167 protein-coding genes, 3 tRNA genes and 4 pseudogenes (2 of these 174 only partly in view) are annotated in these 230686 nt (G+C 48.1%); 30 read left to right on the top strand and 144 right to left on the bottom strand.

Annotation, left to right across the window (positions count from 1 at the left end; all coding sequences use genetic code 11):
• From D7Z26_RS14080 to D7Z26_RS14060, 5 genes are all read right to left on the bottom strand, one after another.
• The coding region annotated (locus tag D7Z26_RS14080; RefSeq protein ID WP_199731704.1) for an Ig-like domain-containing protein crosses the window boundary (this coding region is incomplete at its 3' end): on the bottom strand, window positions 1-2005 show 2005 of its 4628 nt. 2623 nt of the annotated region lie to the left of the window's left edge.
• Window positions 2006-2771: 766 nt separating this feature from the next.
• Complete coding sequence (locus tag D7Z26_RS14075) at window positions 2772-9404, bottom strand: glycoside hydrolase family 3 N-terminal domain-containing protein (protein ID WP_120977575.1); 6633 nt, start codon at window positions 9402-9404, stop codon at window positions 2772-2774.
• A gap of 409 nt (window positions 9405-9813) precedes the next feature.
• Complete coding sequence (locus tag D7Z26_RS14070) at window positions 9814-11643, bottom strand: DUF5050 domain-containing protein (protein WP_120977574.1); 1830 nt, start codon at window positions 11641-11643, stop codon at window positions 9814-9816.
• 175 nt (window positions 11644-11818) lie between these two features.
• Window positions 11819-12766 (bottom strand): L-threonine 3-dehydrogenase, encoded by a 948-nt coding sequence (locus D7Z26_RS14065; RefSeq protein WP_120977573.1) that lies wholly within the window; start codon window positions 12764-12766, stop codon window positions 11819-11821.
• Between the two features lie 17 nt (window positions 12767-12783).
• Entirely contained in the window at window positions 12784-13974 is a 1191-nt protein-coding gene (locus tag D7Z26_RS14060) for a glycine C-acetyltransferase (protein WP_120977572.1), read from the bottom strand.
• A gap of 153 nt (window positions 13975-14127) precedes the next feature.
• Between D7Z26_RS14060 and D7Z26_RS14055 the strand changes: the two genes are divergently transcribed.
• Complete coding sequence (locus D7Z26_RS14055; protein ID WP_120977571.1) at window positions 14128-14679, top strand: helix-turn-helix domain-containing protein; 552 nt, start codon at window positions 14128-14130, stop codon at window positions 14677-14679.
• A 31-nt stretch (window positions 14680-14710) separates the two neighbouring features.
• Here the strand turns inward: D7Z26_RS14055 and rpoN are convergent, their stop codons facing one another.
• From rpoN to adh, 3 genes are all read right to left on the bottom strand, one after another.
• Window positions 14711-16012, bottom strand: a complete 1302-nt coding sequence (gene rpoN, locus D7Z26_RS14050) for an RNA polymerase factor sigma-54 (protein ID WP_158602305.1) — start codon at window positions 16010-16012, stop codon at window positions 14711-14713.
• Window positions 16013-16152: 140 nt separating this feature from the next.
• Window positions 16153-16518, bottom strand: a complete 366-nt coding sequence (locus D7Z26_RS14045) for a DUF779 domain-containing protein (protein ID WP_120977569.1) — start codon at window positions 16516-16518, stop codon at window positions 16153-16155.
• A 12-nt stretch (window positions 16519-16530) separates the two neighbouring features.
• Window positions 16531-18051, bottom strand: a complete 1521-nt coding sequence (adh, locus tag D7Z26_RS14040) for an aldehyde dehydrogenase (protein WP_120977568.1) — start codon at window positions 18049-18051, stop codon at window positions 16531-16533.
• A 236-nt stretch (window positions 18052-18287) separates the two neighbouring features.
• On the opposite strand from adh, the gene D7Z26_RS14035 reads away from it, so the two are divergent.
• Window positions 18288-20039, top strand: a complete 1752-nt coding sequence (locus D7Z26_RS14035) for a sigma-54-dependent Fis family transcriptional regulator (RefSeq protein WP_233566903.1) — start codon at window positions 18288-18290, stop codon at window positions 20037-20039.
• A 74-nt stretch (window positions 20040-20113) separates the two neighbouring features.
• Here the strand turns inward: D7Z26_RS14035 and D7Z26_RS14030 are convergent, their stop codons facing one another.
• The 26 genes and pseudogenes from D7Z26_RS14030 to D7Z26_RS13915 form a co-directional block, all read right to left on the bottom strand.
• Entirely contained in the window at window positions 20114-23281 is a 3168-nt protein-coding gene (locus D7Z26_RS14030; RefSeq protein ID WP_120977566.1) for a glycosyl hydrolase, read from the bottom strand.
• A 17-nt stretch (window positions 23282-23298) separates the two neighbouring features.
• A complete protein-coding gene (locus D7Z26_RS14025; RefSeq protein ID WP_120977565.1) occupies window positions 23299-24927 on the bottom strand; it encodes a response regulator transcription factor in 1629 nt (542 codons plus the stop codon).
• Entirely contained in the window at window positions 24905-26689 is a 1785-nt protein-coding gene (locus D7Z26_RS14020) for a sensor histidine kinase (protein WP_120977564.1), read from the bottom strand. Before D7Z26_RS14020 ends, D7Z26_RS14025 begins: the two co-directional genes overlap by 23 nt.
• A gap of 121 nt (window positions 26690-26810) precedes the next feature.
• Window positions 26811-28160 (bottom strand): ABC transporter substrate-binding protein, encoded by a 1350-nt coding sequence (locus tag D7Z26_RS14015; RefSeq protein WP_120977563.1) that lies wholly within the window; start codon window positions 28158-28160, stop codon window positions 26811-26813.
• Between the two features lie 110 nt (window positions 28161-28270).
• A complete protein-coding gene (locus tag D7Z26_RS14010; RefSeq protein WP_120977562.1) occupies window positions 28271-29089 on the bottom strand; it encodes a carbohydrate ABC transporter permease in 819 nt (272 codons plus the stop codon).
• Window positions 29086-30006 carry a carbohydrate ABC transporter permease gene (locus D7Z26_RS14005; protein WP_120977561.1) on the bottom strand — a complete coding sequence of 307 codons (921 nt, stop codon included), beginning with the start codon at window positions 30004-30006 and terminating at the stop codon, window positions 29086-29088. Before D7Z26_RS14005 ends, D7Z26_RS14010 begins: the two co-directional genes overlap by 4 nt.
• A gap of 197 nt (window positions 30007-30203) precedes the next feature.
• The gene (locus D7Z26_RS14000) at window positions 30204-30593 is read right to left on the bottom strand and encodes a MerR family transcriptional regulator (RefSeq protein WP_120977624.1); all 390 of its coding nucleotides are present in this window, start codon (window positions 30591-30593) and stop codon (window positions 30204-30206) included.
• Between the two features lie 39 nt (window positions 30594-30632).
• Window positions 30633-30998: pseudogene (locus D7Z26_RS13995) on the bottom strand (aldo/keto reductase); the annotation flags it as partial.
• Window positions 30999-31010: 12 nt separating this feature from the next.
• A pseudogene (locus D7Z26_RS28160) lies at window positions 31011-31142 on the bottom strand (aldo/keto reductase); the annotation flags it as partial.
• A gap of 24 nt (window positions 31143-31166) precedes the next feature.
• Complete coding sequence (locus D7Z26_RS13990; RefSeq protein WP_120977559.1) at window positions 31167-32018, bottom strand: aldo/keto reductase; 852 nt, start codon at window positions 32016-32018, stop codon at window positions 31167-31169.
• 275 nt (window positions 32019-32293) lie between these two features.
• Window positions 32294-33124 (bottom strand): membrane protein insertase YidC, encoded by an 831-nt coding sequence (yidC, locus tag D7Z26_RS13985; protein ID WP_233566875.1) that lies wholly within the window; start codon window positions 33122-33124, stop codon window positions 32294-32296.
• 628 nt (window positions 33125-33752) lie between these two features.
• Window positions 33753-34193, bottom strand: a complete 441-nt coding sequence (locus D7Z26_RS28115) for an RICIN domain-containing protein (protein ID WP_407643518.1) — start codon at window positions 34191-34193, stop codon at window positions 33753-33755.
• Between the two features lie 780 nt (window positions 34194-34973).
• Window positions 34974-35435: pseudogene (locus tag D7Z26_RS28110) on the bottom strand (alpha-L-fucosidase); the annotation flags it as partial.
• Between the two features lie 861 nt (window positions 35436-36296).
• Window positions 36297-37112, bottom strand: a complete 816-nt coding sequence (locus D7Z26_RS13975; RefSeq protein ID WP_158602304.1) for a carbohydrate ABC transporter permease — start codon at window positions 37110-37112, stop codon at window positions 36297-36299.
• Complete coding sequence (locus D7Z26_RS13970) at window positions 37109-38002, bottom strand: carbohydrate ABC transporter permease (protein ID WP_120977556.1); 894 nt, start codon at window positions 38000-38002, stop codon at window positions 37109-37111. Before D7Z26_RS13970 ends, D7Z26_RS13975 begins: the two co-directional genes overlap by 4 nt.
• A 97-nt stretch (window positions 38003-38099) precedes the next feature.
• Window positions 38100-39482 (bottom strand): ABC transporter substrate-binding protein, encoded by a 1383-nt coding sequence (locus D7Z26_RS13965; RefSeq protein WP_120977555.1) that lies wholly within the window; start codon window positions 39480-39482, stop codon window positions 38100-38102.
• A gap of 112 nt (window positions 39483-39594) precedes the next feature.
• Window positions 39595-40953 (bottom strand): ABC transporter substrate-binding protein, encoded by a 1359-nt coding sequence (locus D7Z26_RS13960; RefSeq protein WP_120977554.1) that lies wholly within the window; start codon window positions 40951-40953, stop codon window positions 39595-39597.
• Window positions 40931-42496 (bottom strand): response regulator transcription factor, encoded by a 1566-nt coding sequence (locus D7Z26_RS13955; RefSeq protein ID WP_120977553.1) that lies wholly within the window; start codon window positions 42494-42496, stop codon window positions 40931-40933. The genes D7Z26_RS13960 and D7Z26_RS13955 overlap by 23 nt, the downstream gene beginning before the upstream one ends.
• A 3-nt stretch (window positions 42497-42499) precedes the next feature.
• Entirely contained in the window at window positions 42500-44338 is a 1839-nt protein-coding gene (locus D7Z26_RS13950) for a cache domain-containing sensor histidine kinase (protein WP_120977552.1), read from the bottom strand.
• 184 nt (window positions 44339-44522) lie between these two features.
• Entirely contained in the window at window positions 44523-47066 is a 2544-nt protein-coding gene (locus D7Z26_RS27800) for a carbohydrate-binding protein (protein ID WP_120977551.1), read from the bottom strand.
• A gap of 18 nt (window positions 47067-47084) precedes the next feature.
• Window positions 47085-49424, bottom strand: coding sequence for a glycoside hydrolase family 31 protein (locus D7Z26_RS13940; RefSeq protein WP_158602303.1), 2340 nt, complete (start codon window positions 49422-49424; stop codon window positions 47085-47087).
• Between the two features lie 91 nt (window positions 49425-49515).
• Window positions 49516-51099 (bottom strand): extracellular solute-binding protein, encoded by a 1584-nt coding sequence (locus D7Z26_RS13935; RefSeq protein ID WP_120977549.1) that lies wholly within the window; start codon window positions 51097-51099, stop codon window positions 49516-49518.
• 98 nt (window positions 51100-51197) lie between these two features.
• Window positions 51198-52103: a carbohydrate ABC transporter permease gene (locus D7Z26_RS13930; protein WP_120977548.1), complete on the bottom strand. Its 906-nt coding sequence runs from the start codon at window positions 52101-52103 to the stop codon at window positions 51198-51200.
• 40 nt (window positions 52104-52143) lie between these two features.
• The gene (locus D7Z26_RS13925; RefSeq protein WP_199731701.1) at window positions 52144-53067 is read right to left on the bottom strand and encodes an ABC transporter permease; all 924 of its coding nucleotides are present in this window, start codon (window positions 53065-53067) and stop codon (window positions 52144-52146) included.
• Between the two features lie 188 nt (window positions 53068-53255).
• On the bottom strand, window positions 53256-55046 hold the full coding sequence (locus tag D7Z26_RS13920; RefSeq protein ID WP_120977547.1) for a cache domain-containing sensor histidine kinase: 1791 nt from the start codon (window positions 55044-55046) through the stop codon (window positions 53256-53258).
• Window positions 55039-56598 carry a response regulator gene (locus D7Z26_RS13915; RefSeq protein WP_120977546.1) on the bottom strand — a complete coding sequence of 520 codons (1560 nt, stop codon included), beginning with the start codon at window positions 56596-56598 and terminating at the stop codon, window positions 55039-55041. Before D7Z26_RS13915 ends, D7Z26_RS13920 begins: the two co-directional genes overlap by 8 nt.
• Before the next feature lie 237 nt (window positions 56599-56835).
• Here D7Z26_RS13915 and wsfD point away from each other — a divergent pair, with 237 nt between their 5' ends.
• Window positions 56836-58908, top strand: coding sequence for a glycan biosynthesis hexose transferase WsfD (gene wsfD, locus D7Z26_RS13910; protein WP_120977545.1), 2073 nt, complete (start codon window positions 56836-56838; stop codon window positions 58906-58908).
• A gap of 111 nt (window positions 58909-59019) precedes the next feature.
• Here wsfD and D7Z26_RS13905 read toward each other — a convergent pair whose 3' ends face one another.
• From D7Z26_RS13905 to D7Z26_RS13700, 42 genes are all read right to left on the bottom strand, one after another.
• Window positions 59020-60921 carry an RICIN domain-containing protein gene (locus tag D7Z26_RS13905; RefSeq protein ID WP_120977544.1) on the bottom strand — a complete coding sequence of 634 codons (1902 nt, stop codon included), beginning with the start codon at window positions 60919-60921 and terminating at the stop codon, window positions 59020-59022.
• A 192-nt stretch (window positions 60922-61113) separates the two neighbouring features.
• The gene (locus D7Z26_RS13900; protein WP_158602302.1) at window positions 61114-62586 is read right to left on the bottom strand and encodes an RICIN domain-containing protein; all 1473 of its coding nucleotides are present in this window, start codon (window positions 62584-62586) and stop codon (window positions 61114-61116) included.
• 183 nt (window positions 62587-62769) lie between these two features.
• Window positions 62770-65418, bottom strand: a complete 2649-nt coding sequence (locus tag D7Z26_RS13895) for a glycoside hydrolase family 38 N-terminal domain-containing protein (RefSeq protein WP_120977542.1) — start codon at window positions 65416-65418, stop codon at window positions 62770-62772.
• 40 nt (window positions 65419-65458) lie between these two features.
• A complete protein-coding gene (locus tag D7Z26_RS13890; protein WP_120977541.1) occupies window positions 65459-66289 on the bottom strand; it encodes a carbohydrate ABC transporter permease in 831 nt (276 codons plus the stop codon).
• A complete protein-coding gene (locus D7Z26_RS13885) occupies window positions 66290-67165 on the bottom strand; it encodes a carbohydrate ABC transporter permease (protein WP_233566874.1) in 876 nt (291 codons plus the stop codon).
• Window positions 67166-67241: 76 nt separating this feature from the next.
• On the bottom strand, window positions 67242-68597 hold the full coding sequence (locus D7Z26_RS13880) for an ABC transporter substrate-binding protein (protein WP_158602301.1): 1356 nt from the start codon (window positions 68595-68597) through the stop codon (window positions 67242-67244).
• Window positions 68598-69310: 713 nt separating this feature from the next.
• A complete protein-coding gene (galA, locus tag D7Z26_RS13875; protein WP_120977539.1) occupies window positions 69311-71665 on the bottom strand; it encodes a beta-galactosidase GalA in 2355 nt (784 codons plus the stop codon).
• Between the two features lie 21 nt (window positions 71666-71686).
• Window positions 71687-72625, bottom strand: a complete 939-nt coding sequence (locus tag D7Z26_RS13870; protein WP_120977538.1) for a glycosyltransferase — start codon at window positions 72623-72625, stop codon at window positions 71687-71689.
• Window positions 72626-72637: 12 nt separating this feature from the next.
• Window positions 72638-73813 carry a class-II aminoacyl-tRNA synthetase family protein gene (locus tag D7Z26_RS13865; RefSeq protein ID WP_120977537.1) on the bottom strand — a complete coding sequence of 392 codons (1176 nt, stop codon included), beginning with the start codon at window positions 73811-73813 and terminating at the stop codon, window positions 72638-72640.
• The gene (locus tag D7Z26_RS13860) at window positions 73814-74080 is read right to left on the bottom strand and encodes an acyl carrier protein (protein ID WP_158602300.1); all 267 of its coding nucleotides are present in this window, start codon (window positions 74078-74080) and stop codon (window positions 73814-73816) included. It lies immediately after the preceding gene.
• Between the two features lie 13 nt (window positions 74081-74093).
• The gene (locus D7Z26_RS13855; RefSeq protein ID WP_120977535.1) at window positions 74094-75083 is read right to left on the bottom strand and encodes a cysteine peptidase family C39 domain-containing protein; all 990 of its coding nucleotides are present in this window, start codon (window positions 75081-75083) and stop codon (window positions 74094-74096) included.
• A gap of 7 nt (window positions 75084-75090) precedes the next feature.
• Complete coding sequence (locus tag D7Z26_RS13850; RefSeq protein WP_120977620.1) at window positions 75091-76218, bottom strand: zinc-dependent alcohol dehydrogenase; 1128 nt, start codon at window positions 76216-76218, stop codon at window positions 75091-75093.
• Window positions 76219-76240: 22 nt separating this feature from the next.
• Window positions 76241-77176 carry a hypothetical protein gene (locus tag D7Z26_RS13845; protein ID WP_120977534.1) on the bottom strand — a complete coding sequence of 312 codons (936 nt, stop codon included), beginning with the start codon at window positions 77174-77176 and terminating at the stop codon, window positions 76241-76243.
• Between the two features lie 33 nt (window positions 77177-77209).
• Window positions 77210-78547: an ANL family adenylate-forming protein gene (locus D7Z26_RS13840; RefSeq protein ID WP_120977533.1), complete on the bottom strand. Its 1338-nt coding sequence runs from the start codon at window positions 78545-78547 to the stop codon at window positions 77210-77212.
• Window positions 78548-78550: 3 nt separating this feature from the next.
• The gene (locus D7Z26_RS13835) at window positions 78551-78811 is read right to left on the bottom strand and encodes an acyl carrier protein (protein WP_158602299.1); all 261 of its coding nucleotides are present in this window, start codon (window positions 78809-78811) and stop codon (window positions 78551-78553) included.
• Between the two features lie 13 nt (window positions 78812-78824).
• Window positions 78825-79730, bottom strand: a complete 906-nt coding sequence (locus tag D7Z26_RS13830; protein ID WP_147423858.1) for a hypothetical protein — start codon at window positions 79728-79730, stop codon at window positions 78825-78827.
• Between the two features lie 198 nt (window positions 79731-79928).
• Window positions 79929-81698: an ABC transporter ATP-binding protein gene (locus D7Z26_RS13825; RefSeq protein ID WP_120977530.1), complete on the bottom strand. Its 1770-nt coding sequence runs from the start codon at window positions 81696-81698 to the stop codon at window positions 79929-79931.
• A complete protein-coding gene (locus D7Z26_RS13820; RefSeq protein WP_120977529.1) occupies window positions 81685-83046 on the bottom strand; it encodes a glycosyltransferase family 4 protein in 1362 nt (453 codons plus the stop codon). Before D7Z26_RS13820 ends, D7Z26_RS13825 begins: the two co-directional genes overlap by 14 nt.
• The gene (locus tag D7Z26_RS13815; RefSeq protein WP_120977528.1) at window positions 83018-83971 is read right to left on the bottom strand and encodes a DUF6005 family protein; all 954 of its coding nucleotides are present in this window, start codon (window positions 83969-83971) and stop codon (window positions 83018-83020) included. The genes D7Z26_RS13820 and D7Z26_RS13815 overlap by 29 nt, the downstream gene beginning before the upstream one ends.
• Complete coding sequence (locus tag D7Z26_RS13810; protein ID WP_120977527.1) at window positions 83968-85074, bottom strand: DegT/DnrJ/EryC1/StrS family aminotransferase; 1107 nt, start codon at window positions 85072-85074, stop codon at window positions 83968-83970. The genes D7Z26_RS13815 and D7Z26_RS13810 overlap by 4 nt, the downstream gene beginning before the upstream one ends.
• A gap of 16 nt (window positions 85075-85090) precedes the next feature.
• A complete protein-coding gene (locus D7Z26_RS13805; RefSeq protein ID WP_120977526.1) occupies window positions 85091-86074 on the bottom strand; it encodes a Gfo/Idh/MocA family protein in 984 nt (327 codons plus the stop codon).
• A gap of 2 nt (window positions 86075-86076) precedes the next feature.
• On the bottom strand, window positions 86077-86340 hold the full coding sequence (locus D7Z26_RS13800) for a phosphopantetheine-binding protein (RefSeq protein WP_233566872.1): 264 nt from the start codon (window positions 86338-86340) through the stop codon (window positions 86077-86079).
• Window positions 86337-87398, bottom strand: a complete 1062-nt coding sequence (locus tag D7Z26_RS13795; RefSeq protein ID WP_158602298.1) for an AMP-binding protein — start codon at window positions 87396-87398, stop codon at window positions 86337-86339. The genes D7Z26_RS13800 and D7Z26_RS13795 overlap by 4 nt, the downstream gene beginning before the upstream one ends.
• Before the next feature lie 342 nt (window positions 87399-87740).
• Entirely contained in the window at window positions 87741-89096 is a 1356-nt protein-coding gene (locus tag D7Z26_RS13790; protein WP_120977524.1) for an ABC transporter substrate-binding protein, read from the bottom strand.
• Window positions 89097-89326: 230 nt separating this feature from the next.
• Complete coding sequence (locus D7Z26_RS13785) at window positions 89327-89776, bottom strand: hypothetical protein (protein WP_120977523.1); 450 nt, start codon at window positions 89774-89776, stop codon at window positions 89327-89329.
• A gap of 2 nt (window positions 89777-89778) precedes the next feature.
• Window positions 89779-90081, bottom strand: coding sequence for a hypothetical protein (locus D7Z26_RS27185; protein WP_147423857.1), 303 nt, complete (start codon window positions 90079-90081; stop codon window positions 89779-89781).
• 325 nt (window positions 90082-90406) lie between these two features.
• Window positions 90407-90994 carry a hypothetical protein gene (locus D7Z26_RS13775; protein ID WP_120977521.1) on the bottom strand — a complete coding sequence of 196 codons (588 nt, stop codon included), beginning with the start codon at window positions 90992-90994 and terminating at the stop codon, window positions 90407-90409.
• A gap of 358 nt (window positions 90995-91352) precedes the next feature.
• Window positions 91353-94787, bottom strand: coding sequence for a beta-galactosidase (locus D7Z26_RS13770; RefSeq protein WP_120977520.1), 3435 nt, complete (start codon window positions 94785-94787; stop codon window positions 91353-91355).
• A gap of 196 nt (window positions 94788-94983) precedes the next feature.
• On the bottom strand, window positions 94984-95997 hold the full coding sequence (gene mglC, locus D7Z26_RS13765; protein ID WP_120977519.1) for a galactose/methyl galactoside ABC transporter permease MglC: 1014 nt from the start codon (window positions 95995-95997) through the stop codon (window positions 94984-94986).
• Window positions 95994-97529, bottom strand: coding sequence for a sugar ABC transporter ATP-binding protein (locus tag D7Z26_RS13760; RefSeq protein ID WP_120977518.1), 1536 nt, complete (start codon window positions 97527-97529; stop codon window positions 95994-95996). Before D7Z26_RS13760 ends, mglC begins: the two co-directional genes overlap by 4 nt.
• A 96-nt stretch (window positions 97530-97625) precedes the next feature.
• Window positions 97626-98657, bottom strand: a complete 1032-nt coding sequence (locus D7Z26_RS13755; protein ID WP_120977517.1) for a galactose ABC transporter substrate-binding protein — start codon at window positions 98655-98657, stop codon at window positions 97626-97628.
• 182 nt (window positions 98658-98839) lie between these two features.
• On the bottom strand, window positions 98840-100099 hold the full coding sequence (locus tag D7Z26_RS13750) for an ABC transporter substrate-binding protein (protein ID WP_120977516.1): 1260 nt from the start codon (window positions 100097-100099) through the stop codon (window positions 98840-98842).
• Window positions 100100-100123: 24 nt separating this feature from the next.
• Window positions 100124-101890, bottom strand: coding sequence for a cache domain-containing sensor histidine kinase (locus tag D7Z26_RS13745; protein WP_120977515.1), 1767 nt, complete (start codon window positions 101888-101890; stop codon window positions 100124-100126).
• Entirely contained in the window at window positions 101887-103521 is a 1635-nt protein-coding gene (locus tag D7Z26_RS13740) for a response regulator (RefSeq protein WP_120977514.1), read from the bottom strand. The genes D7Z26_RS13745 and D7Z26_RS13740 overlap by 4 nt, the downstream gene beginning before the upstream one ends.
• A gap of 326 nt (window positions 103522-103847) precedes the next feature.
• Window positions 103848-105143: an ABC transporter substrate-binding protein gene (locus tag D7Z26_RS13735; RefSeq protein WP_120977513.1), complete on the bottom strand. Its 1296-nt coding sequence runs from the start codon at window positions 105141-105143 to the stop codon at window positions 103848-103850.
• Between the two features lie 17 nt (window positions 105144-105160).
• Window positions 105161-106753: a response regulator gene (locus D7Z26_RS13730; protein WP_120977512.1), complete on the bottom strand. Its 1593-nt coding sequence runs from the start codon at window positions 106751-106753 to the stop codon at window positions 105161-105163.
• On the bottom strand, window positions 106750-108432 hold the full coding sequence (locus D7Z26_RS13725; RefSeq protein WP_147423856.1) for a sensor histidine kinase: 1683 nt from the start codon (window positions 108430-108432) through the stop codon (window positions 106750-106752). Before D7Z26_RS13725 ends, D7Z26_RS13730 begins: the two co-directional genes overlap by 4 nt.
• Window positions 108433-108916: 484 nt before the next feature.
• Entirely contained in the window at window positions 108917-110200 is a 1284-nt protein-coding gene (locus D7Z26_RS13720) for a Gfo/Idh/MocA family protein (protein WP_120977510.1), read from the bottom strand.
• Window positions 110201-110229: 29 nt separating this feature from the next.
• Complete coding sequence (locus D7Z26_RS13715; protein ID WP_267901007.1) at window positions 110230-112005, bottom strand: glycoside hydrolase family 35 protein; 1776 nt, start codon at window positions 112003-112005, stop codon at window positions 110230-110232.
• Between the two features lie 116 nt (window positions 112006-112121).
• Entirely contained in the window at window positions 112122-113714 is a 1593-nt protein-coding gene (locus D7Z26_RS13710; RefSeq protein ID WP_120977508.1) for an ABC transporter substrate-binding protein, read from the bottom strand.
• Window positions 113715-113778: 64 nt separating this feature from the next.
• Window positions 113779-114654: a carbohydrate ABC transporter permease gene (locus D7Z26_RS13705; protein WP_233566870.1), complete on the bottom strand. Its 876-nt coding sequence runs from the start codon at window positions 114652-114654 to the stop codon at window positions 113779-113781.
• Between the two features lie 12 nt (window positions 114655-114666).
• Window positions 114667-115617, bottom strand: a complete 951-nt coding sequence (locus tag D7Z26_RS13700; protein ID WP_120977507.1) for an ABC transporter permease — start codon at window positions 115615-115617, stop codon at window positions 114667-114669.
• Between the two features lie 262 nt (window positions 115618-115879).
• On the opposite strand from D7Z26_RS13700, the gene D7Z26_RS13695 reads away from it, so the two are divergent.
• Window positions 115880-118219, top strand: a complete 2340-nt coding sequence (locus D7Z26_RS13695; protein ID WP_120977506.1) for a helix-turn-helix domain-containing protein — start codon at window positions 115880-115882, stop codon at window positions 118217-118219.
• 125 nt (window positions 118220-118344) lie between these two features.
• Here D7Z26_RS13695 and D7Z26_RS13690 read toward each other — a convergent pair whose 3' ends face one another.
• The 8 genes from D7Z26_RS13690 to D7Z26_RS13650 all read right to left on the bottom strand — a co-directional run bounded on the left by D7Z26_RS13690 (window position 118345) and on the right by D7Z26_RS13650 (window position 129114).
• Entirely contained in the window at window positions 118345-119244 is a 900-nt protein-coding gene (locus tag D7Z26_RS13690; protein ID WP_120977505.1) for an aldo/keto reductase, read from the bottom strand.
• 19 nt (window positions 119245-119263) lie between these two features.
• Window positions 119264-120865, bottom strand: coding sequence for a glycoside hydrolase family 43 protein (locus D7Z26_RS13685; RefSeq protein ID WP_120977504.1), 1602 nt, complete (start codon window positions 120863-120865; stop codon window positions 119264-119266).
• Complete coding sequence (locus D7Z26_RS13680) at window positions 120862-121185, bottom strand: L-rhamnose mutarotase (protein ID WP_120977503.1); 324 nt, start codon at window positions 121183-121185, stop codon at window positions 120862-120864. The genes D7Z26_RS13685 and D7Z26_RS13680 overlap by 4 nt, the downstream gene beginning before the upstream one ends.
• 35 nt (window positions 121186-121220) lie before the next feature.
• Window positions 121221-122075 (bottom strand): amidohydrolase family protein, encoded by an 855-nt coding sequence (locus tag D7Z26_RS13675; RefSeq protein WP_120977502.1) that lies wholly within the window; start codon window positions 122073-122075, stop codon window positions 121221-121223.
• Window positions 122072-124000: a hypothetical protein gene (locus tag D7Z26_RS13670; protein ID WP_120977501.1), complete on the bottom strand. Its 1929-nt coding sequence runs from the start codon at window positions 123998-124000 to the stop codon at window positions 122072-122074. The genes D7Z26_RS13675 and D7Z26_RS13670 overlap by 4 nt, the downstream gene beginning before the upstream one ends.
• Window positions 124001-124050: 50 nt before the next feature.
• A complete protein-coding gene (locus D7Z26_RS13665) occupies window positions 124051-124815 on the bottom strand; it encodes an SDR family NAD(P)-dependent oxidoreductase (RefSeq protein WP_158602297.1) in 765 nt (254 codons plus the stop codon).
• A gap of 1336 nt (window positions 124816-126151) precedes the next feature.
• The gene (locus tag D7Z26_RS13655; protein ID WP_120977498.1) at window positions 126152-126283 is read right to left on the bottom strand and encodes a sporulation protein YjcZ; all 132 of its coding nucleotides are present in this window, start codon (window positions 126281-126283) and stop codon (window positions 126152-126154) included.
• Between the two features lie 257 nt (window positions 126284-126540).
• On the bottom strand, window positions 126541-129114 hold the full coding sequence (locus tag D7Z26_RS13650) for an adenosylcobalamin-dependent ribonucleoside-diphosphate reductase (protein ID WP_120977497.1): 2574 nt from the start codon (window positions 129112-129114) through the stop codon (window positions 126541-126543).
• A 523-nt stretch (window positions 129115-129637) separates the two neighbouring features.
• Between D7Z26_RS13650 and D7Z26_RS13645 the strand changes: the two genes are divergently transcribed.
• The 3 genes from D7Z26_RS13645 to D7Z26_RS13635 all read left to right on the top strand — a co-directional run bounded on the left by D7Z26_RS13645 (window position 129638) and on the right by D7Z26_RS13635 (window position 133299).
• Window positions 129638-131308 (top strand): DEAD/DEAH box helicase, encoded by a 1671-nt coding sequence (locus tag D7Z26_RS13645; RefSeq protein WP_120977617.1) that lies wholly within the window; start codon window positions 129638-129640, stop codon window positions 131306-131308.
• Window positions 131305-132189 (top strand): YqhG family protein, encoded by an 885-nt coding sequence (locus D7Z26_RS13640; protein WP_120977496.1) that lies wholly within the window; start codon window positions 131305-131307, stop codon window positions 132187-132189. The genes D7Z26_RS13645 and D7Z26_RS13640 overlap by 4 nt, the downstream gene beginning before the upstream one ends.
• 156 nt (window positions 132190-132345) lie before the next feature.
• Entirely contained in the window at window positions 132346-133299 is a 954-nt protein-coding gene (locus tag D7Z26_RS13635; RefSeq protein WP_120977495.1) for a hypothetical protein, read from the top strand.
• Here D7Z26_RS13635 and D7Z26_RS13630 read toward each other — a convergent pair.
• Entirely contained in the window at window positions 133290-133526 is a 237-nt protein-coding gene (locus tag D7Z26_RS13630; protein WP_120977494.1) for a YqzE family protein, read from the bottom strand. The two genes, D7Z26_RS13635 and D7Z26_RS13630, sit on opposite strands and share 10 nt — an antisense overlap.
• Before the next feature lie 175 nt (window positions 133527-133701).
• On the opposite strand from D7Z26_RS13630, the gene D7Z26_RS13625 reads away from it, so the two are divergent.
• Window positions 133702-134409, top strand: coding sequence for an N-acetylmuramoyl-L-alanine amidase family protein (locus D7Z26_RS13625; RefSeq protein ID WP_233566868.1), 708 nt, complete (start codon window positions 133702-133704; stop codon window positions 134407-134409).
• On the opposite strand, the gene D7Z26_RS13620 is transcribed toward D7Z26_RS13625, so the two are convergent.
• Window positions 134394-135224 carry a divergent polysaccharide deacetylase family protein gene (locus D7Z26_RS13620; RefSeq protein ID WP_233566866.1) on the bottom strand — a complete coding sequence of 277 codons (831 nt, stop codon included), beginning with the start codon at window positions 135222-135224 and terminating at the stop codon, window positions 134394-134396. The two genes, D7Z26_RS13625 and D7Z26_RS13620, sit on opposite strands and share 16 nt — an antisense overlap.
• A gap of 160 nt (window positions 135225-135384) precedes the next feature.
• Between D7Z26_RS13620 and D7Z26_RS13615 the strand changes: the two genes are divergently transcribed.
• Complete coding sequence (locus D7Z26_RS13615) at window positions 135385-135957, top strand: xanthine phosphoribosyltransferase (protein ID WP_120977492.1); 573 nt, start codon at window positions 135385-135387, stop codon at window positions 135955-135957.
• A 115-nt stretch (window positions 135958-136072) separates the two neighbouring features.
• Here D7Z26_RS13615 and D7Z26_RS13610 read toward each other — a convergent pair whose 3' ends face one another.
• Entirely contained in the window at window positions 136073-136684 is a 612-nt protein-coding gene (locus D7Z26_RS13610; RefSeq protein ID WP_120977491.1) for a WGxxGxxG family protein, read from the bottom strand.
• A gap of 193 nt (window positions 136685-136877) precedes the next feature.
• Here D7Z26_RS13610 and D7Z26_RS28105 point away from each other — a divergent pair, with 193 nt between their 5' ends.
• Both D7Z26_RS28105 and D7Z26_RS13600 read left to right on the top strand, forming a co-directional pair.
• The gene (locus D7Z26_RS28105; RefSeq protein ID WP_120977490.1) at window positions 136878-137006 is read left to right on the top strand and encodes a sporulation protein YjcZ; all 129 of its coding nucleotides are present in this window, start codon (window positions 136878-136880) and stop codon (window positions 137004-137006) included.
• Between the two features lie 208 nt (window positions 137007-137214).
• A complete protein-coding gene (locus tag D7Z26_RS13600; protein WP_407643517.1) occupies window positions 137215-137403 on the top strand; it encodes a PLDc N-terminal domain-containing protein in 189 nt (62 codons plus the stop codon).
• Between the two features lie 97 nt (window positions 137404-137500).
• Here the strand turns inward: D7Z26_RS13600 and fur are convergent, their stop codons facing one another.
• Both fur and D7Z26_RS13590 read right to left on the bottom strand, forming a co-directional pair.
• Window positions 137501-137983: a ferric iron uptake transcriptional regulator gene (gene fur, locus D7Z26_RS13595; protein WP_120977488.1), complete on the bottom strand. Its 483-nt coding sequence runs from the start codon at window positions 137981-137983 to the stop codon at window positions 137501-137503.
• Window positions 137984-138049: 66 nt separating this feature from the next.
• Window positions 138050-138721: a cupin domain-containing protein gene (locus D7Z26_RS13590; protein WP_233566865.1), complete on the bottom strand. Its 672-nt coding sequence runs from the start codon at window positions 138719-138721 to the stop codon at window positions 138050-138052.
• Between the two features lie 926 nt (window positions 138722-139647).
• Here D7Z26_RS13590 and D7Z26_RS13585 point away from each other — a divergent pair.
• Window positions 139648-140475 (top strand): fibronectin type III domain-containing protein, encoded by an 828-nt coding sequence (locus D7Z26_RS13585; RefSeq protein ID WP_120977487.1) that lies wholly within the window; start codon window positions 139648-139650, stop codon window positions 140473-140475.
• A gap of 85 nt (window positions 140476-140560) precedes the next feature.
• On the opposite strand, the gene D7Z26_RS13580 is transcribed toward D7Z26_RS13585, so the two are convergent.
• Window positions 140561-141433: an AraC family transcriptional regulator gene (locus D7Z26_RS13580; RefSeq protein ID WP_120977486.1), complete on the bottom strand. Its 873-nt coding sequence runs from the start codon at window positions 141431-141433 to the stop codon at window positions 140561-140563.
• Window positions 141434-141550: 117 nt separating this feature from the next.
• On the opposite strand from D7Z26_RS13580, the gene D7Z26_RS13575 reads away from it, so the two are divergent.
• The gene (locus D7Z26_RS13575) at window positions 141551-144211 is read left to right on the top strand and encodes an alpha-L-rhamnosidase (protein ID WP_120977485.1); all 2661 of its coding nucleotides are present in this window, start codon (window positions 141551-141553) and stop codon (window positions 144209-144211) included.
• A 78-nt stretch (window positions 144212-144289) separates the two neighbouring features.
• Here the strand turns inward: D7Z26_RS13575 and D7Z26_RS13570 are convergent, their stop codons facing one another.
• Together D7Z26_RS13570 and D7Z26_RS13565 are read right to left on the bottom strand one after the other, a co-directional pair.
• On the bottom strand, window positions 144290-145798 hold the full coding sequence (locus D7Z26_RS13570) for a response regulator transcription factor (protein ID WP_120977484.1): 1509 nt from the start codon (window positions 145796-145798) through the stop codon (window positions 144290-144292).
• Window positions 145799-145816: 18 nt separating this feature from the next.
• Window positions 145817-147619 carry a cache domain-containing sensor histidine kinase gene (locus D7Z26_RS13565; RefSeq protein ID WP_120977483.1) on the bottom strand — a complete coding sequence of 601 codons (1803 nt, stop codon included), beginning with the start codon at window positions 147617-147619 and terminating at the stop codon, window positions 145817-145819.
• Between the two features lie 201 nt (window positions 147620-147820).
• Here D7Z26_RS13565 and D7Z26_RS13560 point away from each other — a divergent pair, with 201 nt between their 5' ends.
• From D7Z26_RS13560 to D7Z26_RS13545, 4 genes are read left to right on the top strand one after another with little or no spacing between them, the layout of a single operon-like run.
• Window positions 147821-148720 carry an ABC transporter permease gene (locus D7Z26_RS13560; protein WP_120977482.1) on the top strand — a complete coding sequence of 300 codons (900 nt, stop codon included), beginning with the start codon at window positions 147821-147823 and terminating at the stop codon, window positions 148718-148720.
• A 15-nt stretch (window positions 148721-148735) separates the two neighbouring features.
• Window positions 148736-149617 carry a carbohydrate ABC transporter permease gene (locus D7Z26_RS13555; protein ID WP_158602296.1) on the top strand — a complete coding sequence of 294 codons (882 nt, stop codon included), beginning with the start codon at window positions 148736-148738 and terminating at the stop codon, window positions 149615-149617.
• A gap of 32 nt (window positions 149618-149649) precedes the next feature.
• Window positions 149650-151248, top strand: coding sequence for an extracellular solute-binding protein (locus D7Z26_RS13550; protein WP_120977480.1), 1599 nt, complete (start codon window positions 149650-149652; stop codon window positions 151246-151248).
• Between the two features lie 31 nt (window positions 151249-151279).
• Complete coding sequence (locus tag D7Z26_RS13545) at window positions 151280-152302, top strand: glycoside hydrolase family protein (RefSeq protein WP_233566863.1); 1023 nt, start codon at window positions 151280-151282, stop codon at window positions 152300-152302.
• A gap of 79 nt (window positions 152303-152381) precedes the next feature.
• On the opposite strand, the gene D7Z26_RS13540 is transcribed toward D7Z26_RS13545, so the two are convergent.
• On the bottom strand, window positions 152382-153350 hold the full coding sequence (locus D7Z26_RS13540; protein ID WP_267901006.1) for a helix-turn-helix transcriptional regulator: 969 nt from the start codon (window positions 153348-153350) through the stop codon (window positions 152382-152384).
• A gap of 105 nt (window positions 153351-153455) precedes the next feature.
• Here D7Z26_RS13540 and D7Z26_RS13535 point away from each other — a divergent pair, with 105 nt between their 5' ends.
• A complete protein-coding gene (locus D7Z26_RS13535; protein ID WP_120977478.1) occupies window positions 153456-153935 on the top strand; it encodes a hypothetical protein in 480 nt (159 codons plus the stop codon).
• A 16-nt stretch (window positions 153936-153951) separates the two neighbouring features.
• A complete protein-coding gene (locus tag D7Z26_RS13530) occupies window positions 153952-154428 on the top strand; it encodes a GyrI-like domain-containing protein (protein ID WP_120977477.1) in 477 nt (158 codons plus the stop codon).
• Between the two features lie 102 nt (window positions 154429-154530).
• Here the strand turns inward: D7Z26_RS13530 and D7Z26_RS13525 are convergent.
• From D7Z26_RS13525 to D7Z26_RS13470, 12 genes are all read right to left on the bottom strand, one after another.
• Window positions 154531-154617, bottom strand: a tRNA-Leu gene (locus D7Z26_RS13525).
• Between the two features lie 83 nt (window positions 154618-154700).
• Complete coding sequence (locus D7Z26_RS13520; protein ID WP_120977476.1) at window positions 154701-155333, bottom strand: TetR/AcrR family transcriptional regulator; 633 nt, start codon at window positions 155331-155333, stop codon at window positions 154701-154703.
• Between the two features lie 158 nt (window positions 155334-155491).
• Window positions 155492-156070, bottom strand: coding sequence for a permease (locus tag D7Z26_RS13515; protein WP_120977475.1), 579 nt, complete (start codon window positions 156068-156070; stop codon window positions 155492-155494).
• Between the two features lie 163 nt (window positions 156071-156233).
• On the bottom strand, window positions 156234-156683 hold the full coding sequence (locus tag D7Z26_RS13510; RefSeq protein ID WP_120977474.1) for an Hsp20/alpha crystallin family protein: 450 nt from the start codon (window positions 156681-156683) through the stop codon (window positions 156234-156236).
• Between the two features lie 29 nt (window positions 156684-156712).
• The gene (locus D7Z26_RS13505) at window positions 156713-157030 is read right to left on the bottom strand and encodes a hypothetical protein (protein WP_120977473.1); all 318 of its coding nucleotides are present in this window, start codon (window positions 157028-157030) and stop codon (window positions 156713-156715) included.
• Window positions 157031-157055: 25 nt separating this feature from the next.
• Window positions 157056-157502, bottom strand: a complete 447-nt coding sequence (locus D7Z26_RS13500; RefSeq protein WP_120977472.1) for a hypothetical protein — start codon at window positions 157500-157502, stop codon at window positions 157056-157058.
• Window positions 157499-157723: a hypothetical protein gene (locus D7Z26_RS13495; protein WP_120977471.1), complete on the bottom strand. Its 225-nt coding sequence runs from the start codon at window positions 157721-157723 to the stop codon at window positions 157499-157501. The genes D7Z26_RS13500 and D7Z26_RS13495 overlap by 4 nt, the downstream gene beginning before the upstream one ends.
• A gap of 49 nt (window positions 157724-157772) precedes the next feature.
• Complete coding sequence (locus D7Z26_RS13490; RefSeq protein ID WP_120977470.1) at window positions 157773-158201, bottom strand: Hsp20/alpha crystallin family protein; 429 nt, start codon at window positions 158199-158201, stop codon at window positions 157773-157775.
• A gap of 64 nt (window positions 158202-158265) precedes the next feature.
• On the bottom strand, window positions 158266-158562 hold the full coding sequence (locus tag D7Z26_RS13485) for a hypothetical protein (protein ID WP_120977469.1): 297 nt from the start codon (window positions 158560-158562) through the stop codon (window positions 158266-158268).
• A 52-nt stretch (window positions 158563-158614) separates the two neighbouring features.
• Entirely contained in the window at window positions 158615-158875 is a 261-nt protein-coding gene (locus D7Z26_RS13480) for a hypothetical protein (protein ID WP_233566861.1), read from the bottom strand.
• An 88-nt stretch (window positions 158876-158963) separates the two neighbouring features.
• On the bottom strand, window positions 158964-159506 hold the full coding sequence (locus D7Z26_RS13475; RefSeq protein ID WP_120977467.1) for a hypothetical protein: 543 nt from the start codon (window positions 159504-159506) through the stop codon (window positions 158964-158966).
• A gap of 133 nt (window positions 159507-159639) precedes the next feature.
• The gene (locus D7Z26_RS13470) at window positions 159640-159846 is read right to left on the bottom strand and encodes a hypothetical protein (RefSeq protein ID WP_233566859.1); all 207 of its coding nucleotides are present in this window, start codon (window positions 159844-159846) and stop codon (window positions 159640-159642) included.
• A 331-nt stretch (window positions 159847-160177) separates the two neighbouring features.
• On the opposite strand from D7Z26_RS13470, the gene D7Z26_RS13465 reads away from it, so the two are divergent.
• Complete coding sequence (locus D7Z26_RS13465) at window positions 160178-160894, top strand: class I SAM-dependent methyltransferase (RefSeq protein WP_120977466.1); 717 nt, start codon at window positions 160178-160180, stop codon at window positions 160892-160894.
• On the opposite strand, the gene D7Z26_RS13460 is transcribed toward D7Z26_RS13465, so the two are convergent.
• Complete coding sequence (locus D7Z26_RS13460; protein ID WP_120977465.1) at window positions 160889-162505, bottom strand: response regulator; 1617 nt, start codon at window positions 162503-162505, stop codon at window positions 160889-160891. The two genes, D7Z26_RS13465 and D7Z26_RS13460, sit on opposite strands and share 6 nt — an antisense overlap.
• Window positions 162480-164261 (bottom strand): sensor histidine kinase, encoded by a 1782-nt coding sequence (locus tag D7Z26_RS13455; protein ID WP_120977464.1) that lies wholly within the window; start codon window positions 164259-164261, stop codon window positions 162480-162482. Before D7Z26_RS13455 ends, D7Z26_RS13460 begins: the two co-directional genes overlap by 26 nt.
• A 117-nt stretch (window positions 164262-164378) precedes the next feature.
• Between D7Z26_RS13455 and D7Z26_RS13450 the strand changes: the two genes are divergently transcribed.
• From D7Z26_RS13450 to D7Z26_RS13435, 4 genes are all read left to right on the top strand, one after another.
• On the top strand, window positions 164379-165803 hold the full coding sequence (locus D7Z26_RS13450) for an ABC transporter substrate-binding protein (RefSeq protein WP_158602295.1): 1425 nt from the start codon (window positions 164379-164381) through the stop codon (window positions 165801-165803).
• Between the two features lie 221 nt (window positions 165804-166024).
• Entirely contained in the window at window positions 166025-166984 is a 960-nt protein-coding gene (locus D7Z26_RS13445) for an ABC transporter permease (protein WP_120977462.1), read from the top strand.
• Between the two features lie 24 nt (window positions 166985-167008).
• Window positions 167009-167929, top strand: coding sequence for a carbohydrate ABC transporter permease (locus D7Z26_RS13440; RefSeq protein ID WP_233566857.1), 921 nt, complete (start codon window positions 167009-167011; stop codon window positions 167927-167929).
• 72 nt (window positions 167930-168001) lie between these two features.
• A complete protein-coding gene (locus tag D7Z26_RS13435) occupies window positions 168002-169585 on the top strand; it encodes an ABC transporter substrate-binding protein (RefSeq protein ID WP_120977461.1) in 1584 nt (527 codons plus the stop codon).
• Between the two features lie 99 nt (window positions 169586-169684).
• Here D7Z26_RS13435 and D7Z26_RS13430 read toward each other — a convergent pair whose 3' ends face one another.
• Window positions 169685-170521, bottom strand: coding sequence for a phytanoyl-CoA dioxygenase family protein (locus D7Z26_RS13430; RefSeq protein WP_120977460.1), 837 nt, complete (start codon window positions 170519-170521; stop codon window positions 169685-169687).
• An 80-nt stretch (window positions 170522-170601) separates the two neighbouring features.
• Here D7Z26_RS13430 and D7Z26_RS13425 point away from each other — a divergent pair, with 80 nt between their 5' ends.
• Window positions 170602-171504, top strand: coding sequence for a helix-turn-helix transcriptional regulator (locus D7Z26_RS13425; protein WP_147423855.1), 903 nt, complete (start codon window positions 170602-170604; stop codon window positions 171502-171504).
• Between the two features lie 283 nt (window positions 171505-171787).
• On the opposite strand, the gene D7Z26_RS13420 is transcribed toward D7Z26_RS13425, so the two are convergent.
• Entirely contained in the window at window positions 171788-175405 is a 3618-nt protein-coding gene (locus D7Z26_RS13420; RefSeq protein WP_158602294.1) for an S-layer homology domain-containing protein, read from the bottom strand.
• A gap of 455 nt (window positions 175406-175860) precedes the next feature.
• Here D7Z26_RS13420 and D7Z26_RS13415 point away from each other — a divergent pair, with 455 nt between their 5' ends.
• Window positions 175861-177048, top strand: a complete 1188-nt coding sequence (locus tag D7Z26_RS13415; RefSeq protein WP_120977457.1) for a carbohydrate binding domain-containing protein — start codon at window positions 175861-175863, stop codon at window positions 177046-177048.
• 76 nt (window positions 177049-177124) lie between these two features.
• Here the strand turns inward: D7Z26_RS13415 and D7Z26_RS13410 are convergent, their stop codons facing one another.
• The 17 genes from D7Z26_RS13410 to D7Z26_RS13330 form a co-directional block, all read right to left on the bottom strand.
• A complete protein-coding gene (locus D7Z26_RS13410; RefSeq protein WP_120977456.1) occupies window positions 177125-178912 on the bottom strand; it encodes a sensor histidine kinase in 1788 nt (595 codons plus the stop codon).
• A 10-nt stretch (window positions 178913-178922) separates the two neighbouring features.
• Window positions 178923-180485 (bottom strand): response regulator transcription factor, encoded by a 1563-nt coding sequence (locus D7Z26_RS13405; RefSeq protein WP_120977455.1) that lies wholly within the window; start codon window positions 180483-180485, stop codon window positions 178923-178925.
• 181 nt (window positions 180486-180666) lie between these two features.
• On the bottom strand, window positions 180667-182313 hold the full coding sequence (locus tag D7Z26_RS13400; protein ID WP_120977454.1) for an extracellular solute-binding protein: 1647 nt from the start codon (window positions 182311-182313) through the stop codon (window positions 180667-180669).
• Between the two features lie 71 nt (window positions 182314-182384).
• Window positions 182385-183287, bottom strand: coding sequence for a carbohydrate ABC transporter permease (locus tag D7Z26_RS13395; protein WP_120977453.1), 903 nt, complete (start codon window positions 183285-183287; stop codon window positions 182385-182387).
• A complete protein-coding gene (locus D7Z26_RS13390) occupies window positions 183284-184129 on the bottom strand; it encodes a sugar phosphate isomerase/epimerase family protein (RefSeq protein WP_120977452.1) in 846 nt (281 codons plus the stop codon). Before D7Z26_RS13390 ends, D7Z26_RS13395 begins: the two co-directional genes overlap by 4 nt.
• A 12-nt stretch (window positions 184130-184141) precedes the next feature.
• Complete coding sequence (locus tag D7Z26_RS13385; RefSeq protein WP_233566855.1) at window positions 184142-185146, bottom strand: zinc-dependent alcohol dehydrogenase; 1005 nt, start codon at window positions 185144-185146, stop codon at window positions 184142-184144.
• Between the two features lie 45 nt (window positions 185147-185191).
• Window positions 185192-186055 carry an ABC transporter permease gene (locus tag D7Z26_RS13380; RefSeq protein WP_407643516.1) on the bottom strand — a complete coding sequence of 288 codons (864 nt, stop codon included), beginning with the start codon at window positions 186053-186055 and terminating at the stop codon, window positions 185192-185194.
• A 365-nt stretch (window positions 186056-186420) separates the two neighbouring features.
• Window positions 186421-186507, bottom strand: a tRNA-Leu gene (locus D7Z26_RS13375).
• 112 nt (window positions 186508-186619) lie between these two features.
• A complete protein-coding gene (locus D7Z26_RS13370; RefSeq protein WP_158602293.1) occupies window positions 186620-187771 on the bottom strand; it encodes an SGNH/GDSL hydrolase family protein in 1152 nt (383 codons plus the stop codon).
• On the bottom strand, window positions 187768-190110 hold the full coding sequence (locus D7Z26_RS13365) for a glycosyl hydrolase family 95 catalytic domain-containing protein (RefSeq protein ID WP_120977448.1): 2343 nt from the start codon (window positions 190108-190110) through the stop codon (window positions 187768-187770). The genes D7Z26_RS13370 and D7Z26_RS13365 overlap by 4 nt, the downstream gene beginning before the upstream one ends.
• 57 nt (window positions 190111-190167) lie before the next feature.
• The gene (locus tag D7Z26_RS13360) at window positions 190168-192624 is read right to left on the bottom strand and encodes a glycoside hydrolase family 27 protein (RefSeq protein WP_233566853.1); all 2457 of its coding nucleotides are present in this window, start codon (window positions 192622-192624) and stop codon (window positions 190168-190170) included.
• Between the two features lie 81 nt (window positions 192625-192705).
• On the bottom strand, window positions 192706-194385 hold the full coding sequence (locus tag D7Z26_RS13355) for an extracellular solute-binding protein (RefSeq protein WP_407643515.1): 1680 nt from the start codon (window positions 194383-194385) through the stop codon (window positions 192706-192708).
• A 137-nt stretch (window positions 194386-194522) separates the two neighbouring features.
• Window positions 194523-195422 carry a carbohydrate ABC transporter permease gene (locus D7Z26_RS13350; protein ID WP_120977447.1) on the bottom strand — a complete coding sequence of 300 codons (900 nt, stop codon included), beginning with the start codon at window positions 195420-195422 and terminating at the stop codon, window positions 194523-194525.
• Between the two features lie 15 nt (window positions 195423-195437).
• Complete coding sequence (locus D7Z26_RS13345) at window positions 195438-196361, bottom strand: ABC transporter permease (RefSeq protein WP_120977446.1); 924 nt, start codon at window positions 196359-196361, stop codon at window positions 195438-195440.
• Window positions 196362-197803: 1442 nt separating this feature from the next.
• Window positions 197804-199456, bottom strand: coding sequence for a type 2 periplasmic-binding domain-containing protein (locus tag D7Z26_RS13340; RefSeq protein ID WP_120977445.1), 1653 nt, complete (start codon window positions 199454-199456; stop codon window positions 197804-197806).
• A 14-nt stretch (window positions 199457-199470) separates the two neighbouring features.
• Window positions 199471-201774, bottom strand: a complete 2304-nt coding sequence (locus D7Z26_RS13335; RefSeq protein WP_120977444.1) for a helix-turn-helix domain-containing protein — start codon at window positions 201772-201774, stop codon at window positions 199471-199473.
• 152 nt (window positions 201775-201926) lie between these two features.
• Window positions 201927-204290, bottom strand: a complete 2364-nt coding sequence (locus D7Z26_RS13330) for a glycoside hydrolase family 95 protein (RefSeq protein ID WP_120977443.1) — start codon at window positions 204288-204290, stop codon at window positions 201927-201929.
• Between the two features lie 240 nt (window positions 204291-204530).
• On the opposite strand from D7Z26_RS13330, the gene D7Z26_RS13325 reads away from it, so the two are divergent.
• On the top strand, window positions 204531-205400 hold the full coding sequence (locus tag D7Z26_RS13325; protein ID WP_120977442.1) for an AraC family transcriptional regulator: 870 nt from the start codon (window positions 204531-204533) through the stop codon (window positions 205398-205400).
• 375 nt (window positions 205401-205775) lie between these two features.
• Here D7Z26_RS13325 and D7Z26_RS13320 read toward each other — a convergent pair.
• The 5 genes and pseudogenes from D7Z26_RS13320 to D7Z26_RS13300 all read right to left on the bottom strand — a co-directional run bounded on the left by D7Z26_RS13320 (window position 205776) and on the right by D7Z26_RS13300 (window position 207789).
• Window positions 205776-205862 (bottom strand) — tRNA-Leu (locus tag D7Z26_RS13320).
• Between the two features lie 214 nt (window positions 205863-206076).
• A pseudogene (locus D7Z26_RS13315) lies at window positions 206077-206400 on the bottom strand (carboxymuconolactone decarboxylase family protein); the annotation flags it as partial.
• A gap of 77 nt (window positions 206401-206477) precedes the next feature.
• On the bottom strand, window positions 206478-206690 hold the full coding sequence (locus D7Z26_RS13310; RefSeq protein ID WP_120977440.1) for a hypothetical protein: 213 nt from the start codon (window positions 206688-206690) through the stop codon (window positions 206478-206480).
• 106 nt (window positions 206691-206796) lie between these two features.
• On the bottom strand, window positions 206797-207132 hold the full coding sequence (locus D7Z26_RS13305) for a hypothetical protein (protein ID WP_120977439.1): 336 nt from the start codon (window positions 207130-207132) through the stop codon (window positions 206797-206799).
• A gap of 84 nt (window positions 207133-207216) precedes the next feature.
• The gene (locus D7Z26_RS13300; protein ID WP_120977438.1) at window positions 207217-207789 is read right to left on the bottom strand and encodes a xanthine phosphoribosyltransferase; all 573 of its coding nucleotides are present in this window, start codon (window positions 207787-207789) and stop codon (window positions 207217-207219) included.
• 254 nt (window positions 207790-208043) lie between these two features.
• Here D7Z26_RS13300 and D7Z26_RS13295 point away from each other — a divergent pair, with 254 nt between their 5' ends.
• Entirely contained in the window at window positions 208044-208769 is a 726-nt protein-coding gene (locus D7Z26_RS13295) for a hypothetical protein (protein WP_120977437.1), read from the top strand.
• Between the two features lie 67 nt (window positions 208770-208836).
• Here the strand turns inward: D7Z26_RS13295 and D7Z26_RS13290 are convergent, their stop codons facing one another.
• Together D7Z26_RS13290 and D7Z26_RS13285 are read right to left on the bottom strand one after the other, a co-directional pair.
• Window positions 208837-210819, bottom strand: a complete 1983-nt coding sequence (locus tag D7Z26_RS13290) for a glycoside hydrolase family 15 protein (RefSeq protein WP_120977436.1) — start codon at window positions 210817-210819, stop codon at window positions 208837-208839.
• 256 nt (window positions 210820-211075) lie between these two features.
• On the bottom strand, window positions 211076-212371 hold the full coding sequence (locus D7Z26_RS13285; RefSeq protein ID WP_120977435.1) for an ArsB/NhaD family transporter: 1296 nt from the start codon (window positions 212369-212371) through the stop codon (window positions 211076-211078).
• 92 nt (window positions 212372-212463) lie between these two features.
• Here D7Z26_RS13285 and D7Z26_RS13280 point away from each other — a divergent pair, with 92 nt between their 5' ends.
• Entirely contained in the window at window positions 212464-213567 is a 1104-nt protein-coding gene (locus tag D7Z26_RS13280; RefSeq protein ID WP_120977434.1) for a YkvI family membrane protein, read from the top strand.
• Here D7Z26_RS13280 and D7Z26_RS13275 read toward each other — a convergent pair.
• From D7Z26_RS13275 to D7Z26_RS13265, 3 genes are read right to left on the bottom strand one after another with little or no spacing between them, the layout of a single operon-like run.
• On the bottom strand, window positions 213518-216826 hold the full coding sequence (locus D7Z26_RS13275; RefSeq protein WP_120977433.1) for an AAA family ATPase: 3309 nt from the start codon (window positions 216824-216826) through the stop codon (window positions 213518-213520). The two genes, D7Z26_RS13280 and D7Z26_RS13275, sit on opposite strands and share 50 nt — an antisense overlap.
• A 25-nt stretch (window positions 216827-216851) precedes the next feature.
• Window positions 216852-218150: a metallophosphoesterase family protein gene (locus D7Z26_RS13270; RefSeq protein WP_120977432.1), complete on the bottom strand. Its 1299-nt coding sequence runs from the start codon at window positions 218148-218150 to the stop codon at window positions 216852-216854.
• Complete coding sequence (locus D7Z26_RS13265; RefSeq protein WP_120977431.1) at window positions 218150-219316, bottom strand: glycosyltransferase family 4 protein; 1167 nt, start codon at window positions 219314-219316, stop codon at window positions 218150-218152. The genes D7Z26_RS13270 and D7Z26_RS13265 overlap by 1 nt, the downstream gene beginning before the upstream one ends.
• Before the next feature lie 131 nt (window positions 219317-219447).
• On the opposite strand from D7Z26_RS13265, the gene D7Z26_RS13260 reads away from it, so the two are divergent.
• On the top strand, window positions 219448-220635 hold the full coding sequence (locus tag D7Z26_RS13260) for a GGDEF domain-containing protein (protein WP_120977430.1): 1188 nt from the start codon (window positions 219448-219450) through the stop codon (window positions 220633-220635).
• 83 nt (window positions 220636-220718) lie between these two features.
• On the opposite strand, the gene D7Z26_RS13255 is transcribed toward D7Z26_RS13260, so the two are convergent.
• The 8 genes from D7Z26_RS13255 to D7Z26_RS13220 form a co-directional block, all read right to left on the bottom strand.
• Window positions 220719-221510 carry a Cof-type HAD-IIB family hydrolase gene (locus tag D7Z26_RS13255; protein ID WP_120977429.1) on the bottom strand — a complete coding sequence of 264 codons (792 nt, stop codon included), beginning with the start codon at window positions 221508-221510 and terminating at the stop codon, window positions 220719-220721.
• Window positions 221507-222391: a pseudouridine synthase gene (locus D7Z26_RS13250; RefSeq protein ID WP_233566851.1), complete on the bottom strand. Its 885-nt coding sequence runs from the start codon at window positions 222389-222391 to the stop codon at window positions 221507-221509. Before D7Z26_RS13250 ends, D7Z26_RS13255 begins: the two co-directional genes overlap by 4 nt.
• Window positions 222392-223685: 1294 nt before the next feature.
• Window positions 223686-224108: a DUF309 domain-containing protein gene (locus D7Z26_RS13245; RefSeq protein ID WP_233566849.1), complete on the bottom strand. Its 423-nt coding sequence runs from the start codon at window positions 224106-224108 to the stop codon at window positions 223686-223688.
• A 1-nt stretch (window position 224109) separates the two neighbouring features.
• A complete protein-coding gene (locus D7Z26_RS13240) occupies window positions 224110-224913 on the bottom strand; it encodes a GTP pyrophosphokinase (protein WP_120977428.1) in 804 nt (267 codons plus the stop codon).
• Between the two features lie 11 nt (window positions 224914-224924).
• Window positions 224925-226019, bottom strand: coding sequence for a quinone-dependent dihydroorotate dehydrogenase (locus D7Z26_RS13235; RefSeq protein WP_199731700.1), 1095 nt, complete (start codon window positions 226017-226019; stop codon window positions 224925-224927).
• A gap of 366 nt (window positions 226020-226385) precedes the next feature.
• A complete protein-coding gene (locus D7Z26_RS13230; RefSeq protein ID WP_120977426.1) occupies window positions 226386-227861 on the bottom strand; it encodes a L,D-transpeptidase in 1476 nt (491 codons plus the stop codon).
• A gap of 117 nt (window positions 227862-227978) precedes the next feature.
• Entirely contained in the window at window positions 227979-230531 is a 2553-nt protein-coding gene (locus tag D7Z26_RS13225; protein ID WP_120977425.1) for a FecR domain-containing protein, read from the bottom strand.
• Window positions 230532-230632: 101 nt separating this feature from the next.
• Window positions 230633-230686: the end of a stalk domain-containing protein gene (locus D7Z26_RS13220; protein WP_120977424.1), read on the bottom strand. The gene runs 1527 nt beyond the window's last position; 54 of the gene's 1581 nt are visible here — the last part of the coding sequence; its start codon lies beyond the right edge, outside the window; the stop codon is at window positions 230633-230635.

Here is a 230686-nt window from a genome sequence, read left to right as displayed (position 1 = left end):
CTTGCATGGCCACGGATCCATTGTCCGAGTGCAAAGTAGCCAATCCTAAGCCGAGAACAACGGTGTTCGGATTCGTGACTACGATCGGTTTGCTTACATGATACACGCCCGGAGTAAGCAACAGGTGCTTACCTTGGCTAAGCGCGGCATTGACATTGTCTACATTGAAAGTATCTACGTCCGCGATATAGAACTGATCGATCGGAAGGGATGTTCCGCCCGCAGGTCCGTTTGCCCAGCTGGTTCCTAACGCAGCTTGTGAAACATTCGGGACAAAAACACTGTATTTATCGGACGCGTCAAGAGTGAGGAAAGGTTTCTCCCGAATAATCGGTGTTTGATCGACGATCGTATAGGCATTTGTCGGGTAGTTCTCAACAGGATTATTCGTGTTCCCGACAAGCGTCATATTCCAGAGCGAACCTGCCCATTCACCCCAACTGTTATTTCTGGAAAACCACTGCTGTTGCGATCCAGGAACCACTCTTCCATCGATTTTGGAATCGGATAGGAAGCCGCCGCTCGCCCACCCTCCTACATCATGAAGCGACAGATTTCCTTTGACGTGCAAACGTCTCATGGATGCGGCCTGTGATACCGCATATTTCATATCCCCACCCTGTGGGGTTATCGCGAGGTTCTCAATAGAACGCCAGAAGTTTTGGGTAGCATTGTGGTTCGCCATCCAGTTGGCATCAACCGTTACCCCGCCATTGATGTTAACATCGTCGGGCATTTTCCCCAGACCCGCTACATGCGTGTAGAAGCCCACTCTAATTGCAGTGCTGTATGTGCCTGGTTTAAAGAGTAGCGCATATCTCTCAGGACCGAATTGATTGGTTTCTTGTTTCGTGAACACGTTAGTAACGATCGTTTGAATGTCCGCTGCGGGCATTGCCGGATCGAAAACATAGACGTTCTTACCGAAGTCAGGCTGCGTTAATGCAGCAACGGCAGCGGATAACGTTGACTCTACGCCACCGCTTACGGATGAGACTTTGTAGTAATATCTAGTATTAGGAGACAAGCCCGTGTCTACGAAGTTGTACGTTGTAATAGCTGCGGCGTTCACTTTATGGAATGTTCCCTCGCTGCTCGCGGAACGGTATACGTTATAGCTTGTCGCGCCTGGTATAGTCGTCCAGGCCATGCTAACCGTATTTGTCGTCGTTGTACTAATACCGAATTGATCAGGCAGCGTAGTTGCGGGGACTGCCGCTGACATTGCCGATTCTCCGTCTATGCCTACCGCCGAAATTTTATAATAATATCCAGTGTTCGCAGGCAATCCTGAATCTACAAAGCCGGTTGAGGCAATCGCCGATGCGTTGACTTTAACGAACGTACCGTTGCTCGTTTTCGATCGGTATACGTTATAGCTGTCCGCTCGGGCTACGATCGTCCAGCTCAAAGAAACGGAATTCGTCGTCGCGTCGACCGCGGGCGTTGCGGGCGCATCCGGCGCGCCTAGGGAGGTGCGGATCCTGAACTTCTCGTTTGCTCCGACGGTCGTTGCCGTATTCGCGTTTAATATTTCGGTTGCCAGATCGACCGTCACATACTTATTCGTTTTCTTCGACTTTAAAGCGACCGTTCCATCCCCTTGCGTCTCGATAATAAACTTTTCGTACGAACCGGTTGAATTGCTCATTGTCGCATTGGTCGGCAGCAGAGCATTGGTTTGAACGACGACGGAAGGCGTGCCGTCTTTATAGTCGTTCACGGTGACGTACTTGCCGTTCGGCTTTGACTGAAAACCGACCGTACCGTCGGGAGCATTACTTGTATTTACGCCGTTTACCATTAAAAACGATTCCGCTTCTCCCGCTACCAGGCTGCTTGCAGTGAGCTTTTTACCATCGGAAGTGACAATTTTTGAGTTAACGGCTGCAGTTAGATAGGAATAATCTTTAGCGACATACGCATGAGTCACGCTTGGCGGAATCATGAAAGGGCTTACAAATAAAGATAAAGCTAGAATTCCGGATAAAACTTTCTTCAGCATTTACCTAACCTCCAACGAATGAGTTAGTCATGACTTTTTCTATAATGCTGATTGACTTAAAAATAAGAGTTTTAATGCACTGTTCTTTCTATTCTTTCGATCCGAATTGTAACTAAACTTTGAAATAGTATACAAAATGTATCATTGATAACATGTCTCTACAATCCTCTTTCTGTTGGGACTTAGTAGAGTAGAGGATTAAATGTCATATGTTGTCCGTGCCGCGAATATTTCCGTTAAGCTGTTCGAAACGTGACGGTACGGTCGGAGTTGTTCGTGAAAAAGTCAGCATGTACGGTTTCGTGAAAGGAGAAGTGGAAGCCTATGCAGATGTGGATGCGGAAACAGAAGTGCGGATGCGATGCGGATGCGGAAGTCTTGTCGCTGGCCGATTGAGAATCGGACCTGGACGTCACACTTGCCGATGGGGAAGATGAATTACCTTCAGCAACTACTTGTTCCTAATATTTTTCATTTGGACAACCCCTTAACAAAATTTAGTATCGGATATATTCCATTATAGGGCGTAAGGGATTGCACGATTAGATCCCATTCTTCAGCTTCTTCTGTAAATTCTTCCTGAGTCAGCGTCGACTCCGCATTCTCTATCTCTATTATCATGAAGCGGATCGCCGATTTTGTTCATTTGCTCTAATCATTTGTATATTCTACCGATTTGAGCCGCGAACAAATGTCTTTGATGCTCCTCATACAAAAAAGAGGCGCCCGGTCAGTCGGTACGCCTCTTTCCTATTAAATCCATTAATTAGAATGAATTCGTTTGGTGGAACAGTCTAAATACAATCGTTGCTGCCTCCGCTCTGGTCGCATCGGCTTTAGGCGCAAAATTCCCGTCCGTCTTGCCGCTAATAATGCCCGCGCCATGAGTAGCTGCAACCGCATCTTTGGCATAAGCGGACAATTGGGCCTGGTCTTTGAACGGAGCCGCATCTCCGTTATTAGTAAACGGTACATTCAGGTATCGTCCCATCCTGTAGATCATGACCGCCATTTCTTCACGGGTAATGCGATCGTTCACGCCGAAGGCACCATCCTGCTTGCCGTTTACAATGCCAAGCTTTTGCGCGCTAGCTACCGCGTTTGCGTACCATGCCCCCTCCTTAACGTCGGTAAACGTCGTCGTTGCGGTTAGATCGGCCAGATCGAACGTGCCGATAAGCATTTGGATGAATTCCGCGCGCGTGACGTTACCGGTCGGGTTAAACATGCTTTTGCCCGTCCCTTCAATCGAGCCCCTAGCGGCCAGCGCATAGATGCTATCCTCTGCCCATGCGGCCTTCGCCATATCGGAGAAGGTCACCTTGACATAAGCGGCCGAATATTGGCTGAAATGCTTCGCCTTAAATTCGACGCTGCCCGTCGAAGGATTATAGATGCCGTTCTTCACGACCTCCAGCTTGCCTGCATTGTCGATATAATAAATAACGATGTTGTTCGGTTTCTCGCCAGGTTTAGGAGTGTAAGGCAAGCTTACCTGAACTTCATTGCCCTTGAAGTTGCTGAGCTTGGTTCCGTCTATGCTCAGGCTGAAATCATAGACGGGGCTTCCGTTCAGTCTCGCTTGAACGTCCGCGGGCAGTCCTGTCGCGTTGACTATCTTAACGGAAAGGCGAATCGTTCCTGCCGTCGAAGCGCCGTTCCTGCCCAGCACGTCCGTGCTGATCGTAACGACAGCTATGCCCATATCCACCTTGATAGCTTTCAAGCTCTTGTCTGCGGCTAAATCGGGCGCAGGAATGTCTACGTCTACTTCTTTGGTGCCATCCGCCAGTTTCACGTCGATCGTTACCGTATGATTCGAAGTATTCCGAATAGCCGAATTGAAATCTTCCCGCTTCACCGTTGCCGTTGCAACGCCATTGGCGTCTGTGGTCGGATTAAGTACGACTTTACCCGACACAGGAGCGGGAGACGATGACGGACTCGGCGTAGGAGCAGGAGTGGGTGTCGGCCCGGACGACGTTACAGTAACAAGCACCGATGCCGTTTTACTGCCTTCAACCGTCGTAGCCGTAATCGTAGCTTTGCCGATTTTCAGACCCGTTACCTTCCCATAGTCATCTACCGACGCGATCGATGCGTCGCTAGATGTCCAAGTCACGCCGTCGTTGGAAGCTTCCGCGGGATCAATATTGACCAAAAGCTGATAGCTGTCTCCCGCAAGCAGCTCAAGCGTATTTTTATTCAGGCTGATACCGGCCAAATGAACGATAGCGCTAGGCGCGGCATAAAAAGCGACGAAACTGTCGGCCATGCCTGCTTTCACTGTAATAGCTCGGATAACCCGTCCGGACGATACCGCGATCGGATTCATATACTGCGCGCTATCCTTGGTCGGCAATGAGCCGTCCAAGGTGTAACGGATCGTAGCGCCATCCACCGAAGACGTGAGCTTCACCAAATCCGCGCCCGACGATGCCGTGCCCGACTTACTTGCCATCGGAGCCGGAGCCTTCACGACTTGGACTTCAGTCCCGTTCGTAGGTTCGAGCGATAACCAATCGAGGTTGAAGCCGTCTCCGTTGTCTACGATACGAATCGTTTGCGTGCCTGCATCCAATTGTATGACCACGTAAACTTCCGTGTAGTTCCCCCATCCGCCGGTAGTCGGCAGAACGACCGAACCTTTCGCTTGACCGTTCGAAAGGATCGAAGAGGATACGCCGCCTTGCGCCGTCGCATAACGAAGTCTTGCTTTGTAATATCCCGCTTGCGGGACGTTAACCAGATAATCGAAAGTGGAGCCCGCCACCGTGTAACCTAGATTATTGAGCTCGCTGCCGTATTGAATGACTTGCTGGCCAGCCGTTACGAAACTCTCGGCTTCTACCTTGATCGTGCCGTCTGCGCCAGGTCCCTGCGGCATAATCGGCGAAAAGTCGATTTGCTTGAGGTCGAATGCTCCTAAGCTACCGTAAATTCGGAAGGTTTGCTCGCCTGCAGGCAGGTCTATTGAAGTCCGTGCACCGACCCAATCGCCAGAATTGTATAGATAAGGAATCACGACGGATCCGAGCGTAGCGCCCTCGCCGGATTGCAGAAGGAATCCTCCGCCGTTCGGAGACGCAACCTTCAAGGTAACTGCATATTGGCCTGCAGTCGGCACGTTGATCTTGAAGTCGGCCCAGCGGCCTGTTCCGAAGCCCAACAGTTTTCCGTTTGCCACATCGGCCGATACGCCGGATAACTGATAATAGTCGACGGCTGCGATAGGAACCGCAATGGATAACGCATCCGTATGGTTGCCGGTGCCTGTCAACATTACGCTTCCGACAAGCGGATCGCTGTTCGAAGAATCCACGTAAGCCGTCACCGGCACGGTTACCGTTAGTGGCGTGTTGACAAAGTACGCCGTATGTTGATCCCACGCGAGTTTGATTGTCGCTTCGCTTGGGTTCTCCAGCGTCACGGCGCCTATGGTGATTCCCATTTTCTCTGCCTCGATGCCTAAAGTAATGTCGGCAAGATTATTCTCGTTAAACGTACCGCCGGTCAGCTTAAGCGTTAGGATCTTGTCATTCACGTCATATGCCAGTATTTGCGGAGACACGTCAAGCGTAACCGGATCGTGTTGCGTCTCTGGGATTACACGGTCCCATTTGTATGTGGCAACCGACTTGGCCGGCAGGGTAGCGGCGATTTGCGTGCCGTCGCTTACCAATTTGAATGTTTGCGCAGTATCGGTCTGGTTAATGACGATCGTTACGATTGTTTTCCGATCCGGACTCATGAAGGCAACGTTCGTTACGTTGTTCGTCGCCGAGCCATAGTTGCTATCGATGCGGATATCGTCCGGTCTTACGAATTTCGAGAAATTGCCCAATAAATAATATTCCGGCGTCAGCCAGTAGTTGTCCGGATTACTGGAATCCTGGATGACCATCGTCGGGTCGGGCGTGCCCACCCATTGATGCGTCGCGATGTCGCTGTCGAGCATGACGACCCAAGAGTTGTAGCTCTTAGCCCAGTTGCGGAAATACTGCGCGATCCGGTCTGCGCCCGCGGTGCCCCATACTGCGCGTTCCGTCATGTAGATGTTCTTATCCGGGTACATATCGTGTAGCTGCGTCATCGATGAAGGATCGCCGGCATAATCGTGGAACGCCGTGCCGTCGATGGCAGCTCGGTTCGACGGATCCGCTAGAAGCGGTGCCGGATAGTTCATCGTGTCGTTAAAGTTATGGTCGAAGATCCAGAGCTTCACATCGAGATTGGCGGCTACCAGCTTCTCGTGAAGCAGCTTCGCAAGTGCGGCTTCCTGCTGCCATGGCATCTTGGTGCTCGGGTAATCGATTTCAAGAAGCGGCTCGTTCTGAAGCGTCATTGCCGAAATATCGATGCCTTGCTCTTTGTAAGCCTGAATAAATTTGACGTAATAGTCCGCTAGAACAGGCAAATACTCGTCCTTCACTTGGCCTTTGATCATACTGTCCGTCGTCTTCATCCAGCCTGGAGGACTCCAAGGAGAAGCGAAAAATTTCATGTCCGGATTGATGGCTTTGATTTTCTGAAGGACCGGAATGATACCGTAATCGATATCCTTCTGAATCGAGAAATGTTCGAGATCGGGATCGGTCTCGCCGGCCGGCATATCGTCATAGGTGTAGAATTGGCGCGAAGTGAAATCCGCCGTGCCGATGGTGAGACGCGTCATGCTCATGCCGATGCCCTGGTCCTGGCTCACTAGCTTCGTAAGCAATTCGGTTTGTTTGGCGTCCGACATTTTCGTGATGTTGAATATCGTCGATTCTTCCATGGAAGAGCCCATGCCCGCAACCGTCTGATAGGTTTTGTTAGGATTGATTTTGATCGTCGGGACATCGGCATCGTTGCCGACCTTCGTCAGATCGAGGTTCTCCTGCTGCTGAGTCAGCTGCCTCTCCTCGTCGCCAGGCTTCCAGAGCGGCGCATAATACCAGTTTCGATTCGCGCGTTCGCGTTCCCCCGAAATCCAGCTCTCAACGGCGTCTTCTTTGACAACGGTCTGCGGCGCTACCACACCGCCTCCGCCTCCGCTTTGCGCGGGGGCAGGACTGAACCCTTTGGAACCGAACCAGTTTAAGTTGATATTGCCTCCCGTAAACTGAAGCTTGATTTTCTGGATGCCCGCGGTTAGAGGTACGCCCGTTACAGTCTTCGTCGCCCAGTTCTGCCAGCCGCCCGTAGTCGTAACGGACAGAGTACCCAGTTCGTTACCGCTTGCGTCGAGCATTTTCAGACCGGTAGGGTCGCCGTTCACCGCATAACGGAAATCGACGTCGAAGGTTCCGCTTTGCGGAACATCGATCATGTACTCCAACCATGCTCCAGCACTCGTGTATCCGATATCTTTGCCTTTGCCGACATCGGAAGTGTCCTCCGCCTGCAAGCCGCCGGATTGGGCGATATAGTCCTCCGCTTCAACCTTCACATATGGATCCTGTTGGCCGGGTTTATCCGGAATGGCCGGTAAAGCCGGCGTTTCCGTTGCTTTGTTCAAGCCGTATCCGTAGTTAAACAGGACGTACTTCGGATCAAGATCGGACTGACCCGCCATGGGGGTCGTATACGCTTCGGTATAGAACGGCCAGCGAACCGGCAGCTTCCCCGTGAAGTCTTTATTCCCGAACAGGACATCGGCAACTCCATCGCCTTCCGTGCCGGGAAGCCAAGCTTCTACGAGTCCCGCCCAGTCGTTAAGACGGTCGCTAATCATAAGCGGTCGCCCGGAAACGAGTACAACGATGGTCGGCACCCCGGAAGCTTTAATATTATCCAACGTTGCGAGATCTTCCGCGTCTAGCTTCAGCGAATTCAGCGAGTCGCCGCTACCTTCCGCGTAAGGCGTTTCACCGATGAAAGCGATAGCGACATCATTACCTGCCGCGCCGCGGCCGCCTTTGTTATAGGTTACGGTTTTCGTGCTGCCGACTGCGTTTTGGATGCCCTTCAGAATGGTAGTACCCGGCGTCGTATTGCCTTTCGCGCCCTGCCAAGTAATAGACCAACCACCGGACTGGATTCCGATATCGTTGGCGCTCTTGCCGGCTACGAAAATCTTACTCATGTTAGATAGCTGAGATAGGATCGGCGCACCGTTTACGTTGTCGTTCTTGAGCAGGACGAGCGACTTGGCGACGGCGTCGCGCGCCAGCAAGCGGTGATCCGCCGAGCCAAAAGTCGAAGAAAGGCTCTGATCCGTCATCGGATGCTCGAACGCGCCGGATTCGAATTTCACGCGCAATATCCGTTTTACCGCATCGTCTATACGGGCTTGCGTGATTGCACCTTCGGTGACAAGCGCTTTGAGATTGGAGAGAGTGTTCTTCCAATCGGAAGGCATCATCATCATGTCAACGCCTGCGTTAACGGCAACGCGGATCTGGTTCTTCAGCCCGCTGACCGCGTTGCCGTCCCAGTCCTTCGTTATCTGTTGCACGCCGTTATAGTCCGAAATGACAAAGCCGGTAAAGCCCAGCTGTCCCTTCAGAACATCCGTGAGCAACCGCTTATTGGCATGCATCTTCAGTCCCTGGATGCTGCTGTAAGAAGCCATGACCGTCCTAACGCCTGCATCTACCGCGGCCTTGTACATCGGCAAGTCAAGCGCAAGCACTTCCGCTTCTGTCATGTTGGAAACGTTGCCCTGGTTAGTTCCGTTATCCGTCAGGCCTTCGCCCAGAAAGTGCTTCGCCGTGGCTACGACATGGTCGGTGTTTTTGAGTTGATCCTTCGTCGTGCCTTGAAGCCCTTTAATGAACGCCGCGCCCATTTGGGCTACCAGCTCTTGATTGTCTCCGAAGCCTTCATATGTACGGCCCCATTGAATGTTTTGCGGATCGGCGATCGTTGGGGCGAATGCCCAGTTCGTGCCCGCCGCTTTAATTTCCTGGGCAGTCGCAACGCCGATTTGCTCGACGAGTGCCGGATCGCCCGCCGCTCCTAGCCCGATATTGTGTGGAAACAGCGTTGCCCCGACCAAGTTGCTATTGCCATGTATAGCGTCAACCCCGTATAGGAGCGGTATTCCGAGACGCGTAGACAATGCCCCGGCTTGATAGGAGTCCACAAGAGAAGCCCATTTCTCGCGCGTGCTGTCCGATTGCTTTCCGTTCGGGAAAGAACCGCCGCCGCTCAAGACAGAGCCAAGTCGGTAGGTTTGTACATCCTCCGGTGTAACGGAAGCACGCTCCGCCTGCACCATCTGACCGATTTTTTCATCCAGTGTCATCCGTCCGAGCAAGTCGGTTATGCGGGTTTCCACAGGTAAAGAGGCGTTGAAATACGGCACGAGCGTCCCGTTAGCTTCAGCTGACGCGTGGGGTGCCGGTAAAATGCCTACGATCAAAGAACTAGTCAGTAGCATAGCCGAGATTGCAGAAAGTCTGCGCTTCAACACTTAGGTACTCCTCCTTCAGGGTCTAGTATTTTTGAAATATCGTAGCACTTTATGAAATCGTTTACATGATACATGAAATAAAAATCATTAGCAATCATCTCCATAGCACTAGAAGAAACAGCTTGTTTTGGAGGAAAAACTCGGAATTTGCAGAGGCAGTTTAAGAGCTTATTAGAACAACAATCAATAAATACGTTGATATAACTGGTTTTTTCAAAATATTAGTTCCAACATGAATCCAGGTTACGTGCGGAGGGCAACAGGACTTAATACCTGAATTTTTTTCGCATTAACGACATAATTTATGAAATCGATATCATTTTTTCTTATACTTCGATTTTTTTAGCTGTTGGTTTCCAAAAAAAAAGTCCCGACTTAATTCTTTGTCGGGACCTAACCTCTTAGATCTTCAATTTGTCGCAGGCGCTTGTGAACGATCCCATGTACGGGACGCGGACATAAAGTCATCGCTGACTTTATAGTAAGTGTATCTCACATATCCCGGCATGTTCGGGACCGGATCATCCCAAGTCGTATCCACTTGGTAATAGCGTCCGTCGATGGCGACTACGTTCCAAGCGTGCCCCCCTACCGTTGTTCCATTGTTGGCTTCGCCGACGACAAAGTAGTTTTCAATTCCGAGTTGATCGAGAAAAAGCTTGAGCGTTAGCGCATAGCCCTGGCAGACGGCCGTGTTTTTAAGAAGAACGCCATATTCCGAGTAAGAATCATCTGGTATGGTATCGTTCAAATAGTTGTCGTAGTCGTACGCGGTATTCAAAACAATGTAGTCATGTACAGCCTTTAGTTTCTGGTCATCTGTCATTGTAGGCGCGATGATCTCCTGAATGACTTGCTTAGCTTTGATCAAGGCCTCCTCATACTTATGCAGGCTGATATGATCTTCTGGTATGACGTAGGGAATTCCATCCCGCTGGGCTTCTACTAGCTGGCCAACCGACGTGACGTCCACTCTGTCGGAACCGAGCTTTACGCGATGATGGCCGTCAAGAGAGACTTGGTAAATTGCTGATTGAACATCGTCGCGATAATAGAAGGATGAGCCAACAATCAACGGATCAATGCTGCCGCCGAAACTATTTTCCGCGATCGTGAATAGTTTCTTCGGCTGGCTTCCGTCAAGCTCTGCCCGGTAGATGCTATACCCACGGTCTGAGGAAAGATAATCTACGTAATAGATCCCTTTGTCTGAAATATAGGATACCAAGCCATTCAAAACCTTCGTTAAGCCGGAGCCGTCAGCTCGAATTCGTACTATCGATTCATTTTCGCCTAACTCACTGAAGTATACATACCCGTTAGCCACATAAAATTCGGGGAATTGGAGTTTGGTGATATACTGGCTTTTCTTTTGTCCGAGCTGGGCACGATACAATTTGAAGTCGGAATCCTCATACACCATGTAGTAGATCCATCCATCCGACAATTCGAAACTCATCATGTAATCCGTATCGAATACCTGCTGATCCTTCGTCCCATCGGTCAGCACTTTGCGGATTCCGTGTCTTCCGCCGTAATAAACCCAATTGCCCGCGATTGCAAATTTGGTTGCCAATTCATAATCTCCGGATAGCCTGGTAAGGTTCGTGCCGTCGTTCTTGATTTTGTAAAGCGAATACTCTTTATCTAGGTTACAAAAGTATAACCAATCGCCTTTCATTGAAAGCGAGAGAGCATGCCCCTTAAACAGTACGATCCGCGATTTGGGATCGCTTTTTTTCACCCGCTCGATCGGCCCGCCCAGGCTGAGATACTCGCCGAGTTTGATCTCGTATCTGTATTCGTTATCCTCTTGAATGTAGCTCCCGTGGGCCATGTTCGAATCGGTCGTTGCGGGAATATACCGTTCGTCCAGCTTAGGTAGCAGCGCTGTTTTCGGCAGAACTTCTATCGTAATTATGGATTGGCCGGTGTACCCTGCTTGGTTCGTTTTTGCTGTAATGTTGACTTTTCCAGCAGCAACGCCCTTGACCGTACCCGTGGGACTGACGGTAGCAATCTTGTTGTTGCTTGAACTAAAGGCGATATTCACTTTAGGTTGGGTAGAAACCTTCAAATTCAATTGGCTTCCCACTAAAACTTGACGCTGGCTTGAGGCGAACACCAGTGCAACCTTCTGTGTGGAACTGCTTTTCGCTGTTGCTGCCCATGTCACCTGCGGAATCATGATCAATGCTGTTAAAAGGAACAAGACTGCGGTTTGCAATCGTTTTTTCAATGGGGTTGCCTCCTAGAGTGCAAAGCGTTTACTTGTGTCCTAATTTTCGACGTTATTCAATTATTTTCCTGCATATTCGTCTTGTAATCCAAAAATTGATTCTTGGGTTGAATAGGATTACACAGAAAAATGCACCTCCTAGAATGTTCTAAGAGGTGCACTGCGTTGCGAATTCTTAGACGACCAACCTGCTTGCAAGATGCGAAAGCATGTCATCCGTCATTTTGTCCAGATCGTACGCTGCCTGGAAGCCCCATTCTTCTTTGGAAGCGGAACTGTCGATTGAATCCGGCCAGCTATCCGCAATCGCTTGCCTCACCGGATCGGAATAATATCCCAGTTTAAAATCCGGAATATGTTTTCTTATTGCGGTTGCGATCATCTCCGGATCTATGCTCATAGCCGATATATTAAAGGCATTTCGATGCTTTAGGCTGGACGCATCCGCTTCCATCAACTTAATGATGGCTTCAATCGCATCCGGCATATACATCATATCCATGAAGGTGCCTTGCTTAATATAAGAAGTGTAGCTGCCTTTGGCTATGGCTTCGTAAAACATTTCTACCGCATAGTCAGTCGTTCCTCCCCCGGGCGGAGCCGTGTAGGAGATCAGACCCGGGAAGCGAAGCCCGCGAGTGTCTACGCCAAATTTATGGTAATAATAGTCGCATAATAATTCGCCCGAAACCTTGCTTACTCCGTACATCGATGTGGGTCTTTGCATCGTATCCTGCGGAGTATTGTTTTTCGGCGTCGTCGGACCGAAAGCGGCGATCGAGCTTGGCGTAAAGAGCCGACAATTCAGCGACTTGGAAACCTCCAACGCATTGAGCAGTCCCCCCATGTTCAAATGCCAAGCCAGTAGAGGTTTCGCCTCCGCGGTCGCCGACAACAATGCGGCCAGATGTATAATCGTATCTACTTGATATTTATTGGCGATGTCATGCATCGCTTGGCCATCCGTTACGTCAAGAATTTCATAAATACCCGAAGACTCATTTAATCCATCCGCTTTAATATCCGTTGCGATTACGTGATCTATATTGTAAATTTGGCGTAATCTAGCCACAAGCTCCGTTCCGATTTGTCCGGACGCTCCCGTAACCAAAATCTTATGCATAAAATAAATCTCCTTCCCTAAATCAAACCGAGCTCTTTGCCTACAGCTTCATAGACGGCTAATACTTCTTCCAGCATTTCCTTGGTGTGACCGGCCGTAGGCATATTCCTGATTCTTCCTGTCCCTTTTGGAACGGTAGGGAATACGATCGCCTTCGCATATACGCCTTTCTCATAGAGAAGTTTGCTGAATAGCTGCGTTTGTTTCTCTTCCCCTATGATACATGGAGTGATCGGAGTTTCGCTTTTGCCTGTATCGAAGCCCAGCTCGGTGAGCCCTTTTTTCAACACATTCCCGTTTTCCCATAATCGGTCCATTAACGAAGGCGTGTCCCTGATAATGTCGATTGCCGCAATAGCGGGACTAACTGCTGCCGGCGGTAATGCGGTCGAAAATAAAAACGGTTTGCTTCTAGCCTTCAGCCAATCGATTAAGTCTCGTTTGCCGGCTACATATCCCCCGACAACCCCGATCGCTTTGGAAAGCGTACCGATTTGAAAGTCCACTTGATCGGATAGACCGAAATGCTTTACCGTTCCCGCGCCCTTTCCGAGTACGCCGGAACCATGGGCATCATCCACATAAGTAATGAGATCATACCGAGCTGCAATTTCAATGATTTCCGGAAGCTTGGCAATATCCCCGTCCATGGAAAATACGCCGTCCGTAATGACCATTATTTTTTTATACAAACCCGATTCACGCGCTGCCTTAGCCTTCGCGCTCAAATCGTCCATGTCGGAATGGTAGTAACGGAGGATCTTGGCTTTGGATAATCTACAGCCTTCAATGATCGAGGCATGATTTAATTCATCGGATAAAATAGCATCGGACTGATCCATTACCGCGGATATGGCCGCCATATTGCAATTGAACCCCGACTGATAGACGACAACGGCTTCGGTCTGCTTAAATGCCTTCAGCTTTTCTTCAAGCTGGATATGGATGTCTAACGTGCCGTTTATCGTGCGGACTGCTCCTGCCCCGGCTCCGTATGTTTTCGCCGCTTGAACCGCCGCTTCAATTAATCTTGGATCAGTGGCTAACCCTAAATAGTTGTTGGACGATAAGTTAATAAATTCTTTTCCCGAAATCGTGATAATAGGAGCATTCGCTCCTTGTATGGTGTCAATCACATTGTATAAACCTTTGCTTTTTAGCTCCGCCAAATTCTCCGTCAAAAATTGCTCTAATTGTTTACTTGACAAGTTGGACCCCTCCTCGGACGCACTCTAATTTAAAACAATTCGTCATACGCTATAGTATACATACGTTTATTATAACGCACAATATGAAAGTAAGAAATCGACTTTTAGCGTTATTTACGATACGATAATTAAAAAATGATAATAGAGGGAATTATGGAACCTATACATGTTAAATTGGGCAAAAATTTAAAATCTATCCGCAATAGCAGAGGCTACAGCTTAGATAAAGTGGCTGACTTAACCGGAGTAAGCAAAGCGATGCTTGCGCAAATCGAGCGGGGAGAGTCCAACCCTTCGATTTCGATCATTTGGAAAATCGCCAACGGACTTCATCTATCTTTCACTTCATTAATTGAAGATCAAAGTCCCGCTATTTCTATTGTCTCCGCAGAAGATGTGGACCCTTTACTGGAAGCAGGCGGCGCATTTCGTTCTTATCCCCTTTTTCCCTTCAACCCTCATAAACAATTCGAGATTTACCTGGTCGAGATGGACCCGGGCTGCACGAACGAATCGGAGGCCCACAGTGCGGGAGTCGAGGAATACGTTATGATGCTGGAGGGCAGCTTGGAAATAACATTCGACGGACGCGTCTATCCTATTCATGCTAACCATTCTCTTCGGTTCGCAGCCGATCAACCCCATATTTATAAGAACAACACGCAGAGCATTGCGCGTTTCCATGCGCTCGTCTACTATCCTTGACAAATGATTAATCAGCTTGCCTCGCGCATTATTACTTGTTTTTCCTCCGCGTAGAGGACTGCAGGTTCATCTGTTCTCTATACTTCGTTACCGTTCTACGCGAGATCAGTATCCCCTCGCTATTCAATTGCAATGCGATCTGTTGGTCGGATAGCGGCGAGGCTTCCTCTTCTGTCAAGATACACTCGCGCACTCGTTCTTTAATATATATAGCCGAAACTGTCGTTCCGTCAGCGTGCTTTATGGAGGACGAGAAGAAATGCTTAAGCTCGAAAAGTCCCCATGGCGTTCGAATATACTTATGGTTAACGGTTCGGCTTATCGTCGATTCATGCACTTGTAAAGTTTCGGCGATTTGCTTCATGGACATCGGCCGAATCGAGGAGGAGCCTTTCTTGCAAAACTCCGCCTGCAGCTCGAAAATAGCGCCCGCCGTTTTCAGCAAAGTCGCCTTCCTTCGCTCGATACTATCCATTAGCTCCTTCGCGGCTTGCCAGTTTTTTTTCAAATAACGATGGACATCCTTCGAAGCCTTTTGCTCCATCAAGCTCATATAAGAATCATTTATCGTAATGGCCGGTAGCCCGCCGCTTTCAAGGGACAATTCGTATTTCCCTGCAACCTCAATAAGCTGAAGATCAGGTAAAATATATTGCGGCTTTTCCCTGACGTATAAAGCCCCTGGCTTAGGATTAAGCGAGCTGATTTTTACAATGGCAGCCTTAATATTCGCAACCTCTGTTCCGTATTTCTCCGCTAACTGCCTGAGTCTTCCTTCCGCGATGCTAAGTAAATCATCCCGGACTAGGCTCATGACGAGCTGATCATCTTCCTGCTCTTGCTCCTGATGCTGCAGTTGTAGGAGAAGGCACTCCGCTAAAGTTGAAGCCCCTACACCGTAAGGCTCTAAGCCTTGTATGACGCTTACTGCCTCGCTTACTTGCCTTAAAGAAGCGCCCTTTAACGCGGAAATTTCATCTATGGAATGCAAAAGATAGCCCTTCTCGTCCAGATTGCCGATGATCCATTTGCACAAGATCAAGACATCGGGAGAGAGCTTCATGTAGGTGACCTGCTCAAGCAATACCGATTCTAAAGTAGCCTCGCTAGAAAGGTCGGCATTAAGCCACCAATCTTGTTCAGAGCCGCCGGCATGACGAGTTGAAGGGATATCGTTAGCGTGCTGCAGCTCGATAAAGGGATTATCAAGCGACTGCTGCTGAATAAATTCATTTAAATCCAAGGAGGACATGTGCAGAATTTCCATGGATTGACGCATCTGAGACGTAAGCAGCAGCTTTTGTTCTTGCAGGGCCGTCTGCGAGATTTCCATGTCCATCCCCTCCTCCGAATTTTTATTGTAAACGCTTACCGCCATTATATTCAATGATTGATTGCAGAAGCTATAAGAAAATAAACCCTGCTCCCTTCGTCACCGAAGGAAACAGGGTAATTGTTCAAGCAAATCAAAAGCTAAAGACCCAGTACTTGCCGCTCCTCGTCCGTGAACATTCTCGAGCGAGTCAGAAAGCGTTGACCTTCCGGTCCTTCAAGCGAGAACATCCCGCCTCTGCCGGTCACCACATCGATGATGAGCTGCGTATTTTTCCAATAGTCATATTGGGCTTTGCTCATATAGAAGGGGGCGCCGCCAATATCCCCGAGCCATACGTCGCTATCGCCGAGCAGAAACTCCCCCTGTGCGTAGCACATAGGAGAGCTGCCGTCGCAGCAGCCTCCCGATTGATGGAACATGACTGGGCCATGCTTGGCCTTTACCGTTTCGATTAACGCCAGAGCGGCGTCAGTCGCGACAACCTTGCTCACTTCCGTCGTCATCGTAAGTCTCTCTTAGAAGAAGCCCAGTGCATCCGGGCTGTAGCTGACGAGCAGGTTTTTCGTTTGTTGGTAATGCGAGAGCATCATTTTGTGATTCTCGCGGCCGATACCCGAGCTCTTATATCCGCCGAAGGCTGCATGGGCAGGATACGCATGGTAGCAGTTGGTCCATACGCGGCCGGCTTGGATACCCCGACCCATCCGGTAGGCCAAGTTCATCTCCCGCGTCCATACGCCTGCGCCAAGTCCGTAAAGCGTGTCGTTGGCGATCGCCAGCGCTTCTTCCTGATCCTTGAACGTAGTGACGGAGACGACAGGTCCGAAAATTTCCTCTTGGAAAATTCTCATTTTGTTGTGACCTCTCAGCACGGTCGGCTGAATATAGTTGCCTGCGGACAGATCTCCGTCCAGTGTTGCCCGAGCTCCGCCGATTAGGCATTGCGCACCTTCCTGTGCTCCGATATCGATATAGCTCATGATTTTCTCGACTTGCTCGGTGGAGGCTTGAGCTCCGATCATCGTATCCGTATCCAGCGGGTTGCCTTGCTTGATGGCGGCGACACGTTTCAGAGCTCTTTCCATAAATTGATCGTAGATCGATTCTTGGATCAAAGCGCGTGAAGGACAGGTGCATACTTCCCCTTGATTCAGGGCGAACATCGTAAAGCCTTCGAGCGCTTTATTGAAGAAAGCATCATCGCGCGCAAGCACGTCCTCGAAGAAAATGTTAGGAGACTTTCCTCCCAGCTCTAAGGTGACAGGAATCAGGTTTTGCGAAGCATACTGCATAATTAAGCGACCGGTTGTCGTCTCGCCGGTAAAGGCGATCTTCGAAATCCGACTGCTCGAGGCCAGCGGTTTGCCGGCTTCAAGGCCGAATCCATTGACGACATTGAGTACGCCCGGAGGCAGCAAATCTTGAATAAGCTCCAACAGCACGAGTATGGATGCAGGCGTTTGTTCGGCAGGCTTCATGACGACCGCGTTTCCGGCCGCAAGAGCCGGAGCTAGCTTCCAAGTCGCCATGAGCAGCGGGAAATTCCACGGAATAATCTGACCGACGACTCCGAGCGGTTCGTTAAAATGATAAGCGACCGTATTGTCGTCCAATTGGCTAAGCGCGCCTTCCTGTGCGCGAATGGTTCCCGCGAAATAGCGGAAGTGATCGATGGCCAGCGGTAAATCTGCCGCTAACGTTTCACGAACCGGCTTGCCGTTGTCCCAGGTTTCGGCAACCGCAAGCATTTCCAAATTCGCTTCCATGCGATCGGCGATTTTATTCAATATGACAGCACGCTCCGCAACGGACGTACGGCCCCATTCATCCTTAGCCGCATGCGCCGCGTCCAATGCCAGCTCGATATCCTCCGAGGTAGAGCGCGGAACCTCGCAAAAAACACGGTTATTGACAGGCGACACATTGTCGAAGTATTGGCCCTGTACAGGCGCAACCCACTGTCCGCCGATAAAGTTCTCATAGCGTTTCTTAAACGTAACCTTTGATCCGTTTTGTCCGGGTTGTGCATAAATCATATTGCTCAGCCTCCTTAAAATGGATTACGCTAATTATATAAGCAAGAATCGTGCCAACGCAGGAATTGTCGTTAGAACAAGCTATTTTGTAAGCGCTTCAATTCGATTGTTCCTTTCTGAGACAGCCGAAGTGTTCCATTTCGGTACATTCTTATTTCCAGTTCTCCCTTAACAAAAACAACTGTGGTATGATCGGGTTAGAAATACCGAAGATGGAGGTGTTTATTTTGCTTTCAGTGGAAAATAACTTTCTATCCGAAGCGGCGGCGTTATCTTGGAAGCGCTGTCACGAACTAGGATTAAACCCGGCAGACCCTTTTGACGACGACGTCTTAACCGGAAGCCGCATACAAGCTCTCTTGAGGCAAAATGAGCAAACCATACAATACGCGGAGCAAATATTCGAACAAATGAACGTCGGCATCAAACAATCCGGCCAGATGGCGTTGCTGATCGATTCGGAAGGAACGATCATACACACGGCCGGGGATGCGGATTTCTCCCGCAAGGCAGTTACCGTACAACTGCAGGTAGGAGCCAATTGGGCGGAGCAGCGCAAAGGAACGAATGCCATCGGGGTCGCCCTTGCGGAGAAAAAACCCGTACTCGTGCATGCCGAAGAACATTATTTTAACTCTAACCATTTCTTGACCTGCGCCTCGGCTCCCGTCTTTAATTCAAGCGGCGAGTTGATCGGCATTATCAACATTAGCGGCAAACGCGAGCATTACAACGCCTATACTTCTATGCTTGCCTGTATGGCGGCATCCTCGCTGCAAAATAAAATCCTGTTGGAACAAGCCAAGAAAGAGCATCTCGTCACGCTAAGAGAGCTCAACCATACCGCGCAAATTCATCCACTCCCGTTGCTCTCTCTGAGTCGGGATAACCTTATTCTTGGCGCAAACCATGCGGCTATCAAAATAGTCGGAAGCGACGCGATCGGCAAGGAGTTTAAGCAATTGGAAGGTTTCTCGGTCGAAACCATTCACAATGAGCATCAGAAAGTGTGGCAGTCCGTCTCCATTCGCAAGCAGGCGGGGAATGAACAGCGTTTGTATACGTTTAAGGATATCGTCGGCACGTGTCCGACGATCCTTCAGAAAAAAGAGCTTGCCCGGAAAGCGGCCGCGACCGACTTCCCTATCTTATTGTTGGGCGAAAGCGGCGTGGGAAAGGAATTATTCGCGCAATCCATTCATACCGCAAGCAATCGGTCGGCGGAACCGTTCATTGCGTTGAATTGCAGCGCCATACCCGACAATCTCGTGGAGAGCGAATTGTTCGGATACGCGCGCGGCGCATTCACGGGAGCGAACAAGGATGGTAATACCGGGAAATTCGAGGCCGCGCACAAGGGAACGATTTTCCTGGACGAGATAGGCGACATGCCTCTGCGGGCTCAAGCTGCTTTATTGAGAGTGCTGCAGGAGGGCGTGATTACTCCGGTAGGCAGCACGAAGAGCAAAGCGATCGACGCAAGAGTCATTGCCGCTACGAATAAGGACCTGGCAGCGGAAGTGAAGGCCGGTCGGTTCCGGATCGATCTGTATTACCGGCTGAAGGGGATTCACATTACGCTGCCGGCATTGCGGGAAAGAAGCGATATTGTGACTTTAGCTCTCCATTTGCTCCAAAAGCACGCTTTCCCGCGTCCATCCTTAACGGAAAACGCGCAGCATAAGCTGTTAACCTACAGCTGGCCGGGCAATATCAGAGAGCTTAACGGCATCCTTATGCAGGCGGTCTTCCTAGCCGGAGGACAGGCGATCGATGCGGAGCATCTTTCATTCGAAGCAACCGATAGGGCCGTACAGGATGAATCGGACGAAGATCACCAGCTTACGTTAAAGGACGCGGAAATCACGGCGATCAAGAAGGCGCTGAAAGCCGCGGAATGGAACCTAAGCAAGGCGGCCGGGCAGTTGAAGATCGGCAGAACGACTTTATATCGTAAAATCGAGGAGTATGGCATCGCGTTATTTTAACGCCATAGATAAGTTGAAGGAGCACCCGAGAGGTGCTCCTTTGACGTTAAGGGGACGAACAACGATTTTCATCGTTATCGATAGTTCAAGCGAATATGCCCGAACAAGCCATAGGAAATGAGATCGTATCGACCCGCGGCTGGACGTCCGAACTTAGGCGCAAGTTTCCAGCAGCCGGGCCATGCGGCATTGCGCGGACGTTCCGGGTCATGATGCGGCCCTAACAGGTTTTTCAAGCTTCCGCATACCCTTACCTCGAGCCCATGCATCCCGGGATTGAGATTGCAACCGAAATGATAAGAATTGGCCCCGTCCGTTCCGACGATTCCGATGAATTCCCCGTTTAACCAGATCGACAGGATCGTCGCCTCCCGCTCCGGAAAGTCCAAGAGGAGCTCTTGCGCGGGTTTCGCTAGCTGGAAATCATACGAATACCGAACAGCTCCGCCATAGAACGGATAGCCTTGGTCGATCCAAGTTCCGATCGCCAATTCCGGCTTACGTCCTATCGTCCAACGTTCTTGCTCCGCGAACACGCCGAACTCCCCGCGGATATATACCGGCTCGATCTCCATTCGCACGTTAAAGATCGACGCTCGCAGCGTAATTACGTTAAGCCCGCTCCGGATAAAAGAAGTCAGCTCTATTTCATGGATATTCGGATCGAGCTCCGATACGGTCGATTGACTCTCGACTAGCGCATCATTACAATAAACGCGATACCAGCCGGCATGTTCGATACCTACATACGCGCTTTCCGGCAACTCGTCTCCTCGAACAAGGAATTCGTACCGTACCTCGAATCCGCTCGACTCCCCATATTGTCGATCGCGGTCCAGCAGCCTGCGTTTGAACTGAATACCGTTATCCCAAGGATTGGTGGCAAATCCGCGATGCTCGAATAGCTTCTGCGCCGCATGAAGCGTGTTGATTTCGTCGTAAGTTTTTCCGTCTACATTCAAGGTACAATAATCGATCGGCAACATGTTCAAGCTCTCCGCCAGCACATGCGAGCTATGGAGCGTAAGCGGAGACCATTCCGCGGATGGCGGTTGATCTTCAACGCGTTCGCTTCCGTTCTCCGGATCGGCCGGCATTCGATTCGTCACTTTCAGTAGAATGGAACCGGAAGAGGGTAACGTAAGAGGGACAAGCAATCGACTTCCCTCGCGGTCGAAGGGGATCGATTTAACCGTCCCGTCCCATGCATCGTAGCATTCCGCGTATTCGCCTTCGATCTTTAACGTACCTTGTTGCGCGCTCGCGCCGCTGTTGGTCAGGAAATAATAAGCGGTTCCTTCTTCATGCTCCCTACGCAGGTGAGCCATTCCGTTATAGCCGCCCGGCTCGGCCGTCTCCCACGCAAGCCTTGGCGTCAGAATCGTTCTCAATGCCTCGTCCAACCTCTGAAAGTCTTCATATTCGGACCAACCGGCTTTGTTTCGAAGTCGTGCAATACGCTTTTCATCGAGAATTCCGTCTACCCGACTCAGCTTGCCGTTCAGAGCGAGGACTCGCCCTCCGCGCTCCAATAACCGAAGAAGCAACTCCAGCGTGCTGCTCCTCATTTGAGTCATCGCGCCGGGAATAACGACGACTTCATAGTCCCTCGAACCGACGATGAATCGGTCTTCGCGGACATCCCCGCGATTGGCAATGATGAATTCATCTCCGAAATCATAGTCCCAGTGCCGATCGCATAGAAACTGGAACAGTTGAAGATCCCGCTTGAAATCGCCCGTATGGTCGGAGACCAGGCCGGGATTTCCTTGGTCAGGAGTCATCAGGTAGGCGGATGTCGTCGGATTCAAGACGAGCACCCGATTACGGGTAACTCCCGCAGATAACGTCAACGAAAGCCTGGCAAAGTAGTCGTTAAGGAGGGTGTACTCTTCCCACCAAGGCTGCCGCCAGTCGAAGGATTGCGGATGATCCCTTTTACGGGCGCCCGCGATCGTAGAATAAGTAAGATGCTGATTCATGAAGTTAATGCCGTGGACGAATAGCCAATCGCCGATTCTTCTATAGTCTTCAAAAGTCGAATCCCATCCCCCGGCTCCGTATGCTTCGCACAGCACGCGCTCCCGCGACAATTGATTGGCCGCGCTATGCGCTTCCCGAATCGTTACCATGAGATGCGACTCCGATTCGTCGTTTTTCAATAATTTCGTCATTAACATGTCGATCGCCGGCCAATGCATGTATTCGTACAGCGACATGACGGACGGAGAGCTTCTCCCCCACGGATAAGGCCAGCTATGCTCGAGGTAATGTCCCGTGTACGCAATGCCTCGCTGTTCGCACCACTCCGATAGTGGCCGTACGGAATTGGCGACCCACAGTTCCCGCAAAGTATCATAGTAATCATAACGGACTTTTTGCGCGTCGTAGGGCGCTGCCGTCAGACCCTGAACGTCCATGAAAAGCGCAGGCAAACGATCCAAGAGAGAATATCCGTTTCGCTTATTAAACTCCGCCGCGAACCAATAGCTAAAGGGCAGGAAGTTCGAGCCGCTTTGAAATAAATTGCCGGGAGAAATCTCGGGCTCGTCGGTAAAGATGGCCGGAATTGCGTTGCCGAAATCGGCCGAGAATTTATCATAATACGGTTGATAGGTCGTCCGTATAAACAACTCCGTCACTTCCGGGCGAAGAACGTCCGTATAGGCGAATCCGCCGAGCCAGCTATTAGTCTCGGGCGTGCCGATCTCGAAAACCATAAACTGCTCTCCGTACGATTCCCAACGCGAGATCGGTTCGTCCGACACTTCCTTCGTCACGATCGCGACGCCTTCGGCGGATGTCTCATACGCATAAGAGCGGATAGGATGGCCCGGTTTGTTAAGGAACGTATTACCTCCTTCGCGTGCCTGGACCCAATTTTCCTTCGTCCATTTCTTTAGAATCACCGCGTTAGCCAGGCAATCGGGAAGCTGTGACGGAATATGCCCTCCCGCGAAGCCGGAAGGATACGAATTCTCGTCATAAATATAAAGCTTAAGCTCCAGCTCTTTGGCTATCGTTAACGCCTCGCTCCAGAGCCGGAACCAATCTTCCGACAAATACTCCGTAATTAATCCCGGGCGGGGATGTACGAAAGCCCCGCCGAAGCCGTGCGATTTCAAGGCTTGAAGTTGTTCTCTCAACCGCGGTTCGCTCATCTCGTCGTTCCATACCCAGAGCGGTGCGGGTCTGTACGCCGAAGGCGGATTTTGAAACCGGGCGCTCTCAGTTCGTTCCATCTAGCTCCCACTCTCTTCTACTTTTTGATTCGCTCCCGTTCCCTGAACTCCAACGGAGTACAACCAATCCATTTCTTGAACACTTTGGAGAAATGCGCCGAGGTCGAATACCCGACTTGCTCGCTGATTTCATAGACGGGCTCGTCTCCCTTCGCAAGGCGAAGCTTGGCTTTGTCCAATCTGACTTTGGTCATGTAATCGATAAAATTGATATGCATATGCTTCTTGAATTGCTCGCTGAAATAGGTCGGATTCATCGCGTTAAGCTCGGCGACTTCGCGAAGCGTAATATCGGAGGCGTAATGAAACCCGATGTACTCCACCGCGTTGATAATGAATTTCGGTTTCTGCTGGACGCGGTGTTCTTGAATGGCCGCCGAAGCGCGGGTTAAACGGGATAAAGTGTACGACTGCAGCAGCTCCCAAGTCGGGCACATCTCCAGTTCCTTGCCGATGGTAATCCAATCGGTCATTTCCGCCGCTTCCGGCGACACCCCCATCTCCTCCATCATCGTGGATACCCGCATAAGCAGTCTGACGATTAGTTCAAGGGATGAACCGGGCATTAATTCCGCCTTTAACATATCTCCGAAAAAGGCGTTCACCTCGTGATTTAATCGCTCCGGCACCTCTGCATGCACGGAAGCGACGAGCTGGGGAAACGTGTCTTTACGTACGTTCCAATAGTGGTTCAGCCGACCCAAAGAGAGATAAGAAATGACTTTATCCGTGCCGAGAATGAGTCGGGCGCGCAAAGTATCCTGAAGCTGTTCATGAAGTAAATGAATATCCGCAAGCCGATCTCGCGTTTCGGAGAACGCGATGGTAATCGGATACGCCACGTGACGGCGAATGACTTCCAAGAGGGACTCTAGAAAAGGCAGGAGCGTTGCTGCGGCAGGCTCACTTGTCTCATTGAAATCGGATGTCGGCAAGAAGAACAAAAACCGAACCGTACCGTCCTTCGCCTGCATCGCGACTCCGTTGATCGGGGAATCCGCCAGCATCTCTTCCGAGGTTTTACGGAAAAAATAGTGGAATAGCGTTCGATCCCTTGCCGTGAGAACGTCATTCGGACTTTCGTCGACCACCAAGGCCGCCGCCGCGTAACGGTGAGTCTCGTCGCTTGCCCCGAACTGTTGCAGAATGTACGCCTCGCCTTCCTTAAACGAACCGGGAGACTTGTCGAACAATCCGTTCACGATCGTATCCTGCATGACGTTGCGCATATGCGGCGGGACGGCCGTAGCAGACGAAGCGGTCACGTCCGCGACTGCCCCGAAATCGATTTTGGCCAATACCCGATTAAGTTCTTGTTTATCGATCGGCTTCAGCAAATAATCTTCCGCGCCTTCGCGCATGGCTCGACGAACGTAATCGAACTCTCCGTAGCTGCTAATGACGACGGCGCGGGTCCGGGGAGCGACTTCCTTCAGCTCTCGCAGCAGCGTTAGACCATCCATCTTGTCCATCCGGACGTCCGTAATAACGACGTCCACCGCCGGCTCACTCCGACGGCAGAATGCCAACGCTTCCTCCCCGTCCGCACATTCGCCAACGACGCGATACTTTTCGCCGAGTTGTCCGATAAAGAACTTCAAGCCTTGCCTTATCATTTTCTCGTCATCCACGATGAGCAGGTTCATGCCCGAGTCCCTCCGATATGCGCAGCTGGCAAGGTACTTTTAAGCTCACGACAGTTCCCATTTCCGGCTTGCTGAAGATCGAAATGCCATACCCGTTCCCCCAACGCTTGCGTATTCTTTCGTGTACGTTTAATAACCCGACTCGGGAACCCGGCTCCGTCCGGCTTACGCCCGAATTCAGCGCTTGCTCGACTTCCTCGAGTCTCGCGCCCGATATGCCCGCCCCGAAATCGGTTAAATCCATAATGAGATCTTCGTCTTCCCGGGATGCCCGTAGATGGACGACGATCGGAACGCCTTCCGGGCAACCGACATAAGCGTGCTTAAAGCAATTTTCCAACAACGGCTGCAACGTCAGCTTCGGGACGAGACAGTCTCTGACCGAGGGTTCTAGCTCTATGGAAAGCTCAAGCGGTCCATTCAGTCTGATCTCGTGCAGCATCGCATATTGTTCCAACAACGATGCTTCCTTCTCCAACGTCACCATGGATTCCGTATCCGTAGCCGCGCGAAACAAGACGGCCATCGCCCTCAGCATTTTGCCCGCATCGGGCGACCCTTGCATCTCGGCCAACATTCGAATCGATTCCAAAGTGTTATACAAAAAGTGGGGATCGATCTGAGCCTGCAGAGCTTGAAGCTCCGCATCCTTCTGCGAGAGCTCGGCAAGGTACACTTTATCGATCATTTGATTCAATTCCCGCGACATCGAATTAAATACGTGGGTCAATTCGGCCATCTCGTCTTTCCCTTTAACGGCGACTTGGGTTTGAAGGAACCCTTTGGACATCCGTCTCATCGCGTTGCGCAAAGACCAAATCGGACGCAAAATATTTCGAACCAGCAGCAATGCCAAAAGGATCGCGATGACGATGCATGCGCCTGCAGCCGCCATCAATGTACGCTGAATCGGAATAATGCCTTCGCTGAGCTTGCTGAACGGGAAATAAGTGACGACCGCCCAGTCCGAATCGGAGGGAGAAGAATACGTGACCAGAATTTTTCCTTTAGGGGAATCCCGCTCCAGAGATTCGCTTTTTTTAGGCCCCAACTCGATCGGAAGCGCGTGCCACCAGTTGACCGAACCGTATAAGACGGAGTTTTGCTGCCACAGCACTACGGCCTCTTGTCCGGATAATAAAGAACTTTGCACCGTCGCGGCGAAAGTATCCATTTTCACTTCGAACACGAGAATACCCAAAAAGCGATTGGAGCCGGGCAAATTGATTTTGCGGATCAAATAAAACTCCGAGGCATTGTCGGATAAGGGAATCGGCTGCACCATCCACTGTTTCTTGCTTTCTATGACTTCCCGTTGCATTTGCTCCAATTCGGATTCATCGATGTTAGCCGCCGTTCGCTTGGATTGGAACGTCTCGCCGTTCGTTAAGCGAATAATCGCCATCTTGATATCCCTTTGCCGATCTAAAACGTTCGTATTCAGATACAAGTGGATTTTCTGGTTTTGCATATAATCGACGTAATGATCCGATTTTCCCTCGCCATCGATTCTGTCTGCCATCAACGATGTCATGCTCGAATCTTCTGCGATGCTGTCCTGCTGCATGATTTGGGCGGATAGAGCAACCAAATTCCCGAAATAAGCTTCCGCTTCATGTTGGACCAAGAGAACGCTATGCTCAACGGATTGCGCGACATGCGTTTCCATATTTCTCTTAAAAGTCGAATAGGAGACGATCGTGACAATGATCAAAGGAATAACGATCAAGAAAAAGTAGGTCGATAACAATTTTTTAGCCATATTTCCCCTCCTTGCCTCATTATAGGAGGGGATGTAAGCGAATACAACGATGATAATTCGGTTCGCTATCGCTTTTTTCGGAATAAAAAACGCGGCCTATTTCCAGACCGCGTTCTCCCTCTTATTTCCCGTTCGATTTATCGATAATGGCTTGAACTTGTTTCAGGCCGGCTTCCGGCGCTAGCTTGCCGATCAGAACTTGAGGAATAACGTCTTTGAAAAGCTTGTTCTGGGCATCCTGTCCGGCCGGGAGATGATCGACGATGAAGCCGTTCTCCGCCGCTGCCGCGTAGGCTCCCATAATGGCATCGCCTTCGGGAGGAGTATAGCCCTTCGTGCTGGGAACTACGTCTTCCTTGGACAGCATCTGGAACACTTTCTCCGAAGTTAAGAACTTGGTCAGTTTGACGGCTGCTTCCTTATGCTTCGTCGCCGACGAGACGACGACCAGATTGGCTGCCCCGCCAAGCGTCCGGCTCGGGTTAATGCCTTTCCATGCGGGTAGTACGTATGCTCCTAGCTCGACTCCCGCCGGCTTGTTGTCCGTTAAATATTTGACGAAATTTTCGGGAACGACGATGTATTGGGCTAGCTTTTGTTGAACGAACAAGGCTTGCGATTCGTCGATTCCGTTTACGAGACCGTTCGGGTCGAACACTTGATTCGTCCACATGTCTTTGAGCTTCTGCAAAGCTTCCACGAAGCCCGGGTCGGAGATTTTGACTTTGCCGGTTACGAAGTCGTCCGGCTTGACGTCCCTTGCGGTCTGGTCGATCAGCAGACGGAACCACCAATCTCCCCAGCCTACTTTATTCGTATAGGACATCGGGATTACGCCGCTCTTCTGCAGCACGGCATTGTTCGCTTCGAATTGTTCCCAAGTTGTAGGCGCTTGCAATCCGGATTTGTCGAACAACGTTTTGTTATAGATGACCGCGACGCTGATCGCGCCGAAGGGAACGGCCCAGACATGATTCGCCGCGTCCGAATCCTTCTCGAAACCGCCGTTCATGTTCTCGATCAGTACGGGATTAATCGTGTCCTTCCATGCCGTATCTTTATCATAAGCCGGAGTGTCGAAATCGCTTTTCAGATCCAGAATTTGATCCGATTTCACGAGCGGGCTCAAATTCGGATGTTGGGCGGCGAACACGTCGGGGAGATCCCCGCTGGCCGACAGCGACTTTATCTTGTTCGTGTAACCGTCGCCCGGAGCTACGTATTCGTAATCGATCTTGATTCCCGGGTTTTCTTCCTCGAACTTCTTCAAGATGTCGGGCGTGACGTAAGACCACCAAGAAATGAACTTTAACGTAATGTCTTCTTGCGGAGATGCGGCAGCGGATGCTTTCGGACTCGCTTTTTGGCTTGCTTGCGGGCTTGCATCGTTATTTCCTCCGCCGCATGCGGACAGCGCGGCGGTCAATGCGATAACCAGGCAAAGCGCAATCCCTCTTAGCTTCTTATTCATGTTACCCCTCCATGGTTTTCGCTGAGCGAATGTTTATTTAACGACCTCATTATATAACCGCTCTAATATTTGTCTATTATTCATTATTCTGGTTTATTGTTCTTTTTTCGTTAGCCTTTAACCGCGCCGTCCGTTAAAGCCCGCACGAAGTATTTCTGCAGAACGATGTACAGCAAGATGACGACGAACGTGGTAATCACCATCCCTGCGAACACCGGACCATAGCCGAAGGTGAATTTCTTGGCCGCCAATTGCGTCATCCCGACGGTGATCGTATACATTTTCGGATCGGTATTGGCGATGAGAGGCCACATATAATCTGTCCATACCGAGATAAACTGCAAGATGCACAATGTAGCGACCGTAGGCAAAGTCAGGGGAAACAAAATCCGGATAAACGTCCGCCATTCCCCGCAGCCGTCCATCCTCGCGGACTCGCTCAACTCGTTAGGAAGGGATCGAAAGGCGGCCGACATGAGTAACACTCCCAGCGGAACAGCGCCGCAAATGTAAGGTCCGATCATCCCGATGTACGTATTGATCAATCCCATATCCCGATTAATAAAAAAGACGGGCATCAACAGAACGGGGGACGGGACGAATAAGACGATCACGAACATCGCCTGCCACGTTTTCCTCCCGACGAAGTCGATCTTGGCAAACGCATAACCCGCCAATATGCAAACGGCAAGTCCGAAAATCAAGCTGCTTGCGGTAATGATCAGTGTATTCTTATAGTACAACGCGAAATTCGCTTTGTCCCATGCATCCGCATAGTTGCGCCAGACCCACTCGCGGGGCAGCGAGAATTGGCTCGCGAAAAATTCGGCGTCCCTTTTCAACGATTGCAAAACGACCCACAATAACGGATACAGAGAAGTAACGGCGAACAGAAACACGAAAGCGGTCAAAGATAGACGTTTGATCATCGGAAGCCCCCCTTTTCGCCGCTAAAGCTTCTTCGTTGAAGGAGAGCGATGAGCGCTACGAAAGCAGTCACGACAACGAAGACCAGGAAGGCGACCGCATTGGCATAACCGTAATGATTTTCCTGGAAGCCGACCTTGTAGACGAACGACGATGCGATTTGCGTCAATCCCGCCGGCCCGCCTTGGGTCATGATCCAGACGATGTCGAAAGCCCTGAAATCATTCGCGATCGAGATGACGGCTAGCAAGACGATCGTCGGAATCGTTAACGGAAATATAATGTGCCGTACGATCCGGAACCCCGAAGCTCCGTCGATTCGCGCCGCCTCCAACAGCTCGCCCGGAATCTTGATCATGGCTCCGAACAGAATGATAAGGTTAAAGGGAAGCGTTCTCCAGATCCATACAGCAATAACCGAGCCTAGCGCCGTGGACGTCCCTCCTAACCAAGTGTGCTGGAGTCCCTTCAGACCCAAATCTCCAAGCAATTGGTTTAACAATCCAATCGTCGGCTCGTAGATCAGCGACCAAATGACCGCGGAAACGGAAAGCGGGATGATGTACGGAAGGAACAAGATGACGTTAAAAGCGCGCCAGCCGAATACGCCCTTGAATAACATGTAAGCGAGAATAAACGCCAACAAAGTTGAAACGGCGAATTCTACGCCCATCAGCGTAAAGTTGTTGCTTAATGCATCGAAAAAGCTGCTATCGCGCATGGCTTCCTTATAGTTAGCCCATCCTACGAAATCCTTTAAGGGTCCAATCCCGGAATAGTCGTACAGGCTCATCCGGAATGCGATGATCAAAGGGTAAATCAGATAAAGAACGAAAAAGAAGAGAGCAGGAAATGCCATACAATATGCGATTGCCTGGCGCTTCCATCCTCCTTTCCGCGATAACGGCGATTGCCTCATGCTACATCCCTCCTTAATGTGCTCTCATCATATCGCGAGGGTGTACCTAGAACAACGAAGTGTCTTCGGAGTTCTTGCGTTATTTTCGGGTTTCATGAATTGCTTCTGGAAATGTGCGAACGGGCAATATCTTTGACTGCGATATAAAATACAAAAATGCAGGCTACCGGAGTAGCCTGCATGATGGCATTAATAAGCTAGATCTTTACTGAAGAAAGTGTTTTTTCTTTTTTCACTATGGTCTGGTCGTATCTTTCGATTTTATCGTCGAGGCGAAGCAACGTGCCCGTCATCTCTTCGATTTTCGCAGCAAGCCGATCGCGTTGAGAGATTAAGAGGTTTTTCCTAGTCTCCAGGGTGCCGTCGCCCTCTTGGAAAAGCGCAACATATTCGATCAACATTTCAACCGGAATACCTGCGCTTTGCCGCATGCATTTGACAAAATCGATCCATTTGCAGTCTTCTTCCGTGTAGGCCCTAATTCCGCTTTTACTGCGGTTCACTTGGGGAATCAGTCCGATTCGTTCATAATAGCGAAGTGTGTCCTGTGAAAGAGCAAACTTTTCGCTTACTTCCGCTATTGTCATCGACATGCCGTTCACCGCTTTCTGTTTAAGTTTCCGCGGTTATTGAAAACCAATATACGGATGAGGAATGTACGGCTCTTCGAGGAACGCCATTTCTTCGGGCGTTAACGAAATTGACAGAGCGGCTACCGCATCTTCGAGATGGGACAATTTCGTAACGCCAATAATCGGAGACGTAATCGGCTCTTTTTGCAACACCCAAGCAAGCGCGACTTGGGCACGGGGGACGCCGCGTTGATCCGCGATTGCCGCGACTCGCTCCACAACCAAACGGTCAGCATCCGAATACGGGTCATACTGGGATTTCTGCACTTGGTCGGTTTCGGAACGATGCGTCGTCTCCTGCCAATCGCGCGTTAATCTGCCTTTGGCGAGCGGGCTGTATGGCATCACGCCGATTTTTTTCGCGATTACGACTTCATCCCTTTTAGCGTACTCTTTTAGAGCCCTCCCTACAAATTCCTCGCTTGTTCCGACAGAATACATATTGGCCGTATCAAAAAAATTGATTCCGGCTTCAAGGGCTTTCTTGATAATGTGGCGGCTCCGCTCCTCGTTACTTGAAGATTAAGATTAATCCTCTAATTTACGGGTGCCGATCCATTTTACGATCTCAGGATCGCTATGGGAGAAAAACACGCTTTGCCTTGTATCCAACGAAGCAACCTTCTCCATGTCCTCCTGGCTTAATTCAAAGTCGAAAATATTGAAGTTTTCGATGATTCTTTCCTTACGGACGGATTTCGGGATCGCAACGACTCCTCTTTGCGTCAACCAACGCAAAATCACCTGTGCGACGGATTTATGATATTTCTCGGCGATGGAAGCCAATATTTCATTCTGGAACATGTTATTTCTTCCTTCTGCAAAAGGCCCCCAGGACTCGATCTGGACATGGTGCTCATTCATTATTTTCGCACTTTCGATCTGCTGGCAGAATGGATGCGTTTCAACCTGGTTTACTGCAGGAGTAATTTCATTATGAATCATAAGGTCGATCAGACGATCCATTTGGAAGTTGCTGACTCCGATCGCCTTGATCTTTCCTTCGCGATACAATTCCTCCATTGCGCGCCAAGAGCCGTATATATCGCCATATGGCTGATGGATCAGATACAAATCCAAATTATCCAATTGCAATTTCTTCAGCGATTTTTCAAATGCCTTCTTTGTGCTCTCGTAACCGGTATCCTGAACCCAGAGCTTTGTCGTGATAAACAGTTCCTCTCTGGGAACGCCGCTTCGTTTGATGGCTTTACCAACCGCTTCTTCATTCTGATAGGAGGCAGCGGTGTCAATCAAACGATAACCTGCCATTATGGCGTCATAAACACTTTGTTCACATTCATTCGCATCCGGAATCTGATATACGCCAAAACCGAGTATAGGCATCTCCACGCCATTATTCAAAATCACTTTTTGCACAATAATTCCTCCTAATAATGAACATTCATCTAAAAAAGTACGATCCTTCATTAGCTCGAATGATCCAGCACTTTGTCTTAAAGAAGTTTACTCTCTGGAGTTAACTCCAAGTCAAGTCGTTGATTTACGAAAGCATCCCTCTGTAAGTTAAAAACTATACGGTTAAGCTATCCTGATACGTTAGCAGAACGGAAAAAAGCGGCTGCCCATGCAGCCGCTTTTTCCTGTCGTAACCGTTAGTTCAACGCTTAGTCTTTCAATAAGGCGCAAGTATTCTACTCCGTTAGAAATGTTTTTGCTTGTTGCTTTGGCTTCGCGTACATTTTATTGAGTACGATCGTTTGGACGATAATAAATATACCGCCGACCGCCCAATATAACGGCAAAGCTGCCGGCATCGCAAAAGAAAACACGCCCATCATGATCGGGGACAACAATCCGATGAAAGCCATTTGGTTATTTTGATTTTGCTGATATTGCGCTGAAGCGGATTGCGACACGCGGAACTGAACGTAATAAACAGCAGCGGCAATAAGCGGCAAAATCATATCCGTTTTCCCCAAGCTAAACCACAGAAAATCGTGAGCTGCGATCTCCGGGGTGCGACGAATGGCGTAATAAAATGCGAGTGTGATCGGCCATTGGAGAAGCATGGGCAAACACCCTATATTTAAGGGATTGAATTGATGCTTCTGGTAGAGCTGCATCATCTCGACTTGATGTTGCTTTTTGGACTCCGCGCTAACGTCGTCCTTATACTTGTCCTTCAGCGCGTTTAATTCCGGCTGGAGGACGGCCATCTTTTCTTTCATGGCCAATTGCTTCTTCGTTTGATTCATCATGAGCGGCATAATCGCAACTCTGATGATTAGTGTCATCAGTACGATCGATAACCCGTAGTCTCCGTGAAACGCATTCGCGAAAAATTTAATCAGGATCGAGAACGGGTAAATGAAGTAGTGATTAAATATCCCTTGCGAATCGGCATTAATCGGGTTGGATGGGGATGCTGTCGAGCATCCGCTCAGCAGAATCACGGGAATAACGCAGATCATCATAATGAGCATGGGCTTGGCCCATTTGGGGTACATCGAAATCTTTTTCACGTTTGTCCTCCCTAATTGAATGATTGAATATCAATGTGGGGAAGGACTATCGGCGTCTTCATCAGGCGCTTCTTTTCGTCTCGCGGTACGTGCTATCCATCGCTGAATACTATTGAGCTCCGGCCGTCTGATAGATACAAACAAAGACGAACCCGCGGCAGCAATATCATGACTCCAGCGTATATCTTGTATAGAAAAATAGGTGAAGGGAAGAAACACTAGGGAAGAGATGAGACCTATCGATAATGCCATTTGAACAAAGTCGAAAAAATGCTCCAGTCAAGTTCACCTCTATCCGTTCCGTTATGGAAAGATAAGGATTATTATATCATAATTCAGATCCAAAAAAATCCACAGGATAAAATGGTAAAACGTACATATGACTAATTACAATCTAAGGAAAGGAGCATAAAACATGACCGATTCGTTTAAGCCCAACGGCTCACAGCACGCCGCACCACCATCGGATGATCCGAAGAAACAAGGTAGATCCGCAGCCAAGAAGAAATCAAAGTAACTCTGATATCAATTGATGGATAGGTTGCCGGTTGACGCTTTGGATCATCCGGCAACCTCTGAATATCATTCCACAGTTGCCTTGAAAAGACTATTGATTTCCGTAGTTGAATTAGTTTGATATAATCTGCCATTGCAGATCATTGCTAGTCCCATCCGTCCACTCCGTGACAGCAGTTCCATCAGATGATCCGCCCCCCTTAAGAACTTTACCGTCGGCACGATTCTTGAATTTCCAATAACCGCCACCCGCATCGATCTTTTGCCATTGCAGGTTATTGTTTGTTATATCCGACCACTCTGAGACAACGTAACCATCGGTTCCTCCACCGCCATTAAGTACTTTACCATCGGTACGATTTTTGATTTTGAAGTAACCGTTACCTAGATCAATAACCTCCCATTGGAGATTTGTGCTTACGATATCCGACCACTCCGAAACGGTACATCCATCGGTTCCGCAACCGCCATTAAGCACTTTGCCGCTTGTACGATTTTTAATCTTGTTATAGACCGGGCCTGACGATGCAATAGAAAAGGCATCTACAAGCATATAGGTGCCGGATTTTTTGACGCCTTTAATCGTATGCGTGCCATTAGTCAGACCTGTCTTGCTATAAACAGTCTGCTGCACAAGTCTGGTCGCATTGTAGCAATTAACGGTCGCCTGGAAAACATTGTCGATATAAATGTCCACATTACCCATATCGCTATTTTTTTCAGTAATATAATTGACCCCGGTTCCCGAAAATGTGTATACAAAAGAGTCATTATTCGTCGCGGTATATCTAACATCATCTTGATAGTCGCCTACGCCTCTACCGGAGCTAAGCGACCAAGCACCCGTGTAAACGATGTTGGGATCGGAATTATTCACGGTTCCCGTGCCTCCTCCCCCCGCTGCATTTTTGACATCAGAGAGCACCTGAAGGGATGCAGCCGATACCGTTCCGTTTTCCCACATCATCATGTTGAAGGACAAAGGGACTTTGCGAGGGCTTGCGCTCTGATACCACCCTATCGATTGGGCACTGCTAATCCCGGTATTTATCGACGTATTCGCAGAATGTACGCCCCAATCCTGTTCCATCCTGAACATGGCTTGCTGTAATAATCCTTTTTGCGGTCCGCTTGTGAATATCCCATTAGCGCCCACGGGAGCACTGCCTGTTTGTACTTCCCCATGAACTTCTTCAGCAAAATAAACATCCTGAAAATCGGTAATCCTTGAAGCTACCCACGAATTGTATGAAATTAAGCGATTTGCATTCCCTGTACGCGCTGCTTGGCCCATCTGTTCAAACGGACCGGGGTAATAGATCATTCCGTCATCAAAAAACCATCCATCCAGATTTGTTCCGTAACGGTTACCCATTTCGGTAATAATGTTGATCCAATTGGTAAAGAACGTGGATCGATCGCCTGTTCCAGTCGTCGTAAATGCAGTAGGCCAATTCTGACGCTGCCAAAAATCCGTTGAATTATAGCCTAAATGACTGTCTTGCCCTGTATGATAATAAAGCATGAACTTGATTCCTACCGCATGCAGAGCCGTAGCCACATCACCGATTAAATCTCGCGCAGATGTCCGATTTCCATTACCTACTATCGTATCTAGCGAAGTAATCGGCGCGTTAAGCTCGAAAGTCCACCAGCTTGCAGACCAGATCACGTACTTCGCCCCCGTGCTCTGAACCATCGTCACAAAATCGGCGACATTAAAATCCGCCGCTTGTTGATCCAAGGATTTCTTTGCTCCCGTTTGGGGGTATCCCCAACCGCCATATTGGAACATAAGACCATAACCTGAATTGGCTAGCCAAGTGGTATCTTTCTTGAAGCTTGCAATCCGTGTCAGATAGGCGGCACGATCGGATTCGCGAATAAGTTCAAGAGATTTGATCGACATACCATGCGCAGATCCTGCAGTTCCTACAAGTTTAATCGTGCTTGTCCCGGCGGGAAGCGATATCGTACCGGCATCTAACTTGTCCCATCCGAAGTTATTCGTTGTAAAATTAAGCGTATCACCAGTACTGACAACGCTTAATCTTAAAGGGGTGGCTGCATTATTACTAAGCAGCGCCTCCACATGATAAACTCCGGCAGTAGCCAAGCTTACCGTCCACTGCATATAATCCGTCGTTCTGCCAAAAAAGTTGTTAACCCAAGCATGCTTAGGCGCACCGTAATTATCAATCGTCAAGCTTGAATTGTGCTCGGAGCCGGCTGCCATTAAATAAATGAGATTGTCGGTCGTTGCCGTTTGATTGAACACTATCGGATTTGGTCCCGCCTGCGGGATGTTTGTGTCTGCATAGGAGACTGAAGAAAAAACGGGAATAAGCGACCCGAGAAGTAAAATTGCAATCATGAATCTTGAAACGAGTTTTCTTGTCATTAATATTTCCCTCCTCTTTTGTAAAAGCGGTTTAGCGGATTCGGACTAGCTTGCGGAATTCGTTCGCGGCAATTCGGACTGTGCTTCTTCCGGGCCATCACCTCCTAACCAACATTCGGACAACTTCCAAATGGTTGCGCTTTCATAAAAAACTTGCGAAATCCCCTCCCGGCAAACGCTGGGAGGGTGAAACTGGATAACCGTTATCTGAAATGACTGGGATAATCCGTCGTAGACTCGAACTCCATCACTTCTTTACTCCTTCACCGCGCCCGACGTAATGCCGTTCGTAATGTATTTGCGCGCGAACAGGAAGATGACTACGGCAGGCATGCCAAGCACGACGAGCGCCGCGTTGAATTTACCCAGATCCGCCGGCGAGAATCCGAACAAGCCCTTCAGCGTATTGACGGCAACCGTGGCGGTCAGCACCGACTTGTCGGTCAAGAACATAAGCGGCAACAGGAAATCCTGGAACGACCACATAACCGATAACACGCCAAGATTAATCAATGCCGGAGTCGATAGCGGCAGATAAATGCGGTTGAACATCTGCAGCTTGGAAGCTCCGTCGATCGAAGCCGATTCCATCAGTTCCGGCGGCAGATTGTCGTAATAATTGCGCAACATCAGTACGGCAAATGGCAACGTGAGCACCGCTTCCGAGAAAATGACCGACCACAGCGTATTGTAAAGGTCCAAGTTTTTGAGAATGTAATAGAACGGAATCATGATGACGACGCCGGGCACCGCCAGGCAGAGAAGAACGGAGACGTACAGCGTCTCCTTGGCGAAAAACCGCAGCTTGGAAAAAGCGAAAGCGGCGAGCGAACCGACCGCCAACAATATAATCGTCGACCCGATCGCGATGAGCGTCGAGTTGCGGAATGTTCCGAGCAATGATATGCCGTTCAGATCGCTCGTAAACAAGTCTACATAGTTCCGAATGCCGTTTACTTTGAGCGAGTTGCGAATGGCTGTATAGAAAGGGAACAACCACATCAAAGCGAAGGCGTATAGAAATACGCTGATGATTCTCTTCTGCCTACGGGTAACAAGACCGATATTCATCGCCGCCCCCCCTTTCCTGCTTTCGTTCGGAAAGCGAGCAATTGCACGACCGAAATGCTCAAAGCGATCAGAAGAACGATCGCGGAAGTTGCGCATACGAATCCGATGTTCGCCCCCGCCGATCTGGCGAAAGAATAAATATATACGCTGGTGTTCTCCGTCGTGCCCGCCGGCCCTCCCTGAGTGAGCAGAAATACGCGTTCGAACTCGCGAAAGCTGCCGAGCAGCGTGGACAGAATGATCGTTTTGTGCGCGTTCTTGAGTAGAGGGAATAAAATGTTCCACATCATTCTGCCCAATCCCGCCCCGTCAATGACAGCCGCTTCCAGTATGCTGGAATCGATTGTCGTCATGTCCGCATTATAGTACATCATCGGCAGGCCGATGAGGAACACCGAGATCGAGATGACCGACATGTAAGCCAATTTCGGGTCGCTTAGCCACCTCTGCGCCATAAAATCGAGGCCGATGCCGTGGAAAAGTCCGTTCAGCGTGCCGAAACGGTATTCCAGCATGATGGAGAACACCATCGCGATTAGAGCGAGCGGCATGAACGACGGAATGAAGAATAGCGCCCCCAGAAACTTGGAACCCTTGATTCCTATGCTCAGAACGACGGAAACTACGCAACCGATCGACACGCTAATGACGATAGCCGCGGCCGCAAACGCCAGGTTGTTAACGATGGAATGAAGAAACCTGCTATCTTCTATGGCCATGCGGTAATTGTCCCAACCGACATATTTCGCGTCTCGGAACGATAACGTCTCATTGAAGAAACTAGCGTGAACGATAAAATAAAAACCGTATAACAAGAAAACCGCGAACAAGACGAGTAACGGAGCGACAAACAAATACCCGGTAGCATGTTCCCTGGCCTTGATCCTCATACGATGCGCACACTCCCTACCTGCGGGACGGAGCAGGAGCGACGGCCTATCGCCGATCGCTCCCGCAAATCCGTTGTCCGGTTATTCGTTTATTCGATTATTCGTTCGGATACTTGCCCGTATCGAATTCTTTCTGAATCGCTTTTGCCGTCTCTTCCGGCGTAACTTTGCTAATAAGCATTTTCTGCAACAGTTGTCCCGCAACGTCGGAGAACGGAGAGTTGTTGTTCCGATCTGCGCTCGGGTGATTCAGCAAGTCGGATAGCGTCTTGTAGGATTCCTGTGCCGTCGGCGTCGTCAAGAGCGACGCATCCGGAACGAAGCCTATCTTATTGGTCGAGAATGCGAACGTCGAGGCGAGCAAATCGTTGCCTTCGCCGAAGATCAGATAGTCGATCAATTGCATGGCTTCCTTAGGATGCTTGGATTTCGCCGGAATACCGAGTCCCAGATCGATGAACGAGCGGATCGACGGCGTACCGTTTGGTTCGACGCTTGGAATCGGTAAGAGACCGACGTCGTTTATGTTTACTTGATTTCCTTTACGGAAACTGTCCAGCAGCAGGTTCGCTTCCCAAGTGCCTTGGATGAAAAACGCGGCTTGGCCGGAAGTGAAAGCGTTTCGAGATGACGTATAGTCCATGTCCATCACGTCGTTTTTGTTGATAATGCCGTCCGCAAACACCTTCAGGAAGCCTGCCGCCGCTTGCGTATATTCAGGACCGTCCAGTTTCTTGCCGTTATATCGCCATTGATTGTACAAGTCGGATTGTTGTCCGGCGATCGTCCAAGCCACTTCGTCCATAATCCAGGCGTCTTTGCCGCCGACGGCGACGGACAGCTTGTCGCTTTTCGTTTCGCGAAGCTTGTCGGACACCGCTTTCCATTGTTCGTACGTCTTCGGTGCCGGCAAACCGAGCCCGTCCAGAATATCCTTGTTGTAGAACATCACCATTGAGCCGATGGATGCCATCGGAAGGAATTTTAATCCGTCCGCTTGGGACCTCGCTTGAGAGATACTGTTCTCGCTGATGACCGACTGCCAGTCCGGGCGCGTTTGCGAGATCAGGTCTTCCAGCGGGAGAAGATCGGCTTGGATTTGCTTGGGCATCGCTCCGGTTTGGACTCCGACGACGTCCAGATCTTCGCCGGTGCTGAGCGCGAGCGGCATTTTCGTCTGGAAATCTTTGCTTTCCATTACGGTAAGGTCGACCTTGATTCCAGGATGACTAGCTTCGAATTTCTCGATGACCGACTTGTAGAGATCGGCCGACGGATGCCACGTCCAGAACTTCAAAGTGACGGGATCGGCGTTGCTTGCCGGCGCGGATGCCGATGCAGGCGCGCTCGATTCGGCGGACGGAGTCGACAGAGCTGAGCTCTGCGGCTCGTTGCTATTCGACTTGCCGCACGCGGAGGCGAGCATCGAGAATGCCAAGATCGTGCTGAACAGAGCAAGTGGTTTGCGAAACTTTTCCATGGATGGATTCCCCCTCAGGCTTGTATGAAGCGCTTACAAGATAAGCCTAACATGCGCCGGGGGAGGCGCCCATGGACATTGCATAGGATTCGGCATGGAGATTTTACATAGGTTATTGGGGACGATGGAATTCGGGGATGCCCCGGTCGAGGGCGACCTGCTTGCGGAATTCATCCATTCTCGAGAGCGCCTCGCGGGTCGTAATGGCGCCGGTCATAGCTTGCTGGACCCATTTGCCCATTTCGCTTTGGCTATACCCCACGATGAATGGCGTGACTGACGGATAAGTAAGTCTATCGATGTTCGTTTTATTTTCCAAGTATTGCGGAGTAGGTTCGTTCGTCGTTACGCTTCTGAAATAAGTTCCGGTCTTCATTCCCCGATAGATCTCGTTCAATACGTCAGGCTGTGCCAGAAAACGAATAAAATCGATCGCTTCCTTCACATGCTTGCCGTTCTTGTTCACCATCATCATCGCTGCGTTCGGTCCCTCATACAGCTTAGCCTCGCTGCCTCCGACGAATAGCGGCATGAGTCCGAAATCTTGCGCCATGCCCGGATACTTTGCCTCTAAATCCGAATACAAATAGACGTCCCACGACATGACCATCGCATACTCGCCGCTGTGCAAAGCTGCAGGCAAGCCGTCCCAATTGTTGTTGGCCGAATCGTTACCGAAGTAACCCCGGACGTACATCGTTCGATACCAATCGACGACATCCCGCACGGCCGATACGTCCGCCATGTTCACCTTGTTCGTGTTTAGCGCGTCGACGAGTCCCGGCGTTCTCTCGGCGGCATAGTCAAAGCCGTATTGGGGTAAGAGAGGCCAAATGTCTTTGCTCGCCAAATACACGGGAACGATGCCGGCTTGTTTGAGTTTCTCGCAGATCGCGAAAAACTCATCTTGGGATTCCGGAACTTTCAAACCCAGTTTCTCGAATATTCGCTTGTTGTACAACGTGCCGCTTGTCGAAGCCTCCCATAGCGGCAATCCGTATAGCTTGCCATCTTTCATCAGCCGCGGGCGCACCTCGTCGGTCAAGTCAGACGCCCATGCTTCCCCGCTCATGTCGACGAAGTTACGCTCCGGACGCAAGTCGCTCAGCGCGGTGCCTCCGAAATGCATGACAATGTCCGTAATTTCGCCGATGGCGACCCGTCTGCTGATCAAAGTATCTACCGTATCGATCGGCAACGCCTGCATTTCGATCCTATTCCCGGATTGATTCTCGTACAACTCGATAGCCTTCGTCAGAATCGGCCTGACCGTCCAATCCTGATTAGCCATAAGCGTAAGCGTGACAGGCTGAGCCGAGTCGGGTATTTCGCCGGGAAGTTTCGTATTCGTCGCATCGCCGTTCGCATTGCATCCTAATAGGGGGACTAGACAGGCAATTAGGATCGCCCCGACGCACGCCCGCAATGCCGTTCTTATCACGATCCCGCTATGTCGAACCGCTTGTCGCATCCCGTTCCCGCCTTTCCTTGTATTCCTTAGGACTAAGCCCCGTTGCGTTTTTGAACACCTTGCTGAAGTAGAGACTGTCCTCGTATCCTACCTGTTCGGCGACCTGGCGGAGCGACAATTCGCTCCTGTCGTTTATGAGCGCGATCGCCTTGTCGATGCGAAGTTTCGCTAGATACTTGCCAGGTGGAACGCCGACGACCTCGCTAAATACGTTGGAGATATATGTCTTGTTATAGCCGAACACTTGCTGCAGCTTATCGCTTCCGATCGACTCCATGTAACGTTCGTCCAAATATCGTCGCACGTTGTCGATCAAATCTTTCGCCGATCGGTCCGGACGACTTCTCGACGCATGCTCGTATTCTTCTTTCATGAAACCGCAAAATTGCTCCATGACCTCGTTCAGCGTCCCGCAAGCGGATACAAGCTCATTCGCATCAAACGCCGAAACGGTAGGCGCGCCTTCCATCGTTCGTTGTGAACGGAATAGCCGTACGACGGCCGCCAGCAGACTTTCAATCGCGAGCTGACCATAGCCCTCCCTACGCCATTCCTCTTTCCAACCTATCATCGCTTTCTCGAAGGATCGATAGTCTACCGACTTCGCGATCGTTCGGCAAGCCTGTTCCAGCTCCGCCGTCAGGACGAAAGCCGATCTGTCGGGATCGCCGTGAATCCATACCCGGGATTCTCCGATACGCGTTACACGCGCTAACGCTTCCCTGAGTGCTCGTAACGAAGAAGCCATACGATCGAGGGCAACCGGTTCGGAGACGGCCAAGCAAAACTGCCTATTCGCCATCCCTTCGCTTCGTCTCCATTCCGCGAACATCTCTTCCGCCGAATCCCGGCGCAATGCTTCCGTCTCGGGTTCCGCCAAGCCCCTGACCGCGACTTTCTCGTTGGACGTCAACCCGCCGATCCACCACGCGGGAGTAACGTTCCCTGATGTGCAGAGCGCCGTCCTCAAGAGGTCTTCCTCATCTTGCCGCCATCCGCCCGAAGCCGGCGATAACTCCTCCCATTCGTCGCTTCTGTGAGTTCCCGCCCGGACGAGCAGAAGCTGATAACATGAATAGCCCGGATTCACGGATTCGGCGCCGGAATCATCCGGAAGTCTCAAAGCTTTCTTGAGATAAGCCCGCTCCGACGCCTCCTTGCGCTTCCGGAGCATGCCGGACGCCCTGGCCAGCGCCTGTTCCAGATGTTCCTCTTTCAATGGCTTAAGCAAATAGTCGTATGCGCGGGACTGTAACGCTTCCCTCGCATAATTAAAATCGCTATAACCTGACAGAACGATGCAAGGAATATCGTAACCCCGGAATTCCAACTCCTTTAACAATTGCAGACCGTCCATGACGGGCATTCGGATGTCCGTCACGATCAAATCCGGTTTCTCTGCGCTTTCTTCAATCAATTTCAAGGCCTTCCGTCCGTTAAAAGCCGTGTGAGATACGACGAAACCTTGAGGCGATGATTCGATCATATCCTTAACCATGCGGAGGATCGGCGTTTCGTCTTCGATTAGCATAACCTTGTTCATCCCTTAGCGCCTCCCCGTGATCGAGAATATCGCTCCGCCGCCCGGAGAATTGTCCGCCCTGAACTCTACTTCTCCCCCGTAGAACAAGTAAAGTCGCGCGACTACGTTGGCCAGACCGATTCCGTTGCCTTGCCTGTTCCGCATGAGATCGTTCTCGTTCTCCTCGTCCTCTTCCGCCAGTCGCTCCGTCTCTCTTCCGGGATCGTCCCTCAATTCCCCGACTTGGACGTTTATTTTCTCCAAAAGCTCCGGCGACAGGCCGATGCCGTTGTCCGCGATTGTTATCGTCCATCGCCCTTCGTTAACGATGCCTCTCACGGATAGTTTCCATGGAGGATCGATCCCCGAGAAGCCGTGATGGAATGCGTTCTCCACGAGCGGCTGCATTGTCAGACGCGGAATCGGAACGGGGCGGATGTCAGGAGCAATATCCGTCTCGATCTCAAGGATCCCTTCGTACTTGCTTTGCATCAGCGTCAAATATTGCTCTACATGTTCGATCTCGGCCCCGATGGTCGAGTCCTTTCGGTCGAATTTCATCGTGTATCGAAGCATATCGGACAGGGCGATGCATATTTCGGTCACCTTCGGATTGCCCGAGCTTTTGCCGTGAGCTGCGATGACCGTCAGCGTGTTATGCAGGAAATGAGGATTGACCTGCGCCTGCAGCGCGTTCATCTGGGCGACCATCGCGCGTTGGTTGGATTTCTCGGCTTGCCGCATCGAAATTTTCAATTCGTTAAGAAGCCCTTGGAAAGCGACGCCCAAGAGCGTAATCTCGTTGCGGGTTCTTAGCTTGGCTGGCAGCAATTCCAGCTTTGTAAGGTCTACGTTTGCCAGCGAGTCCTTCAGCCTCCTCAGCGGCCTAGTCACCCGGTTCGTGTAGAGGTAGAGCAGGAAAAGCAGCACGGTCAGTACTCCGAAGAAAATCGTGATCGAACTAAAGCGCAAAGACTCAATCGGGCGCAGAAAAGCAGACAAATCTTCGACGAGCAAAATATTCCAATCCGTCGACGTCAGCTTCGAATAGAACACCATTTGACGCGTGCCTGAATGTCGCCATTGAAAATGTCCGAACTCGCCGTTTAACGTCATCGTCAAACGCGCCCCGTCGTCGAACTTCCGTTCCTGCGCTTGAGACAAACTGCTGAACAGAATGCTGCGGTCGGAACCGAGAATGAGCACGTTGCCGAATGTCAAATCGTTCCGGAAGAAAAAGATGTTCTCCAATTCCTTGACCGCGTAACTGATTTCCACGTAACCGTATACGTTGTAATTGTCCCTCAGCGGACGGACGACGGAAACGACGCGTTCCCCGGATACCGACCAAGAGTCGGGATGAGGCGCCAAATACCGCTTGTACTCCTCCATGCCGAGATATTCCCGGAACGTCGGCATCAAGCGGATCTGCGATTTGTCGGCCTTTATGTTGTCCATTTTGTTGCTGAGATCCAAGTAATCGCCGAAACGGCTGACGAGACTGATCCTTCCCTTCAGCGGCTGAAGCGACGTGAAGGAGAGCAATGCGTTCCTGACGTCCGCGCTGATTGCCGGATGCTCGATGAAGTAGTTTCTATCGGAGTCGGACGAAATGCCTTTCATTACGCTCATGATGGAGTCCGACGCGTTTACGGAAATGGAGAGCTTGTCCATCTCCTTCAGCATATCGTCGACTTGCTCCTGCAGCTTGATCGTCGTCTGCTGCTTATTCTGGGCAAGATCGTTCATGATCAATGATTCGTTGCGATAATAATTAATGACATTGATAATCGTGAGCACGGCGAACAGGAACGCGGCGAGCGCAAGAAAAATCTTCGTCTGGTAGCTGAAAGATCCGAACATGCCGTTCACCCCGCGCGACTTCGATTAAGCGCATACATTATCTTAAATGTAGCAGATCGATGGTCGGAATGAATATGAAAATTTACATATCGGGATATGGAACATTTACAGAACGCATAAACGCTTGCCTTCCTAATGGAAGGCAAGCGACGGTAGCAACTAGCTTATTGAGCTTTATTTCAGCTTAGCTGATGGTGATTTGATCGAGGTTGATAAGGCCGTTATCGCCTGTATCGTATTTGTATTCGATCGTATTGTTTCCGGCCAGTAAGTTGAGAGATTCCGTTTTCGTTCCCCAAGCGTCCCAACTCGCCAATTGCGGTAACGCCGTTTGCCGGATTTTCACGCCATTGACGTAAATGCTGACCGTTCTCTGGGTACCGGAGCCATTAGCGTAACGTAAGGCTACATTGCGCAAGCCTTGCGAAGGCACATTAACCGTAAACTTTGTCGAGGCCCCCTGCAACTCGTAACCGGCCACGAATCCGCTGCCGAAATAATTGGCATGATCGGTCATCACCCTCGCCCCGCCTGACAATATTGTATTGTTCTCCGCTTGATAAACGAGGGATAGAGGACCCGCGGAAGTCGCTAAGCTCATCCAGTTTACGTTGAATCCGCCCGTTGCCGCGTATAATCGAAGGATTTGATTTCCCGCCGGCAAGCTGACGTTGGAGGTAACGGTAGTCCACGTCTGCCAGCCTCCGGTGTTCGGAATCGACACCATTGAAAGAACGGATCCCGCACCATCGCGCACTTGCAGTTGTCCCCCGCTGATGCCGCTTGCAACGCGTAAAGAAACAGTATAGGCGCTAGTGGATAACACGTTGACCGCATAATCCATCCAATCGCCGTTGTCAATCCAACCAACATTCAGTCCCCCGCCGGTATCGCTTGTCGTTTCCGTTTGCACTCCCCACATATAATTGTAGTTTTCCGCCTCGATCTTGCCGGGAATCGCCGCCACGTCCGGTACTGATGTGGAATTGATCGTAATTTTGTCCAGATTAACGAGTCCGTTGTCGCCCGGATCGTACTTGTAGGCGATCGTGTTGCTCCCAGCCTGCAAGCTTATCGTCTCCGTCTTCGTTGCCCACGTGTCCCAATCGGACGTAGCGGCCAGGCTCGTTTGTTGGATTTTGCTTCCGTTCACGTAAATGCTCAATGTCCTCATCGTACCGGAGCCGTTTCCGTATCTTAGATTCACATTGTAACTGCCCGCAGCGGACATTTGAACCGTAAATTGCGTTGAAGCTCCCTGTGCCTCATAACCGGCCACGAAAGCGGTGCCTGAATATCCGGTATGATCTGTCATCACCTTCGCACCGCCCGATAAAGCAGCATTCTCGGCTTCATAAACGTTAGATGACTGAGTTCCTGTCGAAGGCGTTATAGAAATCGTATACGCATCTAACGCATAGTTCCAAGGAATGATTAACTTGATCGAGTTGTTCACAACCGTAGCATCGAACGATTGCGTAACGACCGGTGCCGCAACGGGATCAATATTGTTTATCAAGGACACGACGACGTGCGCCTTGCCGTTGCTGCCGATCAGATAAGACGCCGTATCCAAGCGATTGATGTTTACATCAATGTCGCCAGTCTGGCCACCTTTGTTACCGAGCAGAATCAGCGCGGAAGCTTTCGAGGCGTCTTTGCTGGCTACCCCGTCAATGTGAGCGGACGGGGATGTGTTCACGATCGTGCCAGTCATATCCGCGTATGCTTTATAAGTCCACCATTGACCCTTCTTCTCGGAGCTCGTCGTTAACGTATCGTCGAGCAGCCCCGAGCTGCAGCAATGATCCCAGATTGCATGGTTAGCTCCGAGCACGCCAGACTTCTCGAGTCGGGCCAGGTACCATGCCGTATAGCCCGAGTTCTGCTCTTGCGACCAAATATATTCCCCGATCGTAAACCCCTGAATTTGGGTAATGCTCTTGGCCGTTAACAAGCTCTGAGCAGTCTGTACGTCCGCAACCGGATCCGCGCTGAAGTGCCAATCCAGAATATTCGGCAATACGTTATTGGATTTCGCATAATCCAACCACGAGCTAAGTTGATTGGCGTTAAAGCCGCCGTAACTCGGTCCTACGATGACCGCGTTCGGGTCGAGCGAACGTATGAGTTGCACGCCTCTCTTCCACATCTCGAAATATTGGGTGGACGTGCGATCCCAGAAATAAGCGCCATCCGGTTCATTCCAGATATCGTATCTGGCGTTCGTCATGTTGTTCGCGATTTTGTCTTGGACGAGTTGCGTCAGGAATTGGTTCCAATACGTCCAGTCCCCGTTGTCTCCCGGGAACACTTCCGGATTCAACCCGGCGAAGGAACCCCAGATGTCGCTGACCAGGATCTGATATTTGGCGCCAAGGGCGTTCGCCCGATTGTATTGATCCCGTACTTCATTAAACCTGGGCAAATACCCACTATAGCCGCCAACCGCCCATCCGCCTCCGCTCAAGCTGGCTCCGCCGCCGCGAAACAGCTTGGGCTTCAGATCCGAGAGCAAACCTCCGATGGGGGCGCTTCCATCTTGGTTCAGCCCATAAAGAAATCCTGTCCCCCTATAGGTCGGTGCGCCCAGCGACTGGCTCAGATCGACCGAAACGCTCTCCGATGCCGCATATGCTCGTTCTGACAAATCGGAAGAAAAAATTAAACCAAGAGTGAGCAAAGAAACCATGATGTAAGTTGTGCTTTTTCTCAAAGCTCTTAACATGATCTTTCATCTCCTTGTTTAAAATATTTGCGCCCGCCATCCCGACTTGCTATCAACCTGGATGGACTCGGAATCGCTTCGAATGTCGCAAATCGCTCCACCGCGTACGCGGACTTGGTACATCCGCTGTTCGAGCGGCTCGAATAGGTTCACGCTGCGCTCTTGCTGCTCATCCTCCTCCGCTGCGAATGCCACAAAGCGCAGCTCGCTCCAATCGAGGAAGGCGGTAGATAACGCTGGATTCATGTGGACCAAGATTGCCCCGGAGCGAACCAAAAGCACGACGGGTAAGTCGCCCGCGGCGATATCATGCCACGTTCCGCCCGCATAGCGCATCCCCGATTGATAGTCCACCCACTCGCCCGGCGGGAGGTAGACTCGGCGCTCTGCGGCTTCTTCAAAGAACGGCGCGACTAACAGATTGGAACCGAATAGGTACTCGTCCTCGACGAGCCAACAACCGGGATCTTCCGGATATTCCAAGAACAATGGCCGGAGCATCGGATGCCCAGCGTCGGCGCTCAGTTTGGCCTGCGTGTATACATAAGGCATCAGACTGTATTTCAAATTCACGGTCTCGCGGAACATCGCCATGAATGCTTCGCCGTATGCCCATGGCTCTTTGGGCGGAAGACCGTGACAGCGGCTGTGAGAGGTGAGCATACCGAACGGAAGCCAACGACGATAGAGGTTTTCGGGACTGCTCTTCACGAATCCCCCGATATCGTGACTCCAGAATGAAAATCCGCTCAGTCCAAGAGAAAGCCCTCCCCTTAATGTGGATGCCATCGCATTATCGGTATTTTCCGCGTCGCCTCCCCAATGTATCGGATAACGCTGACTGCCGGCCCATGCGCTTCGCGCCCAAATAATCGATTCGTTGTTCGTCTCCAGCGTCGCTTCCGAGGCAGCGCGGTTATATCGCAACGGATAAAGATTATGTTCATGAAAACCCGTCTTACCCGACGCATAAACGCCATTCATGGGAGCCGCCTCGCCGAAATCGACCTTGATCGCTCCGACGCCCATCTCAAGCAATCCCGCAAGCTTCTTTTTATACCATTTGATCGTGTCCGGATTAGAAAAGTCTAGAATCGCGTCATCGGTCGGAAGCTTTCCGTCTGCCGTCGTGACCGCCAACCCCTGATCTACGATTTCAGCGAACAATGGATTGGTAGGAGTGAAGTAAGGAAGTTGCCACAGCGAGATCCGATAACCCTGCTCCTTAAGATCCGAGATCATCCTCGCCGGATCGTCAAATCTCTTCTCCGAGAATTGGTAATTGCAGCGCCAATCTTTTTCAAACCAGCCCGTATCCAGATGAATGACGTCGCAGGGGATTCGGTTGTCGGCCAGCTTTGCCGCGACTTCGCGAACCTCTGTTTCGCTGCTATACGTAATTCTGCTCATCCAAAGTCCAAACGACCATAGCGGCGGAAGCGGACTTCTCCCAGTCAACCGGGTATATTCCGAAAGCACTTCCTTGGGAGAACCGAGGAAGATGAACAGATCAAGCTCCTCTTCGCCTGTGAATATTGAAAGCGTATCGTCATAGGAGGCTCCGAAATCGAAAGAAAGCGGAGAAGAAGCGTGCACGAACATCCCATAACCTCTGCTGCTTAAATAAAACGGAATCGGTTTATACATTCGCGGCGTCTGGACGCTGAGCGCATCCGTCGTAAACAAGTCGATGCGCTGTCCTCTTTTATCGAGCCTCGTGAACGATTCGCCCGTACCATACAGTTTTTCATCGGCCTGCAAGGAAAAGCTCGCGGCAAATCGGTTTTCCATGTCGATCGAGCTTCTTGTATAACAGAACGGCAACCCATTCGTGTTCAGTAAGGATGAAATATCCGAATAACCTCTCGTCTCCGTCAATACGCGTCCGACTTTATCTTTCACGATGATTTCCCACGGCGAGAACTGTACGGTTACCGAGCCGTGTTCGCTCGAATGGACGACGCTATCTTCCCGCCGCTCGGTATGCCAAACGGGACTCGTATTCCCCCCTTCATCGCTCAGCATGAGCGTGGACTTGGCTGGAGGAAGATGCATATGCCTTGAGCCGATCCGAAGTCGCAGCGTCCGTTCCGTTACGAAGTCGATTTCGAACACCGAAACCGGCGATTTTTCGTATTCCTCCGGAAATTCCCATGCCTGAGATTCCGCAAACGGAAAATCAATTTGATTAAACGATAGACGAGGTTTACGCAAATATCTGTTCCATCGGATCGTGCCTGTGCGATTATCCGGATCGTAATGCTCCACGCGCTCAGGAAAATAATAAGTGTCGTCAGTCGTCTCGAATGGCAATCCCATATTGGGAGGTTGGTTGAGCAAACGGCTCATGTTCGTCATTTCGATTCTATCCTTTCGCTTGAACATTCCGTATAAAGTAGGAGAGGCCAAGGAATCAAGCACCCGACCTCTCCTGCATGATGGATATCCGTTACTTATTGTAGTCTTCGAGATACTGCTTGACCTGATTTTCGGTCTCCGAAATCACTTTGTCGGAACCCACCTTTTTCATCGCGGCAACGATATCGTCAATGGCTTTCTTCGTGTCTTCCGGCGACCTTGCAGGTCCGTATGTCAGTACGTTTACTTTCGAACTTGCAATGTCGTTCGCCGTGGCCAATTCGGGCTTGATATCCGTCGTTACTAGACTGAAGGCAACGAGCGGACTGGTGACCATATTATCGATTTGGTACTTGAGCACTTCGTCGTAATTCGGGAACGCGCCTGCCGGCTTGAGCAGATATTTGCCGCGAAATGCCCATGCGCTGTAATTCGTTCCGACATAGTCGGAGTTCAGCGGTTGATAAGCATTATCTGCCGTAACTTTATAGTTTTTATCAAGTATGCCGTAGTTCACCAATCGATTGTAATCTTCATTGAAAGACAGAAGTTGCACGGCCATGAGCACGCGATCCGCATGCTTGGAACCGGCGTGAATGGCAGTTCCGTGAACGATCGAAGGCTGCGCGGCGATTTTGCCGCCCCAATCGGCGTTTGCCAGCTCCAATTTCCATTCCGGATGCGTATTGTTGACTTCCTGGTACATGGCAACCATATCGTTAAGATTACCGAATGCGACTGCTCCTCTTCCCGCTTTGAACTCTTGGGCGCGAGGGCTGTTGGTCGTCAAAGCCGATTTGGAGAAGTATCCCTTCTTTTTGTATTCCTGCATTTGATTTTCGAATGCGAGAAATTCCGGCTTGTCATACATCGAGAAGATCGTCGGATTGTCATCCGTAAAATCAAACGCCAAATTCGGCGTACCCGAGACCGGCAACCAGTGGTTCATGTTCATAAGCACTGCGTTCGCGAAATCCTTGTTGTTCGGACCTTCGTCCGCGATCGGAATGATGCCCTTTTCGTTCTTGACGATTGCCTCGCAATAGTTCAACAAATCCTGCAGGCCGTTGATCGGAGGCAGATTGTATTTCTCTCTCAAATCCCCGCGGATCATCACAGTCTCATTATCCGACGTTTTCTCGGCAAACGGGATCATGTAGAGCTTGCCGCCGACCCTCGCCTGTTTGAAAGAAGCAGCCGGAAGCTCGTCTTTTGCCTTCGGAACGTATTTGTCGATCATTTCGTCCGTAATTTCCATAAAGCCGCCTTTGGAGGCGATGTCCGCGTAGTTCTGCCAATTGCCCGTCCACACCATGTCGAAATCTTCGCCGGACGCAAAGATCAGCGGGTATTTCTGCGGAACGTCCGCCCATGGAATAATGACCGGTTCGATCGTCGTGTTGATTTCCGCCTTCAGCTTCTTATTGATTTCATCCCATACGGCTTTGGAGTCTTTCTGCTCATCGCCGATCAAATAGTACTTCAAAGTAATCGGTTCGCTCGTATCTACGTTTCCGGCAGATTCGGATGAGGATGATGTTGCTGAAGGATTCGCCGATTCCGTCTGGCTCGGCGAAGATGAGTTTTTCGCTTTAGAGCCGGAGCATCCCGCCATGACGACGCTTAATGCCAACACCGCCATGATCCCAAACATAAAACTTCGTTGCCTTCTCATTGAAAAGTCCCCCCATAGTTTGATGTATATATAAAATTGAGAAACCCTTACTTTTCTCGGGAACCCAATATTATATCGGTAATTTCCGGGTTCGATGGTTAACCTTTTACGGCTCCGATCATGACACCCTTCACAAAATATTTCTGAACGAACGGATAAACGAGCAGCACGGGAATTACCGTAACGATCGCCATCGCCATCTTTAAAGAATCGTTTGGCATATCGGTTACATGCGTTTGAATCGCGGCGGTCGACATCCCTGCCATTTCCTGTAGGACTTGCTGCTTTCTCAGAAGGTTGTACAAGTAGAATTGCAGCGGATAGTAGTTTTTGTTCTCGATAAAGAGCAACGCATTCAGAAAGTCGTTCCAGTAATTCAAGGAAACGAATAAACCCATGGAAGCCAGCGCCGGTTTCGACAAAGGCAGAATCAGCTGCGCGTAGATTCTGAAGTCTCCTGCGCCGTCGATTTTGGCCGACTCCGTCAAGGAATAAGGGATGGAATTCATAAAGGATCGAATGATAATCATGTAAATGACGTTAAACAGTCCGGGTAAAATTAAGACGAGTAAATTGTCCTTCAAATGAAGGTATTTCACGATCAGAATGTACCAAGGCACTAAACCGGCTCCGAATACGGTCGTAAAGTAAAAGTAGAAAGCAAACACATTTCGTAGTTTGAAGTCTTTCCTTTGGAGCACGTATGCGGTCATCGACAACAGAAACAAGGATGCCGCAGTCCCGATGGCCGTAATCAAAAAGGATATCCCATAAGCTTTCAGCGTTGTTGTCGGGAGCTCGAACGCCAGGCGGTAAGCGGCGAAAGAAACTTCCTTCGGAATAAGCCTGAACCCATCATGCACGATGGAGGATTCTTTCGTAATCGACCCGCTTATGACCAATAAGAACGGCAAGAAACAAAGCAGCGCAAAAAACAGAACATAAAATCGGGAGAGTATCGCGAAGAGAGTATCGGTTTTCGTTTTTTTTACGGAACGGTTCATATTCGACCGCCTTTCTTGAGCTGTTCATCCGTTCAATCAATCAAAACAAGGCACTGTCCTTAGAGAGTCGCTTCGCCGCGCTGTTCGCCAACAGCAAGACAACGAGAGAGAAAACGGACTGCATAAAGCCGGCGGCCGTCGTCATGCCGAAATCGTTCAATTGCAGAAGCGATCGTACGACAAACGTATCGATGACGTCGGTTGACGGATATAGAATCGGGTTGTTTCCTGTGATCTGGTAAAACATATTGAAATCGCCTTTGAAAATATTTCCGATATTGACCAAAGTGAGCGTAATGATATAGGGAACGAGACTAGGAATAGTTAAGTAGAAAATTTCCTGGAATTTGTTCGCTCCATCGATCTCGGACGCTTCGTACATTTCCTTTTCGATGCTCATCACCGCGGCCAAGTAGATGACCGTACCGTATCCAAGCCATTTCCACACCTGAATGGAAACGATGATATATTTCCATGCGTGGATTTTGCTGTATATGTCGATTGGATCCATATGCAGCGCTTGTAATGCCGTATTCAAAACGCCGTGTTCGAAATTGAAAATATTTAGCATGAACGCTCCGACGATGACCCAAGATAAAAAGAACGGAAAGAACAGCATCGTTTGCGTCACTCTAACGAACCATTTGGAAACGATTACAGATAAGAAAATCGCCATTCCGACCTGCAAAACGGTATTAAACACGAGAAACGCGAAGTTATAACCGATGGTATTCAACAAGACATGGATTCCTTTGCCTCCCAAAAAGAAAAACTTGAAATTGTCGAATCCCACCCAAGGGCTACCGAAGATACCTTTGGAGTAGGAATAATTTTTGAAAGCGAGTACGATTCCGGACATCGGCAAGTAGCTGAAGAGAAAAAAATAAACGACCCCAGGCAAAATCATCAGCCACAAAGTCATGTTTATTTTTTTTCGGTTCCGATTGCGCGTCATACTGAACATGGGCTCTTCTCCTTTGATGCGTCCTATTGACTGACCCCTTAAGATCGTACTTTAACTATACGGGTTCGATATTTCGAAAAAAACGTGATAAACCTATTGCGGGAGGAATAAACAACGGAGTTAGTCGAGCTTTGTCTCAAAACGCAAACACCCCCTTCATTGGAAGGAGGTGTTTGTATGGCATGGCGTTATTTCATTTCCCTAGCGGGAATTCTGATTTCAACCTTCGTTCCTCGCCCGAGTTCGCTAAAGTACTTCAATCCATACTCGCTACCGTAAAAGAGTTGAATTCTATCGTTCGTATTTTTGATTCCATAGCCCGCAGAGTCATCCGAACCGTTATGGGATAACAGTTGCCGCACTTGATCCGAAGACATCCCGATGCCGTCGTCTTCAACCGTAAAAATCAAAGTACCGTTCTCGAGTTTGCACCGGATGAGGATCTTTCCCGTCGACTCGTGCTTTTCGAGAATGCCGTGAAGAATGGAGTTTTCGATCAGCGGCTGCAGAATGATTTTTAACGTCGAGTAATGATAAACGCTCTCGTCCACATCGATTTCCAAAGCGATTTTATTGCTGAATCTCATGTTCTGAATCTGAACATAATGGGAGGCATGCGTAATCTCGTCCATCACGGGAATGAGGTCCACGCCTTTGCTGAGACTGATTCGATAAAACTTGACGAGCGAGTTCACCATTTGTGTAATCGGCGGTATTCTGTTTTTGATGGCAATGCAGTTGATTAGATCTAACGAGTTATAGAGAAAGTGAGGATTAATTTGCGCTTGAAGAGCTTTAAGCTCCGCGTTTTTGATATTCAGTCCCATTGTATATTTCTCTTCGAGCAGCTGCGAGATATTCCCGACCATTTTTCGAAAAGTGTGGATCAGAAGGCCGATTTCATCGTTGCCCGATTTAATAATGGCAACTTGGAAGTTTCCATCCTCCAGCTTCCTTATTTCTTTCGTAAGCTTAAAAATTCTCCTCAGGCTGGATCGGGAAATCAAATAGGCCACACCGTAAGCTAGAGTGGAAATCACGAGCATCAATACTAACATTTCATTTCGGATCTTGATGCTGAGCGCATAAAGGTCCGACTCGGGAACTTCCGAGACCAAATACCAAGGGGTATTGGCAATCGGATTGAATTTAACAAACGAAGTGGACTTGCCGATCTCGATTCGGTTCCATTCATTGACCGCAAGCCCTTTAAGTAACTCCCCGCTTGGAAGAACCCGATCATCCCGAAGGGAATCAGCCGCAAACACCGTATGAGATAGATTCGTAAGGTACATCTTGCTGTGGGGGGTTAAAATCGCGCCCTTCAACATGGTTTTTATTTTATCTGCCTGCAGGTCTACTTTTATAAAACCGGCAGTGTGATGAAAATTGTTGTTATCGTAGAATTTGCCGAAGTAGGAAAAGGAGGATTTATCATTGTCGATATTACTCTCCCCTGGCTCGGGCGGAACCCAGAAACGATTTTGCTTGGATGCCTCCATCTGGACATACCAATTCGCTTGCATGACAGTATTCGTACTTAAGAAGGTGTCATTGTTTTCGTCGATCATCACATTGCCATTCAAATAAAGGCTGATCTTATCCACGTTAGTCGTCTTTTGCAAATAGTGAAATTTATTGACGATCGTATTGTAATCCTTGAACCGGACTTCCGCGCTGCTGTCTTCGTGTAGATGCCTCTCGACGATGTCGTAAAAGTCTTTGTCGTACAAAACGAGATCGGTAACGGTGCCCATGTTGGCAAAGTACTTGCTCATACCGGCAACCGCTTCGTTAAATACGAGCGTCTGCGTGGCGAGCGTCTGCTCCTTTAACTGAACCGAATTTCGATGATAAGTAATAAAAGTAAATAACGATAATGGCAATAAAATCAAAATAAAAAACGTTGCCATTAATTTGATCTTGATAGACAGATGGTTAAAGTAGCTTATGGGCCTCGCAATCAGATGGTTAACCATGGTTTCGATATCCTCGGTATTCCTTGGGTTTAAGACCGGTTGCTTTTTCAAAAACTTTCGTGAAGTACTTTCCGTCCGCGTACCCGACCATCCGACCGATATCGTAAAGCTTGTGATCCGTCGTTTTCAGCAGCTCCATGGCTTTCTGAATCCGAAGATCCGTAATATACTGGGTAATCGTTTTACCTGTAGCCTGTTTAAATATCGAACTTACGTAATTAGGCGTAAGGAATAATTTCTTGGATATCGATTGAATCGATAACTCGTGGTCCTGGAATTGTTCGTTGGCGACGTTGACGATTTTAGCAATCGTATCTTGATCGTGCTTCTTGCTCTCCACATGCTGGAACACATAGTTAAGCACCTCAAGCAAATAACCTTTCAGTTCGAAAAGTGTTCGCGTGTTGGCAATCTTATTCAGTTGATAAGCTGACTTCTCGGTTTGCAACGGGATATTCCGATTGTCCGCGAATTTGGAAATCACGAGAAATAGCTTAAAGATCGCTTCTCGAATAAGAAGGGGCTCCGTGTTCTCGTGACTTTTCATTTGACTGACCACGCTCATAATCGTAAGCGACGCTTCGGCCGGTCGATGACTTCTTAAATGATCCGACAATGTCTGCAAGATCGTTTCATCAAACTGAAATACGTTCGTTGGATCAGGCGAGTAAGTCGCCATCCTGTTGTAGCCGTAGAAAAATTGCTTTTGCAAAGCCGCAGCGGCCGATTGATAAGACAGGTGTATGTTTTTTAATCCGATCGCTTTGTTACCCAAACCGATAAAAATTTGGCAAGACGCAAATTCAGTCGGTTCTTCGAAGCGGTCTAGAAACTCTTGAAGCTGGATTTGTAACGAATCGATCGATAATCGACCGTCCGTTCTAACAAAGCAGACGATATCGCTTTCCCCTTTAACGGTCGCAATGATTTCGTTGTAGTGAAGCTCAAAGAGGACACGAAGGCTCGAAAGTACGTAATGGGTGCATGATTCCGCGCTCTCATTGTCCGCGGGATACGTTCGGATCATACAAGAGAGGTATTCGCCGTTTTCAGGGAAATGGATCGCAAGCTCTTTTAGGAGCTCGCCAACTTGGCGCACGTCATAAAGACCGGTCGTGAAGCTTTGACACAAGTCCAGAAGAAGGATTTGCCGCCGCTGAATTCGTTTATGATTACTCTCCATGCATTCCGCTGCGGCCACTTTCAAAACCCCTGCTATTTCTTCGAGATTCAAAGGTTTTTCAATATAGCGGATCACCTTCAATTTGATCGCCGCCATTAAATATTCCTTATCGGAATAAGAGCTTAAAAAAACGATCTTGCAGTCCGGCAACGCCTCGTTCAGCCGAATCGAAAATTCGATGCCGTCCATTTTGGGCATTCTGACATCGCACAGAACGATATCCGGATGATAATGCTCTATGATTTCAAGCGCATTCAAACCGTTGTTTGCTTCGCGAATCTTGTTGATCCCAATCTCGTTCCAAGGCAAATAATTTACAAGAACATCTCTTGTCGTGTCTTCATCGTCAACAACTAGAGCTTTCAACATCGTTCGACCAACCCCTTGGGCAAATATCTCTCTCTATATTATTGTCGACATTCGAATATAGCGGAAGCATTAATTTGTACGCGCTTTCAATCGCGTATATTTTTACTCCTATCGTTGATTTTTCTCCTCTTTCCGATTTCTCATGACTTCGAAATTGCCCGTATATGGATTAATAAGTATGTCGAAGCTACTTATGGGCGCGGTGTGGTCTGCTATCGCATAAGAAGGAATGATAATTTGCATAAATCAAATAAAGTTAAGTTCTCGGCACTTTTTATTTTCATTGTGATCGCCATTACCTTACTGATTTATTTGCCCCCGGCCATAGGGCTTGCCGATAATTCCGACTTCAACAGGACGATGAGAGCATTTGGGCTGACTTCTATGAGTGGCATAAAGAATTGGAGCGCGGAATATCGGTATAAAATATCCAACCCGACAAGAATTGTTCAGTATTTCAAAAATATATTCCTGCCTGTAAATGACAGTCCTTCAGGATATTACTCTACGCAATTTATCTTTATTAAAATAGCTCTATTCTTTAATGCCTTAGCCAATAAACTTGTACATCGCAATCCCAACTTGTTTAACCTATTTTTTCTAACGGTCCAATTTATTATCGTTTACGCATTGGCCCTGGTTTTGTTTCTGAAGGAAAAGTGGAAAAACAATTCATATGACAATATGGCCGTTAAAATTGTTTTTGCATTTATTTTTCTGGATTGCGGCTATTTGGTATATTTTAATTCCTTTTTCGGAGAATCAACTACGCTGATTTTCCTGATTTTATCCTTTGTCCTGCTTATGTATCTTGAAAAGGATAAAAACAGCTTTTTAGTCTATATAGGCTTGATCCTGTCACTGTTTATATTTTCCGGCTCAAAACCGGCCAACTTTCCCTCCGCTTTGTTGTTGTCCGTCCCCCTCGCTTATTATGCGATCAAAAATGAAGGGACGAGGAAGAAAATCATGATCTGCGTTTCCGTAGTCGTTATGCTTTTCGCATCTTACAGCTATGTGAAGCGAGCGCCGGAATGGATGACAAAGGTTACCACGTTTCAATCGGTTTTTTTTGGCGTTTTATACAAAAATCCGGCACCGCAGCAGGCCGCTAAAGATCTGGGTTTACCGCCGGAACTGGCCAAGTTGGATTCCATAACCGCCTACATGCAACATCCCTTAAATCCCTATAGCAAACCTAATCCAAACTTTCAGTCCCTATTTTTTGACCGAATAAGTAAAATCGGAGTTTTAAAATATTATGTGACCCATCCTGCCTTATTTGCCGAAAAGCTGGATGAAAGTGCCGAGGCGGCTTTGCCTCTTAGGCCCACTTATTTAACAAACATTAATCTGTCAAACGAGCGAGCAGACTTAATGTTTGAATTTCGAATGAATGTATGGGAGCGCATCAGAAAAGGTTTTTCAGGCTTTGCTTCCGTATTTTTAGCCATTGTCTTGGTCCTGTCTGTAGCAAATTTGATTATTTTATTCAGGAAAAAGGCTGGGTTATACAGTATCTTACTGAGGTTGGCGCTTATGGGGGCCGCGGCGGGGCAATTCATTGTTCCCATTGTGAGCAACGGTAACGCGGATTTGCAGAAGCATTTGCTTTTATTTAATGTGCATTTGGATATCCTGATTTTCCTTCTGGTGTTGGACAATCTGGATTTGAAAAGCCGCGCTTTTACACGAGTTGGCATTGCCGCCACGTCTTTATTAGTTCTCACTTCCTTTTGTCCGAACAAACCTGAAACCCTAACAATGGGCAGCATTGATGGCAAACCCATCGAGTGGTATGTTTTGGAGAAAAGCAGCATTTGGGTGAAGGTTATCGCAAAAGACGCGTTATATCGTAGCGTGTATGATGAACGCTCTAACGACTATACAAAAGCCGGTATTCAACAAAGTTTGAATGCCAAAAGAGATATATGGTTTTCGCAAGACGAGTCGGATCGCATTCGAAAAACACAATATCCGGCGTTTTGTAATGAAAAAAACTCGCACCAAGCCAATGTCGGAGATCGGCCCCATTATTGGTTTTCACCCATTAAATATGTTTCTCAGGACAGTGATCGGGCATTTCGGAAAATATACTCCGCTTATTTAACATTGCCGTCTGTAGACGATGTGGAGCGGCTTTTCGATATATCTAAGACCGCTTCTGTTTTGCCAATCGATTATTGGCTTTCAACTCCTTATTACGGTAGCACCGACAAAGCGCGCATAGTTTCTTCCGATTATCAGGTATATCATCGCAGGGTGGATACTGTCCTTGGCATTCGGCCGGTCATGTGGATTAGGGTATAGCAAATTTGTTTAGAACTTTATCAACCCTAGGTAATCCTGATCTCTTGGTTGTGGATAATAGTAAATCCTTGCCGTAGCAAGGATTTACCATTATATATTTTATTAGCGTCTTTACGGAGCAATAATCTGCCACATTTGATTGTTACCGCCATTATCCGGCCATTGAATGTCCGCAGCTCCATCCGCCGTAGATTGACCAGAGATATCCAAAAGTTTGCCGCTGTTCTTATTCTTTATCTTATAATAACCATTTCCGGCATCGATCAATTGCCATAATTGATTATCACCACCAGTATCCGGCCATTGAATATTCGCTGCTCCATCTGCGGTGGATGCGCCGTTAATATCCATATACTTGCCACTGTTGACGTTTTTAATTTTCCAGTACCCTCCGGCTGCCTGCGTGAAGATCCATTTCTGATAATTCCCGCCACCATAAGTGAACTGTTGAATTGCAGCTCCATCCGCCGTGGATTGTCCCTGGACACCTAGTGCTTTTCCACTGTTACGATTAACAATTTTGTAAGTATTGCCGGATACAATACCGCTTCCACTGCCATTACCATAAAGCTCTATTTCAAAGATTCTAGCTACGCTTTCGGTAGTCTGAGTCGCTTTCGTAATATACAACCGAATATACCTGGATGAGAAGTCGGCTACATTCCTGTCAGTTACACTAGCTGTATTCCCTGTTACCGTATCCACATCTGTCCATGTATTACCATCTGAACTCTTTTGTAATTTGAAATCTCTAGTATTTCGGTCAGCTGAATCAGTACCCGCACTCGCATGCTTTACTGCCCACCGATTAATACTCTTGCTCGAACCAAGATCTAGTTTTAACCATTTATCTCCAGGTGTTGTGTTGTCAGTCCACTTTGTAGTGGTAGAATTGTCTACTGCCATCGCTGGAGTTTCACCTGATACATTTGCACTAGCGGTTGCTATCGCGTTTAGAGCTAGATTTGTAGAATTAGATGGTGGGGTAATGCCTGCAAGTGCGTTTTTCATATTGATCATTTGATTATATTGTCCTTGGTCGAAATTACCAGTTGTGCCTACGAACTGATCCCAAGTAAATGCTCCGCCTTTGGTAAGGACAGAACGAGTATAGTCGATGATCGTCGAATCAGGATTATCAACGCCACCGCCGCCCCAGCCACCGCCGAGATAATAGCATCCATGCCATTGCATTCCTCCGGTTCCCCATCTCGAAGTCGGAACTGGGGCACCTACAATGGTAGTGAAGATTTCGCCAGCAACATAATCCTGCTTCGTGCTTTGAATACCGAAACTTCCTGCATTTAATGTCACGACAGTATTCGGATTCGGAGCCTTAAGCGTATTGATGTAACGGGTTTTATCCGCATCCGGCCATTCACCGATTCCGTCAATGAACCAGCCGTCGATTTTGGTTCCCCAACGATTTGCCCATTCTTGTACAATGCCAATGGTATTGTCTCTGAATGTTTGGTTTAATACCCAATTCCCATTAGCATCAGCAAGCGTATTACTTTGAAGCATGGCTTTACGTCCGTCGGGATCCATATGCTGATCTCCGTTTGCATCGCCTACGAAATAAGCGAAAAATTTGATGCCCCTTGCATGCATAGCATCGGCAAGCTCGTTGATCAAGTCTCTGTTCGGAGACCTTGCAGGCAGACCCCAACTCGTGAGAACGCTATCATATTTGCTGTTCGGAGAAACATAATAGCCTTGTCCTTGGCCAACGGTAAACATAACCCAACTTACGCCTTCTGCAGCTACGTTATTAGCCCAGGTATTGACGTTAAACGAGTTGATTTGACTATTCCAATTACTCAAACCTCCTCCAAGGCCATTGTAATTGTATCTATAATGCTGGAAAATACCGTACTTACCGGACATAAAATCAGTTTTCGGGTTATTCGCGTCTGCCGAAGCAAAATTGCCTAAAGTACTCAACAACATGGACATTATAAGCATGAAACCAAAAAACATCTTCAATCTAGCTTTTCTCGTTAGCGTTCTCATTTTGACTCCTCCTGATTTTCTTATTTGTTTCAAAGAAAGAATATTAATGCATACGACCTCTTTTTAGGGTCGTAACATCCCCCCTCTCAATAAAACGTTTGCGAATAATTTATCATATTTTGTCGAAATGACTTCAAAAAAAAGGGTTAGGCAATCAAATCGCCTAACCCACTTGCGATTTACAAAGAATTATTATGGCGAAACAATCTGCCACATTTGATTTGTACCACCGTTGTCCGGCCATTGGATATCTTGAGCTCCATCTGCCGTAGATGCTCCGGATATATCCAGAACTTTGCCGCTGTTTCTGTTCTTAATTTTGTAGTAACCGTTACCCGCATCGATCAGCTGCCACTGTTGGTTCGTACCGCCAGTATCTGGCCACTGGATATTAGCCGCTCCATCCGCTGTTGATGCTCCATTGATATCCATGTACTTCCCGCTGTTCACATTTTTAATTTTCCAATAGCCGCCAGTCACTTGAGTAAAGACCCATTTTTGATTATTCCCACCGTTATACGGCCACTGTTGGATAATTGCCCCGTCTGCAGTCGATTGTCCCTTAACATCGAGAGCTTTACCACTGTTGAGGTTAATGATCTTATAAGTATTGCCAGAAACGATTCCACTTGGAAGCGTGACACCTCCGATATTGTTTTTCATATTGACCATTTGATTGAACTGCCCTTGATCGAAATTACCTGTTGTACCAACGAATTGATCCCAAGTAAAGGCTCCACCCTTGGAAATGACGGACTTGGTATAATTGATAATCGTCGAGTCGGGGTTATCAACACCAACACCACCCCAGCCTCCGCCGAGATAATAGCAACCATGCCATTGCATTCCTCCGGTTCCCCATCGCGAGGTCGGAACTGGTGCACCTACAATCGTAGTGAAGATCTCACCAGCAACATAATCCTGCTTAGAACTCTGAATACCAAAGTTCCCAGCATTTAAGGTTACAACAGTGTTCGGATTCGGGGCTTTAAGCGTATTAATGTAACGTGTCTTATCCGCATCTGGCCATTCCCCGATTCCGTCAATGAACCATCCGTCAATTTTGGTTCCCCAACGATTTGCCCATTCTTGTACAATGCCAATGGTATTGTCTCTGAATGTTTGGTTTAACACCCAATTACCATTACCATCAGCAAGCGTATTACTTTGAAGCATGGCTTTACGTCCGTCGGGATCCATATGTTGATCTCCGTTTGCATCGCCTACGAAATAAGCGAAGAACTTGATACCTCTCGCATGCATTGCATCGGCAAGCTCGTTGATCAAGTCTCTGTTCGGAGACCTTGCAGGCAGACCCCAATTCGTTAAAATGCTATTATATTTACTGTTTGGAGAAACATAATATCCTTGACCTTGACCAACCGTAAAGATGACCCAACTTACACCTTCTGCTGCTACATTATTAGCCCAAGTATTGACGTTAAACGAGTTGATTTGACTATTCCAATTACTCAAACCACCTCCAAGGCCATTGTAATTGTATCTATAATGCTGGAAAATACCGTACTTACCGGACATGAAATCAGTTTTGGGATTATTCGCATCTGCCGAAACAAAATTAACTAATACACTTAATAACATAGTTAACAAGAGACTAAAACTGATCGCCATTTTCAAGCTCATTTTTTTTGCTAGCGCTTTCATATTATTCCTCCTCATAGTTTAGAATTGAAAAACAAAGCATTATTGCTCAATCGAACTTTTTATTCCCCCTTTATAAATCGAATCAGCCGCCGGCCTCTCCCTCGTGGGTAGGCCGACTGCAGCGCATTTCTTTCGGCATCTGAATTCTATTTAAAGAATCGAGTTAAGCAGGTGTCAGAACAATCACAAAAATATTACAAGAATATGTAAAAGTTGATTGGCCTCAAGCCTAATCTCCAGTCGTTCTGAACTAACGACCTGCAGATCATTTAAACATTCCTCCAGTGCATTCGTCCTGAATGCTGCCTTTAATTTGCGATTTGGAAAAGAAATATTGATATCCGAAATGTGATCTATGGAATTACTTAGACGAAGAATAATTCCAGGACCTTCTTCAGCGGGCTTGACATCAAAAACTTTAACGTTTTCACTGTCGATATTTATCAAAGTTTTTTCCTGGCCAATTTTACAATCAATAACCGGGATAGAATAAATCTGAGCTATAGCACGATCTGTATTGGCTATGACTGCGGCCGGATTGAACGTTTGAAATGTCGATAAAGAGTAGGTATATGAGTTATATCCTGGTTGTCTTGCCTGAAAGTTAGTGTCCCAGTAATTGTTCATAGGCCATGCGAGCAACAGAGGCTTCTCAACCTTGGATATGGATTTCTGCTCTTTTCCAAAGTTGAAGTCTCCTACTTGTACAAGCGGTGCATCTTGACAGCTCATGGTCACACCATGGCTACCACCATAAACGGATACGCATTTATCGACCGTAATATAGTCTCTACAAACACCAGGTAACTGTTGTGCGTCTAACTCTACGAGTTTCCCTGCAGTATCATAATGGCAATTCCATGTTTGCAAGTTCAATGGGGTAACAAAATAAATGCCTTCAGGTGTTGTAATGTCCTTCTTATAGAAGGATACTTTTATTTCAATATCAGCCCGGTAACTAAAAAAGGTGAATCTTTGTTCCAATTGCTCTACACCAGGTGCATCCCATCGCATAATCAATGTGGCACTGTTGGCATTCCTTTCTACGCTACAGGACTCCAACTTTGAATAGGATTGTCTCTTAGCTTTCCAGTCGTGGTTCCATACGCTCACGCTATTGTTACCTTTCTCAATATCCCTAGGAAAAATAGCGTTACGGGTATTCGGATAATAGATAGGATCAACAGTTTCTTGAACAAACTGGAACAATGTCCACGGGCTGGACGTGTCTAGCATTTCCCAATCTTGAAGTGTATCAAATAGGCTTGTAATTCTACCTGTTAGTGGATCGAAACTGCATCTATGATAAGGCGTAACAACCTGACCCAATTGTGTCGTCACTTCTCGGCGCCAAGGGCCTTCTCCTGTCATTTCAATAGTTCCTTGATTAATTTCAATAGATTCGGACCACGGTGTTTCCTTCAAATCCTTAAAGAGGATCGTTCTCCAGGTGAATGGTGGCAGTTCAACCGTCCCATAACTCTTTCCAGGGTGAGAAGTTTCGTTGTTCATCAAAACATGACGCATTCGGTCCGCACTAAGATGTCTTCCCGCCGACCTAAAACTGGATGGTATTTGTATATCATGCGTTACAGGTACTGAAGTAGAATTGAAAAGAAGGATTCCTTCCGGCTCTTCTGATTGCAGTGAATTGATTGCCAACTTTTCCATTTGAGTATTGAGTAAATATCCAGTCAAGCTATTCGCCTGATATGCATAGTGCTTCTTATGAATGTGTTGGATATCAACGCTAAGATTATCCGGTTCTGAAATTGAATTAAATGCGCCCCAGGTGTGTTCATCGTATAAGTGAATTTGATCCCAAGCCTGTTTTTTGATTGATACGTAAGAGGCGTCTGCTTCCGGTTGAAAAGCATCAAGCAGTTCAACTGCTTTCATACCCTGCTTTGTTCGACGACTCAACTTCACTTCTTTGGCAGCGCTGCCGGAACCAAAGTTCCAATAATCCGTCCAATCCCCTGCATGTACCGGTAGCTTTAGTGCCTGCTCACGAACTCTTGCATAAAGCTGCTCAGGCGTCACAAAAGAAATGGTTTGCTCTCTTTGCTCTGCATTCCAAGTCTTGATTAGACCTGCTAATTCTCGATCCGGTGGGTTATTGTCGTAGAGAGGTAAGTTTGTTGCTGTCAAGTAAACGAAGTCAAATGGATAATCCGGGTTCGCATCGATTTTTTTCAAATATTGATCAAGACCTTCAGCCATGATGTTAGTATTCTTGGCATTGACATTACAAATTTGGCTGAAAAGAGAGTAATGTTCGCCATTAAAAGTTAACAATCTTCTATGATCCGGCGTTTCCCATTGAAACGCATTCGGCCTAGTGAGTGGCACGCCTCCAAAGTGGATATTAATGCCCATAATCAAAAATTCCACGCCTGCATCGAGCAGTAGCTGACTGTAGGACCATGGTTGACCATTCACATCATGATGAATAGCTGTCTTGATTTCGATATCAAATTGACTACGCAATTGTCTGATAGGATATAGCATTTTAGCTATCTGCTCTGCAGAGCAGAGCGGTGTGGTATGCATATACGATGCGGACACACTCATTTGACCGTTTTTCAAATAATACTTGAAGAGGTCGATTTGACTCGAATTTGCCGTTTCCAACCACTTTAGAACAGGATAACTAGATTCGCAGGTCCATCGGAATCGGTTGACTTCTGACCAATCTTCCGTCAGAGCACACATTTGAAGTGCTTCATCGATATATTTCTTTTGCATTTCTATAAGAATTGGTTGTGCATGAGTATACCCAACATCCAAATGACTATGATGTAGCACCAAAACTTCTTTAATTCTCGACATGTTTTTCTTCCTTCCTAGAACTCTAGATGTTAACCCCTCCTTAGCCCTTCAAAGAACCAGAAGTAATGCCTTCCACAAATTTCCGTTGCAATGCAAGATATAAGAAGATAATCGGTAATGAAGCCAAAAACATCATTGCGAACATTTCACCCCAATTGACCGAATATTGCCCTATAACGCGGTAAATCCCGGCAGTAATTGTGGTTCCCTTTATTGGCCCAATAATAATAAGCGGATTCAAGAAGTCATTCCAAACCCACAGCCCAATGAAGATAATTACACTTGACGTACAAGGTCCTAATAACGGAAAAATAATACGCCAGAATGTACGTAATGGACTGGAACCATCGATTGCGGCTGCTTCATCCAACTCTCTTGGAATCGTCCTAATAAATCCGGAATACATGAAAATGCCAAAGGGGACGTAGTACCCCATATAAAAAGCAATAAGTCCCGTCTTTGTGCTCATTAAATGAACCGCGATTAGCACTTTAACGACTGGAATCAATATAATTGTAGTTGGAACCATCAGCCCGAATAAAAAGAAAACGAGTAATAATCGGGATTTTTTGCTATCATTTCGAACCAAATAATAGGCCACCATAGATGAGGAAACGATAACCACACATACAGACAAAGCTGTAATTAAGGTACTATTCCACATGCTCGTGTAAATCAGATGATCCGGCCGCGTAAGAACGCTTCGTATATTGGCTAGCGTGAAACTCGTCGGAAATCCAAGTGGGTCCCCCATAACCTGTTTGCTATCCTTAAAAATGTTTATTAGCACCAGATATAATGGAAGAAAGAAAACTACTGTGACACAGACTGTAAACAACGCATGGGCTTTTGAAGACCATTTAAGTAACATCTAATATTCTACCTCCCTGCGTTTCAACCCAGTAACGACGACGATGGAAATAACACCGATTAGTGCAAACAACACGACAGCCATACTTGATGCATATCCCATTTGATTCTCATTAAAGGCTGTATTTATTATTTTTAATGAAATCGTTTCTGAAGTGGTTCCCGGTCCTCCATTCGTCAACACGACGACATGGTCGAACACCTTAAAGGTGGAAATCAGTAGCATGACCGTATTAATCGTAATGCCCGGTGCAAGTAACGGATATGTGATATGCCTGAATTTCTGTCTGCGATTGCAACCATCGATTTTGGCCGCTTCGTACAAATCGCTCGGAATACTTTGTAGTGTCGCAAGGAATACAACTGTACAAAACCCCATAGATTGCCACACGATAACAGCTGCGATTGAGTAGACAACAATGCTTGGATTTGCGAGCCAACTTGTTCCACTTAAACCTATATAGCCTAACAGTTTGTTCAAAACACCGTCATCCGTTAACATTATTGACCAGATAAACCCAACGACTACGGGACTCAATACTTGAGGTGTGAAAAATATTGTTCGGGATGCATTGTAAACCCAGCTTTTATAATTCACCAAGAGGGCGGATAACAATCCCATTGCATTAGCAGCAATCGTCACTATAAGAGCGATAATACAGGTTACAACGATGGCATGACCAAAGGCACTATCTTTCAATAAATCTGCATAATTTTGAAACCCGATTACCTTAAATCCCTTGAATAACGGATTGAAATTCGTAAAGCTGTAATAAATGCAGAGTACAATCGGCATGATGACAAACGTCAAGTAAATAAACAATCCATGAGATACAAAGAGAAAAAAGTTGGTAGTTTTATTATTCAGTTTCTTCACACCCCTTGATTTCAAAGAAGAAGGGAGGAGAAGAGAATCGCTTCCCTTCTCCTCATGTTTACCTTTTATGAGACTTTTATTTACTGCGAGCGCTGGTTTGTTCCCATTTGGCATCGAGTGCTGCCAATTCGGAATCCACCGATTTTCCAAGAATGATATTTTGCGCGGTTTTGTTCATTTCGTCCTTCATACCGGCAATCATCGATGCATCCCCATTTTCCCAGCTAAACGCATTAACTTTTTTTCCTTGGCCAATCAAGTCAATTACACGTTGGAACAAAGGTGAGTATTGATAGTCAACTGTTTGACCGTCTAGTGGAATCAATGCGTCCGACTTGACGATTTCAACGACGTTTTGGGCATCCGTTACAAACTCGGTCGCGAACATTTGTGCGGCCTCTGGATATTTCGTGCTGGCACTAACGGATGCAGGACCACCTACAGAATATGGAATTACGATGGATCCATCATCTGTCGGAACCGTAAACACGCCCACATCGATATCTTTTTGTGCATCCGCTGCCGCTACGAACCAAGAACCCATTGGGTACATAGCACCTTTACCTTTCAAGAAGGCATCTTGCAGTAACGAATAATCGATGCTCAATCCATCTGAGTTAAAAGATTTGGAATCGTAAAGGCTTTTCCATTTTTTAACGGCGTTCTTGAACAATGGATCAGAGAACTTCACTTCGCCATTTTTACGTTTAGTGACCCAGTCCGGATCTTGGGTAAAGACATCTGTGCTGATAATGCCATCTAGCAGGAATGTAGTAGCCCATGTATCCTTTCCTCCTCCGTTCAACAACGGAGTAAAGCCGGCTTTTTTCAATTTTGCGATAACATCTAAGAATTCAGCCCAAGTTTTTGGCTCGGTTGCGCCAGCATCTGCGAACATCTTTTTATTGTAGTAAATATACGGAATTGTCTGCGCACCCCATGGGAGCTGATATACTTTACCGTTAATTGCATTGCCTTCTGCACCAGGTACCTTACTTAAGTATTTATCATCAATTGGAAGCAAAGATTTGGAGTTCGTGAAATCTTGAACATCGATCGACATCAGAACGTCTGGAAACTGTCCACTTGCAAGCAATTGTTTAGCGTATTTCGTACGATCGAGATCCGGAGATACGATTTTGTTTATTTTAATGTTAGGATGTTTATCCGTAAATCTCTTAATAGCGCCATCCCAGAACTGAGCTGTTAAGTTAGGCGATTCGAATACGAGTACACTCAACTCTGCCGGTTGATCCTCGGGAGCAGAAGAAGCTGATTCCGAAGCGGCTGAGGAAGAAGATGGCTGAGCCTCGGCTGAAGTGGTTGCAGCTGGTTCGCTAGGTGAGTTGTTAGATGTGGAGGAATTTTTACCGCATCCAGCGACCACGATCATGACCGTCAATACTAAACTTAAAAGCATTGTTTTTTTCACTTTGTTGCCCCCTAAAGTTATGTGCTTACATATCAAATTATAAAATGGGCTCTCCGCCACCATAAGTGTATAAATTAACGCTCAACTCCAAATAATAATGCAGTTTTTAGTACTCCCGTTTTCTGAACATGAAAAAAACAGAAGAAGAGTTAGATTATCTTCTTCTGTCTCAGATGAGAGATTATGGTATCAGTGACCTCAACTATTGTTGATCTGACCCACATTGCCTTATTGTGAGGACTCCCTATCTTCTTCAAGCTGCTTTACAAAGCACTACTTCCACAGTGTTTTCTGTGCCTATTATTCTACGGAGATCAATCAACATTCCCCACGTACGTTCGTAGCCCTACCAAATCCATTTTCTTCTACATGAATTTATCCATTTAAGTGCCAAATCCTCATATGAATATTAACACTTTCTTCAGCTTGTCCGACTTCATAGATTTATTGATGTTTCACAACAAAACTATGACAATTGTTTATTGTCGTCAAAATATCATTAACTTACTTGATGAGATAACAAAAAAACGGACTCCATTATTACTATGGATTCCGTTTTTTGTATAATGAATAACAAAGTAGCTCAATTGATTGTGATCCAAACAGCAGCACCCAATCCCTTACTTACAATTTGTTCCACCTAAACCTTCATATTTTCACCTCAATTGAAGTCTTTTACAAACGTATTATTAACGAACTTCACAATATAGGCTTTAATTAATAACAAGCGAGGTTGATGCAAGTGATTTCGATGTCACCTCTAGTGACACATCGCCTTTGCCATCCCCAATTTGAATAATTGCCATACAGTGGCCGTTAAACGCTCTCCTTCGTATGCCTTTATCCGGTTCGTGACTGCTTGGGTTTCCGTTTCCGACGCCGATAACTTTTCCATTGCCTTTTACATTGAAAACAACTTCATTATCTGCCGTGGGCACAATTGTTTCATTATGATCTACGATAGATACTTTTATGATTACAATTACATTTTCTTCTGATTTGGACGCTATTTTTTCAACGTATAATTTCATCTTTTCCGGGTAACCTGTCGTCACAACGACCTTTCGTATAACCTCTACCCCATTATTTTTTCCAACAGCAATCAAGTTCCCTGGTGCATAAATTACTTTCCAATCCAGATGAGAGGTCCTATCAACAACCTTTATACCAAGGCATTCATCATTTAGGAATAATTCAACCGTTTCGCAATTGCTATAGCCCCAAACATCAATCTGTTGACCTTCTTTTCCCGGCCAGTTCCAGTGAGGAAAGATATGAACCGTCGGTTCATCAGTCCAAATTGATTTGTAATAGTAGTAGGCATCCTTCGGAAAACCGCAACTATCCATAATGCCGAAATGTGATCCGATACATGGATATTTATTAGGAACTGGTTCCCCTCGATAGTCGAATCCTGTCCATACAAAGATACCTGATATAAATGGGTAGCTAACTAAATCCTGCCACGACTTTTCATGGGAGCATGCCCACTCAGGAATGTGATCACCATAAGAAGAACAATATCCAAAGAGTGCATTATTCGTATATTCTCCCCGTGTTGTTGTGCAACTGGAACTCTCGCTACCAATCATTATTCGATCTGGATATTTCTCGTGATCCTTAATATATTGATCATTCCTCTGTCCATAGTTATAACCCATGATATCAACTGAACTTCCATAGCCACCCTCATTCCAAGCATGATTCATGCAAGCCACAGTTGGCCTAGTAGGATCGATTTTGTGAGTTATCCTGGATAAGGTGTCAAGCATACGTGTACCTACTTTTGTACCTTCCAATAATTCTTCATTTTCCAGACTCCACATAATAATAGAAGGATGATTTCGATCCCGAAATAACATGCTCTTCAAATTTTTAATACCATCTGGCGATACGTCCAACTTTCGGTTCTCATCTATTACTAACATCCCCATACTATCGCAAAGATGGAGCAGTTCTGGAGATGGCGGATGATGGACAGCTCGGTAGGCGTTGCTTCCCATCTCTTTGAGAAGACGAATTTTATATTCGGTAATTTGATCTGGCAAAGCTATTCCAACTGCTGCAAAATCCTGATGATTACAAGTTCCTTTAATAATATAAGGTTTACGGTTTAGATAAAATCCTTTGTCTGGCGTAAACTCGATCGTTCTAATGCCAATTGTTGTCTTATAGCTGTCTATTATCTTCTTTTCTGCAATTACATCAGATACAGCCACGTAAAGATATGGTCGCTCTGGCGACCACAATTCCGGGTTCGATATTATAACTCCGCTTTCAATTTCAATCGTTGTATCTCCATTAATGGTTTTATTATCGTTTGTACATCCGACTATTTTTCCGTTACAGTCTACGATTGATGTAGATAGTGTAAAGTCCATGCTAAAAGGGTTTTCATTACACACGTTAGTTCTTATGCTGACATGCGCTTCCTCTTCTTGAACGGTTGGAGTCGTAATATATGTCCCATACCGCTTAACATGCAGCCTATTCGTTTTAACAAGCCATACATGTCTATAAATACCGCATCCCTCATACCACCATCCTTCATACTCACTAGCGTCAACTTTAACAAAAATAACATTTTCCCCTTCGTCTCCATATCGCAGCAGATCTGTGAGATCATAAAAGAATCCAATATAGCCGCTTTGATGTGTGCCCATCAAATGTCCATTTACCCATACGGTGCTGTTTCGCATAACGCCTTCAAATTCTATGCCTATCTTCTTCCCAAAGTCCTCCATGTGAATGTTAAAAACTTTACGATAACAGCCTACTCCGACTGGTAAATACCCATGATTCCTATATTGCTTTTCTTTATCACCGTCATAGATGTAGCTTCCTTCCACACACCAATCATGAGGGATGTCAACTCTCGTCCATTCATCCTCGTTAATGACCGATCTTTCCCGTTCATCAAAGTCTGCAATTTTAAGCCACTCGCTTTCTTCAATGACTTGCGTATCCGTCACTCCTCCTGTCATCCCACCCTTAATCGCAAGTTTAATAGGAATGTCACCTAGATGAAACTTCCAATCCGCATCAAAGTTTTGTAGCGTTCTTGACATTTTCTCGCCTCCACAACCTAATTAAAAAAAACCTTCATCCCAAATTTTTTTGACGAAAAATTTGTCGTAAATCATCTTTATTTCAGTCATCTTTTTTGCTTTTAAGTCTCTCGAAATCTTGTGCTTCATTGTGTTGGTAACAATTCGATTAGAGCAACTCAAAAGTGTTACCATTCTTGATAATAAAGGGATTCTACTTTTCAAGATAATCGTGTAATGCCCGACCACAAATTCGCGATAAAGCTTATTCAGATAATCAATATTCAACCTAAAGCGTGGAATAATATGCTCAATTACCATGTTAGGATTATAGCCATATTGATATCCACTATTATGTACCTGAACGCACATCTCAGTATCCTCTCCTGACACTAAATTAGTTCCTGACCTGCCTGTGCTAGTCAACCATCCCTCTTCCGCTAGCTTTTTTAGAGGAAGGCTCCTTATGACTAAGCCAGCACCAAATGGAATGACTTCTGGATGCTTTTTACGCCTATAATCAATTTCATTCTTGTCTAGATGGGTACATGCAAAGGCTCTAAAAGCAGCTTCCAGAATGATTTTTTCTGTTTCATTCATATCGAACTCAATAAGTGGTACGACCGCTCCGTTGAAGGCACCAATCTTTTTATTTTTCAAAATATATTGATGCGCTTTCACAATCCAATTTTCGTCGAGAAGATTATCGTCATCAACGAAAATAATCCATTCCGTATTTGTATTCCTAACCCCCAGTAGCCTTGCATAACTGAGCCCTTGCCGCTCCTCATATAAATAGCACAAATTACTAACCTTGTTTTTATAAGTTTTAATGATTTTAGATGTTTGATCAGTTGAGTGATTATCTATAATCAAAAACTTATCTACCAACTGCCCATATTGCCGTTGATTTAAAACGCTCTCGATTGCTCTTGATATTCTGTTGACCGAATTATAGGTACACAAAATAACAGTGAACATGTTTGCGCCCCTTTAAACCGTATTTTGAATTAATGCAATCTTGTCCTGAAACAGTTGCGGCCATGATTCCAACTGAGTGCCATAAGTTTTAAGTAACGCGTAGACCCATCGATCAATTCCAAAACCTATACAGCCTGAATTCAAAAACTTATTATTCGTATCGCAAATATCAAACGGTTTACATAGTGTATTGCCCATATGATTAAATGAAGCGATTGAAAAAACTTCGCTCCCGATAGTAACAATCAGCTCATATTTCTTGTTAGCCATCAATTGATGCTGGCCTTTTGCTGTGTCCTCGGAAAAATAAAATGGGTCGCTCGCAGTTTCAATTCTACCTTCTAGGCCAAATGATTCAAAAAGCTGCCATGCTTCATCCATACATGATCGACGGATTGATTCAACAAACGCATCCGTACCAAATAAGACTATCTCGCGCATGCTGAAATTATTTAATCGATGTTTACCTAATCTCCATGTCGCTTCATGCCTTGAACACAAACCACGTGCTGTTAACACTAATGACTGACTTAATCGACTGCCCGTTAATTCTTCATAACAATGGAAGCATATAGCAGGCGACAAAGCATACTTACTAAGCCTCGTAATCTCCTCAAGACGGTCTGTTGTTTTAACACACTCAAGCACGTCCAACTTGTGTGGAATCTCAGATACTAGATGGATATTTTGAGGGAATGAGTGGATATAATTACATTTTTCAAGCGTTTGAACGGAAACCATCGCTGGATATTGTCGCAATAAAGCACCATGTCGACATGCAATTTTATAGAAATACAAATCAAGGATATCAAAAAGTAAAACAGCAAAATCACGTCGTGCAGTGCCATCTTCAGCAAAAATTATATCTACATCATCATGCAACTTTTTGTTTGAATAATTGGTAACATTACTTTGTTTATAAATCCGATGTCTAAATGTACGATGTTTCTTTTCCAAATGTAACAACGACTCAAAAGTTCTATCAATTAATGCAAAGTCGCTTTGACTTGTTAGCCCGACAACCATCTCTTGCGTATCTTCATCCAAAAAGCAGTTCGAGATCCCCTCGACACTATAAATCATTTTGGATACTAACGATTCTGCTTGCCCTAAGTCCAGAATACCTTGCGTAGCATATCTTCTTTGCATATTTTCACCTTTGTCTAGTATGAGATTACTTGTACTCATTCAACTTCTTAGTTTATTTACAATGCAATCGGTAATTCGATCAATCGTCGAAAATGATTCCATAATCAATTCTTCATCATCGAAATTGATGTCGAAGTGTTGTTCGATCAGAACGATGAGTTGAATGGTTTTCATTGAATCCACACCCATGTCATATATAGGTTCGTGAATATCAACAGGGGCTGAGTCTTTAGATTCTTCCGTAAGTTCTGCAATACTTTCCCTTAAGTAATCAATTACCTCTTCTTTTTTCCATTCTTTACTCATCCCCATACTCTCCTTAACCTGTAATTTTTCTCAAACGCTCAAGCCAGCATTCCATGGCATCCTTCTCTCGCATTTGAAGATCCTCAAGTAAGTATGTGAACTTTGTCAGTGGTTCCTTATTAAGGCTAACCATGTTCTTCATATATAAGTTCCGAATGATATTGGCTTTTTTTTCGATCTCTTCAAATGCCCCGATAATCTTTTCATTTGGTTGTTGGTATTTCTCGTCAATGTAGATAGATCTGAGAACCATTAACTTTTTGTGATCACATAAAATATGCAAGTTCCTCAATACGGGATATGCATATCCAAGAGATATTAAGTTTGATTTAATCTCCTCATATACGCTTAATCCGAATTTCTCGTTTTCAATTGGCTCTTGAATCGGTTTATAGTATCTGGATACGGGAGTTGAGTTTAAATAATTCCATATCATCTCGATGATATGGAATAAATCGAATGTGTATAATTCATCGTGATTAACACTCAGTAACTGTATCCCGTTAAAATTAGGGTCTTCAGGGAATGTCGAATGAAATGCGTTTGAGACTTCAGTAAAGGTCGCTTCGGAAAAAGAGTATTTCGTTCCAAAAAAGTCGGCAATATAGAACAGTTGCTCATCCTCGTTGTACCCATAAATAAACAAGTCATGGTTAAAGTGATGATTATGGTTGTAGGATTTGATATAAAAAGTATCGACCCCCATATATGCATACTTATTTTGATCAATGCTCTTAATTAGCAAGTCGCAAATATCCAAGTTGTTTCTAACGATCGTTTCTCTTGTCATATACTCTTTATTTATTAGTGGATAATGTTTTCTTCCAAGGGGATTATAAAATCCCGCCCACACTGTTCCATTGATGCTTACGCTTGCTACTTGTAAATGATTGTTGTATAACCAGTCTTCAAAACATTTATGTCCGGCAAGAATTGAAATAATATTCGCATGCATGGGATACGAAGTAATCACCGGATAATTCATATCTAGTTTTTTTTTCATGCGTAGTTCACTCCTCAATCTTACTTGTAAGATCAATAATGACTTTGCAATTTTCGTTCTCGATTATCTCTGGATTTTGTAGTAAGTTCATCCCCGCTTTTAAACCATTTACTAATGTGGTCACAATATCATTCAAATTTATTCTGCAAGCATAGTGGAGATCCATAATCTTGAGATAGGCTCCACCTAAATGCCCCCGGGAGCCTTTAATAGTAATAGCATTTGTAATTAAATGATCTACATCATTAATTTGAAGAGGCTCCCCTTTGCGTCCGAGCAGGATAACTCTCGCATTAGCATTCAACCTAGGGAATACCGAGGTGATATTGTGCAAAATTGCCGAAGTTTCGATAACGACATCGATTTGTTGTAATTCCCCGTCGAAAAATTCACTAATATCATAAGTTCGATCAGCCCATTTGCCTGCTAAATCCCTTCGGAAAGGATTGGGCTCGACAACATGTACTTCAGCTGCTCCAAATACTTTTCTGCATAACATAGCCGAAAAAGCACCAATAGGTCCGGCTCCAAAGATGACAACCTTCTCACCAGGTCTTAGTACTGCGTTTTCGCAACCTAGATAAGCTACAGCTGCCGGCTCAATATTCGTAGCAGCAATCCAGTCGTAGGTTGAACGAATAAATCCAGTCAAATCATGTGCTATAGATGCAGGTAAATCGACCACTGAACCAAGCAATCCATCCTTTTCTAGACCTAGCAATTCTGCATTTTTACATTGATTAAAATCACCCCTTCTGCAAACCGTGCATTGATTACACGCAATAATGGACTCGAACGCGACGATCATCCCCGGCCTGAAGTACGTTACCATTTCACCTGTTTCTATAATTTCACCCACGCCTTCATGGCCGATGACTCTTCCATTGACGGGAATCGAGAGAGGTGCCGAACAGGTGATGTATTGGGTCGCCGGATCATTTGAGGCCACATGAACATCTGTTCCGCAAATACCGATGTAATGCATCTTGACTCGAATATCATGGGGACGAAGATGACCTAAATTTCGTTCCTGAATGGATAATGTAGCATTTTTGTAAATTTGGTTAGGGGTTGGATTAGGAATTCCTTCTTTGGGAGCATAGTCGGCTTGTACTATTATGGCCTTGGTTTTCATTTCCGCTTCCACTTTCCTTTCTCTATTTTCCCCACTGATAATAAATATGCTTTAGGAATTCATACTCCAAATGAATTAATGATTCAATTCTCTGCTCTATTGAGTTTAATAACTCAAAATCAAGTGGATGTATCATCACCTTCATCAATTGAAACTTGAAGGAGATCCACCCTTTACCAATTGAATCTATTAAAGCTAAACCTTTCATCTTTTGTTCTTTTGTCAGCGAGTCAGATTCCGAAAATGTTATCCAAATATTCTGACGAATCTTCGCAATAGTAGATATGGTTAGTGCATTTCGCTTAAACCAGAGTTCCCGTTCCTTTAGCGGTAGTTCAGGAGTTTTTAGCAAATCCTCTTTCATTTGAAGAAGAGCTAATTTATTTTTCTCAAACCGGCTAAAATTTGTGACAGCAGCCCTTCTATAGATCTCATCGATTGAAGCTGCGGATTTAATTTCGAATAAATCCATATACCAAAGTTTAAACAATCCATGAACAGTGGCTGCCGCCTGCAACTCTAATATTGAAATAGATCCCATATAATCGGAAACCGGATCAATAATTTCAAAAAGCTCCGATTCTGAATCATATGAATAAACGAGAATCTGATGTGTAAAGCCAACTGAATCGAATTCAATTTCATGATTTCTCGTGAACTTTAATTTAGATTCCCGAACGGAGACAAGAACCAAACCATTATTTTCGATTAACTGAATTAGCTTCCCAACGTTTCCTGTAACCTCGCCTGTTTGAATGCCATATATGAAGCCCAAGTCGAACTTAGATAATCGTTTGCTTCCTATCAGAACACCGCCCTCATAGAGAAGGTTCCATGCTTCGAGCAACATCAATTTGTAGTTATACCCAGCCATATTAAGCCCAGTCATAATGCAGGATTCTTTGCACATTAATGCAGGTAAACTCACGATTCGGGAATGTGACACATCTAATTTCATTCATAGCCTCCGTAGAATGGGCAGTTCGTATAATCATTTTCTTATCTTTTTGAAGCGATCGGAAAACAGTTCAATGTCTTGAATGGAGACGTAAACCGGAATTTGAAAACTTTCCAATTTATTCTCACAAAAAAGTCTGATTCTTTGCTTTAATTCCATCAAATCCAAAGGTTCGTGTACATTAGCAATAACTGCAACAACTTGACCCAACCAAGGATTGGGCTGACCCTTTACAATAACATCTCTAATCTCTGGCATTTGCAGTAATACTTCTTCCACTTCCGCAGGATATACTTTTCTACCTCCAACATTTATAATCTCTGACCTTCTGCCAATAATGCGGATAAATTTACCATCAGTTACAACCTCGTCTTCTGTATTAAACCAGCCCTGTTTATCGAACGGATCCTGAGCGTTTAAATATCCTTTCATTGCCGTTTCAGACTTGATATAGAGAAGATTATCAACGATCTTTGTCTCGACCCCCTCTCCTCCAACACTCACCCATAATGATCCTCTATTCTGCGATTTAGCCCGAAGTATTCCCAACTCAGATAACCCATATGTCTGTCGTAGTTCAACATTAGGCATAGAATCAAGAATTCTTCGTAACGTACTCTCAGGCATAACTTCCGTCCCGTAAGTAATCATTTTCAAAGAGGATAGATCATAATCTTTATACTTCTTTGTCATCAGCAATAAATTCAAAAAGCTAGGTGTAGTAGGGAGTAGTTCTACTTTGAAACTCTCTATTGCAGCACAAACATCATGCTGATTTCTACTTTTCGGACAAATAATCGTTCCGCCGTTAGCCAATGTGTGGAAGAGTGTATTCAGGCCACCAATATGATCAAACAAAAGGAACGTCATTGTGCGCATAGTGTCTCGATTAGTTTTAAACTTTTCTAGAAGCTTATCTAGATCATGTAAGATTGCTTTTGGTTTGCCTGTACTGCCTGAAGAAAACAAAACGAGACCCGCGTGTGAAGTTGCTATAAGGTCATTCAGTAACTCATGATTAACGGACTGCTCAAGCGAATATGCTCGAAAAAAATTTTCATTAAAATCAATGCATTTCTGCACTTCTGCAATTGCTAAAAGATTACTCTTCAGATGTTGTACATTCCGAGATATGGGAACTATGATATTACCATTGGTAATCAACGCCAAAACGGTTCCAACCACCTCAGGCGAGTAGTCGCCTTCTATGGCCACAATTTCCCCAGACTTTATTTGCGCATTCTTGAGACATTGTTGGTTCGTATGATACTCCTCAAGAAGCATACGATAAGTAATAATTTGTTCTCCATAGATTAATGCTTCCCGATCAGCATACGTACGCATCCTTTCCACTAACCATTGGATACTCAATGTTTAACCCCCTTTCTTTTTCTGTTCCAGCACATACTCCTTCAGATATTGGAACTTTTCCAATATTGGATTTTTAATGGAATCAATATCTACTTCGATCTGAAACTCTGCTTCAATGTCAGCGAACATATTAACGATTGCCATTGAATCGAGTGCTAAATCATTTATCAAATCAGTATTCTCGTCGATACTTTCATATGTAATTTCAATCAATGAGTTTCGCAGGATTAAGGCTTTTAGACAAGTTTCAATATTAATTTGCACGATATTCTTCCTTTCAGTGAACTGTGGACTCTCCATTTTCCGAATAGATTGACCTTCCGACTTCTTCCATCCATTTCAGAAATTCTAACTCGATCGTTTTTATTTGATTAATATTTCGTAATAGTGGATCCAAATTGACAACCTCATTTGAAGATGTCTGCTTATATCTCATTAGCTTAATATTTAGGTTTTGCCAGTATATCGTGATTTGTTGCATTTGATTTTCCCCAGCTTCTTCTTGCTCTTGCTTCATCACATTCAGATTTGAATAACTATTCCAAACAAGTTTTCTAATCAATGTGATAGATGAGATTGTAAGAATATTCTTATCAATCCAGTTGCTCCGGATGTTTTGTGGCCATTCCTTTGACATAGTTAGATCTTTAGCAAACATCTCTAAAGCTTTGCCACCACTATGCCTATTGCTGAACCATTCCATCCAAGACCTCTGCTTAGTTGAAAGTTGGCCTTGTTGCTCAGCAATCATAGGTTCTCTTTTCAATTTGTCGGTTTCAAAAAATGAATTATTTCTCATCGACGCAAATGCGAATTGATGTTCGGCAGTGGGCTCTTGGAAATCATGTTCCGGTTGATTTCCAATTTCAAAGAAAAGAAGTTCTTGGTGAGTGGAGCGTCGGTATCCAGAAGGAATTAGTTCTTCTTCGTTAATCTCGCCAATGAAATCGACCATAGGGTCTACGATTAAGAATCGTTTAGAATCTTGATTCCACCCACAAATTAATATTGAGTGCTGAAATCCCGAAGCTTCTAGTCCTAACATGTTTCTGGGAAAGTAACTAAGCTTTGACGCCGTGCATAGAAAGATCACACTGTTACCTCTGGTTAGGGTAACAAGTAAATCCTTTAAGTTCCCTTTTGAAAAATTTACAAAGATGCCATAATAGAATTCCAATGCCATCTGTCTAGCATCCTTGCTTGCTAGAAGCGTTCTGAATTGATAGTTAATGTTCCAATATTCTAGTAGAATTCGGCGATAATCTTTGTTCGACATATTCAAGTAAGTAAGTATACAGGAAGTAAAACATTCTAACGGTGCCAGCTTTACAATACGATGATTATTAATTTCATTTCGAACAATAGTCATTTCATCCCCCCGTTAGTGAGTGAATACTTCCAATTTTGTTTGATGATGTTTTTCGTCCACCAACTTTTTATAAATTTCACAATCTGCAATGAGTGTTGCATGAGTCCCAGAATCGATAATCTTTCCTTGATCCATAACATAGATGACATCTGCCGACATAATCGTTTCGAGCCGATGGGATGAGATCAAGGTGGTTCTTCCTTTCATAATTTCGTTCAATTCGTTCAATACTTGGGTTTCTGTCGTGCGGTCTAATGCGGATGTTGGCTCGTCCAAAATCAAAAACCATGGTTTTTTCAAAATCAATCGAGCAATAGCTAGCCGTTGTCTCTGACCTCCGGATAATTGGAAGCCTTGATTATCAATCCGTGTATGTAAACCCTCTGGAAGCGTATCAAGTAATGACTTTAATCCTGCTCTTTGCGCTGCGTCATTAACTTCTTCTTCAGTGGAAGCTAAGTTACCTAGTGCAATATTTTCATATATTGTTCCAGCAAATATAAAGGATTCTTGAAACATCATTCCTACATGCTTCATCAATAATGATCTAGACCATTCTGTCAACGGGCGATCGAAAACCAATAACTCTCCAGATGTGATGGGTAAAAACCCCATCAGTGTTTTAAGAAGCGTTGTTTTACCGGAACCACTAGCCCCAACAATAGCAACTTTTTGCCCTGACTTTACAACTAAGTTAATTCCTTTGAGAATATGATTTCCTTCATAAATAACATGCAGATCATGGGAAATGACATCAACTTGTTTTAGCCCCGCGTTTTTCTGCGAGTACATTCCGTCTTGCTTTTCCTTAATGGCGGATTCTGTAGGAATCCTCAAGAAGTTCTCCACACGTTCCATCGCCACTTCAGAGTACTTGATATCCCCATAGTACTTGTTCACGGTCTGAATGGGACGAAGTGCATTGTTAAAATAAGTGATAGCTGCTACTAACATTCCAATGGTCAAAGTTCCATTTAGAATTTGTCTACTTCCGAATCCATAAAGTAGGACAATGATTGCGCTAATGACCATAGTACTCATTTGAGCTGAAGTCGCTCTATATATCGTTTCTTTTGTGCTTTTTGTTATCAGGCCCTTATACAGTTTTTCGTTTCTATCCCTCTCCCATGCTTCGAGACCAAAAGCTCGAATCTCCCTAGAACCCTGAATACATTCATACATAAGAGTTCCCACTTGTTCATTATTGGATCGGATGTATTGAGAAATACGAAATAACTGATTTCGAAAAATGTTGGGAATATATAGTAAAAGAGGTATGCTGACAACCACAACTAAACCTAAACGCCAATTCATATAGAAAATCATGATTATTGCGACAAGCATAGTCACCATCTGAATAAACATCTCTACGATAATACGATTAACAAAATTGGACATTGTTGCGGTATCTCCAGCAAGTAATGGTGCAAATTTACCAGGACCATTTTTTTCTATTTCAGCCAACGGAATCTTACGAAGATGATCGAGAACTACATTTCTGAGATCCAGAGTTGTACGAATATCGAGGTAACGAAAAAGGCTATCTCGAATAATATCTAGAATTGATGCAAACAGCGCACATCCAATTGATAGGGCTAACAAGGGATAAAAATAATCGGATTGCTTTCCCACCCATACTTTGTCAATGAGTTGAAGAAATATAAATGGTTGTAGCAGGGTTAACGTCATACTCAGTAATGTGCAAAGATAGGCAACGCTTGTAAGCTTCCAATTAATTCTTACTCGTGCAGCTAGCCTTAGAAATAATCTATAGCTTTGCATGCTGTTGTCTCCCTGCAAAATGATGAATTACCGGTTTTACTAGCGGCATCCATTTATGAACAGGCGTAGTATTATCAAGTGAAGGCACCATTGCGAGACTTTCATTAATAAATGGCATTTGATTCAAGTTTTCTAAATGGAATATTTTCTTTAGTTCAATGGCACTGGACATAGCCATAGCGGCAGTATCATTTTGTGCTTCTACTTTTTTTACCATCGCTTCACGTACCGCTGACATAATTTGAGGTACAATGATTTGAAAGTCATATCTCCTTGCGTTCTCTCGCGAACGGTTCGCTAAACTTTGTATCCGTACTGCTTTTTCTAATAGAAACAAGCAGCGATGAACTATTTGTTGTTGATCGATTACAGGACATTCATTGTCCCAATTACAATCAATTAAATAACCGTCTACTCCGGATTCAATAATTTCCTGGAAGCCATCCCAGTTGGAGCAAATGACCGGCAGCTCCCACATCATGGCCTCGATAAGGTTATAACCGAATGTTTCACCAGGGTCTGTTGAGAGGTTAATCAATAGATCAGATTTGCGGAAAATTGTATTTTTCTGCTCACCCACTACTGCACCAACAAAGGAAATATTATTCTCCATTTTATGACGTTGCGTAATGAGCTCCAAAGTTTGTCGATATTCTTGAATTTGATCCTCAGAGATTCCAGTAAATTCTCCTGCTATTGTCAAATGTAAGTCGGGGATCTCTTTCAACAAGAGGGCAAAAGTTTCAAGTAAGATGTCGATATTCTTTACATCTTCAATACGGCCAATAGACAACAAGCGTTTTCCATTTCTTTCGGATATTGTTGAGGCAGCTTGTTCTGGCATGCTTATACATAACGGAATAAGTTTCGCTATTTGATATTTGTCCGATATTTGCATTAATGCCTTTTTGCTTGTTTCTGTGCTTGTTAATAAAACGTCGCGCATTGTTAGGAATGGGGCAATCGCAGTCCATTGTTTCATCCAATATTCGGATCCGACAGAATGAGTAATAAATAACAAGCCTACGTCCAAACCAGCATAGTTCCGGGCCATTAGAAGATATGGAATAACAAAAGGCAAATTCATGTAGAGGGTTCGAACCCGATATTTTCGACACAATTCATCCAATCTATCAGACAATATTTGAAGCGATTTCGGTAACTGCTGTAACCAATTGTTAATTGTTCCGCCAAAAAGCTTATAGATCTGGAAAGGTGGAATTTTAACCAATTCTGCATATTCACCTAGATATTGAATCCATTGACTGTCGACAACACGCTCATTAACCCTTTTTGGCGCGCCATCAATATATCCAATTCTAATGGGTTCGAACGGTTCCTTGATCATGCACTACCCTCCATTGCTCAAATGCTTTTCTAAGTAATTCCCTAATGGATGTCTCTATTGCTTTTATAGTTTCAAGCTTGTCTAGCATATTTATCAAATCTACTTCTTTTCCCATCAAGCGTAGTCGAAATAAACTAAGCATGAAGCTTTCCCATTTATTTATTAATTCCGTTACTTTGACTTCCGCATCTTCATCATTTTGTTCTTGTGAAAAATAAGAAATAACATAGGTGTAACCGCGATATCTCTTGTATATGGCCCCTAAGTCTTCCCAGCTATGATGATAGTCCTTTAATGACCCGATAGCGTCGCATGCATTTAATCTTAGAATGAATTTTTCAACTTCTACGGCCAGATTATTCGTGATTTTCTGGTCATACTTCTCAAACACACTCGATACTCTTTCCCATTCAGGCATTTGCAACGTATTCAGGCTTAAAGATACTCCCATCATATACTGCTTACATCCGAAAGCCCTCCTCATTATTTCACTGGTGATGTTACCCTCCCAGCTAAAATAAGGGTCAACACAATGCCAATCATTATCTTTGTAGCTCTCGACGATTAACACATGCGGAAAATGCTTTTTTCCAAAAAAATTGGAATACGGCAGAAAAAATAAATCTACCATTATGAGAATCACCTTGGAGTCCATATTCTCAAGTTGGCGTTCTAAGCGACTAATATTGTTATCCCTTGATTTGTTAAGATCTAACCAGTTGATAAACGGGCTTCGGAATAATTCCTCTACCAATTCAAACATAGTGTCTTTTTGTTCATTATCCGCATATGAAACCCCATCGTTTGAAATCTTAAATGGAGAATCCCAAACGCCGAGATAGAGAAGGCGATAATCGATCCTTCCATCTTTCTCGAAAGCAAATGATATGCAATCTCTGCCACAATGAATTTGTCGTTTACTCATAAGGATTTAATAATTTCATTAGAAATGGTCTTCACTGAAGCCTCATTCATTTGAATGTTCATCGGCAATGAGATAATTTCTTCGGAAAACGATTCCGTGTTGGGGAATGAACCTTTCTCATAACCCAAATACTTAAAAGCAGGCGTCAAATGAACTGGAACAGGATACTGGACCGCAGTTAATATTCCTTTTTTTTGAAGTTGTTTTCGTAACTCATCTCTACTCTTACGATCTACTCTTACCACATATAGATGAAAAACATGGCTTTCATCCCCGCGATGTGATGGTAGAATGACAGAATCGAATTCACCCAAATAATTCTCATACATGCGCGCAGTAAGGCGACGATGTTCAGACCATTCATCTAAATATTTAAGCTTCAACTTTAACGCAATCGCTTGTATGGGATCTAATCTGCTATTAAAGCCTGGGATCTCATGTTGATAGCGTACTACGCCTCCATGGTTGCGTAACTTGTGGAGCACAGGCAGAAGGCTTTCTGAAGTGACATTGATCATTCCGCCATCTCCTAATGCACCCAGATTTTTATCTGGGTAAAAACTAAAACAACCTAATGTGCCCCAACTTCCTGCAGCTTTCCCCTTAAGCCTTGCCCCGGCAGCCTGTGCACTATCTTCCAAGATAAAGATTCCTCTCTCCGAAGCCCAAGGAATCAACTCCTTAAGGTCAACCATTTGCCCATATAGATGTACAGCTATAATTGCTTTCGTTCGGGACGTAACGCTAGCCATAACCTGTTTAATATCGATTAGAAAATCATCAGCATTACAATCTACCAGAACAGGAAGTGCACCCGTGTGATGAATTGCCTCCACAGTAGCTATAAAAGTATTGGCAACTGTGATGACTTCATCTCCCGGTCCGATACCCAAAGCTTTCAAGGCTATAAAGAGTGCATCCGTGCCATTGCCAACTCCAACTGATGCTGGAACACCTGTATATTCAGCAAATCGTTCTTCAAAGTCCGACACAACTGGACCACCAACGAACACTCCGCGTTGGCCTAGATCGCTAATGGATTTCATCCATTCTTCGCGTATGATTTCAAATTCTACTTGCGGAGAACAAAATAAGATTCCCACTTCATTGCCTCCAAACTCATTTAATCGCCTGTTTATTGATTTTATCTATAAGATCCATTGATTCTATAGCCTGATCTAGTGAAACTACGAGTTCTTCCTCCCGAAGTAAAAAACCGGCAAAAGAAGAATAAATTCGATCTGCACTTTCTTCTTTTGAATCGCTAATCGTTAACATCTGACGTGGTTTTCCCTTTTCAAGCAAGTATGCCTCTTTCGTATTATTAATTTGAAGGGTTGCCTTCTCGCCGCCGATAATCCAAATTGGCACCTCGGCATTTGATCCGAAGTTTATTTCCATAGACATAAGAATGCCATTATCCAATCGCATTGAAGCGTAAACATAGTCGTCTACGTCTCCTTGCCCCCACCTTAATACGTGTTTCCGCGCTTCTACACTCTCGATCTCTCCTAGCTGGAGACGCAACAATTGGTCTACCAAATGAACGCCCCAGTCCAGCAAGGCTCCACCACCAAATCTAGCTTCATTGCGCCAGTCGGGATAGAACGACTTTACTCCGAAAGATGCCCCCGATCCGAACATATGATGACGTCTCTCCACAAAGAGAATGCGCCCTAGCCTCTCTTCTGCTAGCATCTGCTTAACAAAGAGATAATCACTGTCGAATCTACGATTTTGGAAAACTGTCACTGCCTTCTTTTCCATTTGAGATAGTTCCAACAATTGAACTGCCTCATTCAATGATTCTGTTACTGGCTTTTCAACGATCACGTGCTTACCTTTTCGAAGTGCAGCAGAGGCAACTTCAAAATGACTATGGGGAGGAGTGGCTATCAAAACAGCATCCACAGAACTATCCAATAATTCATCCAAGTGAGCATAGGTCTGAAATCCTCTTTTAGCCGCCAATTCAAGTCGTTGTGGCGTAATATCAAAAATCCCATGAACTTCGATTTGATGTATTTTTTTCAAGATCGGAAGGTGGACCAGCTCAACAATTCGACCGAAACCGACCACACCAAGCTTTACTGTTTTCTTCATGCCTATACCTTCATCGTTTGCAACTGTTGAATAAATGAAACTAATGCCCCAACGGTACTAAATACAGAGGGATCCATATCCTCTTCTGGCAAGGCAACATCAAATGCTTCCTCAATATATACGATCAATTGCAACACCATAATGGAGTCGATATTCAAATCATCATACAACCGTTGTGACTCATCCAGCGGCTCTATAACTTGAATCTCTAAATTTTCAATAATAATCGATCTAACTCGATCCATAATTTCAACTCTATTCATCATCGCTCATACTCCCATTCTTGTATTAGCTTTCTACTCAGCTTACCTGAGGGCATTTTAGGAATTTCATTCACTAGCTCGATAATACTTGGCACCTTAAAAGACGGGATTCTTTCCATACACCATATCTTAATTTGCTCCTCTGTTATCAACCCACTGGTTACAACGATTGCTTTTACAGCCTCTCCCCATACCTTGTGCTTTTGTTTAAACACAGCAACTTCCACTACTCCAGGCATTTTCCCTATGACATTTTCAACTTCAGCAGGATTGACTTTTAGTCCTGATACGTTGATTAAATCGTCACTCCGACCAATAACATGAAGAGAACCTGAACCACTAACAAAGCCAATATCGTGTGTATTTACTTGCTGGAAATCGGAAGTCACGATAATCTCATTCAACAATGATTCTTTTTCATTGATTTCAGTAAATCGAGCAAATGACAATTGAATGTGCTTAAGAGGCTTTCCGACATCGAAAGGAGAAGAAGGACTCGTTGCAATTGATATACAACCAGTTTCTGAGGAACCATATTGATGTCTCAACTCTTTAGATACATGAGTTAGTCTGTCAAATAGCCTCTCAGGAAGGGGAGCACCTGAGCTAATTAGTTTATGAAATCGCAGTTCATCCTTACCAAGCGAATCTAGAAGTTGGAATAAGAACGGAACTCCATAGACGATGGATTTAGGATTGTTTTGAATCAAATGAAGTGCAAATTTCGGATTTTTATTCCAGATAATATGTGGTGGAGTTTCTCTGTATAGAGCCGAAAGTACTCCTGCAATCAAACCAAAAGAATGAGAAATAGGAACTAAAATGCAAGGCTGTTCTTCATCCGACAAATTAATCGCAAGATTATAATTTTCGATTTCTGTCTGAATATCCCGCCATTCGCGGGTAATTAATTTGGGTTCTCCGGTCGTTCCAGAACTATATTGCATCAAAGATGGTGGGTGAAACATTTGTTGTTCGCTTATCGTATAGATCGAATCCCATTGATCATATAACAAATAATCCGCTTGAATTTTGCGGGCAATTTCCAAAGCTGTCGACAAAGGGGTATCACCGTGTAGTAATAGGACTGCTCCATCTATCTCGCGGATATAGAGAACAGAACTAAGAATCTCGAAGGGATGTTTCAAACATACGACGAATAATAATCCTTCTCGCTTCGACGCTCCAATAAGGCTAGACAAGCCATTAAATCTCTCAAGAAAATCTCTAGGACCGAAATGTACTTTGTCAACATAGATATTCATGTTTTGCATTATTCGAATGTTATTGCCCCCCGACATATTTCATTCTAATTTCTTATTGCAGTTGGAAATGGATTCAAAGATTAATGAGGAGAAGAGAATCCGCTTCCCTTCTCCTCATTTTTACCTTTTATGAGACCATTATTTACTGCGAGCGGCAGTTTGATCCCACTTGGCATCGAGTGCTGCCAATTCGGATTCTACCGATTTTCCTAGAATGATATTTTGCGCGGTTTTGTTCATTTCGTCCTTCATACCGGCAATCATCGATGCATCCCCATTTTCCCAGCTAAACGCATTAACTTTTTTTCCTTGGCCAATCAAGTCAATTACACGCTGGAACAATGGTGAGTATTGATAGTCAACCGTTTGACCGTCTAGTGGAATCAATGCGTCCGACTTGACGATTTCAACAACGTTTTGAGCATCTGTCACAAACTCAGTTGCGAACAGTTGTGCAGCTTCAGGATACTTCGTGCTGGCACTTACGGATGCAGGGCCACCTACGGAATATGGAATGACGATGGATCCATCATCTGTCGGAACTGTAAACACGCCTACATCGATATCTTTTTGTGCATCGGCTGCTGCCACAAACCAGGAACCCATTGGATACATAGCACCTTTACCTTTTAGGAACGCATCTTGCAGTAGCGAATAATCGATGCTCAATCCATCTGAGTTAAAGGATTTAGAATCGTAGAGGCTCTTCCATTTCTTAACGGCATTCATGAATAATGGATCGGTAAATTTCACTTCGCCATTTTTACGCTTAGTAACCCAATCTGGATCTTGTGTAAAGACATCTGTGCTGATGATGCCATCCAGCAGGAACGTTGTCGCCCATGTATCTTTCCCGCCACCGTTCAACAATGGAGTAAAGCCGGCTTTTTTCAATTTTGCGATCACATCCACGAATTCAGCCCAAGTTTTCGGCTCGGTTGCGCCAGCATCTGCGAACATTTTTTTGTTGTAATAAATATACGGAATGGTTTGCGCTCCCCATGGAAGCTGATATACTTTGCCGTTAATTGCATTTCCTTCGGCACCAGGTACTTGGCTCAAGTATTTATCTTCGATTGGAAGCAAAGAGTTAGAGTTCGTGAAATCTTGTACGTCGATCGACATCAGAACGTCTGGGAATTGTCCACTTGCAAGCAATTGCTTCGCGTATTTCGTACGATCGAGATCCGGAGAAACGATTTTGTTTACTTTGATGCTTGGATGTTTGTCCGTAAATCTCTTGATAGCACCATCCCAGAACTGCGCAGTCAAGTTAGGCGATTCGAATACGAGTACATTCAACTCTGCCGGTTGATCTTCGGATTCAGTAGCAACTGATTCCGAAGCAACTGCGGAAGGAGACGCTGGTGCCTCAGCCGAAGTCGTTGCAGCAGGCTCATTTGCTGCGTTGTTAGACGAGGAGGAATTTTTACCGCATCCGGCAACTACAATCATTGCCGTCAATGCTAAAGCTAAAAGCGTTGTTTTTTTCACTTTGTTGCCCCCTAAAGTTTGTGTGCTTACATATCAAATTATAAAATGGGCTAATCCTCATCATAAGTGTACGAATTAATGCTTAACTCCAAATAATAGTGCAGTTTACATTCACTTTTTGAAGATTTAGGTAATACTGCAACCCAATTCTTCCCTCTCTTTTCGAGGACATCAAAAAGAAGTTCAGGCAAATTTCACCCAAACTTCTTTTTAGATAAATTTTTTAGATACTAACGTCTTGCTTCATATCCGACAATTTGGTTGTTCAGTGGGTCTAGGAAGACGACGATAGGACCGAGCAACTGATCATTGCTCGTCTCGAATGTAACCCTGTACACTGTAGGCGGCTCCTTTATTTCGATTTTAATCGTAACTTCGCTCCACCTTGCCGGAAGCACCTCGGCTGACTTCCAATCTCCGACTACCGTCTTCTTTTCGTTCTCTTGCAATTGGAACCAGGCTGCCTCGCGCAATTCGGCCGCGTTCACCGGCGTAAGCCCGTCCGTTACGAGCCCGGATGTCGCCGAAGCAGATGGTGTCACTTTAGCCTGTACAGACTTCCTGGATGGCGTACCGGTCGAATTCGGATCCTTGGAACTGGCGCGCTCAATGCTTTGGCCGGTACAACCCGTTAATGAGACAGCGAGTATGAGCAGTCCGATCATCACAATTCGTTTCATTATTACAACCCGAATTTCGATTCGATTTGTTGCTTCAGCTTCATCTTAATACCGCTCTCGCCGTCTTGGGTTAGATCGGATACGTCCGTACCGTCTAAGTTGAATTTACCGTTATTCATATTGATTAAGCTATATTGCCCGAAAGTATTTTTCTTGAGAAACATCACGTATTTCTTGTCCGCCTTCAATTCGCTATAGTGATCAGCCTTCACCTTTGTTTGCAACTTATCGCTCTCCGTTATCAAACCAACGGGTTCGACCGCCTTGATGCGATCAGTAACCGGGAAATCGGTCGGTTTTTTCATTATTTTACTTATTCTAATTTCCGTTAGTGTGTAAAAGTCTTGCAGAGTTCCATCGTCATAATAAGTAGCGACATGCTCTCGCTGTTCGAAGTCCAGTAAAGGCGTGCCAACTATAATTAAATCCGCGTCCTGTTCCAGCGTCCCCAATGAGTCAAACGCCTTGTAGCTCGCTGGTATGCTAACTTCTCTGATTGGGTTCGAAGATCCGTTTTCGGATGTCGTCTTAACGGAACCTTGCCCAAAAAACGCGATAACAATCATGATAGCCGTAGCGAAAAAGCCTATGTAATAAACCCAACGTTTCATATAAATCTCCTCCCCATGTTCAATTTCCCCATTTGGATTTTAATTCGGTCTTATCGTAGTTCGTAGGTGAGAAGTTCGTAGCACCTGCGGATACCATGACGCTCGTTTCGGAGGACGGAGAATGGCCGAGAGACAACGTATGGCCGATTTCATGCGTCGTGACCGAAGAAATTGTCTGCGATGTTGTTAATCCTCCGGGTTGATTCAACTTGATCGTGTTCTCGTAAGCACTGACCGTACAATAAAGCCATGTGTCGTAATTTACGTCGGCCAGAACGATATTACCATTCGCGTCTTTTTTGTAAGCCGGAGCGAATCCCCATAAGTTGGCGTTGGAAGTTTGGCCTACGTAGTATTTATCGGGATAATTGGCTGTGCTCGTCGTCTTGCCGATACTCACTTTACTCGATATGCCCCCCCAATTGCTTCTACCGGAATCAAAAATGCTACCCCATCCATAGCTAGCCACAGAACCGTCATAATAGGCGTCTTTGATCGCCGATGCCTCTCCTCCCCAATAGGTCGTCGCCCCAGCCGGCCATGCGCCAGCCGCAAACAATGACAGAACAAGACAGACCAATAACGATGGCTTTATCGCACGATTCATTTTGACTTCTCCTTTCGTTTCATATCAGATTCGGAGCAGGAGTGGTCCTCCAAGTTCCATGAATTAAATTTATTGGAAATGAATTGGTTGATCCACTTCGATTTTCTACTATTTCTCAGATAAAAGATTCCGACTAGAAAAACCGGGGTTGTTGAGCAGATCTCTCTTGGTGTGAATGGATTGTTTCCGTATCAATAAAGGAACAAATATTTTGAATATCGTTTCATCTTGATTATCATCTTACTATTATCTGCATGTATCCTTAATAACAGAAATAATATGGTACGTTTTCAAAGGCATGCCGAAAAAAGGTTAGGCGACTAAAATCGCCTAACCCCTTCGAGATCGTAAATAATAATTATGCAGGTAGGATTTGCCACATCTGATTAGTACCGCCGATATCCGGCCACTGAATATCTGGTGCCCCATCTGCAGTAGATGCACCGGAAATATCTAGAATTTTCTCACTGTTCCGGTTCTTTATTTTATAATATCCGTTACCAGCGTCTACTAACTGCCATTGCTGATTATTACCACCATTATCTGGCCATTGAATATTTGCTGCTCCATCTGCAGTCGAAGCGCCACTGATGTCCATCAGTTTGCCACTGTTTACGCTTTTTATCTTCCAATACCCACCTGTAACCTGTGTAAATACCCACTTCTGATTATTTCCGCCACTGTAAGACCATTGTTGAATAATTGCTCCATCAGCGGTCGACTGATCCTTTACATCAAGAACCTTTCCGCTATTGCGATTGACGATCCGATACGTATTGCCTGACACTATCCCGCTTGGCGGAGGGTTGCCTGGACTGGTACTGTAGGCTATCACATCACGACTTGCTGATGCTTCAGGTTGAACTACCACTTGATCCGGACGTTTTCCTTGCTCGTCATATATAACTAACGTATTTGTTCCGGATGTATTCAGCCATGTTTCGGGGACATACACACCCGGAGCTGAAATCATCAATGGATACTTGCCCAAATTGTGACCGTTCACCCACATGGAGCCACGTGAAAGGCCTGTCGTAGTTATGCGCCAGATAGGATTTGTTCCCGTCCCTCCTGGTGGACTAGCATTAAAGGTGGTTTTAAAGAACTGCGGCCCACTAAATGTAGCTCCACCCGCCAGAGTAGACCAGCCGGTCGGAGAGTTTGGATCACCAGGTCCACCTTGTTGAACCCAGTTTTTTAATTCCGATCGATTGGAGTATTCTTCGAAATTGACCGGAGAATTTATTCCCCCTATCCCAGATGTGTTTTGTACAAGCACAGTTAAAGTATTTGCCCCCGATGCATTCCAATTATTGCTTACATTCACTTTAAACGGCACGTTCCAACCGGTATTGGTAGCGATTTGTACGCCATTGAGATAAACCCAGCTATTGTCATCTACACTGTTAAAGCTAACCTCTTTAATGCTTGAGGATCCGGCTGATGGCAATGTCGTCTGAAACCACGCGTATCCTGCTGCTCCACTAAACGGATCCCCTCCAAGCGTATAGGAGGTCCATCTAGTATCACTGCTTGATGGAGGAGTAGTTCCAACTGCGCTGCTCGTTGTCATCATCGTTTTCCAGCTTGTTAAAGCTGTCGGGGCATTGTAATTAGCAATATTCGCCGAGCCGATAATACCTAAATTAGCTCTCGGATTCAGAGAACCCCTGTATGCAAATAATTTATCTCTGCCGTTATGCGAAACAAATACCGCAATCGTATGATTGCCTGGACTTAAATTAGCCGAAAAACCAGTGGTTGACACGTTTGCAGATGGAACGACATTCCCGTCAACATAAGGAATCATGTTATTTAATGCTTTATCAAAAGTAATGGAATATGTCCCTGCAGTTTGTAAATTAGCCGTTGTACGGTACCACGCATAAGCACTGACATCTCCGTCAATCCCCATAGGCTTCGGTCCTGTTGTGCTTGAAAACCAGCCAGTAGTGTTATATCCTGTAGCAGCCTTATCAATCCCGCTCATTGTCTGCCAGGAAGACAGCGTTAATGTGCCCGGATGGGCGCCTGGTGTCGTAATAGATCCCATTGAAATTGCCGAGTCACCTGAATCATATGCTACTACCGGAAAGTTTGATGCATTCTGCCAGGTGGTTTCCGCATTGATTTGAAGACTGCCGCTTACGATATTGGCGTCGCCAACATATTGAGGACCAAGTACAACATAATTGGATCCTCCGGCATTTACAAACCACGTATTATCTGCCAAAGCATCATTAACAGCAAGAATTCTAACCTTGCTACTGCCTGTCTGGAAGCTGTAATTTGAAACACCACTTGCCGGGAAAGTTGTTTTCAAGGACATATTCCCGGATGCATCTTGGCTCAAAGCGGATGCCCCGGAAGTGATAACAGTTCCAGCAGGCACCTTGAAATACATCTCTGCCGGTGATCCTGACTGACCATATATCACGATTGTCGAAGTATTGATCTGTTGGGTGATACCCAGGATACGCGTTGGAGCTGCAGTGAGGGTTACACCCGGTATTACTTGGTAATTGGCCACGAAAGGCATAATCTCTTTTGACTTGACTGTTAATGACCCGGTTTGTGGGTAGCTTACCCCGCCATAATTCACCTTGGTCTGCTGGTCCGTACTCCCTGCATTATCTAGGAAAAGAATTCTGCCTGCATTGCTTTGACGTGCAGTGACACTAATATTTGAATTGCTAGCCGCTGTACTGTAAGTCCCGGTTGCATTGTCACTAGTCTCAAGGATGCTCTGGAAACTACGGGCAAACCAGGCAGCCCTCTTGAATTTATAGTATTCCTGCCTTAAAACACCTCCCTCACCGATTGGGGCACCATAGTCATAACTGGCTCCACTTTTATCAGCAGGATCTGAGTTAAAGTAATCAAAGTTGGACCCTCCGTGAAACATATAGTAATTGTATCCGTTTCCACCATTAGAAAGAATTTTCCAGGTGGCTCTATCTTTTGCAACAACATCATCCGGAGTTTCTCCAAATCTATCAAACCAGTTAGTCCAGAATTCAGTTGTAAACCACGGGCTTGTGCGTCCGGAACTGCTCCATGGGGTTGTCCCTCCAGGTTCAGTTCCATGGTTCAAGCCACTGAAGAAGTATGGGACTTCAAGTCCGTAGGACAGTGCCTTCGACTGGAGAAACTTGAAATATGGGTCTGAAACTCCATCTGTACCCCAACCAGTATCATGCTCATTTTCGAGCTGCACCAGTATAACGTTGCCTCCCCGATTAATCTGGTTGTTGATCACAATTGGGAATAAATGATCCCAGAAGTTAGAAACAGCTTGCTCAAATACCGCATTGTGCTGTCTTACGGTAAGTCCATCCTTAAACTGCAACCAGACTGGATAACCTCCGCTACCCCACTCGGCACAATAATACGGACCTACACGTACAATTGCGTATAAGCCTAATGATTTAGCTAGTTTTAAGAATGCGTCAAGGTCACGGTTACCTGAGAAATTGAATTGGCCCTCGACAGGCTCGTGATAGTTCCAAAACGTATATATCTCAACTGCATTCATGCCTGCGCGTTTAATACGTAATAACCTGTCTGCCCAAAGTTCTCGCGGAATTCTAGCATATTCGATTCCTGCCGATGCTATAAATGTGCGCTGACCATCGATTAAAAAGCCTTGTCCGTCAAAATTCACTCTGTTTTCAGCTGCAGCCTGAGGTTTAAATATGCTGTCATTAGCAAAACTTACTTGGGCAAAAACCAGGTTACTGAATAGAAAAGTGATAACTAAAACAAACCAATATAAATTCAACTTTTTCTTCATAAACCATGCCTCCTCGTATTATTTTCAAACATAGCTTTGGAAAACGGACTGTGTTTGGTTCAAATAAGCAATGTTAACTACTCTTTTTTACCAAGTTAAATATCTCTCCTCCTCTTAAATGGATTGGTTCTCGACATTTCCCCAGTGAAGTTCCGCAATGCGGCTGATTTCACCCCCTCTCCTCTAACAAATCAGATTACTTCTTTGCTAAATACTTTCGAATATCGAATGCTACGGCAACGACGATAATCGCACCTTTAATAATCAATTGGAAGTAAGGTCCGACTCCGATAAAAGTTAAGCCATAGTTAATGATGCCGAATATCATAACGCCTGCCATAATACCGGGAACCGTCCCAATTCCGCCGGTCGTCGATACGCCGCCGACGACGCAGGCAGCGATCGCGTCAAGCTCGTACATGTTACCGTATCCGGTCGATGCTCCTCCCGACTTTGCGGCTTCGAGTACACCTGCAAGTCCGTAGAGCGCACCCGCAATGCTATAGATCCAGAGTAGATTTCGGCCGACATTGATGCCGGAAACATGTGCCGCCTGTACGTTGCCGCCGATCGCATACATGTTCTTACCAAGTCTCGTTTTATTGAATATGACCCAACATATTACGGCGACAATAATCGCAATAATGACCAAATAGGGCAAGCTGAACGGACCGATATCGATCGTACCCGAACCCCACTTCGTAAAATCGTTGCGAAGTCCGCCTATTGGCTGGGAACTGTTCGGTGGCATATCGAAATAAAGAGAGTTCACACCGAGTACGATAACCATCGTGCCAAGCGTTGTTATAAACGGCGGAACGTGTAGCTTGGAAATAATCAGACCATTGATCAAGCCGACGAGAATTCCCGCAAATACCGCGAGCAGTACTGGAACAACAACCGGCAACTGATCCAAATCCGGAAAAAACTTACGCGGATAATCGGAAACTTGAACCATCGAAGCAGAAATAACGGCGGACAATCCGACTACGCGTCCTGCGGACAGATCGACACCGCCCGTGATCAGTACGAACGCCGCACCGAGTGCGATGATCGCCTTCGTCGCGTTCTGGTGCAAAATATTCGTTAGCGTGCTAAGCGACAAGAAAGACGGGGCGGACACCGAAATGCCGATGATGAGCACAACCAATACGACGTATATTGCATAATTCGTAAGAAACTCACTAACTCTTTTTAAGGATGTGTTCATGCCGATCCTCCCGTTCTGACTGAATATTGCGCCGCAAGATTCATGATTTCTTCTTCTGTCGCCTTTCTTCCGTCCAAGATGCCGGTTAGTCTACCTTCGCACATTACCATGATCCGATCGGACATACCCAGCAGTTCGGGCATTTCTGACGAAATCATTATGATGCTTTTCCCTTGCTCGGCTAGTTCGGCGATGATCGAATATATCTCGAATTTCGCACCGACGTCGATCCCTCGGGTCGGCTCGTCAAGCAGCAAAATATCGGGATTCGTTAGTAGCCAGCGCGCCATTAAAACCTTTTGCTGATTTCCCCCAGACAGGTAGCGGATTTGAGTTTTGGGTGACGGGGTCTTGACGCTCAACCGTTGGATGCTGCGTTCCGTATCCGTAATACGACTTCGTTCATCAAGAAGCCCATAAAGCTTTTGGTACGACTTTTGATTCGCAACAACCGTATTCTCAAGCACCGACAATACGGGAAAGATGCCGGTGACGCGGCGTTCCTCAGTCAATAGTGCCATTTTATACCGAATCGCTTCGATTGGACGTCGGATGCGGATTAGCTTGCCGTTTATTCTTATCCTCCCTGAAGAGAGAGACCTGATGCCGAACAACGCTTCGACGAGCTCGGTCCGTTGGGCACCGACAAGCCCCCCGATGCCAAGAATTTCTCCTTGTCTTAACTCGAACGATACGTTCTTGAACGACTTCGGCAGCGATGACGTGAACTGTTCTACCTGCAACAAGACATCCCCAGGAATATTATGCCGCTCAGGGTACCTGCTAGTTAAATCTCTACCGACCATTAGATTAATAATGCGGCCGGTCGTTAAGCTATTCGCTTCCCAAGTACCGATCATCTTACCGTCTCGCATTATCGTCACTTCATCGGATATTCTCAATATTTCTTCCATTTTGTGCGAGATATAGATGATGGCGACTCCGCGTTGCTTCAAGCTATCGATAATATGGAACAGATGCTCGACCTCGTTCGCGGTCAAAGACGATGTCGGCTCATCCATAACGATTACTTTCGCATTATAGGAAACCGCCTTGGCGATTTCGAGAGATTGAATTTTGGATACAGACATCCTTCCCGTTATCATCTCGGGCTGAATGTCCATACCAAGCTCCTCGAACAAACGCATCGTATCTTCGTACATTTTCTTATCGTTTACGAATCGCAATGGCCAGAATCCTCTGAGAGGGAATCTACCCAGCCACAAATTTTCCATAACACTTCGGAACGGTACGGGATAAAGCTCTTGATGGATCATCGATATTCCGCTCAGTAGCGCCGACCTCGAATTCGACAATTGCAACTTCTCTCCGTTCATTCGAATTTCGCCGCTGTCCGGTGAATAAATGCCGAACAAGCACTTCATTAGCGTTGACTTCCCCGCCCCATTCTCTCCCATCAGTGCGTGTACCGTACCCGCCCTGACGTTCAGTGAGACATTATCAAGGGCCAGCACGCCAGGAAAAGCTTTCGAAATCCCGGCTATCTCAAGCAAAAATGGTGATGCTTTCATGCTCTCACCTCCTGTTGACGGTTAATGGGAATATGGCAGGGGCGATAGACGCAAGTCTCGATCGGCACCTGCCTTATTCCTTCGAATTTAATCAGATTATTTCGCGTCGTTCATGTTGTCTTTCGTAATTTTTTTATAAGGAACCCACACAAATTTGCCATCGGTGATGTCATAGCCGGAATTGCCTTTGTTGGGTGTGTTGCCTTTTGCCAGCGCCGCGGCTAAGTTTAACGTTGCTGCCCCTTGGTTTTTGGCATCGTTCAGAACCGTTCCGAGCAGCGTACCGTCGGTCAACGCTTGAAGTGCCGGGGCGGTGGCATCAACGCCGACAACCGGAAGGAACTTGTTATCTTTGAAGTAACCTGCTGCTTTAAGCGCTTCGATCGCACCAAGCGCCATATCGTCATTGTTCGCGATGACGGCTTCGATCTTGTCGCCGTGCGCAGACAGGAAAGTCGCCATCTTGTCTTGCGCCTTAACACGATCCCACATCGCCGTGTCTTCCGCGAGCTTTTCGACTTTAATGCCTGCGTCTTCGATCGCCTTGACCGAGTATTGCGTTCGAAGCTCGGCATCTTGATGGCCCGGCTCACCTTTCAACATGATGTATTGGAGCACGCCGTCCTTGTTCTTATCCATCTCCGGATGCGCTTTCCAGTAATCTACGAGTAGCTGACCTTCCATCGTACCGGATTCCTCGGCTTTAGCACCGACGTAGTACACCTTATCCCATTTTTCCATATCTTCGGCAAGCGGCTCACGGTTGAAGAAAACGACCGGAATTTTAGCCTTTTTTGCTTTATCGATGATGACGCCGGCAGCCGTACGGTCGACTGGGTTAATGGCTATTGCATCGTACTTCTTGGAGATGAACAGATCGACTTTATCGTTCTGGGTCGGCTGTGAATTCTGGCTGTCGACGATATCGACCGTCGCTTTGCCGGTTGCGGCATCCTTGATCGCATTGCGCACACCCGTCATGAACGTATCATCGAATTTGTAGATCGCTACGCCAATGTTACTGTCTCCACCGGAACCGCCGGTATTGTCGTTGTTTTTACCACAGCCGGCAGCTACTGTTGCCAGCAATACTGTCGCGACAAGCAAAGGTACTACTTTTTTCTTCATGTTAATCTTGACCTCCTAGGTATTTTAAGATTAGGTTTACATGCTTGATTATGTAAGATCGGAGATCGAATTCGAATTCAATATCCTGCTCAAAACTATCGAAATTCTAATGAACTTGATAAGCAAAAAGAAAGCGACCCCGCTTTCAGGCCGCATTGGATTGATATTTGCAATTTTACTAATTATTTATCCATCAGTTGCTCTGCCGACGTTTGCATAATGATTGAGAATTGCTCCGGCACAATTCTGCCCGCCAGCTGCTCGACGCCGTTCTTGCAGATCACATCCCACATCCCGTACGGTAAGTAAGTCCGATCATAATAGGGCAAAATCCCTCCATTGGCGTACTTCTCGTAATCAGCCTTGAATTCATGCTTCGGAATGGTTCCCTTAAGCCCCGATGGAAGCTTGGTCACTTCCTCGATTTTCTCCAAATTTTCCGATCTAGCGAAAAACGATAATAGCATTTTGGCTTCCTTGATATGCGGCGAGTCCTTCCATACCGCCATCGTATTTCGCTCACCTCCGGAGAAGCTAGGCGGGTTTCCTGCGACAAGTGGCGGGATTGGCATGATCCCGATGGTGGTACCGTTTTTATACTTGAACACTTCATCCGCGAACGACGGGGCAGCGAACGCGAATGCGACTTTACCTTCGGCAAACAATCTAATGATATCGCTATATTTGGCCGTCATTACGTCATCATTGATCAGCTTTCTATCGATCAGTTGTTGGAACATCTCAGAAATTTGCGTCCATTTCGACCAATCGATCGCTTTGCCCGATTCCATTAATAGCGCGTTCGCGAAATAATCGAAAAACTGTCCGACCGACCAATCGTCTGTTGCCGCGAAGAAGAACGGCACGACTTCCCCGTTGCTATCTGCTTTGAGCTTTTCTGCTGCGGCAATCAGTTCGTCATAGGTCGTCGGAACGGCGATTCCATACTTCTTTAATACTCCTTTGTTATAAGTAATGCCGTCTCGTGCTTCGCTGATCGGCATAGCATACACTTTACCGGACGTATCCATCACTGTATCCCGGATCGTTTCGGTTAATCGGTGGACCCACGCTTCGGAACTTAGATCGACGACAATCTGGCCATATCGGATTTTCGACCAGCCATGCGTATCGAAGATGTCCGGCAATTGATGATCTTCCATCCGTGAGCTCATGAACTTCTCGTATTCGAAGCCTGGGAACCGCATTTTCACCTCGATGTTCGGATATTTCTTTTCGAACTCCGCTACGATGTCGTAATAAACATCCTGCACCGACAGCACAGTAACATACATCGCTACGGACAAATTGACTTTATCCCTCGACGCATCCATCATTGTCCGTTCCGACTGTTTTATTGCAGTGCTGTCACTGGATCCCAAGCAACCGGCAACCATTAACAGGAATAAGACCGACATTGCAGTTAGACATGCTTGTTTCATCCCTATTCCTCCTAAATCAAACTTCTATTTATTTTCCTTAATGATCGGCAGGGATAAAGTTACGATCGTGCCTTCTTCCCGTTCGCTCTCTACCCTTAGTCCATACTCCACGCCATATTGCAAGGTTATGCGCTGATGCACGTTGCGCAAACCTAGACCAGAGCCTTCTTCCGAATGTGGCGTGGGCATTGCCCCCCACATAATAGATTCCACCCTATGAGCTGACATTCCGACACCGTTGTCCTTAATAATAAAAATCAATTTCCCCTCGTCGGACAGGTTCACGCGAATTGAAATAAATCCTTCGTCGACCATCGGTTCAATTCCGTGCTGAATCGCGTTTTCTACGATTGGTTGAAGAATCAGCTTTAGCGATAAACAGGGCATTAACTCTTCGGGCGCAACGATTTCGTACCTGAATTTATTTTTAAAACGGATCGATTGAATGATTAAGTAGTACCTCACATGTTCCAGTTCTTCCCGAACCGTAACGATAGATTGACCCTTGCTCAAGCTCGTTCTAAAATACTTGGACAACGTTGTGATCGTGTTGACGATATCTTCGTTCTTGCCACTCCCTACCATACGAACGACGGAATTGAGTGTATTATATAAAAAGTGCGGGTTGATCTGCGCCTGTAGCACCTCGAAATCGCTCTTTCTTTTGGCTTCCTGCTCCGAACTAACCTGATCCATCAATTCCCGGATTCGCGATACCATTGTGTTGAACCTTTTAGCGAGCAATTGAATCTCACTAATCCCGTTCGTATTTGCCACGATAGAGAAATCCCCGTATTCTACGCGGGACATCGATTGTTTTAATCGTCGAATTGGCTTCGAAATTTTCAATGACAAATAGATACTGACTGAAATAATAATGGCAATGGCAAGCCCGATCAACCCAAAGATCCATGCTTTGACTTGATCATTCGTCGCCGAGTATTCTTGCTTAAACGAGACGCCGACGACCTTCCAGCCGACTGGGTTTACATTCTGTACCGTAAGCATACGCGCCTTGCCACTCCAACGGTCGTAATAGGTTCCGTAAGAATAGCTGAGAGGCACGTTAAAGTTTTCAGTTACCCCTGCCTGAGAGTCCGAGTGTCGTTCGGGATAATACACTAAGTTACCGTCTGAATCCACGATGTAAATATAGCCTTCCTTGCCTAGGCTGACCCGCCTGCTTAAGCTTGCTATTGTCTCGAAGTTCACATCCATTGCGAGTACACCATGAACAATTCGGCCCTCACGATTAATCGTAATGCCTCTGCTGATCGTCAGCACCATACGGGATTGACCGTTATCCTGTCGCTGAACATGAGGCGGAGAAAAGTTTAGCTCATCTGGATTGGATACGGCATTTTTGAACCAACTTTGCACCTTCAAATCGGCAACCGATACTTTATCCCCTTTTGGTGTGACGGCTATCCACTCTGCATCGGTGGAGAATAAAGATAGCGATACGATATCCTCCCGGGAACTGATCAATTCCTCTAGCTTCTTCCACAGTGCTGATTCTTGATCACGTGCTCCTTTGCGAATATTGTAATCAGCTAATTCAAACGTCTGTCGCATGCTACGCAAGTACGATTCGATATTGTAATTCACCTGTTCGATCAATTGTTGATTCGTAAGAGCGGCGTTCGAACGAGCGGTTTCCATGAATTTCTGATATAGGATCCATCCGACGGACAACATCAGAAGAACGATCAGCACGAAGGATACTGAAATGATAAATTGAACGTTCTTGAACTTCAGCTTCTGGATCCACTTTCTTAGAAGTCGCTTCACAGCTCCCCCCTCGCCCGGCTTCTGAAGTCCTTCGGCGACATACCCACCTGCTTCTTAAAGCTAAAGCTGAAGTAATTGGGATCGGCATAGCCGACTCTATCAGCAATCTCGAATGCTTTTAAATCGGTCGTGAGCAGCAATTCCTTTGCTGCTTCCATTCGTACGTTTAATAAATAATTGACATAGGTCAACTTCGTTTCCCGTTTGAAAATCCCGCTGAAGTATCCTGCACTAATATGCAAGTAAGAGCAGAGCTTGGCGATGGAGATATCGTTGTCTGCGTAATGTAACTTCGTGTACTCGCGTGCTTTATCCACCAGCGCGTGGTAAGTCGATTGGCGGTCACTCTCAATTCTATTCATGATCGAAGTGCATGTTTTGACGACCCAATCCTTCGCATCTTGCAGGCACTGAAATTGCAAGATTTCGTTCAACCACCCGACATCCGTATTCTGGTGCTTCTCCTGAAGCACCTTTAACATCGTCGTAACGATTTGTAACAGAAAGATTTGCGCATCGCGATACGAACAAGTCGAACCTGCGGCAATGAGCGGCGCGAATAAACTTTCCGAGATTGACTCCAATTCAACATACGAGCCAACCTTTAGACAGCGCAAGAAAGCTTGTGCCTGCAATTCATCGAATCGAACTGGTGACTTTGGTCTACTTTCGACATCTTCTATCGCAATTATCCGATTACTTCCGATCAGAATACGGTAGTCGAGTGCGGTTAATGCATCGGCGTATGCGTATTTGACTTCCGAAAGCCTATCCGTTAGGGCACCCGTCCCGATCGTGACCGTACACTTGACGTACTTCGCAACGTTACTCCGAATTTCCTCGAGGAGCACCATGCTTTCGCCACGGAATTTGTCCGGATCGGCTGCGAGGCTTATCTCATACAGCACGACACAGTCGTTATGCTGGAATACGTATGCGGACGGCTTCCCTCTGCGCGATGCGAGTTCCTCTACAATATTGCGAACGGCGAACGTCTGCAATTCAAAGTCGAGACGATCATGCGCTCTGTTCGAATCACCGGACTCCGGTTGCATAATCGGCCTGTCAAGTTGGATGACCGAAATCGTATAATAATTACCTTCGAGCTTCAAGTCGTAATGCTCCATCTTCTCGCGAATTTCCGCTGACGTAATCGTACGTGTTACTAAAGAAGTTAAGAATAGCTCCCTCAACACCGGGACGCTACGGCGATAGTACTCGTGGAGCGAGCCGACATTCGCCTTCTCCGCTAATTCCGCATCTAGCCTGTTCTTCACCTTGGCAAGTGAATCCAGTAAATCCCCCGCCGAGAATGGCTTAAGCACGTACTCTTCGATATCAAGATGAATCGCATTGCGGGCGTATTCGAACTCGTCGAACCCGGTTAGAATAATAATTTTGACCGTTGGATAAACACGCCTTAGATGCTCGGACAGTTGCAGACCGTCCATGAACGGCATACGGATATCGGTAACAATAAGGTCCGGCACGTTTCTCTCCACCATATCGAGCGCTTCGCGTCCATTTTCCGCTACATCGATGACCTGAAATCCGTTTTCCGTCCAGTCAATTTCTCTTAGAACGCCCTCTCGCACGTCGGCTTCATCGTCTACTAAAATGATTTTATACATAATGGCATGACTCCTAATAACGAAACTTTATTCATTGATCTCGAATTGCCGGTGTGCTGACGGTTATCGAAACGGTGAGGGTACCGGTAAAGCCGATCATCGATGCTGGGAAGTAGGTCTAGAAGACGGGGTTTATCGATATGGTAGGACGATTCGTTATTCCTCCCCGATTCGATTCTGAAGGTGAATTTTTCCGAAGGACTGGCGATGGCAGTGGTCTTAACGAAACAAGGTTATAAACAAGATTATATTAATTGAACGGGGAAGTGGAGGATTCTGTCGCGGTACGAGAGCGTATTCGCGCTTGGAAAAGGAAGCTTTCCGCATTATTTGATATGTGTGCTAATTTCATCCCATTTAGCATCAAGTGCCGCCAATTCCAAATCTACAGAATTACCAAGAATAATATTTTGTGCGGTTTTGTTTACTACGTCCACCATACCTGCAATCATCGCGGCATCACCGTTTTCCCAACTGAAAGCATTGACTTTATTACCAACTTTAATCAGATCAATAACTCGTTGAAACAAAGGGGAATACTGATATTCAATGGTTTGCCCATCTAGTGGAATCTCGGCATCTGACTTCACAATCGCGACGACGGTTTCCGCATCCGTAACGAATTCGGCGGCAAACATTTGCGCGGCTTCTGGGAATTTCGTAGTTGCACTGATAGATGGAGGGCCACTGACAGAATAAGGAATCACAATCGATCCATCATCCGTTGGAATTGGGAATACTCCAACATCGATATCATTTTGTGCGTCGGCGGATGCCACAAACCATGATCCCATTGGATACATGGCACCTTTACCTTTTAGAAACGCATCTTGCAATTGTAAATATCCGATGCTTAAGCCATCTGCATTAAATGATTTTGTTTCGTAGAGGCTTTTCCATTTGAGGACAGCGTTCTTAAATAGTGGATCTGAAAACTTTACCTCACCTTTTTTTCGTTTGTTGACCCAGTTCGGCTCTTTTGTAAAGACGTCTGTGCTTATGATTCCATCAAGTAGGAGGGTCGAAGCCCACGGATCCTTCGCTCCGCCGTTAAGTAACGGCGTAACGCCTGATTCCTGTAATTTTGCGACGACATTTACAAACTCTGACCACGTTTTTGGTTCGACTATGCCAGCATCAGCGAACATTTTTTTATTGTAGTAGATAAAGGGAATCGTTTGTGCCCCCCATGGCAGTTGATAAACTTTTCCATTTATAGCGTTACTCATTGCACCCGGTACTTGGCTTACATATTTTTCATCGAAAGGTAACAAGGAGTTAGAGGACAAGAATTCCTGAACATTGATCGACATCAAGACGTCTGGTAATTGCCCGGTCGCGAGTAGTTGCTTCGCGTATTTTGTACGGTCGATATCCGGAGACACGACTTTATTTATTTTGATGTTTGGGTGTTTATCCGTAAATCTCTTGATAGCGTCATCCCAATATTGTGCAGTCAAGTTTGGGGTTTCGAACACGAGCACGTTCAACTCAGCAAGCTTATCATTAGAATTTGTCGTACCTGATGAACTGGGCAAGCTAATGGATGTCGAGAATAAATCGCATCCAGCAACTACGCTAATAATCATTGAAACCAAGCCAAAAAGAATTATTTTTTTCACTTTGTTACCCCCGATTGTCAAATTCCTTTTTTGAAATCCATTGGTGACTTCCCCGTAATTCTTTTGAACTGACTATAAAAGTAATTCGGTTCCGCATACCCGATTTTTTCTGCGATATCCTTCACACTCTCGTCGGAAATCAACAATAGATTCTTAGCATTTTGAATACGGACATGATGCAAATACTCGTTAAATTGCTGTCCCAATTCGATCTTTAAGCGCTTTCCTAGATAAGGGGCCGAGATGTGAAATTGTTGCGATAACTGTTGCAAAGTCAAGCCTTCCATGTAGTGGGAATCAATAAACTTAATGACCTTCTCTACAATGTTGGTATTCCGGTTTAGTTTGAGTCTTTGCAACGTTTTAAGCAGCGTGTCCCCCAACTCCATGAATCGCGCAAATAGCTTCTCCTTGGAATCGGCATTAAACAGCGCTTCTACAGCTTTAGGAAAATGGCTAGCATGCTCCAAAATTTCGAATTCCATCTGTCGCAATTTGCTCATGCACGATAACGTGAAATCGATAAAAACAGCCCGGATTAAGTGGAGATCGGGAACCCGGATTTCTTGCAGTCGGATCCCGGTCAATCCCAGCTCCTTGAGAACGGTTTCAAAGTCATCAATTTCTAATAATTCGTTAAGGCGGATAAGGCCAAGCTCTTTGGCAAGCGCCTCTTTTTTTGACTCCGGATCCCTTTGTGTATAATCGATGACCGATGCAGACTCGACGAAATAACGGTAGTCGTACAATTCCATCGCACTTTGATAAGATCGATGGATCTCTCGCCAATACGTACAGGGTTTGCCCATAAAAGCGACAACTTGAATCTTGAGCACCAACTGAACCAGACTTGATACCTCCTCCATCCGTCTCCTAACCATGGCAATATTACGATGATTAATGCCGGCGAACAAGAAGATCGTCTGACTGTTCTGATTACCGAATACGTATATGTTTTCCGCTTCCCCAATTACTTCAAGGGCGACATTACGTATTGCAAATTCACTCAATTGTCTCTCTTCCAATAAGGGAACATTTTTTTGACGAGTAATCGTGTCCATGACAACCACTTGAAATCCGCCTTCATATAGATCGATCCCAAGCATTTCGCATTTTTCCATCACATCACGAATCGAATAATTATTCATGACGACTTGATTTAAAATATTATTTTTGATGAGCAATGCCCCTTCGAATAGTTCCCGGGATTTTTGATATTCCATGAGCAAGCTTTCCTGGATCTGTTGTAGGGAGCCAATCATCTCATCTTTATTAATCGGTTTTAACAAATAATTATCTATTCCCATTTTCATTGCCTCGCGAAGATAACGGAACTCGTCATAACCGCTAATGATTAGTACTCTCGACCGATAGTCTGCGTTTCTAATTCTGCGTAACAATTCAAGTCCAGTACAAATGTCCATTTGAATATCTGTAATGACGACATCGATGGAATTGTTCATTTGAAGGAATTGCCACGCGTCTTCGCCATCCTCAAACAAGCCAGCTATTTCAAACCCTAGGTTCTCCCAATCCAGCATGGAGCGCAATCCTTCTCGTATCAGAAGCTCATCATCGACAATGATGACTTTTCTCAGAAATAGACTCATGGACCCACCTCGTTTTTAGGGATATGAAGGATGACCTTCGTCCCTTCACCTATCTGACTTTGCACTTCCAATCCATGCGGCTCTCCAAATATTAATTGAAGTCTTGCATGCACATTCATTAAACCAACGGACGGCGTATCCTTGGTATCTGCCAGGGGTTTTTGCATTTTTAAGATTAATAAATCTAAGTCATCTGCCACCATTCCCTTACCATTGTCCTTCACGGACACCCGGATGCTGTCATACGCTTCTATAACTTGAATATGAATATCGGTTTCTTTTCCTTTGTTCATGGCATGTTTAAAAACGTTCTCGACAATGGGTTGAACCGAGAACTTGACGATCCTTTGATTCTGTAGATTCTGTGGCAGCACGATACGGAATTGGAGTTTTGGAAATCTAAACTGTTGAAGCTTTAAGTAGTATTCGATGTAATAGAGTTCCTCGTATAAGGTCACGACGGTTTCTTTATTGCGAATGTTCCATCGAAAGATTTCGCTTAACTGGTAAATCGTATCGGACAAATTTAAATTGTTTTCTTTTATAGCTTGCATACGCAATATTTCCAGCATATTGGATAAAAAATGCGGATTGACCTGAGAATGAAGTAACTGTAGTTCCGCTTCTTTGGATTTTATCTCCATCACATATTCCTTTTGAATAAATTCCGATAGCTTTAGAATCAATTGATTATAGGTTTCTTCCAAAACCGTAAATTCGTCTTGTTTTTGGATCAGAATCGGATTCACAAATTCACCTGGCGTGTACTTCCGCATATTGCGAGTGACAGTGTTAACCCGCTTCGATAACGCTCTGGAAATGTAAAAGGCAATAAAAACGTTCAAAAAAACGATAGCGACTATTGTCATCCATTGGTTCTTCTTCATTGCGAATAAACTTTGTTTCAGTTGTTTTTTGGAAATCAGCATGGTAAAGACCATGTCGTCAACCGTATTATCGACTTGGGTAACAAAGTAATCCTTTGAATCATGTTTTCTCGCATCGAGATCGATCTGACTGATATCGGCAGCGAATGAATTACCCGACATCCGAATCGTCCCATTCGAATTTTTTAGTTCAATAATGGAGTCCGCATGGAGCGGATCTCCTTCTATTTGCAGAAATCCCGTATCGATGCTCACGACTAGATTGCCGACGGTCTGTTTCATGCCCACGGTATTGGGGTCGTTCACTTTCAAAATAAAGATTAGTACTTGTTTCGTCGGACTCGCATCCACGGGATACACTTTGACGAATTCATCTTCCTTAAGCGAAATCATTGATTCGAAATTAGGTAAGAGGCTCGGATCGAAGTAACGGACGAATGCAAACTTCTGCTCATCAGAATTACGAACAAACAAAATCGAGCGTATACTCTCATCCGTGTATGCCATAGACTGCAGAAATTGTTGAATTTCCGCTTGAAGTGTTAAATCTTCAGCCTTCGTTGTCCCCTTGTAGCGCTTAATCTTCTCCAAGATGGACTCGCTTTGCGTGGAATCAAAAAACAAAGATAAGACATTAGTTCGTATTTGCTTCAATTTATGATTGTAAGCATCTTGCACAACCAGCATATCTTTGCGATCATATTCATACTCGCGTTGCTGAATGAGTCGATCAACCCGAATGATGTTTAGCTGCCCACCGATTAATATAATGAAAGATTGAATGACAATCACGGCAACAAATACCTTTGCGAATAAAGAGTAATTCAACCGTTTCAGGAAGTCTAATATGATGTATCATCCCTCCGAAGAAAGCTTGGTAAAGAAAAGAATGCCTCTTTATCGTGTGAGCCTGTTACTCACAGATCCACCGGAGACATCCTTCATTAAGATTGAGTATAACCTACAATAGTCGAAAAAACAGAGTAGAAATTAATACTTGTCTATAAAAATTAGTAAATATGGTAATCAACAAAAGTCAGATGGTAAATTCACCTTCTAGCCCCTCCTCGGGATTCGGTCCTGCCCATATCTTGAATACGCCCGATTCAATGACATATTCCATGTTTTCATAGACGTCATTATATTGTTTGACGAATAAGCTTAGCTTGATTTTGCAATATACAACTAAAATAAACCTCCCATGATTTATACCTATTAATTCTAGGCATGTATCAAATGGGAGGTTTAATCGACGTATTGAAGTACACACTTTCTATTACAATGAATTTATCTCACGTTTTAATTCGTCAATATATTCAGGCATCATAATAACACGTTGTTCCAATCGCGATTGCTCCGCTGCAAAAGCAATCAGATGACTTTGTACGGAAACATTCGCTCCGGTCAGCCCTTTTTCGTTGCCATCGCTTCGAACGAGACGCACGAAATCCCGCATAATCCCGCTGTCGCCGCCGCCATGCCCTGCCAGATCCGCCTCAATCCGAATCGTCTCTTTCTGCCGGGTAATGAAACTGGTCACTTCGATTTCGTTTTTCTCCATATCGCCTCTAATCTGCCCGTGTGTACCCATCAGCTTCACCGACCTGCCCCCTTCATACGTAAAGGCGCTCATCGTGAAGGCAACCGTCACTTCATTGGCAAATTCCAAATTGACCACCTGATGATCGACCACATTGTTGTCGCAATGATACACGCATCTGCCATAAGGGCCATCCTTCAAAGCCTGGAGCACACCCTCGTCGCTCGTGTCGTTGCTGACAACCGATCGGAGCACGGCACCTACCCAATCGTCTCTCTCGATATACATTTTAGGAGCATAGTAAGGACAATCGTCCTTAACGGGACAGCCGTCCAGGCATCGTAGAGGAGCGCCCTCCGGAGCACTTTCTTTGCGGAAATGAGTCAAAGAACCGAAGGAAGAAATTTTGACGCACTCCGAGTCTGCCAACCATTGCAAAATGTCCATATCATGGCAGCTCTTCTGCAAAATCATGGGACTCGAGGTTTCCGAATTCCTCCAGTTTCCCCTGACGAAACTGTGGGCTTGATGACGATGCTCCACGTTTTCCGTATGCTGAATCGAAACCAACCTGCCGATTCTGCCATCCGTAATGAGTTGCTTGATCGTCGCAAAAAAATCGGTGTAGCGAAGCACATGGCAAATCGAAAATACCCGGTTGTACTTCTCCGCATATTCGCCCATGATGAGGCATTCTCGAGGATCCGGCGACATCGGTTTTTCCATCAGCACATGGTATCCTTTTTCCAGCGCCTTGAGCGCAGGCTCGTAATGCATTGTATCCTGCGTGCAAATCAGAACGGCATCCGCCAGCTTCGGTCCGGCAAGTAGATCCTCCCAGCTCGAATAACAGTTCTCGTTCGAAAGCCGATGTTCCTGCCGGAAAAGCTCCCTCCGTTCAGCATCCGAATCCGCAACCGCGACGAATTGGATGTCGTCCGGGTTTTCCAGCGCATAGGGAGCGTAAGCTCCCCTCCCTCTTTGTCCTGCTCCGATTAATGCTGCCGTGATGGTTCTCATGTTTGTTTGCTCCTCTTCTATCATTTCAGTTAGCCCAGCTCGGCAAAATCTTGAAGCATAACGACGGGATCCTGCGTGCCATGCAGTTCGAATACGATCAGCTCGTTGTCGCCTTCGCGAAGAAGCGGGCCCGGGACGTACAGCGTCTTTTGCGGCCCTATTTCCCAGTAACGCCCGAGATTAAAACCGTTGACGTACGCGACTCCTTTCGTCCAACCTTCCAATTTCAAGAATGTATCGCCCGTCTCATCGACGTGGAACACACCCTTATAGAAAGTAGGCGTAAACTTCTCCTCCGGCTGCAAATCCTGAAAAACAAGCCCTGACAGATCGTCCAACGGAAGCGTATGGATTTTCCAATCATGAAGGAACATCCGCTCGAAACGGACGCCTTCGGTAATCCCTTTCGGGTCTTTCATGCCGAAGCCGTAATTGATCCGGCCCATATTTTCCACGAGCACGCTCAGCTCGGCTCCATCCGACGGAATTTCCACGACGATATCGTTTTCATGAATCTCGATCGTTTGATCGTGCGTGTTTCGCTCAGCGACACCTTGATGCACCCCATCCAGAAACAGCAGGGCTCGGTCGCGAACTTCCTGGATCGTAATCTTGTTTGACGTTCTCGGACCGGAAATGCGGGTCGTATATAAGATAAATCCGTAATCCTGCCCCAACTGCTCCATCGTTTCCGGACACCGCCGCCAGACCGGCTCGGACAACCGATTGAGCGAATCGAATAATCGCGCTTGCTGCGTCAGGCGAACTCTCCCATAATTTTTCTTGGGGGCGGCCGGGGGCAGTACCAAATCCGGTAACTCTGCGTACCTGGAGATGACTTCGCGGATCGCGTAATACTTATCCGTCCTATCGCCGGATTCGTTCAACGCCGCATGATAGTCGTAGCTGGTCACGGTCGGTTCATATTTGCCCAAATAATTGGCCCCGTTATAGAAGCCGAAATTCGTGCCGCCGTGGAACATATAGAAATTGATCGATGCGCCGGACTTCAACATCCGGTCCAGCACATCCGCCACGTCATCGTGTCCTCTCACATGGTGCTCGTCTCCCCAATGATCGAACCACCCGTTCCAATACTCCATGCACATGTTCGGTTTATCGGGCTGATATTCCTGAAGCTTGGCGAAAGCTTCTTCCGGCTGCGATCCGAAATTGACGGTAGCCAGAACCTCGGGAAGGAGCGTTCCCCCTTGAAGATTGGAATCGTCGTAACCGTCCGAAGTGAACATAAGCACATCGATTCCGCGCTCGATCATCGCTTGCTTCAAGTATTCCAGATACTGCTTGTCGTTGCCGTAGCTCCCGTATTCATTTTCGATCTGCATGGCGATTACCGGTCCGCCATTCGTACACAAAAGCGGCTTTAGCCTGGGCATCAGCTCATCGTAGTAGGCATCGATTTTGTCCAGATATGGCTTATGGTAGCAACGCAGATGCATGGAAGGATCGCGTAGCAGCCATGCAGGCAATCCGCCGAACTCCCATTCCGCGCAAATATACGGACTCGGCCTAAGAATGACGTGCAAACCCAGCTCCGCTGCCAATCGGACGAACCGCTCTACATCGGCGATGCCCGTAAAGTTGAATTGCCCTTCTTTAGGTTCATGCACGTTCCAAGCCAAGTAGGTTTCAACCGTATTAAAGCCGCAAGCCTTTAATTTCAGCAATCGATCCCGCCAATATTGCGGAACGATTCGGAAATAGTGCATGGCACCGGATAAGATACGCATCGGTTTTCCGTTATACAAAAACTGATTTCCTTCGATCGTGAACGTTGTCGCCAATTCTTGATTCTCCTTGTACATACATTTGAAGTAGCACTTCAAAATTGAAAGAAACCGCGCAGAACGCGAACGTCTGCGCGGATTTACCTTTTATAATGGATGTGATTATCGCTAGCTTATTTGCTCGCTCTCCACTCGTCCAATTGCTTTTGCTTCTCGGCGATGATTTTGTCAGCGCCCGCGCTTTTCAGCTTGTCGAGGAATTTAGGCAAATATTTGTCGGGATCGACGGATCCGGAACCTAAAGCGTAATACAACTCGCTAATGACTGCGTCAACGTTGGCCTTCTCGGACTTAACTGGCGTGAAGTCGAATACGAAACCAAGCGCATTGGAAGGTGTCGCGTTTTTGTTCAGATCGATCCACATCTTACGGAATCCCTCATCGTTACCTTGCGGGTCGCCTTCCGACAAGTAAGAGTTCGCCATGTTGCCGAATTCCCAAGCAGACCAAATTTGGAAGCCTCCGTCTTTGATCGTTTCGATACGGATGTCGCTGACTTTCTTGTAATGTTTGCCCTCTACACCCCAGATAAGCGTGTTGTATACATCTTTGTCCGTGTGAAGGAGATTGAGGAACATCATCGCTCTTTCTTTGTTCTTCGAGTTAACGGAGATCCCCGTCATTGTCGCTGCGGCTTTGTCTGTCGTAAGCAGCGGCTTAACGAACTGGTAGTCGTAAGATTCCACGTCCGGATTGAAGCCCGACATCCGCCCCGTCGATTTCATGCCTGCTGCCTCGTAATCGACGGTACCAAGATCGATTTGACCGAACTGCAAGGCATTCTTGCCTGCCTTCCGATCCGCGTTAGTATCGGTCAATGTCGGAGCTTCTTTTTTCAAGTAACCTTTCGTGTACCAGTCTCTCATCATCGTGACATATTCTTTGAATTCCGGTGATTCGAATTGATTAATAACTTTGCTGCCGTCTGCGAGATACAGACTTCCAGGCGTCAAAGTATCTCCTAATGCTTCCATGCCGAACATCGGCGGAGCTTGCTTGAACGCATCGGCATTTTGATTATATTCCCAAGGAATCAGATTCGGCTCGTTTTTCTTGATCGTATCCAGGAAAGGCGTCAAATCCGAAAGCTTCGTTACGGATTTCCAATCCAGATTGTACTTGTCCGCTAACTTTTTCTGGATCGTGTAGCCGTAACCTGCGGTGGACTGCTGGAAGGTAGGAACAGCATAAATATGGCCTTTTACTCTGGCAACATCCCAGAACATATCAGGAATACCGGCCTTCATGTCCGGATATTTTTCAAGCAATTCATCCAGCGGTGCTAAGGCGCCGTTCGCTACGTTTTGGTAATAATTGTTTGTCCAAGCGGATGTAAAAGCAAGATCGTAAACTTCGCCGGAAGCATTGATAACCTTCATTTTCTCATCGTAAGCGCCCCAATCGATGAGCTTGAGGTGAACTTTTGCGTTGATTTTCGGCTGAATCAGCTTGTTCACTGCATCTTCTACGGCTTGCAGGTCTTTTTGAGGCGTATTCGGGAAGTAATACGTCAAATCGACCGGCTCCAGTGCAGCTTCCGTCGATGGTGACGCCGTCTCAGAAGCTTGCGTTTCTGAGCTTGAAGCGCTCGATGCCGGCGCACTCGATGCCGCATTGTTGTCATTATTTTTTCCACAACCTGCGAGCACGATCGAGAAACTAAGACTTAATGCCAAAATCGATTTTGCCGTTTTCTTTGCATTCATAGCTTGACCTCCATATATTTGTTGTTTATATGCTTAACGGACCGAAGTCCGGTAAAGCCGAGCATTAAGCTTTTACGGAGCCCAAGGTTAGGCCTTTGACGAAGAACTTCTGCAAAAACGGGTAGGCGAGAATAATCGGCCCGATCGACAAGATACAAGTCGCCATCCTGGCTGTCTCGTCAGGCTGGAGCGCCGCAACTTTCTGTGTAATGGCGTTCGCTTGCAAGTAAGCGATGTTGTTCATAATGGACTGCAGAAGAAACTGAAGCGTGTATAGTTTGCCGTCCTCTATGAAGATCGCGGCCGTAAACCAGTCATTCCACAGATACACTGCCGTGAATAGGCCGATCGTCGCTAGCACCGGCGTGGATAATGGAACGACCAGCTTAAGAAAGCTGTAAAATTCACCGGCACCGTCGATCCTCGCGGATTCGATAATGGATTCCGGGACCGTTGATTTGAAGAAGTTCCGCATGATAATCACGTTAACCGACGAAACCAAGTAAGGAACGAATAGCACGAGCAGCGTATCTTTCAAGTGCATGTATTTAGAGAGAAGGATGTACCAAGGTACTAAGCCTCCATTGAACAAGAGACAAAACACAACAAGGAAGGAAACGATATTTCTGTATTTCACTTCCGGCCTTGACAAGCTATAGGCGAACATTGAAGAGATCACGAGATGCAACAGCGTTCCGATTACGGTAACGACAATGGTAACGCCATAAGCTCTGATTATAGGCGAGTTCCCGTTCAAAATATATCGATAGGCATCTAAGCTGAATTTCTCGGGAAAGAAATGGTATCCATGCTGGAAAATCGATTGCTCGTCGGATAAGGAAATGGAAAGTACGACAAGCAGCGGAGTCAGAAATAAAGCGCATATGACCATAAAACCGATATTCAGCGAAAAGTTGAAAAGCTTAAGCCTCATTTTCATCCCGTTGTCCTCCTAGAAGAGCGCGCTGTCGCGATCGTAAAGTTTGATCAAATAGTTGGATATGATTACGAGCACGAAACCGACGCACGACTGGTAAAAGCCGACGGCGGACGACATTCCGAAATCGCCCATCGTTTTTAAGGACCTGTAAACATGCGTGTCGATGACGTTGGTCGTCGGGAACAACACGCCCGACTCTTTGGTGAGGTTATAAAACATTCCCCAATCGCCGAATGCCGCGTAAAAGATTTTTCCGGCTTGCAGCAGCAGCAAAATGATTATAATCGGCGCCAACATCGGAATCGTAATCTTCATCGCTTGCTGAAATTTCGTAGCACCGTCTATTTTCGCGGCTTCGTAATACTCGGTTGAAATCCCCGCGATACCTGCGGCGAAAATAACCGCGAAGTATCCGATGTTTTTCCATACATAAGCTGCAGGTAAAATAAATCTCCAGTATTTGGGTTCCGAGTACCACTGAATCGGCTCTATTCCCCATGACGATAAGAGATTGTTGAGAATCCCTTTGTCTATGCTTAAGAACGAGAAGAGCAAATAACCGCCGACGACCCAAGACAAGAGATACGGAAGAAGCAGGATACTTTTGTACGTCCCGGCGAGAAAGCGGTTACCGATTTCGTTGATGAGAATCGCCGCCACAACCGACAATCCGAGACCTAGAATAATGAAGATAATATTATAAAAGATCGTGTTGAACGTAATTTGATACAGCGCATCCGATTGAAACAGAAACTTGAAATTGTCGAAGCCGATCCATTTGCTTTTAAAAATGCCTTTTATCGGGTTGAATTGTTCGAAAGCGATAACAACCCCAACCATCGGTAAATAGAACATGACGATAATGTAAAGCAGTCCCGGCAGCATCATGGCATAAAAGACTTTGTTTCTTAAGAGCTCTCCGATGACAGGGATCGGCTTTCTAACCACGTTTTGGATTTTCATGCGCATTCTCCTTAGCAGTGAGGCGATAATTCTTACAGCCCAATCATAAGCCGGGGTTTCGATGATCCGATACAAACAAAAACAAACATTGCACCGATTTTTAAGAAAAAAAGAACTACGAAATCCGATCGTTTCTCCAAAAAATCATGATTTCGCACGGTAGCTTCACATTTCCAATTGAGTTTCTAAATCGAATATATTACATTGAATACACTTCATTTTATAAACCGATCTACCTCTCGGCAAAGGCGGCCTTAACATCATGTACAAAAAACTACTCTTCACCTTCGTGGCGATCATCACGTCGCTGATTCTAGCGCTTTCCTCGCTGCTCTACTACAATTACAACTCTTCTTTCATTAATACCGTCAAAGGGATGAACGAGAATTTATTATCCAATATCAGCTACAGCTCCGTGTACATGGACAATATTTCACAGAAATTTTGCCAATCGCTGCTAGTCAACAGAACCATCATGGCTTTCGCCTACAGTAACGGAAGCAAAGATGAGGACATTTTGAATATTAGCAGCGCGATCCGAACGTTAAGGGAATTGACGATTCCTAACTCTTACATCCACTCGGCTTATATTTACAACCGAAAAATCGATACGATTATCGACACCAATACCTTTTACGACAGCGACGACTTTTACGATCAGGAAATCGTCCGTATTCTGGACACCGTCCGTAAGGAAAAATCGCCAAGCCTGTATCCCTTTCCGAGAAAAGTCGCGATGCCGGCAGGCTCCGACAAAAACTTCGCCAACGTGTACACCTATATTCTGTTCGATAACTTCGATTACAAGGGGAACTATGACAGCGCCATCGTCTTGAACGTCGACGCGGAGTGGCTCAGACTGACCATCGCTTCCCTCAATAAAGCAAAGAACGGCAACGACATCATCGTCGTGGATGACGGAGGCGATATCGTCAGCAACTCTTCGCCGGATCAGTTTTTGCGTAACGTATCGAACGAGCCTTATCTCCACGACGTATTGACGGCCGCGGCGCCGTCTGGAACTTACGTCGAACGGCTGGACGGCAAAAAGCACGTGATCACCTACGTTTCCTCCGACATCCTGAAGTGGAAATTCATAAGCCTGATGCCGTATGACACAGCTTTCTCGGTCGCCAAAAAGAACGGGCTAATCACCCTTATCTTTTGCCTGATCATCCTATTGCTTGGCTTATTGTTCGCCGTACTCGCTTCCAAGAAACTGTACAGGCCGCTCGGAACGCTTACGAGGGGCATCATCCAAAGGCTGGGACCGGAAAGCGCGCCCTCCAAAAACATGGACGAGTTGGGCTACTTATCCACGGCATTCACGGGGATGCTTGATAAAACGCAAGTACTTGAAAATATGAAGAGGAACGCGACGCCCGTCATTAAAAACGAGTTTATGAAAAACGTCGTTACCGGCCGCGTTGAATTACCGACCGACATAATGATCACCAAGCGGCAAGAGCTCGGAATCGATCTCGATTTTCGAAATCCTCTTTACTTGTTCATTTTGAAAATCGACTACTATAAAGACTTCGTCGACCGGCACAGCGAAAAAGATCGCTCCCTCTACCAATACGCGATCGCAAATATCGCTCGGGAAATTACGGGAGAGCGCTTCAAAAACGAGGTCGTGGAGACTGCCCACGATCAGTTCACAGTTCTGGCGGACATCGGCGATACTTCGGAGCAGCCGTCGCAGCTGACGGAAATTTTTCGCGACATCGTCGGCAAAATCCAATCGAGCGTCCAGGAGCTTCTGAACCTCTCGCTTACCGGAACGCTCAGCTCCGTCATCGATTCGCCCGATCGCATCAAAAACGCGTACGACAATGCGTTTAACTTGTCCATGTACCGGATCAAAACGGGCCATAACAGCATCATTACGCCGGAAACGTTAAAGGAAGTGGAAACGGGCTCCTTCATCTTCCCCTTGTCGAAAGAAAAGCAGCTCATCGACTCCCTTAAGTTGGGAAGCGGTGAAGCTGCCAAAGAAAACTTTCGGGAAATCATCAAGGCTATCGAGCATTCTTCTTACGACAATATCATCACGTCCGTGATCTATTTGTTTTTCTCGATTTTCAATTCCTTGAATCGAATCGCGGAAGGATCGGAATCCAAGTTCAATTCGATTTCCATCAACTTCTTCAACAAAGTGTCCGGCTTTGAGACGTTCGAAGAAATCGAACTTACGTTTTTCGAAATGTTCGACGATATCATTCGGTTGAAGGACAGCGCGAAGGACCGGAAAAAGAACGACATCGTGAATACCGCCATCGACCACATTCACGCCGACTTTGCGGACAAGAATCTCTCTTTGAACAGCTGCGCCGAATCGCTTTCCTTATCGTCCGTCTATCTCGGGAAACTGTTCAAAAAATCGACCGGCAAATCCGTCGCCGAATACATTACGATGGTCCGAATGGAGAAAATCAAGGAGCTCCTCGAGCAGAACCGCTTGCCGATGAACGAAATCCTGGAGAGGTGCGGTGTCGAGAAATCGAATTACTTCTACACGAGCTTCAAAAAGTACTTCGGCGTATCTCTATCCGAATATCGGCTGAATAACGTGAAGGTAAGCGGGGAGCGAGAGGAGTAATGGCGGGCAAAGGAGTACCTTCTTGTTTGTAGCGGCGGTATCGTAACCTGCGCTGTAAACATGGGGAGGTACTCCTTCTTTTTATGTCCAAATTCGATTAGGATTGCGGTTGTACTCGTCTCCGCCTAGTCGAACAACGGCTGCCCTTGGAATAGCGCATACACTTCCTTCATCTCTTCAGGCTCCAAGCCTTTACCGTCGCAATAAGACAGATTAGTGCGCAGCGCGGCGAGCGACGCTGTTCCCGTAAGCGTGACCTGGATGTCAGGGTTGCTCAGACTGAACCGCATCGCAGGCTCAATCAACCCTTTGGGCTCCGTCCTTCGCAGAAATGCCAATTTCTCCATCCGGGCTAAACCGTTCAATCGAATCTCCTCTTTCAGAAAAGAAGCCGGTGCATCCGCCAGTATCCCCATGCCCAGGACGCTCCCGTTGACGACGCCCAAATTCATCTCTTTGGCAAGCGGGATGACCTCATCCTTCGCCGTATTATCGAGTAACATATACCGTGCGTAAAATTGAATCGAATCGAATTTATCGGTTGCCATATATTTCAAGAGCAAAGGCAAATTCCTAGTGGTCACGCCTAAAAAACGAACTTTGCCATCCTGACGCAGCTTCTCCAGCGCCGGTAAGGTCTCGTTTACGAGGAGCTCGAAGGGCTGGGTTTCCACATCGTGAATTTGCATAATATCGATCCAATCCGTCTTTAACCTTCGCAAGCTGTCTTCCACGGAACGGATCGTCGTCTCGTAATCGTATCTCATGTCGGATCGGACTGCTTTGGACGCAAGCACAACTTGCTCTCTGCGGTCGGTAATCGCCTTGCCTATGCGGCGCTCCGATTCTCCTTTGCCGTATAGAGGAGCCGTATCGATAAAGTTGATGCCCGAATCGATCGCCTCGTGAATCATCAGTTGTACTTCGTCTTCATCCGTTGCGCCGAAATCGCCCGCAAGCGGCGCCCCGCCCAAGCCTAGCTTGGACACCTTCAACCCGGTTTTCCCGAATATCGTGTATTCCAAGTTTTTCACCTCTCCTCTGTCATTCCCCTGAGTAAGCAAACTTTTGAAAATGCGCATATCCTTCCGCTTCGCCATAAACACCCTTCGCATAGATGCCCATTCTGGGCGCCGTAAAACACAAGAAGCGATTATACATTTCCGGATAAAGAAATTCCGCTGCTAGTTCAATGCCCAAATCCACGTACGCAGTCCCGTTAAGAGAATAATGGAAGGTAAGGTTTTGGATATGCGCGTTCAATGCGACCTTTAGCCAAACGGGTTGACCCCGTTGAACCGGAAGCTTTACCATTGCAAGCACTTTTTTATTTATGGCGACGTACTGATCGATCTCCAGATAAAGTCCTTCATGCTCTTGATTTTCGTTTAGACGGCTTACATCGAAGCTTTGCCCCGATGTTTGACCAATCCCGTTCCGAATGGAGAAGAATAGAAAGGAATCCGAGTCTCTATATAGCGCGATCCCCGCTTCCTCGCCTCTGCTTTTCGGTTCAAACAACAGTTGGGTCTCCGCAACAAAACCGAAATGGCGCCAGCGCCGCGTTAAGATGAGCGTTGATCCGAGACCGTAAGGAATATAAGGTTTGCAATAAATTCGAAGTCCGGACTGCATCAATTGATATCCGTCATCTGCCGGATACCGTACCCACTCCCAGTCGGGCGACAGCTTAGCATCGGTAAAAAAATCTTCTGCCTCTTCCGAATCCTCCGTTGGCGGATTTTGTTCCAGATGAGGCATCGACACCCGATCCATCGGCTTACCCTCTTCACCAACCACAAACCATTCGTCCGCTGTCCAGCTTACGGGCTCCACGAATGTTTCCCGCCCAAGCGGACACGCGCCGCCCGGCGTTAGAGGACGGCCGCCAAGATGGAACATCCACCACTGTCCATTCGGATCTTGAACAAGCTTCCCATGACCCGCCTTTTGAATCCGTCGATCGGGATCGTTTTGCGTCAATACCGGATTATACGGACACGGTTCATAAGGCCCCCATACCGAGCGGCTTCGCGAGACTGTCGCCATATGCTCGAAGAAGGTGCCTCCCTCGGCCAGCATCAAATAATACCAACCATTGCGCTTGACGATATGGGGAGCTTCCGGAGCAGACCCGCCCGTTCCGGGCCATACCTGCTTCGCTTCGCCTATCAATCGGGAGCCGTCCGCCGCCAACTCGTGAATCCATCCGCCGCCGAATAGCAAGTACCGCTTGCCGTTATCATCGTTGAAAATGGAAGGATCGATAAAGTGATGATTGAGCATGATCGCTTCGCTATAGGGCCCTTCCGGCCGATCTGCTACGAACAATAAATTCGTACAGCGAGGCTGGCCGTGAAAATAAGGAACGACAACCCAAAATTTATTGTCATAATAAGAAATATCCGGCGCAAAAATGCCAAAGGAGTCCGGCATGCCTGTTAAATCAAGTTGACTCTTGCGGGTGATGACATGACCGATTGGCCTCCAGTGCGCCAAATCGCGGGAATGCAGCACTTGAACGCCGGGAAAATACTGAAACGTCGAGGTTACCATATAATAATCCGTTCCAACGCGCACGATCGAAGGATCGGGGTGATCTCCGGATAATACTGGATTTGCGGCTACTATTGTCGGCTCGTTCATCCCTTGGCGTCCTCCTTTTGTAACCGATAAACCTCGCTAGCATCTTGCCAACTCTTCGAAAAGCAATTGCCGGTCAGATGATGCCACTCTTCTTCCAACTGATGGTTAATGACGCGATCGGGAATCGCCAATGTCGGATCGGACTCGACGATCATTAACAAGACTTGTCCGTCGCGATAAATTCGCAAAGACACGATGCCCGCTTCCCGCATATGCTTCTCGTTCCCTGGAGCGATATTGCGGTGAAGCTGTTCGTACCGTTCGACTTGATCCGGACGAAGATGCGCCACCCTCACTTCCGTTTTCATGTTAGCTGTCATGCTCTTCCCTCCTGCGATTACGGCCGAATTCGGCTTTACTCCGTTTTCTCATTCACTTGCAACCGATAAATCCGAACCGCGTTTCCGCCGAATATGGCTTCAGTTTGAGCAACGGTCAAGCCGGGCGGCAACGCATCGCCGACCATCGCGAGCATGTCCATAAAGCTGCCCGCCTGCAAGCAAACCGGCCAATCGCTGCCGAACATCAGACGTTCCGTCCCGAACGCTTCGACGGCATGCTTGACGTATGGCGCAGCTTTTGACGCTTCTAAGCTTCCTCCGCTTCCAACTGTGGCCAGTCCCGAGATTTTGCATACCGCAAGCTCGAATTGGGCAAGCGCTAGCATTCCGCTTGCCCAAGGGTCCAGCTTGCCGCTTCCGATATCCGGGACCGCCAAGTGATTGATCACCGCCTTAAGCTTAGGCACATGTGAGAATAGTTTTGCGATGGTGGGAAGATCGTGAGGGCGAATGAGCAAATCGACCGGGAAGCCGTCTTCGGCGAGCAGCATCAAATTACGGAGCAATTGCGGATACCGACTCCAATTCCCGTCAACCGTTGCCGGAAAAGTCGGCCGGATTCCGACAAAATAAGGATCGGCGCGAAAACGCAAATAATGCTTTTCAAAATCCGCTCCGCCGATGTCGAGCCATCCGACAACCCCGAGCAGCGACTCCTCATGCCGGCACAGATCGAGCATGAAGTCGGTCTCCTCCATGGTCGGTGCCGCCTGCACGACAATCGTTCCCGCTGCACCGCACCGCTGCAGCTCCTGCTTGAGCCGATCCGGCATATAATCCTGATATAGAACGGATCCGGCGTCCGGTGTCAGCCATCCGTAATCGCCCCTCCGAAGCTGCCAATAGTGTTGGTGCGAGTCAATAATCATTGACCGCTCCGTCCTTGAATGACGCTTACCTTCTCTTCGCTCGGCCAAGGCATCTCATACGATGGAGACTGGACATACCGCTCCATGGAAAGCCGTAAGACGATGCCGGTTCCCGCAGGCAGCGATACATGAAGCCATTTGCCCTCGATCTTAAGCGTTCCGGTCACCTGGCCGGAAGCATCGACGATCTCTCCGGCGATAAACCGATGTTCGCCGAATACGCCGGCTTGCACGACAAGCTCCCGATCGTCGAACAAGCTTGTGTTGACCAAATGAACCGTAGCCGAATCCGGCGTCAGCTTCTCCACCAAGGCGGATACCCCCGGCGGCAGTCCCGGCCGTTTCGCGGCAGCGTCGAAATAGCGAACGCGGCCATGCTGCAGACCGCCGTGCGAAATGTGCATCGGTCCGCCCAGCGTCAGCTGTACGAGTCCTTCAAAGTAAAGCGGACACATTTCCTGCCAAATATGAATGGCGGAATAAACGCCTTCGTTGTAGTGCTCGGTCCAGCCGTGCGGATCGCCTTCCGGAGCGCGCATCTTGGCGAGCTGATTGCCGATCAATTCGTAATTGGCGCTTAGGATCCGCTGCGGATAATCCGGGTTGAGTCCGCGAATATACTGAAACCAAGGCTGCGTATTGCCGATATAATGTTTCGTTTCCCGACCCGTTTTCGGGTCTCTGCCGGAGAAAGCAGGCACGATAACCTCGTTCCAGTCATGGTCTCTCGGAATTCGTGCGATCCGCTCCAAATCATCATCCGCCATGGACGTCGTCCACAAATAGATCGGATATTTCGGCTGTGCATTCCGGTAATCCGTCCAGCCGCTGTCGAAATGCTTGTTCGGAACAACCCATTTGCCGTCTTGTTTTTTGCCCAGCTCCCAGTTGCGGTCGAGTTGATTCCTCGCCAGCTCCAACCCGTTCATGTCGCCGGAAAGCAACACCGCGTTCATGCAAGCGTTCGTGATCGGTTCGATTATCGTCATGAAGCCGTGCGGCCAGCGCCATCCGTAGTAACCGCCCCACCATTTGCATCCGTTGTATTCCCCGATTTCACCGGACAATCCGACATTGTCGGGGATAATACCGCCGTTTAATCGCGCCCGTTCCTTCCATGCTTCGACGTATTCGATTACCCAATTTTTCAAGCTTTTGTCCCCGGATAACAGGAAGGCGTGCGTAATCAAGCTCGTTGCGTTCAAATTCAGCGGCACGTCGCCGCGGTTCATCCGTTCGTTCATCATCGCGATCAAGTGATTGTACACTTCATCATTGGACCAAGCGCACTTGCCGCTCGCGAAATTTACGCCGGGAATATCTTCGTATGGAGCCAAATAATCGTCGAGGATGCCCCGGTGCGTGCTCCAATCTTCTTCCGTCACTTCGAAGCGGGGGCCTCGGCTGCCTGTCAGCGGAGACCGGATCAGCTTCAGCTCCTTATCGTAGTTCGGCGCCTCCAGATCGTCGCCCGTGTACATGGCGGCAAAGTTTTTCGCGCGCTGGCGGTCTTTAAGCGTGGCCGGCCCCGCCAACCCGAGGAAATACAAATACAAATATCCTTCGCCATGATGCATCCAGTCGTAATAGGCGTCGAATTCCCGATGTACTTGTCCGTATTCCGTCCACTGCCACGTGATGCCCTCCCATATTTTGCGGGCGACTTCATGCAGTTCGCTGCTTCCACCCAGTACGTAGAGGAGCGCCAAATTCATAAACCCTTCATAGGGATCATCCGATCCGTCCATGCCCGGCCAATGTTCGAACCAGATCAGCGTTCCGTCCGGATGGGTGTACCGCTCGACAAATTCTTTGGCTGCTTTGTTCAAAGTTTCAAAAAGCTGCTGCTCCTGCAAGGCCCATTGAGGCGGAGCGATCCGTTCCGAGGCGCGGACACTTATAAGCGATCCATGAGATGAAATCATTGCTCAGTTCTCCTTCCTTATACCCTGTATTCGTCTACCTCTGACCTCGATTAGCCGATTTGGAAACCGCCGTGCAATGGAATAAGAGCCCCGTTGACCCACGATGCCTGAGAACTGCACAAATACGCAACGGCATCCGCCACCTGCTGTGGCGACCCCACATCCGCTCTGAGCTTCTCGGATTCAGCAACACGATCCGCTTCGGATGGATCTTCCATAAGCTGCTTAAACCAATCATTCAGAAGCGGCGTCGCAATACCTGCCGGAAGCAAGGCATTACAGCGAATGCCGGTGTCCCGCAGATCAAGCGTAAGTCCGGTCGTCAGATGGTTCAGCGCAGCCTTAAGCGAGTCGTAAATGAAGTTGCCCGCAATATTCTTCTGGCTGTTCAATGAGCTGATGTTCACAATCGAACCTCGCGTCTCTTTCAAATACGGTAGCGCCTTCTGAACGAGAAAAAATCCCGACTTTACGTTAACGGCGAAGAGCCGGTCCCAATCCTCATGCGAGACCGCTTCGATCGGCTTATTGCATACCAAGGCGGCATTATTGATAACGAAATCAATTCTCCCCCACGCTTCAACTGCTCGCGTTACAATCGCATCCGGGGCGGCGGGATCGACCTGGTCCACTTGCACGAAGAGCGCTGTGCCGCCTCCCCGCTCAATCCCTTCCACGACTTTTCTTCCCTTCTCCGCATCGCGTCCGCATACAACGACGCGCGCGCCTTGCCCCGCCAATGACTCGGCTATCGCTTGACCGATTCCGCTGCTTGCCCCCGTCACGATCGCAACTTGATTCTGAAACTGTGTCAACTGCACCTTCTCCTTCTCAATCTCATTGACGTACAATTTACCGTTATAAGAAGTACCGCTACCCTTCACTCTACAAAAACTGACGATAACCGAAATCAATCAAATCAAACTTTCCAACAAAAAACCGACATTACGGTCACCAAAAAATACACTTTTCATAAAAATCCCGACACTGAAACCTTTCCGCTGCCGGACCCGGTGGTAAACGTCACATTTTTCAAATCATAAAGAAAAAAATCCGGAGCGACGTTTAGGGTCGCCTATCCGGATTTTTATCAGATTTCGATATTGGCTGGGAGTCATCCCGTGCACTTTCTTAAACAAGGTGAAGAAGTGGCTTCGGCTAGAGTGGCTTCGTCGGTTGTCGCAATTAATTCTGTTGCATGCGTCAGACGAATGTTATTGATATAGTCGTTCATCGAGACTTGGCGGTGCTTCTTGATCAGTTTGCCCAAATATGGAGAGGAGAAGCCCACTTCATCCGAAATCGTATTGAACGACAACGCCGGATTGGCGAAATCTCGCTGGATAATCCTATTGAAGTCTTCGAGCAAATTGACGCCTGGAAGGCAACAAATAAGATATTATGATGCTTACCATAAAACGAACAGAAGTGCGTCAGAAATGGTGAGAATAACAAATGCAACATTGCTATTTACAAAATTCAAAAAAAGCCCGATTCGATGACCGGGTCTTATGCAAGCCAAAATATTTAATTGCTTAAAGAAAGTTTACACAAAAGATTTGACAGACCCCGAATATCCAATAATGGTCTATTTAACTCTTGGTTTTTCTCCAATTTTCCATTTCATAAATAAATTTATATCTTGAATTGAATCAATAGTGTTTAAATCTTAATCCAGCATAGTTCAGCCCCCATCCTGCAACAAGGTGGGGGTTATTAGACGCTTACGTTAAGAGCAGCTAAGAAATAGAAAAAGCCCCACCATGCGGCGGATCATGATGGGGTAAAAACAATGCGATGATCGCCAATATTACTTATCAGCCGTGGTGGTGGTGGTGCTTGTGACCGGCTGCTAAGATGATAACCAGCAGAATGAAAAGCACGAGTGCAAAAGCAGCAGCTTCCATATGGTCCCCCCCCCCCCCCTATGTCTAATAAAGATGATAATTCCAATACCTATTATATGAATGGATAAGTATACCGTAAGGTTATTCGCACAGATCAATCATTAATCCGCATATATCCAATTTTCCGGGTGGCTTCGTCTCTTGGGCATTTTCTTTAATAAGCCTCAAAAAAGAAAATCCCCATCATGTGGATCATGATGGGGTAAGAATTAGGTGGTGATACACGGTGGTGATACAATTTTACTTAGTAAACTCCGCGTCCGGCTGCAAGGATAATCACCAACAGAATGAAAAGCACAAGCACGAATGCGGCAGCTCCCATTCCGCCGCCATAACCGGCACAACTGGCACCTACTCCTCCAACTCCATAGCCCATGTATATCACCTCCCGTGTTTATTGTGAATTTCATCACACCGCTAGTTTATGTAAGGATAAGCATACCGTTAGTGCGTTCGCACAGATCAAAGAATAATCCGCTTATGTTCAAAATGCTTTCGCCCGGGGGCTTCGGCTCTCGGGTGTATTTTTATTAGCCCAAATTCCCAAACGCTTGTTAATCTAATTAAGTTGAAACATCCCAAATATTACGTATCCAAAAAAAAAAGACCCCGTCCCCGGGGTCTTTTCCGCTCTTATGAACACTTACTATAGCCGCAGTTACCGCAAGTCTTGCAACCCTCTACGTTCAGCAGCGAAGCCGAGCCGCAAGATGGGCACAAATCCTTGGAAGTGTACGGAAGTTTCGTTTTCTCCGTGACGATCGGGTAATTATTAGCCGCGATCGGTTCGGTAGTTGCCGCATGCTCGCCATCGCCGAAGCCGGCATGTTGCTCGAGCGCTTGCGCGACCGCGTCCGCTATCGATTCGACGCGGTTCGGACCGAAGCCGACGGCGCCGGATCCGCCGATGCCTTTCAGATGCTTCACGAGCAATTGCACCTTGTCGCCGTGATCGCCGTAACGAAGGAAAAGCGAGCAGACGCGGCCGAGCGCTTCCGCCATCGCGAACACGTCGGAGCCGGCTTTACCGACGTTCAGGAAGATTTCTCCCGGAGTGCCGTCGATGTCGTTCACCGTAATATACGCCATTCCGAACGGCGTATTGTATTTGTAAGTCGCGCCGCGAAGGATCTTCGGACGGCTCTTGTATTGCTTGTCGAATACTTGCTTCTGTTCGGGAGTCACTGACACGTTAAGCGATGCGCTGAGCGCCTCGGCCGGAGCGACTTCCGCAACGGCGGCAGCAGTCGGAGCCGCAACTTCTTCCTTCTTCTCGTCCTTCGCCGTGCTCAGAACTTGAACGTCGCGACTGCCGTCGCGGTAGATCGTTACGCCTTTGCAACCGAGCTCGAACGCCATCTCGTACAGCTCCGCGGTTTCCTCGACCGTGAAGTCGGACGGGCAATTCGCCGTCTTGGAGATCGAGCTATCGACCCAGCGCTGAATGGCGGCTTGCGCGCGGATGTGATCCTTCGCGGACAAGTCCATCGCGGTAACGAACCACTCCGGAAGCTCTTCGCCAGGATGTGCGTCTTTCCACTCTTGGGCGATCGGCACGAGTTGCTTATCGTAACCGAGGCGGCTTTGACGGAAGAACTCGAACGCGAAGTACGGTTCGATCCCCGTAGAAGTGCCGACCATCGTTCCCGTGGAACCCGTAGGCGCCTGGGTGATGACCGTAACGTTGCGCATTCCGCGCTTGGACACCGCTTCTCCGACTTCCGGATACGTTTCGACCATGTTTTTCATGAAGCCGGATTGCAGGAACGGCTCCGCTTCGAACGCCGGGAACGATCCTTTCTCCGCCGCGATTTCCGTGGAAGCGAGATACGCCTCGCGTGCCATGAAGCCGTACAGCTTGTCTAGGAAATCCATACTTTCCGGACTTCCGTACCGGACTTCGAGACGGATCATCAGTTCGGCCAATCCCATCGTTCCGAGACCGACGCGACGTTCGTTCTGTTGGTTTTTCTTGTTCTCCGGGAAGTGATAAGGCGTTTTGTCGATGACGTTGTCCAAGAAACGGGTGGAATAACGAACGACTTTGGACAGTTCGTCCCAAGCTACGTCGTGCTTCTCCTCATCATAGAACTTGGATAGATTGATCGCCGACAGATTGCAGACGCCCCATGCCGGGAGTCCTTGCTCTCCGCACGGGTTCGTGCAGATGATCGGGTTGAAGTACCAGCTGTTGGACATCTGATTGTAATATTCCATGAACACGACGCCCGGCTCCGCGGATTTCCAAGCGCCTTCGATAATGCTATTCCACACGTCTCGCGCGCGAACGGTACGGTAATGAACGACGTTCTTGCCGAGCTTCTTCCATTTGTCCAAGTCTCCGTCCCACAACTCGTCGTACTCCGGATCCTTGGAATCCGGGAATACGAGATCCCAATTGCCGTCTTCCTTAACGGCTTTCATGAAGGCATTGCTCACGCATACCGACAAGTTCGCGTTCGTCACTTGCCCCATCGTTTGCTTCACCGTGATGAAATCTTCGACATCCGGATGCCAGTCGTTAATCATGAGCATAAGCGCGCCGCGACGGCTGCCGCCTTGCTCGATCAACCCGGTCGTGTAGCTGAACAAGCCTCCCCACGATACCGCGCCGCTGGAAGAACCGTTAACGCCTTTGACGATCGCGCGGCGAGGACGCAAAGACGATAGGTTAATGCCGACACCGCCTCCGCGCGACATGATTTCGGTCATCTCGGAAAGCGTCTGCATAATGCCTCCGCGGCTATCGTGCGGAGACGGGATTACGTAACAGTTAAACAGCGTCAATTCATCGCTGGCTCCGGCTCCCGCCGCGATCCGTCCGCCCGGAACGAGCTTCCAATCGTCAAGCAGCCAACGGAATTTCTCGGACCAATCCTTTTGCTTTTCTACTGTATCCTCGACGGAAGCCATTGCGTTCGCTAGACGCGCCCACATTTCTTCCGGGGTTTTCTCGATCGTTAAAGTCAACTTCTCTACGGTAGATTGAACTAGCTCTCCGTTGCGGAGCTTGACGGTTACGTTCTGTCCGTCGCGCGATACGACTTCCCCTACGTCTTTGGCAGGGAATTTCGGATCATCCTTAGTAAGCACGAGAACGACGTCGCCGACTTTCGTTTCGTTCGTATCGGCGTTCTTCCAAGCATAGCGATCCAAAAATATTTTCTCGCTTAGTCCTTCCAACCGTCTTGTCTGCATCGTTTTCAATCCGGTACACCCTCCCAGAAAACTTGATAAAAATCGCAATATAACACGGCTCGCAACACCGATTAGTGTATGTAAATTGTACAACATATTGTGTGCGATTGCCATAAAACCTCACAAGATTTGGTGCTTCCATAGTGTTTTTCGCATAGGCTCCGCGATCCGGCGAACGAGCTCGGAATCTCTCGAACGAAGGGGCTTCGCCCGGCTATTTCCGCTTTTGTTTTGAATCCGTTTCGTTTGCTCATACTAACGAATGGAAACCCTATTCTGCCCTTACATTACCCTGCGAAACTTCAACCGCTATTATGACGCCGGTCAAGTTATCGCCGAGGAGGAGCTACCGTTGCAAATCCCTTTCACTTCTCCCGCCGGCACCACGCCCGGCGCAGCTTCGTCCGACACCCCTCCGGCTACGGAGACGTTTCCTCCGTTAGAATCGGAGAAACAGACGGTTGCGCCCTTTAAGTCTCCCGCGAGCCTATCGCCCGATCCCGCTCCGCGCAAGCTTCATCCGTTAGTAGAGATGCATGTCGACCGCGGAGCGTTCGAAGAGCTCGAACGCCGGGTAGAACGCAACGGTCCATGGGACGACTGGTCCTTGTATCAACTCGGTCTGGAAGCGGAGGAAGCTTCGCTCGTATCGGACTTTCACGCTTTGCGTTGCCTCTCGTTGCTGCCTCATTTCGAGCCGCTTCCCCATCAAGTCGATACGGCTCGCAAAGTTTTGCACGAGATGAGAGGGCGCGCCATTCTTGCCGACGAAGTCGGTCTCGGCAAAACGATTGAAGCCGGCCTGATCCTCAAGGAATACTTGATCCGCGGCCTAGTCCGCAAGGTGCTCATCCTCGTCCCGGCTTCTTTGGTGCTGCAATGGGTGCGGGAGTTGAACGGCAAGTTCGACATCCCCGCCGTCGCGCAGAAAAAAGCGTACACCTGGAGCAACGATATCGTCGTCGCTTCCATGGATACGGCCAAACGCGAGCCCCATCGCGAGATGCTTCTTAACGAAGAATTCGACCTCATCATCGTGGACGAAGCGCACAAGCTTAAGAACAAACGGACCGGCAATTACCAATTCATTAACGAGCTTCGCAAAAAATATTGCCTTCTCCTCACCGCGACGCCGGTGCAGAACGACTTAACCGAACTTTACAATCTCATTACCTTGCTTAAGCCCGGGCAACTCGGCGGCGAAGGCGACTTCGCGGCCAATTTCGTCGCGGACCGCAGGGTTCCCAAGAACGAAGCCAAACTGCACGAAGCGCTGGGCCAAGTCATGATCCGCAATCGCCGAAGCGACGGCGGCGTCGAATTTACGAAACGGGTCGTGACGAACGTCCCTCTGCGACTATCTCCGGATGAAATGGCTCTATATGAGGGAGTCACCGACTACGTCCGTAAGCACGCGACCGCGGAGAACGGGGACCTGACGAGCATGCTCTCGCTCGTGACGCTGCAACGCGAGGTTTGCTCCAGTCGGGATGCCGTCTTCCTTACGCTTATTAACTTGTTCAAGAAAACGACGGAAGATTCGCCCTTGCGCGCCCGAATCTGGGAGCTTGTCGAGCTTATCAAGAGCATCAAGGCCAATACGAAAGCCGAGAAGACAATCGAGCTGATCCGGAGCATTAACGACAAAGTGATCGTCTTCACCGAGTATCGCGCCACTCAGGAGTATTTAATGAAATTTTTCAAGGAGCACGACATCTCGGCCATTCCATACCGGGGCGGAATGAACAGGGGCAAGAAAGACTGGATGATGGATTTGTTCCGCCGCCGCGCGCAGGTCATGATCGCGACCGAAGCGGGAGGCGAAGGCATTAACCTGCAATTCTGCCACCACGTCATCAATTTCGATCTGCCCTGGAACCCGATGAGGGTTGAACAGCGCATCGGTAGAGTCCATCGCCTTGGACAGACCGAAGACGTGCAAATCTTTAATCTGTGCACCCTCGGAACGATCGAAGAACATATCGTACACCTGCTCCACGAGAAAATCAATATGTTTGAATTGGTTATCGGAGAGCTCGACGAGATCATTCAGCAGTTCGAAAAAGAAGACTCCATCGAGCGACGGTTAGCCCAATTGGTGCTGGAATCCGCGGACGGCGAGGAGTTGCGCCAACGCATCGACGGACTAGGCGACACGCTGCTCGCCGCCAAAAATCAATTCCAACGGGAGAATGAACCATGAATGCCAAACAAGTCCAGAAGTTCGTCGTCTCCTACCTGGATTCGACCGGTTGCCAGCTGATCGAGAAAAGCCCGAGCCACGTCACCGTGAAGCTCTCGCCCGACGCCGATCGCGCGCTAACGAATCGCCCTTATTATTGGAGCTTCGTCGATCGAACCGGCTCGGAACCCGAGACGATGACGTACCGTTGGTCGTTCGAGAGTCCTTCGATGGCGGACCGCGCCGCCGCTTCGCCGATTTCCTATATCATGACGGAATCTGGCAGAATCGTGCAGGAAGACGTGTATTTCGGCTCGCGGCGACTGCTTCAGCTCTTCGAAGCCTCTCAACAGGGGGGACGTTGCGTCACGTTGTTCGAAGAACCGCCTCGCGGCCGGATGGATCCTCTCGGTTCCCAACCGTACACGGCTTGGTTGGGCGTTAACTTCAAGGTCGGTTACGAATGCGACATGAAGCGCGAAGAGCTTTACGGATGGGGAATCTCGCTCGCGACCGGAGTTATCAACGAGAAGTTTATGGACACACTGAGGGATAAGCGGCTCACCCCCCGTCTTCCTTCCAACGTCCATCTGCTGCGCAACGGCCTTTCTTTGCGCAAAGGGATGACCCAACTCGAGCAAACGATGGAGCGCAAGCTCAAGAATGGCGATTTCTCTTGGGCGGTGGAAGCCGAAGGGCGCCGTCAGGACGAACTGGAACGGATTCGGAATTACTACGAACCGATGCTGGATTCGATGGGGCATCCCGATCAGAAGGAGCAGCGGGACGCTCTCTCCGTGCGCTTCTCCCAACGGGAGGCGGAGATCGACTGGCAATACCGCCCGAAGGTCATCGTGACCGTCATGAACTGCGGTATTTTTCATCTTCCCGGCATTCATTAGAGAGCACCCCCGTCAATACGCCCGCATTCGGCAAAAATAGAACAAGAACGCTGTCCGCGGGCTGACACGATGCAACAGCCTTGGCGCCGCGCGTCCCTTACAATTAGACGACAACGGGCCATTACGCGATTTATCCCAACACCCGCAGGAGGTTCTATGAACTCTCGTTCGCTCAGTATCTGTAACTATATTCGATTCCAACGCCATTTCGATCGATTCAAGCCGTTCAAGCTAAAGCTCTTCCTTATCGCGTTAAGCGCCGCCCTAGTCGTACAAGCCGTCCATTTTCCTGCGCGGGCATTAGCGGCCGCGCCTGCGACATCGTCGCAGACTCAAGCGCCGTCCAAACTTGAAAGGCAAGTGAAAGAATGGGTCGCTTCGCTAGCTGAACAGAAACCTTTCAAGGCATGGCAAAGCGCCGATCCCCAGATCGAAGCGCTTGGGCCCGGAACGCATAGTTGGTTAGTTTTATTTACTAAAGAAGGCAAGGATATCGGGTATATGGTCGTTCATGCGGTGATGGACGGTTCGTTCCAGCTTGGGGAATACGGAGTCGGTCCTCATTCCCTGTTTTCTCCGCAAGTCCTGAAACGTTCGTTAATCGACGGCGGGCTCATGACAGCGGATCAAGCTCAACGTATGACAGCCGTCAAGCATTACGTTCACCCCTTCGCAGCGGCTTGGGAGGTCAAAATCGACGAGGATACTTACTGGCTCGACGCCAAAACCGCCGAACAGCTTCCGGTCGACAATGCCGCTTGGAACCGAATGTTTTCGCCGGACAAGCCGTTCTTCCAAGGTCCTCCGACCGGATCGCGACTCGTCGCCCATCGATTGAACGAACCCTTCGATGCATACGAGAAGCTTCCTTGGTTAACCAAGGAAGCTCCGTTTCCAGCCAATGCGACCGCCAACGTACAGAAACGTCTCGACGGCAAACAGCATCTACGTTATGTAACCGAGCCGTTCGGAGATGCGATGCTTTACGCCGTGCCGATTATCGGCTATCAGCGCTGGTCGAACGGCCGGATGGACCTGGCGATCGATATGGAAGGCACACGCTATGTTCCGATCGGCGCCCTGCTTCGCCAAGGACTCTTCTATCGATAAGTCGACGAATCAACCGAACGCACCTCCGGGTGCGTTTTGTTTCTTTTCTCGACCCGATTTCCCCACCACATCATAATACCGAGCGGCGCCACTCCGAACCATCTCGTTAACCACGGTTCGCGGCTAAGCATTCTCGGCGCGCTTTCCTCCGCATCCTCGTCTTCCGGACGTTCCATATAGCTGACGACCCGCTCCGTCACGTATTTCACGTACTCATTGCCATCCATTCTCCATCCCTCCTTGCTCCTAGCATGCCCAATACGTCGATCGTTCAATCCTCATCCCATCGTTGGCGATTCCGCTCCGATTCCAACCTTCTGCATGAGGATGCCCCGTTTGTGCCACGATAATGGGAGAAGCGGAACAATCGGAATCCGAGCATTTGAATTGGAGGGAAAAATATTGCAATCGTTATTTTCGTCGACATTATCGCGCCTAGTCCTGCTTGGAATTGGAATCGGATGCTCCTTGCTGATCCTGACCGGATGGACGAACAAGGAGCCGACTCACGCGAAGCAAGTACTGCCGATGGCCGACGTGCTTATCGATGCCGGGCATGGGGGAATCGACAGCGGTACGCATTGGAACAACGTTCTGGAGAAGGACATCAACTTGGAAATATCCCGCAAGCTTTACCTCCTCTTGAGGAGCCACGGTTTGAAGGTCATTCTGAACCGTACCGGCGATTATGCGCTAAGCGACGATAATCGGTGGCACATTACCCGCTCGCGGCACCGGAAGGACTTATCCCAACGTCGCGGATTATCCGATGAGATCGGCGCTTCCGTCTTCGTGAGCATTCATGTGAATTGGTCCCCCAAGGGAGGGAAAAGAGGCCCGCTCGTCATCCATCAATCCGAAGGCAGAAGCGCGATATTAGCCGGTTTTATCCAAACAAGCTTGAACCAACAGCAAGGCAAATACCGGTTGCCGCAAGAAGCCAAGCAATTTTATTTGCTTAACCGGGTTCAAGTGCCGAGCGTCATCGTCGAAACGGCTTTCCTTAACGATCCGGGCGACCGTTCCATGCTCACGTCCATTCCGGGACAGAACAGGCTCGCTGCCGCGATCGCCGACGGGATCATGAGCTATCGCTATTTCTGTCCGTAAGCAAGCGGTTCGGGAGAAGGCAACAGTTGCGTTATCGGTACGAACGTGGCTTGGCTCTGAAGATCGGGTATCGCGTTCTTCAATACGCCCGAAGTATACAGCCCAGGCGGACCGACATGCCCAATGACGATGCATCGTTCGTTCTTGGCCAGAAATTTTTTCAGAACGCCGATTTGATGCAACACATGATTCTGAGTGTACACGTCGTCAAGGAACACGTCGTTGTGCAGCGTTACGATTCCGACCTCCTCCGCGATTTTAGGTACGACCGTCTTAAAGGAAGTTCGGCTATCGAGGAAAAACAACCCTTGCTCCTTGCACACTTGGAGCACGACTCGCATGACGCGCGGATCGGCAGTCGCCTTGGAGCCCATATGATTGTTCATGCCGATGGCATGAGGCACGTCCGCGATCGCAGCCTGGACGCGTTTGCGGATTTCCTCGTCCGGCAAATCGGTCGTAATGGCGCCTGGCCCCAGCCAGCTGCGAAGTCCTCTCACCGGCTCCATCGGCATATGAACGATTACGTCGTGCCCCTTGCTGTAGGCGGCTTCCGCATCCTGCTTCGTCGTCGGCAGGAAAGGCATTACCGCAACCGTCAGCTTGATCGGGAGCCCGAGCATCTGCTCCGTCCCTTTCATGCCGTTACCGAAATCGTCGATGACGACCGCGATTTGCCGCTTCGCTTGATTGCCCGACAAATCTTGCGCATTAGGCGCGTTAACCCCTGCTTGCGCCGCCGTTCCTCCCAATACGAGCCCCGCTCCCATAACGAGCGTCATTTTCCATCCGGACAGGCGTTTGCTTGCTTTCATTTCATGGAGTCCTCCTTAACGAACCGAGTCGATGCCTCAAGTGCTCCCGCTCAGTATCGGTCAGGTTGGAAAATATTATGTATTGGCCGCTAACGAATCGAAAAGCGATCCCCGAAAAGCTCTAGGAATGTTACAATATTCGAGAAAGGGGAGAGACCAAATGGAATTGTTGAAACAAAAAATAATCGATGAAGGAATCGTGCTGAGCGATCAGGTGCTCAAGGTGGATTCGTTCCTCAACCATCGGATAGATCCCCCGCTTATGGCGGAGATCGGCAAAACTTTCGCGCAGCAGTTCCGGGAGAGCGGGATTACGAAAATATTGACGATCGAATCGTCGGGTATCGCGCCCGCGGTCATGGCGGGACTGGAACTAGGAGTACCGGTTATTTTCGCTCGAAAGCGGAAGTCTCTGACGCTTCAGGAGGATCTCTATACGGAGAAAGTGTATTCGTTCACGAAAAAGGAAGAAAGCGAAGTGTCCATCGCGAGGAAGTTTCTGGCGGTCGGCGACCGCGTACTGTTGATCGATGACTTTCTTGCCAACGGCGAGGCGGCTCTTGCGATGGCCAGAATCGTCCATCAAGCGCAGGGAGAAGTTGCCGGTATCGGCATCGTGATCGAGAAAGCATTCCAAGATGGCGGCAGCAAGCTTCGGGAACAAGGCTATCGCGTCGAGTCCTTGGCTCGGGTAGCCTCGCTTAGAGACGGGATCGTGTCTTTCGCGGAATAACCTTTGTTTCTGAACCCTTACACGGCTTATTGAAAATCCCCGTCCCCTTATCGAATAAGGTCGGACGGGGATTTTGCGCGTATTGGCACCTCAAGCGGAGGTGAACCGATTTAGTTTAACGCACTTCGTCGCGGCTGCGGCTGCGCATGCCAGCTAAACCGAACAAACCGAGCAGACCTAACCAGCCCCAGTTGAAGCTTCTTTTGGTCGTCGTGCTCATCGCCCTCACGGTGCTTTTCGCTCTAGGGGTCAGATTGTTCGTATTGTACGTGCTGTACGGCCGGTAAGTGTTCATCCGAGTGGAATCGTACGATCCGTAGTTGCCGTTCGAGTAGTTCCTGCTATTGTAACCCGTGCCATAATCGCCGTAATGTCCCGTAGTTCCGTACGTTCCGTAATGTCCGGTTGTTCCGGTTGTTCCCGTCGTGCCGGTAATCCCATTCCGGTTATCGACTCCGAAAATCCGGGTACCTTGGTTCATGGCATTGGTTCCGTACAGGCTTCCCGTAGGGCCTCCCGTTGTATTATCGTAATACCCGTTGCCGTGCACCCCGTGTCTTCCCGACGTCATTTCCTTGATCGTCAGGCTTGTCGGAGCAGGGGTCTTGATCGTCCCGTCCAAACTCTTGTCGGTCGCATGCCCGCTCGAGTGCTCGGCGAAAGATGGGACGGCAGCCGTCAAGGATAGTGCCGATAACAACGTCAAGCTTGACAATAACTTCTTCAAGTTAAAACCTCCTTCGATTAGTGGAATGCCTTAATAAGGTATCCTGTAGCATTCGATTTATCCGAGGGGGGTTCCGGAAATGTGCTTTTGCCTGATTTTCGCCTACTTGGGTAATTGTACTGACCATAAATGCATCCCGTCATAAACTATTTACGTGACCGGTTGTCATAATAATCGCACGGTGGTGATAGACATGGGATACCCTGTCGCAGGTGTAGGTGAAGGTTGCGGCGTAGGCTATGGCGGAGGAATGGGAGCCGCTGCATTCGCGCTCGTACTTTTCGTCCTCTTGGTAATCATCTTACGCGCTGGATTCTTTTAATTCATATTCGCTTGAAAGCCCGTTGCCTTTACTGGCAACGGGTTTTTACGTTTAATAGCAAGTCGTAAACATGGACAAGTTGATCCATTCCAAGTGTTGACTTATCCAAACCAACAAAGGAAAATGAAGGAAACCCCATCCTGATTGGAGGTCGCCAATGGAAACAATCGATCATGGCGCCGGCATTTTCGGAGGCTTACTCGTATTCATGCTCATTTTCGCCTTCGTTTGTTTCATTATCCATATCGCGCTTTGCGTTTGGGCATATCGGGATAGCCGGAGGAAAGGCAAAAGTCAGGAGTTTTCCATGCTCGTGCTTATTGCTTTATTTTTCTTTCCTATTATGGGACTCATCGTTTATTTGATTATTCGTAACGATGACGGACTCAATCTGTAGCCCGTTAACGCAAGCAGCCCGCAAGGTCATAATGACCTTGCGGGCTGCTTCATTTATATAGGAATGTCTCACTGCGTTACGCAGATGTCGCAATCGTCTAGGATACGGCTTTACCCGTGCGTTTACAAGGCTCGTTGTTGTTCCGGCATGTTTGGTAAACGCCGGTGAAGTCGAGCCTGTGGTCCGTCACTTGGAAACCGTATTCGCGGGCAAGCCGCTGCTCCAGATCGGTCAGCCAATCGTCCTTGATTTCTTCGAGAGCTCCGCAAACTTTGCAGATTAAATGGTGATGCATGTGGGCTTGACCGTCCATCCGAAGGTCGAAACGCGCCACGCCGTCGCCGAAGTTCATTTTCTGCACGATGCTCAGCTCGGCAAGAAGCTCCAAGGTCCGATATACCGTAGCCAATCCGATTTCCGGAAACCTCTGCCTTACGAGCATGAACACTTCTTCTGCGCTCAAATGGTCCTTCTCGTTCTCCAATAGAACTTCCAGCGTCATTTCCCGCTGAGGCGTTAGTTTATACCCTTTGGCCGTCAGTTGCCTGTTGATCTTATCGAGTTGTTCCGCGATATTCATACCTTGATCGACACCTCCGCTTCCTTCCGCTCTATACGGTTAGTCTACCACTCCCCTCGAATTGTATCAATACAAGCCCGGGTAAGGTTGCGAATAACGGCTATCGCGATACGTCTGTCCATAGGACGGCTGATGCTGCGCGTGCGCAGCGTTCGGTTGCTGAGCGGCTTGGGCCGGGGACACTTGCGCCTGCGGTTTTACGCAGCCTGTGGGCGGTCCGATTACGACCGTATTCGTGATCGGGGCGAGCGCTTGCTTCACCGTTGCTTCATCCAGGCAATACGTGTATGCGAGCAGGCTGGCCGGCGTTAACCGCAGCATATCGGACGCGGGAATGAACTCCGGAGTATTCGCGTCGAAGATCGCCAGCAAGTGCGTATTGTCGACCGTTGCTACTTCATAATGCCACCAACCTTGCGGTACGTTCGTCACTTGCCCGGGGTTAATCGCGTAATTGAGCAATTTCTTCGTAAACGGATTAACAATAGAGACGATCGCGGCACCCGAGATGCAATAGACTAACTCCGATGCGTTCTGATGGATATGAGGTTCGATGACATTGCCCGTGCTTAAATAAATATCCAGCAAAGACGTGTTGCCAAGCGTGTTCAACTGTTGGATGCCTAATGCGTTAATTTGGTTTCTGTCGTCTTTTTTGAAAAAGACATTGTTGCTCAAGTCGTAGGCGAACTGCGCCGACGGGGACGCAAAGTCCATGGAGGATTGGGTATAGCTCATTCGATCACGCCTCTTCTAATCGCTTGGAATGGGTGTTTGCCCTATGAATTAAGTTATGACAGCCCAGAGGAAGGGTGCGCCCATTTCCCAAACCCACTAACTTGCGCCCAAATGAGGCATTCCGCTCCGAGTTAACTCTTCAAACACACTAACTCGCACCCAAAGGAGGAATTCTGCTCCAAGATAACTCTTCAAACACACTAACTGACGCCCAAATGAGGCATTCTGCTCCAAGTTAACTCTCCAAACACACTAACTCCCGTCAAAGGAGGCTTTCTGCTCCGAGTTAGCTCTCCAAACACACTAACTCCGGCCCATATGAGGCTTTCTGCTCTCAGTTAACTCTCCAAACCCACTAACTCCCGTCAAATGAGGCATCCTGCTCCGAGTTATCTCACCCAAACACACTAACTCGCGCCAAAGGAGGCACTCTGACCCGAGTTAGCTCTCCAAACTCACTAACTCGCGCCCAAATGAGGCATTCTGCTCCGAGTTAGCTCTCCAAACGCACTAACTGTCGTCCACATGAGGCTTTCTGCTCCGAGTTAGCTCTCCAAACACACTAACTCCGGCCCATATGAGGCTTTCTGCTCTCAGTTAACTCTCCAAACCCACTAACTCGCACCTAACCTAACTTGCGCTCAAGGCAGCAAGCATGAAGATTACTCGTCCATTTCGATAAGCTAACGCCCTGTCATGCGCATTTTCAAGGGAAATATGCCCATTATTACGTATCGTTCGATTTAGAGTTGTTGTCACTTCGCTCGCGGTGGTAATCTCATGTTGAATTAACCATTTATAGGAAGAAGGAGGGAATTGATACTCGGTTAGGTATGGAATGAACGGTACATCGCGCAAGCAACGGTAAGGACAAGAAAGTTGATTTAAACTGATCAAATAATCAAAAAAAGGACGGTGTATTTCGCATGCGCACTCGTATTTCCAAGTTTCTGCATTGCTTCTCTTTGATTCTCGCCATCATTCCTGTTTTTACCGCTCACGCGGCCACGAACGCCAACGCGACTAACGTCACGACCGACTCTCTGACATTGAATTGGACGCTACAATCAGGGGAAAGCTTCGTGCAAATTTATAAAGACGGCGTTTATTTGGACTCTCGCGCAGGCCTTAACAGCTATAACGTAACGGGACTAAGCCCATGCACTACTTACTCGTTTAACGTAGTCGGAACAAGCGGTTACGGAAGCTCGTCTACGTCCGTTACGACTTTGGGCTGCCCGACGGCACCGGTCATCAGTTACACGACCACATATTCCTCCATTAGCTTAAGCTGGACTTCGTCGAACGCGGTCAGCTACGACATCTACAAGGACGGTTCTTTCGTTGCGAACACGTCCTCGACGAGCTATACGCTCGGCGCTTCTCCGAGCAGATCCTACGAAGTCAAGGTCGTGGCCAAGAATGCCACGGGTCAAACCGCTCAATCCTCCGTCTGGGCCAGCACGCCGGGCTACTCCGCATCTTGGACGGCATACAATTTGTCCGGCAACATCCGGGTAGGCGGCGCATTCACCAATACGAATACAACCTACAGCACCTCGATGTACATTACGTTGTATCGGGTAACGGGCTCCGGCGACGTCTACGTCGGAAGCACGTCCGTCTATATCCCCGCGGGTCAAACCGTCGGCGGCTGGTACCCGGTCGCCACAGGTCAGCCTCTCGGAGACTATAAAGCCGTTCTGACTTCTCCATACGCGATTACTTCGGGCATCTCGATAGGCACCTACTAAAGCGAACGATTCCAATCCCTCCGTTTGTTTCGGAGGGATTTTTTCTTTTCCCTTTAGACATAAAAGTGATCAGAAAAATTCCAAGTTACTCCTTTCGATAAGAACGGGGAGTATGGCCGGTTCTCTTCTTGAACAGTTTGACAAAGAACCCTTTGTCCTGGTAACCGGCTGCTTCCGCGATTTCGGAAACGGATAGCCGAGTCGTTCTCAGAAGCTCGCAACTGAGCTCTATACGCAGATTCTGAACGTACTGGGTGAAAGTACAACCCATCTCCTTGGTGAACAGTCGATGGAAATGCCGCTCGCTCAGACCGGACGCGATTGCGACTTGACCCGCTGTGATCGGGCCGGCAAAATGATTGCGAATGAATAAAATCGCGGTGCTAAGCACTCTTTCCGTCATCGCCGGGACATCTCTCTCCAATTCGGTAAGATGTCGCTCTATCTCCGTTGCGAGAGCAATAAACAAGCCATGCATACGAGCAACAAAACCGACCTTTCTCAGGCGGAATTCCTGATAGGCCTGGACTAGAAGCGAGCGGAATGCACCGGAGGAATCCCGGATTTGTCTCCAGACAGGCTGACCGGGGACAAGGTTAAGCAAGCAGAGCGCTTTCGGTAATTCGTCAAGCCCCGGAAATTGCCGCAGCGCTTCCGCAACCCGATTGGCCATGAAGATAAAGTTGTAAACTACCAGGGGATTCTCGGAATCGGTAGACCGGGGACGAAATACATGCGAAGTTCCCAGGGGCAAAATAAACAGATCTCCAGGGCTCACTTTAAGAGTCTCATCACCGATAAAATGAACGCCATTTCCCTCAGCGACATAACAAATTTCCGTAAACTCATGTTCGTGCAGCTGCAAAGAGTAAGATTCGGAAATCCGATTCACGTTGTAAGGCAACTCTTCGTCAAAATAAATATGAGCTGGCGTAATCTCGATAGCTTTTCTAACCATAGGAGTCCCTTTCGGAAGCAGGATTACCTTCTATATTGGCAGATTCACCTCTTTTTTGTCCAGATCGGAAAGGTATAATGAGAGAAAATCAGTCTATATGACAGGAGGTAAAACCGATTGAAAATCGTAGGATTGAAAACGGAATATACGGTGACGCCTCTTGGCATAGACACATTGGAGCCAAGATTAAGCTGGCGGTTGGAATCCGATACCCGCGGCACGAAACAAAAATGCTATCAAATCCTTGTTTCTTCCAATCTAGAAGCCCTCTCGGCTCATGATGGCGAAGTTTGGAATACGGGCCCTATCCTTTCCGACCAATCTCACGCTATTCGGTATACGGGTAAAGGTCTGACATCCGGACAGCGTTACTATTGGAAAGTAAAAATTTGGGATCAAACCGATTCCCCGAGCGATTGGAGCGAACCGGCTTGGTGGGAAATGGGGCTATTGCAAGAGACGGACTGGCAGGGAAAATGGATTGGCGGGCCTTCGTTTCCATCGGATATTGAAGCTGCAGCGCCTTTGATACGAAAAACAGTACAGTTGGAAAAGCGAATTGCGAGCGCCAGAGCCTACATTTGCGGACTCGGTTATTATGAATTATGGATTAACGGGGCAAAAATCGGCAACAACGTATTGGACCCGGGGTTTACGAATTACGATCGACGCGCGTTTTACGTAACTCATGATATTACGACTCACTTGAGCAAAGGGATCAATAGCATAGGCGTTGAGCTGGGGCGAGGCTTTTACTCCATCCAAACCAAAAATGTGTGGAATTGGGAGCAAGCCTCTTGGAATAGCGAGCCGAAACTGCTTATCCAGGTGAATATCGCATATGAGGACGGGACAAGCCACTGGGTGGCAAGCGATGAAACTTGGCGCACGGCATCCGGGCCGAGATTGAAAAATTCGTTGTACAGCGGAGAAGTATACGATGCAAGGCTTGAAAAATCGGGTTGGACATCCACGGATTACGACGATGCCGATTGGTCTAAAGCCTCCTTGGCTACACCGCTTCCGGCGAAGCTGCAATCGCAAATCATCCCGCCGATTCAAGTCATCGAAACCGTCCGGCCAATAAGTATTAGGCACACGGAAACAGGTCATTATATTGTGGATTTCGGCATCAACATCGTCGGCTGGGTTGAATTCCGCGTTCAAGGCAATGCCGGCCAATCCTTGCAACTCCGCTATGGGGAAAAATTAAATCCGGATGATACGGTATATAACGAAAATTCGTATGTATTCGCGGAAAGCCAAACGGATCATTATATTTTATGCGGAAATGGAATTGAGATTTGGGAGCCGAGTTTCAGTTACAAAGGTTTTCGTTATGTGCAGTTGGACAATTGGCCGGAAGCTCCGGGTTTAGATAGCCTCACCGGTAAAATCGTACGTTCGTCGGTTAGAACTACAGGAAGATTTAACAGTTCAAACCCTTTATTGAATGGAATTTACGAAGCAACGAATCGTACCATCCTTAATAATCTGCACAGCATACCTACCGATACTCCGGTTTACGAGAAAAATGGCTGGACGGGGGATGCGCATCTCATCGCGGAGACCGCCAATCATAGCTTTGACCTCTTGCTCTTCTGGGAGAAGTGGATACAAGATATCCAAGATTGCCAAAAGCCGGATGGAGCGATCCCCCTCATCGTGCCTGCATCCGCGTGGGGATGGGATCATGCGCCGGTTTGGACTTCCGCATATGTTCTGATTCCATGGTATCTTTATATGCATTATGGGGATCGCAGCGTATTGGAGCAGCATTATAGCACGATGAAAGCTTATGCGGATTGGGAAATTTCCAAGCTTAATGAGGATTATACCGCGCATAGCGTGCTCGGAGACTGGGTTCCGCCCGGAAGTACAAATTGGAGCCCTCCGGAAGGATCGCGGTTGATGGCGGCGGCTTACGTATTCCATATTTTGAAGACCGTAGGTCAAATTGCCGAAGTCGTGGGAACGGAGTCGGATGCCAAGCAATACCGCTATGTGGCGAACAAGATTGCGGAGAGCTTTCATGCGACCTTTTTCAATCGCGAGAAAGGAATTTACGAAACGGAAATCGAAGCCGGTTATCGGCAAGCCTCCAATCTCATTCCGCTTGCATTCAGGCTAACTCCCGACGAAGATAAAGATCAAGTCGTTCGGCATTTCATGCATGATATCATTAACGTACGCGATAAGCATCTAAATACGGGAATCATCGGCACGAAATACATTTTGCCCGTGCTTACCGAGTTGGGATTCGGCGATATTGCCTACGCGATCGCCGATCAAAGGACTTATCCGAGCTGGGGATACTGGCTGGAGAACGGCATTCAAACGCTTTTGGAAGAATGGGAATTAAAGTCGCGATCGCAAAACCATTATATGTTCGGCACGATCGTGGAGTGGTTTTACAAATATCTCGCAGGTATTCAACCTATTACTCCAGGGTATCGATCCTTTACGGTAAAGCCGCATATCTTAGGTTCGCTCACGCAGGTTTCCGCTGAAATAGAGACGATCTACGGTCGGCTTCTTGTGTCTTGGCAGCTATTCGATGATGGAAATTATAGCTTAGAGGTAACGGTTCCCGCGAACTCGCAAGCTACAATATTCATCCCCGCGAAACATTTGGATGTCGTAACGGAAAGCGGAGTCGCTCTGAGACTTGCAGACGATGTTAAGATAGTGGAACTTGATTTTGTCGATTATGTAATCTGTGAAGTGAATTCAGGGAATTATCGTTTCCATTCTCGCATCCTACCAACAATCGTGTAATCGAAGATAGTAACCGAAAACCATAAACGGCGTTGCGGAATTTCCCGCAACGCCGCTCCCTCCTTGCTCCCCCGACAATTAGCTGTCGACTTCAGCCGTTTGGATACCCATGATTCGATTCCGGTAATCGCTCGGATGATACCCCGTAGCCTCTTTGAAAATCCTGCTGAAATGCTTCCAATCGCTATATCCCACTTGAGATGCGATATCGTAAATCTTTGCTTTGGGATCCACCAATCGTTTCTTGGCTTCGTCTACGCGAACATTCGTTAGATATTCCAGAAAGGTCGTGTTCGTTTGTACCCGGAACATGCGGCTTAGATGGCTTGGGCTAACATAGACGGCCGCGGCAACTTCGCTGATATTCAAGGATTCCGGAAATCGAGAATGGATGATGTTCCTCGCAAGCGCAACGATTCCGTATTCGGAATGCTCGGGGAGAACCGTCTCGAGCCAGCCGTTAATTTCATGCATGAACAGTTGAATAGATTGATCTTTCGTTCTCGACCACAATAAACTTTCGCTTAGTTTTGTGATGCGGTTGAATACCGGAAGACTTGCCGTCGGATAACATTTGGCCAACTGGGCATATAAAAACTGCAGCATTTCTTCCACCGCATAAATCTGAGCTGCCGCTTCGCATTCGAAAATGTGCAACAGCCCGTTTTTGAGCTCCGATAAAATGCTTCCCGCATCTCCTACTTCAATAGCGGACTGGAGCGGAGTTCTCGCGTATTTGGGTGATGAACCGGCCGCCGCCGATGCGAAACGATGGATACCGCTCTTTAGATGAATGCGGTATTGCAGCGCGCAGCAGGCTTCTTTCTCCAATAAACGAAACGGTCCCGTGCTGCCGGCCGCAGACATGCCGAAGCTTATTTCTAGCCTGATGTTGCTGGACCAGAACTCGCGAACCGCCGAGGCTAATTGATTCAGCTTCCCGCTCGCCGCTTCGGCGGTCTCGGCGCCAATTCCGATCAGCATGTTAAAGCTGTCGACGGGAGAGCTGGCCGGAATAAAATAAATATCCGTTAAGGTTTCCGCAGCTTCGTAGATCACTTTCCTGTACATCCAGAGTATCATTTCATCGTCGCCGAGCTGCGTCCGCCTTTCCGTCCCTCCCTCATCGATATCGCATGCCATAATCATTTTCGCCGGATACGCAAGCGCATCGAACTGATCCTCGCGGATAAATCGATTGCGCTTGCGGTCATTCGTGATCCGCTGGCTAATTCTTTCGAACATATCCAAGAGATCGTTCATCTTCACGGGTTTAAATAGGTAATCTTCCGCTTTAAGTCGAATGGCTTGCTGCAAGTAAGAAGAATCATTATAGCCGGTTAGCAGCACGACCGGGATTTCAGGATGGCGATATCGGATCGTTCCCGTTAAAGATAACCCGTCGATCCCAGGCATATGAATATCGGTAATGACCAGGTCGACGGGATACGAAGAAAGAATGTTCAAGGCTTCGGAGCCGTTAAGCGCGCAGTAGATTTCTCCGATATTAACGTCCGGCAATTGGGCAATTCGTGCGGCTAAGCCTTTCAGTATCGTATCCTCGTCATCGACGATCAGGATATTCATCGGGCATACCCCTCTCAATTAGACAATGTTAAGCGGGAGTTTCAAAGTGACGATCGTACCGTTGTGCAATTCGCTGCGAATATACATTTCGGCCTCTTCCTTGTAGATTAACCGAAGTCTTCGATATACGTTAAGCAAGCCGACGTTGCCCTGATTGCCCGTGCCAAGCTCCAACACGTTCCAAATTTCGTTTAACTGCTTAGAAGGGATACCTCTGCCTTCGTCAATAACGGAGATCGTCAGTTGGTCCTCTTTTCCCTTGATGCGGATCGTGATCGCAATCATTCCGAATGGATTGCTGCCATGAATGATGGCGTTCTCGACGAGAGGCTGGAATAACAAGCCCGGCAAATAAGCTTGAAGCGCATGTTCGTCGATATCGTACGTAATTTGCAATTGATCGCCGAAACGAAGCTTTTGCATGTGTAAATAGTTTTTCATAAAGGCCATTTCAACCTCCAGGGAAACCATCTCCTGATTCCGCACGGTGTGGTAACGGAACAAATCGGCCAAGGCGACAAGCCCCTCCTCCGCGGATTGCGTTCGGCCGCTTTTCGTGAGATAACGAATGGTTTCCAAAGAATTGTTCAGAAAATGAGGATTAATCTGGCTTTGGAGAGACCTGATTTCGGCCTCTTGCTCCAAAATCTTCGATTGATATACCTCATTGATCAGAACGTGAATTCGGCCGGCCATTTTGCTGATCGCTCCCCATACTCGTCCGACTTCATCGGATCGAATCGGGGGAATCGGCATCTGAAAGTCGTTTTTTTCAAGGTCCCGCAAGCTTAAGACGAGAAGTCTAAGCCTTCTTGTCATGCTGTAAGCCAGAAGAATCGCGGCAATGACAGCCACGCTCGTCCCCGCTACAATACCGGCGAAGGTCCACCATTTTACTTTGTTGATCCCCTTCGCGAGGTATTCGGCCGGAATGACGGCGATGACCTTCCAGCCCGTTTGATCGGATAGGGTATAGCTTACGAGGTGCTTCACGCCATCGACGGATACGAATTGAGAGCGTTGAGGCTTCGATAATTCGTTCTCGTCCAAGCCGAATTCCGCGTTCCATACTTCCCCTACGCTTCGATTGCCCTTGGCGTACATGATCCGGTTATGATGATCAAGAACGAAGATGCGGGTATCCGGACCGAAGTTCACGTCGAGGAGCATCGTATTGATGATTTGCAAGGAGCCGTCGACTTCGAGAAACCCGAGCACATCTTGACTGCCTTGACTGCGGATGGGTTGAACGATTTTAAATACGAACGGGGAGTCGAGCGTATCCTTTAATTTTTCGGTACCGAAAATAACGGGACCCGGATTTTTCTCGTCGATCTCCGAATACCAGGATTCTTTCTTATAGTTCCGATTGCCTAACCAGACCCCGCCTTCTCCTATATTGTAGTAAAATGCTCCGGAATTACGTGTGTAGAGCGTAATTCCCCGCACATATTGTCTTTGTTCGACGTTCAGTTGACGAATCGCATCGTTCAACTGAATGTACGTGATCAAAGGTTGAAGTTCGCCCATCGAGTCGGCTTGTCGCAGCGCCTGGCGGATAGACGCGATGTTCGGCTTGGCCAAAGCCGTCTTGGTCACGTATAGCAGTTCCCCCTGATAAGTGTCCAAATGACGGCTCGTTTGACCGATAAACTGTGGAATATAATCCCTTATTTGGTTTTCCATAGACCGACTGTAATAAGAATAAGAAACGATGCCTACCGTGGAAATCGTTCCTGAGATCAAGAGGGAATATACGACGATCAATTTAGTGGCAATGGGCCAGTTGTCGATGGTCCATTGCTTTTTTTGTTTTTTCACCGGCTCCCCCCTTGAGCTTGAACTGGACACAACGCGATATTGGTATGTATAAAGAGTTAATCACGATCGCTTTGTTTGCGCAATTTGAATTTCGCGACATGATCGGATCGTCACCCCATTCGCAAGGAATGACGTATTTTTATTCGTGTTTCTTTTCCCTAAGATTATGGTAAAGAGTCGCTAGTCGAAAGGTGGGATCGCGTGCTTTGGCAAAAAATTTGGAAACATCGGATTCTTTATTTTCTGTTTATTCCGGCCATTATTTACTTCATTACGTTTCGTTATTATCCGATGTTTCTTCAAGTACTGCTGGCGTTCAAACAATATAACCTTTCGGGCGGAATTTGGGGGAGTCCGTGGGTTGGCTGGGGAAATTTCCATCAACTCCTGCAGCATAAAGACTTTCAACGGGTGTTGCAAAATACCGTGGAAATCAGTCTTTTGCGAATCGTGTTCGGATTTTTCCCTCCGATCGTTCTAGCTATCCTGCTGTTCGATCTGGCTTCTTCCCGATTCCGTAAAATGAGTCAAACCGTGCTTTACATTCCGCACTTCTTCTCTTGGGTTATCGTATATGCGATTTCCTATGCGATGTTCGCGAATACGGGATTCCTGAACCAGATTATGCAAGGGCTAACGGGGCATACGATCCCCTTTTTGACCTCCGAGCAATGGTTTCGGCCGATTCTGATCGGTACGGGGGTTTGGAAGGATCTGGGCTGGGGAACCATTATTTATTTGGCGGGATTAACCGCGCTGGACCCCTCGCTTTATGAAGCCGCAAAGATCGACGGGGCCGGTCCGATCAAACGAATTGTTCATGTCACGCTCCCTGGCATTACCTCGATTATTGTTTTTCTATTCACGATTCAGATCGGATCGATTTTGTATGCGGGAGGAGAACAGATTCTGCTCTTCTACAATCCGGTCACTTACTCCGTAGGCGATATTATCGATACGTGGGTGTACCGTCAAGGAATCGCGCAGCTTCAATATAGCATGGCGACGGCCATGTCCCTCTTTCAGTCTTTCTTTGGCTTGTTGCTCGTCATTATAGCGAACAAGGCCGCCAAAAAATATGCCGGCACCGGGATCTGGTAGAAAGGAACGATGGTTATGAAAATGCTCCGAGACGAACGCGCGTATCAGGTTGTTTCTTACGCCGTGATCGCGCTTCTATCCCTTGCTTCGGCATATCCGATCATTTATGTGCTCTCCATGTCGCTAGTAAGCGAACAAGAGTGGGTTCAGCGCAGCGGGTTCATATTCCTCCCCTATCGCCCGACCCTACTCGCTTACGAGAGGCTGTTTAGCGGAAGCGTCTTTACAGGGGCCTTAAAAGTAAGCGTAATGAGAGCGGTTATAGGCACAGCATTCACGCTGACCATGACACTGATCGCAGCGTATGTCGTATCCCGCAAACACCTGGTTGGCAGGAAATTGTTTTTGCTTCTGATCCTGATCACCATCCTATTCAGCAGCGGATTGATTCCAACCTACTTGGTTCTGAAAAACCTTCATCTCCTCGACACTTTTTGGTCTCTTATTATACCTGGGCTGGTTGACAGTTGGAGTCTGCTAGTGCTCAAACAATTTTTCGAAGGGATTCCGAAAGAGATCGAGGAATCGGCCGAAATCGACGGTGCGGGCGATTGGACCCTATTGTCCCGCATCATTCTGCCGATGAGCAAGCCCGCGCTCGCAGCCATTGGTTTATTCATCGCCGTGGCGCATTGGAACAGTTGGTTTGACGCCTTTATTTATATCAATAATCCGCATTGGATGCCGCTGCAACTCATTATGCGTAATATGTTCGCCAACGCGAATATCGGTTCCAACTTCAATCCTACCTCTGTGTTGAATCCGGCGCAGCGGGTATCTACAGAATCTTTGAAGATGGCGGTTGCGGTTATCGGTACAGTGCCGATTTTGCTGGTTTATCCGTTCCTACAGAAGCATTTCACCAAGGGAATGTATCTGGGCGCGGTGAAAGGATAAATTCAGAAATTTGAGATGGGGGAGTAGCAAAAATGACAAGAAGGCTTGCAAGTGTATTCCTATTGGTGGCCATGATCAGTACGACAGTCTTGACGGCATGCAGCAGCAACAAATCCGGGACGACGAGTCCAAGTCCGTCGGCAGCAAGCGAAACGGCGAAGGAGTCTGCGAATCAGGAAACGGCAGGAAACGAGGATCATTCTTCCGAGAAAGTTACGATTTCCTTTATCGAGAACGGCTGGGTCAACACGCCGACGGACGACAACGATCCTTGGAGAAAGTGGATGAACGAAACCTACAACGTCGATTTCAAACTGTCCGCTTATCCCGAATCGGACTTGGAAAGCAAGCTGATGGTGCAATTCGCTTCGAACGATCCGCCGGATCTGATCTATGCCTGGGACCTCAATACGGTGAAAAAGCTGTATAAGCAAGGCGTGCTGCTGGAGGATTGGACCCCGTATTTGGACAAAATCCCGGCCTTGTCCGGCACGTTCACCGACCAATCCAAAGCGTACGTGAACGAAGGCGGCAAAATGATCGGATTGCCGACACTGCCCAATCCCAATACTTATTCGTTCAAAATCAGGCAAGACTGGCTCGACAACTTGAAGTTGCAGATGCCGACCACTCCGGAGGAACTGCTGGACGTTCTTCGCAAATTCACGCGCGATGACCCGGATCAAAATAAGAAAAACGACACCTGGGGAATCAGCTCGGCCGGTTCCGGGACCAATCTGGGCGAACTTAGCCGATTGGAGCTGATGTTCGGCAAAAGCGGCATTTTCGCTAGCAACAGCCAGGCGGAAAGCTCGATCGTCAACGGCACGCATAAAAAGATGCTGGATTTCGTCAAAACGATCGTAGACGAGAAACTCATCGATCCGGACTGGTATACGCAAGGATGGGAGCAACGCAAGCCGAAGCTGTTCTCGGGTAAAGTGGGCGTCACGTTCTATCCCGGCGTACTCGTCAACGAAGTGGAAGGCGGCAACGGGGCAACCGGGGCGACCATCGGTTGGTTCGAGAACATGCCAATGCCGAAAGCCGGGCCAGATGGCGGCAACCTCCCTCCTGGTTCGATCAACAGCGGAATCATCACGATTTCCAAGAAGGCTGCGGAAGATCCGGTGAAGCTGGAACGCATCCTAAAAATTATTGAAAACTCGACTTATCCGAATGACGGCTACTGGGCGCTGCGCTGGGGAGTCGGCGTCAACGGACAGAAAGTCATGGATGTCGAGGGCGGCGGCAAGTTCGTCAGCCTCAAAGGCGAATTGTATCGCCCGGATAACAAAGGAGCTTACGATTGGGGAACGTGGGTCGCCACAGGCCGGGACGGAGTCGTGGAGAGCACGAACGAGCAGCCGGGAGAATCGGACAAAAAGCAAATGAAGCTGGATCGCGAAACGATGCAAATGCCTTCCAATCCGAACGATATGGCGGTGCTGTCGCTCGATCCTCAGATCGTCTCCGACTTGGATACGCTGCAGAGCGAGTTCGATATCAAATATATTTTGGGCGGAACCAAGGATTATGACGGGTTCGTGAAGAAATGGCTTGCCTCCGGAGGACAGACTCTGCTCGATGAGGCGACGAAGCAATTTAAGCAAGCAGGCCTTATTCAATAGTTTCCGAATGTCTGAAGTAGGAGGATACACCTTGAAGCACAGAGACAACACGGATTTCAAAAGGTGGAGCACGGACTATAAATTGGGGTCACCGGTCATTGCAGGATCGGGTATGAAAGGTCGTTTTGACAGCCACGGCGTTGACAGTCCTTTCGTATTCTACCACGGGGACCGCTACATGATGACCTACATCGGATTCGACGGCCTCGGCTATCAGACCGCATTGGCGGAAAGCGACGATTTGATTCATTGGAGAAGTCTCGGTACGATTTTACGCCGGAACGAAGGCAACGATTGGGACAGAATCGGAGCGGCGGGAACTTGGCTTCTGAAGGAATCGGACGAGATCTCCGAACGACCCGTATTGAAGAAGGTCGACGGAAAATACTGGATGGTCTATCATTCGTACCCCGAAGAAGGGTACGAATGCGGACCGGCAGAGATTGGATTGGCTTGGACGACGGATGAGGATTTGTTGGAGTGGAACAGATTGGAACGTCCCGTATTTTCCTGGCAAGGCGGGGCGGATTGGGAAAGAGGCGGCCTGTATAAAGCATGCCTGCTCGAGCATGAAGGAACGTATTATTTGTTCTACAACGCCAAAAACGACGGAGAACGGTGGCATGAGCAGACGGGCGTCGCCATGTCGCAGGATCTGCTGCATTGGAGCCGATATGAAGGCAATCCCGTGCTTCGGAACATTCCCGGGAGCTGGCAATCGGCGTTCGTGTCGGATCCGTGTGTCGTAAAGGACGGAAACAAGTGGGTTATGTTTTACTTCGGCTTTGACGGTTCACATGCCCAGGAAGGCTTAGCGGTTTCCGATAATCTACTGGATTGGAAGCGTGCTGAGGAGCCGATTGTTCGGCATGGCGCCCCGGGAGATTTGGACGAACTCCATGCCCATAAGCCCTACGTTTTACGCCATAACGAAGTCCTTTATCATTACTACTGTGCAGTAAGGCCCGTTCGTTACGAAGATGTCATATTAGGGAACGAGTATCGAACCATCACTGTGGCCGCTTCCTCTCATATTGATACAACGGCAACCTAATCATCCTAACGTGATATGAATGACGACAATGAAAACCCGCGTCTTTATCGTATGAACGATATCGATGCGGGTTTTCAACTCAAGAAAATTCTAAATTTGCTAAACGCTCTTCCAAAATCACGCGCAGTTTATCGGGAATCCGCTCAAACTGGATCCCCTTCCCCAAAAACAAAAGCCAATCCGCATAATACGCCAGCGCTTCGACATCGGTCACATCCAGCTGCACACTAAAAATCCCACTCGACTGAAACATCCCGGTAAGGGATAAAATAATCCCCGGCGGGTGCATACGCTTAAAGCGCTGAATCCCAGTCGTATCAAGCTTCACAACAAGATTGGACTCACGTGCACCAAGCCGTTTTTTGCTTAAAATCTCATGCTCGGTTCTCTTCATCTTCTGCTCGGAAATGGCCGAATCCCGCAGCATCTCAACAGGCAGATAACGAAACTCATCCGTATCAAAATCATAAACCTCGACCAGCCACTGAGCGTTCGAGTTAAAAATATGCAGCAAAAAAACGTCCATCAACTGCGGCCAGTCAGGACTCAGCTCATAAGTCAAGCGCAAGTGCTTATCCCGCACGGCAAGCGAAATCAGTTGGTTCAGCTCCGCAGGCGCCGCATCATCGAGTTCCAAAAGATTCGGATTGGCAGGATTCGTATTCTCGAAAAGCAAAATGTTATTCAGCTCGATCAGTTCGTCTTGCTGGGTTTGCGACGCGATGCTGATGAGTTTTTCAGTGATTGAGCGGCGATTGTGCAAATAAGGCAGCTGCGAATTTTTCGAGGCGATAAAGCTGATAAAAATCGCCTTCAGCTCTTCTGGCGTGAAGCGGACGGCGGGCAGATACTGATTTTGCAGGACATGGTAGCCGCCGCCACGCCCAAGCTCGGTCGTCAGCGGAAAACCCATCGCCTGAATCTCGTTAATGTCGCGGATCGCCGTCGCGCGGGAAATCTTGAACTCCCGCTGAATCTCGGCAATCGTAAAATGCGCACGGTTATTAATGTAGCGCATGATCAGATTCACTCGTTCTGTTTTCTTCATAATTTTATTGTATCAAAAATGTAGCAATAAAGAGTATCATTTTTTGATACATTCAACCAATAGAATCAATCTTGTACAAAATAAATCCACAAGGGAGAGAACAAAATGTCTAGCTACTCCATCAAAACTATCTCGGAAAACTACAAAATGACTGCTTTTGGCGTTTCATTTGAAGACTTCAACGACTGGGCAGGCAATGCCGCAAAAACTGCAGCGAAAAAAGCTGAAATCACCGAAAACGGTAAGCTTGCCGAACTTCTCGCGCTCGCTGACGGGCAAGAATATCAAATCAACTACGTCCTCGACGGCAAAGCTTGGCGCGGCTTCGGCGTGATGGGTGAGTTCGAAGTGGATGGTGCGGTTGTCCTCGATTTCCTCGCTGGCGACTACATCGTCGTGCCTGGCACCGGTGCTGACAAAGACCGCCTTGCCGACGAAATCACAGGCAAAGTTTTCGGCGGCATGATGCAAGAAATCACAGACTACAAATATGTTGGTCCCGGTAACTCAACATTCGTCAAAACAGCTGAAAACGGTGAATTCTACGGCGAAATGTGGCTTCGTGCCAAAAAAGTCGAAGGCTAAGAAAAGGAGCACCCACATGGCAGATTACAAACTTGAACACAAAAAAACATTCACCTTGACCGCTTATGGTTTTTCAATCCGGTCGAATTTCCAAGACATGCCGGCTTTGCAAAAGGAAAAAGCTGAGTTTTGGAGCGGACTTAAAGCTGACGGGCGTTTTGACAAGCTCAAAGACGCCGCAAAAGACGATCGCGAATGGTCGGTCAACGAGGTTTATCAAGGCAAACCGTGGAATTATTTCGCGGTAGAAGCCGGAAAATCAGTGGCCGACGCCACGCGCATCATCGAGTTTCCAGAGAGCGAGTACATCGTGGTCGCAGGAAATGGCGACAAGGAAACTTTGTTTGATCAGCTGACTTATCGCGCTTTCGGCGAAGTTTTGTCCCAAGTCACTGATTATGCTTACATCGGCGGCCCAAATGCGACTTATCGCAAAGATAACGGCGACGGCACTTTCTACGGCGAATTTTGGGTGCCTGTGGTCAAAAAATAAGAAAGTCAAAGCCTCGATTATTCGGGGCTTTGTTCTAGTTCATAAACAAAAAGCTCCTGAATTGTCGCAAGGACAAATTCAAGAGCTCGATCATTGATAAGATGGTGCGGTCGAGAGGACTCGAACCTCCACGGCTGTTACACCACTAGAACCTGAATCTAGCGCGTCTGCCAATTCCGCCACGACCGCACGTTCCCAATCGGATTGGCTTCCGAGTCAGGAATTATAATTTATCATGAATGAATGCCAATTGTCAACCTCGAAAGCTGGTCTTAGTTCGCCGGTCTCGTCGCCTTATCATTCAACCCTGTCAGCAACACTTCGAAAGTTATCCGAAAAGTTTCGCTGAGCCTGCCCATCAATTGCTCGACCGTTTCATCGGAATGAATGTACGTCGCCACGATGCCATGCAAGGCGAAAAAATAAATTCTCGCGCTAAGCAACGCTCCTCCATCATCGGTCGCCGGATGCAAGCATTCCCGAACCGCGCCGGTAAGTTTACCGAACAGCTTATTCCGAACCTGGTTGATTTCCGTTTCCGGATTCGCTTCATCCACTCTGACCGATTTTACGTTAAAAAATAAAGCGTACATATTCCGGTTAGCCAAGCAGAATTCGATAAAAGCCAGACTGATCGCCTTTAACTTGCTCTCCGGCGCTCCCTGCTCGCCTAGCAATTGTTCCATTTGCTCCATGAGGCTTAGGAGCGGGGGCATGGAAAGCTGGTGAAGGAGCGCTTCTTTATCTTTGAAATAAATATAGATGGTCGTATGCGAACAACCCGCTTCCTTGGCGATCTCGCGCATGGTGACCGCATCGTAACCCCTGCTGGAGAACAGCTCTCCCGCCGCGGCAACAATGCTTTTCTTCGTCTCGTCCGATCTTAGTTCTTGTTTCGTCGCCAACAGCTTCCACCTCGTTCCGTTCCGATCGCTTCCACAATTGTAACCATCGGTTACCTATCTCGTCAATTCGATCGCTTCTTGGACATTCTGGCATCCAACCCGCCGCATACGATCGTGAATAATAAGACGAATACGATAAAGCTCATAACGCCGCCTCCTTAAAATAAACTCGTGATATCCGTAACGAGCGAGAATGCCAGCAGGATACCCAATACGGCCGAAGAGAGAGTCGCTGCTTTTCTGCGCTGCGTGTCTTCGGATTTCTTAAGCGCAGAAAGGAAGTACATCGCGAAGCCGATGACTAGAATGAGCAGCTCCAAGCCGATGGACAGCCCCTCGAACTTCCATGCGCCGAATCCCAGCAAAGGCAGATCGCCCCAATTCCCCGGCAGAAGGGGCAAGTCGGCGCGATGAACGACCAAATCCAGTATCCAGTGACTGAATACGACGGCGGCCAGAATCAAGCTCGCTCTCGCTCCCCATAATTTCCTTGCGACGAGGCCGGCCAAGATCGAAATCACCAAAGCTCCCAATAAGGAGTGTGTATAATCCGCATGGATAATTAACTTTCCATACCCCGTGCCATGCTGCGAATCGTCAATCGTCTCCTTCCCCGTCAACAACAAGGGCACGAACGCCACATCCAATAACTGCGTTCCCAACATTAATGCCCACAACGGTACCTCCGGCGCTTTCGCCCTAACTCCCGCCGCCAATCCGAAATGTCCTGCAAACATGTTTTCAGCTCCTTTATATTATAACCACTGGTTACTAACCGTTGGTTATAATATAACCAACGGTTATATTGGTGTCAATATGTAAATGAAAAAAAGAAGCCCAAGTTTACTTGGACCTCACTTCAGGGCTTTTACTTTTCTTGCGCATCGGAAATAATACCGCCTACTCCCGAATAAATATTTCGCGAAACGGTGCTGTCTCACGGGTTTTGGGCAAGCGGACTTCCATCCTATCGCCATCCGTTCTTGCGAATGCCCGAACGGAAATAATATCGCTCGGCAGCTTGATATCTTGGGCTTTCCCGGAGTATTCGATTCTCAGTTTTTTGTTGTTCGCGAATATTCTAATATGCTCGAATGAATTGTCGGGAACCGTAAATCGCACGAAAATGGTGCGCTGAGTCTCGATGAGTTCGTAATCGACCCCATCATCGGCCAATAGAGGATGTTTGTACGACTGCTGGGGCAACGAATTTTGCATGTAGCCTTTTATTGCCTTCTGCACGTATTTTTCTATATCGTTATTATGAATGCCGGTAGCTAGAGGAACCTGTTTAATTAAAGACTTCTGAAGCTCTTGCCAGTTGTTTAACGGATTATGCCCATTTTTCACTCCGATTCACTTCCCATCGACCCTTTTTTCTAACCCTTAACTTGACCCTCTTTTGACTCTTTATTTTGCGCGCTCTGTTGAAGCAGCAAATTCTTTAACCATTCCGGTATGTCGGAATCAGAGACATTAAGCATATCCAGAAAATCGGAATCGTTAAGCAAAGAACGAATGCCCGCTACCAAGTTCCGGTCTCCGCTGACGGATCCGAAACCCTGAGTGAGCTTTTGGTGGCTCTCGAAAGCCGTTGGCCAATTGTTCCCCATATTGATGCAAGAAGCGTTCTCGACCGAACCTATGCGAATCGTTCCGATGACGAATTGCGGGGATAAAAAAGAAGACAGGGTCATCACCTCCGATTACAGTGCATCCCCTTCAGTTTCTGCTAAAACGAAAACCGAATGGCGTTCGATGTAGTCCCTTCTGTCCGGAAAAATCCGTTCGCAGTGCGGATGAGGTTTCATTAGCGGTTTGGGAACCGTTATTCGGAGCGGCTGCATCATCTGGCTTATACTGGGTTTTCTCAGGACTCATGAAACGTTCTAGACCTGTTTTCGCTCCGATATTATTGCCCAGATTTAGAGAACCGCTTAGATTCTCGATATCTAATCCGTCCAATCTAAATTCTAAACTTTTTAATACCGGATGATGGATGTGCACATTCTGAATGGAAATATGCGGCGATTTCGAATCTTGTCGGTTTAAGGATTGCTCTAAACGAATAAATCTAGCTTGTAATTCCGAGAATTGAGCCGTGATTTCTCTAAGCGCCCTATCTTTGTTATCTTTTTTTTTGATATTGAACGGAAACGGAAACTTCATGGCATCCGAAAATGTTTAATCGTTTTCATATCGATTCGATCGCGATCGTTCAGTTCCGCGCGCGTATTCGTTAACGTATTGCCAAGCCCGGAAACTTTTCCAAATGCTTGATTTTGTTTGGAAGCGTGTTTGTACTTATATTGCTGATTCTGACCGGAGAAGACTCCCGACGATTCCGATATCGAGCCGATCTTAAGATCAAGAAATTGAATATGCACCATTTCGCCGCCCCCTAAAAAACATCTCCTATTTATATATATGGTTAACAGATCAAGAAGATTCAATCGGAATAGTGGTTTGCTGAACGGTCGGCTCGATCTGCATCTCGATAATAAGCAATCCTCTGTCATATTTCGCTTTAACTTGGCTTACGGACACTGGTTTCGGAAGTAAAAGGGGACGGCGAAATGTACCGAAAAAGCGTTCCCTCCGAATAATACGATTGTCGGTAACGGGATAATTACAAGGAATCTCCCCTTCGACAATCAATGTTTGTCCTTCAAGATAAATACTTATTTGCTCTGGCGACTGTAATCCCGGAACTTCGGCAAGCACCATAATATGATTGGAAGTATAGTAAATATCGATGCGCGGCCCTGTATTCGGAATAAGCTCGCCGATTTCCTGCCAAAATTGTTCTCCCAATACATCGCTGGCTTTGCTGTATAAATCATTGGGCAGATTTTGAGTGTCGCTCACAATCTCTCCTCCACAGAAGAACCCAAGTCGTCTCCGAATTTAAGGCAATTGGATGACAAGCATTTCATTTGATATTTCCAAAAACTTTCACCCAGTTGCTTTCTCCGCTAAATACCGGATTATTAGCGAATTTATACTGCGGCGTAATGAGCCCATGCAGTTGAAACAGCGTGGGCTGGCCGCATTTGGCGCAATAAGCTGCATTTTGATTGTTTAAAAAGGTGCAGCCCTTGTCTAATAATCCCGGTTCGTCCGAGCAACGATTTTGTAGCGGAGCTCCGCAATCCGTACAGTGCTTATCTTTCTCGTTAGGAAATTTATAGCAGCGAACGCAAGGATGAAGTTCTTCTTTTTTACTCACAAGCATCCCCCCTTGAATAGCCATAACCCACCATGATTCATGTTGACTTCTCTTATAGGGCTTGGGATTGAATGGAAGTCGCGGGTTCAAGTTCGGTAATCGGATTATCGATAACGTCGTTATCAAAGAGAGTCGTCGCAAAGCCCGTTTGGATGTTGCAGCCGTATAATTGACCGTTCCCGAAGTTAGTCTTCCCGTTTTGATTCCAGCCTGGCTGGGATACCTCCCCGACAGCGATTACGCTGCCTCTATTCAAAGTATTTACATTGATAGCTCCAGCTGCCAGGGATATAAAAACGGCCAATTGGTTCACCCCCGATAAAGGCCTATGTCTTTATCCTATTCAGCCCAATTCCGAGGGTTACAGGTTATGTCGATTTGCCTCCTCCAGACGGAAAAGTCTAATCGTCCTCATCGTTTTTCTGCGTGATTCGAATATTTTTCTCTCCGCTTCTCGCGTTATCGGTAATCGTTCCTTCGTTGTGAATCGGCGCATCGACGACATCATCGTCAAAAACGAGGTTAGCGACTTGGGTGATCTGATTGCTGCCCAAGTTTTTACCGAATCCATAATTGTTTTTTCGAGAGCTTCTCCACCCCAGTTGTTTGTTATCCCCTAAATCAATAGCCGAACCATTATTTAACGAATTCGCATGAATGGAATTAAAATCGATTGCGCATTGCTGCAAAGGATGGCCTGCCTCTGTCATCGTTATGCACCTTACATCTTCAATAGGCGTATCAATCACGTCTTGATCTTTCACGATGCTCACGGAATGCGAAAGCGTAGCATCGCTAAGGCTGCCAAAACCCTGATTGCTCTTACTGTAAGTCGACCAACCGATCGCTTGGTTGGTTCCGATAAAAATGCCGGAAGAATCTTCGATATTATTCACGACTAATTTATTGAAAATCACGAATGCCTTCTGGTGAGTCTGGCTCAAATCTAAACCTCCCCTAATGCACCTAGTGTTTTTATTGTATTCAGCCCAATCTTGAAGTAGCATGAATAATTACGAACAAAAAACCGCCATGCGTATTAAGCATGGCGGAGGTAAAAACGATTCTATTAATCGTTCAAATAAAGAAAAACGGAAGCAAGAACAACGACGCGATCAGACCAATACCAAAACCGGCTGCGAACCCAAAACCAAAAGGATAACCATAGGGATAACCATAAGGACGCCCGAAAAATGCGTTTGTTTGCGCTTTGACATTTTTCGTACGTTTCTTGCCGCTAGGCAAACCCGCAAGAGTTAGACCTCCATCGTCCTCCAGAAACAATTTGCCGTCCCCTATCCCTCGAAGTAATCCATAGTGGCGAGTTCCGTCATGCATGACGGCACATACGCGTCTTCCTATGTGAGGGTTAACTGTCTCTTCGCAAATTGGCGATAACGGATACAAGGAAATTCTCCTCTCCTCAGAAATTTATGACCTTACTTTCCCTAGTTCAAATGCAATATATGACTATTGTTTGTAAATGCTTGTTCTCTTGCCTACCAGTTTCTAATAATCGAAGACAAAGTTTTTACTAATGGCCATCAAATGAACAAGAAAGGAACAAATCGAATATATTTTAGAATGCCCCCCCTTACGGAGGAATCAAACACTTATGAATTATCATGACTTGCTGGCTTGGTTAGGCGAAGGAAGCGCTCATCCCGGCGGATTTGAGGCGACTAAACGGTTGCTCCGAAACATGGAGTTTCCGCGTGGCAGTCACGTGCTTGAAGTGGGATGCGGAACCGGAAGAACGGCTTGTTACTTAGCCCGATTAGGATACGACGTGACGGCGGTCGATCGGAATCCTTTAATGTTAGAGAAGGCCCGAAATCGAGCATTACGAACAGAGAGCAACGTCCGCTTTGTTTACGGCGATGCGTCCTCCCTCCCCTTTCCCGATTCCTCTTTTGATTTGGTGTTCGTAGAATCAGTAACTATCTTTACCAAGGGGGACGAGGCGATCAAGGAGTACTATCGCGTTCTAAAAACGAAAGGGCGATTGTTGGATCGGGAAATGGTTTTCGTTAGGAAAACGAAGCCGCAACAGTGTCGCGACTTTATTTCTTATTATGGGATCCGTCATGTGAGAACGGCGCGGGGATGGGAGGATTTATTTAAAACAACCCGTTTTCGCGAGGTGAAAGCCTCATTCATTCAGGCTAATCCGAAACAAGACGATGACTTCGATCCCTTGCAGGAAATAGATCCCCGATTGTTTCACAATTCATGGGCGGCAAATCTGCTCGCCAGAAATGCCCATCTGATGAATAAATATAATAAACGGATCGCTTCGGTTCTCATTTCGGCAAATAAGAACCCTCTATAGTCGATGCTTCTGAGGATGGATTCCGCTATACTTTTTGAAGGCTTTGCTAAAATAATGAGGGTCGTCGTATCCGACCTTCTCCGCGATTTCGAGAATTTTCAGATCGGTCGATTTGAGCAAGCTTTTGGCGTGTTCCATGCGAACTTTCGTAATGTATTCGGAGATCGTTTCACCAGTATCCTGTTTAAAGATCATACTGAGATAATTGGGAGTCAGATAAATTTCTTGAGAGATTTTGGCGACGCTAATGTCCCCGCTATATTTCTGATCGATAATCTCTTTTATTTTTCGGATAACTTTAGCGCTTTTCTGATTGTACTTTTTCGAGAAATATTGAGCGATAATTCCGAAGAGATTCGCCATATAGCTCTTGAGGTCAGCGATATTTTCCTTCCTGTAGATCGCATCTAGCACGACCGATCGCTCCTCCGCGATGCGATCCATGCTTTCCCCGAGACCCTGAACGGTTCTGTATGCGATGCAAGCCATTTCGAAGCATACCCCCTGCACGTAATCCACGGTCATGGACCTACCGGAACAGAGATGATCGAATATAACGTTGATCGTCTCCGCGACCCCTTCCGCATCCCCGAGCTTGATATATCCCATTAAGCGGTTTTCATGCTCGTATAAATCGGTGGGAACAATGCCTTCGTTCGGAGTATCATTCAAGATATCGATGTCGCTTATATCTAATATCGAGTTATGGCCTGTATAAAATTTGTACTGCAAAGCCAATCGTGCGTCTTCCAAGGAGGTATGGACTAGGGAAATGTTGTCGATCGGCCTACCGATTCCGATAGAAACGGATATTTTCAGGAAGTTTTTCAGACACAAAGCAATTTCTGCACTTATTTCGGTATATTTTCGATTAGAGAGCGCGCTTTGATGATAGATCTGGACAAATTCATTCTCGCTCATGCCGAAGCTTATTCCCGAGTTATAGTTGGTAACAATCTCTTCAATGATATTAGTTACTCCGAAGATTAGAAGCTGCTTATCCTCCTCGGACATCTTCTCGACCCGATTCTCGTAGTCGTCGATCTGCAGAGTGGATACCAGAAGGTTTTCGTCGGACCGAATAGGGATTTGGAAATATTGTAATTTATTCTGTATCGAGGCTTCGTTAACATATACGCCGCTAGCCAAGTTCCTCAGAAAATTATTCCGAATTAGCGGAAAATGCTCATGGATTTGCCGTTTAAGATGCGTCATCTCCGACTGTTGCTTTCGTTCAAGCTTGATCCGGTTGACTACTTTCCTAATCACTTCGTAAAGCTCGTCCACGATAACCGGCTTTAACACGTAACCCTCCGCCTTAATATCAAGCGCGGTCTTGGCATAGTTGAAATCCTGCGCTCCGCTGATCAGAACAATTCGAATATCGCTCCCCTGCTCCTCCAGCTTCATGGCCACCTCCAGCCCATCCATTAAAGGCATGCGGATATCGGTGAAGAGAATGTCGGGATGAAGCTGTTGACAAAGCTCATAGGCTTCCTGACCATCCCTGGCTTCGGCGATGACTTCGATTCCCAATTCATTCCACCGCACGATATTTTTTAATCCCTGTCTGACGATGGATTCATCATCCGCTATGATCATAGTTAACATTTAATCCCTCCATTGTTTTGACCGCGGGAAACCTCACGATGACCGTAATGCCCGAATCTTCGTTGCTGCTGAATCGGATTCCGAATTCGCCGCCGAAATAATGCTTTATCCTTTCGTTCACGTTTTTCAAGGCAAACGAGGCCGAATGGCTTCGATTGTCCACGATGGAGTTCAACTCGTCGATATCCGCCCCGGCTCCGTTATCGCTGACTCTTATTTCGATGATTGAACCGCTTTTAGTACCCGTTATCGCTATCGTTCCTTTGCCTCGTATCTTATTGATTCCATGCAAAATCGCATTTTCTACGATCGGTTGTAGAATCAACTTAACGGTCAGATTATCGAGAATGTCGCTTGCAAAGTCGATCGAGTAGTCCATTTTCTCCTGAAAACGAATTTTTTGGATGATTAAATAGCTTTCCACCTGCAGCTTTTCTTCCCGGAGAGAAATGATCGTTTCCCCCTTACTCAGGCTATATCTGAAAAAATTGGAAAGCGAAGTGACCATTGTGCTTATCCGGGTCGCATTCAGCTCTAATGCCATCCAATTCACCGAATCTAACGTGTTGTATAGGAAATGAGGGTTTATCTGAGCCTGCAACGCTTTAAGCTCCGCTTCCTTCTTCATCACCTCGCTTACATAGAGCTTATCGATGAGTTCTTTAATATCGTGAACCATCTTCGTGTAGGAATGAAAGAGATAAGCAAACTCGTCGTTCCTTTTGTATTCCAAAGTGATATCGAAATTCCCGCGCTGAACGACTCTCATCGATCTAACCAGCTTGCGGATCGGATAAGAAATATTCTCCGATAGGAACAAGGCCATCAATAAAGCTAGAATTCCGCAAATCACAATGACTGTATAGATGACCTTCTTGAAAGAGATCAATTCGCCGTTTAATTCATTCATGGGGGTTAAAGAAACGAGAGTCCAATTTAACGGTTCTATTCTTTCATAGGCTGCGAGGATATGATTCCCTATGTTCGGTTCGAATACGGTTCCTAGCAAGGAATCGTCGGAGCTTATAATTATCGATTTATTATCGTCTATGATGAAGGCCGAACTACCGACCGTCGGTTTGGATTTTTCCAAGAGGGTGTTAAAATAATCGGCTCCGATATCTACGGTTAGAACTCCACTGAATTTAATGCTCATATCGTCAAGTCCGAATAAGCGTTTCGCGATCTTTATCGTTTTGATTTTGACGGAGGAAATGCTGACCTCATCCAGCCCCACGATCGTATACTCAGCCCTGTTAGGCAATTGCTGATACCATTTCTCCTTCTCGATCATACTGAGGTCGGATACTTTATTCGTAAAGCTGTGCAGTAAATATTCAGGTCGGTTAAACAGGTATATTCTGGGGAAAAGCAGATCTTGCGCATTATTCATTACGGTATAATTCGAAAGCAGCTTGTCCAAATTCGACATCTCGCTAATAATTCCCGTAGTATCGCTTGGACGTTGCGAAGATAGAATGCCAATGAGGTCGCTATTCAAATAAATTTCGGAGGAGGTATTGTTAACGGCTTGGAACTTTTGCGTAATGTTGGAAGCGATGATCGTTAACTTTTCTTCCAGCGCACTATTGATCTTATGGGTAATAATATTCGTCGATTTATGATATACTGTCACCGAAATAATGGAAGTTGGCAGCAGGATAAGCAGGATGAAGTATAAGAGCAGCCTGCTTCTGATACTCATCGTAAAAAGAAACCGATTAAAGATTGTTGCCTTCAGCCCTCCGGACGGCATAACGGCTCTCTCCTTTGTGGACTTGGCTGAAAAAGACCAATCGTTTGCTGTTTAATATATAATACATAAATAACCAAAACGCAACGTTAAATGAATCGGATCACTAGAGGTGAGGGAATGAAAAGCAAACGCCTACAGCTTGTTTTCTCAAGCCTGTCGTTAACGTTGCTAGCTTGTTTAGGGGTAGGATGCAGCAATGGCGAGTTGTTCGAAGATCAAGCAACGGGGCAAGCAATCGATAAAACCTCCATGGATTCTCCCCCGGCTAAGATCCATATTCAATTTGCCCAATGGTCCGTTCCTTCAACGAAATTCATAGAAGAAGCGATCACTAGATTCAATGAGAACAACAATTCCAATATTCAAATCGATTTTCTGAACATCCCTCTTGATCGATATATTGAAACGCTGAACAAACTGAATGCATCCGGAAGCGGACCCGATGTATTCGAGCTGCCAAGGGAGTGGCTAAACAGTTACATTACTAAAGAATGGGTTTCCGATCTTTCTTCATCGATAAGCCCAGCGTTTATATCCTCTTTCCCGGACTGGGCAGTAAACTCCTCCAAAGAGCTTATAGACAGCCAAGGTCGCATCTATTCTCTTCCCTCCAATCAAATAACTTATAGGCTTATATACAATAAGGATTTATTTCGGGAATCGGGTCTGGATCCCGACTCTCCGCCCAGAACTTTCTCCGAGCTGGTGAAAGCAGCCCAACTCATTAGCAGCAATGAAATCGGCAGAAGCAAATACGGTATCGCGATGCCCATGGGAGAAGAATGGATGGATTTCGTTCAGCCTATGGAGGCCATAAACGGATATAGCGGTGTGCATTTTTACGATTTCAAGTCCGGAAAATACGATTTGACCGTATATAAGCCGTGGCTCAAAACCATCAAAGAGCTGAATGAAAACGGCGGCGTCTTCCCGGGAATGGAGAACATGAAGAGCAGTCAAGCCATGGCGCAATTCGCGGACGGCAACATCGGTATGATGATCGCTTCTAGCTGGCAAGCTTCCCTGCTCTTTGACCAATTTTCTCCGAAGAACGATTGGGGTATTGCTCTGCCTCCGGCGATCGATAATGCGAGAGTAGGAAAAGGCGCGATTAAAGTCGATACCGCAGGTTGGAATGTGGTCAACTCGGGCACGCCTTACCCGAAAGAGGCAGCGAAGGTGTGGGAATTTCTTTATTCCGATGAATACATAGGTCCATTGTTCGCCCACAGCAGCATGATTCCGATTATGAACAGCCAAGCCAACGACCTGGCCAAACCAACGGCCACTTCTCGTTTTCGAGAGTTCTTGCCCGGTAGCAACGATTCCGTCTATCCCGACACCCCGCTTATCTTAGAAGAATGGTCGCGAAAGAAAATCTATCGGGAAGCTGTCGCCGGAAACCAAGACGATCCATCGCTGCTCGAGGAAAGCAGTCGTCTAAATACATTGCTTGATGTTGCCGTGACCTCAATGACGATCGATATAAACCATTATTATTTCCCTGGCTTTAATCCTCTAAAGCCCATGGATCATAAATGAATCCTATCGGGCAGTTCCTCTTCGTCCCTACCGCAACGCGAATGGCACGATCGTTAAAGCGATCGTGCCATTCGCGTATTGTTGTACGGCCTTGGCCCTCCGCATACAAAGAGCATAGAATTTTACCCTCCTCCATAGATGAGTCCATTTACCCTTGCCAGGTTAGAAACCATAATAGGAACAGTAAAGGAAAGCAATCACAGAGAGAGGAAGTTCCAACGATGCTCAGACTCCGCAACCGGACGAAATCAAGGTCCTTTTTGTACGAACTGAACAAGAATAAGACCTTATTCATTATGCTAATCCCCGTACTGATCGTTCTCATAATCAATAATTATCTTCCCATGTTCGGTGTTATCTTGGCCTTCAAAGACTTTAAGATGAGCTCCGGAAACTTTGTTACTAGCCTGTTCTCGAGCGAATGGGTTGGATTTAAGAATTTCGAGTTTTTCCTCAATACCTCCTATGGCTTTTCCGTTACCCGCAATACGATTCTATTCAATGGCCTTTTCATTGTCCTGACGCTTGTAACCGCCGTTCCGACTGCTATCATGCTGAATGAGTTGAAAAGTCGCAAGCTCGCTAAATTTTATCAAACGGCCATGTTTTTACCCCAATTCATGTCATGGGTCGTCGTTTCTTTCCTTGCTTTCGCCTTCTTCAGCGTTGATACCGGATTTATTAATAAATTCATTGTCGAGCCGCTTGGGTTTGAAGGGATCCAATGGTACTCGGAACCTAAATACTGGCTCTATATTCTCCCATTGGTCACCATATGGAAAACGCTAGGATTTAACACCATTATCTATTTCGCCGGAATATCCGGCATCGATACGGAATTATACGAAGCAGCCGTTATCGATGGAGCCAATAAATGGAAGCAAGCCATTCATATCACGGTTCCTTTGCTAACGCCTTTAATGATTATCTTAACTCTATTATCGATTGGGAGAATATTTTTCGCGGACTTCGGCCTATTCTTTCAAGTCACTCAGAATTCAGGCGCACTATATCCGGTGACCCTTGTCATCGATACCTACGTGTTCAATGCCTTAAGAGTCATGGGCGATCCTAGCATGTCAACCGCAGTAGGACTTTATCAGGGTGTCGTAGGTTTAGTGCTCGTTCTTGGTTCCAATCTCATTGTTAAGAAGATAAACAAGGATCATGTATTGTTCTAATCATTCGTAAGAGGTGAACTTCCATTGACTTCGATAGCTAAAAAAAAATCCAATATTCAAAATCAAATCTCCTCGCCGACGAACATTCTCTTTCATCTTATCTTTGTTATTTTCGTAGCCTTTTGCCTTGCACCTCTGATTCTGATCTTCATGGTATCCATTACGAACGAAAGCACGTTATCTACGAACGGGTACAGCTTTTTTCCGAAGGCATTCAGTTTACAAGCTTATCAATATATTTTTAGAGACACGCAACAAATTATAAGATCCTACGGCGTTTCCTTATTCATTACGATTGCCGGCACTTTTCTCAGCGTGTTCATAATCGCTCTGTATGCCTACGTGATTTCGAGAAAGGGATTCAAATATCGAGGTTTCTTCTCTTTCTTGGTATTTTTTACAATGCTGTTTAATGGCGGACTCGTCCCGACATTCATGATCTATTCCAATGTCTTAGGCTGGAGCGATACGCTTTTTATTCTGATCTTTCCTTTGCTGGTATCGCCAATGTATGTCATCATTATGAAAACATTTTTTTCCTCCAGCATACCCGACTCTCTCGTGGAAGCCGCGAAGATCGACGGCGCAGGAGAATGGCGAATATTCTTCTCTATTATTCTAAGACTATCGACGCCCGCGCTGGCTACGATTGGCTTATTCAATACTCTTCATTACTGGAATGACTGGTTTACAGCGCTATTGTACATTACCGACGAAAAATTAATTCCTTTGCAGTTCCTTCTGTATCGGGTTCAATCTACGTTGGAATATTTAATTCAGATTTCGTCGCAATCCGGACAGGGAGCAATGACGATAGCCGATCTTCCCGGCCAAAGTGCTCGAATGGCATTATGTATCGTTACCATTGGCCCCGTTATTCTAGCTTTTCCTTTCTTTCAGAAGTATTTTGTCAAAGGTTTGACGATAGGCGCAATTAAGGGCTAATCCCATTTAGACGCTGTGTACAGGCTCTAAACGGTTAGTATATAAACATTTCATATTTTGAGGGGGATTACGATGCGCTTTAAGAAGCAGGCTTTAGCTTGGGCCATGACATCCGTATTTGCATTCAGCATGGTTCTTACGGGTTGCGGTTCCAATAACAACAAGACAAGTGCTACTGAAACGAAAGAAACAGCCAGTCAACCAGCAAGTACAACAGCAGCAGCAACTGAAACAGCAACTGAACCGGAGCCAGCGAAACTTGCGCCCGTTGAATTAAACTGGTACTTGCCGGCAGCCCCGCAGAAGGATACGAAGCTAGTTGAAAAAGCATTAAACGACTATTTGAAAGACAAGATCAACGCAACCGTACACCTTAACTTTGTCGATTGGGGAAGCTGGAAGGATAAGTTTCCTGTTCTGCTCGCGTCCGGTTCTAATGTAGATATTATGTTCACCGCAGGCTGGAGCCAATTCCCGCAAAGCGTAGCCAAAGGTTATTTCGCGGATATTACCGATATGCTCCCTAAATACGCTCCTAAAACCGTGGAGAACTTACCTAAGGTTCTTTTTGAAGGCGCTAGAGTTGCAGGAAAAATCTATGCCATCCCGACAAGCAAAGAAATCGCTCATACGAACGGCTTCGGTTACAGTACGGAGCTTGCCAAGAAGTATGGCCTGGAAGAGCAATTGAAGGCATTCCAGACCAAAATACCTACACTGGAAGATCTCGAACCCATTTTAGCTGCAGTAAAAGCACAAGACCCTAATGTTTCTCCATTAGGTGGGGTTTATAACATGAACTTTGCTATGACATTCCTGGACTTTGATCCTGTAGGCGATCAGAATATACCTGGAATGCTGTACAAGAACAAGGATACCATCGTAGTTGACGAGTACGAAACGCCTGAATATAAAGCGATATTTAATACGATGCACAAGTACTACAAAGCGGGATATATTCGTAAAGATGCTACAATCGTTAAAGATGCGACTGCGGATAGAAAAGGAAAGAAAGTTTTCTTAATCGGCGGAACGACAAAGCCGCTTGCTAATGAGGAAATTGGCGCATCTTACGGTTACGAGCTTGAACAGTTCTCGATTACGACACCGTTTATCACATCCAATGACACGCAAGGTTCAATGAATGCAGTAGTAGCCTCATCCAAAAATCCTGAACGCGCCTTAATGTTCCTTGAACTCGTAAATATGGATCCGATCGTTAACAATATCCTTAACTACGGCGTTGAAGGCACGCATTTCGTGAAAACGGATGTCGATAACGTAATTGATTTCGCACCCGGTTTAACCGGACAAAATTCCGGCTATTTCCCTAATGCCTTCTGGGAGTTCGGAAACCAATTCTTGAATCACTTCTTGGTAGGTCAGAACACTAAGAAATGGGATTTGTTCAAAGAGTATAACGATTCTGGCGTACCGAGCAAAATCCTTGGTTTTAATTTCGACGCCGAGCCTGTCAAAACGGAAATCGCCGCGGTTGCGAACGTGAGAGACGAACTGTTGCCTAGCATTGCAACGGGAACAGTGGATCCCGAAATATTCCTTCCTAAGTTCATTACACGTATGAAGCAAGCTGGCCTCGACAAGATCATTGCCGAGAAACAGAAACAAATCGATGCTTGGCTGGCAACAAAATAAAAGGAATAAAACAGACCTCCATCCACACTTTATAAGTGGGTTGGAGGTCTGTTTCTTTTTCAAAAAAAAGAAGCCATACCGAAGTAGGCTTCCTGGGTTTTATTCTTGGTCGCTTGCGTACATCAATGGATTCAACGGACTGTCGATGACGTCGCCGCCATTCAACCCGGGCATCCAATTCGCCAGATCCCGCTTTCGCGCATTCGTATCCGGCTCAAGAACCGTCGTCCCATCGGCGACATAGATGACGGTCATTACCTCTCTGGTGTTCGGAGTCGGATTGCCTGGCGCGCAATGAAGCGTCCATCCCGCATGGAACGTTCCATCACCCGCGGCCATGGCTCCATATTCGACTTGCGGCAACCCTTCCGCTTCAATGTATTCCTTGAGCGTCTTGTGCGACTGATCGGAAATCTCAAGCTTGCTAATATACCCGTGATGATAAGAGCCTGAAACGAAAGTCATCGAACCGACCTCCGACGGGATGTCGACCAACGGCATCCACAGCGTAATCGTTTTGTCTGTATCCACAGGCCAGTAGATCTGGTCCTGATGCCATGGTGTGTACCCGCCGCCCGGTTCTTTGAACAGTGCCTGGTCGTGGTACATGCGAACTCCCGATACCCCCATCAAACGAGCGGCAACCTGGGCGAATCGACGGGCAAAGACGAACGGCCTGACCGCTTCGCTTTTCTCCCACAAATTCTGGATTTGCAGGAATGCCTTCCCGTAAGTGTCCCGCTCTTCAAGCGGCCGTTTCTCCCCATTCAATCGTTGCACTTCTTCAACAATCAACGGGCGAAAGCGCTCGATAAGCGTTGGCGATGCCAGCTCCCGAAGCAGAATATGTCCGTCCCGCTCGTACTGATTAAGCTGCACATTCGATAATGTATACTCGGCATTCAACTCGTTTACGACTTGATCTTTTCCGATCATCTTCTCCACTCCTTGTTCAATGATTATCCCTATGATAGTATATTTTTCAGGAAAATGATTTTCATATTGGAGTGGAAAATGTGGATTTTTCCGATGTGAAATTTCCGATCCCACAACCTTCGACATTCGTCGATCTGTCACCGAGCGTCCACTGGGCGCAACTGCATCAGACGGTAAAATTAAGCGAATACCCGCTGCGCCGGATCTATGACTTCGAATTGCTGTACGTTCAGGAAGGCCATATCACCGCCTACCTGGGAGAGGAGGAATACGCGCTTTCTACCGGCGAGCTCTTATTCATCGGCGCTGGCGTGTCGCATCGGCTTGCAATCGGCTCCAATCGCGCATTGTTTCTCGGTATTCATTTCGATTTCTTCGATGAATTCGATATTGTCGCGGACCAGGATATTATCGTTAAGCATCCGGATGCAGATCAGGCTGAATTTTGTCGCGAAGCGGTTATCAGCGGTCAAGAACGGTATAGCACGCATCCTATCTTCGTACCTTCACCTGAGATCGTGCGGAGCATGGAGCGCGTGATTGGGGAGTTCGAGTCCGGGAAACCTGGTTATGAAGCCGTATGTAAAGGGATGATGATCGATATTCTGATTCAATTGTTACGCTCGCGTACGATGGAATCCTTCCGGATCGCATCGGCACGCGAGCGCCTCCAACCGGTTATCGACTGGATCGAGGGACATTATAGTCAGGATTGCTCGAACCAGACGCTGGCAAAGCTAATGAACCTTCATGAGGATTATCTCGGCAAGCAATTCAAAAACGTATTCAACATATCGCTGAATAAATTCGTGCAATCCATCCGACATCGCGAAGCGAAGCGGTTGCTAAGACAATCGGACCGAACGGTCGAACAGATCGGACAGACTGTCGGCTATGACGATATTCATTATTTCAGCCGTACCTTCCGCAGATGGGAAGGCATGTCTCCACGCGAGTATCGCCGAATGGGACAATTCTATTAACGCTAATACAACATCGGAAAATATACGTTATGAAACGTTTGGCCGTCATGCGGACGCGGACCGAGAAGCTTGACAGCCGAATCGAATACAGAGGATATCCGTCCCGTAATAATCGCCGGGCAATGTCCACGACTCGATCATTTAAACCGAACATGAAGAAGATCGCCCTCCACCTGGCTATGAATGCCAAGTAGAGGGCGATTGTTCTGGGGTAGCTGTTATCTTATTAAAGAGAGGTTTCTAACAGTCTGACCATTCTAAGAATGATGTTTATTAACGCCTGTTAAATGAGGTTGTAGATCGCTTGTGCCGCTTCGGCTCTCGTCGTCAAGCTTTTGGGTACGAATAGTCCGTTGCCGCGCCCCTGCAGCAGTTGAAGATCAGCGGCTTCATGGACATAAAGTTCCGCCCAACCGGAGATCCGGTCGGCGTCCGCAAACGTCTTGCCGCCCGCGATCTCCTTTGCGCCATACTTAACATGGTAAGCTTTGACCAGCATCGTCGCCATTTCTTCGCGTGTGAGCGATCCGCTCGGATCGAACGCTTCCGAGCTTTTGCCGCTCACAATCCCGGCGCCATATGCGATCGACACTGGTCCTGCATACCAGGCGGTCGGCGCCACATCGTCGAAACGGTGCTCGGCAGGCTTCGTCAATTTCAACGCGTTAACCAACAGCGCAGCGAACTCCGCCCGCGTAATCTTTCGGTCCGGCTCGAAAGTCGTCGCGCTTGTTCCATCCACGATTTGTTTGGCAGCAAGCTCCTTTACCGTCCGATTGGCCCAATGCGAGGGTAGTAAGTCGGTAAAGGTTCTATTCACTTCAAGAATCGCATATTTGCTGAAGTGGCTGATGCTCGCTTCAAAATATCCATCTCGGTAGACGCCATCGATATACGAAATTGTACCGTTGTCGGCTACGAAATAGATGCCTCCCAGACCCCTATCGATATCCGCATCGGCTTTAAGGCGAAGCGTCAACGGCTGATCGAAGGTCGAGACGACCGTGCTTGTGCCATCCGGCGTCAGAATTGACAGTTCAAAATTGTACACATCGCCGGAAAGACGGATTGCAGCATGGGAAGCCGCTTCGCTTCGGGATATCGCTTCACGTGCTTCCGTGTCTCCAAGCGGTTCCATACGCAACTGAATTTGGCTGTTCGCAAGCTGCTCCGTCGTGAGCTTCCCAAGAAGCTGATTCAATACGGCAGCTGGAATACCGAGCGACAAATTATCCTTTCTAAGTTCCAGCATCTGACTGGTTTGCAAATTAAGGAGGCTAGCCGGAAGATCTACAATATAGGAGGAGATCGGGAGCTCAATCTTGGTTTTTCCGTCAGCCACGACGATCATATCTGCTGTGACGGTCACCTTTCCACCGTCAAGTGGCGGGTTTCCACCAACCGGTGATGTTCCTTGACTCGGTTGCTCGTGGCTAGTCGTCTCGGTAAGAAGCAAATCGCCGAACTGCGCTGGATCTTTACCGCTAGCAATGCCGTCCATATATTTAATCCAGCCTTTTCTTGCAGACCCATCGCTGTCATTCACAACAACTGCGATACCGATGTCCTTCGCATCTCTGTAGGCAGCCGGCATAATCTCCGACCATGCAAAGGCAATTCGATACGCTGTTGTTTTGCTTGTTTCATCCCGCTTCACAACAACCTGACTCTGTGATAACAGCTGACCATTACTAAGATGTAGCTCTGGATAGCCGGATCGGTCAACGGAAACACCGTACGCACCTGTAATGGAATTCAAAGCTGCTGTAAACCCCAGATGCGGTCCTCCAGTAACAGGTCCAGCCGCACGGGCCGGATCTATTGCAATCTGTACACTGTCCCCATCCCATCTATCTAAATTATTGTTTTTAACCATAGAATGGATATCATCTTTTACATCAATAGCCAAATAGAGATAGTCATCATCCCATTTCACTTTACCCTTCGCACTTAAATCATCCGGACCAGTCCACTCGCCGGATGTCTGTGATTGCTGATCCAGAACGAAAGAAGCGGCATCTTCCCAATTAACAGAATCGATGGAACTGTCAATCGTGATCGGCTTCTTAGCTTTCACCGCAATCAAAGCGTTTATCGGTCGTGTTAGGGTAACGGAGTAGTCATCAGATAACTGCAAAGTAAAGATATAATCATGCAGGTTATACTTGTCAAGCGTTGGAACCGGAAAACTTACAACTCTGGATCCTTTAGAGTCGACCTTGGAAATTGTTTTTATTTGTGACCAATCGTTAGGCCCTTGGACTTTTACACTGAGATTGTTAAACGCACTGAACGAAGTATTGTTGAATTTAAAATTGATGAGGTATCCGTCAGTTGCATTGTTTAATGTTGGATAGACTTCAGTTGTATAAAGACCTAGTGTTGTCGATTTAATTTCCATAGTTGGATACCGTGTCTCACCTACAACCGGCGTAATACGAATGACATCTTTGAATTTATTGTAACTTTTCGGAACATTCAGTGTGATGGTGTCTTTGCTGCTGTTTGCTGTAAAGCTTTGACCGGATGCCACAGACCAGCCGTCCGGCAAGTCGAGCTCGAAGGTTCCCGACTCATTCTTCACGTCATCTGCACGCACAATATCAATGGATGCAGTATGATCAGGCTGAACTTCTATTTGAGCAACTCCTGATGTAAAGCCTGGTGAAGGTGTATGTTGCCATACACGAACATAATCTACTTTCATAGTACTCGGGATAACTACAGGACCTCCATAAGGAATACCAACTGCGTAGGTTAGAATCAGATACATCGGAGACGAAGTGATACCCGAAGTCAGCGTACCCACGAGAACTCCATCATAGTAATAGTTAACAATGCCAGGCTCCCAATCTGCAGCAAATGTATGCCAGCCGGTATAATCACCTGGGACGCTAAAACCTGGATTTCCGGATTCAGAGATGAAATGATAAGCCGCTTGACCTCCTAGCCCTTCCATAATGTCCATTTCCCCATCAGTTGGCCAGTTTTGTCCATCAGTCCAAAATGCAGGCCAATTCGCCATGACACCTTCACTTGCAGCAGGTGAATAAATTCTGGCTTCAAAGGCACCATAAGTAAATTGCTTTTTTCCGTTACTATGAATCATACCAGTACGGTAGGGATAGGTAGTACCGTTAATAGTAGCGGGATTAGAGATGGCGGTCAAAGATACGTAACCGCTTTCAACACTGACCTGCGCCGGATCGTATGCAGCAAACTCATAACTGTTGACTGGAAGGCTTACTTCTCCGGGCGCGCCGTACCAGCTTGGGTTCCACGTGTTATTATCTAAGCTATTCCCTTCAAACTCATCTGCAAAGACGAGGTCCCAGTTACCAGGCATACCTATCGGCTTAGGTGCATCTGGATCCGGGATAGTTCCCGGTTCAGAACCAGTTTCTGAATCCGAACTGGTGACAGAAAAGTTGTCCCCATACCCATAACCCGCATCCCCTTTCCACAAAAAGATTTGTGCGGAAGTATTACTTGCTCCAGTAGTAAAAGTGAATGTTTCCTTTTCATAGCTGGTACTGCTTGTGGAATAAGCGATTTGATCGCCTCCATAATTTATAACTCCGATAGAGACGCTGCCACTTTCCACTTTGTACCATCCGGTTATTATGTAGGTTGTATTTGGACGTAATCCGTAGATGGTTTGAATGAAGGAACTATTGCCTCCAGTACCCTCGATTCTTGCGCTATAAGCACCAGATAATGCATTGTTATTAACTACTGCAAATGTGCCAGCACCAGTCCAAGGCGATAAACTACCGGTTTCAAACCCAGGATTAACTACTAGATTAGTGCTTCCCGAGGCATATACAGGCATATAAACTGAAGATGCCAGTAAAACAAACATGAGTATTACGCAAATTAATTGTTTATACGATTTATTCACAGACATTTAACCTCCTGCCCCCTCAAATCATATAATTAAGGGATCATATAGAATGGTTTTGATTATCGCGGTTATTACCTTAAGATTTAAGTCCGTACGTAACTTAAATCTTAAGCACATGGTAGCATTTACACTTAAATTAAAGAACTGCATTAAACAACAAAAGATGATATTTTTCAATCAAAATTAATACTTCCGTTCTCTGTATATTCCATCTTTCTAACTCGTCGTATCAACGAATATACATTCCTTTCATCCGCGAAACAAATGGATTGCAAATTACCAAATCTCGTTGATAAGTCGCGTATTTTGATTTAATGATCTGTGATATTCTCCATTTGTTCAAATGATTTTTCATATATTAGAGGAAGAGAGGTGCGCTTGCCCAGAATAGGCTAATTGAGAGGAAACGTTCCGAAGATTAGCAAAACAAAATTCGAGGAGGTTATTAGACCATGAGAAAAACGATTAAGTACTTGCTAAGCACACTGACCGTTTTAGCTTTATTAAGTACAATATCAATACCTAAAATTGCATCAGCAAGCACAAATCTGATTGGTAATCCCGGGTTTGAAACGGGCAGTATATCGCCTTGGACTGGTGCTGGTATCTACACGGTCGTTAATAATAACGCGCATACCGGCACTTATAGCGCTAGAGTTGAAGGTACTGGAGGCAACAGCTCCTTTAGCCAGACCATAAGCGGATTGAGTCCGAATACGACGTACACTTTGACTGGCTGGTTTAAGGTAGCAAGCGGTAACGTCTCAATCGGGGTAAAAAATTATGGTGGCAGTCAAATCGCCTATTCGACAAGCAACACCAGCTATACGCAACAAACCATTTCATTTACAACAGGGGCAAGCAATACTTCCGCAGAAATCTTTCTGTGGAAAGGCACTGCGGGATACGGGTATGGGGATGATTTCTCCGTCACAGCACCCGATTCAACGCCAATGCCAACAGGCATATCAGGGAGCTGGAATTTGGTTTTTTCAGATGATTTTAATGGAACCACTTTGGATTCGGCGATATGGAATTCCAATTGGTTTGGAGCAACCGGACAAATTACTCCTCCGGTCAATAGTTATGAGCTAGCCGCATTCGATCCAGCACGTGTTAGTGTTGGAAGCGGATCATTATCTTTGTCCGCTATTTCTAGCCCCGTTACGATAAGTGGCACAACTTATCCCTATCGTTCCGGATTGATTAATACTAATGGACATAAACAATTTACTTATGGTGCTTTTGAAGCCCGAATCTACTTACCGGCTTCCAGTACGGGAGTCATCGCAAACTGGCCTGCATTTTGGGCGGACGGACAAAACTGGCCAACTGATGGGGAAATGGACATTATGGAAGGGCTAGGAGGTCAAGCAGCTTATCATTTCATCTCTTCATCCGGTAATCCAGGAGCAAGCGTTTCCGGCGATTATACCGGCTGGCATACGTTTGGCGCCGACTGGGAACCGGGTATTGTTAAATACTATTATGATGGAGTTCTCGTGGGCACGCTGACTTCGGGAATCACTTCGACTCCGATGTATCTAATTTTAGACTACGCTGTCGGAACGCCTTATGGCGGCCCTACGGTTATACCGAATACGATGAAGGTAGACTACGTCCGTGTATGGCAACATTAACTAGCTGACGGGCACATAAGGTAGCGAATCCGCATTTGGCGTTTGATTAGCGAAATGCGGATTCGTATAACGTAAACTAAACAATAAATTTTGATTCCAATCCAGTAGCGATCTCCGGAATCGTAATTTGTACTGTCGTTCCTATACCAGGGCGACTGTACAACGTAACTCCGTAATTTCCACCGTATTGAAGTTTGATCCTCTCATCAACATTCCGAATGCCGTAACCTACCTGAACACCATTCCGGTTAGTGATTTGATCAAGCGTATTTTTGTCTATCCCGACCCCGTTATCGATAATTCTGAATACAATCATGCCATTTTCTCGATTAGCAGCAACTTTTATCCCAATATGATCGCCATACCACGCATGAATGAGTACATTTTCCACGAACGGCTGCAAAATAAGCTTTATTGTCGTATATTTATGAACTTCGGGCTCAAAATCGTATATGACTTCTAATCTCTCGCGATATTTGATTTTCTGAATCTCCATGTAAGTCTGTACTTGCTCCAGTTCATTACTCACGTTAATAATTGTTCTTCCTTCGTTTAGAGTTAACCTATAAAATTTTGCTAGGCCCATAACCATTTGGTGCAGCTTATCCATCTCGCCAAATTGGGCCAGTCGACTAATCGAAGATAGCGTATTGTATAGAAAGTGCGGGTTGATTTGGGATTGAAGTGCTTCCAATTCGGCCTCTTTTTTTTGAAGATTGGCCACGTACACTTCTTCAATAAGCCGGTCGATATCTTTACCCATTCGATTAAATGCATTTGCGATTTGGGCGAATTCATCCTTTGAATGAAATTCGATTCGTTGGTTAAAATCTCCGGACCTTACGGCGTTCATGGATTTAACAATTCGATTTACACGGCTGGAAAAATAGCGTGAAATGAAAATGCCCATTACGAAAAGCAGCGATGCGCTTATTAGGCATACGATTATCGTGATTTGTTTGACGATTTTAGATTTTTCCAACAAAATCGAATTGGGTATAAGCGCCACTAATTTCCAATTCAAGTCCGGAATCTCTTCCTCCAATCGTAAATATTGATCGTTCTTTGCTATATTCTTCAAACTCCTCAAGGTTACGCCGTCACCGCTGTTTCCTGAAGAATTGCTGGAATATTTGAGCTGCTTTCCGCTATCATCATAAACAAACAATGAGCTCTCCGCACCGATTTTATTATGATCGACGACATCGAGTAAATCCGAGATATTTACGACCGTGCGAAATAGACCGATATTCTTGCCGCTATTGAAATCTATCCATCGCCGGATCAACGAAAATTGGTTAAAACGGGCATCCGTATCCACCTGCTCCCAGACATAATCGTATCCGAATGTGGTGACGGGGATCTGGAGATTCTTATACCAAAGCGTGTTATCCAACCTGCTGAAGTGAAGCAAGTCAAAACGATTAGGATCGTTGACATGATCGATATCCGGATCTCGATTGCCGTAAACTTCAGGTATGGCCTCATTGGAAATATAAACCTCCAACAAAACATTATACCGGTTCATCTTCATAATACTCTCTAGTGTTGGAATCAAGTAGTTCGTAGTCGTCTCGTAACTCGACCACCCCTCTTTGAGTCGTAGCAATTTTATTTGCAAATTGTAATCTTTATATAACTGCTCCGATAACCTCTTAACGTCTTCCTGTTTATAGACGATATTTTCACGAATTTGAATCAGCGTACCTTGTAAATTATTTTCCGTTTGTTGTTGAATCGCCTTCACGGAAGCGTTATAAGAAATAGATCCTACGACGATAACCGGAAGAAGACTAAATACAAAATAGGAGGCCATCAATTTATACTTTAAAGGAATGAAACGATTGGATAATATGCGCTTCATCTAGATAACCTCAACTTTTCCTTCGAAAGTCGCCCGGCGTCATACCAAAAGCTTCTCTGAATTGTCGGCTGAAATAGGTTAATTGCTTGTAACCCACAAGATCGGCAACCTCGTATATTTTGAGCTTCGGATTCCCAAGCAATTCCTGGGCCTTCTCAAGTCTTTTGCGAATAACGAAATCACTGAAGTTCTCGCCGGTTTCATCGCGGAAAATTCGCCCCAAATAGTTGGGAGAAAATGAAAGATGATTCGCGACATCTCGGAGGGTGAAATCTCGATTGATTTTCCCTTCAATAAAATGGATAATTTGAGCCACGATTTTATTGTTTTTTTTCATTTTTTTTCGGTGCAGCACTTCCGATATTTCAAAAACACTTCTCCGAAACCAAGATTTAAGCTCCTTTATTGTTTCGAAATGATAAATAACATCCAATTTAATAGGTTCGATTCCGAGTATGCTTTGTATATTTTCATTCATCGTTACGAGGAATGAATCTAGTTTCGTAATGATATGAACCACTACGTGATAAACGGACAGCTTCTTTCCCAAACTACGGATATGATCGAAAAAATCCTCAATGCAATCATCTATTTTCACCAACTCATAGTTTGACATGGCCGTAAACATGATTTGCAGCATGTAGTCTAGATTAATTTGGATGGCATCTAATTGATCGCATGTATCGGATTGTTCTATAATTCTGTCTTTTCCGTAAAAAAATTTATAAGACAACATACTTTTAGTGATTGGATAGGAAGTGGGTATGCTTTCCACTTCCACTTCAGCACCCACGGCTGCCGTAACGGTTAAAAATCCTTGCCTCATCTTTAATATAATCCGATCTAAACGAAGCCTCATATCCTTTGCATGCATTAAAGAGGCAATCCGATGATCATCAATTCTGCAAAAATAAATCATGCCTTCTTCACGGCACAAGGATTGAAGTCGATGGCATTCTTGATCGATTTTATTTTTCCGTTCTTCATCCGAATAATTACCCATTTTCCATAAAATATCGTCCAACTCAAAAATAACGATACTATAAAGTCCGCTTCCTTTTAGAATTCCCGAGCTTTTGAACATTTCGATGAGCGGCGGGGATAGGTCGGCCCCTTCCAGCCATTTTTGAAACAATTCGTTCCACATAAACGGCATGGACTGTTCTAAGGCATCGGAAATCTTTCTCTGATGTAAAGACGTATCCAAGCTATGCTTGGCCTCCTCTAGTACATGAAAGACTTCCTTGTCATCAACCGGCTTTAAGATATAGCCGAGGGCATTAAGAGAAATGGCCTGCTTGGCCGAATTGAAATCTTCATAACCGCTAATAAAAATAATCTTTATATTAGGCTGAATTTCAAACGCTTGCCTTCCTAATTCTATGCCGGACATGATCGGCATCCGTATGTCAGTAATAAGTAAATCGATAGATTGTTTGTCAAGAATACGCAAAGCTTCAAACCCGCTATTTGCCATAGCAACAACGTTCATATTTAATTTATTCCAGGGGGTAAACCGTTCTAATCCTTCTAAATCCAGAATTTCATCGTCAACTAGAAGTACGTTATACATTATGATCTCCCTTCTTCTATACTTTACGAATGAAAACGCATACAATCTTCTTTAATCTGACTATAGCACGATTTTTCCGTCATACCAACGCAAACAAGGATAACATCAAGTACGCAAAGGTACAGGACGAGTAGAATATCACCTCGTTCTGTACCTCCAGTAACAATTATTTCAGGAAAAATTATTGTTTCATTTTCGTCACGTTTTCTTGCCACTTGTCCGTGACAAATTTTAAGTACTTATCGTAACCGACTTTACTGGCCGCTTGACTTGCATCGTCCAACAAATTCCCGACTTCGGCATCGCTTTTCGCATAAATAATTTTACCGAAGTATTGTTCGTACAAATCATTCACTGCCTGAATAACTTGACCTTCCTCGGAAGTTGGGTCGGGAGTAAGATTGACGAATTGCGTTATATCAGCGGATGTTTTCCATACAACATCATTCAGTACCGTAGTCATCCAGTCTTTTTTCTCTTCCGGCATACTGTTATTGATTGCTCCTTTGGCAGGATCAACATATCCGGTGTTCCCCCAGTAATCCCAAGTCCCCAGTTTTTGCTTGTTTTTCTCTTCTTCAGAAGTCGAATTCCATTTATCGTTCATGATCGGTGCGCCATCTGCCGTTGTGTCATCGTAATATGTTCCTTGAGGTCCCCACCACAGTGTCCTTTGTCCGTCAGGGCCTGTCAGCCAATCCATAAGCGCGAATGCTTTTTCAGGATCTTTAGTCGATGTTGTGATAACGTTGACGTTCCAACCAAGGGTATTATAAGCGCTCGTAAACACTTGATCCCGATTGACCCCTTCCGCATGAAGCGGCCAAATGGCTTGGTAATCCGCTTCCGGGTCAACCGATCTAATCTTGATTCGTGCATCTCTAATGTATTCGACCATATCCGTGCCAGCAAAAACAGCGACGCGGCCTGAATTCAGTTTTTCTTTAACTTGATCAGACGTCTGAGTTAAGGCGTCCTGCGTAATTAATTTTTCGCGGAACAGTTTGCTGCCGAAAGTCAAAAATTGCTTATACACCGGATTTTTGAACATATCCGTCATCTGATTGCCATCTTGAAAAGCGCGGATGTAGATATTGTTAGGCAATACGCCAAATCCCGACATCATCATTTCCAAACCTCTAGCCTTATCATCGACTTCAAGCGGAACGACCTTCGGATATTTTTCTTTCACTAGTTTTAAGTAATCATACAAATCGTCGAAAGTTTCTAACTTAGGCGATCCAAGGCTTTTGTATATTTTTGTGTTGATGGCATAACCCGCGTTACCCGTTGGCTTATTCGTGTACCAGTTCGGGAATTGATACAATTTACCGTCAGGTGAACGCAACATATTAAGAGTCGCTTCTCCAGCATATTTCTTTAAATTCGGGTATTTGTCCAAATAATCGTCTAAGGCAAATAACTTACCTGCCTGACGAAGCTTCTCTATGTTCGAACCGCGCTCCAATAACATAATATTCGGATAGTTATCGGAAGCAACCATCGTGCTAAACTTTTGTTCAGCTGCCCCTCCCGATTGTATTGGGGTAATATTGACTTTCATATTTTCCTTGATCCATTGCGTTCCTGGATCGATACCCCAGGGATCGACAGTCATCCAATCATAATTTCCGTAAAACGTTAAATCCAAGGGCTCGCTTCCAAGTTGAAAGACTTCGCTTGTTGCCGCCGTAGAGGATTCGCTAGCGGTTTGGCTTGCTGTACTTTGTTGCTCTTTAGCGGTGTTATTTTTGGAACAACCCGAAATAATTAGCGTCATGCATAAAACGAATACTGTGAACACGATAAATTTCTTTCTTTTCAACATACTAATACCCCTCTCAAAAATATGGTTTTATGCTAACCCATTCAATGGTTAAACATTAAGAATCGTGGAGTTCAACCTTTTATGGATCCGACGAGAACTCCCTTTACGAAGTATTTTTGCAAGAAGGGATAGACCATCATAATCGGAACGGTGCTGACCACCATAGTCGCCATGCTTAATGATTTAGTCGTGATTGTTTGTTGCCGATTTAATTGCTCTAACGCGGCGGCATTTCCTCCCGAAGCTTGTTGCAGCATCTCCGAAGCGATATTAGAGTTCAAAATTTGTTGGAGAAGTGTTTGAATAGGAGTCAAATTGGCTTTGTTTATGAAGATGGTCGCTGTAAACCAGTCGTTCCAATGGTATACTGCCGTAAACAGGGATAAGGTTGCGATAACAGGTCCAGATACGGGCACAATGATGCGAAAGAACGTGCTGATCGCATTGCAACCGTCCAAAGTTGCGGATTCTTCGAGCGCGTCGGGCAACTCGTTGAAGAAAGTACGGAAAATGATCATATTCCACACACTTATAATCGAGGGAATAATCATCACCCATATGGAATTCATCATTCCCAAGTTTCGAATTAACAGGAAGTAGGGAATTAACCCTCCACTGAAATACATTGTAATGACGCAGAATACCATATAATATTTTTTGAATACGATGTTCTTCTTGGACATTCCGTAGGCAAACATTGACGTAAAAAAGATTGAAAGGAACGTTCCTATCGCCGTCCGTAAGACAGATACGATAAAAGAGTGTATGATTCGGTTATCTTGCAAAACAATTTTGAAATTTTCCAATGTAAACTCTCTTGGCCAGAAAGTCACGCCTCCCATTGAAGTGTCGGACCCGGAATTAAACGCTATGACAACCGAGTTCCAGAACGGATACAATGTAACCAAGCCAAGAAGTAGCAACGAACTGTAAATCGCCGCACTCATCGTTCTATTACTAACACTTTGCTTCATATTTGTGCCCCTTGGCTATCACTTAGGAACACCTTATCGAATCCGCTTTTCGACCGCATGAGGAGATCATCGATCGATTCAGATGGCGATACCGCTCTTAGAACTTCTTGCGAAACGGCTCCTAAGTATCCGATTTTCTGCAAACTGCCCATCATTCCCGCAAGGTCTATAACACCCTCTCCCGGGTATAATCTGTCATAGTCTGTTAATTGTTCTATTGGAAGATCGTAGGCATCATTAATATGAACATGAATGATTTGTTCCTTGTTCAGCGTAAGCAAATCTTGAGAGGTAAACCCTGTCGTATGGCAGTGATAGGTATCTACAAGAAGGCCTACATTCGGCCGTCCAATCGCGCCAATCATTAACAGGGTGTCCTTCACTGTCCAAATGAAAGGATATTTCCAATTCGTACGAAGATGATGCGGTCCAACGAATTCTAATCCCAACCGGATTTCGTAGACTTCCAGAACAGCTGCAATCACTCTCATCCTTTTGATAGTCTGCGCCATGTAGGCTGCCGGCTCTTCATCCGTAGATGGGAGAATGTAAGTACAGCAATTTCTGCAGCCCAACGCAGCAGCTGCTTCTGCCGTTACTGCGAGATCTTTCATGCTTTGACGGAACTTCGTATCGGATTCCCGCCACTCGACAGGTAATTCGATAGAGCCAATGGTTACTCCATTCTGCTCCAGCAATTCGCGAGCCGCCGGTAGTCCCCGATTATTAATCAATGCCAATGCATCGATATCTACGGCGCTAAACCCGTATCGTGCCGCTAATTTAATCAATTGTTCATCGGAGACTCCCCCGATTCCGGCTCTGGTCAATCCTCTGATCATTAGGGCTCCTCCTTATTGCCATTTATATAGTACGCCGCTATACTCGTCTTTCTTATTGCGAAGTCCTTCATAAGCGGAAGGAGCCTCGTCCGGCAGCAAGATATGGCTGATTAACGGTTCAATCTTTATTTTTTTCTGTTGCATCAACTTGAATACGATCCTCGAATTGCGAACAAGGGAATGTTTTACGAACACGTCTGGCATCAATGGATAGCGCCATTCGTGGGCCCCTTTAAAGGAAATGCAACCTAGATCATTAAGATGGATGCGATTAAGCAAATCGGTTACATTTGCCTCGCACGCCCCCCGCGGACTTCCAAGCAAAATAACTTCGCCGTATTTTCCGACGGATGAAACATGGTCCAAGGAAACACTAGGTACACCTGTTGCTTCAATAAGCGTTGAAACCCCTCTATCTGTGGTTATTCCCCTAACTTTTTCTTTCACATCGGCATTACCGGCAAGCACATGCTCTACTCCGCACTCACGAGCAATTTCCAATCGCTGCTGCGAGAGATCAATGCCGATAACCGAAGCGCCTTGTAGTGCGGCTAGTTGTGAAGCCATATTGCCTATGAGCCCAAGGCCTGTAACCATGACCATGTCTCCAAGTTCGATATTCGAAACTCTGATGCTTGTCATGGCTACTGTTGCCATTCGGACAAAGGGAACCCACGTTAAATCAATACCGTCGGGAACTTTAAGAAATACGCCGTCAACTTTCGCAACCTCGTATTCGGAGTGGGTCCCATAATGAAAGACAACATCACCGACATTGAAATCTTTCACGTCGATTCCCGTCTCAATGATTTCGCTGACCGCAGAATAACCCGGTACTGTCGGCATGGAAAACCAACTTTCATTGCCGGACAGGCATGCTAACTCCGTACCGGGACTAATCAAAGTGTAACGTTTTTTAAGCAGAACCTCGTTAGCTGAAAGCTTTGGGTTGAAATGGTTGTCCTGCAACACCTCAACTTTCCATGCCTCGCTAAACACAACCTTTTTATTTTTCACGTTCAATCTCTCCTTCTTCATTTGCGTTTACGGAATTTCATTTTTTTACCACAAACTGTTTCCCGATCTTCTAGCTAGCCTATTAGCGAAAGTCAACAGCGCAACACTAATTAAGGATTTAAACAGTCCTACGGCAGTGGCATATGAGTAACGAGAATTCATGACTCCGACTCGATAGACATAAGTATCGATAACATCCGAAACATTTCTTAATATCGGGTTTCGCGCCAACAATAAAATGTCGTCGAATCCTGCATTTAATATATTTCCTATCGCCAAAATCATAAAAATGATTATAACTGGCAAAATCGATGGAATCGTAATCACAAATATTTGCCTAAACCTTCCGGCACCGTCTATTGAAGCCGCTTCGAATAATTGTGGATCGATACCGGCTATAGCGGCTAAATAAACGATCGATGCGAATCCAACGTCTTTCCAAACATTCGTCGAAATGAGAATCGTCCAAAAATAACTAGGAACAGACAACCAGTTAATCGGCTCCTGAATCAGATGTACTTCTTGTAAGAGCATGTTTAAACTTCCGTTATCCGTCGCCAGCATGGATACGACAAAACCGGACACTATGACCCAGGATAAAAAGTGAGGCAAATAGGTGACGGTTTGAATAATCCGTTTAAATGCCATGAAACGAACTTCGTTCAACATCAAAGCAAGAATTATCGGAGCGGGGAAACCAATCAACAACTTCAGCATACTGATGCAAAGAGTATTCCTTAGTACATACGAAAACTCAGGAGCATGAAAGAAGGTTTCAAATTGCTTAATGCCTACCCATGGGCTTGCAGAAAAGCCCTTAAACAAATCGTAATTTTTAAAAGCCATTAAAACCCCATACATCGGAGCATAACTGAAAATGAATACACATATGATCCCTGGAATAATCATGATTTGCGTGTCCCATTGTCTGACAAATTGCGACCAAACTGATTTCTTTTTAATTGGATTATTCGTTACCAGCGAGACCGCTTTCGATTTCATGTTTCACCTCGACGCTTTTTGATATCATTATCATAACTAGCAACATCGGGACTAACTACTCATTAAAACAACGAAAAATGTTGTTTTGCAACACAAGTATCGATTCGCTGACGAATGACGAACGTCCCTAAGCGCCGCATGCGGCTTATGCTGTTGGCAATCCGATAGTCATACCGGAATCAGTTGTTGAGTTTACCACGAGTCTGCACAAATGATTATTCTTTCGGCATACAAAAAAAACCCTTCCGAAGGAAGAGTTTGGGTTGAAGGTATGGTGCGGTCGAGAGGACTCGAACCTCCACGGCTGTTACACCACTAGAACCTGAATCTAGCGCGTCTGCCAATTCCGCCACGACCGCATATCGCCATTGCGTCAAAGTTCAACGCGACAACGAAATATATCATATCACCTCATAATAAGCTCGTCAATGCAAATATTGGACAAAATAATTACACCCTAACTGCTACAAGTTAATGACGCAAAATCCCCAGCATCCGCAGCGTATAGCCCGTGCTTCGCTCGTCTTTAAGCGGCGTGTTCCTGACATTAATTCGCAAGTTTTCTTCATTCGTTTGCGAGACCAGGGAAATCATCACGGGACGGTTAAAGAGCGGGCACCATTCGTCGAACGGATTATGAGCCCGATACTCTCCGCCGTTCACGGAGAATTCAAATATCCCCGTATCCGGCCCGCATAGAAGAAGCAATCCCGCGCCGCGTCCGTAGACTTCGAAGCTAAACTCCGCGCCTGCTTCCTCGGCCGCGAGATGTTTGGCGTCGTATCTCCAATTCACGAGTGGTTCGGGTTTATCGCTCCATTTTACGTCTAGCAGATCGTACACGTTAGTTGCATCCAACATCGCGGCAAACTCGTAATTATCCTCTCTTAATGGGGCTAGAGGATTGCATTCGCTGTAATTCGCCTCTCGCTCAGTCGTCTCGGAACCACCTAGCGCATGCTCCAGGAACCCGAATAACGCTTTCGCATACAAGGCATAACCCGCATCGTTCGGATGCACGCCGTCCGGGGCCAGTTCCTCCCATTGTCCATTGCCCGCATCGAGCCAGTCCCGTGCTTCTCGCCAGAAAGATACGGAAGGAATACCGTAATGCTTGGCGACCTCTTCGTGTACCGAGATCGAAAAAGGATCGGTTTCGGCGAGGTTGTCCTTGCTGGCCGAATAGAGGAACGCGATATCCGCCATTGGAGATCCTGTCCGGCATTGCCGGACAATCCCCTCCATGCCGCGTAGCGTTTCCGCTCTTCCTTCCTCCGACCGATCGCGATGCTGACTATCGTTAACCGCGAATTCGACGAGAAGCAGGTCTATCCCATCCGCCAATGGAACATGCGATCGAAGCCGATGGGCGCCTAGCGAGGAGTTCGTTCCCCCAACTCCCGCGTTAACGAACGTCCACCGGACGTCCGGATATTTCTCCGTGAAATAACGTTCGGTCAGCGCCCGCCAACTCGTCCGATCGGGATCGGACGCCCCGAAGCCTTCCGTGATCGACCCTCCCAGAAACGCTACTGTCGCGGATCCATTACAGCGCAGCTTTTCGCTGAAATGAGGCAGTCCCTCTCGCTCATGAACGACTTTACTATTGCCGATGTCTCTCACGCCTCCTTCACCAACCTGATCTTTTCTCCTGCTGTCGTATCGCGTTCCAGTATTCGGCTTTCGTTCCACGGATCGTGCAAGCGAAGCCTCGTGCCCGCCTCGCTGATGATTTCGACCCATCGTACTTCCCCTTGCTCGACGGCGGCGCTAACGAGAAAACCTCCGACGGCGCGCAAAGTCGAGAACTCCGCTCGCTTGTCCTTCGGCCAATTCGGGAATAGTCGGATCGAACCCGTGTAACTTTGCATTAAACATTCGTTAATGACGGCGGGAAGCGCGAAATTCTCGAACCAGATGCCCATCGGAGCCATGTAGTCGAACGGCGTCGTATCGGAATACCGTCCGCCCGATTGCAGAAGCTTATCGGTGCAGGTTCCGTTAGGCAGCATGCAATACGCGATTTGCCGTTTGAACCGCTCTAAGTCAAGCTGACCCAGCCGGGCTCCGGCCATCGGATAGAACACGAGATCGTTGCCTCCCTCGTTCCTGTGGTTTCGATAAGACTGGACGGCGATCGCGTACTCGTCCGCCGGGGAATGCAACCCGTGGTCCTCCCCCGGGAATACCGTCGAGATGCCGTTCGGCACGTTGTAGACGACTTCCGGATCCTCTCCCGCGACGGAAACAAACACCGTCCCCCGCCCGGATTCCGCCGTCGGATAAGCCGGGAACCGGCTCAGCACTTCTTTGGATTCCGCCAACAATGCCGCTTCTTCCGTTTCCTTGCCGAGCGCTTCGCATGCCTGTGCGAAAGCGCGGAATAGAAACTTCGTCAACGTCAGATCGACGAGGCAGTCGCGGTTTTGGCGAAAACCGGGCGTCAACTCGTACAGCTCGGGCACGACGGTCGGGAAAATGTGGTACAGATCGTCGCCCCACTGTTCCCCGCTCGCATCCGGACGTTTCATATAATCCACCATGAACAGCACGGCGTCCTTCATCGGCGCGAAAGCGCGATCCGCTAGAAAAGCCAAATCCATCGTGTAGAGATAGTGCCACCATAAGCTCTGCACCGTCCAAGGCGTTTCGCAAATTTCCCATCCCCAATGCGGAACCGGATAAGGCATCATCGTCATCCGCACGGGGTACGCGGAATGCGGGAAATACGCGCCCCGCATCCCGTAATACTCTTGCGCCCACTTACGGCTGACCGGCAGGATGTGATCGACCATGTTCGCGTACGCCAGATGCTTGTCGGCATGGTTGCAGGAGAAGGCGACCCAGAACGGTTGCTGCGTATTGTAATTCATATGGTAATCCCCGTGCCATTCCGCGCCGATCTTCCCGTAGCTCCAATTCGCGAATATTCCGGGACAAGATGCATCCGGTTTCACGGAGCAGTTAAAGAAGTAGAGATTGCGATACCAGACGGCTTCGAGCGTCTCGTCGGCTAACTCGACCCCCGAACGGGACCAGTATTCGTCCCACGCCGCGCTCGATTCGGATAAAACATCGTCAAACGCCAACAACCGCCCTTCCGTGAGTTCCCCGAATCCCGGTTCTTCCTCGACCTGCGGGACTGTCGAAGAAAGCCCGTGCTCCAGCTCCGCGCAGACGATCCATCCAGCCCGTAAAGACAGCCGCGCTTCCGCATCCCCCGTTCCGCGTTGCATCGATTCCGCTCCCTGCACTGACGCGGACAATCGAAACGCCCGATCCTCGGCATCGCCTTCCTTGCCGTTAACGGCATAGGGGAGCGGCTGACGGAAAGCCAATCTTCCGTTCGTTTCGTCCGTGATTGCTGAATACGCTGGCAAATCTTTAGGCGTTTCCGGATCGGGAATCAGTTTGATTCGATCGAATACCTTCATAGCCGGTTCCGCGCTATTCGAATCCTCCTTCATCGCGACCCACAACCGGTCCGACTTCTGATCGACGAACACCCGAAGCGCGGACCGGATGCCCTCCGTCAGTAAATGAACCTCGCATATACCGTTCTCGAGATGCAACTCGTGCTCGAGCACCTCTGTCTTCCGTTGGTCGAAGCCAAGGAGCAAAGAGCCGCACGGCATCGGACGCGGATAGGGGAACGCGTAGTTTTCGGCGGCCATCTTCACGTATTCGCGGTACCACTCGTCTTCGTCCAACGAAGCGTAATGGGTTGGTATCGCCTTCAGCTTCGCGAATACGTCTTCGAACGTGCCGATTTCCTCTTTATGATTTTCGGCGATCCGGATATCCCAGACGTCGTTATGTCCGAAATGAATGACGATCGCGTCCGGCCTCGTCGTGACGACGGCCCCTAAGCCCCCGTTCCCGAGCAACGCCCCTTCGAAGAAAGTGGCAGCCGGACGGTCGTAGCGTATATTATGCCGGCTTAGCCTATTTTTGACGTTCATGCGAATAGCCTCCAAAATGGCAAGCCCCCCGCTGGCGCGGAGAGCCTGCGTCTTCGATTACGGCGTTACTCTTAGAGAGTCCAGTAGCATGTAGGTGCCCGTTTTCTTTACGGCTTTGAGCGTATGGCTGCCCGAAGTCAGACCCGATATTTGATAGACGACCTGGTTGGCAATACGAGTCCCGTTGTACGTACTGACCGTAGCCTTGAACACGTTGTCTACGTAAACGTCGATGTCCCCTTGGCCTGCTTCTTTTTCCGTCAGGAACTCAATGCCCGTGCCCGTAAACGTATATTGAAAATAGTCGTTGTTCGTCTGCGTGAAGTGAACGTCGTTGTTGTAATCCCCGAATCCGCGATTGCCGTTAAGAGACCACGTACCGGCATATACGATTCCGGGATCCGTATCGTTAATCTGGATCTTGTTGCTTAAGACTTTGAATTGATCGATCAACATGTAGGTGCCCGATTTCTTGACGGCCTTGATCGTATGGCTGCCGTTCGAAAGTCCGGAGATCCGATATACCGTCTGTTGGACTTGCCGGGTCGCGTTGTAAGTATTAACCGTTCCCTTGAATGCGTTATCTACGTAGATGTCGATATCCCCTTGCGAGGAATCCTTTTCCGTGACGAGTTCGATACCCGTTCCGTTAAAAGTAAACTGCGCGTAGTCGTTATTCGTTTGCGTATAGTGCACGTCGTCCAAATAATCGCCGAATCCTCTGCTCCCGCTAATCGACCATGTCCCCGAATACGTAATCGTTCCGTCCGTATCGTTGACCGGTATCGCTGCAGGAACGCTGAACCGCAATTGGTCGAGCAGCATGTAAGTTCCCGATTTCTTCACCGCTTTCAGCGTATGGGAACCGTTTGAAAGTCCGCTGATCGCGTATACGGTCTGTTGAAGCTGGCGGGTCGCGTTATAGGTATTCACCGTTTGCTTGAAGACATTATCGACGTAGATATCGACGTTGCCTTGCGAAGAATCCTTTTCCATAATGAGCTCGATACCCGTTCCGTTAAAAGTATACTCGAAGTAATCGTTGTTCGCTTGCGTAAAATGAACGTCGTCCAGATAGTCGCCCAGTCCGCGATTAAAGCTGCGTTGCCAACTGCCCGTATACTTGATGCCGGTATCGTCGTCGTTCGCGGTCACGGAGCCGCCCGACGCCCTTACTTTCAATAGCCGCGAAGCGTGCGAAGGCAGGCTAGTCGAAGTATATCCGGTATTGAAAGAACCCAGATCCGTATGCGTCCATAGGTCGCGGACTGTCGCGGCTCCGTTCAGGCCGATATCGCTCCAGTTCACGGTAACGTTCACGGCGGAGCTGCCCAGGTTAACAAGCGCAACCGTGTACGTGCCATCCCCGTTATTCGCGTACCAAGCTTGCTGGTTGGATGCGGTCGATACCGGATGCGCCGGCCTTCCCGCTTGGTTGACGGCGATGACCTCGTCGTTCGTGAGCAAACCGATGCCGAAGCTGTCCAAGTTGGTCAAGTCGTTACCCGTGTACAGTTGCGCGGAAGACATCGCCCACAGCGTCATCGCCGTACGCCGCTCGTCCTGCGTTAATCCGTCCATTGCGCCGTTGCCGACGTTAAGCGAATCGAAGTCGTTCCAGCCTCCCGGCCCCGCGTCCCGCCACCACGTCGCGGCATCCGGGAAGAGGCGCGCGATGTTGTTCCATTCGGTCAGCTTGACTCCGGGCTGATACGCTTCGACATCCCAATCGACTCGCCAGCCGTTCGCGTATTGCTTCCACGTATCGGCGTAGTTGTGATCAAGAGCCCAACTGAGCTCGAACCAGATACCGTGCGGAGCAAGCGCCTGCGACCAGGCGGCCACATCGCCGCGCGCGTCGATCGTCGTATCGTTATGTCCCGACCCCGGCGTAACGCTGTCGAATTTCAGGAAGTCGATGCCCCATGTGCCGAATAAGTCGGCGATGGAATTAATGTATTTCTGCGCGCAAGGCTTGGAGAAGTCGATCTTATACCCGAGATTCCAATAGTCCGCGGTCGTCAGCGGCAGCACGACGATGTTTTGCATGGTGCAACCGGGAGCGTTATAGATCGGAAGATTCGCGTTGTACGCTTGGGGCGACAAGCCCGGAATCATATACAAGCCGATCTTCTGGCCATTCGCGTGCACGTAATTGATGACGTCCTGTAGCCCGTTCGGGTAAAGCGTCGAGCTCGGCACCGGTCTGCCGTAGCCGTCGATTCCGCCGTTCCAGCCCGCGTCGACGTTGATGTACTCGTAGCCGTGCGATTGCAGCGTCGCGTGCATCGCGTCGGACTGCGCTTTGAGCTGCGCGGCCGTAATCCATGAAGAATTGTTGGAATACACCTGCATGCTGTAGCTGCTCCAACCCATGTACGGCTTCGCGCCAAGACCGTTATTCGCCGCGTTGGCGACGTTCACTTGGAATTGCGGTACCGCGAACTGCATCAGCAATAATGCGATAACGACGAACCATAGCCGTACCTTACCGAACGCCAGCACCCTGATCACATCATTCAGCTCCCTTGTCGGTTGAATTGGAAAACCGGGCGCTTTAGGTTTAGTTAAAGCGCCCGGTTTTCATGCCATTTCTTATTGCTTGAACGTGGAACCGTCATATGCCTTTTGCAGAATTTCCAAGTAACGGCCCAGCTTCAAGTCGTTCAAACCTTTTACGTAACCGTCCCAATCCTTCTCGAGGTTTTTGTGTCCCGTGATGAATTGCAATGCGTTCTCGTCGATATACGTGCGGATGTTCGTCTGAAGCATGCTTGCTTCGTCGACTTCCGCCGGATCTAGCCAGATCGCCCATAGCGGGAACAAATCCTTCGGCTCGTGTCCTTGGTAGAGCAAGGTAGCTTGGTACAAACGGCGCTCGTAGTTGGCGGAATCATAGATGTCCGTTCCTTGAACGAAGCTGTCGCGATATTCTTTCGGCATATAGAAGTGGCCCATGCCGCTCCAACCCGCGTTGCGGGGAGCTTCGCCTTCGACTGCCGGAATCGTCGCGACTTGCGGTGTCACGCCTTCGCCCAGGGCGACTTCTCCGTCTTTCGGCTTCCTCCAGTCGATGCCTTCCATGCCCGACGCGGCGTTGGTCTGACCTTCCGTCGTGAACATGTAATCTACCAGCTTGATCATGGCGATCTGTGCATCTTTGCTCGCTTTGTTCGTGATCGCGAATTTCGCGCCCGGAGATACGCCTCCTCCGTCGTGCGTCGCTAGAGATACGCCGTTCGGACCGGTTAATGGCGTTACCGGATTATAATCCTTGGAGTTTTTGTTGCCGACGTCGATGTTAACGAAGATTGCCGGGTGCATGCCCGCTCCGGCGCCGAGAATTTGCGCGTCTCCGTTCTCCCCGATTTTCTTGAAAGCCTCGGCGTTCTGCGTGAACGCGCCCGGATCGATCAAGCCTTCGTCGTACAGGGATTTAATATAGGTCAAGCCTTGTCTCCATTCCTCCGTCGTCGCGGCAGAACCCACTTTGCCGTCCTTCAAGACGAGATGGTTGCGATCGTCGTCATAGACGAAAGCATTCATGAGGAACGGAACGACCCGTACGCCGAAATCTTCCGTCGATCCGCTTAACGGAACTTCGTCTTTCTTGCCGTTTCCGTTCGGATCGTCGTTCTTAAACGCTTCCAATACTTTTTTGAATTCTTCGGTCGTCTTCGGCATTTGCAGCTTCAAGTTGTCGAGCCATTTCGTGTTGATCCACATTTTATTCGGATAAGAGCAATGGAAACATTGCGTGTATGCCGGCAAACCGTAAATGTTGCCGTCCGGAGCCACGCTGAACGCTTTTAGGTCCGCGTTGCTGTCCAGAGCCGCCTGGATGTTCGGCGCGTACTCTTTAATTAGATCGTTCAACGGGATAAGTACGCCTTGTTTGCCGTACTTCAACAGATCCGCTTGCGAGAATTGATCGAGGTAAGCCGTCAGCATGTACGCGTCCGGATAATCGCCGCTCGCCAGCGAGATTTGACGTTTTTCCTTCGCGCCGTCCGAAGGAACGGTCTCGAAGTTGAATTTGATATTGAATTTCTCTTCCGCAAACTTGGTAAACTTGTTCGTTGCAAGGTCAATATTCGGCTCTTGGACGGCGAACAGTTTAACCTTGACCGGCTCGGACGATTGCTCCGAAGCCGCTCCGGATCCGGACGACGGCGCGGAAGATGAGGCGTTCCCATTGTCGTTCTTGGAGCAGGCCGCTAATACCATGCTCACCATCAGGACGAATGCTAGCATACTTACGATTCTCTTTTTCAACACTTGTTATCGCTCCCTTTTCTTCTCGTAGTTTAGGTTAAAGCGTTAGTGCGTTCCGAGTAAGCATTCGTAGCCGACGGCGCTACATGACGATCACCCCTTCCAATGGAATTGCCGGCAACCGTCGCAGGCAACGGTCACCCTTTGACCGAACCTACGAGCATGCCTTGCACGAAATGGCGTTGCACGAACGGATAAATGATCAGCACCGGCAACGTGGCCACGACGATCAACGAATATTTCAGAAGCTCCGATAGCTGCTGCCTCTCCACCTGCTTCATCGCGTCCATAACCGAGTTGCCGCTGTTGTTCTGGATAATGATGCTTCGCAGGATCAATTGAAGAGGATATTTGTCCGCGCTCTTGAGATAGATCAATGCGTCGAAATAGGCATTCCATTGGCCGACCGCGTACATAAGGACAAGTACGGCGATGATCGGTTTGGACAAAGGGACGACAACGCTCCGCATGAAACGCAGGTCGCTGCATCCGTCGATTTCGCTCGCTTCCACGAGTTCCTCGGGAATCGAGCTTTGGAAAAACGACCGGGCGATAATGACTTGCCATACCCATACCGCGTTCGGAATGATTAGCGCCCAGCGCGTATCGATCATGCCGAGCTCCCTGACGACCATGTAAGTCGGAATCAGCCCGCCGCTGAAAAGCATCGTAAACGTGACGATCATCATAATCGCGTTACGGCCGAACAACGTTTTGCGGGAAAGCGGGTAAGCAAGCATAACGGTCAACGTAACGCTGATAATGGTGCCGGCCGCCGTATAGAAGAGGGAGTTTCCGTATCCCGTCAGTACTTGCGGGTTTTTGAATAACGTCTCGTAACCCTTCAGCGAGAAGTCGACGGGCCATAACCATACCCGACCCGCCGATACGGCGGACGGACTGCTGAACGAGCTGCTGAGAATATAGATCAACGGATAGAGCACGACGATCAGCACGACGGCCAAGATCACGTACACGACGAACAGAAATGTTTTATCCGCGGAGGATTCCTTGATTTTACTAACTACGGTTGCCATGCGATCACCTCTTCGTTACCAGATGCTAGATTTGGAGAACCGTCGTGCCAGGGCGTTAACGGAGAACAATAAAAAGAGATTAATGATGGAGTTGAACAAGCCGACCGCCGTCGCGAAGCTGTAGTTGGCATTCAACAAACCGACCCGGTACACGTAGGTGGCGATGATCTCCGAGTTCGCGATGTTGAGATTGTTCTGCAGCAAATAAATTTTCTCGAAGCCGATCGCCATTACGCTGCCCACGTTCAGAATGAGGATGATCGTGATCGTCGGCAGAATTCCGGGCAGGTCGACGTTCCATATTTTCTGAAAACGGGATGCCCCGTCCACTTTGGCAGCTTCGTACAGCGTCGGATCTACCGCGGATAACGCCGCTAGATAGATGACCGCGGAGTAACCGGCTGTCTGCCAGATCTCCGACCATACGTAGATGGAGGAGAACATGCCCGGATTGCCGAGAAAGTTGACGGAATCCAAGCCCATGTGATTCAGGAATACGTTGACAAAGCCGAGCCGCGGCGCCAGGAACAGCATGATAATCGACACCATGACGACCGTGGAGATGAAGTACGGCGCGAAGGTCACGAGTTGCACGAACCGCTTGAACTTGTGATTGCGCACTTCGTTTAACATGAGCGCGAGCAGTATCGGTATCGGGAAACCCGCGAGCAGCAAGTAGAAGCTGATCAGCATCGTATTCTTGACCAGCGACCAGAACATCGGATTCTCGAAGAACAATTCAAAGTTCTTGAATCCGACCCAAGGACTGCCCCAGATGCCCTTCGTAACGTAGTAATCCTTGAAGGCGAGGACCGCGTTGAACATCGGATAATATTTGAAAATCAAAAAGAACAAAAGCGGCGGCGCGACGACGAGATACAATTGCCAATGTCTTGCGATACTCTTTCTTGCGCCGAGACGTTTGCCAGCGGCTTCCATATCGATCCCCTCCTTTTGAGACTTGCCATGATGCATGACAGCGCTTTCTACACGATCGATCATAGGGGATTTTAAGGTATCCAAGGTAGGTACAATTGCGTCTTTTAGCGTACAGAATCCCCGTTTTACGGGGGACATTTCCGCTTCCGGAGGCCATTTCTCCCCGTTATGGCCGCCCAAGGACACGACCGCGCGACGTCATGATCTCGAATGGCCGTTCCACAATGAAAACGCTACCGGTGCGTTTCGTAATAGATAGATTATTTCGGCTTGAGAAGGGGACAGGAGAAGCTCACTTGCGCGTGGACATTTTTGCGGAGGTTGGTCTGAAGTCAGGCGTAACCCACTTGCGCGTGGACTTTCTTGCGGAGATTGGTCTGTAGTCAGGTGAAACCTGCTTACGGGCGGATAATCTTACGGAGATTTGTCTGCAGTCAGGTAAAACCCAACTTCATGCGACACCATGCAGACAGTTACTCGAAATAATCGTACAACTCTCGCTCAATAGGCACTCCCCGCAGATCGTTACTCGAAAAAATCGAACATCTCTCGCTCAAGTGGCACTCAGCAGACAGTTACTCGAAACAATCGAACATCTCTCGCTCATGAGGTACTCCCAGCACACAGTTACTCGAAATAATCGTACAACTCACGCTCAAAAGGTACTCCCAGCACACAGTTACTCGAAATAATCGTACAACTCACGCACAAGAGGCACTACCAGCACACAGTTACTCGAATAAATCTAACAACTCACGCACAAGAGGCACTACCAGCACACAGTTACTCGAATAAATCTAACAACTCACGCTTAAAAGACACTCTCAGCACACAGTTACTCGATAATATCGAACACCTACCGCTCTCAGCACACAGTTACTCGAAATAATCGAACATCTGCCGCTCAAGATGCACTCTCAGTAACGAGTTACTCGAAACAATCGAACATCTGCCGCTCAAGACGCACTCTCAGAAACGAGTTACTCGAAACAATCGAACATCTCTCGCTCATGAGGTACTTTCAGCAACGAGTTACTCGAAACAATCGAACAACTCGCGCCCATGAGGCACTCTCAGCAGAAAGTAACTCGAAAAAGCTCCTAGTTAACTCTCCAAACACACTAACTCGCGCCAAAAGGAAGCATTCTGCTCACAGTTAACTCTCCAAACGCACTAACTCGCGCCTAAAGGAGGCATTCTGCTCCTAGTTAACTCTCCAAACGCACTAACTCGCGCCTAAAGGAGGCATTCTGCTCCTAGTTAACTCTCCAAACGCACTAACTCGCGCCAAAAGGAAGCATTCTGCTCACAGTTAACTCTTCAAACGCACTAACTCGCGTCAAAAGGAAGCATTCTGCTCACAGTTAACTCTTCAAACGCACTAACTCGCGCCTAAAGTCACGTAAAAAAACCGACCGCGAAGATCGCGATCGGTTTTGAATTCATTTCATAAGTTCATTCTCGCGGGCCCAAGCATCGTAGGCTTGCTGCATAATCGATACGTAGCGATCCGTTCCGAGCGACTTCAAGCGTTGAATGTAGTCGTCCCAATCCTTGTCGAGATTCTTTTCGCCGGTAATAAATTGCAATGCGCTCTGATCGATTTCGTTTTTCACGTTCGCTTGGAGCATGCTCGCTTCATCCGCGTTCGTAGGATCGAGCCAGACTAACCACATCGGGTAAAGTTCTTTCGGTTCATGTCCTTCGTACAGTTTGGTCGCCTGATACAATCTCCGCTCGTAACCGTCCGGAGAATAAATATTCATATCCTGGACCCAGCTGTCCCGATAAGTTTTGGGCATATAGAAATGCCCCATGCCTCCCCAACCCGAATTACGGGGCGGTTCCCCGACCTTGACCGGAATTCTCGTGAATTCCGCCACGCTGTCCGGGCCAAGCGCCTTCTCCCCCGCGACGGGTTTCCGCCAATCGACGCCTTCCTTGCCGACTTCGGCGTTCGCTTGCCCAATCGGAGTGTAAAGATAATCAACGATGCGGATAAGCGCGATGCGAGCTTCGGGACTCGCTTTGTCCGTAATGACGAACTTCGCTCCCGGCGTCGTGCCGGATTCATAGAACACCGCATACGAGGCATGCGGACCGTGCAGCGGGGGCGCCGGATCGTAGTCACTTCCTCTCCGGTTATCTGGCCCCGTATCCACGAAGATATCGGGGTGCATGGCCGTTCCGGCCCCGAGAATCTCGGCCCCGGCGTTCTCCCCGAGCTGCCTGAATGCATCCGCGTTCTGCGTGAATGCCCCGGGGTCGATCAAGCCTTCATCGTACAAGGATTTGACGTAGGCAAGTCCTTCCTTCCACTCCTGCTTATCTGCGGCGAGACTGACCTGGCCGTCCTTCACGTTCAAATAGGTCCGATCGTCGTCGTAGACGAATCCGTTCATGAGATAAGGCAGAACACGGACGCCGAAATCTTCCGTCGATCCGCTTAGAGGGATCTCGTCGGCGATTCCATTACCGTTCGGATCCCCGTTCTTGAAGGCGCGAAGAACGGTCCGCAATTGCTCCGTCGTCTCCGGCATGCTCAGATTCAGCTTTTTCAGCCATTTGGAATTCAACCACAATTTGTTCGGATAAGAGCAATGAAAGCAGTCGCTGAACGCGGCGAGTCCGTAAATATTGCCATCTGGCGCCGTGTTAAGCGCCTTAAGCCCGGGCTCCTTATCGAACGCCTCCTTAATATGGGGAGCATAACGGTCGATAAGATCGTTTAGCGGATAAAATATCCCTTGTTTGCCGTACCTGATGACGTCCGCCTGCGAGAATTGGTCGATATAACTCGTCAGAAGGTAAGTGTCGGGATAGTTGCCGCTAGCCAATGAAATTTGCCGTTTTTCCTTGGCACCCTCATAAGGAACCGCTTTCCATTCGAAAGACACTCCGAACTTGTCTTCGACCAATCGGGAAAAATCGTTGGTCTTCCAATCGTATGCCGCGTCCTCCTGGGCGAATACGCTGATCGGAATCGGTTTCCCGGACTTCTCTTCTATTGAATTCGATGGATCGCATGCGGTTATCGACGCGGATAACGCGATGAGCGAAATGGCGACGAACCCTGACCTGATGAGTTTCTTCAACGCGTTTCCTCCTATCACCCTTCGATGGATTGCCGATATGAGCTCGGCGACACGCCCGTCACCCGCTTAAATGCGCGGCGGAACGAATGCGAGCTGTTGTACCCGACGCGGGACGATATTTCGTCCACCGTGTAACGGTTCTCGAGCAACAGCTTGACGGCGTTGTCCATCCGGACGGTTTCCAAATAATCGGACAAGTTCGATCCGGTTACGTCCTTGAACAGCTGGGAAATGTACTTCTCCGGCCGTTCCACCTGTTCCGCGATCCGATACAAAGTCAGCTCCGAATCCGAGTAATTATCGCCGACGAAAGCTTTGATCTGTTCCACGGTTCTCGAATGGCTGTCGTTCTTGCGGCTGACGACGACGGCGCACATCGCGTCGGCGATCTCTTCGATCTCCGACTGGATCGCCCGCTTGTCCGCGGCATGAACCGAAATGATTCGATCCTTGAGCGACTCGAATACGCCGGATTCCATAAACGTCTTCTGGTCTAGCAGCTTGAGCAACGTCCCCTTGAGCTCACCAACGAGTTGGTGCCACATCTCGACGGAAAGCTCTCTTTGCTCCGTGTTCAGCGATACGACGGAGCGGACGATCCGCCTCGCTTCCTCGGATTCGCCTGCCCTGATCGTTCCTATCAGACGCAGCTCCATATCTAGCGGATAATAATAAGTGGCGCTTTCCATTCTCGTCTCGTCATACCAGACGACACCTTTCCGATTCGAATGCAGCGCGTTCTCCATCGCTTGTTTTGCCTGCTCGTAGGAAGCGTTTACCTCGGTCTCCGAGTCGAATCGCTCGCCCAGCGCGGCCGTAAACGTGATTCTGTAATCGTCGAACGCCTTACGGGACAATTGTTCGAGCAGCGTGGCAATTTCTCCACGCCCGAGCTCGATTCCCGTCTCCGCCTCGCGGGAGGCGAAGACGATGACGACGCGATCGGAGCCATAGTCGGTCGTTAACGTAAAGCCGGCGAAATCGAGCAGCGTTTGCTTCAGAATCAATCGCGCCGCGTTCAGCTCGTTTAGAATTTCGACACTGTCCATACCCGTATACCCTTGAATCTGGACGATGCACACGTAACCGGAATGACCGTAGATTCCGGTGTTCGCCTGCGCCGCGGCGGCGAATATTTCTTCCCGGGACTGCAGTTCTCCCGAGATGAGCCGCTTCAGGAAAGCGTCCCGGACGAGCGGAACCTGCCTGTGAAGCTCGGACTCGAGCCGGTTGCTATTGCGGATCATCTCCGCGATGTTCCCGTGCAGAAAATCGTAATCGTTGCGGCTCGCCGAATCCGACTCTTCCATTCCGAATTGCTCTTTCATGACGGATACGAGACGATTAATCGGCGCGCTGTTGCGATAAGCGAGCACGAGCCCGACAAGCAATCCAACCGCAAGTGCGATTCCGGTCACCGTCCATGTCATGAACTTGATTTGATTGGCGTTCTCGAGCAGCACTTGCCGAGGAATGCCCGCCTGATAGATCCAGCCGTTCGTGTCGGAACGAATCGTAATGACGAGGTCGTCGTCGTAAAATTGGCTGGTCTTGTTCTTGTCGAAGCGTTTGTCGTCCTCAAGCTTCGCCATATCCGGCATGTCGGTACCCTGAGAGGCGATCGTCCGGCCTTCGGCGTCGCTGATCAGCGACCACCCTCCATACCGGTCGGTAATGCCGGTCATTAAGCCGGCAATCGTTTTCTCGTCGATAATGACGACCGCTACCGCAGGCGACGAACCGCTGAAGCTATCAAGCGGAAACGATTGAAGGTAAGTAACGACCGAAGTCTTCGCGCCTTTATTGACGAACGGCCTCAACGGCATGATCTCGCTTCGATGGGTTTGCCCGAGTACCGTCTGTTTCCACACCGCGAGCGACTCATCCTCGTAGTGAAAATTATCGTAGAAATGCTCCGGACGAAAATATGCCGAACCCGGCGTTAGGATGACGTTATAATTCCCGAGATAAATGTAAAATTGTTCGAGAAAATCGTTCGTCTGGCCGAAAGTCAATACGCTGCGAAGCATCTTCCATATCCCGTACACGTTTGCCTGATCTACCGAGCTTTTCTCGTTCATCAGTACGTTCAAATCCGGATTAATCGCGAGTTGCCTCGTGAATCCTTCGACTTCCGCCATCCTGCGCTCCAATATCTCTTTGCTCTTCTGGAGTTGCGTGACGCCATTCTCGATCGACACCTTCTGGGTGACCGATATAGAAGTTCGATAGGACATGAATCCGGCGATACTCGGAATGATCAGAATAACGATATACGAGATCAGAAAACTTCTGAACGCGCCAGAAAACTTCTTCATCTAAGCCCCCCTCCCGTACTGTCTTGGTAGCGCTGTCATTTAGGCTATGCGTTTATTATCTTACAAAACCCGCTTCTTCGCACGTCTATTTGATAAAGGAAAAGCAACCGCGAGGATTTCCTCGCAGTCGCTTAGCGTATCGTTCCGTATTCTTACTTGCGCTCGCGCGCGATTTCCGTCAACATTCCGTCGAAAGAAACGGATTCGCCCATCGCCAAGTCCAAGCGGACGATTCGATCTTCGTAACGGAGTTTCGTTTGAAGCGGCGCATGTGCCTTAACCGTGACGCCAGTCAGCCGCCCATGCTTCCAGGTCACATCCGCTTCCGCGCCGCCTCTAGCGCGCAAGCCCGAGAATCGGCCTTGCTGCCAGCCCGCCGGAATCGCGGGTAGCACATGAATTTCGCCCGCATGGCTCTGCAACAGCATCTCCGCGATTGCCGCCGCTCCGCCGAAATTGCCGTCCGCGACGAAGATGTAAGCTTCCGCGCCGGCGATACCGGGTTTGGAGAACGTCAGCAGGTTGTCGAAGCATAGCTCCCCGATCAAATAACTTAGATGCTCGCGAGCTTTGTCTCCATCCCGCAATCTCGCCCTTCCGGCGGCGAACAGGGCTAGCGTGAATTCAACGTCTTCCAGGTTGGAGCCGCGTTGCCGATTATCGAGCGTTATCCTTGCCGCGTCCGCGAGCTCCGGCGTGAGATCCGGCGTTATTTCGCTACCGGGATACAGTCCGTACAGATGGGACAGATGCCTATGATCCGGTTGCGCTTCGCCGTAATCCTCCAGCCATTCTTGTAATTGGCCGGCGCGACCGACCGCGAGGGGAGCAAGCAAAGGCAAAGCTTGCTCCAGCTTCTCGCGGAAGGCTTCATCCGTCCCCAGCTTTCTCGAAGCTTTCGCGCAGAAAGCGAACAGCTCGCGGACGAGCATCGTGTCCATGACGGGTCCCATCGACAAAGCACGGGAAGTTTTCCCGGTCTCGTCCGGATAGAAGCTATTCTCCGGCGAATTGGCGGGACCGGTGACGAATCGTCCGTTGGCGGGATGAATGGTCATGTAATCGAGATAAAATTCGGCGGCTCCTTTTAATACCGGGTATGCCGTATCCTTAAGGAATAGATCGGCTTCGCCGTTGCCGCCGAATTCGTAGTGCTCCTGCAGCTGAGCCGCCAGCCATAACCCGCCGGTAACGTTAAGCCCCCAAGAATAATGCCAGCCCGGAGCCGTGAAGCCCCATGCATTCGTGAAAACGTGGGCGACCCAACCCTCGCAACCGTAGAAGTCTTGCGCCGCTTCCTTGCCCGCTACCGACAGACGTTCGACGAAACGCATCAAAGGCTTATGGCATTCCGCCAAATTCCCTGTCTCCGCTGGATAATAGTTCATCTGGGTGTTGACGTCCAGATGGTAATCGCAGCTCCAAGCCATTCGGCTGGCCTCGCCGTCGTTCCATATGCCCTGCAGGTGCATCGGCAATCTCGAATCCTCGCGCGATCCGGCAATCGTTAAATATCTGGCGTACTGGTAAAACAAAACGTATAACTGAGGATCATCGGCGCGGCTTTCTCGAAGTCGAGCTAATCTTTGGTCGGTCGGCAGCGAGGCCAGTTCGGCATCGGTAACGGCTACGCCAAGCTCGACTTCCACGCGGGCGAACAACTCCCGATAGTCGGCGACGTGCGCTTCTTTCAGACTCTCGAAGCCTGCGGTTACGACTTGCTTCGCAATGAATTCCGGCTCCTCCATCCATCGGTCATCGCTTCTCTCGTAGTCCGTCGAGGCAGCGAAGACGATGAGCGCTTCGTCCGCCTTCTCGATGATTAGTTTCCCCTCAGCGGCGCGAACGGAGCCTCCGTTAACGGCTACCTTAACGATTCCGCGGGAGAGAACTCCGCATCGGCCATCGCTATGAACGCTCTCCGTCGCGATGCCGCTAAAGAGAAGCGAATCTCCATTCTCGCTTTCTCGTACGGAGAACGATTCCGATCGGCCCTCAAGCTCGAGAGAGAACGAGAGCGCTCCCGCTTCGTCGCAGCGAAGAAGGGACGCGACGATGCCGTGGGCGTGAGAAGCGAAAATCTCCCGTTCGTATTTTACGCCCTCCGACTCGTAAGAGACCGACACGATCGCTTCTTCCAAGCTCAGCTCTCGGACGAATCGGCTCTCCGAGTGGCCGAACCGGAGCCGCATGTCGCAGAGGGCCACGTTAGTGCCGAAATTACCCTTCTCCGGCTGCAACAGTTCTCCGACCAACCGCTCCCCGCTCTCGAAATCTCCCGCGAAGAACAACTGCCTCATCCGCTCCAAATCCGCCTTTCCTCGGGAGCGGCTTGGCGTTCGCTCGGGTTTGCCGGACCAGTAGGTGGATTCGGTCATATGCCACGTTTCGGACTCTCCGCCTCCGCAGATCACGGCGCCGAGACTCCCGTTGCCGATCGGCAATCCTTGCGTCCAGGCCGTCGAAGGCCGGTCATACCATAATCTTAGTTTGTTCTTCTCGTTGTAAGCTTTCATTGTGCTCCTATTGCTCCTCTCGGACGTTGTTTAGCGAATCCGGTACTTCTTGCCTGTCTGCTCCACTCTATTCCTACTTGTGCTATTCATCCGTTATTTCACTTGTTGGTATTTCGAATTCCTTTTGTTTATCGTATCATTCATAAGAGACGTCGTATTTGATAACGCATCCATTCATTTGACGAATCATCCGGTAATCTAGAACATAGACGCAGGAATTGTTTGGAGGGAATATTCGAGATGAAGATAACAGACATGACGCCTTACGTTGGAGACTACATGCCTTACGTATACGATGGAAGCTCGAACGAGGGACTTCGTACGAGCAACGTGTATGCGATACATCTCTTTCCGGATGGTCCAGGGGAGATGGAAATCGACGGCAAAAAATACCCGATCGGCAGACGAACGCTCGTCTTCTTGCGCCCGGGTCAACCTCATGCTTTCCATATCTCTCCGAGCCAACCGCTTTCCTCCTACAATTTGTACTTCGACCTCTGGGAGAGAGATACTCCTCGTTCGCTGAACCGTATCTTCTTCCGTTATCCCGAACGCTACGAGTCTAGTACGGGAACTTCGACGCCGCCGTGCGAACAACTGGACGGTCTTCCCGGCATCTGCTCCTTGCAGGCGCATCCCCACCTGTTCGATCTCTTTCAGACGTTGGCCAAGCTATTCGAGGAACTTGTCTATTACCGAGAGGAAACGGTCAACAACCTATTCTTCTCGTGGATACTGGCGTGGTATAACGCGATTCACGGCAGGCAACCTAGCGATTATAGAATCGTCCGCCTTATCGCTAGACTCGACTCTCATCCGGAGCGGAGGGAGCCGGTAGCCGACTGGTGGAAGTCGTGCGGACTCAAACGAACGTATTTCCACGAGTTGTTCCTTCGGGAAACCGGTCTTACCCCCAAAGCCTATCAACAAAAGCAACTGATGAGACGCGCTACTCAACTGCTCCAAGAGAGCGATCTTAGCGTCACCGCGATCGCCGAGAAGCTCGGTTACACGTCCATCCATCCGTTTACCCGTCATTTCGGCGCATATTACGGCGTCAGCCCGCGTCAATTCCGAACGGATCCACGCTTGAGCAGTAAACGTTTATAACAAAAACCGCCGGACGAGACTCAAGCATCGCGCTTGCGCCTCGTCCGGCGGTATATTTCATCGTTCTTCGATAGATTCATTAGCAAAAAAACGCTAGAGCCTCCGCTCTATCTCGCGTCGAACGCATCCTTGCCCAGCCCGGAAACCGCGCACGATTGTCTAACGATCAATTCCGCTGAGAAAAGTCGATTTGCGTCCGGTCCTTCTCGATCTTCCAGCCCCGCGAAGTTTTCGCCACATTCAGTCTATCCGAACCCCGCAAAGCGATCAATATGGCGCGAATGCTTACTTCACACTAGACCGCTTTCCACGGATTCGAACGAGTAATAAGCCAAAAGAAAAAACTCTTCCTAAGAAGAGTTTCGTTTATCATGATGGTGCGGTCGAGAGGACTCGAACCTCCACGGCTGTTACACCACTAGAACCTGAATCTAGCGCGTCTGCCAATTCCGCCACGACCGCATGCATTAGACACGAGACCTATCATAGCATGGCCGGGAAAGCGAAGTCAAGATAGCGCGAAAAGTCGACTTCTCTTAATCCCGACCCTTCAATAGGACGGAGACACCGCGCTGCTACCGGGAATCGACATGCCGGGAGCGTCCAACTCTTCGGACAATTCCGCATCGTTTCCAGCATATTGCTCGCGCGGATTTGGTCCGCCCGAAGCTTGTCCGAGCGCGGACTGGACGCGGATGACTCCTTGCGACATCACGTGCCCGCTTGCTGCAGCCGAAGCCACGGCGGCGGTTTCCATGATCTGTAGATCGCTGGCGCCCAAATCGCGCGCTGCTTGTACATGATAATAGGTGCATACCTCGTTATTGGCGAACAAGGCGACTCCCAAGGCGACGAGTTGCTTCGTCATGGCGTCTAGCGCGCCTTCCTTGAAGAGGGTCCCCGTGAATCGCTCGTATCCTTGGGCGACTTCCGGCAGCAGGCCGCCAAGCTCCGCCGCATCGTTGTTGTACTGTTTCACCTTTTGTTCCATTAACGTCATTTCTTCATCCCCTTGTGGCATCCAAATCATAGAAGGCTTGTCGCGCTACCTTCTAATCTGCCACCCGGGCGGATAATTCATTCATTGGACCAATGCCGAGGTTCGGTTGCCGGTCTCATGTCGTACCCCCGCTTCACCTTAATGACTCTGCGGTTCGGTCGACGGATAAGCACGTGTTCATCGTCCCAGGCGACAACGATGCCGACGACGTCGTTAAGCTCCAATGCATCTCTCACGATTCTAACTTTTATGCCCTCCTGGCGATAGCGATCGAGTTGCTCGTCATTCATGAATATGCCTCCTCCATCCTTATATGTATTCTAAAAACCCGCCTGGACCTTAGTCCGGCGGGTTCTCTTCATCGGGACGTTCCCCTGCCTCGCAATTCCGAGATCGTTACCCGACGTGCTCTCTCGTATCGTTCGTTTCATACCAGCAATCCAGTACCTTGCTGGACATGACGCGCTTGGCAACGTATTCCGCTTGATGGGCTTCGAATCTTTCCGCCCAGGGGATTTCCATGTCTTCGCAAAGCTTTACGATCGTAAGAAGCTCGGACCAAGCCACGTAACGCTTATACCAGAAAAATTGCGGGTGTTCGATCATGTATGGATACAGGTCGTCGAACTCCGTGTGTTTGCAGTCGAGCGCTCGCTCGAAATGGACTTTGGACTCTTCCAGTTTGTTGAGGAAAAAGTCGGCCGACAAATTAACTTGATTTGCGTTTTCCATTTGCTGTTCGCCTCCCCATCTGCAGGTTAATCCTATTATACGATAATGGAAACCGATTGCGAAAGGATGCGTATAGCCCTTATATTAATCGGCAAACGTTATCGTGTTATCATCCAGCGATTGAATCTTGACCAGCGTCTCGAGCCGATGTCCCAATTCGCGCAGCGTGCGTCCTCCGGCTTGGAACGATTTCTCAAGTACGATCCCGATGCCCTTAATGCTTGCTCCGGATTGTTCGATGATCTTGATTAGCCCTCTGGCCGCATCCCCGTTCGCGATAATATCGTCGATGAACAGAACGGAATCATCCGAGCTAAGCAGATGACGGGATACGATCAGATCGGTTACGATCCCTTTCGTAAAAGAAGGAACCCGTTCGCAATACGCGTCCTGTTCTCCTAGCAGCGTTTTCTTCCTGCGAGCGAACACGAGCGGGACTCCCATAACGTAGGCGGTCGCAAAAGCGACGGGAATACCCGAGGATTCCACGGTAATGACCTTCGTAATGTTCTCCCCCGCGAATCTCGACGCGAATTCTTTGCCCATTTCCATCGTCAATTGCGGATCGACGCCATGGTTGAGCAGAGAATCCAACTTCAACACCCCGGAATTAATGACGCTCGCTTCCTTTAGTATTCTTTCTTTAAGAATCTCCATCGTCTTCCCCACCACCCGTTGTCTTTTCCGTCTAACGTACCATATCCTTTTCGCTCGCGCAACAACAGGATAATGGAGAAAGCATGGCAATAATCGGGGGAATCGCTCGCGCTCAATCCGACTAAAGTCCCGACAATCTCCGAGCCTATGCGACAAAAGCATGAATTCTATTTTAAACTTTTTTCCACCGAAACTTTTCCATGTTTTGTAATGTCTTATATCGTGTAAGCTTGTATTAGGGGGAGGGACTTATCATGCGCAAGAACTCATATCTTCGGCTCAGAATCGGAGTCGCCCTCTTGCTAAGCATCAGTCTGGCTTCTTGCAGTCCGTCTTCGCAAACGGAACAACCCGCTCCGACGACTTCTGAGCCTTCCGCGACCGCAATCGCATCGAATCAACCGGCTTCGTCCGAACCGTTCTCCGAAGAAGGAGTGCCGCCGGAAGCCTTGCTACATCGGGAGACAAGCGTCCCATCGGCATCATCTAAAGATCCTGTCGAATCGCAAGCCGCGTCGACGCACGCGGTCGAGGCTTCCAACCTTCAGCCTTCTTCGAAGGAAGCTTCTCCGCCGAACGATCCCGTTTTCCAACCTAAATCGCCTTCGCTCGCCGGCATTAAGCTTGCCGCAACCGATAAAACCGTCGTCAAGCATTACGGAATGCCCAGCGATACGTACCTTCTGCCGGACGACAACGATCGATCGATCGAAATCTGGGAATATGACGGAATGTCGGTAGGATTCGATGAGCAAGACAGGGTCGTCTACGTGGAAATCAATTCTTCCAAAACCGATACGGGAATTCGAGGGTTAGCCTTCGGCATGGACGGGAGCGAAGCCGCTCGATTGCTGGGCATTCCCGCCGATGATCGTACGAACGTACTTACCTTGCAAGTATCCGGGGGCTGGATGAAGCTCGATCTAGATCCCGATAGCAGGAAAGTATTATCGCTGAAGCTATTAGCGAAAAATATTTAATAAACGCCTTCACCCCTCGGGAGAATCCCTTGGAGCGAAGGCGTTTATTGGTTATAGGGGTTACGAATTATTGCAATTGTCCCCGTTCGGCTAACAAATGCACCGCAAGCAAGAACATCGCGTGCGACCAGGTAAGCGGAACGACCCATGCCGTATTCCCGGTGTCGCGGTCGACTTGTTCGGGGAGAAGCCCTGAAGAGGTAACGTGTTTCACCGCGAAGTCGAGCAATTTACGGGCATCCTCGTAACGGCCTTGAAGTGTCCGGTAATGGCTGAGCCACAGCGTCGTTAGAATCCATGGATTGCCGCCGATATACGTATCGTTCTCGTATCTCTTGATTCCGCCGACTATCGGCGAAGTCAAGAGGCGCTCGATTGTATCGGCCATACGGGTCATTCTCGGGCTCTCGACCGGTACGACGTTAAAGGGAACGCTTATGCCGAGCAGGCTGATATCCACGATCGGATCGAAGTCCAGTACGTGCTTCTCGTAACCTTTGTCCAACTGCTGGACGAATCCGCTCTCTCCCTGCCGACGGGCTTCATCGTAGGCCTCTCTCGATACCTTCAGATTCAAACCGCGGTAATAGGAGCCTTTGGATTCGTTCCAACATCTTTCCTCCAGCGACGAACCGATGCGGGACGCGGCAAGATCCCATTGTTCCGCCAAGTCGGATTGCCCTTTGCGCCTTGCGAAGGAAGCCGCTGCCGTTAGGCCGCCGTAGACCGCCGAAGAGGAGTAAACGTGCACCCCTTCGCGTTCTTCCCATAGATCCATGCTTGGCAAAGGCAATCCCGTTGCCGGATCCAGGAAACGAACCAAGAACGCCGCGCCCTTCTCCACCGCCGGCCACACCCGCTCGAGGAACGTTTCCTTCTCGCCGGAGTGCAAATAAAATTCCCACATTCCCCATAGCAGCGACGCGCCTTCATCGATCTGCAATCCCCAATGGGGCGCCAGGCTCCCGTCGTTATAATGGCGTTGCTGCCACGAGCCGTCGGGCTCTTGGGCCGTAATCGCCCATTCGTAGAATTTCTCCGATAGCTCGCCTAATCCGGCTTTGTTAAATGCCGTCGTCACGAACGCGGCGTCCCTTCCCCAGCTGTAGGCGTAGCCGCCGCAACGGGAGAAGTGCTCGTCGAACTCCGGAGCTGCGACGATCGTACCCGTCGCTTCGTCCGCCATGAGCTTCATCCCGAGCAAGGATCGCTCGTAGAGCGCGGCGATCGCGCCATCTTCGCTCGGACAAGGCGCGGCATTCGCCAAATATTTCGCCCAATAAGACTCCATGTCCGCGTACCATTGCCCATATTCGCGACCTTTGGCTTGCCGTAAAGCGTCCAAGGCATCATTACGGGAATGCCCGGCGGCGATATAAAGAGGAATCAGGACCGATTGTCCAGGCTCGAGCGAGGACAAGTTCCATTTCAGCGCGCCATCGGATTTCATGTCGATCCGATTGCCGTTGAGATATCCGTTCGAAGCGCCGTGCCACGAACCTTGCCCTGCTTGATAGCCGCTGCAAACTTCCGAGCTTCCGATCGCGAACGCATAGCGATGGCGGAAGTGAAGCATGGCGTCCTGATCGCCGACGAATTCCGTCGTCATATACAGGGAATTGTCCATCACATGGAACGATCCGTAATGGAACAACTCCGCGCGCAGAGCTTCTTGCCCCGTATTCGTCAAGCGATAGCCTCTTGCCATAAGAGGTTGCCCCGGAACGGCGAAATCGGTCTGTTCCACGGTAACCGGGTATTCCGGATGCGTGGATACGACGCGATAAGCGTTCGTATGCGGCACATAGTTTGCGGCATGCTGCCAACCCGCGTCAGGATCGTCGAACCAAGTTACGCCCCCCGGCGTAGTGCCCAGTCTTAGACCCGTGCGGATTTCGTCGACATGCTGCGGATAATCGATGTGCGGCCACCAGAGACGGTACAGCCTCCCGCTGCGTCCAAGAGACACCAGCATGGAGGAGTTGCCCGCGATGGCGTCCACGAGATAAGGCTTCTTGCGCAGGTGATCCTGCAATTGTTGTTCGTTCATTGTAAAGCAGCTCCTTTAAAGCCCGGAACATGCGGACGATTCTCCCGGGCCGGGTAGTCGTAACTTCACATCGCAGATCTCCTTGGCGGAGCCCTGCGCCCGAAAGCGATTCCGACCGGCGGGAGCACCCCGTCCGTTCTACTTTCGCTTCCCCCCACGGGACCGTGAATCGTCCTGTCTTTATTTTACCTGAAGTTTCGGCTTGATCAACCCTTCTGTCGAACATTACGCAACAAAGCGCGGCATTACGGAACCGCTATAACCGGAACTGCAACCACATCGCCCCAAGAGCGACAAACAAAATCGGAACGGTGAGAACAAAACCGATCTTCATATATTGACCCCAACTTATTCGCACGCCTTCTCTTCGGAGCAACTCTAGCCATAACATCGTGGCCAAAGACCCGATCGGCGTAAGCTTCGCTCCGACCGACATCCCTATCAAGCTCGCGAACGGAAGAACGTAGCCGCCATGTTCCAACCCCGATATGGAAAGCGAGGAGATCAGAACGGCGGGTAAATTGTTCATGATGGCTGCAAGCAACGAGAAAAGTGCGCCGGAACCGAAAATCATCCCCGCGAGACCCGATTCCGACACGGGTACGAGAAGATCTGAGAACCCGTCCGCCGCTCCGCGCAAATAAAGGTTATACACGATTAGATTCATCGATAGCGCGAATACGACGATGAGCCAAGGCGTTCTTCTAACGATCGATACCGAATCCGCGCTCCCCGTGGCAGCACCCGCGCCCCAGAGCAGGAGAGCCCCCCCGCAAGCTATGAAGGAAACCGGAAGATCGAGCGCTTCCGAACAGAAATATCCGATCAGAATAAGCGTCAGAACGACCCAAGATAATCTGAAAATGAGCGAATTGCGAATGACCGAGGCCGGTAAGGGGAAATCATGCTTAGACTTGGCCGACAAGGAAACGTCCTTCCTTATCGTCTTGCCGAAAGTAAGGAGCAGCACTCCGATCGTAGCCATCGAAGCCGTAACTCCCGGGAAAAGCATATTTCGGGCATAATCTCCGAACGACATGCCGAAATAATCGGCCGTCAGAATGTTCGTCAGATTGCTCACCATTAGCGTCGCGCTTGCCGTATCCGCCATCAAACCTACGGACAACAAAAACGCGATCCGCGCCCGGATCCCCATCCCGATAAGAGCGGTTACCTCGAGCACGATCGGGGTCATGATCAATACCGTGCCGTCATTGTTGAAGAAGGTCGAGATGAGGCAGGAGAACGCCGCCAAGCCTGCCATTAGCAGCAGCCTCTTTCCGTGCGTGCGTCGAACGATATGCAGCGCCGCCCATCGGAAGAAGCCGTTGTCGTCCATCGTCGCGGTCAAGATCATGATTCCGATCAGCGATAACGTCGCGTTCCATACGATATGCCAAATGTAAGCTGCGTCTTCCATGGCCAGCAAACCCGTGGCTAACAATAAAAGGGCTCCCGGAGCGGCGTATAATGCCTCGTTATGTCCTCCTGGACGCCAAATTATCAATACGAGCGTAACCGCGAAAAGAACAACCGATAATAGCAAAGTCATGAGAGATAGCTCCTGAAGTCATGCTCGTCCGTAAGCTCACATACAGTAATAGGAAGAGTCGGACGAGGGATAGGTAGGGAGGCGCCAAGAGAATGAAGCAATGGGCTCTAAGCATACAAGTCGCGTTAGTATTCATAGGAACCGTAGTCGGGGCGGGATTCGCTTCCGGCAGGGAGGTCATGCAATTTTTTACCCGTTTCGGGGTCTGGGCTCCTTATTTGATAATCGTCTCCACGTTGTTCTTCGTCTGGATCGGCGCCAAAGTCATGCTATTGGCGGCCGAACTGAAGGCCAAATCCTACGAAGACTTGAACAAATACTTATTCGGAGAGCTGACCGGCCGATGGGTAAGCCATATCATGCTGATCGTCCTGCTAGGCGTCAACGCGGTCATGCTGGCTGGGGCTGGTTCCTTGTTCTCCGAGCATTTGAACCTCAATTATCAAACCGGTTTGATCGTGACGATGTTTGCCTGTTTCATGCTGCTTCGCAAAGGGATGAACGCGATCTTGATGATCAATACGTTCGTCGTGCCGTTAATGATCGGTTTCACGGTATTCCTCATGTTCGAGACGCTGCGACAGCCGTTCTCCGGACATTGGATTACCCGTCCAAGCGAGCTTTCCCCGTGGGTAGCTTGGCTATCCCCTTTTTTATACGCCGCGTTTAACCTATCGATGTCCCAAGCCGTCCTCGTTCCGCTCGGTTCTTCGATCGGAAATGCTCGGATTTTACGGCGAGGCGCATGGATCGGAGGCATTGGCATTGGAGTGCTGCTGCTGGCCGGCCATCTCGCGATGTCCGCCCGCATGCCGAACATCGCCGAATTCGACATCCCGATGGGCGGCATCGCTCTGGAGATGGGCGCATGGCTTCATTGGATTTACGTGCTCTTGATCTTCATGGAAATTTTCACGACGCTCGTGGCGGACATATACGGACTCACGCTGCAACTCCACGAACGGACGAAATATTCTCCCTGGATAATTACGATCGCGCTCCTGCTACTGTGCTTCCTGGCTGGCCAATTCGGCTTCGGACCGTTGCTATCGACGCTGTATCCTACGTTCGGTCTGCTCAGCCTCGGGTGGTTATTCTTGATCAGCCGTAACCATGCGGAGTCGTCGCCGCCGCCATCAAATCCGCCTAACCCTCCAGCGTCACCCTCCGGGCTTCCGGAAGTCCCGTTCCGATAAGCTCGGCCACATGCCGATGGCAAGTGAACAAGATGATCTGCCTCGTCCGGGATAACTCCTCCAATACGGGAAGCGTCCTGGAAAGCCGCCGCTCGTCGAAATGCACGAACAGGTCGTCGAGCAGCAACGGAAGCGGATGCTCGGGCGACGCGGCGTCGCACAAGGCGAAACGCATCGACAAATACAGTTGCTCCTGCGTGCCACGACTCAAGAAGGAGCTATCCAACAGCTTGCGATCCTCCGTCTCCGCCAGCAGAGCTTTCGTATCTCCGGGGGCGACGATTCTTACGTAGGCCCTGTTCGTCATTTGGCTGAAGTACCTAGAAGCCCTGAGCAGCACTTCCGGTTGCTTCTCTTCCTCAAAAATCGCTTTCGTACGGACGATTAACCGGTCCGCGATGGATAGCACCGCGTACCGCCCCGCAAGCTGCTCCAGCTTGCTCTGCAGTTCCAGCACCCGTTGCCTGCTATCCTCCCGTTCCGAATCGCGCCGTTGGAGCGCGAGCTCTTGCGCCAGTCTTCCGCGCAGGTCGAGCAGTTCGGAACGACGATCTTCCCCCTCCGCCAGATTCCGCTTGCGTTCGTCGAGCAATGCCGAGAGCGATGCATCATCATGCGCGCGGAGAAGCTCTTGCAAGCGGGCTTGCGCTTCCGCATCCCGCCCCGACTCCAGCCGTAGTTGAATTTCCCTTGCTTCCTTGCGAAGTTCCCTGCAACGCTCGTCGATGCGGATGGTATGCTCCAGCTCCGCTTCCGTAGTCGCCTTCGTTTCCTCTAGCAAGGCGAAGAAGCTTGCCTCTACTTGTTCGCAGGCGCCCTCTGCCTGCTTCTCCGCGTAGATCGCATCGTCCAGCAAGCGATCGATTCGCTCAGCCTCGACCTTCAGGGAAACTTGTTTCTGCGATTCGCGGTACAGCCATTGCACAGCTTGAACGGAATGCAAGCCATGCGCGGCCTCCGTTATACTTCTTGTTCCAGCGACTCCATCAACGCCCGCCATCAGAGCTCTAACGGCCGATTCGAATTCGTGAATCGTCTTATTCAGCGCCTGCGTCCTTTCGACTATGCGCAACCGTTGCCTAAGCATCGTTTGTCCTTGCTCCGCCATGCCGAGCAATTCAGGCAAGCTATCCGGTAGCAGATGCAAGGGCAGCTTCCGATCTCCCAACCATCGTTGCCAGCGCTCGCTCAGCTCGTCCCTGCGGTTACGTCGATCAAGCGCATCTCGCTCGACAAGCTCCCGTTCCGTCCTCAGTTCCTGCATGCGTTCCTGCAATTGTTCCCTCTTGGAGGAATCGCGGTCGGACACTTCCAATCGTTCAAGCTGCTCGTGTACGAGCTCGCGAAGCTGCTGCCAGACCGCATCCTCATCTTCGGACGAGGGTTGCCCTTCGCGGAAATCCGCTCCGCTCCGCTCGGGTATAAGCAGGGCAGCGGCCGTCTCGGGATGTTGCAACAGCTGGCGCAGTCGGTCGTTGACCAGCTTTCGGCGCAGTTTAACGATAGCGATAGCTTCCTCCGCGGCTCCGTTTCCGGATCGGCCGGCGTCCGATGAATCCGAAGCCGAACCGGACGAACGGCGCGCCGCGAAGATCGCCGCACCCGCGGCCAAGAGCAGAAGCAACGCCGACAGAAGGTACGTTGGCGTCGATACACTGCCGTTTTCCGCGAATAGAAACGGGATCGTTAATCCGATCAAACCGAACAAAAGCGCGAGCGCGCCAAGCGTGAGCTTTGTTCGTCCCGTTCTTCGCGAAGAACCGGAAAACGCGTTCGACCGGGAATTTGCCGCCCGGGAAGGATGCGAATCCACCCTATTTTCCGACTTGAGCCCCGCTCTTGCCCGTTCGTATTCGCGGCGAGCGTCTTCGATCTGATGCCAAGCCTGCAGCAACGCGGATTTCGAACGCGGCGCGAAATGACCGAATTGCAACTCCTTTCCGACGGAATCGGCGAATTCCCCTGTCCGCTTCGCGCTGTCCGAAGCGAGGCGTAGTTCGGCATGGAGAACTTCTTCTTGCCTGGTAAGTCGTTGCAGTTCGTCATGCAATGCCGACGTTGCCCTGTCTTCTTCCTCCCACGCATGCTGCAGACGCCTAACCTGCTCGCGTTCTGCCGATAGTCCGCCGAACGAAAGCAGTTCCGTTTCGCCCCATTCGGGAGAAAGCCTGGAAAGCACGCTTTGCACGGTCTCGTCTAAAGTCCTGCGTTCGGCTTCCAGCTCCGACCGTTCTTCTTGCTTCGCGACGATCGCTTCGCGCATGCCATCGAGCCGTTCCCATTCCGGGGCGGCTTCGGCGAGGGAATCGTCCCAGCGGATCCGTTCCCGCTGCGAACGGATATCCGTCGCGGCGATCCGTGCTTCCTGCAATCTCGCTGCCGTCTCTAACCTTTGCCTTTTCAACTCCGGCCACAGACGAGCTCTCTCCTCGGACAATAGAGGCGTTCCCGGATCGGACAACCTGCTCCGCAGTTCTTCATCTTCCAGTAGCAAAGCTTCCCGTCTAAGCCACCATTCGCGCAGCTCGTATGCGCCTTGAAGCTTAGCGACTTGCAGCCGCGATTCCGGCAAGCTTGCCTCGAGCAACGACAATCCGCTCTCGATCGCGGACAATTGTTCTTCGGTCTCCCGATAATGCTGAACGCCGTCCCGGCTTTGACGAATCGCCGTTTCCATCGCCTTGATCTCGGCGAGCAGCCGGTTCATCTCTTGAGTCGTTCCCTTCGGCCGGTACAGCTTGTCCATATCCGTCCCGATTCGCCGGCGCGCGGCCGTTAATGCGGAGCCGCCGGCAAGTCCGGCATGGTACAAGTAATTGCCGATTTCCTCGCCTTGAAGCGAACGCAGCTCATGGAGCTCGTTCAACGACACGGAAAATAATTGCCTGAACAATCGTTCCGAGATGCCGCCGAGGAGCATTCGTTCCCACTCGGCTTGCGCAAATCTGCGTTCAAGTCCGCTTTCGTCCCTCAGCGTTAGCTCGTTACCACGTTCCGCGTAACGTTCCAGCAGCCACTCTCGGCCAGACTTCTCCGCGAGCAGTAGCCGTCCGCCGTGACGACCGCCGAAGACGGGCTCGCCCCTCTCTACCAAATCCTTGCGCGTAGGGAATCCGTACAACATGCTGCGGACAAAACGAAGAAGCGTGCTTTTGCCCGCTTCGTTTGGCCCGTAAATAACCGTAATCGGCGCCTCTAGTTCAACCTTTAATTCCCTTAAGGCGGCATACCCGTCAACTTGCAGTTCTTTTATGTACATCGAACGCTACCTCCACGCTTGCCGCTCATCCGGTCTCGTCGTTCCGCAGCATCGATACGGATAATTCCATCGCCTGATGAATCCACTGCACCCGCTCTTCATGCGTTCTCGATCGCAGCCATTCGCGAATTCTTGGCTGTCTGCGCAGAGCCTCCATCGCTTCGTCTAACAACGCTTCGGATAATTGTTCCACGTCTGCTGCCACGATTCCCGAACGCAGAAGTTCCCCCAAAAATCCTTCCTCTTCCGCCACGGTTTCGAGAGGAAGCAGTCCCCCCGTCCGGACATCGATCGATTCCGGCCAGATCCACGCCTCGGTCTCCTCCGGGGCTCCGAGCGATTCCCTCAGCTCCTCCAGCCATTCTTCGGCCACGGAAGGCTCCAGAAGCGTCTCGTGCATGTCGCCTCTGCCTTCGAGGCGAATGCGAACGATAGTCGGCCGGCGAATAGGGGCAGTTTCGCGGATCTCCTCCACGACCGTTAATAGCCGGTTTTTCAGTTCCTGCTCGCGCTCGACTCCTTCGATGGAAACGACGGCCTCCTGCCATACGACGTCCGCAAGATTTTGGAAACGCATATCGATCGAACCCGATTCAGAGACGGAGACGACATACGCCCCTTTGCCGCCGGTTTCGCGAATGCTGCGACCTTGCGTATTCCCCGGATAGACGACATGGGGATATTCGCGCAAAACCCTGCGATCGTGAACATGCCCCAGCGCCCAATAATGAAAGCCGGACGCGGATAACTCTTCCAGCTTGCAGGGAGCGTAATTATCGTGGGACGGATCTCCGTCCACGTTGGCATGCAGCAACGCCAAATGAAAAGGCGCCCCTTCCCGAAGCTTGAAACGAAGCGCCAGATTATCCGTAACCGCAGGCGTCGGATAGGATATGCCGTATACGTTAGCCGCGAGCTCTCCTGTACGGGTATGCGCGGGAAGGCACTGCACGTCTCCCGATCCGAATACGAACACGCCCGGCGGATAATCGAGCTGGGCTCGGCGTCCGCTCTCGGGATCATGGTTGCCGTGCACGATGAACACTTGGGCTCCGTTGGACGCCAGCTCTCCCAACGCCCGCTGAAGCCTAAGCTGCGCTCGCAAGGAACGGTCCGCCGCGTCGAATAAATCTCCCGCAAGCACGACGAAGTCGACTTTCTCCGTCCTGACGAGCTCGCATAATCCGTCAAGGGCGGAGAAGGTCGATTCGCGCAACCGGTCGCGTACGGCGGCCGGAACCTTGGACAGCCCCTTGAACGGGCTATCGAGATGCAAATCGGCCGCGTGCACGAAAGTAAAAGGAACGCCAGCTCCCACCTGCATCACGTCTCCTGTCGTTCGGTTTCCGGCCCCGCTTCGGTTTCGTCGCGGAAAGAAACGTAAATCCGCTTCAGCTCGTTGATGACGCGGTTAAGAGAATACGTCTTCTTCGCTTTGTTTAATCCCGCGCGTGCCATCTCGTATCGGAAAAGCGGATCGTTAATGACCGTCTCCAAAGCGTTTGCCAAAGCAACGGGATCCTCGGAAGGGACGAGCAAACCGTTCGCGCCGTCCTCGATCTGCTCAGCGATACCGCCGACGTCGGTCCCTACGAGGGCGAGCAAGCATAATGCGGCTTCCGCGAACACCGAACCGAAAGCTTCGGCGCGCGAAGGCAATACGAATACGTCGAAGAAGGGAAGCAGCTCCTCGGGGTGCAGCATGTATCCGTAGAAAATCGTATCGTCGTAGATGCCCAGATTTTGCGAAAGCTTCTCCAGCTCTTCGCGGATCGGTCCATCTCCGATAATATGGAGCACGAATTTGCTATTCCGTTTGCGGAGCTCCGCGCAGGCTCTCAGCAAAACGTCCAAACCTTTGGCCGGAACGAGCCGGCAAACGGTAACGAGTTGGGTCACTTCGTTCTCGTGGGGAACCGGCTTGAATCTCTTCTCGTCGTAGCCGTTCGGAATAATCTCCGTACGCTCAGGTTCTTGCAAGTATGTGCCGATATATTGGGAGAACGACTTGGATACCGTCATAATCCGGTCCGTCGCGTTCTCCAGCTCGCGGTAGATCGAAGTAAGGAACCGGTGCTCCGGACCGCCTTCCTTGATTTTCCCGTTGAGAATCAGCTCGCGTTCGTAGCTGGAATGAACCGTCATCAATACCGGAATATCCGGAAAAACATGCTTCATCGCCAGCGCCGCGATCGGATGGTGCGCATGGATGAGATCGTACTTTTGTCCGGAGAGCCGGAGCTTAGCCCACCAAATATAATCCTTATAGGTTTGTATATATTTATCCACGATGGCATTCCCCGCGTACGGATGCCAATCGAATGTCTTGAATTGGATAGCTTCATGTCCTTTGTTACGGATTCGCTTAGGAAGAGAGAACAGCTCCATCTCCCAGCCGATCTTGCGGAACCGCTCCCCGATATAAGGAACCATGGACGAGACGCCGCCCGGTTGTTCCGGAGGGAAAAACAGCGCCTGTAAAATGTTCATCGGCAGTTCCTCCTTCATTACGTCTTTCTAGATTGGTAACATGCAACTTTATTCTCTTGGTCTCTCAGAAAATATGATATATTAGAAACATATGTTCTGCAAGTTACAACGTCCATCCAAAGGAGTCCAACATGTTCCTGTTTACTTTGACCGCCAACGAATTAGGCCTCCTCTTCTCTTCCTCTATGGCCGTCGTCATCGTTGCGCTCATGCTGTTCATGTCCTATCGGCTATACGCGCGCAATCGCAGACAGGCTTACCGGTCGTTGCTTACTTCGCTTGCTTTCATTTTCGTTCACCACTTGTTGCAGATCTCGATGTCGATCGGCCTAACGCCCTCGACGCTTGCATTAAGCTTTATCGGGAAGCTTCTACATGTATATGCGTTTATTGTCATCAATTTCGCGATATTTGAACTCTATCACCGCCGCCGGCCTAGAACTCGCCTTTGGTTCTTCGGATTGCTTGCGATCGGCTTGCTCATATCCATCGGAGACATTCTGCCAAGCGCCGTAGGAAAAGGTAAGGATTGGCTTGCGGGCATTGAATCCACGCCGGCCCTGGATGGTTTCCTCCTCTTGTTAGGACCGCTATTCGTGCTCATGTTCGCTCCGCATATCGGTCAACAGCGTAAGTACATGACCAGCTTGATGGTCGCCTTCGCGATGCAATTAGCCGATATCTCGGGTACTTACTGGGCGCCTAACGTCCAGATTTTCAAAACGATCGCCGGATTGCTACCCGTTTTCTACTACATCCTGTTGTTTGCGATATTGTTCGAGCGCGTGGTCGAGATTCTCCAGTCCGTCTATCGCTCCTCGATTACGGACGGTCTGACGAACTTGTACAACCGCAGGTTTTTCATGGGCAGATTGGAGCAAGCTTTGAAAGCGCGACGGCCTCTCGGGGTCATCTTCTGCGATATCGACAACTTCAAGAAGCTTAACGATACGCACGGACATCACAAAGCGGACGGCGTACTGAAGCAAACGGCTTCCTTATTGATGGAAGAAACGGAAGGGGTCGGATTGGCCGGACGGTACGGCGGGGAGGAATTGGTAGCCTTCGTGGTCGGAAACGCGCAAGCCGTTCAGCAAGCCGCGGAATCCATCCGATCGCGGACGGAGCAAGAGACGATTGTTACGATCAGCGTGGGGTATAGTCTCGCCGCCGAGGGGGAGACGGCCGAATCGCTCATGAAACAGGCGGACCAAGCGATGTATCACAGTAAGACGAACGGCAAAAATAGAGTCACGGATCATGCCGACATTGACGGAGGCGGTACGCGCGAGCCGGCAAGAAAACGGCGCGGCAGCTGAAAATTCTAATTCATACTACGAGCCGAGAATTTCTCGGCTCGTTTTTTGATTCGTTGCCCCTTTGGGCGTCAATGCTCAGCTTGTTAAACAAGCACGAGCTGCTCGATTACGACGGCGACTCCGTCTTCGTTGTTCGAAACCGTCACATCGTCGGCTTCCGCCTTCACTTCCTCAGGGGAATTATTCATCGCCACGCCCCAGCCGGCGAAAGTAATCATGCCGATATCGTTATAATAATTGCCCAGCGCAAGAATTTGTTCGCGCGGAATGCCTCTCATTATTGCCAATCGCTCTAGCGCTTTGCCTTTGGATGCATGTAAATGTTGAACGTCAATGAAGTTATCCCCGCTGCGCACGAATTGCAGCTCTTGTTCCCATTCCGACCATTCCGTCTCCACGCGATCAAGCGTAAGTTTCGGTGCGTAGATCGATAGCTTAACCAATCCTTGGGGAAAGGCTTCTCCCGATTGGCGGCTAATCGGTTTGGCTTTCAGATTACGATACATTTTTTCCGCTTCTTCTTCCATCGCTTCGACGTACAAGTCGAACGCGGTATTCATGTCGAAGTGAATGCCTCGTTCTCGGCAATAAGCTACGTAACGAAGCGCTAAATCAGGTGCGATAGCGGTATCGAATAAAATCTCTCGCGTTTCGCTATCGACGACGGACGCCCCGTTATGGGTGATCATCGTTCCCTTTAACCCCAGCTCCTGGAGCACAGGAAGCGCGCTCGTAGAACCGCGGCCGGTACATAATACGATCTCGGCCCCTTGCGCCTCCGCGGAACGAACAGCCTCCCTTACGCGAGGAGTTAGCTCGTGATGGTCGTTCAACAACGTTCCGTCTACATCCAATGCGATCATTCGATAGCTCATTCTTTCCCGTCCTTTCGATAATTGCGCAGGCTTTCAAGTTCCTCTTCCGTCAGTTCTCGCCATTCGCCGGGCGCCAAGCTTGGATCAAGACGAAGCGGTCCCATCGCGACTCGTCGCAAGTACAGCACTTTTTTTCCGACGGCTTCGAACATCCTTTTTACTTGATGGAACTTCCCTTCGTGAATCTGAAGTTCGATCCAGCTTCGCGTTGACGAATATCGATTCGCTTCTTGGCTCGTTTCTCCGTCGGCCGTTACGACTTGGGCTTCTGCTTTATCCGGTACAAGCTCCATTGCCGCCAGCAATTCCTCCGCGTCCGATTCCTGAGCCGAAGTTGGCGCGGTATCCTTTGCCTTCTTCGATAACACTCGCAATTGAGCAGGCATCGTTACATAGCCGTCATCGAGAGTTACGCCTTGCAAGAACGCGGAGACATCGTCTTCCCCGACATCTCCCGCCACAAGCGCGCGATACGTCTTAGGCACATGTTTGCGAGGCGATAGTAACTCATGCGATAGCTTACCGTCGTTCGTGATGAGCAGCAAACCTTCCGTGTCTTTATCCAATCTGCCGACTGGAAAAGGAGACATCACCGTAACGTCCTCATCTAACAGATCGATGACCGTACGATCCCGATTGTCCTCGGTCGCGGAGACGACGCCCGCCGGCTTATGAAGAAGAACGTAAACGGTATCGCGATAATGTATCGTTTCTCCGTCCAACGTTACCACGTCTATACTCGGATTAATCTGCATGCCGTGATCCTTGGCTTTCGTCCCGTTCACGGTAACCGCGCCTTGCTTTATGAGCACCTTAATGGCGCTTCTCGTACCGTACCCTAAGTTACCAAGCATTTTATCTAACCGCATCGTTGCTTTCATCAACAAACCTACCTTCTTATTGCGACAATTCATGTCACGTGCACTAACTATAACAATACCATCATTTCCGGTCGATTGGACGAAAAAACTGCCAAGCAGTTCCTTCCCCATGCATCTAGTCGATTTCAGCGAAGTTCTCAAGGGTTGAGAAGAAAATTGAAAGCCAGTTAGTTCGTCGGAGAGAGTAACTGCCTGCTGAAAGTCCCGTTCGAGAGCAAGTTAGTTCGTCGGAGAGAGTAACTGCCTGATGAGTGTCCTGTTCGATAACCAGTTAGTTCTCCGGAAAGAGTAACTCCCTGCTGTGTGTCACGATCGAGAGCAAATTAGTTCGGCGTAGAGAGTAACTGCCTGCTAAGTGTACCGTTCGAGAGCAAGTTAGTTCGTCGGAGAGAGTAACTGCCTGATGAGTGTCCTGTTCGATAACCAGTTAGTTCTCCGGAAAGAGTAACTGCCTGATTGCAGTCCCTTTCGAGTACCAGTTAGTTTGTCAGAGGGAGTAACTGCCTGCTGAGTGTACCGTTCGAGAGCAAATTAGTTCGCCAGAGGGAGTAACTGCCTGATTGCAGTCCCTTTCGAGTACCAGTTAGTTTGTCAGAGGGAGTAACTGCCTGCTGAGTGTACCGTTCGAGAGCAAATTAGTTCGCCAGAGGGAGTAACTGCCTGCTGAGTGTACCGTTCGAGAGCAAGTTAGTTCGCCAGAGGGAGTAACTGCCTGCTGAGCGTACCGCTCAAGAGATAGTTAGTTCGTCGGAGAGAGTAACTGCCTGCTGAGCGTACCGTTCAAGAGATAGTTTGTTCGTCTGAGAGAGTAACAGCCAACAGAGGGTACCGTTTGATAGCCAGTTAGTTCGCCGGAGAGTGTAACTGCTTGCTGAGTGTCACGTTCGAAAGCCAGTTAGTTCGCCGGAGAGAGTAACTGCGTGCTGGCAGTCCCTTTCGAGACCCAGTTAGTTCGTAGGAGAGAGTAACTGCCTGCTGGCAGCCCCTACGAGACCGGCGGCACTTTGCCATTCAAAAAAAGCTTCCCAAGCCTTGTGGGCTTAGGAAGCTCCTCTTCTCAATACGGCGATGCTTCGTGTCCGCATCTTACCGCTTGGCGAACCGGGATGGGGGCTTTAACCGCGCCCATCGGATCCCTTTTCCCTGCCCACGAACATCCAAGCCGTCCTTCACCCGCCGTACGTATTCGGGATCGCAAGCAGCGAAATTATCGATCAACTTGCTCCGCACGATCTCCGGTGCCGAAGTCAATGCGCCTAGTAAGTCCTTTGGACATGCGATTTTTCCGGCAGGATCAGAGTTCCCATCGTTCCACGCCCCTGCTCAACCTTTCGTCGCAGAGGACGAGGGCAAACGCTTGAAAAGGAGCAGCCCTTGATTCTGACAACGCTTCCAAAGATCGACTCAAATCGTCACGCAAATGAACTAAATTCATTCCTAGCGCGATATCCCCGAACGGCCTCAGCTTCTCCAAAGCTGCCTTTATCAGTTTCGCTGCTCCCGACGGATTGCCGTTATCCCAATGGTGCAGCCCGACAGCCGCCTGAAGAAGTCCTTGAAGCAATGGGCTGCGGCCTTCTTCCAGCCACAGCTCCTCCATCACTTCATGGCACTCGAAATAGTCGCGATCCCGATTAAACAACGAAACAAAAGCGATTAACCGCGGATCGTCCATCACTCTCGCCAACCTAGCCGCATGTTTGCTCGCGACGTCCATTTTAAGAAAGGCCGCTCTTGCCCGCGCGATCTAACGCCGCTTGAATTTCCAGGCTTAGCTCCTTGAGGCCCCATACATCGTCGTGCTCCCATAACTCGTTGAACCGCATTTGGAATTGCGCCGCTTCCCTTACCCTACGGAAAAAATACAATTCCTGAATCTCGTTCAACACTTTGCGCACGATTACAGAGCTTTCCTCGAAATCCTGTTGCGCGTCCACGATTTCCTGACGGATGCTCGACATGTCGTTATCCAGTTGGAATGCCGCTTCGGCCGCTTTACGCAGACGGTCCCTTACATGAGCCGGCAATTGATCACGGTACTTATAGTTCAACGAATGCTCTATCGTCGCCCAGAAGTTCATCGCCAAAGTACGGATTTGAATCTCGGCCAATACCGGTTTCGAACCCAGAGACGTCTGAACCGGGTATTCTACGATCAAGTGATAACTTCGGTAGCCGCTTTCCTTATAATTCGTAATATAATCCTTCTCGTATACGAGCTTCAAATCCTTGCGAAGACGAATGAGTTCCGCAACCCGATAAATATCGTCCACGAATTGGCACATAATACGGATACCCGCGATATCCTCTATTCCCAGCTCGATCCGATCCAGCGGGACCGACAACTTTCTTGCTTTTTCCAGTATGCTGGATACCCGTTTAACCCGACCGGTGACGAATTCGATCGGTGCGTATTCGTCCCTTGCTTTAAGCTCCGACCTTAGCGCTTTCAGCTTGACCTTTAGCTCTTCCGTCGCTTGCTCATAGGGAAGCAAGAACTTTCCCCAGTCACGTCCGTCCATCGATATTCCTCCTAACGATGATCCGCTCCTACCGCTTGCGTGATGCGCGAGAACCCATCCTGCTTCAGCAATCGGAGTAACCCCCCGTGAATTTCCTTGAGAAGGCTTGGGCCTTTGTAGATCATGGCCGTATACACCTCGACTAAGCTCGCGCCCGCCCGGATTTTCTCGTAAGCGTCTTCCGCCGTAAAAATACCGCCCGACCCGATGATCGGAAGTTTACCTTGCGTAATCTTATAGAGGCTACGAACGATCTCGGTCGATTTGTTCGCGAGCGGCCGTCCGCTAAGTCCGCCTGCTTCTCCGGCGTTCTTATGGGTAAGCCCGTCGCGTCCGATCGTCGTATTCGTAGCGATGATACCCGACATTCCGCTTAATTGAATCGCTTCCGCCATATAAGCAAGCTGCTCCTCCGTATTGTCCGGAGCGATCTTCACCAGAATCGGCTTCGGCATTTCTCCGTGCCGTTCGGCTTGCTTCTGCATCTCGTCGCGTACGGCGTCCAGCAGGTTACGCAGCTCGTCTCCGTGCTGAAGGGCGCGCAAATCCGGCGTATTCGGCGAACTGATGTTGACGACGAAGAAGTCTCCATACGGGAACAACGTTCGTACGCATGCCCGATAATCGTCTGCCGCGTCCTCGTTTGACGTCAGTTTGTTCTTCCCGATATTAACGGCAAGCGGAATTCTGCGACCGCGAAGCTTGGACAGCCTTTCCGACATCGCATCGGCGCCATCGTTATTGAAGCCCATCCGGTTAATCAGAGCTTCATCCGGGGGAAGCCTGAATAGGCGAGGTTGATCGTTCCCGACCTGGCCCTTCGGCGTTACCGTCCCGACCTCCATGAAGGATAAGCCTACGCGCGACAAGCCGGTTACGGCTTTAGCGTTCTTATCCAGACCTGCCGCAAGCCCGATCGGATGATTAAAATGAAGTCCGAATAGATCGACGGCAAGCTCAGGCGAAGATTTCGTACCCCATACCGCGGATAAAATAGAGGGCATTCCCGGAATTTTCGCCGCGGTACCCATCCCGTCTATGATCAAGTGGTGAGCCGCTTCGGGATCCATCTTGAATAAGAAGGGTTTGGCCATTTGGTACAACAATGAATTCGACATCCTTTCATCTGACAGAAGAAAACCTTTCGGGTAACAGTTTAGCCTTTTCCAGAGGAAAAGAAAAGGGTACTTCGCCCATTCCGTATATTCTCCCGAATCCGAACATATTCCATGTAGGCCTGTCTGGTATTTCCCTCGGAAAACGATTACAATGGAGGGAGTTCGCGAATCATACGATAGAGAGGTTGATACTCATGAGCACAGCCAGAAAGAAACCACCCATCACATCACGCCCGAAACAAACTGAACAGGTGAATAAGAAGGCGCTTATATGGATTGGGGTGGCTTTTGGCGTAATCGTAGTGGCAATGACTTTGCTGCTTGCGTTTAAAGTGTGAGCCGATACAATCTTTCTTAATTTAACCAGTCATACACTTTGCGGGGGTTTGTCTCGTCCTGCGTGCTTTTCAGTCGGAATCGTTCCGGCGGAGCGCGCAGTTCGTTAGGCAAACCTCCTTTTGTTATCGTGACCGGCGTTCCCATCGGAACGAGATCGTATAATTCCTCGATATCTTCTTTTTTCATCCGCACGCAACCGTGCGATTCGTCTTTGCCGATGCTTTTGGGCTCATTCGTTCCGTGAATGCCGTAGCGCGTGTCGGACAACGTCATGCCTCTGCTGCCGAATGCTCCCGTGCCGCTGCCGTTCGGGTTTTTGACTTTTTCCGAGATCAAGAATTGACCTTCCGGCGTTTTATCGCCCCCAAGCCCGACCTCGTAGTTGCGAATCAGTACATTTCCGCTAACGACGGCAAGCCTGTGATTGGTTTTGTCGATGACGACGGTTAACGGTTGGTCGGCGAGTGGTGTCAGCTGTCCTGACGGAGTTCCATGTCCCGCTTCCGGCCCCGTATTGTCTGGCCAACTCGTCGACGTAGGAATCTTTCCGTCTCTTTTATTCAGCAATACCGCTTTCAACTCTTCGAACCACGGAGTCATGCTTTCGTTCCAGCCTGCCATCGTATTGTTCGGATAATCCGCGGCCAAAGTTTCCGGAGACGCCGGCCAGCTCCCCGTATTCTCCTTGTATCTCATCATCGCCGAACGAAGTAGTGCCTTCTCCTCTTGCATCGGTTTCCAGCGTTCCACCGTCTTGCGCAATATCGAGGAATCGTCGGGCTTGCAGTTGCACCATTTCGGATCGTACCATTGAATGCCCGCCGTTCCAGATTCCTTATCCGATACAATGGATGCAATCGGCTTCCCGCTCTTTACCCAATCGTTCCATTTGCCGAGCTTCGGTAATTCCACTAGAAGCCGCGGCTGTTTCGACGGTTTAAGCGTTAACAGTGATCCAAGTACGTTGTGACCTTCCTCATCCGGAATAGCGGCTCCTGCGACTTGATCCGGCGGAATGATGCCTGCGGGAAGCGCCGAGCTCTGGCTGCCGGTCGCCGATGCTTTAGGAGCGTCGGATACAGGGGTCGTGTCTTCGTAATAAGGCGTCGCTTCTTCCGGAGTCGAAGATGCGATATCCTCCGATGGAATCAAGGCTTTAACCGCCAGAATCGCGGCGCCCGCCAGAAGTAGAGGAATCAATAGCGCCAGCACCCATTTCCACTTGCTGCCTTTGCCCTTCGTTTTCTCTCCCGGTAGTTGCGGAGCCGGTTTCGATTCGAATGCCTCGTACACTTCCCCGGCCTGCGCGAAACAATAAGTCGCTTTCGCCGTATCTCCCTTGCCCTCATACTCTTTGCCAAGCAAATACCAAGCCATCCGGCTATCTTCGTGCTTCAACAGGTAATCCTTAAGCGGCAAAGCATCCCCGACATTGGGAACGTTATCATAGAAGTGTTTGATCTGCTCGTCAATTCGAGATTCCTTGCTCATGGGTCACCTACATTCCGAAATCATTCCGTTCCTCCTATTATCGGAACAAGAAGGCGATCTTTGAAGACATAAAAAACCGCCATTAGCTCATAACACGGCTAATAGCGGTTCTTTTTATTACGGAAGCGGGATTGTTACATAGAGGTGAAGTTGATAGTTAACCGCATTTCCGGGATAAGTTTCGACTCTCAATGTATAGGCGTTCTCACCGACACTCGGGTCTACCTTAACGGAAACCGTGTGCTCGTCATCGATACCGGGATGGAAAACGGCTTTAACGTCATTTAGATAATAACTGAAATTATTATCGTTATTGCTAAAGAGAATGTAGTTCTCGAATCCGGCTCCGCGCGAAATCATCGTTCCCCATAGCGAGAGGGCATCTGGATCTTGTACGAACGAACTCCATTCCATCCCGTATGTGACGTCTCCGCTCGTTACTTTGCCGCTAATGTCGATATCGATTCCGCGCCAAACGAATAACGAATAGAATTGATTAACGCCTAAATCCGTTATTTGGACTTGAAATAAATTCATTCCATATTGCAATCCGTTAATCTGCAAGGTCCTGTCCGAACCTTTGGAAATCGTCGCCTGCGAAAAGCTAGTCGAAACGAGATTGCCAAACAATTCGGCTTCCATATCCAATGTCACGGTAATCGAGGTCGTACTTCCTTTTACGTTCGTGTAATAATCGACCGATTTTTTTACGGTCTTGTAACCATCCGAAACGCTAACTCCGTTCAGGAAAGATCCCAGCGCCCTGTAAATATCGACTTTATAGGTCTTAGCGGTTTGATCGGGCGCCTTCACTTGAACTACGTAAGTATTAAGTCCGTATGCAAGAATACCGGTTTCCAATTGCCCGTTAGGCAATTCGAAGCCATTTAAAGTAACTTTTGCTCCTGAAGCGGTCGGCCAGAATTGAATATATGACGTCTTCATGCCGGCCGGGACATAAAATACGTATTGATAGTCCTCATTGATTTGGTCTGGGTTTGCGGTATAGGGTAGATCCCCAACCGTCCCATTAACCGTTACGCCATTCAAAGCCGTATTGCTTGACAATGCCCTATAGACGTCAAATGTATACGTTTGTTGATTGGACGAATTACCGATTTCAGCGACCGTAATCGAAATGATGCTTTTTCCCGGCTTCAAATCGAAGTAGAAAGCGTTTGAACTCCTGGGAACGGATAATGCATCTACGGTCACGCTTAGGATCGTAGAACCTTCCCTAACTTGGGGAGTCAAAATCATCATAGTCGTAGTGTTAGGCTCGTTATTCAAGACATAAGCCTGCTGACTTTCCACGATGGTGGTAACGTAACGCGGATTCGGAGATGGATAAACTTCCAAAGAAAGCAGCAACCGAGAGTCGGCATTCGGATTTTCACTCGGCTCCGTATTCGGGTTCTCGCTCGGATTGGCACTCGGGTTCGAATCGTTATTTGCTGTATTGGAAGAAGATCCTTTCGCGATTTCCGCTTCCCGTTGAGACTTTTCGTTCTCGTACTTTTGACGTTCGGCTTCGGACAAACCTTTCTCGTAGTTTTCTTGAGCTTTTTTCAGTTTCTCCTGCAGCTTATTTTTATTTTCTTCCTCTTTGTTTTTTCGTTCTTTTTCCAGCTTGTCCGCTAATTGTTTACTTAGTAACTCGGCTTCTTTTAGCTTGAGTTCCTTCATTCGTTGCAGCGCGGCTTCTTCGCTTTTTCTTTGTTCTTCTTGTTTCCGTTTTTCTTCCGCCGTAAAAGTTAGGGTTTTGGGGCTGAGATCGATCGTTACGCCGGATTGCGTTTGGATTCCCGCAATGATCCGATTGATTTGGTCTTGCGTTAGCAACCCGCTTTGGACGGCTTGCGAAGTAATCGCCCCGAGAATGTTCTCGACATTCGTTTTAACGCGATCTTGATCGTTTTGCTTTTGGGCTAACTCATCCAAGTATCGGTCCATCTTAGCGGTATTCTCCTGAATAATTTCCGCTGACGCTTGGAGAATCGCCCTTACGATATCGCCGCTTGCTTGTTTGATCAGCATTTCTAAATCCACCGCTGCAATCGTAATATTCGATCCATCGGTCTCATCGTTCGTTATTAGGGCATTCTGGGTCGGGAAAACATCGAATGAATCCGGAGTCGCGGAATTCTTCGCCTGCGTATTCACGACTCCTGCCGCTACGGTAAGACGAGTAACACCCGATTCCGGATCAACGGAAACCAACAAATGAGTTCCTCGCACGCCCATAATCGCGGTAGGAGTTTCCAATGCAAATTCATCGTCTTTGTTCGTAATGGATTTTACGTCTACCCAAGCCGTACCGCTTAGCATGCTGACTTTCGTCGTCGTCCCTTTTTTGGAGGATAGCTTGGAAAAGGTTAAAACCGTATTCGCAGAGACGCTCATTCTGTCGTCTTCGGAAGTACCATTCGCGAATTGCAATACCGCGGAACTTCCGGACGAAGTGGACAAAATATCCCCTTCGTTCAGACTCATTTTAGAGAAAACGGTAAACTCTCGCGAGCCCCCCGCTTTTTTTACTTTCACGGTGCCTTTTAATTCTTTGACAATCGCTACCCTAGAGGTCGCCGCAGAAGCAACCGAGCCGTAAACGCCTAATAAGGGTAACAGGACAATCAGCAATAGGATAACGCTGATAAGCACTTTACGCATGATGTCGCTCCTATGGAAAACTTAATTTTTTCGTGCCCACATTACAAATCGAGCCGATCGCTTATGTCCAAGGATCGGCTCGAACTTATTTACGCCTTAGATTAATGAAATACTTTATCGCGAATAACGACCGTTTGCGCAGAAGCATCCCACTG

Source organism: Cohnella endophytica (genome assembly GCF_003628305.1).
GTDB lineage: Bacteria > Bacillota > Bacilli > Paenibacillales > Paenibacillaceae > Cohnella > Cohnella endophytica.
The sequence above is the reverse complement of the archived record's forward strand: the minus strand, read 5'-3'. Positions and strand labels throughout refer to the sequence as shown.

What these genes read in the sequence shown, in the direction of transcription:
- D7Z26_RS13310 (WP_120977440.1), bottom strand. Translation starts at nt 206,690, where the DNA reads ATGAATGACGAGCAACTCGATCGCTATCGCCAGGAGGGCATAAAAGTT.
- D7Z26_RS13435 (WP_120977461.1), top strand. Translation starts at nt 168,002, where the DNA reads ATGCGCTTTAAGAAGCAGGCTTTAGCTTGGGCCATGACATCCGTATTT.
- D7Z26_RS13895 (WP_120977542.1), bottom strand. Translation starts at nt 65,418, where the DNA reads ATGTCGAGAATTAAAGAAGTTTTGGTGCTACATCATAGTCATTTGGAT.
- D7Z26_RS13930 (WP_120977548.1), bottom strand. Translation starts at nt 52,103, where the DNA reads ATGAACCGTTCCGTAAAAAAAACGAAAACCGATACTCTCTTCGCGATA.
- D7Z26_RS13395 (WP_120977453.1), bottom strand. Translation starts at nt 183,287, where the DNA reads ATGAAGCAAAGTGTTAGTAATAGAACGATGAGTGCGGCGATTTACAGT.
- D7Z26_RS13405 (WP_120977455.1), bottom strand. Translation starts at nt 180,485, where the DNA reads ATGTATAACGTACTTCTAGTTGACGATGAAATTCTGGATTTAGAAGGA.
- D7Z26_RS13290 (WP_120977436.1), bottom strand. Translation starts at nt 210,819, where the DNA reads ATGAACGAACAACAATTGCAGGATCACCTGCGCAAGAAGCCTTATCTC.
- galA (WP_120977539.1), bottom strand. Translation starts at nt 71,665, where the DNA reads ATGTCAAGAACGCTACAAAACTTTGATGCGGATTGGAAGTTTCATCTA.
- D7Z26_RS13950 (WP_120977552.1), bottom strand. Translation starts at nt 44,338, where the DNA reads ATGTTCGGATCTTTCAGCTACCAGACGAAGATTTTTCTTGCGCTCGCC.
- D7Z26_RS13400 (WP_120977454.1), bottom strand. Translation starts at nt 182,313, where the DNA reads ATGTTGAAAAGAAAGAAATTTATCGTGTTCACAGTATTCGTTTTATGC.
- D7Z26_RS13225 (WP_120977425.1), bottom strand. Translation starts at nt 230,531, where the DNA reads ATGCGTAAAGTGCTTATCAGCGTTATCCTATTGCTGATTGTCCTGTTA.
- D7Z26_RS13445 (WP_120977462.1), top strand. Translation starts at nt 166,025, where the DNA reads ATGCTCAGACTCCGCAACCGGACGAAATCAAGGTCCTTTTTGTACGAA.
- D7Z26_RS13350 (WP_120977447.1), bottom strand. Translation starts at nt 195,422, where the DNA reads ATGGCAACCGTAGTTAGTAAAATCAAGGAATCCTCCGCGGATAAAACA.
- D7Z26_RS13820 (WP_120977529.1), bottom strand. Translation starts at nt 83,046, where the DNA reads ATGATCAAGGAACCGTTCGAACCCATTAGAATTGGATATATTGATGGC.
- D7Z26_RS13230 (WP_120977426.1), bottom strand. Translation starts at nt 227,861, where the DNA reads ATGAGCAAGGAATCTCGAATTGACGAGCAGATCAAACACTTCTATGAT.
- D7Z26_RS13815 (WP_120977528.1), bottom strand. Translation starts at nt 83,971, where the DNA reads ATGAGTAAACGACAAATTCATTGTGGCAGAGATTGCATATCATTTGCT.
- D7Z26_RS13635 (WP_120977495.1), top strand. Translation starts at nt 132,346, where the DNA reads ATGAACTCTCGTTCGCTCAGTATCTGTAACTATATTCGATTCCAACGC.
- D7Z26_RS13365 (WP_120977448.1), bottom strand. Translation starts at nt 190,110, where the DNA reads ATGAACGTCAAAAATAGGCTAAGCCGGCATAATATACGCTACGACCGT.
- D7Z26_RS14065 (WP_120977573.1), bottom strand. Translation starts at nt 12,766, where the DNA reads ATGCATAAGATTTTGGTTACGGGAGCGTCCGGACAAATCGGAACGGAG.
- D7Z26_RS13530 (WP_120977477.1), top strand. Translation starts at nt 153,952, where the DNA reads ATGGCAGATTACAAACTTGAACACAAAAAAACATTCACCTTGACCGCT.
- D7Z26_RS13675 (WP_120977502.1), bottom strand. Translation starts at nt 122,075, where the DNA reads ATGATTATTGACTCGCACCAACACTATTGGCAGCTTCGGAGGGGCGAT.
- D7Z26_RS13850 (WP_120977620.1), bottom strand. Translation starts at nt 76,218, where the DNA reads ATGAAAACCAAGGCCATAATAGTACAAGCCGACTATGCTCCCAAAGAA.
- D7Z26_RS13615 (WP_120977492.1), top strand. Translation starts at nt 135,385, where the DNA reads ATGGAATTGTTGAAACAAAAAATAATCGATGAAGGAATCGTGCTGAGC.
- D7Z26_RS13305 (WP_120977439.1), bottom strand. Translation starts at nt 207,132, where the DNA reads ATGGAAAACGCAAATCAAGTTAATTTGTCGGCCGACTTTTTCCTCAAC.
- D7Z26_RS13900 (WP_158602302.1), bottom strand. Translation starts at nt 62,586, where the DNA reads ATGAAAGCGCTAGCAAAAAAAATGAGCTTGAAAATGGCGATCAGTTTT.
- D7Z26_RS13590 (WP_233566865.1), bottom strand. Translation starts at nt 138,721, where the DNA reads ATGAGCTATACCCAATCCTCCATGGACTTTGCGTCCCCGTCGGCGCAG.
- D7Z26_RS13955 (WP_120977553.1), bottom strand. Translation starts at nt 42,496, where the DNA reads ATGAACAAGGTTATGCTAATCGAAGACGAAACGCCGATCCTCCGCATG.
- D7Z26_RS13805 (WP_120977526.1), bottom strand. Translation starts at nt 86,074, where the DNA reads ATGAAGAAAACAGTAAAGCTTGGTGTGGTCGGTTTCGGTCGAATTGTT.
- D7Z26_RS13755 (WP_120977517.1), bottom strand. Translation starts at nt 98,657, where the DNA reads ATGAAGAAAAAAGTAGTACCTTTGCTTGTCGCGACAGTATTGCTGGCA.
- mglC (WP_120977519.1), bottom strand. Translation starts at nt 95,997, where the DNA reads ATGAACACATCCTTAAAAAGAGTTAGTGAGTTTCTTACGAATTATGCA.
- D7Z26_RS13940 (WP_158602303.1), bottom strand. Translation starts at nt 49,424, where the DNA reads ATGACGAACATGAGCCGTTTGCTCAACCAACCTCCCAATATGGGATTG.
- D7Z26_RS13255 (WP_120977429.1), bottom strand. Translation starts at nt 221,510, where the DNA reads ATGAGCTATCGAATGATCGCATTGGATGTAGACGGAACGTTGTTGAAC.
- D7Z26_RS13630 (WP_120977494.1), bottom strand. Translation starts at nt 133,526, where the DNA reads ATGGATGGCAATGAGTACGTGAAATACGTGACGGAGCGGGTCGTCAGC.
- D7Z26_RS13335 (WP_120977444.1), bottom strand. Translation starts at nt 201,774, where the DNA reads ATGAAGAAGTTTTCTGGCGCGTTCAGAAGTTTTCTGATCTCGTATATC.
- D7Z26_RS13925 (WP_199731701.1), bottom strand. Translation starts at nt 53,067, where the DNA reads ATGTTCAGTATGACGCGCAATCGGAACCGAAAAAAAATAAACATGACT.
- D7Z26_RS13245 (WP_233566849.1), bottom strand. Translation starts at nt 224,108, where the DNA reads ATGGACGTCGCGAGCAAACATGCGGCTAGGTTGGCGAGAGTGATGGAC.
- D7Z26_RS14005 (WP_120977561.1), bottom strand. Translation starts at nt 30,006, where the DNA reads ATGAGGCAATCGCCGTTATCGCGGAAAGGAGGATGGAAGCGCCAGGCA.
- D7Z26_RS13535 (WP_120977478.1), top strand. Translation starts at nt 153,456, where the DNA reads ATGTCTAGCTACTCCATCAAAACTATCTCGGAAAACTACAAAATGACT.
- D7Z26_RS13600 (WP_407643517.1), top strand. Translation starts at nt 137,215, where the DNA reads ATGCTCATTTTCGCCTTCGTTTGTTTCATTATCCATATCGCGCTTTGC.
- D7Z26_RS13760 (WP_120977518.1), bottom strand. Translation starts at nt 97,529, where the DNA reads ATGAAAGCATCACCATTTTTGCTTGAGATAGCCGGGATTTCGAAAGCT.
- D7Z26_RS13275 (WP_120977433.1), bottom strand. Translation starts at nt 216,826, where the DNA reads ATGTACATAAAAGAACTGCAAGTTGACGGGTATGCCGCCTTAAGGGAA.
- D7Z26_RS13890 (WP_120977541.1), bottom strand. Translation starts at nt 66,289, where the DNA reads ATGTTACTTAAATGGTCTTCAAAAGCCCATGCGTTGTTTACAGTCTGT.
- D7Z26_RS13500 (WP_120977472.1), bottom strand. Translation starts at nt 157,502, where the DNA reads ATGAAGTTTCCGTTTCCGTTCAATATCAAAAAAAAAGATAACAAAGAT.
- D7Z26_RS14025 (WP_120977565.1), bottom strand. Translation starts at nt 24,927, where the DNA reads ATGAACCTGCTCATCGTGGATGACGAGAAAATGATAAGGCAAGGCTTG.
- D7Z26_RS13515 (WP_120977475.1), bottom strand. Translation starts at nt 156,070, where the DNA reads ATGTTTGCAGGACATTTCGGATTGGCGGCGGGAGTTAGGGCGAAAGCG.
- D7Z26_RS13345 (WP_120977446.1), bottom strand. Translation starts at nt 196,361, where the DNA reads ATGGAAGCCGCTGGCAAACGTCTCGGCGCAAGAAAGAGTATCGCAAGA.
- D7Z26_RS13845 (WP_120977534.1), bottom strand. Translation starts at nt 77,176, where the DNA reads ATGAAATTAGATGTGTCACATTCCCGAATCGTGAGTTTACCTGCATTA.
- D7Z26_RS13240 (WP_120977428.1), bottom strand. Translation starts at nt 224,913, where the DNA reads ATGGACGGACGTGACTGGGGAAAGTTCTTGCTTCCCTATGAGCAAGCG.
- D7Z26_RS13870 (WP_120977538.1), bottom strand. Translation starts at nt 72,625, where the DNA reads ATGTTCACTGTTATTTTGTGTACCTATAATTCGGTCAACAGAATATCA.
- D7Z26_RS13710 (WP_120977508.1), bottom strand. Translation starts at nt 113,714, where the DNA reads ATGAATGCAAAGAAAACGGCAAAATCGATTTTGGCATTAAGTCTTAGT.
- D7Z26_RS13785 (WP_120977523.1), bottom strand. Translation starts at nt 89,776, where the DNA reads ATGAAACGAATTGTGATGATCGGACTGCTCATACTCGCTGTCTCATTA.
- D7Z26_RS13505 (WP_120977473.1), bottom strand. Translation starts at nt 157,030, where the DNA reads ATGACCCTGTCTTCTTTTTTATCCCCGCAATTCGTCATCGGAACGATT.
- D7Z26_RS27800 (WP_120977551.1), bottom strand. Translation starts at nt 47,066, where the DNA reads ATGTTAAGAGCTTTGAGAAAAAGCACAACTTACATCATGGTTTCTTTG.
- D7Z26_RS13685 (WP_120977504.1), bottom strand. Translation starts at nt 120,865, where the DNA reads ATGAACGAGCCGACAATAGTAGCCGCAAATCCAGTATTATCCGGAGAT.
- D7Z26_RS13285 (WP_120977435.1), bottom strand. Translation starts at nt 212,371, where the DNA reads ATGACTTTGCTATTATCGGTTGTTCTTTTCGCGGTTACGCTCGTATTG.
- D7Z26_RS13935 (WP_120977549.1), bottom strand. Translation starts at nt 51,099, where the DNA reads ATGAGAAGGCAACGAAGTTTTATGTTTGGGATCATGGCGGTGTTGGCA.
- D7Z26_RS13380 (WP_407643516.1), bottom strand. Translation starts at nt 186,055, where the DNA reads ATGATTATTCCAGGGATCATATGTGTATTCATTTTCAGTTATGCTCCG.
- D7Z26_RS14000 (WP_120977624.1), bottom strand. Translation starts at nt 30,593, where the DNA reads ATGACAATAGCGGAAGTAAGCGAAAAGTTTGCTCTTTCACAGGACACA.
- D7Z26_RS13750 (WP_120977516.1), bottom strand. Translation starts at nt 100,099, where the DNA reads ATGAAACAAGCATGTCTAACTGCAATGTCGGTCTTATTCCTGTTAATG.
- D7Z26_RS14045 (WP_120977569.1), bottom strand. Translation starts at nt 16,518, where the DNA reads ATGACGACGGAAGTGAGCAAGGTTGTCGCGACTGACGCCGCTCTGGCG.
- D7Z26_RS13260 (WP_120977430.1), top strand. Translation starts at nt 219,448, where the DNA reads ATGTTCCTGTTTACTTTGACCGCCAACGAATTAGGCCTCCTCTTCTCT.
- D7Z26_RS13655 (WP_120977498.1), bottom strand. Translation starts at nt 126,283, where the DNA reads ATGGGCTATGGAGTTGGAGGAGTAGGTGCCAGTTGTGCCGGTTATGGC.
- D7Z26_RS13540 (WP_267901006.1), bottom strand. Translation starts at nt 153,350, where the DNA reads ATGAAGAAAACAGAACGAGTGAATCTGATCATGCGCTACATTAATAAC.
- D7Z26_RS13295 (WP_120977437.1), top strand. Translation starts at nt 208,044, where the DNA reads ATGCGCAAGAACTCATATCTTCGGCTCAGAATCGGAGTCGCCCTCTTG.
- D7Z26_RS13720 (WP_120977510.1), bottom strand. Translation starts at nt 110,200, where the DNA reads ATGAGAACCATCACGGCAGCATTAATCGGAGCAGGACAAAGAGGGAGG.
- D7Z26_RS13620 (WP_233566866.1), bottom strand. Translation starts at nt 135,224, where the DNA reads ATGAAAGCAAGCAAACGCCTGTCCGGATGGAAAATGACGCTCGTTATG.
- D7Z26_RS13830 (WP_147423858.1), bottom strand. Translation starts at nt 79,730, where the DNA reads ATGGCATTGGAATTCTATTATGGCATCTTTGTAAATTTTTCAAAAGGG.
- D7Z26_RS13975 (WP_158602304.1), bottom strand. Translation starts at nt 37,112, where the DNA reads ATGAATATCGGTCTTGTTACCCGTAGGCAGAAGAGAATCATCAGCGTA.
- D7Z26_RS13580 (WP_120977486.1), bottom strand. Translation starts at nt 141,433, where the DNA reads ATGGTTAGAAAAGCTATCGAGATTACGCCAGCTCATATTTATTTTGAC.
- D7Z26_RS27185 (WP_147423857.1), bottom strand. Translation starts at nt 90,081, where the DNA reads ATGAAAAAACCGACCGATTTCCCGGTTACTGATCGCATCAAGGCGGTC.
- adh (WP_120977568.1), bottom strand. Translation starts at nt 18,051, where the DNA reads ATGATTTATGCACAACCCGGACAAAACGGATCAAAGGTTACGTTTAAG.
- D7Z26_RS13300 (WP_120977438.1), bottom strand. Translation starts at nt 207,789, where the DNA reads ATGGAGATTCTTAAAGAAAGAATACTAAAGGAAGCGAGCGTCATTAAT.
- D7Z26_RS14030 (WP_120977566.1), bottom strand. Translation starts at nt 23,281, where the DNA reads ATGGAACGAACTGAGAGCGCCCGGTTTCAAAATCCGCCTTCGGCGTAC.
- D7Z26_RS13695 (WP_120977506.1), top strand. Translation starts at nt 115,880, where the DNA reads ATGTACAAAAAACTACTCTTCACCTTCGTGGCGATCATCACGTCGCTG.
- D7Z26_RS13920 (WP_120977547.1), bottom strand. Translation starts at nt 55,046, where the DNA reads ATGGTTAACCATCTGATTGCGAGGCCCATAAGCTACTTTAACCATCTG.
- D7Z26_RS13915 (WP_120977546.1), bottom strand. Translation starts at nt 56,598, where the DNA reads ATGTTGAAAGCTCTAGTTGTTGACGATGAAGACACGACAAGAGATGTT.
- D7Z26_RS13455 (WP_120977464.1), bottom strand. Translation starts at nt 164,261, where the DNA reads ATGCCGTCCGGAGGGCTGAAGGCAACAATCTTTAATCGGTTTCTTTTT.
- D7Z26_RS14010 (WP_120977562.1), bottom strand. Translation starts at nt 29,089, where the DNA reads ATGATCAAACGTCTATCTTTGACCGCTTTCGTGTTTCTGTTCGCCGTT.
- D7Z26_RS13860 (WP_158602300.1), bottom strand. Translation starts at nt 74,080, where the DNA reads ATGAGTAAAGAATGGAAAAAAGAAGAGGTAATTGATTACTTAAGGGAA.
- D7Z26_RS13670 (WP_120977501.1), bottom strand. Translation starts at nt 124,000, where the DNA reads ATGATTTCATCTCATGGATCGCTTATAAGTGTCCGCGCCTCGGAACGG.
- D7Z26_RS13570 (WP_120977484.1), bottom strand. Translation starts at nt 145,798, where the DNA reads ATGAATATCCTGATCGTCGATGACGAGGATACGATACTGAAAGGCTTA.
- D7Z26_RS13460 (WP_120977465.1), bottom strand. Translation starts at nt 162,505, where the DNA reads ATGTTAACTATGATCATAGCGGATGATGAATCCATCGTCAGACAGGGA.
- D7Z26_RS13585 (WP_120977487.1), top strand. Translation starts at nt 139,648, where the DNA reads ATGCGCACTCGTATTTCCAAGTTTCTGCATTGCTTCTCTTTGATTCTC.
- D7Z26_RS13325 (WP_120977442.1), top strand. Translation starts at nt 204,531, where the DNA reads ATGAAGATAACAGACATGACGCCTTACGTTGGAGACTACATGCCTTAC.
- D7Z26_RS13680 (WP_120977503.1), bottom strand. Translation starts at nt 121,185, where the DNA reads ATGACAGCTAACATGAAAACGGAAGTGAGGGTGGCGCATCTTCGTCCG.
- D7Z26_RS13640 (WP_120977496.1), top strand. Translation starts at nt 131,305, where the DNA reads ATGAATGCCAAACAAGTCCAGAAGTTCGTCGTCTCCTACCTGGATTCG.
- D7Z26_RS13270 (WP_120977432.1), bottom strand. Translation starts at nt 218,150, where the DNA reads ATGCAGGTGGGAGCTGGCGTTCCTTTTACTTTCGTGCACGCGGCCGAT.
- D7Z26_RS28105 (WP_120977490.1), top strand. Translation starts at nt 136,878, where the DNA reads ATGGGATACCCTGTCGCAGGTGTAGGTGAAGGTTGCGGCGTAGGCTAT.
- D7Z26_RS13415 (WP_120977457.1), top strand. Translation starts at nt 175,861, where the DNA reads ATGAGAAAAACGATTAAGTACTTGCTAAGCACACTGACCGTTTTAGCT.
- D7Z26_RS13265 (WP_120977431.1), bottom strand. Translation starts at nt 219,316, where the DNA reads ATGAACATTTTACAGGCGCTGTTTTTCCCTCCGGAACAACCGGGCGGC.
- D7Z26_RS14015 (WP_120977563.1), bottom strand. Translation starts at nt 28,160, where the DNA reads ATGAATAAGAAGCTAAGAGGGATTGCGCTTTGCCTGGTTATCGCATTG.
- D7Z26_RS13250 (WP_233566851.1), bottom strand. Translation starts at nt 222,391, where the DNA reads ATGAAAGCAACGATGCGGTTAGATAAAATGCTTGGTAACTTAGGGTAC.
- D7Z26_RS13645 (WP_120977617.1), top strand. Translation starts at nt 129,638, where the DNA reads ATGCATGTCGACCGCGGAGCGTTCGAAGAGCTCGAACGCCGGGTAGAA.
- D7Z26_RS13865 (WP_120977537.1), bottom strand. Translation starts at nt 73,813, where the DNA reads ATGAGTACAAGTAATCTCATACTAGACAAAGGTGAAAATATGCAAAGA.
- D7Z26_RS13770 (WP_120977520.1), bottom strand. Translation starts at nt 94,787, where the DNA reads ATGAAGAAAAAGTTGAATTTATATTGGTTTGTTTTAGTTATCACTTTT.
- D7Z26_RS13740 (WP_120977514.1), bottom strand. Translation starts at nt 103,521, where the DNA reads ATGTATAAAATCATTTTAGTAGACGATGAAGCCGACGTGCGAGAGGGC.
- D7Z26_RS13730 (WP_120977512.1), bottom strand. Translation starts at nt 106,753, where the DNA reads ATGAGTCTATTTCTGAGAAAAGTCATCATTGTCGATGATGAGCTTCTG.
- D7Z26_RS13280 (WP_120977434.1), top strand. Translation starts at nt 212,464, where the DNA reads ATGAAGCAATGGGCTCTAAGCATACAAGTCGCGTTAGTATTCATAGGA.
- D7Z26_RS13410 (WP_120977456.1), bottom strand. Translation starts at nt 178,912, where the DNA reads ATGAAGCGCATATTATCCAATCGTTTCATTCCTTTAAAGTATAAATTG.
- D7Z26_RS13330 (WP_120977443.1), bottom strand. Translation starts at nt 204,290, where the DNA reads ATGAAAGCTTACAACGAGAAGAACAAACTAAGATTATGGTATGACCGG.
- D7Z26_RS13800 (WP_233566872.1), bottom strand. Translation starts at nt 86,340, where the DNA reads ATGATGAATAGAGTTGAAATTATGGATCGAGTTAGATCGATTATTATT.
- D7Z26_RS13550 (WP_120977480.1), top strand. Translation starts at nt 149,650, where the DNA reads ATGACAAGAAGGCTTGCAAGTGTATTCCTATTGGTGGCCATGATCAGT.
- D7Z26_RS13555 (WP_158602296.1), top strand. Translation starts at nt 148,736, where the DNA reads ATGAAAATGCTCCGAGACGAACGCGCGTATCAGGTTGTTTCTTACGCC.
- D7Z26_RS13465 (WP_120977466.1), top strand. Translation starts at nt 160,178, where the DNA reads ATGAATTATCATGACTTGCTGGCTTGGTTAGGCGAAGGAAGCGCTCAT.
- D7Z26_RS13430 (WP_120977460.1), bottom strand. Translation starts at nt 170,521, where the DNA reads ATGATCGGAAAAGATCAAGTCGTAAACGAGTTGAATGCCGAGTATACA.
- fur (WP_120977488.1), bottom strand. Translation starts at nt 137,983, where the DNA reads ATGAATATCGCGGAACAACTCGATAAGATCAACAGGCAACTGACGGCC.
- D7Z26_RS14020 (WP_120977564.1), bottom strand. Translation starts at nt 26,689, where the DNA reads ATGGCTAAAAAATTGTTATCGACCTACTTTTTCTTGATCGTTATTCCT.
- D7Z26_RS13855 (WP_120977535.1), bottom strand. Translation starts at nt 75,083, where the DNA reads ATGAAAAAAAAACTAGATATGAATTATCCGGTGATTACTTCGTATCCC.
- D7Z26_RS13775 (WP_120977521.1), bottom strand. Translation starts at nt 90,994, where the DNA reads ATGAATCGTGCGATAAAGCCATCGTTATTGGTCTGTCTTGTTCTGTCA.
- D7Z26_RS13960 (WP_120977554.1), bottom strand. Translation starts at nt 40,953, where the DNA reads ATGCGACAAGCGGTTCGACATAGCGGGATCGTGATAAGAACGGCATTG.
- rpoN (WP_158602305.1), bottom strand. Translation starts at nt 16,012, where the DNA reads ATGGAAATCTCGCAGACGGCCCTGCAAGAACAAAAGCTGCTGCTTACG.
- D7Z26_RS28115 (WP_407643518.1), bottom strand. Translation starts at nt 34,193, where the DNA reads ATGCTTGTAGATGCCTTTTCTATTGCATCGTCAGGCCCGGTCTATAAC.
- D7Z26_RS13965 (WP_120977555.1), bottom strand. Translation starts at nt 39,482, where the DNA reads ATGGAAAAGTTTCGCAAACCACTTGCTCTGTTCAGCACGATCTTGGCA.
- D7Z26_RS13495 (WP_120977471.1), bottom strand. Translation starts at nt 157,723, where the DNA reads ATGGTGCATATTCAATTTCTTGATCTTAAGATCGGCTCGATATCGGAA.
- D7Z26_RS13825 (WP_120977530.1), bottom strand. Translation starts at nt 81,698, where the DNA reads ATGCAAAGCTATAGATTATTTCTAAGGCTAGCTGCACGAGTAAGAATT.
- D7Z26_RS13970 (WP_120977556.1), bottom strand. Translation starts at nt 38,002, where the DNA reads ATGAGGATCAAGGCCAGGGAACATGCTACCGGGTATTTGTTTGTCGCT.
- D7Z26_RS13450 (WP_158602295.1), top strand. Translation starts at nt 164,379, where the DNA reads ATGAAAAGCAAACGCCTACAGCTTGTTTTCTCAAGCCTGTCGTTAACG.
- D7Z26_RS13700 (WP_120977507.1), bottom strand. Translation starts at nt 115,617, where the DNA reads ATGAAAATCCAAAACGTGGTTAGAAAGCCGATCCCTGTCATCGGAGAG.
- D7Z26_RS13705 (WP_233566870.1), bottom strand. Translation starts at nt 114,654, where the DNA reads ATGAAAATGAGGCTTAAGCTTTTCAACTTTTCGCTGAATATCGGTTTT.
- D7Z26_RS13905 (WP_120977544.1), bottom strand. Translation starts at nt 60,921, where the DNA reads ATGAGAACGCTAACGAGAAAAGCTAGATTGAAGATGTTTTTTGGTTTC.
- D7Z26_RS13390 (WP_120977452.1), bottom strand. Translation starts at nt 184,129, where the DNA reads ATGATCAGAGGATTGACCAGAGCCGGAATCGGGGGAGTCTCCGATGAA.
- D7Z26_RS14055 (WP_120977571.1), top strand. Translation starts at nt 14,128, where the DNA reads ATGGAACCTATACATGTTAAATTGGGCAAAAATTTAAAATCTATCCGC.